Annotated in this window: 164 protein-coding genes and 1 tRNA gene (1 of these 165 cut by a window edge); 82 read left to right on the top strand and 83 right to left on the bottom strand. The window is 51.2% G+C overall.

Features of this window, described 5'->3' with window-relative positions:
* The 5 genes from ACO08I_RS12100 to ACO08I_RS12080 all read left to right on the top strand — a co-directional run.
* Positions 1-1517, top strand: the 3' portion of a protein-coding gene (locus ACO08I_RS12100) for a sodium-translocating pyrophosphatase (protein WP_421949434.1). The gene continues 727 nt to the left of window position 1, outside the view; only the last 1517 of its 2244 coding nucleotides appear in the window; the start codon falls outside the window, past its left edge; it ends in the stop codon at positions 1515-1517.
* A gap of 514 nt (positions 1518-2031) precedes the next feature.
* Positions 2032-4134, top strand: a complete 2103-nt coding sequence (locus ACO08I_RS12095; protein WP_421949433.1) for a carboxy terminal-processing peptidase — start codon at positions 2032-2034, stop codon at positions 4132-4134.
* A gap of 127 nt (positions 4135-4261) precedes the next feature.
* On the top strand, positions 4262-6136 hold the full coding sequence (locus tag ACO08I_RS12090) for an ABC-F family ATP-binding cassette domain-containing protein (RefSeq protein ID WP_421949432.1): 1875 nt from the start codon (positions 4262-4264) through the stop codon (positions 6134-6136).
* A 28-nt stretch (positions 6137-6164) separates the two neighbouring features.
* Positions 6165-7553 carry a VWA domain-containing protein gene (locus ACO08I_RS12085; RefSeq protein WP_044221004.1) on the top strand — a complete coding sequence of 463 codons (1389 nt, stop codon included), beginning with the start codon at positions 6165-6167 and terminating at the stop codon, positions 7551-7553.
* Between the two features lie 358 nt (positions 7554-7911).
* Positions 7912-10191, top strand: a complete 2280-nt coding sequence (locus ACO08I_RS12080) for an aconitate hydratase (RefSeq protein WP_345894665.1) — start codon at positions 7912-7914, stop codon at positions 10189-10191.
* 101 nt (positions 10192-10292) lie between these two features.
* Here ACO08I_RS12080 and ACO08I_RS12075 read toward each other — a convergent pair whose 3' ends face one another.
* The 3 genes from ACO08I_RS12075 to ACO08I_RS12065 all read right to left on the bottom strand — a co-directional run bounded on the left by ACO08I_RS12075 (position 10293) and on the right by ACO08I_RS12065 (position 16821).
* Positions 10293-10994 (bottom strand): hypothetical protein, encoded by a 702-nt coding sequence (locus ACO08I_RS12075; protein WP_421949431.1) that lies wholly within the window; start codon positions 10992-10994, stop codon positions 10293-10295.
* An 11-nt stretch (positions 10995-11005) separates the two neighbouring features.
* Positions 11006-13813 (bottom strand): DUF7619 domain-containing protein, encoded by a 2808-nt coding sequence (locus ACO08I_RS12070; protein WP_421949430.1) that lies wholly within the window; start codon positions 13811-13813, stop codon positions 11006-11008.
* A gap of 200 nt (positions 13814-14013) precedes the next feature.
* Complete coding sequence (locus tag ACO08I_RS12065; RefSeq protein ID WP_282774819.1) at positions 14014-16821, bottom strand: DUF7619 domain-containing protein; 2808 nt, start codon at positions 16819-16821, stop codon at positions 14014-14016.
* A 96-nt stretch (positions 16822-16917) separates the two neighbouring features.
* Here ACO08I_RS12065 and ACO08I_RS12060 point away from each other — a divergent pair, with 96 nt between their 5' ends.
* Entirely contained in the window at positions 16918-18330 is a 1413-nt protein-coding gene (locus tag ACO08I_RS12060) for a hypothetical protein (protein ID WP_421949429.1), read from the top strand.
* A gap of 21 nt (positions 18331-18351) precedes the next feature.
* On the opposite strand, the gene ACO08I_RS12055 is transcribed toward ACO08I_RS12060, so the two are convergent.
* From ACO08I_RS12055 to ACO08I_RS12030, 6 genes are all read right to left on the bottom strand, one after another.
* Positions 18352-18786 carry an OsmC family protein gene (locus tag ACO08I_RS12055; protein WP_421949428.1) on the bottom strand — a complete coding sequence of 145 codons (435 nt, stop codon included), beginning with the start codon at positions 18784-18786 and terminating at the stop codon, positions 18352-18354.
* A gap of 44 nt (positions 18787-18830) precedes the next feature.
* Positions 18831-21497 (bottom strand): PQQ-dependent sugar dehydrogenase, encoded by a 2667-nt coding sequence (locus ACO08I_RS12050; protein ID WP_282774990.1) that lies wholly within the window; start codon positions 21495-21497, stop codon positions 18831-18833.
* A 36-nt stretch (positions 21498-21533) separates the two neighbouring features.
* The gene (locus ACO08I_RS12045; RefSeq protein WP_282774989.1) at positions 21534-22187 is read right to left on the bottom strand and encodes a hypothetical protein; all 654 of its coding nucleotides are present in this window, start codon (positions 22185-22187) and stop codon (positions 21534-21536) included.
* A gap of 338 nt (positions 22188-22525) precedes the next feature.
* A complete protein-coding gene (locus ACO08I_RS12040; RefSeq protein ID WP_282774987.1) occupies positions 22526-23269 on the bottom strand; it encodes a LytR/AlgR family response regulator transcription factor in 744 nt (247 codons plus the stop codon).
* Between the two features lie 7 nt (positions 23270-23276).
* Entirely contained in the window at positions 23277-26348 is a 3072-nt protein-coding gene (locus ACO08I_RS12035; protein WP_421949427.1) for a histidine kinase, read from the bottom strand.
* Between the two features lie 87 nt (positions 26349-26435).
* Positions 26436-26699, bottom strand: coding sequence for a GlsB/YeaQ/YmgE family stress response membrane protein (locus ACO08I_RS12030; RefSeq protein ID WP_044221033.1), 264 nt, complete (start codon positions 26697-26699; stop codon positions 26436-26438).
* Positions 26700-27080: 381 nt separating this feature from the next.
* Between ACO08I_RS12030 and ACO08I_RS12025 the strand changes: the two genes are divergently transcribed.
* The gene (locus ACO08I_RS12025) at positions 27081-28580 is read left to right on the top strand and encodes an IS5 family transposase (protein ID WP_421949426.1); all 1500 of its coding nucleotides are present in this window, start codon (positions 27081-27083) and stop codon (positions 28578-28580) included.
* 167 nt (positions 28581-28747) lie between these two features.
* Here the strand turns inward: ACO08I_RS12025 and ligA are convergent, their stop codons facing one another.
* From ligA to ACO08I_RS12010, 3 genes are all read right to left on the bottom strand, one after another.
* Complete coding sequence (ligA, locus tag ACO08I_RS12020; protein WP_421949425.1) at positions 28748-30889, bottom strand: NAD-dependent DNA ligase LigA; 2142 nt, start codon at positions 30887-30889, stop codon at positions 28748-28750.
* Between the two features lies 1 nt (position 30890).
* Positions 30891-31736: a pseudouridine synthase gene (locus ACO08I_RS12015; RefSeq protein WP_421949424.1), complete on the bottom strand. Its 846-nt coding sequence runs from the start codon at positions 31734-31736 to the stop codon at positions 30891-30893.
* Between the two features lie 499 nt (positions 31737-32235).
* Positions 32236-33795, bottom strand: a complete 1560-nt coding sequence (locus tag ACO08I_RS12010) for a TlpA family protein disulfide reductase (protein ID WP_421949423.1) — start codon at positions 33793-33795, stop codon at positions 32236-32238.
* A gap of 212 nt (positions 33796-34007) precedes the next feature.
* Here ACO08I_RS12010 and ACO08I_RS12005 point away from each other — a divergent pair, with 212 nt between their 5' ends.
* The gene (locus tag ACO08I_RS12005) at positions 34008-35522 is read left to right on the top strand and encodes an AAA family ATPase (protein ID WP_421949422.1); all 1515 of its coding nucleotides are present in this window, start codon (positions 34008-34010) and stop codon (positions 35520-35522) included.
* A 23-nt stretch (positions 35523-35545) separates the two neighbouring features.
* Here the strand turns inward: ACO08I_RS12005 and ACO08I_RS12000 are convergent, their stop codons facing one another.
* The 9 genes from ACO08I_RS12000 to ACO08I_RS11960 all read right to left on the bottom strand — a co-directional run bounded on the left by ACO08I_RS12000 (position 35546) and on the right by ACO08I_RS11960 (position 42957).
* On the bottom strand, positions 35546-36250 hold the full coding sequence (locus ACO08I_RS12000) for a prolyl oligopeptidase family serine peptidase (RefSeq protein ID WP_421949421.1): 705 nt from the start codon (positions 36248-36250) through the stop codon (positions 35546-35548).
* On the bottom strand, positions 36247-36951 hold the full coding sequence (locus ACO08I_RS11995; protein WP_282777653.1) for an ABC transporter ATP-binding protein: 705 nt from the start codon (positions 36949-36951) through the stop codon (positions 36247-36249). The genes ACO08I_RS12000 and ACO08I_RS11995 overlap by 4 nt, the downstream gene beginning before the upstream one ends.
* A gap of 76 nt (positions 36952-37027) precedes the next feature.
* The gene (locus tag ACO08I_RS11990) at positions 37028-38287 is read right to left on the bottom strand and encodes an ABC transporter permease (protein ID WP_282777652.1); all 1260 of its coding nucleotides are present in this window, start codon (positions 38285-38287) and stop codon (positions 37028-37030) included.
* Positions 38284-39390: an efflux RND transporter periplasmic adaptor subunit gene (locus tag ACO08I_RS11985; protein ID WP_282777650.1), complete on the bottom strand. Its 1107-nt coding sequence runs from the start codon at positions 39388-39390 to the stop codon at positions 38284-38286. Before ACO08I_RS11985 ends, ACO08I_RS11990 begins: the two co-directional genes overlap by 4 nt.
* On the bottom strand, positions 39387-39614 hold the full coding sequence (locus ACO08I_RS11980) for a hypothetical protein (protein WP_282777648.1): 228 nt from the start codon (positions 39612-39614) through the stop codon (positions 39387-39389). The genes ACO08I_RS11985 and ACO08I_RS11980 overlap by 4 nt, the downstream gene beginning before the upstream one ends.
* A 27-nt stretch (positions 39615-39641) precedes the next feature.
* Positions 39642-40859 carry an ISL3 family transposase gene (locus ACO08I_RS11975; RefSeq protein WP_282777646.1) on the bottom strand — a complete coding sequence of 406 codons (1218 nt, stop codon included), beginning with the start codon at positions 40857-40859 and terminating at the stop codon, positions 39642-39644.
* Between the two features lie 24 nt (positions 40860-40883).
* Entirely contained in the window at positions 40884-41561 is a 678-nt protein-coding gene (locus ACO08I_RS11970; RefSeq protein WP_282777644.1) for a bestrophin family ion channel, read from the bottom strand.
* Positions 41562-41604: 43 nt separating this feature from the next.
* Complete coding sequence (locus ACO08I_RS11965; protein WP_282777642.1) at positions 41605-42072, bottom strand: DUF2231 domain-containing protein; 468 nt, start codon at positions 42070-42072, stop codon at positions 41605-41607.
* A 36-nt stretch (positions 42073-42108) separates the two neighbouring features.
* The gene (locus ACO08I_RS11960) at positions 42109-42957 is read right to left on the bottom strand and encodes a hypothetical protein (protein ID WP_282777641.1); all 849 of its coding nucleotides are present in this window, start codon (positions 42955-42957) and stop codon (positions 42109-42111) included.
* Between the two features lie 432 nt (positions 42958-43389).
* Between ACO08I_RS11960 and ACO08I_RS11955 the strand changes: the two genes are divergently transcribed.
* The 12 genes from ACO08I_RS11955 (at position 43390) to ACO08I_RS11900 (ending at position 53973) form a co-directional block, all read left to right on the top strand.
* Positions 43390-43644 carry a hypothetical protein gene (locus ACO08I_RS11955; RefSeq protein ID WP_282777639.1) on the top strand — a complete coding sequence of 85 codons (255 nt, stop codon included), beginning with the start codon at positions 43390-43392 and terminating at the stop codon, positions 43642-43644.
* 175 nt (positions 43645-43819) lie between these two features.
* Positions 43820-44521, top strand: a complete 702-nt coding sequence (locus ACO08I_RS11950; protein WP_282777637.1) for a hypothetical protein — start codon at positions 43820-43822, stop codon at positions 44519-44521.
* A 184-nt stretch (positions 44522-44705) separates the two neighbouring features.
* Positions 44706-46163 carry a F0F1 ATP synthase subunit beta gene (atpD, locus tag ACO08I_RS11945; RefSeq protein ID WP_282777635.1) on the top strand — a complete coding sequence of 486 codons (1458 nt, stop codon included), beginning with the start codon at positions 44706-44708 and terminating at the stop codon, positions 46161-46163.
* Entirely contained in the window at positions 46160-46552 is a 393-nt protein-coding gene (locus tag ACO08I_RS11940; protein ID WP_282777633.1) for a F0F1 ATP synthase subunit epsilon, read from the top strand. The genes atpD and ACO08I_RS11940 overlap by 4 nt, the downstream gene beginning before the upstream one ends.
* Positions 46549-46863, top strand: a complete 315-nt coding sequence (locus ACO08I_RS11935) for an AtpZ/AtpI family protein (protein WP_282777631.1) — start codon at positions 46549-46551, stop codon at positions 46861-46863. The genes ACO08I_RS11940 and ACO08I_RS11935 overlap by 4 nt, the downstream gene beginning before the upstream one ends.
* Entirely contained in the window at positions 46856-47170 is a 315-nt protein-coding gene (locus tag ACO08I_RS11930; RefSeq protein ID WP_282777629.1) for an ATP synthase subunit I, read from the top strand. The genes ACO08I_RS11935 and ACO08I_RS11930 overlap by 8 nt, the downstream gene beginning before the upstream one ends.
* A complete protein-coding gene (locus tag ACO08I_RS11925) occupies positions 47160-47864 on the top strand; it encodes a F0F1 ATP synthase subunit A (protein WP_282777628.1) in 705 nt (234 codons plus the stop codon). Before ACO08I_RS11930 ends, ACO08I_RS11925 begins: the two co-directional genes overlap by 11 nt.
* The gene (locus tag ACO08I_RS11920; RefSeq protein WP_282777626.1) at positions 47857-48126 is read left to right on the top strand and encodes a F0F1 ATP synthase subunit C; all 270 of its coding nucleotides are present in this window, start codon (positions 47857-47859) and stop codon (positions 48124-48126) included. Before ACO08I_RS11925 ends, ACO08I_RS11920 begins: the two co-directional genes overlap by 8 nt.
* 4 nt (positions 48127-48130) lie before the next feature.
* Entirely contained in the window at positions 48131-48922 is a 792-nt protein-coding gene (locus tag ACO08I_RS11915; RefSeq protein ID WP_282777624.1) for a hypothetical protein, read from the top strand.
* Complete coding sequence (locus tag ACO08I_RS11910) at positions 48915-50519, top strand: alternate F1F0 ATPase, F1 subunit alpha (protein WP_282777622.1); 1605 nt, start codon at positions 48915-48917, stop codon at positions 50517-50519. The genes ACO08I_RS11915 and ACO08I_RS11910 overlap by 8 nt, the downstream gene beginning before the upstream one ends.
* 14 nt (positions 50520-50533) lie before the next feature.
* A complete protein-coding gene (locus ACO08I_RS11905) occupies positions 50534-53083 on the top strand; it encodes a cation-translocating P-type ATPase (RefSeq protein ID WP_282777620.1) in 2550 nt (849 codons plus the stop codon).
* Positions 53083-53973, top strand: coding sequence for a F0F1 ATP synthase subunit gamma (locus tag ACO08I_RS11900; RefSeq protein WP_421949420.1), 891 nt, complete (start codon positions 53083-53085; stop codon positions 53971-53973). The genes ACO08I_RS11905 and ACO08I_RS11900 overlap by 1 nt, the downstream gene beginning before the upstream one ends.
* A 47-nt stretch (positions 53974-54020) precedes the next feature.
* On the opposite strand, the gene dnaB is transcribed toward ACO08I_RS11900, so the two are convergent.
* The 5 genes from dnaB to lpxK form a co-directional block, all read right to left on the bottom strand.
* Complete coding sequence (dnaB, locus tag ACO08I_RS11895; RefSeq protein ID WP_282783712.1) at positions 54021-56567, bottom strand: replicative DNA helicase; 2547 nt, start codon at positions 56565-56567, stop codon at positions 54021-54023.
* Positions 56568-56794: 227 nt separating this feature from the next.
* A complete protein-coding gene (locus ACO08I_RS11890) occupies positions 56795-57448 on the bottom strand; it encodes an RNA polymerase sigma factor (RefSeq protein ID WP_421949419.1) in 654 nt (217 codons plus the stop codon).
* Positions 57439-58554, bottom strand: coding sequence for a glycosyltransferase (locus tag ACO08I_RS11885; protein ID WP_421949418.1), 1116 nt, complete (start codon positions 58552-58554; stop codon positions 57439-57441). The genes ACO08I_RS11890 and ACO08I_RS11885 overlap by 10 nt, the downstream gene beginning before the upstream one ends.
* 4 nt (positions 58555-58558) lie before the next feature.
* Entirely contained in the window at positions 58559-59848 is a 1290-nt protein-coding gene (locus ACO08I_RS11880) for a lysophospholipid acyltransferase family protein (RefSeq protein ID WP_421949417.1), read from the bottom strand.
* A complete protein-coding gene (gene lpxK / locus ACO08I_RS11875) occupies positions 59849-60916 on the bottom strand; it encodes a tetraacyldisaccharide 4'-kinase (RefSeq protein WP_282783705.1) in 1068 nt (355 codons plus the stop codon).
* A gap of 24 nt (positions 60917-60940) precedes the next feature.
* Here lpxK and ACO08I_RS11870 point away from each other — a divergent pair, with 24 nt between their 5' ends.
* Complete coding sequence (locus tag ACO08I_RS11870; protein ID WP_421949416.1) at positions 60941-61684, top strand: nucleotidyltransferase family protein; 744 nt, start codon at positions 60941-60943, stop codon at positions 61682-61684.
* Here ACO08I_RS11870 and pyk read toward each other — a convergent pair whose 3' ends face one another.
* Positions 61685-63118: a pyruvate kinase gene (gene pyk / locus ACO08I_RS11865; RefSeq protein ID WP_044221100.1), complete on the bottom strand. Its 1434-nt coding sequence runs from the start codon at positions 63116-63118 to the stop codon at positions 61685-61687.
* Positions 63119-63478: 360 nt separating this feature from the next.
* Between pyk and ACO08I_RS11860 the strand changes: the two genes are divergently transcribed.
* The 8 genes from ACO08I_RS11860 to ACO08I_RS11825 all read left to right on the top strand — a co-directional run bounded on the left by ACO08I_RS11860 (position 63479) and on the right by ACO08I_RS11825 (position 72006).
* Positions 63479-63721, top strand: a complete 243-nt coding sequence (locus tag ACO08I_RS11860) for an acyl carrier protein (RefSeq protein ID WP_044146360.1) — start codon at positions 63479-63481, stop codon at positions 63719-63721.
* 213 nt (positions 63722-63934) lie between these two features.
* Positions 63935-65182, top strand: a complete 1248-nt coding sequence (gene fabF, locus ACO08I_RS11855; protein WP_044221103.1) for a beta-ketoacyl-ACP synthase II — start codon at positions 63935-63937, stop codon at positions 65180-65182.
* A 207-nt stretch (positions 65183-65389) separates the two neighbouring features.
* Entirely contained in the window at positions 65390-66124 is a 735-nt protein-coding gene (gene rnc / locus ACO08I_RS11850; protein ID WP_282783699.1) for a ribonuclease III, read from the top strand.
* A gap of 11 nt (positions 66125-66135) precedes the next feature.
* On the top strand, positions 66136-67464 hold the full coding sequence (locus ACO08I_RS11845) for a hypothetical protein (protein WP_421949415.1): 1329 nt from the start codon (positions 66136-66138) through the stop codon (positions 67462-67464).
* A 93-nt stretch (positions 67465-67557) separates the two neighbouring features.
* Positions 67558-69981 (top strand): OmpA family protein, encoded by a 2424-nt coding sequence (locus ACO08I_RS11840; protein WP_421949414.1) that lies wholly within the window; start codon positions 67558-67560, stop codon positions 69979-69981.
* A gap of 37 nt (positions 69982-70018) precedes the next feature.
* Positions 70019-70513: a hypothetical protein gene (locus tag ACO08I_RS11835; protein WP_282783694.1), complete on the top strand. Its 495-nt coding sequence runs from the start codon at positions 70019-70021 to the stop codon at positions 70511-70513.
* Between the two features lie 152 nt (positions 70514-70665).
* Positions 70666-71037, top strand: coding sequence for a TraR/DksA family transcriptional regulator (locus ACO08I_RS11830; protein WP_044221187.1), 372 nt, complete (start codon positions 70666-70668; stop codon positions 71035-71037).
* A gap of 237 nt (positions 71038-71274) precedes the next feature.
* Entirely contained in the window at positions 71275-72006 is a 732-nt protein-coding gene (locus ACO08I_RS11825) for a lipoprotein signal peptidase (protein ID WP_421949413.1), read from the top strand.
* Positions 72007-72085: 79 nt separating this feature from the next.
* Here ACO08I_RS11825 and ACO08I_RS11820 read toward each other — a convergent pair whose 3' ends face one another.
* A complete protein-coding gene (locus tag ACO08I_RS11820) occupies positions 72086-72409 on the bottom strand; it encodes an ArsR/SmtB family transcription factor (protein ID WP_044221119.1) in 324 nt (107 codons plus the stop codon).
* Between the two features lie 205 nt (positions 72410-72614).
* Complete coding sequence (locus tag ACO08I_RS11815; protein WP_282783690.1) at positions 72615-74525, bottom strand: AAA domain-containing protein; 1911 nt, start codon at positions 74523-74525, stop codon at positions 72615-72617.
* 57 nt (positions 74526-74582) lie between these two features.
* On the opposite strand from ACO08I_RS11815, the gene ACO08I_RS11810 reads away from it, so the two are divergent.
* A complete protein-coding gene (locus ACO08I_RS11810; RefSeq protein ID WP_421949412.1) occupies positions 74583-76397 on the top strand; it encodes an ABC transporter ATP-binding protein in 1815 nt (604 codons plus the stop codon).
* Here the strand turns inward: ACO08I_RS11810 and ACO08I_RS11805 are convergent.
* From ACO08I_RS11805 to ACO08I_RS11775, 7 genes are all read right to left on the bottom strand, one after another.
* Positions 76394-81466, bottom strand: coding sequence for an N-acetylmuramoyl-L-alanine amidase (locus tag ACO08I_RS11805; RefSeq protein ID WP_421949411.1), 5073 nt, complete (start codon positions 81464-81466; stop codon positions 76394-76396). The two genes, ACO08I_RS11810 and ACO08I_RS11805, sit on opposite strands and share 4 nt — an antisense overlap.
* A 2-nt stretch (positions 81467-81468) precedes the next feature.
* Positions 81469-82410, bottom strand: a complete 942-nt coding sequence (locus ACO08I_RS11800) for an AAA family ATPase (RefSeq protein ID WP_421949410.1) — start codon at positions 82408-82410, stop codon at positions 81469-81471.
* A gap of 3 nt (positions 82411-82413) precedes the next feature.
* Complete coding sequence (locus tag ACO08I_RS11795; RefSeq protein ID WP_421949409.1) at positions 82414-83493, bottom strand: hypothetical protein; 1080 nt, start codon at positions 83491-83493, stop codon at positions 82414-82416.
* A 205-nt stretch (positions 83494-83698) separates the two neighbouring features.
* Positions 83699-84301, bottom strand: a complete 603-nt coding sequence (locus tag ACO08I_RS11790) for a T9SS type A sorting domain-containing protein (RefSeq protein WP_421949408.1) — start codon at positions 84299-84301, stop codon at positions 83699-83701.
* A 312-nt stretch (positions 84302-84613) separates the two neighbouring features.
* Positions 84614-91078: a lectin-like domain-containing protein gene (locus ACO08I_RS11785; protein WP_421949407.1), complete on the bottom strand. Its 6465-nt coding sequence runs from the start codon at positions 91076-91078 to the stop codon at positions 84614-84616.
* Positions 91079-91323: 245 nt separating this feature from the next.
* Complete coding sequence (locus tag ACO08I_RS11780) at positions 91324-94911, bottom strand: M1 family aminopeptidase (RefSeq protein ID WP_421949406.1); 3588 nt, start codon at positions 94909-94911, stop codon at positions 91324-91326.
* A gap of 12 nt (positions 94912-94923) precedes the next feature.
* Positions 94924-95796, bottom strand: coding sequence for an ABC transporter ATP-binding protein (locus ACO08I_RS11775; protein ID WP_421949405.1), 873 nt, complete (start codon positions 95794-95796; stop codon positions 94924-94926).
* A gap of 199 nt (positions 95797-95995) precedes the next feature.
* Here ACO08I_RS11775 and ACO08I_RS11770 point away from each other — a divergent pair, with 199 nt between their 5' ends.
* Both ACO08I_RS11770 and ACO08I_RS11765 read left to right on the top strand, forming a co-directional pair.
* A complete protein-coding gene (locus tag ACO08I_RS11770) occupies positions 95996-96241 on the top strand; it encodes a DUF6364 family protein (protein ID WP_282775586.1) in 246 nt (81 codons plus the stop codon).
* Positions 96238-96648, top strand: a complete 411-nt coding sequence (locus ACO08I_RS11765) for a type II toxin-antitoxin system VapC family toxin (RefSeq protein WP_421949404.1) — start codon at positions 96238-96240, stop codon at positions 96646-96648. Before ACO08I_RS11770 ends, ACO08I_RS11765 begins: the two co-directional genes overlap by 4 nt.
* A 306-nt stretch (positions 96649-96954) precedes the next feature.
* On the opposite strand, the gene ACO08I_RS11760 is transcribed toward ACO08I_RS11765, so the two are convergent.
* Positions 96955-98628: a hypothetical protein gene (locus ACO08I_RS11760; RefSeq protein ID WP_421949403.1), complete on the bottom strand. Its 1674-nt coding sequence runs from the start codon at positions 98626-98628 to the stop codon at positions 96955-96957.
* Between the two features lie 339 nt (positions 98629-98967).
* Between ACO08I_RS11760 and ACO08I_RS11755 the strand changes: the two genes are divergently transcribed.
* The 10 genes from ACO08I_RS11755 to ACO08I_RS11710 all read left to right on the top strand — a co-directional run bounded on the left by ACO08I_RS11755 (position 98968) and on the right by ACO08I_RS11710 (position 109528).
* A complete protein-coding gene (locus tag ACO08I_RS11755; RefSeq protein WP_421949402.1) occupies positions 98968-100473 on the top strand; it encodes an AAA family ATPase in 1506 nt (501 codons plus the stop codon).
* A gap of 166 nt (positions 100474-100639) precedes the next feature.
* Positions 100640-102139, top strand: a complete 1500-nt coding sequence (locus ACO08I_RS11750) for an AAA family ATPase (RefSeq protein WP_421949401.1) — start codon at positions 100640-100642, stop codon at positions 102137-102139.
* A 51-nt stretch (positions 102140-102190) separates the two neighbouring features.
* Positions 102191-102835, top strand: coding sequence for a TlpA family protein disulfide reductase (locus ACO08I_RS11745; protein ID WP_282781123.1), 645 nt, complete (start codon positions 102191-102193; stop codon positions 102833-102835).
* Positions 102836-102931: 96 nt separating this feature from the next.
* Positions 102932-103762: a hypothetical protein gene (locus ACO08I_RS11740; RefSeq protein WP_282781121.1), complete on the top strand. Its 831-nt coding sequence runs from the start codon at positions 102932-102934 to the stop codon at positions 103760-103762.
* Between the two features lie 128 nt (positions 103763-103890).
* The gene (locus tag ACO08I_RS11735; RefSeq protein WP_421949400.1) at positions 103891-104739 is read left to right on the top strand and encodes a DUF6624 domain-containing protein; all 849 of its coding nucleotides are present in this window, start codon (positions 103891-103893) and stop codon (positions 104737-104739) included.
* A 90-nt stretch (positions 104740-104829) separates the two neighbouring features.
* Positions 104830-105393: a hypothetical protein gene (locus ACO08I_RS11730; RefSeq protein ID WP_421949399.1), complete on the top strand. Its 564-nt coding sequence runs from the start codon at positions 104830-104832 to the stop codon at positions 105391-105393.
* Between the two features lie 204 nt (positions 105394-105597).
* Complete coding sequence (locus ACO08I_RS11725; protein ID WP_421949398.1) at positions 105598-105792, top strand: helix-turn-helix domain-containing protein; 195 nt, start codon at positions 105598-105600, stop codon at positions 105790-105792.
* 211 nt (positions 105793-106003) lie between these two features.
* The gene (locus ACO08I_RS11720) at positions 106004-106882 is read left to right on the top strand and encodes a hypothetical protein (RefSeq protein ID WP_421949397.1); all 879 of its coding nucleotides are present in this window, start codon (positions 106004-106006) and stop codon (positions 106880-106882) included.
* Positions 106883-106884: 2 nt separating this feature from the next.
* Entirely contained in the window at positions 106885-108327 is a 1443-nt protein-coding gene (locus ACO08I_RS11715) for a hypothetical protein (protein WP_421949396.1), read from the top strand.
* A gap of 22 nt (positions 108328-108349) precedes the next feature.
* Complete coding sequence (locus ACO08I_RS11710) at positions 108350-109528, top strand: YncE family protein (protein WP_421949395.1); 1179 nt, start codon at positions 108350-108352, stop codon at positions 109526-109528.
* A gap of 39 nt (positions 109529-109567) precedes the next feature.
* Here ACO08I_RS11710 and ACO08I_RS11705 read toward each other — a convergent pair whose 3' ends face one another.
* Positions 109568-110062: a YkgJ family cysteine cluster protein gene (locus tag ACO08I_RS11705; protein ID WP_421949718.1), complete on the bottom strand. Its 495-nt coding sequence runs from the start codon at positions 110060-110062 to the stop codon at positions 109568-109570.
* A 94-nt stretch (positions 110063-110156) separates the two neighbouring features.
* Between ACO08I_RS11705 and ACO08I_RS11700 the strand changes: the two genes are divergently transcribed.
* A complete protein-coding gene (locus ACO08I_RS11700) occupies positions 110157-111068 on the top strand; it encodes a DMT family transporter (protein ID WP_421949394.1) in 912 nt (303 codons plus the stop codon).
* A gap of 160 nt (positions 111069-111228) precedes the next feature.
* Positions 111229-111780, top strand: a complete 552-nt coding sequence (locus ACO08I_RS11695) for a DUF4240 domain-containing protein (RefSeq protein WP_421949393.1) — start codon at positions 111229-111231, stop codon at positions 111778-111780.
* A gap of 146 nt (positions 111781-111926) precedes the next feature.
* Here ACO08I_RS11695 and ACO08I_RS11690 read toward each other — a convergent pair whose 3' ends face one another.
* On the bottom strand, positions 111927-112283 hold the full coding sequence (locus tag ACO08I_RS11690; RefSeq protein ID WP_282784883.1) for a nuclear transport factor 2 family protein: 357 nt from the start codon (positions 112281-112283) through the stop codon (positions 111927-111929).
* Between the two features lie 133 nt (positions 112284-112416).
* Between ACO08I_RS11690 and ACO08I_RS11685 the strand changes: the two genes are divergently transcribed.
* The 3 genes from ACO08I_RS11685 to ACO08I_RS11675 all read left to right on the top strand — a co-directional run bounded on the left by ACO08I_RS11685 (position 112417) and on the right by ACO08I_RS11675 (position 114475).
* On the top strand, positions 112417-112917 hold the full coding sequence (locus ACO08I_RS11685) for a DUF1761 domain-containing protein (RefSeq protein ID WP_421949392.1): 501 nt from the start codon (positions 112417-112419) through the stop codon (positions 112915-112917).
* A 633-nt stretch (positions 112918-113550) separates the two neighbouring features.
* The gene (locus tag ACO08I_RS11680) at positions 113551-114111 is read left to right on the top strand and encodes a helix-turn-helix domain-containing protein (RefSeq protein ID WP_282782480.1); all 561 of its coding nucleotides are present in this window, start codon (positions 113551-113553) and stop codon (positions 114109-114111) included.
* Between the two features lie 124 nt (positions 114112-114235).
* The gene (locus ACO08I_RS11675; protein WP_282782481.1) at positions 114236-114475 is read left to right on the top strand and encodes a general stress protein CsbD; all 240 of its coding nucleotides are present in this window, start codon (positions 114236-114238) and stop codon (positions 114473-114475) included.
* Between the two features lie 556 nt (positions 114476-115031).
* Here ACO08I_RS11675 and ACO08I_RS11670 read toward each other — a convergent pair.
* Together ACO08I_RS11670 and ACO08I_RS11665 are read right to left on the bottom strand one after the other, a co-directional pair.
* Positions 115032-122363 carry a PKD domain-containing protein gene (locus ACO08I_RS11670; RefSeq protein ID WP_421949391.1) on the bottom strand — a complete coding sequence of 2444 codons (7332 nt, stop codon included), beginning with the start codon at positions 122361-122363 and terminating at the stop codon, positions 115032-115034.
* A gap of 124 nt (positions 122364-122487) precedes the next feature.
* Entirely contained in the window at positions 122488-123135 is a 648-nt protein-coding gene (locus ACO08I_RS11665) for an N-(5'-phosphoribosyl)anthranilate isomerase (protein ID WP_282775214.1), read from the bottom strand.
* Positions 123136-123241: 106 nt separating this feature from the next.
* Here ACO08I_RS11665 and ACO08I_RS11660 point away from each other — a divergent pair, with 106 nt between their 5' ends.
* From ACO08I_RS11660 to recA, 4 genes are all read left to right on the top strand, one after another.
* Positions 123242-123589: an MGMT family protein gene (locus ACO08I_RS11660; protein ID WP_282775215.1), complete on the top strand. Its 348-nt coding sequence runs from the start codon at positions 123242-123244 to the stop codon at positions 123587-123589.
* Positions 123590-123623: 34 nt separating this feature from the next.
* The gene (locus ACO08I_RS11655; protein WP_421949390.1) at positions 123624-124058 is read left to right on the top strand and encodes a DUF2147 domain-containing protein; all 435 of its coding nucleotides are present in this window, start codon (positions 123624-123626) and stop codon (positions 124056-124058) included.
* Positions 124059-124182: 124 nt separating this feature from the next.
* Positions 124183-124422, top strand: a complete 240-nt coding sequence (locus tag ACO08I_RS11650) for a hypothetical protein (protein ID WP_282775217.1) — start codon at positions 124183-124185, stop codon at positions 124420-124422.
* A gap of 237 nt (positions 124423-124659) precedes the next feature.
* Positions 124660-125748, top strand: coding sequence for a recombinase RecA (gene recA, locus ACO08I_RS11645; protein ID WP_044221241.1), 1089 nt, complete (start codon positions 124660-124662; stop codon positions 125746-125748).
* Between the two features lie 138 nt (positions 125749-125886).
* Here recA and ACO08I_RS11640 read toward each other — a convergent pair whose 3' ends face one another.
* The 11 genes from ACO08I_RS11640 to secA all read right to left on the bottom strand — a co-directional run bounded on the left by ACO08I_RS11640 (position 125887) and on the right by secA (position 139288).
* Positions 125887-126480: a hypothetical protein gene (locus ACO08I_RS11640; protein ID WP_282775218.1), complete on the bottom strand. Its 594-nt coding sequence runs from the start codon at positions 126478-126480 to the stop codon at positions 125887-125889.
* Between the two features lie 7 nt (positions 126481-126487).
* A complete protein-coding gene (gene gldE / locus ACO08I_RS11635; protein ID WP_421949389.1) occupies positions 126488-127825 on the bottom strand; it encodes a gliding motility-associated protein GldE in 1338 nt (445 codons plus the stop codon).
* Between the two features lie 107 nt (positions 127826-127932).
* Positions 127933-128442: a single-stranded DNA-binding protein gene (locus ACO08I_RS11630; RefSeq protein WP_282775220.1), complete on the bottom strand. Its 510-nt coding sequence runs from the start codon at positions 128440-128442 to the stop codon at positions 127933-127935.
* 36 nt (positions 128443-128478) lie between these two features.
* Positions 128479-129594: an A/G-specific adenine glycosylase gene (gene mutY / locus ACO08I_RS11625; protein ID WP_282775221.1), complete on the bottom strand. Its 1116-nt coding sequence runs from the start codon at positions 129592-129594 to the stop codon at positions 128479-128481.
* Between the two features lie 142 nt (positions 129595-129736).
* A complete protein-coding gene (locus tag ACO08I_RS11620) occupies positions 129737-130276 on the bottom strand; it encodes an RNA polymerase sigma factor (protein WP_282775222.1) in 540 nt (179 codons plus the stop codon).
* A 362-nt stretch (positions 130277-130638) separates the two neighbouring features.
* Positions 130639-131727 carry an LptF/LptG family permease gene (locus tag ACO08I_RS11615; protein WP_044221261.1) on the bottom strand — a complete coding sequence of 363 codons (1089 nt, stop codon included), beginning with the start codon at positions 131725-131727 and terminating at the stop codon, positions 130639-130641.
* A gap of 124 nt (positions 131728-131851) precedes the next feature.
* Positions 131852-132985, bottom strand: coding sequence for a tRNA guanosine(34) transglycosylase Tgt (tgt, locus tag ACO08I_RS11610; protein ID WP_282775223.1), 1134 nt, complete (start codon positions 132983-132985; stop codon positions 131852-131854).
* A gap of 11 nt (positions 132986-132996) precedes the next feature.
* Positions 132997-134439, bottom strand: coding sequence for a rod shape-determining protein RodA (rodA, locus tag ACO08I_RS11605; RefSeq protein WP_421949388.1), 1443 nt, complete (start codon positions 134437-134439; stop codon positions 132997-132999).
* A gap of 6 nt (positions 134440-134445) precedes the next feature.
* Positions 134446-134850, bottom strand: a complete 405-nt coding sequence (locus ACO08I_RS11600) for an SPOR domain-containing protein (RefSeq protein WP_044221266.1) — start codon at positions 134848-134850, stop codon at positions 134446-134448.
* 258 nt (positions 134851-135108) lie between these two features.
* On the bottom strand, positions 135109-135756 hold the full coding sequence (gene deoC, locus ACO08I_RS11595) for a deoxyribose-phosphate aldolase (protein WP_282775225.1): 648 nt from the start codon (positions 135754-135756) through the stop codon (positions 135109-135111).
* Between the two features lie 214 nt (positions 135757-135970).
* The gene (gene secA / locus ACO08I_RS11590) at positions 135971-139288 is read right to left on the bottom strand and encodes a preprotein translocase subunit SecA (RefSeq protein ID WP_421949387.1); all 3318 of its coding nucleotides are present in this window, start codon (positions 139286-139288) and stop codon (positions 135971-135973) included.
* A gap of 260 nt (positions 139289-139548) precedes the next feature.
* Here secA and ACO08I_RS11585 point away from each other — a divergent pair, with 260 nt between their 5' ends.
* The 3 genes from ACO08I_RS11585 (at position 139549) to ACO08I_RS11575 (ending at position 142254) form a co-directional block, all read left to right on the top strand.
* Positions 139549-140304 (top strand): hypothetical protein, encoded by a 756-nt coding sequence (locus ACO08I_RS11585; RefSeq protein ID WP_282775227.1) that lies wholly within the window; start codon positions 139549-139551, stop codon positions 140302-140304.
* On the top strand, positions 140276-142039 hold the full coding sequence (locus tag ACO08I_RS11580; protein WP_421949386.1) for a gliding motility-associated C-terminal domain-containing protein: 1764 nt from the start codon (positions 140276-140278) through the stop codon (positions 142037-142039). The genes ACO08I_RS11585 and ACO08I_RS11580 overlap by 29 nt, the downstream gene beginning before the upstream one ends.
* Before the next feature lie 144 nt (positions 142040-142183).
* Positions 142184-142254, top strand: a tRNA-Cys gene (locus ACO08I_RS11575).
* A 315-nt stretch (positions 142255-142569) separates the two neighbouring features.
* Here the strand turns inward: ACO08I_RS11575 and ACO08I_RS11570 are convergent.
* From ACO08I_RS11570 to ACO08I_RS11535, 8 genes are all read right to left on the bottom strand, one after another.
* The gene (locus ACO08I_RS11570; protein ID WP_421949385.1) at positions 142570-142686 is read right to left on the bottom strand and encodes a T9SS type A sorting domain-containing protein; all 117 of its coding nucleotides are present in this window, start codon (positions 142684-142686) and stop codon (positions 142570-142572) included.
* Positions 142687-142949: 263 nt separating this feature from the next.
* Positions 142950-143798: a glycoside hydrolase family 16 protein gene (locus ACO08I_RS11565; protein ID WP_282782557.1), complete on the bottom strand. Its 849-nt coding sequence runs from the start codon at positions 143796-143798 to the stop codon at positions 142950-142952.
* Positions 143799-143984: 186 nt separating this feature from the next.
* Entirely contained in the window at positions 143985-146714 is a 2730-nt protein-coding gene (locus ACO08I_RS11560; RefSeq protein ID WP_421949384.1) for a carbohydrate-binding protein, read from the bottom strand.
* Between the two features lie 128 nt (positions 146715-146842).
* Positions 146843-147883 carry a T9SS type A sorting domain-containing protein gene (locus ACO08I_RS11555; RefSeq protein ID WP_421949383.1) on the bottom strand — a complete coding sequence of 347 codons (1041 nt, stop codon included), beginning with the start codon at positions 147881-147883 and terminating at the stop codon, positions 146843-146845.
* A gap of 158 nt (positions 147884-148041) precedes the next feature.
* The gene (locus ACO08I_RS11550; RefSeq protein ID WP_282782562.1) at positions 148042-148875 is read right to left on the bottom strand and encodes a PKD domain-containing protein; all 834 of its coding nucleotides are present in this window, start codon (positions 148873-148875) and stop codon (positions 148042-148044) included.
* Positions 148876-148916: 41 nt separating this feature from the next.
* Positions 148917-150689: a RagB/SusD family nutrient uptake outer membrane protein gene (locus ACO08I_RS11545; protein ID WP_421949382.1), complete on the bottom strand. Its 1773-nt coding sequence runs from the start codon at positions 150687-150689 to the stop codon at positions 148917-148919.
* Between the two features lie 12 nt (positions 150690-150701).
* Positions 150702-153773, bottom strand: a complete 3072-nt coding sequence (locus ACO08I_RS11540) for a SusC/RagA family TonB-linked outer membrane protein (protein ID WP_421949381.1) — start codon at positions 153771-153773, stop codon at positions 150702-150704.
* 159 nt (positions 153774-153932) lie between these two features.
* Positions 153933-156881: a ligand-binding sensor domain-containing protein gene (locus ACO08I_RS11535; RefSeq protein WP_421949380.1), complete on the bottom strand. Its 2949-nt coding sequence runs from the start codon at positions 156879-156881 to the stop codon at positions 153933-153935.
* A 727-nt stretch (positions 156882-157608) separates the two neighbouring features.
* On the opposite strand from ACO08I_RS11535, the gene ACO08I_RS11530 reads away from it, so the two are divergent.
* Both ACO08I_RS11530 and ACO08I_RS11525 read left to right on the top strand, forming a co-directional pair.
* Positions 157609-158076, top strand: coding sequence for a hypothetical protein (locus ACO08I_RS11530; RefSeq protein WP_421949379.1), 468 nt, complete (start codon positions 157609-157611; stop codon positions 158074-158076).
* A gap of 901 nt (positions 158077-158977) precedes the next feature.
* A complete protein-coding gene (locus tag ACO08I_RS11525; protein WP_421949378.1) occupies positions 158978-159844 on the top strand; it encodes a T9SS type A sorting domain-containing protein in 867 nt (288 codons plus the stop codon).
* Positions 159845-160034: 190 nt separating this feature from the next.
* On the opposite strand, the gene ACO08I_RS11520 is transcribed toward ACO08I_RS11525, so the two are convergent.
* Positions 160035-161090 carry a discoidin domain-containing protein gene (locus tag ACO08I_RS11520; RefSeq protein ID WP_421949377.1) on the bottom strand — a complete coding sequence of 352 codons (1056 nt, stop codon included), beginning with the start codon at positions 161088-161090 and terminating at the stop codon, positions 160035-160037.
* A gap of 126 nt (positions 161091-161216) precedes the next feature.
* Positions 161217-162392: a sensor histidine kinase gene (locus ACO08I_RS11515; protein ID WP_421949376.1), complete on the bottom strand. Its 1176-nt coding sequence runs from the start codon at positions 162390-162392 to the stop codon at positions 161217-161219.
* Between the two features lie 161 nt (positions 162393-162553).
* Between ACO08I_RS11515 and ACO08I_RS11510 the strand changes: the two genes are divergently transcribed.
* Together ACO08I_RS11510 and ACO08I_RS11505 are read left to right on the top strand one after the other, a co-directional pair.
* Positions 162554-163357 carry a LytR/AlgR family response regulator transcription factor gene (locus ACO08I_RS11510; protein ID WP_421949375.1) on the top strand — a complete coding sequence of 268 codons (804 nt, stop codon included), beginning with the start codon at positions 162554-162556 and terminating at the stop codon, positions 163355-163357.
* A gap of 117 nt (positions 163358-163474) precedes the next feature.
* The gene (locus ACO08I_RS11505; protein WP_282777257.1) at positions 163475-164089 is read left to right on the top strand and encodes a hypothetical protein; all 615 of its coding nucleotides are present in this window, start codon (positions 163475-163477) and stop codon (positions 164087-164089) included.
* Positions 164090-164096: 7 nt separating this feature from the next.
* On the opposite strand, the gene ACO08I_RS11500 is transcribed toward ACO08I_RS11505, so the two are convergent.
* From ACO08I_RS11500 to ACO08I_RS11465, 8 genes are all read right to left on the bottom strand, one after another.
* Positions 164097-166874: a TonB-dependent receptor domain-containing protein gene (locus ACO08I_RS11500; RefSeq protein ID WP_421949374.1), complete on the bottom strand. Its 2778-nt coding sequence runs from the start codon at positions 166872-166874 to the stop codon at positions 164097-164099.
* A gap of 85 nt (positions 166875-166959) precedes the next feature.
* Positions 166960-167613 (bottom strand): SWIM zinc finger family protein, encoded by a 654-nt coding sequence (locus ACO08I_RS11495; RefSeq protein ID WP_421949373.1) that lies wholly within the window; start codon positions 167611-167613, stop codon positions 166960-166962.
* Between the two features lie 29 nt (positions 167614-167642).
* Positions 167643-168668: a S66 peptidase family protein gene (locus ACO08I_RS11490; RefSeq protein WP_421949372.1), complete on the bottom strand. Its 1026-nt coding sequence runs from the start codon at positions 168666-168668 to the stop codon at positions 167643-167645.
* A 22-nt stretch (positions 168669-168690) separates the two neighbouring features.
* Positions 168691-170055, bottom strand: coding sequence for an HTTM domain-containing protein (locus ACO08I_RS11485; protein WP_421949371.1), 1365 nt, complete (start codon positions 170053-170055; stop codon positions 168691-168693).
* A gap of 635 nt (positions 170056-170690) precedes the next feature.
* The gene (locus tag ACO08I_RS11480; RefSeq protein ID WP_421949370.1) at positions 170691-171335 is read right to left on the bottom strand and encodes a hypothetical protein; all 645 of its coding nucleotides are present in this window, start codon (positions 171333-171335) and stop codon (positions 170691-170693) included.
* A 71-nt stretch (positions 171336-171406) separates the two neighbouring features.
* On the bottom strand, positions 171407-173629 hold the full coding sequence (locus ACO08I_RS11475) for a T9SS type A sorting domain-containing protein (RefSeq protein ID WP_282782942.1): 2223 nt from the start codon (positions 173627-173629) through the stop codon (positions 171407-171409).
* 146 nt (positions 173630-173775) lie between these two features.
* Complete coding sequence (locus tag ACO08I_RS11470) at positions 173776-174024, bottom strand: hypothetical protein (protein ID WP_282782940.1); 249 nt, start codon at positions 174022-174024, stop codon at positions 173776-173778.
* Positions 174025-174577: 553 nt separating this feature from the next.
* A complete protein-coding gene (locus ACO08I_RS11465; protein ID WP_421949369.1) occupies positions 174578-175108 on the bottom strand; it encodes an HTTM domain-containing protein in 531 nt (176 codons plus the stop codon).
* A 121-nt stretch (positions 175109-175229) separates the two neighbouring features.
* Here ACO08I_RS11465 and ACO08I_RS11460 point away from each other — a divergent pair, with 121 nt between their 5' ends.
* Positions 175230-176489 carry an ectonucleotide pyrophosphatase/phosphodiesterase gene (locus ACO08I_RS11460; protein ID WP_282782936.1) on the top strand — a complete coding sequence of 420 codons (1260 nt, stop codon included), beginning with the start codon at positions 175230-175232 and terminating at the stop codon, positions 176487-176489.
* A gap of 394 nt (positions 176490-176883) precedes the next feature.
* Positions 176884-178248 carry a hypothetical protein gene (locus ACO08I_RS11455; RefSeq protein WP_421949368.1) on the top strand — a complete coding sequence of 455 codons (1365 nt, stop codon included), beginning with the start codon at positions 176884-176886 and terminating at the stop codon, positions 178246-178248.
* Here the strand turns inward: ACO08I_RS11455 and ACO08I_RS11450 are convergent.
* The 4 genes from ACO08I_RS11450 to ACO08I_RS11435 form a co-directional block, all read right to left on the bottom strand.
* Entirely contained in the window at positions 178238-178630 is a 393-nt protein-coding gene (locus tag ACO08I_RS11450) for a hypothetical protein (protein WP_282782933.1), read from the bottom strand. The two genes, ACO08I_RS11455 and ACO08I_RS11450, sit on opposite strands and share 11 nt — an antisense overlap.
* Before the next feature lie 644 nt (positions 178631-179274).
* Positions 179275-184101, bottom strand: a complete 4827-nt coding sequence (locus ACO08I_RS11445; protein ID WP_421949367.1) for a DNA repair ATPase — start codon at positions 184099-184101, stop codon at positions 179275-179277.
* A gap of 249 nt (positions 184102-184350) precedes the next feature.
* Complete coding sequence (locus ACO08I_RS11440; RefSeq protein WP_421949366.1) at positions 184351-186474, bottom strand: flotillin family protein; 2124 nt, start codon at positions 186472-186474, stop codon at positions 184351-184353.
* 42 nt (positions 186475-186516) lie between these two features.
* The gene (locus tag ACO08I_RS11435) at positions 186517-187194 is read right to left on the bottom strand and encodes a hypothetical protein (RefSeq protein ID WP_421949365.1); all 678 of its coding nucleotides are present in this window, start codon (positions 187192-187194) and stop codon (positions 186517-186519) included.
* A gap of 420 nt (positions 187195-187614) precedes the next feature.
* Here ACO08I_RS11435 and ACO08I_RS11430 point away from each other — a divergent pair, with 420 nt between their 5' ends.
* From ACO08I_RS11430 to ACO08I_RS11375, 12 genes are all read left to right on the top strand, one after another.
* Complete coding sequence (locus ACO08I_RS11430; RefSeq protein WP_421949364.1) at positions 187615-189177, top strand: AAA-like domain-containing protein; 1563 nt, start codon at positions 187615-187617, stop codon at positions 189175-189177.
* Positions 189178-189211: 34 nt separating this feature from the next.
* Positions 189212-191695 (top strand): DEAD/DEAH box helicase, encoded by a 2484-nt coding sequence (locus ACO08I_RS11425; protein WP_421949363.1) that lies wholly within the window; start codon positions 189212-189214, stop codon positions 191693-191695.
* A gap of 8 nt (positions 191696-191703) precedes the next feature.
* Complete coding sequence (locus tag ACO08I_RS11420) at positions 191704-193164, top strand: DUF3375 domain-containing protein (RefSeq protein ID WP_421949362.1); 1461 nt, start codon at positions 191704-191706, stop codon at positions 193162-193164.
* On the top strand, positions 193161-193745 hold the full coding sequence (locus tag ACO08I_RS11415; protein ID WP_044221348.1) for a DUF4194 domain-containing protein: 585 nt from the start codon (positions 193161-193163) through the stop codon (positions 193743-193745). The genes ACO08I_RS11420 and ACO08I_RS11415 overlap by 4 nt, the downstream gene beginning before the upstream one ends.
* Positions 193745-197227: an ATP-binding protein gene (locus tag ACO08I_RS11410; protein WP_421949361.1), complete on the top strand. Its 3483-nt coding sequence runs from the start codon at positions 193745-193747 to the stop codon at positions 197225-197227. The genes ACO08I_RS11415 and ACO08I_RS11410 overlap by 1 nt, the downstream gene beginning before the upstream one ends.
* Positions 197224-198417, top strand: coding sequence for a Wadjet anti-phage system protein JetD domain-containing protein (locus ACO08I_RS11405; protein ID WP_421949360.1), 1194 nt, complete (start codon positions 197224-197226; stop codon positions 198415-198417). The genes ACO08I_RS11410 and ACO08I_RS11405 overlap by 4 nt, the downstream gene beginning before the upstream one ends.
* A 130-nt stretch (positions 198418-198547) precedes the next feature.
* Entirely contained in the window at positions 198548-200458 is a 1911-nt protein-coding gene (locus tag ACO08I_RS11400; protein ID WP_421949359.1) for a tetratricopeptide repeat protein, read from the top strand.
* Positions 200459-200565: 107 nt separating this feature from the next.
* On the top strand, positions 200566-201492 hold the full coding sequence (locus tag ACO08I_RS11395; protein ID WP_421949358.1) for a pseudouridine-5'-phosphate glycosidase: 927 nt from the start codon (positions 200566-200568) through the stop codon (positions 201490-201492).
* Positions 201493-202292: 800 nt separating this feature from the next.
* Positions 202293-203555 carry a sensor histidine kinase gene (locus tag ACO08I_RS11390; RefSeq protein ID WP_421949357.1) on the top strand — a complete coding sequence of 421 codons (1263 nt, stop codon included), beginning with the start codon at positions 202293-202295 and terminating at the stop codon, positions 203553-203555.
* A gap of 16 nt (positions 203556-203571) precedes the next feature.
* Positions 203572-204348 (top strand): LytR/AlgR family response regulator transcription factor, encoded by a 777-nt coding sequence (locus ACO08I_RS11385; RefSeq protein WP_421949356.1) that lies wholly within the window; start codon positions 203572-203574, stop codon positions 204346-204348.
* Positions 204349-204472: 124 nt separating this feature from the next.
* Entirely contained in the window at positions 204473-204709 is a 237-nt protein-coding gene (locus ACO08I_RS11380) for a hypothetical protein (protein ID WP_421949355.1), read from the top strand.
* Between the two features lie 70 nt (positions 204710-204779).
* The gene (locus ACO08I_RS11375) at positions 204780-211553 is read left to right on the top strand and encodes a gliding motility-associated C-terminal domain-containing protein (RefSeq protein WP_421949354.1); all 6774 of its coding nucleotides are present in this window, start codon (positions 204780-204782) and stop codon (positions 211551-211553) included.
* Between the two features lie 3 nt (positions 211554-211556).
* On the opposite strand, the gene ACO08I_RS11370 is transcribed toward ACO08I_RS11375, so the two are convergent.
* The gene (locus ACO08I_RS11370) at positions 211557-213104 is read right to left on the bottom strand and encodes an AAA family ATPase (protein ID WP_421949353.1); all 1548 of its coding nucleotides are present in this window, start codon (positions 213102-213104) and stop codon (positions 211557-211559) included.
* Between the two features lie 243 nt (positions 213105-213347).
* On the opposite strand from ACO08I_RS11370, the gene ACO08I_RS11365 reads away from it, so the two are divergent.
* Together ACO08I_RS11365 and ACO08I_RS11360 are read left to right on the top strand one after the other, a co-directional pair.
* Complete coding sequence (locus tag ACO08I_RS11365) at positions 213348-213788, top strand: hypothetical protein (RefSeq protein WP_421949352.1); 441 nt, start codon at positions 213348-213350, stop codon at positions 213786-213788.
* Between the two features lie 163 nt (positions 213789-213951).
* A complete protein-coding gene (locus ACO08I_RS11360) occupies positions 213952-215046 on the top strand; it encodes a hypothetical protein (protein ID WP_421949351.1) in 1095 nt (364 codons plus the stop codon).
* Between the two features lie 183 nt (positions 215047-215229).
* On the opposite strand, the gene ACO08I_RS11355 is transcribed toward ACO08I_RS11360, so the two are convergent.
* The 3 genes from ACO08I_RS11355 to ACO08I_RS11345 all read right to left on the bottom strand — a co-directional run bounded on the left by ACO08I_RS11355 (position 215230) and on the right by ACO08I_RS11345 (position 217893).
* On the bottom strand, positions 215230-216222 hold the full coding sequence (locus ACO08I_RS11355; protein ID WP_421949350.1) for a hypothetical protein: 993 nt from the start codon (positions 216220-216222) through the stop codon (positions 215230-215232).
* A 90-nt stretch (positions 216223-216312) separates the two neighbouring features.
* Positions 216313-216621 (bottom strand): hypothetical protein, encoded by a 309-nt coding sequence (locus tag ACO08I_RS11350; RefSeq protein ID WP_282783464.1) that lies wholly within the window; start codon positions 216619-216621, stop codon positions 216313-216315.
* Positions 216622-216663: 42 nt separating this feature from the next.
* Entirely contained in the window at positions 216664-217893 is a 1230-nt protein-coding gene (locus tag ACO08I_RS11345) for a class I SAM-dependent rRNA methyltransferase (protein WP_282783462.1), read from the bottom strand.
* Positions 217894-218128: 235 nt separating this feature from the next.
* On the opposite strand from ACO08I_RS11345, the gene ACO08I_RS11340 reads away from it, so the two are divergent.
* The 5 genes from ACO08I_RS11340 (at position 218129) to ACO08I_RS11320 (ending at position 222546) form a co-directional block, all read left to right on the top strand.
* Positions 218129-218434: a hypothetical protein gene (locus ACO08I_RS11340; protein WP_282783460.1), complete on the top strand. Its 306-nt coding sequence runs from the start codon at positions 218129-218131 to the stop codon at positions 218432-218434.
* A gap of 98 nt (positions 218435-218532) precedes the next feature.
* A complete protein-coding gene (locus tag ACO08I_RS11335; protein ID WP_039725098.1) occupies positions 218533-219114 on the top strand; it encodes a penicillin-binding protein activator LpoB in 582 nt (193 codons plus the stop codon).
* 89 nt (positions 219115-219203) lie between these two features.
* Positions 219204-220751 carry a COG3014 family protein gene (locus ACO08I_RS11330; protein ID WP_282783456.1) on the top strand — a complete coding sequence of 516 codons (1548 nt, stop codon included), beginning with the start codon at positions 219204-219206 and terminating at the stop codon, positions 220749-220751.
* Positions 220748-221455 (top strand): hypothetical protein, encoded by a 708-nt coding sequence (locus ACO08I_RS11325; protein WP_282783454.1) that lies wholly within the window; start codon positions 220748-220750, stop codon positions 221453-221455. The genes ACO08I_RS11330 and ACO08I_RS11325 overlap by 4 nt, the downstream gene beginning before the upstream one ends.
* A gap of 20 nt (positions 221456-221475) precedes the next feature.
* The gene (locus tag ACO08I_RS11320) at positions 221476-222546 is read left to right on the top strand and encodes a Crp/Fnr family transcriptional regulator (RefSeq protein ID WP_282783452.1); all 1071 of its coding nucleotides are present in this window, start codon (positions 221476-221478) and stop codon (positions 222544-222546) included.
* A 3-nt stretch (positions 222547-222549) separates the two neighbouring features.
* On the opposite strand, the gene ACO08I_RS11315 is transcribed toward ACO08I_RS11320, so the two are convergent.
* Positions 222550-222966 (bottom strand): hypothetical protein, encoded by a 417-nt coding sequence (locus tag ACO08I_RS11315; protein ID WP_052515989.1) that lies wholly within the window; start codon positions 222964-222966, stop codon positions 222550-222552.
* A gap of 228 nt (positions 222967-223194) precedes the next feature.
* Here ACO08I_RS11315 and ACO08I_RS11310 point away from each other — a divergent pair, with 228 nt between their 5' ends.
* Positions 223195-223827 (top strand): outer membrane beta-barrel protein, encoded by a 633-nt coding sequence (locus ACO08I_RS11310; protein ID WP_282783449.1) that lies wholly within the window; start codon positions 223195-223197, stop codon positions 223825-223827.
* An 89-nt stretch (positions 223828-223916) separates the two neighbouring features.
* Here ACO08I_RS11310 and msrA read toward each other — a convergent pair whose 3' ends face one another.
* The 3 genes from msrA to ACO08I_RS11295 form a co-directional block, all read right to left on the bottom strand.
* Positions 223917-224618, bottom strand: coding sequence for a peptide-methionine (S)-S-oxide reductase MsrA (msrA, locus tag ACO08I_RS11305; RefSeq protein WP_282783447.1), 702 nt, complete (start codon positions 224616-224618; stop codon positions 223917-223919).
* 83 nt (positions 224619-224701) lie between these two features.
* A complete protein-coding gene (locus tag ACO08I_RS11300; protein WP_421949349.1) occupies positions 224702-225667 on the bottom strand; it encodes a hypothetical protein in 966 nt (321 codons plus the stop codon).
* Between the two features lie 6 nt (positions 225668-225673).
* The gene (locus tag ACO08I_RS11295) at positions 225674-226660 is read right to left on the bottom strand and encodes a retropepsin-like aspartic protease (RefSeq protein ID WP_421949348.1); all 987 of its coding nucleotides are present in this window, start codon (positions 226658-226660) and stop codon (positions 225674-225676) included.
* Positions 226661-227412: 752 nt separating this feature from the next.
* On the opposite strand from ACO08I_RS11295, the gene ACO08I_RS11290 reads away from it, so the two are divergent.
* The gene (locus tag ACO08I_RS11290; RefSeq protein WP_044221409.1) at positions 227413-228114 is read left to right on the top strand and encodes a TetR/AcrR family transcriptional regulator; all 702 of its coding nucleotides are present in this window, start codon (positions 227413-227415) and stop codon (positions 228112-228114) included.
* A 26-nt stretch (positions 228115-228140) separates the two neighbouring features.
* Here the strand turns inward: ACO08I_RS11290 and ACO08I_RS11285 are convergent, their stop codons facing one another.
* Entirely contained in the window at positions 228141-228878 is a 738-nt protein-coding gene (locus ACO08I_RS11285) for a tryptophan-rich sensory protein (protein WP_282783440.1), read from the bottom strand.
* 275 nt (positions 228879-229153) lie between these two features.
* Here ACO08I_RS11285 and ACO08I_RS11280 point away from each other — a divergent pair, with 275 nt between their 5' ends.
* On the top strand, positions 229154-230686 hold the full coding sequence (locus tag ACO08I_RS11280) for an NADP-dependent isocitrate dehydrogenase (RefSeq protein WP_081968757.1): 1533 nt from the start codon (positions 229154-229156) through the stop codon (positions 230684-230686).

Below are 230686 nucleotides of genomic sequence, written 5' to 3'. Positions count from 1 at the left end.
TCATCGGTACGATGGTACTGGGTGCTGCGTTTATTTTGGTGACAGACCCTGCGACGCAGGAAGTCATCAGTGGTTCCGCCGGTTTTGAAAGCGATAACCCCTTTGGAGGCCTGAACGCCGTACTGTTGCCACTGGTACTCGCAAGCGTTGGCATCGTGACCTCTATCCTGGGTACTTTCTTTGTGAAGGTAAAAGAAGGCGGTGACCCTCAGAAAGCCCTGAACCGTGGGGAATTTCTGTCTGCCGGTGTGATGTTGGCGGCCACTTTCGGCATCGTTAACTGGATGCTGCCTGCAGAATGGACTTTCGAAGGTACCACTTACACCTCTATGGGTGTATTCTGGGCCGTGATCTTCGGCCTTGCTGGCGGTCTCCTCATCGGTATGATTACCGAATACTACACAGGCACAGGCACAAAACCGGTAAAGAGCATCGTGGACCAGTCTCTGACGGGTGCGGCGACTAACATCATCGCCGGTCTTGGTGTGGGTATGCAGTCAACGGCTATCCCTATTCTGATCCTGGCAGTTGCTATCGTAGGTTCTTACTCTTTTGCTGGCCTGTATGGTATCGCAATTGCTGCAGTAGGTATGCTTTCCAATACCGGCATTCAGCTGGCGGTAGATGCTTATGGCCCGATTTCCGACAACGCCGGCGGTATCGCTGAAATGGCAGAGCTGCCAAAAGAAGTGCGCGAGCGTACAGACAAGCTTGATGCAGTAGGTAACACTACGGCTGCAATTGGTAAAGGTTTCGCAATCGGTTCTGCGGCACTTACTGCCCTGGCACTCTTTGCTGCCTTCATCACTGCGTACAACCTCAGCCACCCGGATGCAAGACTAACCAGCATCAACATCACCAGCCCTTATGTCATGGCGGCCCTGTTTGTGGGCGGTATGTTGCCTTTCCTGTTCTCTGCCCTCTCTATGGGTGCAGTGGGCCGTGCGGCAATGGATATGATTCAGGAGGTGCGCCGTCAGTTCAAGTCTATCCCTGAGCTGACTGCAGCGCTTGACGTAATGCGCAAAAACGACGGCAAAGACTTCGCTGACTGGAGCGATGCCGATCAGAAGACCTTCGAAGCAGCCGACGGCAAGGCAGAATATGGCAAGTGTGTGGAAATCTCCACTGCGGCTTCTATCCGCGAGATGGTGCGCCCTGGCCTGCTGGCCGTACTGGCACCGGTTGTGGTTGGCCTGACACCTGGACTGATAGGCCTGGGCAGCCAACTAGGGGCAGAAATGCTCGGCGGTCTTCTTGCTGGCGTTACCGTAACAGGTGTACTCATGGCCATCTTCCAGTCTAACGCTGGCGGTGCATGGGACAACGCCAAGAAAATGTTTGAAGAAGGCGTGGAAATCAACGGTGAAATGTACTACAAGGGCTCTGACCCGCACAAAGCCACCGTTGTAGGTGATACCGTGGGTGATCCGTTCAAGGATACCTCCGGCCCATCACTGAACATTCTGCTGAAGCTGATGTCTGTGGTCGCACTGGTAATTGCGCCACTGCTGTAATCTCAGCGAAGGAATAATTGTAACAGCCCCGGTAGAATGACGCTACCGGGGCTGTTCTGTTTGGGGCTGGCACAACTTCTTTTCTGGTTTTATCGTTACCTTTTCGATAATTTGGCACTGGATTTGTTACAATACCGTTAAAGCAAAGCCGGCACCGGTACAATTGCTAATTTTTATTGTTGAAAGGAGTATATTTATATGGATACAGGCTCTGGCAATAAATTAGCAGCATAATTAAAGCCAGCCGGCACCATAAACTGTTATTTGCAAACCGTGCCTTAGACTGTGTTGGCAATTCGCTTTTGGAGCGAATGTAGTCAAATTTTATTCTGAACAAGTCTTTGATCCCGACATTCATCGTCGGGGGCGCGATGAAGGAGCCTAGCCTGAGCTAAGTGACTGAAGAGCAACGAAGTGCAGGATAAAATTTGGCAAATGCAGCCCAAAGTGTGAAATCCCAACACAGTCTTAATCCAGCAAAGCACACCTTAGGATGTCAATAAAGAAATTTATCATGAAGTACAGAGGTCAGATCTTCTTCTCCGTTTTGTTACTTGCTCTACTTGCAGCAGCTTACTATCCACAACCCAATAACGCTGAAAAAGAGGCTGTCCTGATGCAGGCTGTATTGAGCGGTTTCGGGCAGCTGCATTATCAGCCGAAGGATATCAATGACGATTTCTCCAGCCAGATTTTTGATTTTTACCTCGATCAGGTCGATGGTGGCCGCCGGTTCCTGACACAGGAAGATATTGCTAAGCTTGAAGGCTACCGCACGAGTATTGATGATCAGGCGCAGGCCGGGCAGTTCGAATTTTTCGATGCCTCTGTTCAAATGCTGGAGGCCGCTCTTGATAAAACACAGGGTTATTACCGGGAAATGCTGGAGACGCCTTTTGATTATGATACCAACGAATTTATTGAGCTGGATGGCGATAAGAAGCCCTTCGCTCAGCATGACGACGAGCTGAAGGAGTACTGGCGCAAGTACCTGAAGTACGAAACGGTAGAGCGCATCGTCAACAAAACCAAAGAAGAGGAAAAGAAAGGGGAAGAGGAAGCCCCAAAGTCCTTTGAAGAAATTGAACAGGAATCCCGCAAAGAAGTCCTGGAATTTCTGGACGACTGGTACGGCCGTATGCGCAAACTGAAGCGGGAAGACCGCCTGAGTGTTTACCTCAATACCTTCACGCATATATTCGACCCGCACTCCGAGTACTATCAGCCCATTGATAAAGAAAACTTCAATATCCGCTTCAGTGGCCGGCTGGAAGGCATTGGCGCCACTCTGCGTACTGAGGATGATTATACCAAAGTGGTGAGTATCGTAGTTGGTGGGCCGGCATGGAAACAAAAAGAGCTGGATGAAAACGACGTCATCCTGAAGGTTAAGCAGGAGGATGAAGACGAGCCTAAGGATATTGCAGGCATGGTCATCAACGATGTGGTGCAGCTCATCCGCGGGGACAAAGGTACCAAGGTGACCTTAACAGTAAAGAAGATCGATGGCAGTGTGAAAGATATAACGATCACCCGCGATGTAGTCGTCCTGGAAGAGCAGTTTGCAAAATCACTCATCCTGGAAGGGGAGGAAGGCAGCGAAGAGCGTATTGGATACATCCTGCTGCCCTCATTCTATGCAGATTTTCAGAATAAAAACGGGCGCTTCTGCTCTACGGATGTGGCAGCAGAAATCGAGAAGCTCAAAGCTAAAAATGTAGATGGCATCATCCTGGACCTGCGCTACAACGGTGGGGGTTCCCTGCGGGATGTGGTCAAAATGACTGGCCTGTTCATTGAGAAAGGTCCGATTGTACAGGTGAAATCCCGTATTTCGGACCCTGAAGTGCTGAAAGACTCCGATTCGCGTGTGCAGTATGATGGCCCGCTCGTAGTTATGGTCAATTCTTACAGTGCTTCTGCCTCGGAAATTCTGGCAGCAGCCTTGCAGGACTACGGCCGGGCGGTGATTGTAGGTAGCCCTTCCACTTTCGGTAAAGGCACCGTGCAGCGCTTTATCGACCTGGACCGCACGATCCGTGGCTTCAATGAGTTGAAGCCACTGGGCGAAATCAAGCTGACCACTCAGAAGTTCTACCGCGTCAATGGCGGTTCCACCCAGCTCAAAGGCGTGACGCCGGACATCATCCTGCCAGACAATTTCTTCTACATCAAGACCGGTGAGCGCGACCGGGAGTATGCCATGGAGTGGACGGAAATCGACCCTGTGGAGTACGATCAGGATGTGCTGCAGGTGGATAACATCAGCAAGCTGCGCCGCCGCAGTGAAAAGCGGATTGAAGAAAATGCGGCTTTCCAGAAAATCCTGGCTAATGCCAAGCGCGTAGAGCAGCAGCGCGAAGAGTCTGCCTACCCGATTGGGCTGGAGGCCTACCGCGAAATGCGCGAAAAACGTCAGGAACAGGCCGATGAGTTTGATGGCGTCATGGATCAGGTGGTCCTGGAGAATATCTCCAACCTGGAGGAAGACCTGCCCGGCATCGAAGCCGACGAGTCCAAAAAAGCCCGTAATGACGAGTGGCTGGAAAGTGTCTCCAAAGACATTTACATCAAGGAAACACTGGCGATCATGCATGATATGATCAAAGAGAAATAGGCTTTTGGGCCCCTCAGCTTCGGAGGCTTTTCTACCTGGGTGGGAAAGCCTCCGTTTTTTTTCGGCACAGGGGGCAACTGCTTAAGTCTTTTGTACTTTTGCATATTCATTCACAGAATCCATAAGCGTGAATTATCTCAACCTCGAAGACGTCACAAAAATGTACGGAGAGAAAGTTCTCTTCGACAATATTTCCCTGCAGGTTAATCAGGGGCAAAAGATCGCATTGGTCGCCAAAAACGGATCGGGGAAAACCACGCTGCTCCGGGTGATCGCCGGCGAAGAAGCGCCGGAAGGAGAGGCCGCCAAAGTCTACCTGCACAAGGATGTACGCATTGGCTTCCTGAATCAGGACCCTGAGTTTTTCGAGGAACATACTATTCTGGAGGCTGTACTGGATTCAGACAATGCTATGATTCAGGCCGTGCGGGCATACGAGTATGCTATGCTTTTTCCGGACGATACTGAGGCCATGCACAAAGCCATCGCTAAGATGGATGCCCTGAAAGCCTGGGATTTTGAAGCCCGCATTCGGGAAGTGCTGACCAAGCTGGAAGTCAGCGACCTGAATAAATTGGTCAAAAACCTCTCCGGAGGGCAGAAAAAACGCCTGGCCCTGGCTAAGCTCATCATCGAAGAGCCGGAATTCCTCATTCTCGATGAGCCGACCAACCACCTCGACCTCGACATGATCGAGTGGCTGGAAGAGTATTTGCAGCAGCCCCGTATCACCTTATTCATGGTTACCCACGACCGCTACTTCCTGGAGCGGGTCTGTGACATCATTGTAGAGCTGGACCTGGGCAAGCTCTACCGCTACACTGGTAACTACAGTGAATTTTTGGAAAAGAAGACGACCCGCCATGATGTGGAGTCTGCCACCCTGGAGAAAAGCAAGAAACTACTCAAACGGGAACTGGACTGGGTACGCCGTATGCCTAAAGCCCGGGGCACCAAAGCCAAGTCCCGGGTGGATGCCTTCCACGACCTGAAAGATGAGGTCTCACAGCAGCGTATTGATGAAGAGATGAAGATCGACATCAAGGGGCAGCGCATGGGCAAAAAAGTGCTGGAAGCCCACAACATCAGCAAGGCCTACGATGACAAAGTGCTGGTGGACGGCTTTACCTACAAGTTCCGAAAAGGGGAGCGTGCAGGCATCGTTGGGCCGAACGGGGTCGGTAAATCTACTTTCCTGAAATTGCTCACGAATGAAATTCGCACCGATAGCGGCAAGGTCGTGGTGGGCGGAAATACCGTCTTTGGCTACTATACTCAGGACGGCATCCAACTCAAAGAAAATAAGCGGGTTATTGATGTGATTCAGGACATTGCTGAGTTTATCCCCCTGGAAAAAGGGCAGAAACTGACCGCACCTCAGCTACTGGAGCGTTTTATGTTCAACCGCAAGCAGCAGCAGGTATACGTTTCTGAGCTCAGTGGTGGAGAACGCCGCCGCCTGTACCTGCTCACTGTCCTTATGGCCAACCCCAACTTCCTTATTCTTGATGAGCCTACCAATGACCTGGACATCATGACGCTCAATGTGCTGGAAGATTTCCTGATGGATTTCCCGGGCTGTGTGCTGATCGTCTCCCACGACCGCTACTTCATGGACAAAATCGTGGAGCATCTCTTCGTTTTTGAAGGCAACGGAAAAATCCGTGACTTCCCGGGCAGTTATACCCGTTACCGGGAGGTAAAAAAGGAAGAAGACCGGGAAAAAGCCCGCCTGGCCAAGGAAGCAGAAGCCTCCATGCCTGTTGCGCCAAAGCCAAAATCTAAAGCCACGGCCCTGAGTCAGGATGAACGTAAAGAGTTGAAGCGGCTGGAAAAGAAAATTCTGAAACTGGAAGAAAAAAAGACGGAGCTAACTGAGCAGTTTAATGACACAAGCCTGAGTGCTGAGCAAATTACAGATTTGTCGAAGGAGCTGAGTAATGTCAATGATGAGCTGGAAGAGCTGGAGCTCCGGTGGATGGAGCTGGCTGAAATGGCCTGATTTTCTCTGAGCAGAACCGTTGTAGTGCATGATCATTAAGTACAGTAGTCTGGTTATTTTTCCATTGATGCTGCTTTTGCTGGCACCCGAGAGCAACCGGCAGAAAGCCGCCTTTCGTGCGCACTACAAGGGCATGTTGCTGTACTCAGAAGCCCACTATGAGCGGGCTGTCAGCCACTTTGAGAAAGCCCACAGCATCATTCCGGACAATTACAATTTCAACCTTTCCCTCGCCCTGGCGCTGAGCCGGGTTGGCCGGGCGGACGAAGGGCTGGGACTGCTGCAAAAGAGCGATATCCTGCTCCGGTCCGGCGACCCTGACCTCGCGCAAAAGGAATCTACACGCTATTTCCTCAAGGGCATGGTCCTGCTTTACGCTGACCGGGCGGGGCAGGCTTTACAACCACTGGAAAAGAGCATTGGCTTACAGGAAAAACTGGGAGACCCCAAGCGGCTATCCATTTATTACAACGCGTTGGGCTACGCTACCATGCTTAATCAGGGGGGCAGCGACCACGGCAGCGATACCCTGGGCTGGCACTACCACGTACACCGGCGCGATTTGATCCGCTCTCTTGGCTATTTTGATCAGGCGGTGAAGTACGACACGAAAAATGCTGCAGCCCTTTACAACTACTTCCTGGTGCGCGACACCCTCGGCATGGAGGGAATGAAAGACTACTATGCGCAACAGGATTCTGCGGGCCCAAAGCCGGTAGGGGAGCTCCCCGGCAATACGAACCGGACCCTGGAGTTTACCGACTACGAGGAGCTGCTCTTTCTGCTCGATTTATCGGGGTCCATGGTAATGGAGAAAGTGCCTTGTATGGGTACCACCCGGTTTGAGGTGATGAAACAGACGGCCTTGTTCATTCTGGATAGCCTTCCGGAGGCCACCCAACTCGGTCTGGGCAGCATAGATGGGGACTGCTGGACGGAGCCCAAAGCCTGGGATGCGGTGGGGGCGCTGAGCCGTTACGATATGCGCTACCGGCTGCGATTCCTGGTACCCAATGGCACTACACCGCTGCTTGAGCGCCTGCAAGCCAGCCCGGAGCTGTTTTCAGACGATGCGCAAACCCGGAAGTCGATCTTCCTTATCAGTGATGGGGCCAACGTTTGCCGGGCCGATGGGGAAGACATCTGTGAGTGGGCCAGCCGTTTGTCCAGCCGGAAAATCACCATCAATATCCTCACTTTTCTGGATGCTACGGAGAGCAACACCAACGCATTCGCGGAATACGCCTGCCTGGCCGACAATACCGGAGGCGACATCCTCTACATGGACAACTACCGCTGCGGGTACGAGTACTTTGGCGCTTCTATGGTGGAAGGCTGCCTGCCCCGTATCCCCAATTTGCGCAAGGTCACCTGCTGGGGGCGTGCCTACCAAAACCTATGGGCGGTGGAACGATAGGCAGAAAAGTGCAAACCGGCAAAACAATATTTCGGTCCATCCTATCTATATTACATATGCATTGCCAAAAAGAGGTAAAAATTGTACATTTGCCTACCTTTCAAAATCCTTGAAAAAATAAGGGTTTTACCCCGGTCCGCCTGCTTGTTTTTAACAGGGAGCACTACTGAAGGCAGCTATTGAAAACACCAAATAAAAAACCGCGTAGGGCATGAACGCATGCCTGACGAATTGAGCCGCAAATTTTGACCGTTTAAGACCCGTCAACAAAAGCGGTTCAGGCGTGAAAAGACTATCAGATAATCCGGTCTAGTCGCACTAGTCCCACATTACAATAAACAAATTAAATTCATCTGCTATGCCATTCGATCTCGATATGATCAAGGCAGTGTATAAAGCACTGCCTGCGCGAGTAGAGGAAGCCAGGAAAACCCTTGGCCGCCCGCTCACCCTTACTGAAAAAATCCTCTATACCCACCTGCACCCTGAGTCGCCGTTGCAAAATTATTCCCGTGCCAAAGACTACGTTTTCTTTGCGCCTGACCGGGTTGCTATGCAGGATGCGACCGCACAAATGGCACTGTTGCAGTTTATGATGGCTGGGCGCGATAACGTCGCTGTCCCTTCCACCGTGCACTGTGACCACCTCATTCAGGCCGAAGAGGGCGCTGCACAGGACCTCGCCAAAGCTAACGACGTGAATAAGGAAGTATACGACTTCCTGTCTTCTGTGTCCAACAAGTATGGTATTGGTTTCTGGAAGCCGGGCGCGGGTATTATCCACCAAATTGTGCTGGAGAACTACGCTTTCCCCGGCGGTATGATGATCGGTACCGACTCTCACACCCCTAATGCGGGTGGTTTGGGTATGGTTGCGATCGGCGTGGGCGGTGCAGATGCCGTAGACGTGATGGCTGGCATGCCCTGGGAACTCAAGATGCCTAAAGTGATCGGTGTGAAGCTGACCGGCAAGATGAGTGGCTGGACTTCTGCCAAGGACGTCATCCTTAAAGTGGCGGGTATCCTGACTGTGAAAGGTGGTACCGGTGCTATCGTTGAATACTTCGGTGATGGCGCAGAGTCGCTGTCTTGTACCGGAAAAGGCACGATCTGTAATATGGGTGCCGAAATTGGCGCGACCACCTCGACCTTTGGTTACGATGAGGCTATGGGCCGCTACCTGCGTGCTACAGAGCGTGCCGAAGTTGCCGACCTTGCGGATGGCGTGAAAGAGCACCTCACCGGTGATGCCGAGTGCTACGCTAATCCGGAAAAATATTTCGACCAGGTGATTGAAATCAACCTGTCTGAGCTGGAGCCACATATCAATGGCCCTTATACCCCGGATTTGGCCTGGCCAATTTCCAAGTTTGCTCAGGCCGTAAAGGAAAATAATTACCCGCAAAAGCTGGAGGTAGGGCTGATCGGCTCCTGCACCAACTCCTCTTACGAAGACCTCGACCGGGCGGCCTCTCTGGCACGTCAGGCGGTGGATAAGAAGCTCAAGGTGAAGTCGGAGTTCACGGTGACGCCGGGCTCTGAGCAAATCCGCTTTACGGTAGACCGTGATGGTCAACTTCAGGACTTTGAGAAGATGGGCGGCGTTGTGCTGGCTAACGCTTGCGGGCCGTGTATCGGTCAGTGGGCTCGCCACACCGATGACCCCAACCGGGCAAACTCCATCATCACCTCTTTCAACCGGAACTTCTCCAAGCGTAACGACGGTAACCCGCAGACCCGCTCCTTTGTGGCCTCTCCGGAAATCGTTACAGCGTTGGCCATTGCCGGTGACCTGACCTTCAACCCGCTTACCGATACGCTGAAGAACGAAAACGGCGAGGACGTAAAGCTGGACCCACCAACTGGCGTGGAACTGCCGGCAAAAGGCTTTGCTGTTGAGGATGCCGGGTTTATACCACCTGCTGCTGATGGTAGTGGTATTGAGGTAAAGGTAGATCCCAATTCAGACCGCCTGGAGCTGCTAACCCCATTTAAGCCGATCACTCAGGAGCAGCTGAAAGGCATGCGCCTGCTGATCAAAGCAAAGGGTAAGTGTACAACGGACCACATTTCTATGGCGGGCCCATGGTTGAAGTACCGTGGCCACCTGGATAACATCTCCAACAACTGCTTCATCGGCGCCATCAACTTCTTCAATGGCGAAATGAACAAGGTTGCGAACTACGTGGACAGCGAAGATGAAGCGGAATACCTGGGTGTGCCAGACTCTGCACGCAAGTACAAAGCCGCAGGCATCAGCACCGTGGTATTCGGTGAGGAAAACTACGGTGAAGGTTCTTCCCGTGAGCACGCTGCTATGGAGCCGCGCCACCTGGGGGTCCGTGCGGTGATTGTGAAGTCTTTCGCACGTATCCACGAGACCAACCTGAAGAAGCAGGGCATGCTGGCTCTCACTTTCGTTAATCCGGATGATTACGAAAAAGTACGGCAGGACGACAAAATCGACATCCTCGGCTTCAATGAGATGGCACCGGATAAGAACCTGACCGTGAAGCTGCACCACAAGGATGGCTCAACGGAAGAGTTCGAGGTAGCACACACCTACAATCAGGCGCAGATTGATTGGGTAAGCGCGGGTTCTGCACTGAACAAAATCCGGGAGGAACTGGCGAGCTAAGCCTGTTGCTCTGTTGAGATAATTTGAAAAAAGTAAGCCATCCCAGGCAAATGCCTTGGGATGGCTTCTTTAATGATTGGGGTATATAGGTCAGGTGTTTTTTAGAAGGTATGCGCAGCGATTAGTACAAGGCTCCGGTGAAACGCTTCACTGGCGAAAAAGGTGAAGTCGAGCTGTGCGCCAAGCTGCAATCTTTCTGTTGCCGGGATAAGCACCCGTGCACTCAGTGGAATGCCCACTATCCACTTATCAAGGGTCTCAATCTGGCTTTCCAGTACTTCCAGGTCATAGGTGGAGGTGATATTGTATCGCGCAAGGGTCTCATAGCGGTGCCGGCGGAAAGCCCCGCTCACACCGGTACCTATTTGCCACTGACTCTTCGCTCCGATGCCGTTGAGGTGGTAATAGCCTATGAGGTTGAACTGTGCGAGACGTAGCGTACGCGGGCTTCTCGGGCTATGCGTGACTTCATTCTCCGCACCTGCATTGAAAGTCATGGAGCGGTCAGTACCGTACTCGCCTTTCCAGCCGGTATAGTTGGCCTGTAAGCTGGCAGTCCACCTTGGATGGATGGCGTAATTGAGGCCAAGCCCAAATTGCAGGCTTCGGATGGGGTAGGTCACGTTGCCCGTGCTCCGGCCAAAGTTACCGTTTTCAAAGGTCATAAGCTCCGTGCGGAAGTCGTTGAAGATTTCAAACTGCTGGTAGCCCAGTGAGGTTTGTACGCTCCATGGGGAGTCCTGCGCAGTTGTGATCGTTGCAAACAGGATCATTAGAAAACTAGCGATGGTTAGCCTTTTCATAGCTTCAAAGTTTAGTGGTTAATAATAGTGCCGGCGGCGGTTAGCTTTTGGTCTACCCAAACCTGCAGGGCGTATTGCCCACTGGGAATCGCCCCCGGCCGGAGGGTCACGACCGGCGCAAACGGCTGCTCCAGTTGCCGGACGAGTTTGCCTTCCGTGTTGTAAATCAGGATTTGTACTGTATTTCCGGACAAGCCATCAAAGGAAATGTTCAGGAAATCGGTAAAGGGGTTGGGGTAGGCATTCAGGGACAAGCCCGGTACGTAGATCTCTTCCATGTTGACCAGGATAAAGTTTTCATCAATAGTGGTTAGTGTGGTGTTGGTGAAAATGGGCTCATTGAAGTCGAAGTAAATCGCGGCATCATTTTCGATGGTGGTGCCGAGCGGGAGTCCTTCCCGGTGCTCCGCCCGGTAGCGGATGTAACCCTGTGAGGCTTCCAGATTGGTGGTGCTGTCGGGCAGCAGGATGTTATCAAACCGGAAGCTGAGCAGGTTGTCCTCCAGGACTGTCAGTTTATAGTCGTGGCTGCTGCCCAGGGGCTGTAATGTGCTCAGGTTGAGTTCAGGTGGGAAGGGGTTCAGGATTTCTACTGTGAATGCAGTGTCTGTGCCTGTATTCTGGAACCGGATGAGGTATTCCAGCGTTGTGCCCGGCTCTACCTGCCCTTCAGGGCCATATCCTTTCGGGAACACCTGTATGTCATTGGGGTCGAAGCTGCCAATGTTCTCCCGGCAGTCGATATCGAGCCAGGGGTCGCTGTCGCTCTGCGGGAAAATGTTGACAAAGCCGGTGCTGAAGCCTCCATCGGAGTTGGTGCCACAGCCTTCAAGCACAGCGCTGAGGAAATCTGCCCCCGGTGCGCCCGGTTCCTGAGGTGTATTGAAGTAATAGGTGCTACCATTGGCGGGGAAGGTGAGCAAGGCCTCTTGTCCCTGTGCCAGATCGTAGGTTTCCTGCTGAAGCAGTACTGCATCTTCAATGACGATATATTCGAGTGGTGCGGCCATATCTCCGTCGCCGGTATTCTGAATCCGGAAAAAGGCGGTGGTGTCCAGACAGAGGGCTTCCAGCTCCAGAAAAGCGCCAGAGTAACCGGGCACAGGTGGCAGGCAGAGGTCATCAGGAAAAATATGGGCTTCGGTGCAGTGGCTTTGCCCCAGCTCGGCTTCACAACTGACCAGCACGGTCATATTGAAACGGCCGCACTGCCCAATATCCAGATTTTCCACATCAAACTTATACCGGCCCGGGCTTAGCTCTTCAAATGGGATGGACGCTCCCTCCAGCTCTAAAAAGGGATCAAGGGTGATTTCTACATGCACATTTCCGGCAGATGCCGTGCCAATATTACAGTAATCCACGGTGTAAGTATTGGAAAAGCAGCGGCGCAGGAAAGGCGTACTCAGATTGACCTGTAGCAGCGGGCAGTAGACAACCGGTGTGGCTGGCACGTCAATGGAAAGGGTATCGAAAAAGCCGGAAAAAGCCAGAGCGTCCGTAGGGCATTCTGAGGTGTAATAGGGCGAGTTAAAGAATGGTGTTAGGCTAAAGGCACCAGTGTCCGCCTGCATGGTGAACTGCCCGGCCGTATCCGAGATGGCGATACTCTCAAAGCCCGGTTTGGTCAGGGTGAGCCCGGTATTGGGCAATAGAGGCTCATTGGGATCTTTCTGGCAGTTGTTGTTAAGGTCCAGGAAGACCTGCCCGCTAACTTGATTGGTGAAAAGATTGCCGAAGGCATCGGTTTTCATAAGAAGCATACTGCCTGAGGAAAAGTCTTGTGACACGGTGTTTCCACCAATTAAAAAACCTGCATCGGCTGTGGGCAAAATCGCATCACCACCCTCAAATTCCAGGCGGGTGTAGGTGTGCTCCCAATTGTGATTGCCATTCTCATCAAGATTTAGCAGGAAGATGTCATTCCTGTAGATACCGTTGGAAACCTGTACGCCGGTGATGGTAAAGTTGCCTTCCTGATCTTCAACGATTGAAGATGGGGAGTAACTGGAGGAAAGGGCATCACTCCAAAGCAGATCTCCATCAGTGCTAAGCCTTGAAATTTGTGGTACTCCGGCACCCACGATAATGATGCCTTCAGTGCCGTTCACCACAGCAATATGATCCGGGGTATCGCTGGCATTGCCGTCATTGGGCAGCTCGGTGCGCCAGAGGGTATTTCCATCCGGGTCAATTTTCAGAACGATTCTGGTAGAAAACTGCTCGCCCGGTGGGTTGCTTTGGAGTCCCAGGTATATGTTCCCCGCTTCATCTTCCGCTAAAGCATGTACTTCTTCCTCGTTGGGGTGGGGGAAGGTACGCGTCCAGATTTCCTGCCCGGCGGGGGTCAGTCTGGTGAGCATGGCATGCCCGGTATTATTATGCCCGCCAAGCAGTAAATCTCCATTACCTGCGGAAGCGACAGCCTGGTTTGCCGTGAATTGAAAGTCAAAATTGTCTGTTTCCGGAATAGCAGCTGTGCTAATCACCTCGCCCTCGGTGTCAATGATATTGACGTATTCATCGGTGACAAAAGAGAAGGTGCCATCGGTATTCTCCGCAATAAAAATACCGTACCCGCCAGGATAGCTTTTAAGCCAAATAGAATCGCCTTCAGCTGTGGTTTTTAGAATGGTTGCATTGAAAGAGGTGGTCAGGGAGGCAGAAGTAGCGGCCAGGTAGCCTCCATCTGGGTGTTGGGCAAGGCTGTATACCCGGTAGGAGTTACTTGGGAAGTTATAGGTCTGCCGCCACCCCTGACCCGCGAGTTGGAACGCGAAAAAGCTGAACAGCAAAAGGTAGATATATTGGGTCTTCATATGCTTTGTGTTATTTTTTGCAATGGCAAAGTAATTCTGCTGCGTGTTGAATTGATGATTTTGAAGGGGCAACTATAAACTGCGTAGAGACCTAAGGCTAGGTTATTATCAATGGGGCTACCTTTATTTTTGCACCCACTGGAAAAAACACTGTAAGAAAAGATCGAAAAGAGAATAAATGAAAACATGTCAACTGGGGTTTAGTGGTTGATAATTGTGCCGGCTGCTGCCAACTTTTGGTCTATCCATACCTGCAGTGCATACTGTCCGGTAGGAAGATCACCCGGACGAATGGTAGCCACCGGAGTAAAGGGGCGTTCCTGTTGCCAAACCAGTCTGCCATCCATACTGAAAATCATGAATTGCAGGGTATTACCAGACAATCCTTCAAAAGAAATATTTAGAAAGTCAGTAAAGGGATTTGGAAACGCATCAAGTGATAATCCAGGCATAAAGATCTCTTCCAGGTTTACCAGGATAAAGTTTTCATCAATGGTGGTCAGGGCTGTATTGGTGTATATGGGGTCGTTGAAGTCAAAGTAAATAGCAGCCCGGTTCCCAAAATTCGTACCCGGTATCAGTCCTTCCTGATGATCAATCCGGTAGCGGACAAACCCCTGTGAAGCCTGTAGGTTGGTGGTGCTATCAGGGAGCAGGATATCGTCAAACCGGAAGTTTAGAACACCATCTTCCATTAGGGTCAGTTCGTAATTGTGGCTGCTGCCCAATGGATTTAGCGTGCTGATGTTGAGTTGAGGCGGCAGCGGGTTTATGAGTTCTACGGTGAAGGCGGTGTCTGTACCGGTGTTCTGGAAGCGGATGAGGTACTCAAGGGTGGTACCTGCCTCTACTCGCCCCTCGGGACCGTATCCCTTTGGGAATACCTGAATGTCATTCGGGTCGAAGCTACCAATATTCTCACGGCAGTCGATGTCCAGCCAGGGATCGCTGTCACTTTGAGGAAAAACATTGACGAAACCAGTGCTAAAGGTGCCGCTGTTGTTGCTGCCGCAACCTTCTATAACAGCGCTTATAAAAGTTGCGCCCGGTGCGCCTGGCTCCTGAGGGGTATTGAGGTAATAAGTGCTGCCGTTTGCCGGGAAGGTGATCAGGGTTTCCTGGCCCTGGGGGAGGCTATAAGTTTCCTGCTCCAGCAGTACTGCATCTTCAATGACGATGTACTCAAGGGGAGCGGCCATACTGGCATCGCCGGTGTTTTGAATACGGAAATAAGCCGTGGTGTCCAAGCAGAGTGCTTCCAGTTCCAGAAAAGCACCGGAGTATCCGGGAACTTCAGGGAGGCAAAGTCCATCCGGAAAGATATGTGCCTCTGTGCAGTGGCTCTGCCCCAGCTCGGCATCACAGCTAACGAGAATATCGAAATTAAAGCTTCCGCACTGGCCAATAGCCAGGTCTTCTACTTCAAACTTATAATGCCCCGGACCAAGCTCCTCGAAAGGGACATCTGCTCCTTCCAGCTCAAGGAAAGGGTCGAGGGTGATTTCCACGTAAACGTTACCTGCCAGAGCGGTTCCGATATTACAGTAGTCCACATAGTATGTGCTGGAAAAGCATCGCCGCAGGAACGGGGTATTTAAGTGGACTTGCATTAGCGGACATTCGACTATCGGCGTAGCAGGGATGTCAAGGTTCAGCGTATCAAAGAATCCTGAAAAAGCAGGTGCAAACGAGGGGCAATCTGCTGCATAGTAGGGCGAATTGAAATAGGGGTTAATCGTATAGTTACCGGTATCTGCCACCATTTCATAAAATCCTTCCGTATCGGTAATCGCGACATTTTCAAAACCCGGTTTAGTGAGGGAAAGCCCGGTATTCGGAAGGGAGGGTTCATTATCGTCTTTTTGGCAGTTATTGTTAAGGTCAAGGAAAGCCTGCCCGTTGAGTTGATTGGTGTACAGGTAGCCCAGTACATCGGTTTTTAAGAGAAATACCCTTCCTGCCTGGAAATCCGGCAAGCTTGCGGCTCCGCTGATGAGGTAGCCGGTATCCTCTGCTGGAATGATGGCACTACCTGTTTGAACCCGTGTACGAGGGTAGATGCGCTCCCAGTTGTGCTGTCCATCCTCATTGATGTTGAGCAGGAACACATCACCGAAGTAAATATCATTGGAATAGACCGTACCCGTGACCGCGAAGTGACCTTCAGGATCCTCCGTTACAGCTATTGGGAAATAGTTATTGGCAAGGGTGTCACTCCAGACGGTACTGCCCTCTGCGTCGAGCCTTAGCAGTTGTGGCTGCCCTATTCCAGCGACGATAGCACCTTCGTTGCCATTAATAACGGATATATTGCTTACACTGTAACTCGTATTTTCATCGGCTGGGAACTCAGCTCGCCACAGTATGGACCCACTGGCATCGATCTTTTGTACGACACGCTTAGCGTACAGTGATCCTGTTGGCTTACTTTGTAACCCTAGGTAAATATTACCATCTTCATCTTCGGCAATGGCTTGTACCTCTTCTTCATTGGGGGATGCAAGGGTAGTGGTCCAAATTTCCTGTCCGGACTTTGTAAGCTTCATCACCATCGCGTCACCCAGGTCATTTTTACCACCTAAAAGTAAGTGCTCATCTGCAGTTTGCACCGCGTTTTGCTCAGCGGTGTATACTACGTTGAAGTTTTCCGTATTGGGTATGGGTACAGAACTGAGTATTTCACCCTCCGTAGCGATAAGGTTGATATATCCGGTGGTGACAAAGGAAAAGGTGTTGTCGCTATTCGAGGCGATGAGCAAGCCTTCCTGTCCGGGATAGGGTTTTAACCAAAGTGAATCCCCCTCAGCGTTTGTTTTGAGCAGTACGGCGTTGAATTCGTTTGACAGAGAGGCGGTAGAGGCAATCAGAAAGCCACCATCCGGATGCTGGGCAAGATCGTAAACGCGGTGAAGTTGGCTGGGGAATTGATAGGTTTGCCGCCAACCTTGGGCTGATAATTGTAATGCCGCGAGGCAAAAGAAGATTAAAAACGAATGGTGTAGGTTCATGTGATAGGTATTGATTGCCTAACAAAAGTGCAGGGTTTAATGCCCCGCTGCAATGCAATTATTTCTATATTGTAGAAATGAAAGCTACATTTTAGTATGGAAAAATATCAGTTGTACGAACTCTTGGGGGCGCTTTCCAGCGGAGAAATCCGTAAATTGAGGTGGTTTTTGAGCTCGGGCTACGCCACTAAGCGGGAAGAACTACATCTGATGTTGGGCTACCTTGTAGAAAGGAAAGCTGCAAAAAGACCCTGGCCGGAGCTGAAATTACTGTACAAACATGCTTTCCCCGGGCAGCCCTACGACAATCAGCAGCTCCGGAATGCCATGAGCGAGCTGCATGCTTTACTGGAAGATTTCCTGTTGATGGAAGAAGCCCGGGCTTCAGGTCTGCCCCGCACCCGCCAATTGGCTAAGCTGTACCGGCATCGCCGCCTCGACCGCCACTTCCAACGCACCATGCGGCGGCAAAAACAGCAGTTGGAACGGCAGCCCCTCAGGAATGCGGACTATTACCAGGCTTTACTGACGTACCAGGTCAGCGAGTTGGAGCATCAGGCGGACAACAGACGCACAGAGCCTTTACAGCTGCAAGAGATTGCCGATACGCTCGACGTGGATTACCTGGCACGAAAGCTTCGGCATGCCTGTACCCAACGCTCGCACGAGGCCGTTTTCAAAAAGTCCTACGATTATGGGTTGTTGGAACCGCTAATCAGCCAAATTGAGGCAGGAGGGTATTTGCAGTACCCGGCGGTTGCCCTCTACTACCACTGCTTTAGATTTTTGGGAAACACGGATCAAGAAAAGCATTTCCTGGCATTCCGGGAGCTGCAGCAGGCCTGTCAGGGGCAATTCACTGCTGAAGAGCAAAAGGACTTGTACATGCTGGCTCTGAATTTTTGTATCCGGCAGATCAATACCGGTAATATCTTCTACGCTGAAGAAAGCTGGCGTTTGTACCAGGATGGGCTGGCGCAGGAAGTACTGTTTGATAGTGGGATGCTTTCGAGGTTTACCTTCAACAATATCGTGGCCGTTGGGATACGGCTGAGCTACCTGGATGCGGTGCGGGCATTTATTGCAGATTATACGCCCCACTTGCCGGATGCCTACCGGGAGTCGGCCAGTCAGTTCAATCAGGCAAGGCTGCACTTCGCAGAGCAGGACTACGACCGGGCCCGGCAGCTGTTGCTGACCACGGAAATTACAGACTTGGTTAATGATTTGATTGCCCGGACCTTACTGTTGAAAATCTATTATGAACAAGGCGAGTATGAATTACTGGAAGCCCATTTGGAAAGGCTGCGCAGTTTTGTAGCCCGGCGGGAGTTTAGCCAGTACCACCGGAAGAATTATGGTAATATCATCCGGATAGTCCGGCAATTGATCGCTTTGCCCCCCTATGATATACCGGGCAGGGCAAGGATAAGAAAGGAAGTGGAAAACATGCAACCCCTCACGGAGCGGAGCTGGCTGCTGTCAAAAATCCCCGGAGGTCCGGACTGAGTGGCCCCCGGGGAATTTGATTTAGCTGATGAGCTCTGCCTCCATTGAAATAGCTGCATTGAGGACTTGAGAAATAGGGCAATTGGCCTTTGCGCCATTCGCCAGCTCCTGAAATTGCTCGGAGGAAATCTTAGGGACTTTCCCTTTCAGTGTGAGGTGGATTTTGGTGATGGCGAACCCTTCCCCTTGCTTTTCCAGTTGGACGGCGGCCTGAGTATTCAGCTCTTCCGGCTCAAAGCCAGCCTGTTCCAGTTGCACGCCCAATGCCATATTGAAACATCCGGCGTGGGCTGCTGCGATGAGCTCCTCAGGGTTAGTCCCTTTTTTGCCATCTTCATTTTCAAAGCGGGTTTTGAAAGAATAAGGCTGTTGGTCAAATACGCCACTTTGCGTGGATAAATGGCCACTGCCCTTGGTGCCGGTTCCATTCCAAACGGAGGTTGCTGTTCTTCTCATAAGTACTTTTTGTTCTGCAACGAGTGTGCTTCCAGCGATGTTCGCTAGTCGACCAATAACCTGAGGCTCTGTTGGCCTGTCCGGGATTGCAGTTGCAAAACGTACAAGCCGGCAGGCAATGCTGAGACCGGAATATTGTGCTGGCTGACCGGAGGCAGGTGCTGGAAAAGTCCACGCCATACTTCCTGCCCATTGGCCTGGAATAAACGGGCACGCAGATTTTGTTCCCCTGGGGCATCAATCCAGAGCGTCGCTGTTTCACTGGCTGGCTGCGGGAACAGCTGGAAGCGCCCGGTCAGTAGTTGGGTAGAACCTGAAGCAGGGAGATCCGGGTAAAGCTGTGTTTTGGGTATAATGGCTTTGGGCATGCGGGCACTGCTCCAGCGAAGTTCGCAAACCGCACCACCGCCTTCCTCGAAATATTCGAGCCGGATGGCATAGCGCTGCCCCGCCTGCAGGAAAATCTCGCCGCTTACCTCGGTAGGTGGCTGTGGTACCCATTGGTCTATGATGAGCTCGTCATTCACCCAAAGTCTGGCTCCATCATCCGAATGGGTATAAAAGGTATAAGTTTCAGAAAAAGGCACTTCGATACTGCCCGTCCATTGAACGCTGTAGAAGTCAGTGCCGAGCAGGGCAGGTGCTGCAGATCCATCGCCCCAGTCAAACTGAATGGTCGTATCAATACGCCAGAATGCCGGGTTTCCCTGGAAGTCGGGAACCGGGCTGTTGTAATAGGCCCCGGTGAGCCCGGTGCCAGAGCCCAGGGGTACTTCCTGATAATAAGCCAGAAAAGTTTGGTCTGCATCGGGCATGGCAAAGGATAGCAATGGGTCAGTACCTGCATTTTCCCATCCGGTAAAAGAGTACAGCACGTTGCCGATGATTTGGCTTGGCGGTGCCTGCAGGGACCGGATTACCCCGACTACGCCTTCCTCTGTCTGAGGAGTGGTTACGGAGCGCCCATCAATGCGGAGCAGCAGCCCCGGTGGCTCGGTCAGCAGCTGAAGATTACGTTTTTCAGGGAAGACATCCCGGAAGGTAGATTGTGAGAGCCCCTCAGCATCAGTCGCAGTAAGATGAATACGGTACCAGACGTTGGGAGAAGTTTCCCCTACAATGGGAATTGTGAAGCTGCCACCTGCCCCTGTTTGCGGAGACAACCCCGGATGGGTATGGTCATCGTGGTGAAAATCAATACGCCAGGTAAGTTGGTCGGATGGCAATACGCCTTCCTCCGGGTCCGATGCTGTGCCCTCAAAAGCCAGCACATCGCCGGCCTGATAGGTCTGCCCGGTAGCAGGCAGTGTGATTTCAGGTATCGGGCGGTTATTGGCCGTGACTGAAAGCAGTGCTTCTGCTGTCCATGCTTCACCCTCGCCATTGCTGATGCGACATCGGTAAGCGCTGCCATCATCCGCTAGGGTGACGGCGGGCAAAGTCAGGATGGAGTCTGTTGCTCCCGGGATATCAATATCGTCGCGTTGCCACTGATAGGAGAGGGTAGGGGCACCGGAAGCAGTGCAGGAAAAATGTGCTGTTTCGCCCACTACCCGCAGTACCGGCTGGGGCTGCACCGCTACGAATGGAGCTCCGCTGCCGGTATAGGACACTTTCCAAAGCACGCCATTAGCGGTGCTGGTATTGTCAATTTCTGAACCGCCGCCAAGTCCCCGACGCTCAATGTAGTACAGGCTGCCATCGGGTGCGGTGTGCAGGGCGATGGGGCGTTCAATGCCCGTGGCAAAAGGGGCATAAACGCTACCTGTGGAGGGGTCCATGGTCCAGATGATGCCTTCACAGTAATCAGCAAAGAAGTACCGGCCGGTGTACTCCGGAGGAAATTGCTGCAGAGTGGGTTGATAAAAAGCGGAGCCAATGACGGCACAGCCCACCCCATGATCGTAAGCATGCAGGGGAGCAACATAGCCATCGGGAAAAGGTGCTGCGCCCGGGCCTTCCTGTAGTGCCCATCCGTAGTTGCCGCCGGCTATTATGGCATTGACCTCTTCAAAGTTGTTACTGCCCACATCATTGGCCATGATCGTGCCCGTCACAGGGTCAACAGCCATGGTGAATGGATTGCGAAAGCCATAAGCATAAATAGCCCGTTGTTGCCCGCTGAGCTCATTGTAGAATGGGTTGTCTTCAGGTATACTCCCGTCCGGGTTGATGCGCAGCATCTTGCCCAACGTGGTATTCAGGTCTTGTCCGCTCTGTGGGTCGGCGCCATCGCCTACTGCAATGTAGAGCTTGCCGTCGCTGCCGAAGACCATCGCCCCACCATTGTGTATGGTGCCATTCAGGGGTGCAAGTTCCATGAGGATGACTTCGCTATTGGGCAGGGTGTGATTGCCATTTGCGGTAAAACGGCTGATGCGGTTAAAGTTACTGCCGGGTACGGTATAAAAGACGTAATAGTAGTTGTTGACCTCAAAGCCGGGGTCAAGGACGAGCCCGCTCAGACCACGCTCGTTGTAATTGTCTACTTCAACACTCAGGAATGGGTCAGGCAGTAAGATGCCATCTTCTATGATCCGGATTCGGCCGGACTTCTCAGCAATAAAAACGCGTCCATCCGGAGTGATGGCCAGGGTCGTGGGGTCAAGTCCGGTGGCTATTTGTTGTTCCACAAACCCTGCAGGCAGTTGCGCACTGTGGAGGCTTAGGGGGAAAAGCAGGAGGCTGAGGTAGAAAAGCGGGTACTTCATTGTAGGTTGTGGATGCTTATCTACTCAAGAAAGGCATTACTGCTCTAAAACCCAAATCTGACTATTCTCTTTGAGAGCAATCACGCCCTTGCCCGGCTGCATAAAAAAGCCGAGGTTATCCTGCTCGAAACTCCATACGTTATTAAAAGTAGTACCATTGAGCTCTACAGATTCCCGTTTCTGCATCAGGTTGGTGATGCTGGTTTCTTCCGGGATCAGCGTGCCGTCAAAGCGTTGCTCAATGACCTGCCCGGCCTGAATGGAAGGTGTGCCGGAAGAAAAAGACGCCTGAAGCGCATCAAAGAAGTGTTCTGTTTCCCATGCATAGAGCCCTGTAAACACAGCGAGGTCGAGCAGACGTTCGTTATCATCAGAGACAAAAATATAACGTAGGTTATCTGTTAGGTAGTACTCGCAACTGGAGGGGCTGTTGAACCGGGCCTCGGTGCAGATGATATTAACGCAGAGCTGGTTTTTGCCAGCTTCCTCGCCCCGCGGCGCAGAAAAAGTCATGGCTTGTCCGCTGGCATTCACAAAGCGCAGCGTTTCGGTACCATCGTAAGGCAGGAAATTCCGACCGGCTTCACTTAGGCCGAGCTGACCGATTTCTTCATCCGGAGGGCAACTGCAGGCAATGCCGGTTAACAGCGTGAACAGACTGAAGAGGGAAAGGAGCTGAGAAGCATTCATGATTGAACATTTACCTATCATAACGCCTCAAACCGGATTTGTGTGTATGGAATAAAAAAAAAGAGCCACCGTTTGCAGATGGCTCTCCCGGCTATGCTAAGAGAGCGTATTAGTCTGCAGAGCAGACAATATCAAACTGAGTTAAGGCTTTTCCCATTTCTGTGAGCCCGACGGCTAATAGAAAGGAAGATGATTCGGTAAGGTTTAGGTGGCTTTGTGCAGAAGCGGTGCATCTGCCTGCAAAGCTTTATGATTTTCAAAGGTAGGACCAAAACACGGAGGTTGTAGCCCACATCTGACCAACGGGCACCATTGCGGAATGAGAGGGCAGATAATGCTTACAAGCGGGTAAGTTGTTGAAGGAATTCTCCGCGCCTTCGCTTAGAAACAGGGACCAGAGAGTGGTCTTCCATGGTTACCTGCCCCTCCCGGTTGTAGCGGAGGATGCGGTTGAGGTTGATCAGGTGAGACCGGTGGGTCTGGAAAAAACCGTAGGGCTCCAGCAACCGGACAAATTCTCCAATATTATAAGAGCTGACCAGGGAGCGGTTGCCGGCGAGGAATAATTTGGTTAGCTTTTTCTGGCCTTCGCAGTGGATAATATCGGAAGTGGGGATAAACTCCAGCCCCTCCTCTGTGGGTATACCGATCCGGTTGGAAGTGCTACCAGGGTGTTGAAGGTTGCGGATGAGCTCTTTGTTGCGCTCGTTATCCCGTTTTTGGCGAATGCGCTGAGCAGCGTTATGCACCGTTTTGATGAGCACGCTGGTTTGTATGGGCTTAAGGATGTAGCCAATCGCGCAGAAGTTAATTGCATCGATGGCGAAGTTGTCAAAGCCGGTCACAAAAATTATCTCAAAATCAAGACTATCGAGTTGGCTAAGCATGTCAAAGCCGCTCTCGCCGGGCATGGCAATATCCAGGAAAACCAGCTCAGGTTTTAAGTCCTGAATGAGTATTCGGCCCTCTTTAGGATTGTCTGCCATGCCCAGGAGTTCAACTTCCGGGCAGTATTCTTCCAGTTTACTTTTCAGGGTAAGCCTGGCGTGGGCTTCATCTTCAATAATTATTGCTTTGATCATGGGGTGCTTACTCAATTTCCGGAACCGCAATGATGACTCGGGTGCCTGCAGCTGAACCATCCTGGTTTGTCAGGTCTGCTACTTCCACTTTGACATCGTAACCTTCAATGACCCTAAGGGCATGCAGGCGTTCGTTAGTAATCTGCATGGCGCGGGAGCGATAAGCTTTACCTGCCTTTTGCTGAATACTTTTGGCAGCAGTACGGCCTACGCCGTTATCTTTTAACGTACAAATTAACATCTGGTTCTCATCCTTAACAATGTCCAGACTCAATTTGCCACCTGCCATTTTATGGAACAAACCATGGTTGATAGCATTCTCTACAAAAGGCTGCAGGAGCATGGTGGGGATTAAGGTCGTATACGGATTGATATCCGGCTCCATAGTAATATCTGCCTCAAACCGGTTGGGGAACCGCATTTGTTCCAGCTCAATATACAGCCTGATCAGGTGCAACTCCTGATGTAGGCTGAGATAACGGGTTTTGGAAGACTCCAAAAATTGCCGCATCAGCATCGCAAATTTAGAAAGGTAGTTGTCAGCCCGTTGTTTTTCATTGGCCGCAATGAAGTACTGTATGGCGCTCAGGGAGTTGAAAACGAAATGGGGGTTCATTTGAGCCTGAAGCGCCTGTAGTTCCAGCTCTGCAAACTGCCGGTTAATCGCGTTTTCCTGTTCGGCTTGCTGCCGGTGACGGTGTAACCGCCAGCGGTAAAACAGCCAGGCCGTCAAAGCAACGACCAGCATGGCGATTATCCAGGGCATGAATTGCTGCCAAAAATTAGAATGAATCGTAAGGCTAACAGTATAAATCTCACTGCGCTGTTGATTGTTGTCTTCTGCCAGCACCGTGAAGGTATACTCGCCGGGTGAAAGATTGGTATACCGAATCTGCCGGTCGGAAGTTTGCATGACCTGTTCGTCCACGCCTTTGAGCTGATAAAAATATTGAATATCCCCCAGGCTCTTAAAAGACAGGCCTATGAAGGAAAAAGAAAGCTGATAGGGCACGCTATTCATCGTATAGCTGGTATCGGGAGGGAGCGGCACCTCATCGACCTCTAATCCTGCAAAATAGAGCCGCGGATGCCGGTAATTAAAGTAGACCTCCTGCTTTAAAATTTTCGAAAGCCCCATAGCACTGCCTATATAGATTGCACTACTGTCTGAAGTTATGGACCGGGTTTCCACAGAAGGGAGCCCTTCCAGTATGCCATAGGTTTCCACAACCTGTGAACGGATAACATCCTGACTAATTCTGATGAGTTGAGCCCCCTGATTAGTAGCGACGAATAAGGTCTTATCTTCAAGGTGAAGGTCATTAATGCTTAAGCCCTCCGTGCCTTTGACGGTGAAAGCGGTGTCTTTGTAAAGCGCAATAACCCCACCTCCATCAGACCCTATCCACAGGATTTCATGGCTGGAATCATAGATGAGTTTCTGTATGTAAAGCCCCTGAATGAGTTCGGGGGCCAAAACAGGCTGATACCCCTCCTCTGTTGTGTACGCAGCCAGGCCGTCAATATGGCCAAGCCAGAGCTTGCCATCTGGTGAAAAGGCACAGGCATAAGTTCGTTTGCTGGTCAGGAGTTCCAGCCGTTGGGCCCTGTCTTTCCCCTCAAAATGGAGGATATAAGGATGGGTGCCACGGGCCACACAAAGCCGTTGGGAAGGGGCATGCCAGGCGAGGTCCTTGATGCCCAGCCCAAGGGATCGCTTCCTTGAAGGTATATCAAAAAAATGGGGAATACCGTGGTCTTCTATAGATAGTTTTTCGTAATCAACCGGCTGCGTGATGGTTTGATGGTTGCTTAGTTTAACATATTCCAACGGTAGGATCGGGCGGGCAATCCACAGGTGTTGGTCGTCCCGAACGCAAATAGCATTGATATTCCGGCTATCATTGAGTTGACCTTTTAGTTCAGGTAGCAGCAGTTGAAATTCTTCATTTGGATTCAACTTTAGCAGGGCCCCTTTACGGGTGCCGGCTACGATGGCCCCTTTGCCAGATTTCCGGATGTGTGTGATCCCAACTTCGTACCGGCCTTCGATCGTGAATAGTTTAGCGTTCCGTTGGCGGGCAGTTAGAAAGAAGACACCACGATCCTTTGTACAGACCCAATAGTTGCCTTCCCGGTCACGAAAAGACCGGTGGACATCACTGTCTGCAGCAAGTTGAAACTTTAGCGTATCTACACCATTCAGTTGGTTATCCAGAATGAAAAGCCCCAGGTTAGTCTGAATCTGCAGCTGTCCATGCAGTTGCTGATACCTTAGCAGGTGAGGGGTTGCGCCAAAGACCTGTTTGAGGTTGTAGTGCAGTAGTTTTCCGGTCTTCAGCGAAAAATAATACAGGAGGCTGTCCTTAGGGGGCCAGAAAAAGAGTTCTTTATTCCAGTAAGTACGGTTATGCCGGTGGTTATGGTTCAGGCGGCGCCAGGTTGCAGCGTCCTGCTTATCGAGGAGATAACTTTCCCGGAATCCACCATTAGTAATCAGGGTGATTTGAGATAAGGATTTATGGAACTGCAAAAAAGTATCCCGGGAACAGGGCAATAGCAGGTAGTCCGGAATGCTGTCAATTACCTTAGGCACCGGGAGCCGTTGCAATCCCCTCTGACTATCCGGGATGAGTAGCTGCCCGGTACCTTTTTCGTAAATGGCCAGGTCTTGGTCATTTGCGAAAAAGTCAAAACGCTGAAAATGGGGATCTGTACTTTCATAGTAAGTTTTGACGCTATCGTCTTCTATAGCAACAAGCTTCGTCCCGAAAGTATTCAGCCATATACGCCCTTGCCTGTCCTCAGCGAGATACCAGACATCATTCACCGGCAATCCGTCCTCTACGGTGTAGTTGCGGAACTCCTGCCCGTCGAAGCGGCTGACGCCATGCTCAGTATAGAACCAGATGAACCCTTTTTGGTCCTGAATGCCTCCGTATACGGCATTGGTAGGCAGGCCATCATTAGCCGTATACTGTTTAAAGTGGTAGGTTTGCCCATCTGCACTGACAGCCCAAAGTAAGGATAGCCCCAGGCCCATTAGGCTAAGGGCGACCTTCAACTTTTTGCTGTTCATCGCGCTTGGTATCATGAATGATGTGCAATAAATGTTTATGGACTGTAAGTCCGCAGGCAATTTACTGGCTGTAAACCCTCCCTGTCCTCAGATCGGGAGGTTCAATTCTTTTGCGAGGTAACGGTGGTAAATGAAAAGCACGAGCACGGCACCGCCCGTAGCAATCAGAATCCTGCCGATAAAATGGGTGCTTTCAATACCGAGAATGCCTCCTAAAAAGTGGCCAACAAAGGAGCCAATGATACCAATGACAATAGAAGAAATCCAGCCGCCCTTCTCATTTTGCGGCGTAATCATTTTGGCGAGCGCCCCTGCAATGAGGCCGATAATTAAGGTGTAGATTAAACCCATAGTTTTTTGTTTTTCGTTTATAATCGGTGCAAATCAATGTTTGCGTTTTCAAATTACATAAATTACTGCAGTTGTTCTAAAAATTCTTCCTCCGTTAGAATCTGAAGATGCTGAGTACTTAGGGCATCCTCAAAAAGTCTGACAGCCTCTGCATCCCTTTGCTAGCAAAGCGTTGCAAGTATCATAAATTGCCAAGTAAAGGCCAAAAGTGCAAGGAAAAAGCCCTATTTTGGCAAAAATCCTTGCACTTCGATGATCACCTATACACCAGCCAGCGAGCGTACATTGTCACTGTTTAAGACCCCTTTCGAGCAGAAGCTCGACCCTTCCAACCGATGGGTAAGGATGGCAGGGGTAATGCCCCCATGACGAAACATTCGTTTGTCAGGGTCAGAGACATGGGACGAGATGGCCCAGGTGTTCTTCAAGCACATGAGCGAAGGGCACGGCCGTGCGAGCATAGACCTGCGCATCATCCTCGGGGCACTGCTGGTCAAGCATATAGAAGGCATCTCCGACGAAGACACGATACAGTATATCCAAGAGAACATCTATGCCCAGTACTTTGTGGGCCTGCCTAGTTTCCAGACGGGCCCGGTGTTCGTGCCGAGCCTTTTCGTGGAGGTGCGCAAGCGGCTCGGGAAGGAAGGTGCCAGGCAGTTGAACGATTTAGTGCTGCGCCAAGCTAAGCGTGCCAAGGCAATCAAGCACCGAAAGAAGCCGTCCAAGGGCGGCGGCCAAGGCCCTGTGCCCCCTGCCGGCACAAGCGCCGAGGAAGAGGTTAGCGGGACAGGGGCAGAAGCCAAGGTGCCGAACAAGGGGACCCTGAAAGTAGATGCCACGGTGGCTCCGCAGCATGTGGGCTATCCGACCGACACCCGGCTTTTGGCCGAAGCGCGACAGTATAGCGAAGAGCTCATTGACAAGCTCTACAAAGGCGGGCTGTGGCAAAAGAAGCCGCGGACTTACCGCCGCCAAGCCCGCAAGGAGTATTTGGCTTTTTCTAAAAAGCGCGCACCGAAAAAGCAGACGGTCAGGCAGGCCCGCGGCAAGCAGCTGCGCTACCTGCGGCGTAACCTGAAGACTATGCACAAGATGCTGGACATGCTGGAAGCAAAAGGCATCGCACCCAGCTGGCAGCACCGGGACTGGCAGCGGCTGTGGGTCATACAAGAACTGTACCGGCAGCAGGATATCATGCACCGCGACGGGCGGCGGCGCATAGACAACCGTATCGTGAATATCGCTCAGCCCTACGTGCGCCCCATCCAGCGAGGCAAGGCGGGCAAAAAGACCGAGTTTGGCGCAAAACTCAATATGTCAGAGACGGAAGGCTTCGTCAGGGCCGACCAAATCAGTTTTGACAACTTCAACGAGGGTGGCTTCCTTATGAGCCAGGTAGAGGCTTATAAAGCCTTGTTTGGCTATTATCCCGAATTGGTACTTGCAGACCGGATATACCTGACCAGAAAAAACCGCAAGGCGCTAAAAGACAAGGGTATACGCAATAGCGGCCTGCCGCTGGGCCGTCGGCCGGCCATGACCCGCAATGAGAAGCAAAAACGCAAAAAAGAACAAAACAAAAGATCAGAAATAGAAGGCAAGTTTGGGCAAGCAAAATCAAAATATGGGCTCGATGATATTAAAACAAAGAGGCAAGACACCTCCATGGCCTGTATAGCCCTGATCCTTATGGCGCTTAATGCCATCAAGCTCGGAAGGGTTTTTTTATGCCCTTTTTATGGGCGTGCCGCAGCCTTGACAAGCAACCTTGGCCGACGATTAATATTAAATCTTACACAGGGCTGCAACCAGGTGCTTTCCAGAACCCAAAACTTAATAATACTTCATCGGCTAGCGCCTGCGGCGCTGACTTTTTGAGGATGCCCTAACATACTTTAAATGTTGGATGCTCCAAAGCGGAGTATCCAACATTTTTTTTGCCCATCCAATATTGACTGAAGGACCTCAACCCTGTAAGGTCATCCTGGTAGTCCGTCAGCAGTGTGAGGCTTAAAAACGGTATCACAAATAGTCAGGCTGTGAAATCAACTCAGCTGCGCCAGAAACTCCTCCTCCGTTAAGACCTGAACAGTACCCAGCGCCTGCGCTTTTTTGAGTTTAGACCCTGCTTTCTCACCCACCACCAGTACATCCAGGTTGCCACTTACGGCGCTGATGTTTTTGGCACCGGCTGCTTCGGCTTTGGCCTGCGCTTCCTTACGGCTCATCGTTTGAAGGGAGCCGGTAAAGAGAATGGTTTTGCCGACAAAGGGCCCGTCACCGGAAGCCGCTTTGGGGATGTCGTCCTCTGTTTGCTGTAAGTTGACGCCAAGGGCTTCCATCTCCTCCAGCATTTTGATGTTGTGCTCGTCGTGAAAGTAGTGGGCAATGTTCTCCGCAACTACCGGCCCGATATCCTTGATATTGGTGAAATCCTCTGTGGTCCATTCCCGCAGGTCCAGCACATGCTTGATCTCTGCTGCGATAATCTTGGAGACCTTGCGCCCCAGGTGGTGAATGGCGAGGCTGTGCAGCAACCGGTGAATGGGGTTTTGTTTGGCCTTTTCAATGGAGGCCTTGAGATTGTCGGCTGACTTTTGCCCGAAGCCTTCCAGTTGGGCAATTTGGTCGTAGTCCAGGCGGTAGACATCGGCAATCGTGCGCAACCACCCAAGCTCATAGAACCGCTCGATAATGGACTTGCCCATACCGTCGATGTCCATAGCGTTTTTGGAGACGTGGAAGATGATCTGCTGCAGGTTTTGCGCTCCGCACACACAGGTAGGGCACCGCCAGGCGGCTTCCCCCTCTGCCCGGACCAGCTCCACCGGTTCATCCGTATCATTCACCGGGCAGGTCTGCGGGAATTTGATCGGTTTTTCGGAACCGTCCCGGAGTTCGTCCATCGCTTTGACGATGTAGGGGATGACGTCACCGGCACGCTCAACCAGCACTGTATCTCCAAGGTGCAGGTCTTTGCCGGTGATGAAGTCTTCATTGTGCAGGGAAACGGAAGCGACCGTTACGCCCGCCAGTTGCACCGGCTCTACTTTTGCCACCGGAGTGATGGATCCGATTTTGCCTACCTGATACTCCACATTCAACAACTTGGTGGTCGCCTGTTTGGCTTTGAATTTGAAGGCGATAGACCAACGGGGATGATGGCTTGTGTACCCGGTCCGCTCCTGTAGTTCCCGGTCGTTCACTTTGACCACCATGCCGTCTATTTCGTAGGGGTATTCCTCCCGCTTTTCCTGCCACTTCAGGCAAAAATCCACCACCTCCCTGATATTTTTGCAAACCTTCCGCTCGTCGCCCTCAGCAGGTACCTTGAAGCCCAGCTGATGCAGCATATCCAGGCTCTCCTTATGGGAGTTGAAGTTGCTCAGCACGCTTTCACCGTTTTCGCCGGTAGCAAATCCAAGCGTGTAAATGAAAGCCTCCAGCCCGCGCCGGGCCACTTCCTTAGGGTCCTTCATGCGCAGGGCACCGGTGGCGGTGTTCCGGGCATTGGCAAACAACGTCAGCCCCTCCTTTTGGCGGGTGGCATTGATCTCCTCAAATACATCTTTCCGGATGAGCACTTCGCCTCTAAGCTCCGCTTTTTGAATACCGTATTTTGAAAAGGCGGCCTTCAGCGGTACCGACCGGATCACACGGGCATTGGCGGTCATTTCTTCGCCCATTTGCCCGTTGCCCCGGGTAGCGCCGCGGACCAGTTGGTCGTTCTCATACACCACCGCTATGCTGCCCCCGTCGAATTTGGGCTCCACAGCGTATTCGATGTCCTGCTCCTCCGGGATATTGGCGTAGCGCTTGATCTGCTTATCAAATTCCACCAGATCTTCCTCATTGTAAGAATTGGCCAGGGACAGCATGGGCGTGAGGTGCTCCACCGACGGGAAGTCCTCAATCAGATCGCTGGAAACACGTTGCGTGGGGGAGTCCGGGGTAACCAGGTCAGGATGGTCCGCCTCCAGTTTTTCCAGTAACTTATAGAGCTGATCGTATTCATAATCGCTCAAGACCGGATCATTGAGGATGTAGTACCGGTATTCATGGTAGACAATCAGCTGCCGGAGCTCATTGATTTGCTCATCCGGTGATTGCTGGTGCAAGGCACTGCCCGCATTCAGGAATTCCTTTGACAGGCTGTAAAGCGATTGCTGTTCTTCTTTGCTATACATATCAGATGAAGTGCTTTAGCATAATAATTTCCCGCTCGGTGAGGTGGCGGGAGAAGCCTCTGGGCAGGTCTTTTTTGGTGAGCCCGGCGTAGTAGGAACGGTCGAGCCGTTTGACCTCATAACCCAGGTGCTCAAAGATACGGCGAACAATCCGGTTGCGCCCAATGTGGATTTCGATGCCGACTTCATTTTTCTTGCCACCGCGCAGGTAGTCCACGCCGTCTACCGGAGTAGGGCCGTCTTCCAGCTCGAGCCCTTGTCGGATGGCTTCAATATGCTCCGGGGTAACATTTTTGTCAAGGGTGACCTGATAGAATTTCTTAATCTCGTGGCTGGGGTGGGCCAGTTTTTTCGCGAGGTCGCCATCGTTGGTCAACAGCAGCAGCCCGGTGGTTTCCCGGTCGAGGCGGCCTACGGGGAAAATGCGTTCCGGGACTTTATCGCTTACCAGGTCGAGTACCGTTTTGCGCCCCCGGTCATCACTTGTGGTGGTAATATAGCCCCGGGGCTTATTGAGCAGCAGGTACACCTTGCGTTCTTCCGGTTGGATCAGTTCACCTTTAAAGCGGATTTCATCCCCTTCCTGTACCTGATAGCCTGGTGAACGTTCTACCTCCCCATTCACCGTGACCAGCCCGTTCTTGACGTGGTCGGCAGCTTGCCGGCGGGAACAGATGCCAGAGTGTGCCACGTATTTGTTGAGGCGCATGCCCTCTACTTCCGGCTTTTCATGGACCGGTCCTGGTTTAGCAGGCTTTGCAGGGCGTGGCTTTTGTGAAAAAGATCGGTTGGGCTTTTTGCTGCTGCTATTCTTGCGGTTGCGGTCGTGCTTTTTGGGTGGCGGCATATACGGATGGCTTGGCTTTGTTTGAGGGGCTAAGGTACGGAAATTGGGGGGATACTGCTTTATGCCAAATTCCTTAGTCAGCAGGTTCGCCCGGAAAAGAGAACAGAGGGCACACTAGGTGAGCATACGGGCATCAGCGAAGGTCTCTGTAAAACAGATCCTCATGCATTTTTAGATGAGCTTAGGCTAAGCAATCGTTCAGGTTAATGTGGCCCCAGGGTGTATCCAATGCTCAATTGTGGTGATAGTAACAATCCGTTTTCCTGGTCATAAGCATTGAAGAATAAAATGGGGTTCGCCTCCAGGTTGAGATATGCCTTTTCGGCGAAAGCCCATTGTATGCCAAGATGAGTGAGTCCTGCAAAACCCATTGGACTTCGGTCAACCTTGCGTTAGCTTGCTTAAGGTTTTAGATCATAAACGCTCCCGGAGTTTTATCGCTTCCGGTTCGAAATAATTTAAACCTACCTTTTAGCCAGCACCGAAAGGAAAAGGAATTTCAATACGATCGCAGTTTCTCCTCCAGCCCTCTCAAGTCCGCCGGCCCGGGGACATAGGGCTCCACAACCTGCCCATCGATCAGCAGTAGGTGCCGGGGGAGGACAATTGGGCCACCGCCATAAAACTGTTCAGCAATCCATTTTCGCAATACCGTCCCCGCCAACACATGGCGCCCGTTAAGCTGATAGCGTTCAATCGTTTCCACCCATCGCGAATAATGATAATCCGGATCATCAATTGAAATATACAATCGGTTGTACCCGTTGGCATTGAGTAGGCTATCGGCAGCTTTGTTATTGGCAAAACCTTGCAGACAAGGCTTGCACCAGGTGGCCCAGAGGTCGATGTAGTACTTGCCTAATTTCAGGTTAACTCCCTGATTCACAAAAGTGAAATCCGTCATCCTGCCAATATCGTCTATGATGCCTGTGCGCCAGGGCTGATCGTAGGGCGGAGGCGGTTGCGGTTCTGATTCCTGAACGATTTCGGCGTAGCGAACCGGGTTCTTATTGCGGGCAGCAGATAAGGGCTGCAAGTAGCGGCTCGACGGGTAGATAGTCTTGAAGTAAGCCAACACAGGCTCCCGTGTACGGTCAAATTCCGGGCCAATCAGCGAGGAGTAGGAAAAATGCAGGTAGCGGGCCAGTAAAAATTCACGTAGTGTATCATTGGGTTCCAAAATAGCAGGTGCATATTTCGCAGGGATGTAAAAGAGTTGCCCATTAACTTCCACTGTAGTATCGGGCAGGTTTGCGTATCGTTCAGCTTTCAGTGCCCGGAGCCATTCGTAGCGAAGCCGGTCGATACGGCGAAACGCATATGCTGCGTCCCGAAAAGGAGAAGCTGCTGCGGGCTTCCCATACCGGAGGAGCTGTTCCGAAAGGTTAATTTTTTTCTCTGTAGTAAGCGCCTCGTCAGATTTCCCCCACCGGTCATGGTACAGGCTATTGATGAGGCTCAGACAGATGTACTCCCGGAAGTGCGCGCTTACAATCGCGTGAAAAGCGGTATCAATCTCATCCCTGTGCAGCAAACTGTCGTAAGGGTGAAGGATGGATTCAATTTTAGCAATGATGGTATTCTGTATGTTTGGCAGCGTGGGCTGGAGGTCATAAAACGGCTGCAAAAACCGGATAGGAGGGGAGTATTGCCGGTCGAAAACAGCCCGGGCTTCGTAGCCAGCTGCATTAGGGCCCTGTACGTGCAATTCAAGTTCCCGACTACCAGAGAGGTACTGAAAATCCAGCTGGACGCTATCGCCGGGATACAGGTAAAAGGTGTGGTACTGCCTGGGTTGGGGGGCGTACTCCTGCGGCAGCCCGAAAGTTACCGCCCGCATCTTTTCAGCCGGAAGGCTCAGTCGGAAGGACTGCTTTTTTAACAACATCGTATCGTAAGCTCGGGGCAGCTCGAATTCGCCTGCATTGGTGTAGAGAATGTTTTGAAAGGGATAGTCGGCGGGCATCTGCCCAATAATGGTGATCTGAGCCAATAAACTTCGGTAAGAGAGCACGGACAGAAAGGCGAGTATCAGTAATGGGAGATGTAGTTTTTTCATAATAGTGGGGGTTTCTGCTCTAAAAATACGGAAAAATTGTAGAGTACCTGTAAAGTAAGCCCCGGCGAATTCCGTACTGCCGGGAACTTTTTTGTCCTCCTGGCCGGTAGAAAAAGGGGTAACTTCACCAGGGTTTGCCCTGATGGAAGTGAGGGAGGAGTTGGGAGGTAAATCTCGGGTAGTAGCGGCATTAATTTCTTATCTTTGAACGTATGAAGTATCCAATCGGCATACAGGATTTTCGGGAGTTGCGCGAAGGCGGCTATGTTTATGTGGATAAGACAGAATATCTTCATCGGATTATTGAAGGAGGAAAACACTTCTTCCTCTCCCGTCCCCGCCGCTTTGGTAAAAGCCTGCTGCTTTCTACCATAAATGAGCTGTATAGGGGCAGCAAGGAGTTATTTCAGGGGCTTTGGATTGAAAATCACTGGGATTGGGAAGGGAAGTACTGGCCCGTCATTTGGTTGCGGTTTGCCTCCTTCAACTACAAGCATAACGAGCTCAAAGCAGCCATTCGGGAAGGCGTGGAGGAAGCCGCCGAAAGCTTGGGGATTGAATTGGATAATCGTGAACTTACACACCCGCTTCAACAGCTCATTCAAAAAGCGTATTATCACTTTGGTCAGAAAGTGGTATTGCTTATTGATGAGTACGACAAGCCGATTATCGACTACCTTGACGAACCTGAGAAGGCGGAAGCTAACCGGGATACATTGAAATGGTTTTATTCGGTTTTGAAAGATAGCGACCCCTATCTGGAGCTCGTTTTCATAACCGGCGTTTCGGCCTTCAGTAAAGTCAGCATCTTTTCTGACCTCAACAACCTGTATAACCTTTCCCTCGTGGCCCCGGCCCGAACCTTGCTCGGCATCACGCAGGAAGAGCTGGAGCACTATTTTGCGCAGCCCTTGAAAACCGTGGATAAAGAGGAGGTCCGTCGTTGGTATAATGGTTATTCCTGGGGCGGCACAGAGAGCGTGTATAATCCCTTCTCTATTCTTAGTTTTTTCCGGGGTGGGGGAGAGTACCGAAATTTCTGGTTCGAGACCGGTACACCGACCTTTCTCGTAAAAGAAATGAAGAAGCGCAGCTATTTCAACCTGAGGGACACGCTGGCCACCCAGCATGACCTCAATAGTTTCGACCTGCGTAATTTACAGCCCATCCCCATCCTTTTTCAAACGGGATACCTCACCATTAAGCACTATGAGCCGGCAGACTTGGTTTATACCCTGGATTACCCCAACCAGGAAGTCCGGCATTCCCTTCAGGAAGTGCTTCTGAAAGAGTACCTCGATTATCCGTCTGAGAATCCGGTACCAAAAGTATTGCGGCTGCGTGAGGCAATGCGCTCCGGTCATTTAGAGGAAGCTTTTCAGATTATCAATTCGGCTTTTTCAGAAATTCCCTACGATCATTGGAAGGGGCAAACGGAGCATTTTTACCACGCTGTTGTGGCTTTGATTTTTTCCTTGTTAGGGACCTACATTCGCTCAGAAGTACATTCTTCCCGTGGTCGCTGCGATGCGCTGGTGGAAACGGCTGATCGTATTTATGCGCTTGAGTTCAAATTGGATAAGAGTGCAGGTGAAGCACTCCGGCAAATTCAGGATAAAGGATACCTTGAGCCCTACACCAACTCGCTCCGGCAAAAAATTGCTGTAGGTATCAATTTCTCTTCAACAGAACGGCGTATTGTGGAATGGGAAGCGGTGGAGCTATAATTTTAAAGTCCGCTTCTGAGCATTTACTGTTGGTGAGATAGCACATACTCAAGAAACAAATACTGATACGTCATCTCCCGGATCCGCGTCCGGTAGGGGATATTGCCCGGATGATAATTTCTGCCCAAATGCAATAGCACCGGAGCATCGTTGGTCTGCAGAGCGCGATACCGGGCGGCTGCTTTCATGATTTGCCAGTATGGCGTCTGCAAATCGTAGAGGCCGCCCAGCATCAGGATGGGCGGATAAGCCTGTGCTTTGATGTTTTGGTAGGGCGAGTAAGCCTGCAGCGCCTGAAGCTCTGCCGGCCGGTCGGGGTAGCCCCACTCCGGGTATTCCAGGCTAGTGAGCGGTAGGAGGCTGTCCAGGGAAATACCGAGGGCGTCGAGAAAGGGGTAGTCCAGAATAGCAGCGTCAAACAGCTGAGGATTCTCATTAAGGGCGGCGGCGGCGATCAGCCCCCCAGCACTTTGCCCGTAAGCAAAGGTCTTGGGAAGGTGTAGTTCATGCCGGACGTAAGCGGCGCAGGCCAGATAGTCTGAAATACCCACAGGTTTGCTAACTCCCCGACCCGCCCGGTACCACGGCCAGCCTTTAGCCCGGCTGCCCCGTACGCTGGCCTGAGCCACCACATAGCCCTCGTCCATCAGCAGGCGCTCGTACTCGTCAAAGTTGGCCTCGCTGTAGGCACCGTATACCGATAGCAGCACGCCTTTGGTGGCCTTCACGTTTTTGAGGTCGCTCCGGTAGCTGAGCCGATGATTCTCCCGTCCTCCATGGTGATGGTTCTTTGCGTATTGGCCGCAAAATCCAGATCGTGGGTCACGATCAATAAAGACTGCTGGTATTCTTCTGCGAGCTCCTTGAAAATATGGAACACTACATCACTATTTTTTTTGTCCAGATTGCCGGTAGGCTCATCTCCCATGATAATCAGGGGGTCATTAATGAGTGCTCTGGCGATGGCCACGCGCTGTTTTTGGCCACCACTCAATTGGTTAGGATACTTTAGGGCTTCTTTTTCTATGCCCAGGATTTTTAGTTTCTCATAGGCATGATGTTCTACTGCTTTGGGCGTGAGCTTTCCGTACTTGAGCCCTGGCAGCATGACGTTTTGGAGGTTGTTGAATTCGTTGAGCAGGTAGTGAAATTGAAATACGAAACCGATTTTTTCATTTCGCACCTTCGCTAGTTCCGCGTCTTTTTTGTTTTTCATGCTGACACCGTCCAGCAGCAACTCCCCTTCGTAGCTCGTATCCATGGTCGATAAGATGTAGAGTAAGGTGGATTTGCCACAGCCCGACTTGCCAACAACAGAAACAAACTCGCCTGCGTGGATTGCAAAACTCACATCGGTTAGCACCTTCACGGTAATCGGGTCATGAAATGATTTACAGATACCGATGGCTTCTATGACTTTTTTTTCCATAATCAGGACTACTTTAACAACAACGTCCACCTTTCTCTCCAATCCGAAATGTGGTGTTTGTAGATGCTACCAGCTATTATTTTCCCCGGATGATATCTACCGGATCTATCCTGCTGGCTTTTTTAGAAGGGAAGTACCCTGCCAGGTAGGTCGTAATGATCGAAAAAACAGCTCCAATTATATAGAATTTGGAGTTGTAGCTGATGGGGTACGTTTTTACGGTCGGCAATGAAGGCGTGTCGAAGGGGATTTCTCCAATCAAAGCGGAGAGCCCTAATCCAAAGATCAGTCCAAGTGCTCCGCCAACCAGGCCAATGGTCAGGGCAATGGTAATGAATATAGCATTGACATCCTTGCCGGAAAACCCCGTTGCTTTCAGAATTGCAATGGAATCCATTTTTTCGTAGATCATCATGTTCAGGATGTTATAGATTCCAAACCCGGCAACAATAAGTAAGGTGATCCCCACAGCGTAAGAAATCAGTGTCCGTACCGAGCTGCCGGTTTCAAATTGAGCATTAGCGGTTTGAATATCGATGGCTTCTGTGCTGAATCGGGTATGGTACCTTTGGGCAAGGGCTGGCGCCAGGGTGATGTCATACAATTTGATCTGAATATCCGTTACGTAACTCACCGGTTTTCCGAGTATCTTCTGGGTAGTGGCGAGGGTCGCATAGCTTTGCACTTTGTCGAGCTCTTCAATTCCGGATTGAAAAAAGCCAACGACCTTTAAAGGGAAGCGGGTACCATCGCTGGTCGTGATTTGAATGTTGTCACCAATCTGGACAAGCATCTTTTTTGCAACCCCGATGCCCAGAATGATACTGTTGGGGGTGTTTTTTAAATCCAGGGTTTTGCCTTGTACCACATAATCCTGGAAGATAAAAAGCCTGTTTTCCGCATCTACATCAATACCGTTGATGACCCCGGTTAAATTAATGGCGCCCACGTTGTAAAAAACGGCAACGGTGTTTTTGGGAGCGACCCCCCGAACATTCGGGTCGTTTTCCAGGGCTCTGATGATGGCTTTACTATTCCGAATCTCCGGCAGCTCATTTTTTGGTTTTATATGCTTTACAAAATGGTAAGCTCCCGGGTAGGCCGTTGACCTGTCAATAGGTTGAACGGGGGAAGGTAAGATTTCGTTGTAGAGCCTTATGTGGGGCGTACGGTTTAAAATCAGGTTGTCGAGCAGATCATTCAACCCCGCCATGAAACTCAGCAAAGTGATGAACATCGTAATGCTGAAGGTGACCCCAAAGGCTGCAATTATCGTTTGCTTTAGCCTGGCAGTGAGCAACGCCACTGAAATCCGTGCAATGAGGTTGATTTTCATTGCCCGGGGAGTATGAGGGCTTCATTAGCATCGATTCCGGAGCGGATTTCCACCATTTGGTAGTCTTTCAAACCTGTCTTTACGATTAGCCGCTCCCCGGCCTCGTTCACTACGATAGAATCGTTCAATACGTAATTTCTCGGTACCAGTAGGGCGTCTTTTTTAGTGCTAATCACCACATTGGCTTCAAAGGAAATATTGGGGTACAGTACGCTCGGTGGGCGGACAAATTCCGCTTCTACGGTAAAGGTTTTGCTTTGTATATTCATGATGGGATTGATTTTGGATACCACGGCATCGAAGACAGAATCCCGATAACTGTTGAGCACTACCAATACAGGCATACCCAATTGGATGGCCACAATATCATATTCATCGATCTGCATTTCGAGAAGGTATTTCTCATCATCACCGATGATGCCAAGTGGAATTTGAGGGGTAACCATTTCTCCCTCGGTGAGATTCATCTGATAAACCCTGCCTTTGATTTTACTTTTCACCAGGTAGTCACCCGTGTTTTTATTGCTGATTAGCAGGTTGTTCCGGGCTTGCCTGGAGAGGTAACTCAATTGCCTTTCCAGTTCCTTTCGTTGCTCCTGTGCAGACGCATAGTTGTTTTTGGAGCGCTCGAAGGCAAGTGCTCGTTGCTCCAGTTCTACTTTGGACCCAATGTTTTGGGCCCACAGCCTTTTTTGTCTTTCCAGCAGGGAGGAATCATTTTCGAGTTGGCTTTTCATCAAATCGGCCAACGATTTGGCTTCGTCTAATTTCCCACGATTTAGGCTCAATGCATTGAATACCGCCGATAATTCGGCATTGTCTGCCATTAATTGCTGCGCATCATTCGCTATAGAAAGCAAGGGAGAGCCTATGTCTACGGCTGCCCCTTCGTCTGCAAAAACCTCGTCAACAATACCGCTGACCGTGGCAAAAACCTCGTATTGGTTTTCACTCACGATAACTCCGGAAGCGTACACCGATTCCGTGATCGATTGCCGGACAGGCTTAATGCTGTCCGGCTGAGATTGGCAGGCACCTAGCAAAATCAGTGAGCCCAGCAACGCATTTACGATCTTCTTCTGTAGCGGTTTACGGTCTTTCATGAAAGCTTCACTTTAACCTCCTGACAGTTTTCTATTATGGTTTGACAAATTTGATCAATTGGTACTGAAGTCGTATTCTCCTCCAGCGGGTCACCATATAAATTAGCCAATTTATTGATCGTTAGAAAAAGCGTACTGACAATAGAAAGCAGGGGGATGGCAAGTAATTCCAGATGACTATCTTCCCCTCCAATATCAATATCACCAATAATAAAGGGAATCATTAAAACATAAAAGGCTCTTCGCCATATTTAGTGGATTTTCAAATCAAGTCCTCCGAGTTTGAAATAGATCATCAGGATGAAATTGTGTGGGTTCCGATAGCCTCTGGCAATTCTCTTTATTTCCTGAATCTTTAGGTTCACCCCTTCAGCGAAAGCATTATTTGCCAATCTTTTGAAGTAGGTCTTAATACCGTACCAATGGTCATGGAGCATATTGACAAACTCCTGGATGGGCTTGATCCCGCTGTCCCAAGCCATCTTTATCCACTCATTGAGCGGCTTGAGGCGCTTGGTGAACTGAGCCGCATCGAAAACTTCCCGGAATAGCTCTTTGAGCCGGTAGGCCTGGCCTAGATTGGGGAATGCTTCTTTTAACAAGTCCAGGCGTTGTTGCTGCTTTTGAGATAACTTGCTGGCATTGCGCAGCCATAAATACCGGCTGTGCTTGAGCGCCTCCTTAAACTGCTTTTGTTCTGCTCTTCGAATAGTATCAATAGCTTCATTAAGCTTTTTGACTAAATGAAAGCGGTCAAAAACCATCTCGGCTTGTGGAAGGTAGGACTCACAGGCCGCGATATAGGAGCGTGACATATCTAGAGTCACTGACCGTACTGTAGCCCTGTCTGCGCCACGTGCTTCCATATCGATAAGTGCTTGGCCTACAGCTTTTTGGTCTTTGCCCCGAGATACGCCTACTACCTTTTTAGCTTGCCGGTCACATAGGATGGTCAGGTAGTTGTGCCCTTTCTTTCGTGAGGTCTCATCGACAGACAGGTCCTTGACCGTTCTTAGCTCCTGAGTAGCCAAAGCGTTGCTTACATGGCGGCCCACTATACGGCTAGCTATACGGGAATCAAAGCTGTAGTGGCGGCCAACTGCAGAGGCGCTCATGCCTTTATCCATAAGCTTTAGAACGTCAAGCTCAAACAAAAGGGTAAAGGAGCTGCCCGGCTCAGCCCAGGGCACAGCTACCAGGCGTACCTCTCCTGACTCCGTCTTCACCCGCGGCACACGTGCGTGCAGATAGCAGTCATGTTGGAAAAAACGCAGATGCCGCCAACTCCGCAATTGATGATCGTGCACAGGGCACAGCTCGCCCTCGTACTCAAATTTGACCCGCTTATGGTGGTCTACTTCGATATGGAGTTCCTTTTCTCCCTGTGCTGTATCTCGAAAGTCAATTTTCTTGATATACCAAGGTGATTTTAGCGCTAAGGCTGCTGCAAATAGTTCGGTGTCTTTCATCTGCTAAAAATACGAAACCCACTATTAATGGCGAAGAGCCACATAAAACAGCACCGTTACCCGAGTAAAAGCGCTGTATATTTTTAAGAAGGGGGTATTGTTGATCCGTTCGGCTTTGCCTTGAATATTGTAAAACTGATTAATGTGTTCCATTAAGTCGCGTTTTTCAATATTTGCTTTGTCCGCAAATACCATTTCAATCTTGGTGGATAATGAAATCAAAACCTCATTACTCACTTTATGGGTCTGTTCAACCGCATATTTCTTAAAAAGCGACTGCGTTTTTTGATCGTAAGGAGGATGTGGAACTTCGTGTATTTCATTTTTTAACTGGCTGATGTAGCAGCACGTTAAATCAATGAGCTCAACGGTCCTGTTCATATCCTCATCCGGGACTATGTTAGAAGGGGATTGGAAGTAGGTGTAGATTTTAGCAGTAAAACTTCTCGAATTATTGACTAAGTTCCCAAATATTTTACGTGCTTCCCACCATCTGTCGTAAGCCGAGTTCATTCTAAAACCTAAGAAAAAGGCAACAGCAATACCAAAAACGGAACCGATTTGCGCTGAGACTTTGAAAATATGATCGCCAATATTTTCTTCCAGAAGAAATACGAATGCGGCGTAGGCTGCGGTCAACGCAAAGTAAGGAAGTGTGATTTTGATAAGCGCTCCCAATCCCTGTTTCTCGGTTCTAATCATCTTCAAACATACTCAAAAAGACCCACAAGCATGATTAGAGATGCTATTCTGTGGATTGGTCACTGAAATCAGGGAGTACCAACTCTATTCCTGCACCGTGTTTAAAAACCAATTCTCCACCCAGGTAGCCCGTTCGCGCAACAGCGCCAATCAAGATGGCATAAAACAGGAAGCTCGCCCATTTAGCCCAGGCTTTCTGGTAGTTGAAAAAATACATGGCTCCTCTTGTGAGTGCGGTGATAATAGCCAGCCAAAGGGTCACAAGTGCCGCTTCCTCATGCATGCCCAGTGGTTTTTGAAGCAGGCCATCCGTCATGCCGTCACCGGCATAACTGCCACTCACATAAGCCGCTATAGCACCTAAGGTGCCTAGTATCAGCAGATAAAAGGAAGCATTCCTGAAAAATTGCTTTTTGCTAATCAGTGCAACGAGCTCTGATAAGAAGCCTGCCATCAATAAGGCTATCGGGAAATGAATAACCATGGCATGCAAATGTGGTGCTGTAATCATGATTAAATGGTGTATTATAGTCCAATAAGTCAGAAACTATAAATTCTGACTTGGCTGACTATGATGATTTTGGATGCGCCCAAGTGTGGTCTCTAAAGCTGCTTTGAGCTTGCCAATAGCTCCTGATATCGCCAGTTCAGTAGTGTCTGCCTGACTTGAAACAGTCAGGGGCTGCCTGCCTGCAAGCCGGGCTTCAAGTAAACACCGGAGGTCCTTCCTTCCTTCTTTTTTGCCGTTTTCGTCTGAGAGGTGAACTTCTATTCTCGTAATATACGATTGGTACAAATTGAGTTCTTTAACAATTTGAGAAATAAAGAAACTTTGACTTTTTTTATCTCCATTAACAGTCTTGTCAGTATTAGATTGAATCTTCATTGTATTATCTTCTTCCAGGTCATTGTGGTTGTCTCCCCCCAAGCTGTAGTAGTTGTTTTCTTCATCTTCACTTCCCACACTTTCTTGCTGATCATCCAACTCTGATCCCGGAACATCCAAATCATCACCAGACATATCCTCTCTAAAGCTCTTTTCATTCCAGGAACCTACGGCTTCGTTTGGGGCTTTCTCTTTTGAAAGATCACGTGGGTTTATGCCCCTTGCTCTCGTTTCCTGATTGTAGATGTCTTCCGAAGGAGGGTATAATGGATAAGTTGAAGACCTGGGCTTATCTATTGCTGTGTTTATACCCTCATGGGTTTTCGAATACCCTTCTAGCAGCGCTGCCAGAGAGTTGTAATACTCTTCCAGGTTGTTACCGTTTATGCCTCCATTATCTACGCTGCTTATGGGGTTTTCAACAATGTATTTATGTAGCTCGGGAAATTCCTGATGAATCCTGGTGATGATGTTTGTGACACGCTTATTCCATTTGGTGGTTGTTTTCATGTTTGTTTTGATTTTTATCGATGATCACCTGACTACAAGTTTTTTAGTCACGAATGCCTTGGTTATCACGTTTTTAGGTAGGAATAACTCTAATGTGCTTTACGTAAAGTGAAAACCATTGTGTTTTCACTGTGGAGTAAAAAACACTGGTAAAGGTCGGCATATTAATAGCCGGAAGTATTACATCATTATTCAGCAGATTTATATAACTCACACATTCATAAACTCTAATCATCCTGCGTTTGGCCCTGATTGTGGGAATAATACAAATCCCTTCAAGATGCATGTAATGCTTTATCTCTTGAAATACCCGAATTTCACAGTCTGAGATAAACTGCGTTCGTGCAGGGCAATCTATACGGTCGTGTTTCCAGAAGTAATCGATCGGCGCAGGGCGATGTAATATTCACTAACTGAGTAAAACGAACAATCATGATGACTTTCAAAGTATTTGATTTGAGCATTAGCAGCCTGGTATTGAGGTTTTACTTCATGATGGCCGTTATTGTCACTTTAGGGTTTCTGAATCAATGGATACTTGCCACTGTATTGGGATTCCTTGTTGGTATCAGTTTTACAGTAGGTATTAGTGTGCATCTAACAAAACCAGAGCAGTTAGTCCTCAGTGAACAAAGAGCGAAGCTACGGCTGGTAGACAAAGAAGCCAACACGCTGCATGCAGCTTAGAGATGCTATGTTAGCCTCTCTTAACGAGTCGGATAAAATGTAGAACTGGTTTTCTCAACTGAATCACCTCCAAATACAATCAAAGAGTAGGCATCGTGTAACTCTTCCCAGGAATTGTGTAAACCTGTTTAGGATAAAAAGGGTAATTTTCAATTGTAATCTACTTAAACAGGTCATGAAGACTTACCATTGGTGCTGGATATTAGCACTGCTGTCCCTTTTTCCAAATAGCTTATATAACCAAATCAGCGAGTTAACCCCCGATGTCAACGGGGGCACTCACCTCCTTTCGGGCAAACGGATCACCTATCATTGGATCTATATTGATGAAAATGGGCAAACCATTCCTTATTCCCTCTTCATCGATTTTGATACTCCAATGGACAGTATGCAAAAAGCCTACCTGACTAAATTCCATCGTGAGATCAATTTCGCCTACTTCATTAGCGATGATCCATTTAAAGAGATGATTCTGGTTTTGGCCGGGAAACTTCGAGACCTGGCATCGGTCTATTCCATCCCAGAGGCCGAACTGGCGCTTTCTTTTGTTCAGGCTTTACCCTATCAAACCAATATGGGCATTTATCAGCGGTATGCAGCGGAGACCCTGATTGACGCACAGGGCGACTGTTCTGATACGGCTGTACTTTATGCCGGCATACTGTCTGCCTGGCGTTACGATTGCGTTTTCCTGAAGTATCCAGGGCACATTGCTGTAGGGGTTTGGGTAGCCCCTGATATCGAAAAGGGCATTTTCTATACCCACCGTGACCGCCGTTTTTACTACGCAGAAACGACAGGGCCCGGTTCCAAAATTGGTGGGCAGCTACCCTACGGCTGTTATCAGGCTGATATCGAGGAGGTCTTTTTCGATTGAGGACGGGGCAAAAATAGCGACGCCCTGTTTCCGGGCAAACTACCTGTGATATGTGTAACCTTTTACCGGGAAGGTGTAATAGTTTGAACCTGAAAAGTACAAACTTTAAGCTACTTCCTGTTATCCAGTTACGCCGTTGAGGAATGGCTCATTGAGCAAGACCATAAACAAAAACCCTTCTGGAATGGATAGTGAATCGAATACCGGCAAAGTAACGAGCGTACGCGGAAGTGTAGTAGACATCCGGTTCGAGGGTCATTTACCGGTGATCAACACCCTGTTGCTTACCGGTCAGGATCAGCAAATAAACGTAGAGGTCTTCACTCAGTTAGATGCGCACCATGTACGCGGCATTGCACTGAACCCTACTCAGGGGTTGGCGCGCGGTATGACCGTAACGTCAACGGGGAAACAACTTTCCGTTCCGGTGGGAAAAAGTATTATGGGACGAATGTTTGATGTGTTCGGAAATACCATTGATCATCAGGAGCCGCTATCCGATGTGAAATGGAACTCCATCCACCAATCTCCCCCACCCCTCTCGAGGCGGTCCACCAAGTCAGAAGTTTTTATCACGGGGATCAAAGCCATAGATGTCCTCATCCCCCTGGAACGTGGCGGCAAAGCCGGCTTATTTGGTGGCGCAGGAGTCGGTAAAACGGTTTTACTCACCGAGATGATCCACAATATGGTGGGCCACGACAAAGGAGTGAGCATGTTTTGCGGGATCGGAGAACGGTGCCGGGAAGGCCACGAACTCTACCACGATATGAAAGATGCAGGTGTACTGGAAAATATGGTTTTGTTGTTCGGACAGATGAATGAGCCTCCCGGTGCCCGCTTTCGGGTAGGGCATGCAGCGTTGACGATGGCGGAGTATTTTCGGGTCGAAGAGCATCGGGATGTCCTTTTGCTCATCGATAATATTTTCCGTTTTATACAGGCGGGCATGGAAGTTTCGGGATTGATGGGGCAAATGCCCTCACGACTGGGCTATCAACCGACCTTGGAGACCGAATTATCCAAACTCGAAGAACGCATTGCCAATACTAATGCCGGGGCCATCACCTCCATTCAGGCGGTGTACGTACCGGCTGATGATTTGACAGACCCGGCTGCCGTTCACACATTTTCGCACTTATCGGCATCCATTGTACTCTCCAGAAAGAAAGCCAGCGAAGGCCTTTACCCCGCTATTGATTTGTTGGCGTCCAATTCAAAAATGGCCACTCCGGGCATTATCGGTGAAAGGCATTATGAATTGGCTCAGGAAATCCGCAAAACCTTGGCCCACTATGAAGAACTCAAGGACATCATTGCCATGCTGGGACTGGAGCAATTGTCCGCCGAAGACCATCATATTGTCAATCGGGCCAGACGCCTTGAGCGTTTTCTCACGCAGCCTTTTTATGCGACCGAGCAGTTTAGTGGCGCCAAGGGAAAAGAGGTGCGTTTAGAAGATGCCCTTGAGGGTTGTGAACGCATCCTTTCTGATGAATTCAAAGAGGTGCCCGAAAGTGCCTTTTACATGATTGGGAACATCAAGGAAGCGCTGGAAAAAGCCCCTGCCAAAGCAGGAAAAGAGGCCGGAGACTTACCAAAGAATGCCGTTTCACCATCCAAAGAACCACTACTCAAATGATGACGATGCAGCTTACCATCTTACTCCCTTTTCGTGTGTTTGAAGACCTCCAAAATGTCAAGCGTATCGTCATGGAGACCCCTGAAGGTGCGTTTGGGCTTTTGCCACAAAGATTGGATTGCGTAGCGGCGCTGGTTCCGGGAATTTTGACTTATGAAACAGAACGCGAACACTATATCGCTATTGATGAAGGCGTGATGATCAAAGCAGGGCAGGAAGTAGTGGTGTCGGTGCGTAATGCCATTCGCGGGGCAAGCCTTGAGGAATTGCACCAAGCGGTTGAGACCGCATTCAAGCAGCTGGATGAAAGCGAAAAAAACAGGCGCTCCGTGATGGCCAGGATGGAGAGTGGGTTCCTGTTAAGCCTGGATAAATTTCGTGACCAATGAACCCCATCGATAAAAAGCATCAAGAAGTGTTGCGGCAGGTCAGCGATAAGGCACGGAGAAAACGGCATGCCCAACGCGAGGAGCATCAGAGTGTTTGGGGCGGATTGGGGATGTTTGGGCTAATTGGCTGGTCTGTTGTTGTCCCTACACTGGCCGGAGCCGGATTAGGTATCTGGTTAGATCAGCATCACCCCCAGTCCTTCTCCTGGACGCTGAGTTTATTAATTCTCGGTTTGTTTGCCGGTTGCCTGTTAGCCTGGCAATGGGTCAACAAAGAACATGACGAGATCAATAAGGAAGACGATGAATGAATTACTTTTTATGGCCGTCGCCTTTATCACAGGAGGCATATTGGGCATCCTCTTTTTCGGAGGCCTTTGGTTGACCGTGAGGAAGGCAGTAGCGTCGAAAACACCTGCCTGGTGGTTTTTGGGCAGTTTGATCCTCCGCATCGGAGCCGTATTAGCAGGTTTTTACCTGATCATGCAGCGGGGCAGTTGGCTGATTGGCCTCCTTTGCCTGCTTGGCTTTATTATCGCGCGGGTTATTGTCCTTCGCCTGACCAGGGATTATGAATCTGCCCACCTGGACATAAAAGAAGCTCATTATGAATCTTAGCCCGGACGAAACCGTTTTTTGGGAGCATGGCTTTTTCTCCATCAACCTCACGCTGGTTACTACGTGGGCGATTATGCTGCTCCTGGTTATTGCGGCGATGCTGATCACGCGGCGGCTAAAAACAGAGGTGCGGATTTCCCGCTGGCAAAGTTTCCTTGAGATCCTGGTGACAGGCATCAACCAACAAATTAAGGAAGTTGGATTAAAGCACCCGGAACATTATATCGGTTTTATAGGGACCTTGTTTTTATTCATTGCTACGTCCAATCTCTTGATCATTTTACCTTGGTATGAGCCTCCAACCGGCTCCCTCTCGACCACTGCGGCACTGGCCATTTCTGTTCTTTTTGCTGTGCCCTTTTTTGGGATTCAGCAAAGCGGCTTCGCAGGCTATCTAAGGTCTTATATCAAGCCTTCCATCATTATGCTCCCTTTCAACCTCATCGGGGAGGTTTCCCGCACCCTCGCCCTAATGATCCGCCTCTTTGGCAACATCATGAGCGGCGGCTTGATTGTCGCCGTCTTACTAAGTATAGCCCCGTTTTTATTTCCCGTTGTCATGACGGCTTTGGGCTTGTTAACGGGCATGGTACAAGCCTATATTTTCAGCATTTTGGCAACCGTCTACATTGCCGCAGCCATACAGGAAAGCAAGAGAACAAAAACGAAACTAAAGCAAATTCACCATGGATAGTACAACAGTTATAGCCATCGTCTCCGTTATTACCGCCGGTTTCACCACGGGGATAGGGTGCATGTTCCCGGCACTAAGCGAAGGCAAAGCGGTCGCCTCTGCCCTGCAATCTGTAGCGCAGCAACCCGATGCCGCACCGACCATCACGAGGACCCTGTTTGTCGGGTTGGCCATGATCGAATCCACTGCCATTTATTGTTTTGTAGTCTCGATGATTCTCATTTTTGCCAATCCATTCTGGAATTTCATCATCGCCAATTAGTGTCATGGAAATCAATTGGTTTACCGTCATTGCGCAGGTCATTAACTTCTTCATCCTGGTGTGGTTGCTTAAGCGCTTCCTGTATAAGCCTATCCTGAACGCGATAGACGAACGGGAGCGGAAAATTGCCGCGCAATTGAAAGCGGCTGAAGCAACAAAAGCCGAGGCAGAAAAAGAACAGGAAGTGTTTGAGCAAAAGAACCTTTCCTTCGACCAGAAAAAGGAGAAGCTCATGGCAGAAGCCGTTGCCGCAGCCACCGAAGCGCGACAGGAATTACTTGAACAGGCGCGCGCCGAAGCGGAAAAGCTGGCAGCAAAACTGGCCACGGCAGCAACAGCGCAACAACACAATGAGCAAAAGGCTTACCAGCAAAAGATTCAGCAAGCGGTTTTTGCCATAGTACGCAGAACCCTCGCCGATTTGGCTGCGGTAGGTTTGGAAGAACAATTGACCAAAGCTTTTATCAAGCGTCTCAAAACCCCAAAAGAGGAGGAATTGAAGCTATTGAAAGCGGCATTTACCGGGTCATCAGCCCCCTTATTGGTGCGCAGTGCTATAGCCCTTCCTGAAAAACAACAGCAAGCACTAAAGCAATCCATTGATGAAGTGCTCACTGCCGATACGGCCTTAACCTTTGAGGTTGCCCCGGCGCTAATCGGGGGGATAGAACTGAGTACGCATGAGTATAAACTTGCCTGGAGTATTTCTGAATACCTCCGCGCATTTGAGGAAACCATTTTCCTGCCGGACAATGCAAAACCGGTCTCTTCAGAATCGAAAAAACAACATGCCTGACTCCAATACCGATCATCGTAGCCCTGATGTTTTTCATCAATTGCAGGAGGCCCGGGAAAAGTACAACTTCCCCTTTGTACCTCGTGAGACCGGTTATGTAACGAGCGTCTCCTCAGGTATTGCAACCGTGTCCGGTTTGCCGGGAGTAGGCTTTGAGGAGTTGTTGAAATTCTCAGAAAACATCTTTGGCATTGCCTACAACATAGATGAAACAGAAATAGGCGTCATCCTACTGGGAGCAGATGCAGCGCTGAATGTGGGAGCAGAAGTGGAGCGCACCCATCGGGTAATGGATATTCCGGTAGGTGATTCATTAATGGGGCGTGTCATCAACCCTTTGGGTGAGCCGGAAGACGGGGGTGCCCCCATCGTCTCTCAGCAGCGGCTGCCCATCGAACGCACGGCCACGGCTATTATGGACCGGGCACCGGTTGCGGTGCCGTTACAAACCGGCATAAAAGTCATTGATGCTTTAATTCCGATTGGCCGCGGCCAACGGGAGCTGATTTTAGGGGATCGCCAAATCGGCAAAACCGCCATTGCCGTTGATGCCATCATCAATCAGGGTGACAAAAACGTACTTTGTGTATATTGTGCCATCGGGCAACGGGCATCAAGCGTGGCCAAGGTGATCGCAAACCTTAAAGAAAAGGGTGCTATGGCCTATACGGTCGTCGTCGTTACGGAAGGGAATGACCCACCGGGATTGAAATACATTGCCCCCTACGCGGCTACCAGTATTGCGGAATATTTTATGGAACAGGGCCGTGACGTGCTCATTGTTTATGATGACCTCACGCACCATGCCCGTGCTTATCGGGAGTTGTCCCTGTTGCTCAGAAGACCGCCGGGACGGGAAGCCTTCCCGGGTGATATTTTTTATATACACTCCCGGCTGCTGGAACGATCTACGCATCTGAGCGATAAACTGGGAGGCGGGTCACTGACGGCACTGCCGATCATTGAAACCGAGGCGCAGAATATATCAGCCTATATTCCTACCAACCTTATCTCGATTACCGATGGGCAGATTTACCTTTCCCCCAAGTTATTCGAACTGGGCATTTTGCCGGCAGTAGATGTGGGCAAATCCGTTTCCCGCGTAGGCGGAAAAGCGCAGTTACCAGGCTATCGTTCTGTAACCGGAAACCTGAAGCTGGCTTATGCTCAATTTGAAGAGTTAGAAAATTATGCCCGCTTTGGTACACGGCTGGATGAGCACACCCGGAAGGCTATCGGGCACGGGAAACGGATCCGCAACTGGCTGATTCAGCACCAACTCCATGCTTTTTCGGTCGCCGAACAGATTGTGGTGTTGTTAGCCCTGACCGAAGAATGCTTTGACACGATTCCGATTGCGGTGTTTCAGGAAGCCGAAGCCGCTTTACTGGACGCATGCACCGCGCTCCCTGCGGATGCTCTAAAACGGTTGTTTTCAGATCAACCCCTAAGTGAAGCTGATAAGGACGCCATTCTGACTCTGGCAAAACATGCGCTTTCGCCTTTTGAAAAGGCAGCGATGGAAGGTGAAACCATAGAAAAGGAAGGAAGTGGCGAAAGTGATAACGATACACTCAAACCTGCTACAGTAAGCTAAAAGACACCTCGGCCATGCAATTAGACCAATTCGATATTCAAGGGCTAAGCAGCGAGCAGATCCGCCTTGCGAGGGAGAAGTTTGGGGAAAACACCTTGAAGTACAAACAGGAAAACAGTGTATTGGATGCCTTGAAAAAATTGGCCAAAGAGCCCATGATTCTCTTGCTGTTGGTTGCCGCGCTGATTTATTTTGTGAGCGGAAAAACAGGGGATGCGATCTTTCTTGCATCGGCAATTATTGTTGTTTCGGCAATTTCCCTGTTCCAGGATTCCAGAAGCCGCAATGCCTTGCAAAAGCTAAAAAACCTGACGCAGCCCAACTGCAAGGTGGTTAGAAATGGCGAGGTCGTAGAAATAAAAAGTGAAGAACTGGTCGTTGGGGACAGTTTGATCGTGGAAGAAGGAACTTCCATTACCGCCGACGGAATCATTGTACATTCCAACGATTTCTCGGTCAACGAATCTATTCTTACCGGTGAATCCTTACCGGTCTTTAAAGACAAAGAAAAAGAAGACCCCTTTATTTACAAAGGCTCCACAGTCAGCAGTGGGCTCGCTATTGCGACGATTACCAGTATCGGTAACGAAACGAAACTAGGCAAAATTGGTGAAAGCCTGGAAAGCATTAAAGAAGAAAAAACACCCTTAGAAATACAAATAAGCAGTTTCGTAAAAAACCTGGTCATCGCGGGCACAATAGTTTTCCTGGTGGTTTGGGCGATCAACTATTTCCACTCTTACGATCTGCTGGACAGTTTGCTGAAGGCGCTCACGTTGGCGATGAGTATTTTGCCGGAAGAAGTGCCCATGGCCTTCAGTGCCTTTATGGCAATAGGTGCATGGCGGTTAATGAAAATGGGGATTTTGGTAAAGCAAATGAAAACGGTCGAGACATTAGGAAGTGCCACCGTCATCTGTACCGATAAAACAGGGACCATTACCGAGAACAGGATGAGTTTGGCAAAGCTCTTTACCCACTCTACCCAAAATATTTCCAGCCCCGACGTAGCGTTGGCAGCCGATGAAAAACAACTCATCACAACAGCGATGTGGGCCAGTGAACCTATACCTTTTGATCCTATGGAAATCGCCGTGCACGATGCCTACGTCAACCTCGGGCTGAAGGATGAGCGGCCGGATTTCAAGATGGTCCATGAATACCCCCTGCAGGGCAAACCGCCAATGATGACCCATGTTTTTAAAAACAACTCGGGCAAAAGTATCATTGCGGCCAAAGGAGCGCCGGAAGCATTGATGGAGGTTTGCAAGTTGACGGCCGCAGAAAGGCAGCAGGTTGAGCAAGCCATCCAAACCATAACCATTGAAGGCTACCGGGTTTTAGGTGTTGGTGAAAGTGATTTCGAGGGGAGTGAGTTCCCCGGTACGCAACAAGAGCTCCCTTTTGTATTTAAAGGGTTAGTCGGCTTCTACGATCCTCCCAAGCAGCATATCAACAAGGTCCTGGAAGACTTTTACCAGGCTGGGATTGCCGTGAAGATTATCACCGGCGACAATGCGGAAACCACCACCGCTATTGCCCGGAAGATTGATTTCAAAGGGCTGGAGCAAAGCTTAACGGGGAATGAATTAATGCAGTTATCGGATACGGAATTAAACGAAAAAGTCAACGAGACGAACATCTTTACCCGGATGTTCCCCGAAGCCAAACTCAGAATCATTAATGCCTTAAAAGCCAATAACCAAATTGTGGCGATGACCGGCGATGGCGTAAACGACGGGCCGGCGCTGAAAGCCGCACACATTGGTGTTGCGATGGGGAAAAAAGGCACAGAAATAGCCAAACAAGCCGCCTCTTTGATCTTATTGGAAGACGATTTATCCAAAATGGTGGATGCGGTGGCCATGGGCAGAAGGATCTATACCAACCTCAAAAAAGCCATTCAATACATCATATCCATTCACATCCCCATTATCCTTACCGTTTTCATCCCTTTGACATTAGGGTGGGTTTACCCCAATATATTTTCTCCGGTGCATATCATTTTCCTGGAGCTCATCATGGGGCCCACCTGCTCTATCGTTTTTGAAAATGAACCCATGGAAAAAAATATAATGCTTCAAAAACCAAGGCCCCTAACGACTACTTTTTTCAATTGGAAGGAATTGACGACCAGTATTATCCAAGGGTTAGCCATCACTGCCGGAGCGCTGTTCGTTTATCAATATTCCGTTGCTCTGGCACTTGACGAAGCCCTGACCCGAACCCTCGTATTCCTGGTTTTGATAACGGCTAATATTTTCCTGACGCTGGTCAATCGCTCTTTTTACTATTCCGTTTTCACTACGATGCGGTATAAAAACAACTTGGTATTTCTTGTTATTGCTATTACCGCTACGATTACCGGGCTCCTGCTGTTTGTTCCACCCTTAACGGCATTTTTCGGATTTGAACGAGTCAATGCCGCACAGTTTTTCACGAGTGCAGCGATAGGCTTTATCTCCGTTATGTGGTATGAACTGGTAAAAATCAGAACCCGGCGAAAAAGCAAGATCAACGGGTCAGCCTATCTCCATTCTGATCACAAAAACAATCTATCCTGATGGAAACCCTGGCTCATATACAGCAGAAACTAGCGGGTGCAGAAGACTTGAAATCAGTCGTTCGCACCATGAAAGCCATGGCCGCTGCCAATATCGGGCAATATGAACTAGCGGTTCGTGCGCTGGGTAAGTACCACCGGACGATTGCGCTGGGTATACATGCCTGTTTCAGCGAAAAGCCAACAAGTGTTTTCCTACACAAAAGGGCCGGACAGACCAGGAAAGCCCCCTTGCACTGTGCCGTCGTTTTTGGCTCAGATCAGGGGCTTGTGGGCCAGTTTAATGACACGCTTGCCGATTTTGCAGCTGCCTACCTTGCTGATTTACCAGGGGATAAAGAATTTTGGGTGGTGGGTGAGCGCATGCGTTTGCGATTGCTGGATATGGGGTTACATCCCACTAAAAACTTCCCACTGCCGGGTGTGGTCGAGGGGGTCACACCCCTGGTAAGCCAAATCCTCATCAACAGTGAAGAAGAGGTTCAAAGCGGACGTTTTAATGGAGTTTACGTTTTTAATAATCAGCCTAAAACCGGAGTAGGTTATACCTCCGTAGTGGAGCGGTTATTGCCTCTCGATGAACAATGGAAGCAACGTTTTTTAGCGCTGGAATGGCCCACAACACTCCTTCCCCAGGTAGCTGGCAGTAGGCCGGGTACACTGTTGGCGCTCCTCCATGAATACCTTTTTGCCTCCCTTTTCAAGGCCTGTGCAGCATCTTTGGCGAGCGAGAATGCCAGTCGGCTGACTGCGATGCAACGTGCAGAGAAAAATATTGAAGAATTATTAGACCATCTGAATCATCAATTTCATCAACTGCGGCAAGGCCTCATTGACGAAGAGTTATTCGATGTCATCTCGGGTTTTGAGGCGCTGAAAAAGCGTAGGTAACGAGCCGTATCAAAACGAGGCTTGTGCGAATCCATACCTTGCCTGCCCTAAAACGGAATGTCCTCATCATCATTCATCTTAGAAGGCCGGGTGATGATGTTGGGCGCCTGTGGGTCCCCAAAGGTATCCCCGGGCAGGTCACCAAAGTCAGGGTCATCGAGGTCGGAAAAGCGCGCGAACTCGGCTTCAAAGCGCATGCGGACGGTTTCCAGGGCACCATGCCGGTGCTTGGCGACAATCAGCTCGGCTACGTTTTTGAGGGACATGCCTTCCTCGTCTTCTAGAATATCATAGTATTCTGGTCTATATATAAACGCCACAATATCAGCGTCTTGCTCGATGCTTCCGCTCTCGCGCAAATCCGACAGCTGCGGCCGTTTGCTGCCCCCGCGGGTCTCCACCGCACGGCTCAGCTGAGAAAGGGCGATGACCGGCACGTTAAGTTCTTTTGCCAGGCCTTTGAGGGCACGGGAGATGGCACTGACCTCCTGTTCCCGGTTGCCGCGCTGATTGTCCCCGCCACCACTCATCAGCTGCAGGTAGTCGATCACGATCAGGTCGATGTCGTGTTGCATCTTCAGGCGGCGGCATTTGGCCCGCAGCTCGAAGACGTTGATGCCCGGCGTATCGTCAATGTAGATGGGGACTTCGCTCACTCGCTCCAGGGCTGCATTGAGCTGTTCCCACTCGTAGTCCTCCAACTGCCCGTTCCGCATTTTCATACCGGAGATCTCCGCTTCCATCGCAATGATACGCTGAGCGAGCTGCAGGGCAGACATCTCCAGAGAGAAAAAGGCGACTGCTTTTTTGAAGGTCATGGCGGCGTTTCGGGCCAGAGAGAGCGTAAAGGCGGTATTATGCGTAACGGTCATGTCTTCCAGCAGGAAGCGCCGGTTGCCGTCAATCTCAAAACCGTAGTAATCGTCTACTTTATCGTACACCACCTGAATACCGGTGACTTGCCAGTTGACCAGGCTCTTCCACGGGGCGGCTTGTTTGCGTTCCACTTTGACCGGTACTTCATCCAGATTGCCATAAATCCGGAGCCGGTAAACGGTAGATTCATAGCCGATGCTGCTGATGACTGCTTGCTTGGGCTTGAAGCTCACCCGGTAGCCAAGGCTGTCGCAGAGGAATTTGATTTGGCGGGCCAGCGCTTCATTCTTTTGGGTGATTTCGTACCCATTCGATTGAACCAGATAGTGCCCGTCGCTGTCAATCAGCCCGGCCAGCAACTCAAGCCGCTTTTGACGGCTATTGATAAGGTAGGCTTGAGGAATATGTTTATTTTGCAGTACCTCCATTTCCCGGAGTACGCCCTGAATACTGTACCCATGCCGGCCTTCTGACCGGTTGCTGATCCGGTGTTCCGGGCATTTTCCTTCCTGCTTGTAGGTGACCAGCTCCAGCCCTTTTGCCTGAGCCAGTTCCTCCAGATAGGCAACCACCTCCTCATCCTGATTGATGATGTTGCTTTTGTAGGAAGACCCATCACCCAGCCAAAGCCCGAGAAAGTAGGGGGGGAGTGGAACCGCCTGTTCCGGAAAGTCGACCGCAACTTTATAGCCTTTGTAATTACTCTGGAATTTAGCAGACATTGCCAGGTAGTCTCTTACCGAAATATCAAGAATGCTGCCACGCTCTCCTTTACCTTCCTGACGGCTCTTCTTCAGGGAAAGGATATGGCTTTCGTTCACCCGGTAATCCTTACCCTTGTTTTGCCGGATCCAGTACATCCGTTCCCGGCCTCTGGCAATTGTCATGACGCGCCTTGGGGTAGAATCGTCGCCCATGAGCAGGTCGCCGGGCACTACGTCCTCTACTTTCTTCAGGCTGCCATCGTACATCAGCACCTTAGTGCCTTTGCCCAGGCATTTACCCATGCCCGGACGCGCCGCCAAAATGATCAAATCTGACCGCTGCAGGCCGGACGTCAGGCGGTCCAGGTCGGTAAAGCCGGAAGGTACTCCGGTCAGGCCATCTTCCTTCTTGCGCAGCTCCTCCATTTGCTTCTGGGCCTTGGCGGCAAGGGAAGACATGCTCTCCACGCCCCGGCTCATATTCTGCTGAGCAATGGAAAAAAGCCCCTGCTCGGCATCATCCAGCAGTTCAAAAACATCTGTGGAGTCTTCGTAGGCGTCGGTGATGATTTTGGTGGATACGGTGATGAGCTCCCGCTGCACGAATTTCTGAGCAATGATACGGGCGTGGTATTCGATATTGGCGGCGGAAGCGACTTTATTGGTCAGCTCAATGAGGTAGTAGGGGCCGCCGGCGGCTTCCAGGTCGCTGGTTTTCTTCAGTTCTTCCGTGACGGTGAGCAGATCGACAGGCTGCGATTTCTCAAACAGCCTCATCATTGCCTTATAAATCAGCTGATGGGCATTCAGGTAGAAACTTTCAGCCCGTAAAATATCAAGGACTACCGTGAGGGCTTCCTTATCCAGCATAATGGCGCCAAGCACGGCTTCCTCCAGGGGTACGGCCTGTGGCTGCACCTTTCCGAACACGAAGTTGGAAAGTTCTTCCTTTTTCTGCCGCCCACCTTTTCGGTAGGCTGGCTTATTGCCATCCTGGTATTTGTCGCCCGCCATATTTTGCTGTGCTGTTTTTTTGCAGCTTACAAAGCTAAGGCATTCTGTGCACAAACGGGGCGAACCCCTTTCACTTATTGCTAAGAGCCCCTGTTGGTAACCAAAGAAAAAATGTGGAAAGAAAAACCCTGAGGGTGAGAAAGGGCGAAGAAAATGGGAAATTACCTGCCGCACAGCAAGGGCGCTGCACGGCAGGGGATCTTTGCGAACAGGGGGCAATCCCCTGCTTAGGCGCGCTGACGCACCTGGTCGATGTAGGCGCTGGCGCCGGGTTGGTTGAGTAGGTTGCTCAGGACTTCCTTGGCACGGAAAAGCTGGGCTTTCACCGTTCCGAGCGGAATATCGAGCTCGGTGCTGATTTCTTCGTAGCTCATTTCCTCAAAGTAGCGCAGTTCGATCATCAGGCGGTACTTCTGGCTGAGGTGGCCGAGCAGCTCCCGCATCAGGCTCAGGCGCTGATTGCGGATGATCTCCTGCTCCGGGTCCAGGGTGTAGGACGGGATGTTGCTGGAGTAATCGCTGCTGTTGTCGCCGTCCATCGGTTCGTCGATGGAAAGGATTTGCAGGCGCTTGCGGCGAATGTGATCAATACCATTATTAATGGCAATACGGAACAGCCAGGTGCTGAATGCGTAGCGGGGCACGTAGCTGGAGAGTTTGGAAAAAGCCTTTCCGAAGGCTTCAATCGTCAAATCGTCGGCATCCTCGCGGTTGTTGACCATCTTCAGCATCATGTGGTAAATCGGCGTGCGGTAGCGGTTCATCAGCGTTTCGTAAGCGCGCTGATTGCCGCGGATGGCTGCCTTGACGATGCTGTAGTCGTCGTTCGTGGAAGAGGTTGTCGTCTGCTTTTGGGTTGGGTTTTGTACTGCTATGTCCATGGTTCCTTTTTTTTGAAAAGGGCTGGCGCGAATATCAGGTAGTACAGGATGAACAACGCATCGAACAAGGGAACCCAAAACACAAGTGAGGGGTCTCGAAGCTTTCTCGTAATGAGGCCGTACATCGCCGTAACCACCACTATCCGTACCAGATAGTTAATGAATACGATGGTTTCCAAATTGTGAAATAGGATCAAGGCAAGACCAAATACATAGTGCCCAAAGTGGCTCGCTGACAGTGCGCCCAGCAAAAGCTGATGCACCGGGCGGTACCGGGTACCCGTTGATAAATGCCTCGATTTCTGGCGATAGTAGCCTCTCCAACTACTCTTGGCTTTAGAAAAGACGAATGCTTCGGGCGAAAGGATCACCCGGGTATTGTATGGCGTAGCCACAGCGTTGATGAACAAATCATCGTCACCGGAGGTCACGTCCATGTGATCATCGAAACCACCTGCCTCACGATACAAGTGTTTGCGATAGATCAAATTTCGCCCTACTCCCATGTAGGGCATCCCAACGAATGCGAATGAAGAATATTGGACAGCAGAATAAACCGTCTCAAAGCGGATGGTGGCATTTAATATGCCTTTTTCACGAATGTAAGGGCTGTATCCTAAGCCTATTTCGACCCTATCCCGTATGAATGCTTGCATGTGCTCCAGCCATTTGGAGCTAACGGGTCGACAATCGGCGTCGGAAAGTAAAAGAATGCTATGTTTTGCAGCTTTAATGCCCTTGCTTAAGGCTGCTTTTTTCCCACGACTTACTTTGGTTGTAAGATTAGCTATGCGCAAGTTGGGACTTTTTCTTTTAAATTCCAAAAGAATTTCCAAAGAATTATCCGTAGAAGCATCATTTACAACCAGGACCTCGAAATCAGGGTAGTCCTGAGCCAGGAAAAGGGGGAGGTTCTGACGAAGATTCTCCGCCTCGTTATGAGCGCAAATGATAATGGATACGGGCTCCGGAGGCACTTTAGGGGGCGGTGGCTGCCGGTACAGCGCAAGCCTCGAAAACAACCCCAGCCAGTACAAAAGCTGTACAAAGGTGGCAGCCAGAAACAGGCCCAGCAGGATAGGTTCCATGGCTTCGGGGTAGCCCATAGGCTCAGGGGTTAAGGTATTGCAGGGTAGCCTTCAGCAGGGTGGCCCGCTCAGCCTTTGCTTCATCAAGGTGTTTCATGCTTTTGGCCTTTTGCCGGTTTTTGAATCGCGTGGCCACCGGTTGCCATTTCAGGTACAGCCAGCCGGAAAGGGGAAGGCTGAGCAGGTAAATCCATCCTGCTGTGCCTCCCAGCCAGGCGCCCACTGCCCAGGATTGCAGAGCGTAGACAATAGGAAAGGCAAACACGCCGCACAGAATTCGGACTGAAGCCGTGTAACCGATATAAAGGCCGAGCTTTTCGGAAGCGAGTTTGGGCAGATAACCCGCCAGTAAATTGTTTATCCAGCCGTATAGTGCAAATGGCGCTCCGAGTATCAGGTAAGTCACAGCTGCCAGGCCTGGGCGTTTAGCTACAGCCTCGTCGGTAGTCCGGGCTTCCGTAAGTTTAGTCCAATACTTTTGCTGCTGTTCTGCGTACGCCTGGTAAGCCTCCGGAGCTTGTTGCGCTTGTTTCCGTAAGCCTTCGATCCACTTTTTCGTACGCCTGAAGTGATCGGAGCCTTTCAGCGGGTGGCTGTTCCTTAGCAGTTCTTCTGCCCGTAATATGATGGTATCCTCGGCTTCGTCTTTCGTGTCGATCGTATGATCGCGGATAGCCTGCTCCAGATCTTGCGTAAGCTGCCGGGCGGCCTGTACCTTGTCTGTCCGGTAGGCTTCAGCATAATCCCGCGCAAGAATCGGAGGCGCTGCATTGACCGTCATGCGGGACCGGAAACGATGGGGGTGGTCATAAGTAAGGCCCACGGGTAAAATCCGCAAATCAGTTTCGAAATCGTTCATGGCAGCTGCCCCGAGCAAAATCCGCGCCGTGCCGGTTTTGAAAGGCCGCACCCGCCGTTCCATATCACTTCCGCCCTCAGGGGCAATGAAAAGGCACCCCCCTTTGTTGATGAATTGCTGGCTCTTTCGGAAAGCGTTGGCATTATTGATCGGCTTGCCCTTGGTGTCCTGGGGGCGCTCCACCGGAATGCAATAGAAGGTATTGAAAAACCAGTTGGTAAACGGCGTCTGAAAAAGACTGGCATTAGCCAGAAAATGCACCACCTTGGGTACCCGGCAGGCGGCATTGAGGGGGTCGAGCAGGGTATTGGGGTGGTTGGATACCAAAATACTGCCGCCCCGGTAGCGCAACCGGTCCAGGTTCATCCTAGTGGCATTAGGGTAGTAAACCCGGAAGGAAATCTTGGTAAGCAGCTTCAGGAACTGATATATAAGGTAAAGGATGGGGTTCATCTACACCTGAAAATTTAAGAGGTATTGTTGGATGGTTTCGTCAAAATCGGCAGCCTGGCCGAAGTGGAAGCGCACTTGTACCGGCAGGGCAAAAACAGGCAGTTGATGCTCCTTGATATATTGATGGTGCAACTGCAGGCGCATGGCGTCTTTCTCGGTGGTGAGAATAGCCTTTCGGTTGGTCTCCATACGGTCAAAGTTAGCTTTGAGCTGCCCCACATCATATTTGGTAAAGTAATGATGGTCTTCGTATTCCATCGCTTTGATGTGTTCAACCTGCCCCTCAAGGTAAGCCTGCAGGTAGTCCGTCCGGGCAATAGCTGAAATCAGCAGCACCTCCAGTTCCGGCGTAAACTCCAGCCGGTAGCGCGGGTTCAGAATGAAATAAGGCTGCCCGTAATCGTAATAAGAAAAGTACAGTTTCTGATGGGGTAGGGGGGAGATTTCGGCTGTAAAGGCCTGCCGTTCCTCCTCCGATAGCTGCGGCGGGCACTTACTGACAATAATGATATCCGCCCGCTCATAGGCCGAACGCCATTCCCGGAGCCGGCCTGCAGGCAAAAGGTAGTCCCGGGTAAAGGGGTGGCTGTATTCGGTGAGCAGGATATTCATGCCGGGCTTCACTGACCGGTGCTGAAAGGCATCGTCCAGCAGTATCGCTTTGGTCTCGGGCCGGGCCATCATGATTTTGGGGATGGCAAAGGTGCGGCTTTCACAAACGGTGACCATGATCTCCGGAAACTTGCGCTTAAACTGCAGGGGTTCGTCACCGGCCTGCTCGGCAGTCATGTCGGCGTGTACTTCCAGGTAGCCCTTGGTCTTGCGGCCATAGCCCCGGCTTAAGGTAGCGATGTCGATGTAGTCCTTCAACAATCGGATGAGGTACTCAATATGCGGGCTTTTGCCTGCACCCCCAACCGATAAATTGCCAACGGAGATGACCGGAAGATTAAACTCCACTCCCTTGAGCAGCCCCTGCTTGTACAGGAAGTCCCGCACACTGACACCGATGCCGTACAGCAAAGAAAAGGGGGCGAGTAGAATCTGTACAAGTTGTTTTTGTATCATAGCGGCTAAAATAACAGAATTATCATGAAAGCTATGATCTTCGCTGCCGGCCTTGGCACCCGACTCCGCCCTTTAACCAATGACCGCCCGAAAGCGCTTGTGGAAGTGGGGGGGTACCCGTTGCTGGAAATCGCCTTGCGCCGCCTTCTGGCTTTCGGGTATGAGGAAGTGGTTGTTAACGTACACCACTTTGCCGATCAGATCGAAGATTTTCTGCAAAGGAATAATAATTTCGGGGCGGTCATTCATATTTCCGATGAAAGGAAGCAATTGCTGGACACAGGAGGCGGCTTGCGGAAGGCTGCAAAGTGGCTACAGGGCGGAGATTCCTTTTTGGTGCACAATGCGGACATTCTCACCGACCTTGACCTACACGCTTTCCGGCGCGCCCATGAAGCTAGCGGGGCGCTTGCCACCCTTGCCGTGCGGGACCGTAAGACTTCGCGCTATCTCCTGTTTGATGAAGCAGGGTTGCTCAGTGGCTGGAAAAATGCCAAAACGGGAGAAGAAAAAATCAGCAGAGCGGTGCCTTCCACCACAGCATTGGCCTTTAGCGGGATACAGTATCTCCACCCGCGGCTGTTCGATTACATGCCAGAGCAGGAAGCCTTTTCAATCATAGACGTTTATCTGCATGCAGCCCGCAGTGCAAAGATAGCTGGCTTTAGACACGAGCATTCGCAGTGGCTGGATGTGGGAAAGCCAGATGCGCTGGAGCCGGCGGCTGAACTTGCCCGGGCTTTATCCGCATCTGGCTTTATGGGTTGATTACTCGACCGGCGTGATTTTCATCATGTTGGTCCGGTGGCGGCGATGCAGCGGCATACTACCCGTATTGATGATGACATCACCGGGTTTGACGCGCCCTTCGCGCTTCAGGATTTCCGTTACATCCGCGATGGTCTCATCAGTGGTGGTGAACCGGTCGTAGTAGAAGCAGCGCACGCCCCAAACGAGGTTAAGGGTGGCGAGCATGTGCATGCGGTCGGAGAAGATGTAGATATCGGTCTTCGGCCGGTAGCTCGAAACTTTGAATGCGGTGTAGCCCGAGCTTGTCATACCGATAATTGCTTTGGCATTGACCTGCATAGCAGTCTGTGCGGCATTAAAGCAAATGACATCCGAGTGGAACGTCCGGGTTTTTGAGGTTGCGATCGGGCGGCGGTCCTTGAAGTCGTAGTGCGTCTCTGCCTCCTCAATGATTTTATTCATGGCTTCCACCACCTTCACGGGATGCTTACCCACGGAGGTTTCACCACTTAGCATTACGGCATCCGCGCCATCGAGTACGGCGTTGGCTACGTCGGTGATCTCTGCACGGGTCGGGCTTGGGTTGGTGATCATGCTATCCATCATCTGCGTGGCGACAATCACTGGTCGGGCCCGCTGAATACACTTAGCGATGATGTCCTTCTGGATAAGCGGCAGGCGCTCCATAGCCACTTCGATGCCCAGGTCGCCCCGGGCTACCATGATCGCATTGGAGTGCTTGATGATTTTGTCAATCCGCTCTACCGCTTCCGGCTTCTCGATTTTGGAGATGATTTTGGCAGGGTGGTTTTTCGCTTCGATGCGTCTGCGTAAATCTTTGAGGTCTTTAGGGTGCCGTACGAAGGAGAGGGCAATCCAGTTGACCGGCTGTGTGAGGATGAACTCAAGGTCCACCAGGTCTTTTTCCGTAAGGGAAGGCAGAGAAATTTTTGTATTGGGCAGGTTGACGCCTTTATTGGAGGAAAGGGTGCCGCCGAAGAGGGTTTTGAGCCTGACCGTATCCTCTTTATTGGTTTCAAGGACTTCAAATACGAGTTTGCCGTCATCTACGAGCACGCGCTCGCCCACCTTAACATCCCGGGCAAAACTTTCGTAGCTCATGTAGATTTTCTCCATGGTACCCACGCACTTTTCGTTGACGAGGGTGATCACATCCCCTTCTTTAAGCTCAAGGGCGTTATCCTTGATTTTGCCTACACGGAGCTTAGGGCCCTGCAAGTCGGCAAGAATACTAATGTGCAGGTTATACTTTTCGTTGATGTAAGTGACGTGATCAATGACCTGTTGGTGATCCTGATGGGTGCCGTGGGAAAAGTTAAGGCGGAATACGTCCACACCCGTTTTGACCAATTCCAGCAATTGATTGTAACTATTGCAGGCAGGACCTACGGTTGCCACAATTTTAGTATTTTGATGGTCAACGACTTTCATGCGTCTGGTAATTTTTTAATTGGGTGTAATTTTGTGTTTGCAACAGACTAAGTGTAAAATTTACAATAATCCTAACTGTAAAAGTACGCTAATCCTAATAATATACAAACCGCCTATGGTTAAAAACCTATGAACAAATACCGGTACGGCGGCATTTGAGGGGCTGATTTCCGAACAGGCAGCAGCCACTTTAAAAGAAAAAAACCAGGCTGAAACTGAACCCTGAATCGGCTGGGATTCAGCAATAGCAGGGTATTTCAGAGGTTCAGGGGGGTAACTTTTTTTTGAAAAACTTTGGTAGTCAAGGTTCTTCTACGTTTCTTTGCATCGCAATTGTAAACCAATAAAGCGAATTCACTTATGTCTAGCATTGCAGAAAGAGTTAATAAGATCATCGTCGACAAATTAGGTGTCGACGAATCAGAGGTGAACCCGGATGCAAACTTCACGAACGATCTGGGGGCCGACTCTCTGGACACCGTGGAGCTCATCATGGAGTTCGAAAAGGAGTTCGATATCGCTATTCCGGACGAACAGGCTGAAGCTATTCAAACGGTAGGCCAGGCTGTTTCTTATCTGGAGTCACAGGTTAAAGAAGCGTAACAGCGTTTGCTGTTTCCGGATTTAACGTATGCAAATTAGAGGCTTTCTGAGGAAAGTCTCTGATTTGTATCTCCGCGCCTTCTTTAAAATTGCATTTTGAACCTCCCGGCTACATTCTCTACCAAATACAAGGCGCAAATTTCCAACCAAACAATTACACGGGCATAACTTAGCCGTTGCAACAGGAGGCTGGAACCAAATCAAATTAAGCCAATGAAAAGGGTTGTCGTAACAGGACTAGGAGCAGTAACCCCCATCGGAAACTCAATTAGCGAATACCTGGAAGGTTTACAGAATGGCCTCAGTGGTGCTAATCCTATCACTCATTTTGATGCTTCCCAATTCAAGACTCAGTTTGCCTGCGAACTCAAGAATTTCCAACCTGAAGAAAAAGTAGACCGCCGCGAAATGCGCCGCATGGATAATTTTACCATCTATGCGATGTATAGCGTTGCGGAGGCCATGGAAAATTCGGGCATCGATGTTGAAAAGATTAACGTCGACCGTGCAGGGGTTATCTGGGGCTCCGGGATTGGCGGACTGGCTACACTGGAAAAGGAAATCGAAGATCATATCACGGGAAATGGCACACCTCGCTACAACCCTTTCATGATCCCTAAGATGATCTCCGATATTGCTGCCGGGCTGATCTCCATCAGGTATGGTTTCCGGGGCGCGAATTTTGCGACCGTTTCTGCCTGTGCTTCTTCTTCTCATGCAATTGGCACTGCTTTTGATCAAATCCGCCTGGGCCGGCAGGATGTTGTCATTACCGGTGGCTCAGAAGCTACAGTGACAAAGGCTGGAGTAGGTGGCTTCAATGCGATGAAAGCACTCTCTACCCGCAACGATGATTACAAAACCGCCTCCCGTCCGTTTGACGCGGACCGTGATGGCTTCGTCCTCGGCGAGGGCGCAGGCGCAATCGTGCTCGAAGAACTGGAGCACGCTAAAAAGCGTGGTGCGACCATCTATGCCGAAATCGTTGGTGCAGGCGCTACCGCAGATGCCCACCACATCACTGCGCCACATCCCGAGGGACTGGGTGCAGGCAACGTTATGCGGATCGCATTGGCAGATGCCGGGCTCAATCCGGAAGATATTGATTACATCAACGTGCACGGCACGTCTACCCCACTTGGGGATATTGCAGAGGTGAAAGCCATTCAGCAGGTCTTTGGCGAGCATGCCTACAATCTGAATATCAGTTCCACGAAATCCATGACCGGGCATTTGCTTGGCGCCGCCGGAGCAGTGGAGTCGATTGCAGGCATCCTGGCCATTCAGCATGGTTTTATCCCGCCTACGATCAACCACTTCACGGATGATCCGGAGCTGGATGCTAAACTGAACCTGACCTTTAACGAAGCGCAGGAGCGGGAAGTCAGAGCGATTCTCAGCAACACTTTTGGCTTCGGAGGGCACAATTCCTCTGTCGTATTTAAGAAGTACGAAGATTAGGCACTTCTGCGCCTGGGGAATTGGATTCCCCAATCGCAGGCGAGCCGTCTTTTAGGGAGGCTGGTATGGGGCCGCCGCATTTATTTGAGCGGGCTTGGTATACCGGATTCTCCCGTTGGTTTTAAAAGAGTAGAGCGGCAGCGCGCATCAAGCCTGTTACCGCCTTACTCCTTAGATAACAATATCTTTTCACAAAACACTAAGGTTTTGTTGCGGCTCGTATTTAGGTTTTATAACCATTTTTTATCCGAGGATAAGGAACTGGCCCGCCGTTTGCGGCAGCTTATTGGTTTCACCCCTGCCAATATGGCTATTTTTAAGCTGGCTTTTTCCCACAAGTCTTCCTCTTCGGAGAAACCCTACGCAGTGCAGAACAACGAACGCCTGGAATACCTGGGCGACGCTGTGCTCGGTACTATCGTAGCAGAGTATCTCTTTAAGAAATACCCTAACAGCGACGAGGGCTTTCTCACCAAAATGCGCTCGAAGATCGTCAAGCGCAAATCACTCAACCTGATCGGCGATAAGATGGGGCTGGATATGCTGCTCTCTGAGTACAATCAGACCCGCCTGAGCCGCTCTATGCTGGGAAATGCGGTGGAGGCACTCGTTGGCGCAGTTTATCTGGAAAAGGGTTACAAAGGCACTAAGCGCTTCGTAGTCAATAAAATCCTGCGCAACTACGTGGACGTACACGAGCTGGAAACCGTGGATGACAACTACAAGAGCCAGCTGCTGGAATGGTGCCAGAAAAACGGCCAAACCGTTACTTACAAGCTCCTGGCACGGTATAAGTTCGAAAAGCGGGACCGCTTCAAAGTTGCAGTCATGGTGAATGGCAAGAAAATAGCCACCGCCGACGACTTCAACAAGAAAAGCGCCGAACAAACCGCTTCTGAAAAAGCCATGCACTCTATGGGCATCCTCGATACAGAGGACTAATCTGTTACAATGTGAGCTGGACCTACGCCACCCTGCAAGCGTACGCACCGAATACCCTCGTCCTGAACCGGGCACGGGCACTCTTCTACGGGCGAAAGTGGGAAAACGTAGCTTCCGATGGCGATGCCCTTTGGGGCATTTGCAAGTCTACAGGTGAGCTCACCTACCCGGTCATGGTAACTCTCGACGGGAAAGCCTTCCATTGTACCTGCAAAAACCGGTACCGCCCCTGTCAGCACGTACTTTCCCTGTTGCTTTTCTTCCTTCGCAAAAATGATCAGATCACACCCGCCGATGAGCGCCCGGGCTGGGTTCGCGATGCGATCCGGCAGCCGGAGGCCCGAAAGTCTGCCGTAGCAGATACCAGCGAACGCGAAGCCCGCCTGCACAAGCGTATTGTGGAGATGAAGTCAGGCGTGGAAGAGCTGGATCAATGGCTTCGTGATGTCATCCGGCAGGGGCTTTCCAGCCTTGAAGGGGCAGGGCCAGATTTCTGGGAACGCATAGCAGCCCGTATGGTGGACGCTAAACTAGGGAGTGTCGCCCGCCGCATTCGCAGCTTCCCAAAGCTGATGGAAGAAGAACAGTGGCATGGTAAATTACTAGGCGCTTTGTCTGAGCTTTATCTGTTCGTGCAAAGCTTCCGTCAGTTAGAGGGGCTGCCCCAGGCCATGCAGGTAGAACTGCTGTCCTACGGAGGCGTCAATTTGAAAAAGGAAGAGGTACTGGAAGGGCCGGCTGTCTCAGACCGATGGCTGGTGATCGGACTGGTGGAGGGAGAGGAAGAAAAGCTTCGTTACCGCCGTACCTGGCTGGTAGGGGAGCAGACCGGCCGGTTTGCACTTATTTTGGACTTTGCGTGGGGAAACGAACGTTTTGAGGGGCATTGGGTCTTGGGCAGTGCCCTGCAGGGGGAGCTCGTTTACTATCTGGGTACCTATCCGTTGCGGGCCTTATTGAAAAGGGTACAGCCCTACCGGCAGCCTATGGATGCAATCCCCATAACAGAGCATGGGCAGGAAATGCTGGAAGCCTATGCGCAGGCACTGTCTAAGAATCCATGGCTTTCCGGCTTTCCGGTATTGCTGGGGCAGATCCGGGCGGTTTGGCAATCAGGGAAGGTGGTACTGCTTGATGCCCGGGGCATGGAAATACCAGTGCAGGCAGAGGACGCCCATGAGTGGGTACTTTTGGCCGTAGGAGGGCATCAGGAGGTTACCGTTTTTGGAGAATGGACAGGCGAATCGCTCCGGGCCCTTTCCGTTCTGGACAGTAGTCGGATTATTCAACTTCAGGGGCCGCCACCCTCGGCTTTTGGCGAAGCGGAGGAAATGCTTTGAAACCGGGCATTACTTTTGTGTGTTTTATCGTCATAAGGAGTGTACAAGTCGTTTTCGGCCGATTTCTTTTAAGTTCTGCTTATACACTAAATTATGAGAAAGCCCTTCCTGCCACTGCTATTCCTGCTTCTTTTGGGCCGCTGTGTGATTCCTGCCACCGCACAGGGTACGCTGCAGGAGGTTGTTAATACCACTTACGACGAACTTTACCCGGTCGTTAATATGCAGGGCGATGCCCTGTACTTCGCCCGCTTTGGGCACCCGAGGAACCGGGGCGAGCAAAACGCCAGCGACGTTTGGGTCACCTACCGTTCAGGTAGCGGCATCTGGTCCAAACCGGTGAACGTTGGCGCTCCTGTCAACACCAGAGGAGCCGAGTGGCCTCTGAGCCTGAATACTTCCGCAAGGCAGCTGTTGGTTTATGCTGCCGGAAAAGGTCAGCTGCGCCGGTACCGGGAGGCTGGCCGGCTTTGGAGCCTGTCAGATACGCACCACCTTGAGGGCGGCCACGCAAGTGTACCGGAAGCTTTTTTTCAGATCGCTCAGGACAATCACCATATGATCTGCGTGCTGCCGCAAAAGGGGCACCCTGCCCATAAAGACCTTTACCTGAGCACCCGGACGGATGCAGCCGCCTGGAGTGCTCCCATAGTCCTGCCGAAGACCATTAACAGCCCTGCAGATGAGCAGAGTGCCTATCTCGCTCCGGATAACCGGACCCTTTATTTTTCCTCCAATCGCGCTGGCGGCAAAGGCGGCTACGATCTGTATATGACCAGGCGAAAAGGAGGTGGCTGGAATAATTGGACGGAACCGGTCAACCTTGGCCAGGAAATCAATACCAAAGCTGATGAGTTGTTCATCAGCGTTCCGGCTTCCGGAACAGAGGCTTTTATTGCACGCCGCCCCGTAGGCAGAGATATGGATATTTTTCAAATGACGTTGCCTGAACCACTCCGGCCTGAAGCATTGCGCCTGATCAAAGGCGAGGTGCAGGTTGACCGCTTCAGTTTGGCAGGAGAAGTGGAGGTGCGCCTTGAGGATACAAAAGCCGGGAAGATAGTACAGGTTGCAGAAGTTGATGCAGACGGGACCTACAGCCTCCTGCTTCCTGCCACTGAAAAAGGAGTGGTTTTTGCGGAATTACCCGGCTATTTCCCCGTGGCGCAGCCGATAGAAGCTCTTGGAGAAGACTTGTCTGCCAACGCTATGGTATCGAATGGCTCTGCCGTTGTAATGTCAGAGGAAGAGGCAGATATCCGGGCCCTTCACCTGCACCTGGATAAGCTGGATAATGAGTTGCTGGAGCTTAAACGGATGCGGCAGGAGGCACTGGCTGAAGTCCGGGCTCAGCAATACGGACTGGATTTGCCTCCGCCTTCGGACCCCGAAATTGAGGCCCTGCGTCACCGGTACCGGTATTTTACAGAAGTTGTGGCGCATCAGGATACCTTACCGGACGATGGCTACGATGAGGCTGCTGCTGCCGAACGGGAGCTGGAAGATATGCAAGCACGGTTTAAGCGATTTTACGTGCATGAGAAGTCCCTGCAGGAGGCGGAACAGGAAACAGCCGAAGGAGAACGCCACCTTTGGGAAGACCAACCAACCTTCGAAGAGCTTCAGGATCAGGCCAAAGCAGAGCTGGAACAGGAATTGATCCCTGAAGTGGAAAAGCGGCTGATACAGGAAATGGAAATACCTGTTAAGGTGGAGCCCAGCCCGGCTTTGACGGAATCGGAGCGTGCCTCGCTGGAGCAAAAGGCCCGGCAGCTGCAAGCTCAAATTAAGGAAGGGCTGACCTCTGCCGATGCCTTACCCCCGGACTGGACAGCCAAAGGTGCATTTCAGCCTGCTGGACAAGAACCAGAACCATGGGAGGCTCAGGTACTGGAAGGGTTGAAAGCTGCAATGGAAGATGAAGTGGCAGAAGCTCTGGCCCCGCATCTGGAAGAAAAAGTGGAAGGGCTGGTTGAAATAGACGGAAGGTATCAGGTCAAAAAACTGGAACGGGCAATGGTGCAGCAAAAGCTCGACCGCAAAGTGGCACAGCAACTATCCACAGAACCCGTGCCGCCCGTTAATGACGATCCTGATGCAGTGCCTGCTCTTGTACCGGTTTCATCATCGGCTCCTGCAGCCTATCAGGAGGTCAGCCAAAACCTCACCTTAATCCCGGCAGAAATAGGCCAGAATATTGCACTTAACAGCGTGCATTTTGAGACTGGTACAGATCGTCTGAAGCCGGGGGCTTATCCCGAACTCAACCGTTTGCTGTCTTTTCTCAATCAGCATCCGGATCTCATAGCAGAGGTTGGCGCGCACATTGGCGAGCCTCATTCCTATGCCAAAGCACTTGAACTGACCCGGCAGCGGGCTCAGGTAGTGGTAAGTTTTTTAGTTGGGAATGGCATTGATGCCACGCGCCTGCACGGTAAGGGTTATGGAAAAGCTTTCCCAAAACCCAACCCGGCCTTTTCCGAACGTCTCGAAATACGTATCATTGGCAAAAATTGAAAGGGTGCCCGTGTGGGCACGCTAAAACCAACCTTGTATGCAGTTTATACCTGAAGACGCGATTGATCAGGCGGTAGCCGAACTGGAGGGAAAGTCTGATGCCTACGCGCAGGGGCTGGAGGCCATGCAGCAGGAGCAGCCCGTATTGTTTGCCTATCCTTTTACAGAAAACTTCGAGGCGTTCACAGCGGAAGAGCGTGAGTACTTTCTGTTTCTGATGCTGGTAGTTTGGCATGCCGTCCGAAAAGAGGCGCTCCCGCCCGTTATTGACGAAAAACACCTCAGCGAAGTGGAGGAAGCCAACTGGGCTGTAATGCATGGCAACAAAGGCGGAAACTTCCGGTCCCGCCTTGACCCCTTCTTCGAGGGCTACCCTCAGGAGGACCTGCTGGCTTTTGCAGAAGATGCGCTGACTCAGGACGAAGAAGATGCTCTGGCCCTGGTTTCCCGGGAGGGGCAGGAAGCCCTCTTTGTGAGCTTAAAGACCATTATTGATTGCCTGACGGGGTATGAGCCGGACTTTTCCGGGTAGGGCAAATAATATGTTAGCGTGGGAATTTAATTTAATTATTCGTACTTTTGCACCGTGTTTTAGAGAAATAATTGTTCTGGCTGTCCCTCAATGTAGGCAGAAGTAAGGCTCAGCCGGGTATTAATGTGCTTCATATTAAACTGCAACTTGCTATGAATCAAAACGCAGAAAAAACACGCTATTCGGATGAAGAGCTGGAAGAATTTCGCGTGCTTATCCAGGGAAAACTGGATAAAGCCAGAAAGGAACTGGACTTCTATCTCGATCAGCTATCTGAAATGGCGGATAACCCGGATGCAAAAGTCAAAGGGCTTGACGATGGCATCGGCACTGCTGAAAACGAACGGCTTACCAGCATGGCATCGCGGCAGCGCAAACTCATTCAGCATTTGGATAATGCACTGATCCGCATTCAAAATAAAGTATACGGCGTTTGCCGCGAAACCGGTAAGCTGATCTCAAAAGAGCGGCTCCGGGCTGTACCTCATGCCACGCTTAGTATAGATGCGAAAAAGAGCCGGTAAATTACCTCTTGCGCTCCACGCCCCGAAAAGTCCTCTTTTGCAATAATGCAGAAGAGGGCTTTTTTACAATTTACTGCAAACCTAAAAATCCATACGGGCGTTATTAATCCGATTGGACTGAAATTTTAAGCCCCGCCCATGCCAAAACGGTGACAGGTTTGTCTGGTAGCGTGCAGGTTTTGTACAACCTGTGTTCACCTTTGGTATATTTGCAGAACAAACTGAAACAGCAGTACCTTGAAGAAATCAGCCGTTATTGTTTTTGTCGTACTCCTGGTCCTTGTTATCGATCAGTCGCTGAAGATTTGGATCAAAACCCATATGGAGTACGGAGAGGAATTCGCAATGTTCGGGCTCGACTGGGCTCGTATCCACTTTGTAGAGAATAATGGCATGGCTTTCGGGCTTTCCCTGGGCGGTGAATATGGAAAGCTGGCTTTAAGCCTCTTTCGTATTCTGGCTGTAGCCTTTCTGGTCTATTACCTGCGCTTACTGGTTAAATCCGGTGCTTCTCTCGGGCTAATGGTTAGTTTTGCCCTTATCTTAGCCGGGGCATTGGGCAATATCCTCGATAGTGCTTTCTACGGGCTAATCTTTTCTGCCAGTCATTTTCACGGAGGGGTAGCTGAACTATTTCCGGAAGGAGGCGGATACGCCGGGTTCCTGCACGGCAAAGTGGTGGATATGCTTTACTTCCCGCTTGTCAATGGTGTGCTTCCTGAGTGGGTGCCTTTTTGGGGCGGAGAAAGAGTGATGTTTTTTAAGCCGGTTTTTAATATTGCGGATACGGCGATCACACTAGGTGTGATCAATATTCTGATTTTTCAGCGCAGCTTCTTTCAGGAAATGTCTGAAGAACAGTCCGTGTCTGGCGCGGAAGTAGCCTCTGATATGCAGGACGAGGAAGCTGCAACCAAGGATGTTGACCGCGATCATCCGCAGCAGGCTGAAGGCTCATCTCCGGTATAAGGCATACGGGCAAAAAAATAAGACCACACAACAATTGCGTGGTCTCATTTGGTCCTGGACTGTTGCCTGGAAGCCAACTTTACTTTTGCAGCACCCTGGACTTTTCCAGAAAGCGCTTGACGCCTTCAACCGTCCCACCTACTTTCTCATAGTTGATGCTGTAGTGGACGTACTTTCCATCCCGCTCTGTATCTACAAGCCCGGCAAGGCGGAGGATGCGGAGGTGCTGTGAGGTAATAGACTGCTCAAGGCCAAGCGTGTTGTAGATTTTGTTCACGTTGATCTCGGTGTTGCGGTCAATGAATTCCAGGATTTTCATGCGTAACGGATGAGCAATGGCACGCAGGATCTCAGATGATACCTGCAAGCGCTCATGGTGTACGCTCACTTTTGTTTTTCTCATAGTAGGTTTTCTTGAAGTATGTAGTTTAGATAGCACTCTCAGTTGGAGTTGCTGCTGTAACACGCAGTTTTACAAGAGTTTAACGCGTATCACTTATGCAAATATGCATTTTTTTATTATCTTTAGCAAGAAAATACGTCAAAAAAACACCGCTTTCTCAAAAAAAGATACCGTTCTCTGTGAAAAACCGACCACTTTCTGAGATTCAACCTGCCGTTCTCATGTATTCCCATGCCGTTTGGTACAGTCCCTGCTGCTCGCAATAGGTTAAAAAATCTGCGTAAAAGCGGTCTCCGCCTATGGTTGCGCTGTCGCCTACGATGATTAATTGCTTTTTCGCCCGGGTCATGGCTACGTTCATCCGCCGGTAATCCTTTAGGAAGCCAATCTCTCCTTTAGCATTGGAGCGTACCAGCGAAATATAAACCACATCCCGCTCCTGACCCTGAAATCCATCAATAGTATTGATGGTCAGAGCAAGGTTTTCCAGCGATGGGTCCTCCTCAATCATTCGCTCCATATGCACCACCTGTTCGCGATAGGGGGAAATGATGGCGACTGAAGGTAGTGCCTCCGGATGAAAGGCATCCCTGAGCTGATAAAGGTGTTCCCGCAGAATCAGGAACTCTTCCGGATTGTAACGGCTTTTGTATTTGGGATGTGTTTTTTCGTCAAACCCACAACCGGCCGTATCAATAAAAATCAGTGGATGGTCGGCATCAGCGTCTATCCGATGGCTCTTTACTTCGGGTGCGGCTTGCAATTGCCCATTGTAAAAGACCTTATTAGAGAAAGCCATGATGTGCTCATTCATGCGGTACTGCACGTTGAGGAGGTTGACTTCGGGAAGGCGGTCGAGCAGCTTTTCTATCAATGTCACCCCAAAGCCTTTTCGTGCCGCTTCCTGTGATTTGACGGTGGGCGGTAGCTGAAAGGGGTCGCCCATGAAAATCACGCGGGAAGCCCGGGCAATAGGGATCCAGGTAGCGGGCTCAAGTGCCTGTGCGGCTTCATCAATGAAGACGGTCCGGAAATTCCGGCTGTAGAGAATGTCATTAGAAGTGCCTACAAGCGTGGCCGCGATGACCTGAGAGCCATCAAGGATTTGCTCAATCAGCCGGTCTTCAAGTTGCCTTGCCCAGGCGGAAAGCTCCCGGGCTTCCTGATAGTATTGGTGGCGCTCGGCTCGTTCTTCCGGCCCGAACCGTCGCTTGTATTTTTGAGCGTTGCGGCGGGCTTCGGCGGCCTGCACCTTTACCTTTTTGATGTTCTTGGCCTCAGGATGGTCGGCGAGTTTCATTTCCAGCGTGTGCCGGATTACCGCCTCGTCTACGCGCGATATATTGCCGATACGGGTAACATTGAGCCCCTCCGCCGCGATGCGCTCCACCAAGAGATCTACAGCGGTATTGCTGGGCGCGGTCACCAGGATGTTGTGTTCCTGCTCGGAAAGCCGCTTTACAGCTTGTATGAGTGTGGTGGTCTTGCCTGTACCGGGAGGGCCATGCACCACTGTTACATCCTGTGCCGCCAGTATCTGAGTAATAGCCCGGTTTTGGGAGTCGTTGAGTTGAGGATGGATAAATGGCTCATTGACGGGGGCAAAGCGGGGCGGCTCAATGCCCAGCAAAATATTGCGAAGTTCCGGCAGCCGGCCTTTCTTTGCTTCCTGCACCGTTTTCAGGGCTTTTTCCATCTCTTTATAGGTGCGGTCGTCAAAGAGGAGGTCCACCCCGATCAGCCCCATCCCAATCCAGTCCGGAAAGTCCTTGCTGTTGAGGATGATCTGCATACGGTTTTTATTCACATAGTTGACCACGCCGCTGCGCTCCGGCTTGTTGGCTCCGGCCTGTTGGGTGAAAAAATTGACTACCATGCCGGCCCGGAAATGGTGAGGCGTGTCTTCGGCAGTTTCTCTGGAGATGGTCACGTAGGCCCGGTCGCCGTAGGTGTAGCCGGTTTTCATCACCTGTACCGGGTACCAGGCGTAGCCATTATCGCGTCTTTCGGTAAGAGGCAGGCGTTGAATCCGGGATTTAAACTGTTCCAGGTCCTCCTCTTTTTCCAGTTGCAGCAGTTCTGCCAGGCGGTCGAATTCTTCCAGTGCTTTAGCCATGATTGGTGGTTAGTCTTGGGTGTACAACTAATATAGGTGTTGTGGGTTCATAGAAATATGGCAGACGACAAAAAACGAAGTTTTCGGGAGCAATTCGAAGCATTGCGCAATTTGCCGCGCTTTTTCCGGCTGATCTGGAAAGCCAGCCCGGGTATGACACTGGCCAACGCACTGCTACGGTTACTGAAATCGGCAGTGCCGCTGCTCGTCCTATACGTAGGCAAAGAAATTATTGACACCATATTACTGCTGATCGATGGTGAAAGTACAGATACCACTTACCTCTGGACGATGGTGGGCCTGGAATTTGCCCTAGCCATCGTTTCTGACCTCATGAACCGAGGCATTACCCTGCTGGACAGCCTGCTGGGCGACTTGTTTGCCAACCGGACTTCCGTGGAGCTTATTGAGCATGCGGCACGGCTTGATCTCTATCAGTTTGAGCAGGCCGAGTTTTACGATAAAATGGAGCGGGCCAGAAGGCAGACTACCGGACGTACCGTGCTCATGTCGCAGGTGCTCACCCAAATGCAGGATATCGTTACCGTCCTGTTCCTTGCCGGAGGGCTTATCGCCTTTAATGCCTGGCTGATCCTGATCCTAATCGTGGCGGTCATCCCTTCCTTCCTTGGGGAAACGCACTTCAATCAGCGCACGTATTCCCTTACCCGTAGCTGGACACCCGAACGGCGTGAGCTGGACTACCTGCGCTACATCGGTGCCAGCGACCAAATGGCTAAGGAGGTGAAAATTTTCAACCTATCGGGTTTCATCACCCGCCGCTTTGCTGATTTGTCTGACCGGTACTATCACGCCAACCGCAAGATTGCCATTCGGCGGGCCGCCTGGGGCAGTGGACTTTCGGCTATAGGTACTTTATCGTATTACGGGGCCTACGTTTTCATCATCACCCAAGCCGTAGGCGGCATCATAACAGTAGGTACGTTGACGTTCCTGGCCGGGTCTTTCGAACGGATGCGCAACCGGCTGCAGGGCATTATGAACCGCTTTTCCCGTATTGCGGAAGGAGCAATGTACCTGCAGGACTTGTTTGAGTTTTTTGAGATTGAGCCCACCATCACTTCCGCCCCGGATAGTTTGCCATTTCCGGCGGCTATTCAGGAGGGCTTTGTGTTTGAGCATGTCAGTTTCAAGTACCCGAATAGTGAGCACTGGGCCATTCGGAACCTGTCTTTTCAGCTCCGGCCAGGGGAGAAGCTGGCTTTGGTGGGGGAGAATGGCGCAGGAAAGACTACTCTGGTAAAGCTATTGGCCCGGCTTTACGAGCCCACGGAGGGGCGTATTTTGATTGATGGTGTGGATATTCGGGAGTATAGCCTGCTGGAGTTGCGCAACAACATCGGCATCATTTTTCAGGATTATATCCGGTTTCAGCTTAAAGCAGGTGAGAATATCGCTATCGGCAATATTGGTGCCTTAGAGGATAGCCTGGCCATTGAAGAGGCAGCACACAAAAGCCTCGCTGATACAGTAGTGGACACTCTCCCCGAGCGGTACGACCAAATTCTGGGCAAGCGTTTTGCCAAAGGTGTCGACCTCAGTGGCGGGCAGTGGCAGAAAATCGCTCTGGCACGCGCTTACATGCGGGACGCACAGCTGCTTATTCTCGATGAACCCACGGCTGCCCTTGATGCCCGGGCGGAACATGAGGTCTTTCAGCGGTTTTCTGAGCTCATTGAAGGCAAAGCTGCGGTCATCATCTCTCACCGGTTCTCGACGGTCCGAATGGCCGACCGTATCCTTTTTCTGGAGCACGGCCAATTGCTGGAGCTTGGCAGCCACGAGGAGCTGATTGCAAAGGATGGCAAGTACGCTGAGCTTTTCCACCTGCAGGCGCAGGGGTATGATTAATTCGTCTGTCTGTACAGGAAATCCGGATCAAAAGTTTGCAGTGTCAGCAGCATCAGATTATAGAATTCCTCATCCGTACCATCAATGGAACGGCGGAACCAAAAACGGGTGGCCATCATTTTTTCAAGGGAGTCTCCCTCACCCGGCAGGTTGCGGAAATTGTCCAGGAAAAAACGATTGACGGCTATACTTTTGCGCTCTTTGGTTACACTGCGCAGCAATTCCAGGAACGGCCTTTTCAACTGCTCCTGACTAGTGCCGGTCTGATGAGTCTGGAAAAAGGTACGCATGACTTGTCTGAATTCCCGGTTGTACAGCGGTTGAAGTTGCCGTTGGAGAGCCTGGTTTTGGGCAGCCATGTTCAGGTAGTCCGTGAGTTTGGTTAGAAAAGCAGGATTGTAGTATCCAAAAGCATCTTCAGCGTTGAAGTTAATATCGGCTCCGTTATGTGGGCCGCTCAGGTAAACAGGCTCGCCGATAAGCGTCTCAAGTGCAGCGGGGTTAATGAGTGTTTTGAGAATGCCGTATCGCCCCCGTACCCCAATCTCAGGGAAAATAGTACCGGTAGTGTTGAAATTCTGTGGTGTATTTTTCCGTTCCTCCCAGATGCCTGTTGCTTTTCTCAGTGTGGCTTCGAGTGCTTCCTGGTCTGTTTTTTCTACCGGGCAGCCATCGCTGGCCCCTTCGCCGGGTTCAAAGGGGCAACGGTCAAGCCGGTTTTCAATACCATCGTCGTCTGCATCCCGGTTTTCGATATAGGGGGCAGGGGTTTTGGCCAAACCGCTGCTCTCGATAGCGTATATAGCACTGAGATAGGCATTGGCCAGTTCCTGCCTGAAAGCCGGCTGGACCAGCAAAGTGGCATTTTCCCGGTTAGTCAGAAAGCCATTTTGAAAGATCGCTACAGGTACCTGCAGCCCATTCAAAAGCGGGGAAGGTGACTCCGGGGCGGTGGCCAGGTTGGCATTGCGCAGGCTGGTTTGCCGCATGATGGCCTCCATGAAAATGGCCGCCAGGCGAGCACTGCTTTCGCTGCTGTTGATACGGGCACTGATGCCGCCCTTGTCCTGAGTAGCCCAGGCTGGGTTGCTGACTGATCCGGTGAAACCAAAGCTAAAGGTCAGCACCAGTTTATTTCCTGGCTGGGCATTGATCCGCTGTACCTGCTCGCCTTCCGTAGGTCGTTTGCCGATAGGATTGACCTCAAAATAAGAAATGTTGTTTTGTTCGAGGCCGGCTTTGATCCGGTTGAGCAGGTCCGTGATGATCTCTTGTCCGTCCAAACGGGTGCGGCCATCATCAAAGGTGGGAGAGTAGTAGTCCTGGCTGATTCGGTTGAGGCACCACAGGTATCTTGAGCCTGTGCTGGCTTCTACGGTTTGCTGAGGAATATCCTGCTGCACAGGAATATTCCCTTCGGGCTTTAGGACTACGATTTTTTGGAACACCGCTTCCTTTTCCAGTTCCTGGAAGCTAAGGGTGGTCTGATTGCTCTGGAAGCCCTCTTTTTGAAACTGAAAAGCTACACGCTCATTCCGGGCCAGGGCGGGCCTCGGCACATAGAGGTCTAATCTGCCGTTTGGGCCAGTCAGCCCCACCAGGGTGTCTGGCTGTATAAGCCGCACGGCAACATCACTCAATGGGCTGCCATCTGAAAGATTTTGAAGTACAAAGGAAACAGAGTACACTGCACTGGTATCCAGATAATCAGCATCGGGATAAAGTTGCACACTGGGGATGCGCTCCAGAGAAAGATCTGAAGCGATGGTGTCGGGCTGGTATCCAACCTTCTGGTAGAAGACCAGCTGGCCGGGCTTTGCCAGCCTGTTAGGGATTTCCAGTGTAAAATTGCCCTCCCCATCGGTAATGGCAGTATACTGATCTGTAAGTACCATTACACCACTAAGTGGAGCTGCGCTCTGTTTTGTGCCGTCGAGGACCTGCCCCTGAACGTACCGGTAGCGGGTCTCACAGGGGATCAGGAGGCTGTCCTCTTCCGGAAACTTCGGCAGATAGCCGGGAATGCCCCGAATGACAGCCCAGTAACCCAGTGCCCGCTCTTCCAGTAGGGTAGCCCTTGTGCCAGCCGGTGCCTGAAAGAGTGCCCAATCGGTATTGAGCTCCGTATCTCCCTGATTGTTTTGAAACCGCCTCATGATTTCCTCCAGCTTGGCATCACTGACAGGGCGGGAGCGGAAAGCAATGTTTTTGCCCAGGATTCGGCATTCCGGGCTAAACCCAGCTTGTCCTTCGCACCACTGTTGCATGATCTCCCTGGGCAAGTGGACGCTATCTATAGCCAGCGCTGCGGCAAAATAGGTACAGGCTGAGCCATCTCCCGAAAGGCTGTCAGGCGTTTGCCGGGCTATTTCAGCACCTTTATTATAGAGCAAAACGGCGAGGTTGGCGCGAAGTTCCTGGTCCAGTGTGTCAATGCCAGGGGCTGCATCAAGGGTGATCATTAAAGAGTCTCTGAAAGTCGAGACTCTGCCCCAGCTGCTGTTAAGGGAGGCACCGGGCTCTGGGAAGTACCATTCCCAACTATGGGCGGTACTGGTTTGGTCTTCCCGGGCTACCTCAAGCACCGAAAGGCCGCGGCTGCAACTCAGGGAACGGCTAACAGCGGAAATAGCGGAAATGGGGTCCTGGGTGGTTTGAATCTGCTGCCGGGCACGTGCTTCCAGGAAAAGCTGCCAGGCGGCACGCTCATTCAGACATACGAAGTCACTGGCCCCTTTAGATTTTAGTGCAACAAGTGCACCCTCGCAGGGGCTGAGGCTTAAATTCCAGGGCATTTGGGATAAGCCGGCCACAAAAAACAGGGCAGGTATAAACCAGCGCATTTCCCGCCAAAGGTGCTTCAGTCCCAATGCTGGCAACCCCTGCCAGTACAGCCGTTCTTTCCATTTATCTGAAAGTTTGGCAGACCATTTGGGCTGTCGGGCCTTAAGCTGTGCTGCAGCCACTTCGTCCAGTGGGTTGCCGGCTTCCATCAGGGTAGCGATTTCCTGGCTAAGCTGGTCCCTGCGGGCGGAGCGCCCCAGGGAAAGGTATTCGTTGAGTGCAGTGTGCAACTGATGTTCTTCAAATGCTGCACTGCCGGCCGGTGGCGCATAGCGGCGGAGTACATCATTGAGCTCGGTCCTCAGTGCGCGTAGCAGGGCAGGGTGCTCCGTTTGCAGCCACTGCGTGAGTTGCAGCCGGGCGTTGTCCGGGATGCTCCCTTCTACGAACCAGGGTAGCCGGCAGAGTTCCTGTATGTTGGTGTAGGTAAGCAATGGGGCTTCTGCAGTAGACAGGTAGCGGCCAAGGTAAAGCGTCAGATGCCAGTGTAAAGTTGGGAAGAGGGCACAGGCAGCAATCCATTCGAGCATCGGCTGAGGATAATGGCGCTTTAGCGTATCCAGCAGGGGCCCTTCCATTTGAACCGGAGGGCGCAGCTGCCCTGCCAGCCGGTTTTGCCAAGCCTCAGCTGTGGGGGCTTCGTCGTTTTCTGAAGCTTCGAGTAAAATCTCCAGGCTTTCCAGTTCCAGTGGGAGTACGATGAAGCGCTGACTCAGGCGACGTTCCTTTCTGCCCCAGTTATCGTAGGGTTTTGGAGTAAACAGGGCGCGGTTTTTCCATCCTTCCAGTACCGTCGTCCAGGCAGCAAGCTTACCCGTCATTTTGTTGAGCATCGACTGCCCCTGCCCAATGATGAAGAGCCGCGCAGATCCAAATTGCTGTTGCAGGTCGGTGAGCGTGATCCCATCGGGGTATTGCTTGTTGTAGCATATCCTGGGGTCACCATCGTAGAAGAAGCGTTCGGCCAGAACCTCGTTTGCCCGGAAGGTGCGGAAGATATAGTCGAATAACCGGGCTCTGTGATTGCGGGCAGACTGCTGGTCAATAAGCAGTAAATACTCTGGCTGCCGGGTTTGCTGCCGGTATTGAAAGTCTGCCATACCGGCTTTCTGAATGGTCGCCCGAATCGTACCGGGCACATCGAGCTGATAGGCACCGCCCCGTGTCCGCTGCCGCAGGCGGTTCAGGAGCCGCTGAAATGCTGGCCCAAATTGGAGGTGTTCTACTTCAGGGATGCGAATATGCCATACATAGGGCGGCTTGTCACTGTCCAGTGCTATTTGCTGGCTTTGCCGGCGCCTGAACCGGTAGAGCAACAGTGCTATCAAAAATGCATAAGCCAGGATGTAACCGCCGATGCGGATGAGGTCTTCGTACCGCGCCAGTTGCTGCTGTAGCCAGCTTGGGGCTTCCACACTGTATGCAAAAAGGTCATGGTTAAAGGGAGGGCTGATATTAGCCCATTCGGATTGTACAGCACGAGTTGGGGAGCTTGGCTCAGGCTTATAGGGCTTCCCGGGGTCTTTCCGGTTAGCAGGTGCAGGAGGAGCAGCGTAACCCTCGATAACCGGGCGGAAATTGACCAGTAGTTTGCGGTTGCCATTCAGGTAGCGAATGACGATAGAGTCCTGCCCGTTTACAGAGTCCCGGGCGATGTAGTCCAGACAGTTACGGTCGAGCATGAAGCTGCCCAATGCCTGCCCCTTCCGGCCCGCGAAGAGGACCTCAAAGGTGTCTATACTGCCTATGTGTTCCTGAAGAACAGAGTCCGGTATACAGCTGCTGGCAGATGCCCCTGCATTGACGGTAAAAATACGCTCATACGGGCGCGTGCTCTCCTTCAGGTAGTACAGTCCGATAACGATAACAGGGGGCACAACTAACAGTAGGGCCAATGCCACAAGAAGCCACTGCAGCTTCCGGGGGCGGCGTTGGAGTAGGGGGATCTCCTCCGTTGTATTCTGAGCTTGGTCAATCGCACGGAAATAAGCCTCTGTCCGGTCCCGTGCCTGTTGAAAAAGCCGGTAAAATTGATCTTGTTGCTGTGGGGTTTGCACAAAGAGTGGGCCGAGGGCGTACATCAACTCCTCAGCGGGCATACCATCGGGCAACTGACGCAGCAATTCCTGCACCCGAAGGTATTGTCCGGTCCCGATTTGGTACCCTTCTGTTTCCAGGGTCTGTATCAGGTCGGCTACGAGGCGATATGTGAATCCCCTTTCCATCCTTAAGCTTGGTCAATCATGCGGTACAATTGGTCAAGGTCATCCTTGTTTTTGGCCAGCACACAGTAAGAAAGCTTCAGATCGGCACGGGCTTTTTCTGACAGGCTTCCCGGATCGCTGAGCTGCCGGACCTCAAAGCCGAGCTTATGAAGTAGGGCGGCCCATTGTATGAGTTCTGCTGTAGCGGGGTCTTTCCGTAACTTGACGGAGGTCCGGGAGCGGATATGCTCAAAGTGGTCGATGATGGCCTGTAGCTTGCCTGCGCCTTCCTGCCCATCATAGCCTTCTACTTTCCGCTGGAGAATTTGGAGGAGCTCCCGGGCAGTAGGAAAGTCAATATGGTAAAAGGCAACCCGGCGCAGGAAGGGTTCCGGCAGGTTTTTCTCCGAGTTGGAGGTCATGATGATGATAGGGCGGTTGTCTTTGCTTGTGGCATAGCTTTTATCGATCTCCGGTACATCGAACTCCAGGCGTTCCAGGGCCGCGAGGATGTCGTTGGGCAGGTCGCGGGGCGCTTTGTCCACTTCGTCGATCAGCACGAGGCGGCGTTGTTCGCTCCGGATGGCTGCACCTAGAGCCTGGTACCGAACATACCGGCGTTCGATTTCATCAGGGCTCAGTGCTTCGGATTGGGTTTGGCTGTGCTGGAAGTGCCCCAGAGCATCATACCGGTAGAACAGGTCTTTGGCGGAAGAGGTGGTCTGAGCATTGAACACCAGAACTTCTCCCAGGGAAAAGTAGTGCGCGATGTGATAGGCCAGTTGGGTCTTGCCCGTGCCTGGCTCTCCGGTGAGCAGTAGCGGCAGCCCCAGGTTGAGCGCTACATTGACTGCACTGACCAGTCCGGGTGCGGGCAGGTATAAAGCCGGGTCGTTGACCCGTTCGTTCAGGGTTATGGGCGGCAGTGCCTTTTGCCCTTCCGCACCGTAAAGATGGAAACTCATAGCCTATTCATTTGCAATGTTATGAATCAGAGCCTGAAGCTCTTCGATATCTTTCATATTGAACTGCTGCTTGTCTCGAAACAGCAGTTGGTCTTCTTCCCGCAGCCCGGCTACCATCGCATCGATCACCGATTGCACCTGATTGGGGTTGCGCTCCCCCAGGTCCATCAGCCAGGCCCTCAGGTCGCCGTCCTCTACAGGCAGCAGGGGCGTGAGCAGGGTGGTCTCATGGCGGACGGTCAGCTCGCTCAGGGCGGTGAGTATGGACTTCTGTTCACTTTTAAGCCCGCCGAGGTGCTGCCCATCGACATAAAACACGAAGAAGAATAAGAATTTAGGGACCTGTTTATTCGGATTTTTGAAGGTCTCAATCATCCACTCCAGGTATTCGGGCAGGAAACTGCTCCATTTGCGTTCGTGCAGTTCGAAAACGACGGCCACGTAGTCGTAGGGCAGATTGGGCACGCCTGTCTCGATGAAAGTATCAAACGACTGCGTGTCTGCAAAGCGAAAGCGTTCCTGTACGTAAGCTTTGAAGCGTTGCTGGCTTTTGCGGGTATTACGGCCGAGCGGGAGGTCCTGAATGCGGAGGCGCCCACTATCTTCCTGGGTGAGAATGTGGAGAGCATCGCTTTCTCCATCCAGCTCTTCCACCAAAAGCTCATACACCATACGCTCTGCAAAACTGGGCGGCATCTGCGTGGGGCAGCCGGTAATGAAGTAAAACTGAAAGTGCTCTTCTTCCTTCTCATCAAAGGCGTTCCAGAATTTGTCTACCATCTGATGGCGGTCGCAATTCACAAGGTGGAGCAGCCCGATTTCCTCTTCCTCATCCATATTGAGCTGACGGATAGCCTCGGCAAGCCGTTCCTTTTGATTTGCAACGGGCAGGCCATGAGCAGCGCTGAGTTTGCCCTTGAGATCAGAGATTTGCCCTTCCAGCTGGGTAATTTCTTCCGTTATGGCAAACTTTGCGTTTGGGTCAATAGTACGCCCCAGCTCACTTTTCATGAAGTTGAGCTTCCGGACCAGCAAATCCAGCTGGCCCTCGAAACCTTCGATTTCTTCAGGGCTGTACCGCATGCAGGGTTTTAGTGTTTGTATGGTGCCGCTTTGGGAAGCCTCCGGGTGAAGCTTCGCTTTTCAAATGTAAGGAAAAATAAATTGTAAAAAGCGGTAGTTGTCGGAACACTGTGGAAACGGGACAGGAATTGTAAATACACGCAGGATAGCGGGGGGTGAACTTACCATGCGCCAGTTCAAAGCCTGGCGCATGGTATCATATCAGTTATTGTTTCTGCACATTAAGCGTTGCAGCAGGCACACCATCCGCAAGAAGATGCACGAAATACTGTCCTTTAGGAAGCTGTTCTGCAGAGATCCTAGTGGTATGTTCACCGGCTGTCCACTGCCCGGCATCATGCTGCAGTACAATCTGCCCAAGTGCGTTCAGGACTTCAACCTGTATACGCGCCGGGGTATCGGTATGGCCGGTAATGCTCAGCATCTCTGCAAATGGATTGGGCTGCGCTTTGGCTTCGAAACCCGCAATCAGGGCTACGTCAGCCGTGCTGACCGGTGCGCATTCCTGTTGTGCGGGGCCGTAGCCTTCCACAAGGGCTGTAGCACCGTCGACTTCGAAAGGCCAGATGTCTTGCTCCACGATCGTACGGTCAGGGGCAACGAGGATGACGGTAGGGAAATCCAAAGGGTTGAATTGGTCAACAACAGCGCTGGCGCCTCCGTCCAGCCCACTGACCACCGGGAAACCTCCGGCAGCGCCGCAGTCATTCTCAAAGGCTTCAGTCTGTGCCAGGGTGCCATCGGCTTCCAGCCCTATGACAACGAGGTTGCCGGAGTTGCAGCCAAAGTTCTCGTAGACCTCTTTCACTGCCGGAGCAGTAGAACAGCAAGGGCCGCACCATTAGGCGTAAAGCTTGATCATGACATATTTGCCGTCATCCAGTAAATCGTATAAATGGTGTTCCTCTCCGTGAATATCCGTGAGGGTAAAATCAGGCGCTTCCGTGATGGACACCTGGGCAAAAGCCAGCTGAAAGCTGAGGCAAAGGGCAAAAAAGGGTAAAAAATTGCTTCATGAAGCTGAGGTTTATGAGTTGAAAAATTAAAATCAAATGTAGCACCGGGCAGCCAACAACCGCACGTATTCTGCCAAAATGCCTGCCAGGAGACCTGTTTTCCCTTACCGGGCCAGGGTGACGTCCCCTTTTAGCAAATCAGTGGTGCCATCAAAGTATTCCACCTCTACCACATAGGCAAACACGCCTGGATTTAGGTATTGATTGCGGAAGAGCCCGTCCCAGCCTTCTGCTGGTACATTGGGCTGGAAGTTCTGGTTTTGGAAGACCTGCTCGCCCCACCGGTTAAAAATCTGCATGTAGCGGATATTGGTGATGGTGCCCTGACCGGCGTAAACGGTAAACCAGTCGTTGTTGCCATCGCCATTTGGGGAAAAGGCCGTCGGGATGTAAACCGGGATGTCTTTTTTGACGATAATACGGATACTTGCCTGATCCCGGCAGCCATTAGCGTTGGTGGCGGTTACCTGATACACGGTGGAAAGCCTCGGGCTTGCTACCGGGCTTAGGCAGTCGTAACAGTCTAGCCCGGGATTAGGGGACCAGGTGATGTTCGTCAGCTCACCCAGCGGGTAGTTGGACTGAAGTTGGATCGTCTGGCTTTCGCCGTAATTGATTTCTGCAGTTTCCGGAGCCATCAATACCACCAGCGAATCCGGCTGTACGATTGACGTGGTAAGTACCGCTTCGCACCCGTTGACATCCTGAACGATGAGGGTGTAGGTGCCGGGCGCCTGTACCTGGAAGCTTGGTGTATTTTCATAAGTGTCTCCGCCATTGATAGAGTACACATAGGGCGGCGCTCCACCGGATATATTTTCAAAGCTGATTTGGCCGGAATCTCCAAAACACAATGGTTGAATGGTAGTAGAGGTCGCTTCCGGTATATCCTGACTGACTTCTACGGCATCGGTGGCCGTGCACCCGTTTTCTGTATTCGTAACCAGCAAGGTGTAGGTGCCCGGTGCATCGATGGCAGGATTGAGCGTAGTGCTATCATCCAGAATTGCCCCATCGGTACTGCTCCAGCTATAGCTGAATGTGGGCCCGGTAGAGGAATTGCTGCCATCCAGTTGGCGGAGCTCCGGGAAGCAGGGGATGATAAAGTCGGTGCCTGCGGCGGCTGTTGGAGGCGTTATATCCTGTGTGACTGCTACGCTGGCAGCTGAGGAGCAGCCGTTATTCGGGTTGGTAATGGTCAGGCTGTAAGTACCAGGTTGAGCCACCACCGGTTCGAGCCCATCCTGCCCGGATAAAAACCCGCCTGCAGGCCCATTCCAAACCAGGTCATACCCGGTGCCGGCGTTGCTGACATCCCCGCTGAGCGGAACGCTGTTCTGATCACAGTTCAGTACGGCAGGCGGTGCCAGGGAAACGTTTGGCGAAAGGGTATCTATGGGTACGGTCACGCTGCTGGTGGTGCTGCAAAAGTTCTGCAGGTCTGTGACTTCCAATGTGTACTGCCCGGCGGCACCGGCTTCCGGCATAGGCCCATCTGCGCCGCTTAGCAACAGTCCGGTTCCGGTGGTCCAGGCGTAGGCAAAGGTATTGCCAGTGCTGCTTCCGGTAGCATCAAGAAGGATGCTGCTGATGTTGCAGTTAAGGGTGTCGGCGGCGGCAATCTGAACAATGGGTGCAAGGGTGTCCTGAGGGACGACAACGCTTTCGTTGGCAGTGCAGCCATTGGTCAGGTTCTCAATGAAAAGGGTATAGGTGCCGGGCGCATTTGCCGTAGCGTCAGGCTGATCCGTTTGTCCGCTCAATTGGCCATCATTCGTGCTCCAGCTCAAGCTAAAGCCGTTCCCTGAATCTGATCCATTGCCGGTAAGGGGGACACTACTGACTGCGCAGTTTAGGGTATCCGGCTGGGCTATACTGGCCACGGGCGATAGGGTATCCATCGTTACGGTATAGCTCTGGGTGGCCGTGCAGGCATTTTCCGGGTTGGTGACCAACACCTGGTAGGTACCGGCGGCCGTCACTTCAACGGCATTGCTGTCTGCCGGGCTGTTGAGGAGCCCCCCGTTGGCAGCAGTCCAGCTGTAAGTCCAGGTAGGGTTGCTGCCGGTTGCTGCATTCAGCCAGGTTTGAGGGGCTGTGCAGGTCAGTGGCGCAGGTGCAAGGGAGGCGAGGGCAGGGGCAATCGTGTCTTGCAATACGAGCAGGCTGTCGACGGTCTGACAGCCGTTATTCTCATTGGTTGCGGTGAAGTAGTACCAGCCCGGAGTTCCTGCCGTGGCGTTCAGGCTGTTGGCACCGGAAAGGATTTGCCCATCGACAGAAGTCCACTGGTAGGCTGGGGCGGCGGTGGTGCTGACATTACTGCTGAGGGCAATGGTTGGGGTGGCGCAATCCAGGGTGTCCGCAGGTAGCAGGGCCACTGTGGGCTGCAGGGTGTCCTGGACAACCGATATGGCGGCCATGTTCCGGCAGAAGTTGTCCGTGTTTAGAATTTCGAGCGTGTAGGTCCCTGGCATGTCCACTTCAGCGAGCAAGGTGTCATTGATGCTATTGCCATCGGGTGCCTGCCAGGTGATGTCCCATCCGGGAGCCTGGTCAGAGGCGGAGCCGTTAAGCAGGACAGTGGTTCGGGTACAGGTGAGCACGGCAGTTGGCGCAATGGTGATGTTGGGCAAGGCGATGTCTTGCAGTACGGTACGGAAGATAGCGTTGGTACAGCCATTGGCCGGATTAACCACTGTGGCCTGATAGGTACCGGGCGCATCAATCGCCGGCGTGGGGGTGTCCGTGCCACTAAGGAGGTTGCCGTCTGTGCTACTCCAGGTCCACTGAGCAGCAGGAGCCGGAGTGCTGCCATTTAGGGTCAGTACGGTATCCCGGCAGTTGAGTACCCCGGTCGGACTTAGCGCTAAAGCCGGTGATACGGTGTCTATGGCTACTGCAACGCTGGCATTTACGGTACAGTCGTTGTTGAGGTCGGTAACCACAAGGTCGTACACGCCAGGTGCATTGACGACAGGCTGTAATCCGTTTTGTCCGGACAGGATATTCCCGTTCATTGTGGACCATTGCAGGCTAAGGTTGTTATTGGAATTGCTCAGAGCAGCATTCAGGGTAACCTGTGACTGAGCGCAGGTCAGGGTATCGGCCAGCTCAATCGCCGCAACGGGCAGGTTGGTATCCTGGAACACCTCGACGGTATCAGTTGCCGTACAGCCGTTGTCCAGGTTCCCGACTTCCAGCACGTAGGGGCCTGCTGCCGTAACTTCTGCGGTGGGGTTGTCAGAAACAAACATGACCCCGCTGTTGAGGGCCGTCCACTCGTACCTGAAGTTGCCATTAGTGCTGGAGCCACTACCATTTAAGGTGACGAGGCTGTCTACGCAGTTGAGGGTGTCCGGCATAGCAAGTGTGGCCACAGGAGCCTCGAAGTCTTCGGTAAGCGTCACGCTGTCGGAAGCCTGGCAGCCATTCACAGTATCTGTAACAACGAGCTGGAAGGTGCCACCTGTTTCTACTAACGGCATAGGCGTGGTGGGGTCCCCGGCAATCGGGCTGCTGCCGGACCAGTCATAGGTGAAGCGGCTGCCGGCTGAGGTGTTGCTGCTGCCCAGTTGCAGAGCAGGCTGATAACAGTTGAGGGTGTCATCCGGGCCTGCAGCAGCGACAGGAGGCAGGGTATCGGCCGGCACAAAGACCGTGGCGGTGCTGCTGCAACCATTTAGGCTGTTAGCAACCTGTAAGGTGTAGGTGCCGCTTGCATTGACCTCCGGGCTTAAGGATTGTGTGCCACTTAGGATCACTCCATCCGTGGTGGACCAGTTGTATGCCATATTTGGGCCTGTGCTGGTGCCCTGGGCAGAAAGCATCACGGCAGGCAAAGCACAGGTGATCGTTGAGGGCGGAATGATATTGGCCACAGGCGCGGTGGTATCCTGCGCCACGGTAATGCTGGCGGTGGAGGAGCACTGGTTCTGTAAATTTAGCACTTCAAGTACGTAGGTGCCCGGCTCATTTACGACAGGAGTATAGGTTTCTGAACCGGTAATGATATGGCCGTCGCTGGTGTTCCATTGCAGGTCAAAAATCTGGCCTGAGCTGCTTCCCGTACCGTCCAGCGCCAGCATAGTGTTTGTGCAGGTAAGCGTATCGGTGTCCTCAATTGAAGCGATGGGGAGGAGTGTGTCCTGTAAAACAAGGACGGAGGCAAGAGCCGAACAATCGTTGAGGGTATCCAGGATTTCCAGGGTATAGGTGCCGGGCTCGGTAACTGCAGCGGTCAGCTGGCTGGCATTAGTAATCGGGTGGCCCCCGGCGCTGCTCCAGGCGACAGTAAAGCCATTGCCTCCTGCTGTAGCCCCGTTCCCAATAAGGTCAATGCTTGAGGTTGCACAGTCAAGGGTATCTGGCATGGCGATGCTTACGGAGGGTACATTCCCATCATTGACAATCAGGACGGTATCTGTACCTGAACATTGGGTGATGGTATCAAGCACTGTCAGTATGTATAGGCCGGGACCTCCGGCCGTTGGTGTCAGGGTTTGCCCACCGTTCAGCAGGCTGCCGTTTGGAGTGGACCATATAGGGACATAACCCGCCGGGAGGCCGGTGCCCGATCCATCCAGGCTAACGGAGGTGGTACCGCAATCCAGGCTTTGATCAGGGCCAGCATCGGCTAACGGCATGCTCAGTTGCTGAATGACCACTACAGAGTCGGTGGTGGTGCAATCGGTAAGCGTATCTGAAACTGAAAAATAATACGTGCCCGGCGCCCCGGCGGCAGCCACAAGCGTATCCGCTCCGGCCAGGAGGAGCCCACCTGTTGTCGTCCAGTTGTAAGTGAAGTTAATGGATTGTTCTGAACCACTGCCGTCCAGGATGACGGATTCGATGGCGCAGTTTAGGGTGTCCGGGGCAACGATATCAACCGCAGGGCCGGGCGCACTGGCTGCAACGGTAACATCAGCTATGCTAAAGCAACCTGTCTCCTCATTCGTAACGAGAAGCACATAGTTCCCGGGGGCATCCACTGTGGGCGTCAGGGTATTAGCCCCGGAGACGATATTTCCGTCATTGGTTTGCCAGCTGTACTCGATTTGCTGTCCGGTATCTGAGCCAGCGCCTGTCAGGGTGACCTGGCTGGTATTGCAACCCAGCTCCCCCAGTGCACTGGCGGCGGCAACAGGCGGGTCGGTTTCGTCACCCACTTCTACGGTGACCTGGGACATGCAGTTGGTGTTGTTGTTGACAACTGTTAGTGTGTACAGTCCGGGTTGGCTTACGACCGGGGTCAGGGTTTGGGCACCGCTTACGATGAGACCATCGCTGGTGATCCACTGGTAGGAAAACTGAGGGCCGATGTATGGGCCCAGGCCATTGAGCGCGACTACAGGGTTGTTGCAGGTAATGTCGCCGCCTGTGGCCATGGCAACCGGGATATTCGTATTGGGTTGCAGGGTTACACTTTCCTGTTCGGTACAAACAACCTGCCCGTCATTGTAGGTGATGGTCAGGGTGTAGGTGCCCGGTGAGCCTGCCAGTACGGTGGGCTGATTGGGAGCAGAAAGCAAAAGCCCGTTCGGCGTAGACCACTGATAGGTGATGAATCCGCCGGAAGAGGAGGCACTCCCATCCAGCAAAACTTCACCCCCGGCGCAGGGAGCGAAAGCCGGTGCATTGATATTTACCTCCAAAGGGTCGATATTGACCACGACCTCGTCTGTTTCCTGGCAGCCGCCGTTGGGGTCGGTGAGGGTGAGGATGTAAGTGCCCGCGCCCATCACCGTTGGGGTAAGTGTATTGCCCCCGGAAATAATGGTGCCGCCGTTTGGCGAAGACCAGGAGTAGGTGTAGGGGCCTACAGCGGTGCCGGTGCCATTCAGTGTGATTTGTGCAGAGGCGCAGGGCACGATGACATCCGCTCCTGCATCAGTGGGAATAGGGGGAGGGAGGATTGGGCAAACCGACTGAGTGTTGAAAGCCGCTCCGGTAGAGGCCGTATAACCCCAGTAAGCCAGGGTGTTGCCGCCAAAACACTGATTGATGATGTCAAAAGAGCCTGACATGATGGTATTCCCGTCGAAGACTACTGTATACTGATTGCCGACCGGGTTCCACGAAAAGGTAATAGTATGATTTTGCCCGTCTTCTATGTTGGGCAAGGCTACCGGCCCGTTCTGCTGATTGTTGAGATCACCATTGATGGAAATGGCAGAGTGGTCGGGCGCAATATCTGATTGAAGTGCACCATTGTCCCAGGTGTCGAACTCTACGATAAATGAGTTGGCGATGCCCTGTGCGCCCATGCCTCCACCCGAAATTCCGCAAATGGTCGGCCCACCTGTTTGGTAAATCAGGCAAATGCCATCTGCCCCGCTGCCGTCCACGACTCCGAAATTGGCAGACATATTGTGGGTAAATGGTTGGCTGAAATCTACGGGCGTATTGAGCCATGCACAGCCTTGTTGGGCGGTGGTACTTGCTGTCAGCTGAATGCAGTCGCCCTGCTGTACAGCAGTGCCCGAAAGCAGAAATTCTCCATTGCAGGGGATCTGTCCATAAAGTGCGAGTGCCATCACTAGAAAAGAAGGCAGTAAAAGTGTTCTCATTGAAGTATTTGCTATTTCTTAACAGGGGATGCGGGATGATTACCGCAACGCAGTTCATTGAGCTACAAGCAGGGGCTCATCAGGGTTATGGATAGGGAGAATGAATGGAGTAAGGGTATCAGCCATTACAAAAGTACAAAAAAAGAAAATACAATTGAACGTATTTTTGGTCAGCTATGAAACAGCAAGAGGGGTATGCCCACCTGGGCTACCCCTCTGCTCCTTGTTTATTCATAACGGGCTGTTTATTCCAATTTCACCCGCTGTACATTATCATCCGGCATCCGGTCAATGAGGTAATAGTTGGGGTCGAAGCCCACCTCGTAGGGTAGTTCGTCCACGACAATTTTAACCGGTGTTTCCTTGTCCTGTATCAGCAGGCGCTCCTGATGCAGCACCCTGCCACGCTCTTCGTCCTCTTCGGGTTCCGCAAACACGGCCACGTCTATGTAGTCGCGGATCGGGATTTCCGTTTCTGTGCCCAGGGAATCTGCCCGGAACTTGGTGGCGTAGGCCGTGAAGTTAACCTCATACTTCCCATTATCCAGTTCCCGGTAGGCAGGTTCCTGCACCCGGTTGTCAAACAAGGTGATGGTCTCAAACATATCGGTGATCAGGTATTGCAGGGAGTCTGGAGTTTGCGCCCTGAAAGCATCTACCAAGTGGTGCGCATTCGGATAAGGGGGCTGTTGATAGGCAAAGGAGTCGATAACGCTGCGCAGAGCCGCATTTACCCGGTCTTCCCCAATCATCTCCTTGAGGTAGTACATCACCGCACTGCCTTTCCGGTAGTGGATGTAGCCCTGATTGGCGTAGACTTCGAGGAGGGGCTTTTCCCGTTCCGTTTCCCGGCCACGCCCCCGCAGGTAACTGTCCACTTCGTACTTTAGGAATTTGTGGATGCGCTCCTGCCCGTAGGTTTCCTCCATCACCATCAGGGCGGAGTACTGCGCGAGGGTTTCAGAAAGCAAGGTAGCGCCCTGCATGCCCGAACCGATGACCTGATGCGCCCACCATTGGTGCGCCATCTCGTGCGCCACCACGTAGTAGACCATGTCCACATCTTTTTGGTCTTCTTCGATTTCCGCGATGAAGCCAATGCCTTCAGAGTAAGGCATAGTGCCCGGGAAAGCCTGTGCAAAACTGGCATAGCGCGGGAACTCAATGATCCGGGCCTGCTTGTGGCGGTAGGGCGAGAAGTTTTTGGAATAGTACGCCAGAGAGTTGCGGATACTGCTGGCCATATTTTCCACATTGTACTCGTGCCCTTCCTGATAGTAGACTTCCACATCCACGTCCTGCCACTTTTCCCGTTCCACTTCATAGTCGGCAGAAATGAAGGAATAAAAATTCATAGACGGGTGGTCAAGCTTGTATTGGAAGTAAGCCCGGTCGCCTTCTTCCCACTTGCGCACCAGAGAGCCCGGTGCGACTGCCGTCTGCCCTTTGGTTGTGCTAATGGTCGTTTCCGCGGTTACCCAGTCGGCGTGAAGCCCCAGGTAGTGATGGCGGCAGACGTAAGCATCGGTGCACTCGCGCTGCAGAGGCGGCATGGCTTCCTGCTCCGGCAGATCGTACTTTTTGCGGTACCGCTTTTCCGAAATTTCCCGGCTCTTTTGATAGCCAAAGCTGGGGGTGATGGACATATTATTGAAAAACGAGCCATTAGGGACTATGGAAACGTTGCTGACTTCATTCTCAAAGCCCCGGTGGTCGATTTTGCCGGTGTACTGCATGCGGATGGTGTCGCCGGGTTGCAGGGCTGGCTCAAAGGCATAAAACTGCATTTGGAAGTCGGCTTCTTCCCGCACGAACCGGGCTCCTTCAATGGTGATTTCGGTTTCAAAGTCATCAATGAGGTTCACGACCATCGTGTCAATCGGCTGTCCGGAGTTGTTGGTAAGGCGCAGTTGGGCTTTCACGTCCAGATCGCGCGCTTCGGGGTAGAGGTTGATCTCGTACTTCGCGTCCACGATGTGCGGCTGCGGCTGCTTTTCCAGGTAGGAAAAGGTCTTTTCGTAGTCGGCGCTGAGTTTCCGTGATGCCTTTGGCGTGTCATAATCGTTCAGCATTTGGGTATTGTAGAAAACAAAGCCCGCAGTGAGGACCCAAAGCCCGAGTAAGCCAATCATCGGCCACCGGCTTTGACGGAAACCCGCAGCAGCAGCCTGCCGGCGATTTTTCCAAACCGTATCCTTGCCGCGCACCCAGAAGAAAACTGTTCCGCCAACCAGCAACAGGCTAAACAGGAACCAGTACAGGTTGAACCAGGTCAAGCCGGCAATAAAGGGGCCAAAACCATTCATATCAGAGTAGATATAGTCCGGTGAGGAACCGAAGCTAAGCATATTGCTGAAAACGTCCAGCGGCAGCCAGATGAAGGTATTCACAATCAGGAAAGCCACCACGGCAAAGTACGCCAGGTACTTATTGTTGATCAGGGTATGCAAAAGCATGGACAGCACGGCTACAAAGAAGAAGCCCAGCAGGTCCAGCACCATCAGCTCTTTGAAGTAGACCCCCAATTCGAAGTTGGTATAGCCCTTGATGGTCTGTGCGACTACTCCGGTAAGGATAGAAATCAGCTGCAGGGCGGCAATAATGCCCGTCATGGCCAGTATTTTGGAAATCACCGGCACCCAGTTCGGGTAAGGCAGGCTGCCGTAGATTTCATCCGCCTTAGCATCCCGCTCCTTCCAGATCAGTGCGCCGGAGTAAAAAACCAGGATGGCAATAACCGACAAATACATAGAGCCCCGGATATTGCCGATGATGCGGTAGGTAACGGGATATAGGTCTAGTCCGTAACTACCATTGACTGAGGCGATGCCAGGCGCCATATTCAGAATACCGAACAGCAGGATCACCAGAAAAGGCGCTCCTTTGATCACACCCATAAAGTCGAGGCGGGCCTGGCTCAGCATTTGACGGAAGTATACCCCAAAGCCCTGCTGCAAGGCCACTTTTGGAAGCGCTACCGATGTGGTAGAGGCTACTTCCTCCGCAGTATCCGCCTGCTTTTTCTTTTTCTTATTGCGCAGCGTGAAAGAGAAACGGGTGTAAGTCAGGAACCATATTAGTGCGCCCGCACCCAGCCATATCGCCCGGTTGAGCAGCATCATGGGGTGAGCGCCCAGGGCCATGGTGTTCTTTTCGGCTACGGTCCAGTATTTTGTTATGATTTGAAAAGTGCTCAGGCCGAAGGGGTCTACAAGCATGGCAATGTGTTCGCTGTCAAGATCGGAAGTTTGAGAGACGGCGACGCCATACCCCACCAGCACACCCAACGCTCCAATGAAAGAGCCGATCGTGCTCCGGGTCAGCGTGGCAATACCAAAGATAATCGCTCCGATGAGCAAGGTGTTGGGGATGCCGAAAAGCAGCATGCCCCAGAGGTCGCCGCTCAGGTTTAGGGGGCCGAGCTGTTCGGGGGCTACCCAGGGGGCAAAGCTACCCAGGATGCCAGCCAGGGTCACGCCCAACAAGGGAATTAGTGCAATGATACAAGCGCCAAGATAGCGCCCCATCAGGTAGGGGAACTTGCGCAAAGGCGTGGAAAAGATGATCTGATGCGTATTGTTGTTGAAGTCCCGCAGTGCCGCGCCCTGCATAAAGGCGGTAGACATGAGCAGCATGATGATCGACATATTGCCGTACATGCCTTGCAGCACAAAGGGCGCATTCTTATGCACGCTGCCGTAGGACTGCCCGATGGTGACGTTGTCGCTCGTGACCGCGAAGAAGACGAGCAGGGTATTCAGCAGCAAAAACACCCAAACCATTGGCCGCTTCAGCCAGTAGCGAAGCTCAAATTGTAGCATATTGGTAAGCATAGGGTTGGGGTTTTAGTTGACACCAAAGATTTTTCCAAAAAAGACGTCTTCCAGGCTGGGGTCAGCCGCCTCGAAGCCATCGCCCGGGGCTGCCTCGCTGTACACGTGGATGAGGGGCTGCCCGGCCACGAGCTTGGAGGAGATGACCTGATGTTCCGCCTTGTAGCGGTCCAAGTCGGCTTTAGAGACTGACTTTTCCCAGACCTTGCCGCTCATTTCCGAAAGGGCAGCATCGGGCGCACCGGTGAAGAGGAGGTGGCCCTCGTTGATGATCGCCATATTGGTACACAGTTCCTTGACGTCCTGCACGATGTGGGTGGAGAGGATGACGATGACGTTCTCACCGATCTCCGAGAGCAGGTTGTAGAACCGGTTGCGCTCTCCGGGGTCCAGTCCGGCGGTAGGCTCATCCACAATGATCAGCTGGGGGCTGCCAATGAGGCACTGCGCAATGCCAAAGCGCTGCCGCATACCGCCGGAGTAGCTGCTCACGGCCTTTTTGCGGTGTTCGTACAAATTGACCCGGTGGAGGAGGGCTTCGACCAGTTCCTTGCGCTCGCTTTTGTTTTGTACGCCTTTTAGCATGGCGATGTGGTCGAGCATGGCTGTAGCCGATACTTTGGGGTAGACCCCGAATTCCTGTGGCAGGTAGCCCAGGATTTGGCGGGTCGCCTGTTTGTCTTTGAGAATATCTAAATCGCCCAGGCGCACACTGCCCTCATCTGCATCCTGCAGGGTGGCGATGATGCGCATTAGAGTCGATTTGCCGGCACCATTTGGGCCCAGGAGCCCAAACATGCCTTTAGGGATGGAAAAACTTACGCCTTTCAGGGCTTGAGTGCCGTTGGGGTAGGTTTTGCTCAGGTGTTCTATGGTTAGTTCCATTGCACGGGTTTTGTTCTGAGTGCAATGATAGGGAGCATATATTATTTGGGCGCAGTTGGTTGGACTAAGCGGGGTGAGGATTCGACGAAAGGAGTGGGTTTGGTTTGTCCCACTACGTAGTTTATCTATAGGGAGAAAGTGCTTAGGCTTGATTTTTACGTGTAGATGACTTATTTTTACACGTAAAACAATTAAATCAATGGACAAAAAACTGACGCTTAGTCTCGATGAAAGGGTGATTGAAAAAGCTAAGGTTTACGCCAAACAACATCAAGTTAGCCTGTCAAGGCTTATAGAGGCCTACTTAAGCGCATTAATTGACAATAAACCAAAGGATATCGAAATCACGCCATTGGTAAAGTCTTTAAGTGGAGTGGTTGAGATACCGGATGGGTTTGACCATCGCAGTGAATACGCAGATTACTTAATGGAGAAGTATAGATGAAGAAGCTATTCATTGACACGAATATTGTACTTGATCTGTTAGGGCAAAGAGCACCGTTTTATCAAGATGCCGCTAAGCTCTTTTCTTTAGCCGATCGAAAAGAAATAAAATTGTGTGTATCTTCTTTAAGTTTTGCCAATGCAAATTACATTTTATCAAAGCTGAAGTCAAAAGAAGAAGCCAGAGCAATTTTAACAAGGTTCAAGGTATTGGTTGAAGTACTTGCACTCGATGATAAGATTTTAGAATTGTCCTTAAATGATGATGCCTTCAGCGATTTTGAGGATGGATTACAATACTATACAGCGTTGGAAAACGAATCAGATATCATTATTACAAGAAATTTGAGGGATTTTAAAACTTCCGCTATTCCGGTTATGACCGCAGGGCAGTATTTGCAGAAGTAATACTTTGCTATAGTCCAAGAACTTAGTAGTTTGGACTATAAAACCCAAACAATAAGGGCTGCTACAGGCGTACGAAGAGGGGGATGACTTTCAGGTAGCATTCCAATTGGCTAACCTGAAGGCTCATAATAAACTTATTTATACGCAATACGAAGTGGTTTGCGACATCGAAGCAAACCACTTCCCAGCGTAAATGCTGACCCTCCTGCCTTTAAGGTGGTCAAAGCCCAAAGGCGGCGAGACACGGGCAAGCATTGAGTAGGTTTGCTGTGGCAAACCACTTAATCGTCAGTATAACTCGAATTTTTAATCTGATTTCGAGCCTGCCTCCTTCGTGTTGTGATAAACTGCTGGTTCTCCTGTCAGCTCCCAATGCCCAAGCGCGATAGGTATGTTGCCCATAGCGTTTAGCAGGTCGAAGAATTCCATTGGAGAAAACCGACTAGCTTTGGACTCCTTCAGGAGGGCAAAGTCTGCCATTGCTGCTTCGACCAGGTATTTTCCCGTAATGTAACTGGTCCCATAACCTGGTTGGCGCAGGTACAGGTGCTGCTCAAAGATCAACAACTCTTTTTCCGTCTTCATCCAGCCTCTTGGGGTGTACTCAGAATGAATCTTCCCTGCTTCCTCCATTGTCATTTCATTGGCGTGTGCATAGAGGGAACCCAGGCCCCGGGCAGCACGCTGGGCAATCAGGATGTACACGATCTCCCTTACTCTTGGGTCATCATCGTACAGTCCGGCCTGCAGGAACATTTCCTCCACAGCCGTAGCCACACCTTCACTTCGTGAATCAAAGATGTTATACAGTAGAGCATCACGTCGAATCTCATTGGGATGAGGCTCATTATCCATACGGGCGAGTTCAAACCAGTGGTAAAAGTGGGAATAAAGGGGACGTGGATCATAGTGCGCCGTAATCCAGAAGAAGTGCCGGTCTTCCTCCGGGATGTACGCCCCCAGGTGTTCGCGGAGTGCAGGTTCAAAATATGCTTTGACCGTTACCATCTGATCCTGTTCTAAAAAGTGGAGTAAACTTTTCGCAGACCGCTCTGCCAGCTCGGCGTAAGCTTCGGGGCTGTTGGCCGCTGTCAGTTCCGGAAGGTCACGATTGCGATGCTCCTCCAGCTTTAGTGCGGACCAGGCCCGGGCAAGTTCCCGCTTCATGAGCATTACCTCGTCCTCCCAGGTCATAGGTACAAGATGAACATTTTGCAGGTACCAGGTATAGTTGTCTTTTCCGATTCCTGAAGGGCCAGTCTTATTGCCGGCTTCAGCCTCCAGCCAACGGACGAGCTCATCTGTGGAGGCGATGGCAGCTTCTATGATTTCCATCAGCTCCTCGTCACCTTCCACGCCCGGTTGTTGAATGATCGCTTTCAGGTCGCTGCTTTGGGTGCGGATATCCCGTATTCCGGCTATCCAGAGATCACGGGCATTACCCGTCAGGTTGAGCTGAGCTTGTTTATTGAGAGGAGGGATGACTTTGAGGTCCTTAATAAGCCTGGCTCTTTCTGAAGTGCTCAGCGGAAACGCGTATGTCCATATCTCAGTCGTGTGATGATGCGTTGGCCCTTCGTGGGCAGGCACATCAGACCTGTAGGTCCAGAGTGATTTATAAAATGCAGGGTCCCTTGCCCAGGGGCGCAGGATGCGATCATTGAAATCATAGCCGTTCATTTCTGCCCAAACCAGCGCCCAGTCCACCCGCTGTGGAACCGTCCATCCACTGGTATCCATAGCCAAAAGCGCTTCCTGCAACTGCTCAAAAGCAGGCCGGCGGGCTTTGAATGTCTGAGCGGTATAATCAGGTGCCCCTTCGCGTAAAGGAGGCGTTTCAAAAGCACGCCATTCCTGGAATAAACTTTTAAGCGCCGCATAGCTCGCCGGAGTGGATTTACTGGTATACGCACTGCCCGGCAGGATGGAAAAGAGCAAAAAAGATAATATCAATATGGACAGGAAACGGGATGTGTTCATTCGTTTTTTGTAGCAATATACGAAAACGCATAAACAGGAAGGAGGGCTGCAAAGCGGGAAAACAAGAGGGCTATGGCTGTTGTACCTAAAGATGAACAGGGCTTTATTCGATGCAGGGGCATTTTACCTTTCCCTTACAAATTAGGAAGCCTTAAAAAAGACTATACCGGCAGCGCCTCCCGCAACCGCTTACCCACCTCATAAGCGGCCGGGCAGATCGTTGTATTCTTCAGCGTTAAATCCAGGATTTGGGGAAGCGCTGTCCACAAGAGGCGACTTTGGCGTACTTCTGGTTGCCAACCCTTGCGAATCCACTCCAAAAGGCTGTATCTTGCCTCCATGAAGTACCCCATCGGCATACAGAGTTTCAGAGAAATCCGCGAGGGCGGATATGTATACGTGGACAAGACCAGGCAAATTCACGACCTGGTTTCAGAGGGGAAGTACTTCTTTTTGTCCCGTCCGCGCCGCTTTGGCAAGTCGCTCCTGTTGTCTACATTGTACGAGTTGTATACCGGTCAGGAAACACTGTTCCGGGATTTATGGATACATGCACACTGGGATTGGCAGGCAGCGCCCCGGCCAGTCATCTGGCTGAAGTTTGCCCAAATAGATTATAAAACGAAAGGGTTGGAGGCAGCGCTGTTGGCCGAGGTCCATCGTATCGCGAAGGAGCTGGGGGTGAGCCTTTCTGAAGATACTCTGAAAAGCAGTTTTTCGGAGTTGCTGTACGAGGTGGGGCGCTCGCAGAAAGTTGTACTGCTCATAGACGAGTACGACAAACCCATCATTGATTTTCTGGACGACACGCCGCAAGCAGAAGCGAACCGGGATGTCCTGAAGAATTTTTACTCGGTGCTCAAAGATGCTGACCCTTACATTGAGTTTCTGTTCCTGACTGGGGTGTCCGCCTTCAGCAAAGTGAGTATTTTTTCGGACCTGAACAACCTGTCCAACATTACCCTTTCCCCTCAGGGCTACACCTTGCTGGGCATCACACAGGAAGAGCTGGACACGGTTTTTGAAGCCCCGATGCAGGCCCACGACCGCAGCAAAGTGCGCGAGTGGTACAACGGCTACAGCTGGGGCGGGGAAGAGCGCCTGTATAACCCGTTTTCCATCCTGCGCTTTTTACAGAGCGGGCAGTACCAGAACTACTGGTTTGAGACGGGCACGCCGACGTTTCTGGTGCGGGAAATGCGCAAGCACCGCTTCTTTAATATGTCTGGTTTTCAGACCGCCATTAATGACCTGGTCAATTTTGATTATGCACGCTTAAACCCTATCAGCGTACTGTTTCAGACTGGTTATTTGACCATCCGCCACTACGACCCTGAGCTGCTCATCTATACCCTTGATTACCCAAACCGTGAAGTGCGCTCCTCTTTGGAACAGCTCCTCATGAGCGAATACATGGATTATCCGCCGCAGGGTGCGCTGCCCAGGGTCGTTAATATCCTGCAAGCATTGCGCCACCGAGATTTAGAGGCTGTGGTGGACATCCTCAATGCAGCTTTCGCCGAAATCCCCTACGAGCACTGGCAAAAAGAGAATGAACACTTTTACCACGCGCTCATCCACCTTACCTTCAGCCTCTTGGGGGCTTACACCCGCTCTGAAGTCCACACGGCCCGCGGCCGTTGCGATGCCCTTGTGGAAACCGCCGATTACCTTTACGCCTTCGAGTTCAAGCTCGACCGGCCGGTGGCGGAAGCCTTGCGGCAAATCCGGGAGAAGGGCTACCTGTCTGCTTATGCGGACAGCCCAAAGGAAAAGGTTGGCGTGGGCGTCAGTTTTTCCACGGAGCAGAAGGGGATTGTGGATTGGGGGGTGGAGGTGGATTAAGCTTCAGATTGAGATAAGTTAGACAAAGTATTGGGTCAGCGCACTCATTTTGGGATTATAAAGTGCCAGAAAAAGCAAACGGGCGCTCTGTGAAAAGAGGTGACTTTGGCGCACTTCTGGTCGCCGCCCCTTGCGTATCCACTCCAAAAGGCTGTATCTTGCCCCTATGAAGTACCCCATTGGCATACAAAGCTTCCGCAAAATCCGCGAAGAGGGATATGTGTACGTGGACAAGACCCGGCAGATTTACGACCTGATGGGGCATGGGAATTATTTTTTTCTGTCCCGGCCGCGCCGCTTCGGCAAGTCGCTCCTGCTGTCTACATTGTACGAGTTGTATACCGGTCAGGAAACACTGTTCCGGGATTTATGGATACATGCACACTGGGATTGGCAGGCAGCGCCCCGGCCAGTCATCTGGCTGAAGTTTGCCCAAATAGATTATAAAATGAAAGGGTTGGAGGCAGCGCTGTTGGCCGAGGTCCATCGTATCGCGAAGGAGCTGGGGGTGAGCCTTTCTGAAGATACCCTGAAAAGCAGTTTTTCGGAGTTGCTGTATGAGGTGGGGCGATCGCAGAAAGCTGTACTGCTCATAGACGAGTACGACAAACCGATCATTGATTATCTGGACGATACGCCGCAAGCAGAAGCGAACCGGGATGTCCTGAAGAATTTTTACTCGGTGCTCAAAGATGCTGACCCTTACATTGAGTTTCTGTTCCTGACCGGGGTGTCCGCCTTCAGCAAAGTGAGTATTTTTTCGGACCTGAACAACCTGTCCAACATTACCCTTTCCCCTCAGGGCTACACCTTGCTGGGCATCACACAGGAAGAGCTGGACACGGTTTTTGAAACTCCCATGCAGGCCCACGACCGCAGCAAAGTGCGCGAGTGGTACAACGGCTACAGCTGGGGCGGGGAGGAGCGCCTGTATAACCCGTTTTCCATCCTGCGCTTTTTACAGAGCGGGCAGTACCAGAACTACTGGTTTGAGACGGGCACACCGACGTTTCTGGTCAAAGAAATGCGCGACAAGCAGTTCTACGAGGTCTCAGGGATAGAAGCAGCAGTAAGTGACCTGAGCAACTTCGATTACCGTCACCTCAACCCTGTCAGTGTACTGTTTCAAACCGGCTACCTGACCATCCGCCACTACGAGCCAGAGGACTACCTGTACACATTGGATCACCCCAATAAAGAGGTCCGTTTTTCTCTGGAGCAGGTGCTGTTGGCTACTTATCTGGGGCATCCATCAGAGAGCCCGCTGCCCCGGATTGTCCATTTGAGGCGTGCTTTGCAGCAGAAAGACTTACCATCAGCCATTGACATCCTCAATGCGGCTTTCGCCGAAATCCCCTACGAGCACTGGCAAAAAGAGAATGAGCACTTTTACCATGCCCTCATCCATTTGATTTTCCGGTTGCTGGGCGTGTATGTCCGCTCCGAAGTCCACACGGCCCGCGGCCGCTGCGATGCCCTTGTGGAAACCGCCGACTACCTCTACGCCTTCGAGTTCAAGCTCGACCGGCCGGTGGCGGAAGCCCTGCGGCAAATCCGGGAGAAAGGCTATCTATCGGCCTACAAGGACAGCCCAAAGGAGAAGATTGGCGTGGGCGTCAGTTTTTCTACTGAGCAGAAGGGGATTGTGGATTGGGGGGTGGAGTGACTTTGGTTAAGGTGTCTTAAGGAAAGTTAATTTTTTCGTCTAAAATGAATAATGATGCAAATCAGGGTTATTACGTTCAGGCACTACCTGCACTTATCCTGCTTAATTACAGCCCTCCTGCTGAAATTATCGTTCCATTCCTGTCAGCGCAATGATACCTACAATGACCACCTTGAAGCCTGCATGCAAGACGTACAAACCAGTACATTCGAAGTCGTTGGAACCGGCGAAACAGGTGTAGTTTATTCAGGGTTCGATGTGAAATGCCTGATTGGTGCCCCATTATCTGATTTTGAGGCAGTCGATATCGATGGCAGGAAGGTTAGTGCCTCCCGTTTGAGAGGGAAGGTGACGGTGATCAACTTCTGGTTCAAGGAATGCGCCCCCTGCGTTGCAGAAATCCCTCAACTCAATCAGTTAGTAGCCAAGTATGGAGATGAGGAAGTCAACTTTATAGCCCTGACGAGGGATGCCAAAGCAGAAGCGCAAAAAGTGCTGGACTTAAAACCCTTTCACTTCAACCAAGTGCCCGATGCTGAAGCAATCATCAAAGATCGCTTAAGGATGATATTGGGCTATCCAAGTACCATAGTGGTAGATCAAACCGGGCATATTGTTGAGGTTTTCCAGGGCGCCAAATTGAAAACGGACCCTGCTGTTCCGGTGGCTGCTGCGGTTGATACTTTGTTGGGGTAGTTATTATACAATGGTGAGAAAAAAGGGGATATTTAACGAGAACTTGATTTGGAGACATTTGTCTGCCTCATTAGGAAATGATTTCAAGACCTTTTTATGAAGCTGAAATTCAATGCACTAAATCGTACTCGTTCCTGCCTCCTCTGCATCCTGTTAGTAGGTTGTAGCCCACCTAAACCATACATCCCTAATTGTCCGGAAGCACTTAGTGTCTCATCCTGTGAAGAATTTAAAGTGAAGCTGCTACAGGCGTATGAAGAGGGGGATGACTTTCAGGTAGCATTTCAATTGTCTAACCTGAAGGCTCCGAATGAACTTGTTTACAAACACCTCAAAAATGCAGTGCAAAACAATGTAAACCATTGTGAGTCCATCTTCGATATGAACAGAATGGCGGTAAATCATGGTTTTTATCAAAACCCTTACAAAGCGGATACTGCCCGGTTTTACGAGGTTTTTAACCTTTGTCTTAAAATGCTTGGCGAAGAAGCTTATGAAAAATTCGATCAAAAAGAAAAACTTGAAGAAGAAACCTACCGAAATAGCCGCCCTAAACTAGACTCCTCATTACTGATCCCTGATCTGATAGAAATACTGTCGCAAGCCCTGGAGGACGATCAGAAATACCGGGCTCAGCTTGGAGATCAAAGGCTGGATTTCTCAGAAAAAGACCGTGAGCAAATGTGGAGCCTGCAATCCCGGCTAGACTCGATTAACCTGCTCAGAATTGACACTGTCCTAACGCATCACGGATATCCAGGAACCCATCAAGTTGGCCATGAACTGGTCGATGTTGTCTGGCTTGTACTTCATCATCAAGTGGACATCAGCGTAAGGAAAAAGTACCTGAAAGAAATCGAAATACATCTTTCGGAGGGGCAACTAGAGGTATACAATCAAAGAACCAGAAACCTGGAAACCAGGTAATAGTGTAGACTTGCGTCGAATCCAGAATCTGGGGGAAGCCAAAGTGGATGTCCGCTTTAACACCAAAATATGAAATGCCATGCTGCTATGATCCGGATAATGAATATCGTGTAGTAAAACATAAACCTATGTATCCAAATTTAAACACCGCAATCCGTCTTATTTACTTCTTTACCCTTCTTGTAGGCCTATCCCTGGCCGGCTGTTCAGGGAATAATATTAAAGAACCTTTAAGGAAGCTATCGAGAGATGAAATCTTAGAGCTGAAGGAAAATCAACGCTGGTCATTAGATGATGCAGCATTCGAGACAACCGATCACGGCAAAGCCACTGCTAGCGAACTAGAGCGCTTTAAAAGAGGGGAGTGGGCTGCTGACTACTATGCGGATGGGAGCTATAACATTCGAAGAGTTGTAATTCGGCCCGCAACGTATGAGGATAATATTTTAGCCATTCTGATTAAAAACATTGGGTACCATCCTAGCGACAAGGTCCCCCTTGTTTCTATTAATTGTGATAGTTTAGAGTTTATCATTGACGATCTCTACAGGCTGGAGACTGAAGAGATCAAGAACCTTCTCGATACAACTCCTCCTGACACATTAGATTTTTTTGACTTCCGGAGATTAATAATAGCGTCCATAGAGAAAGACTGTGGCCTTCCAACTTTAGAGGAACATGGAGAAAGAAGTGTCAAGGTATTTTGGGCATTCATACAGCATAATGAGAAGGAACAGATGGCTTATTATTACCGGTACATTGAAGGGTTAGTCCAATCCGGTGATCTGCACCCTGAAAGATTGGTTTTAGTGACCGACCGGTTACTGGTTTTCAACGACTATAAACAGGTATATGGCAGTCAAATTGTAAATGGCGAACTGCACCCTATTGAAAATCCCGACTCTGTTGATTACAGGAGGTTAGAAATAGGGTTGGAACCTTTGAGCGAGTACCTGGAAAGATTTGATTTAGAATAAATGGGGTACCTTTCCTAAGAATTGAATCCAAGGCACGGGTGGTATAGCAGGAAAAACAGGCTATTTTACAACGCTGTAAAGGAAATGCGCATGATGAAGGTTGCTAAGATGAATTGTATTGCTGCTTTTTCGCTGTTACTCCTATGTCGTTGCAATATGGCAGAACTCCAGCCGCCCAATTATTGCCAAATGTTAAGCAACGATCAGGCCCATGTGAATTACGACAAGTCAGATGCCAATTACTTGTCGGACAAAGCAAAGCGTCATGAGGTTTTCAGGAATAATTTCTTTGAAATCATGGAGTATGCTTCCAAAGAGGGCTTCCCTCAAATAAATGTAAAACAACCAGCACCAGATTCCTGTATGCAGCGTGCAATCACCATCACATTCATTCACATTGCTCAGTCAGATGTAACAATTTTCTTTGATAGGAAAATCAAGCGGTTGCTACAGCAAGAAATACAAAAGGGCAACCTGCCACCAAACCTAATCGCTAAGTCAATAGCCATTATGCTCCGCACAAATGAGCTGTGCAGGCAGACAAAGGTGGATTTGCTTCAATTCGTCAAAGACTTAGCGATCGACTCAGAGGTTGTGCAGGGTGAAACCCTATCTGAAATGCTAAAGCAAAAAGAGCTGGTAGCTTGTGAGTAAAGCTTTGCACTGGTATATGCACCTGCTTAGATGCAGTTACTGGCTGTCAGATGTAGCCTTATTATCAATAATGAGGCGGTCCAGTGAGGACGTAGTCGCCTTCCTTTCAAAGGGTGAGTTATGGTCGCTAGCGGTGATGTAATGCTTGGGAAATCAGATTTTTGTTTTATATTTAGGAATAAAGACGCTTAAAGACCTGTATTTATGAAACCAGAACCCACCATATTTCCACCCAAGACGAGAAAGCAAATTGCAGAAGAGTACGGTATTAGCCGAAAGACCTTGTACAGGTGGCTGAATAAGGCGGGTATAGTGCTGGCACCAGGCTTGGTTAAACATGATGACTTAAAGCGGATTTATGAAGTGCTTGGCCCCCCTCCTCTCAGGAAACCTGCCTAGAGCAGAGTTGTGCGGAGATCGATAGACTTTAACCTGTCCCAAACTGTCCCAAACTGTCCCAAGTTATCTTTTTATATTTGTGTAATGAATTTTCGTAATTTATTTCTAAATGATTTAGAGGCTACATGGCAATTTAACGCCCAAGCAATATTGAACCGTAGGCGTGCCTCTCTAACAGTTGTGTACGGTATTTAACCATACCTTTGGATATATGTATTTTTCAAAATATAGCAGGAGAACAGCTCATCTGCTGGTGCTCGCCTTTCTGCTTGGCATTGCAGTAAGCTGTCAAAAGGATCACCTTAGTGGTGGAGCTGACAGCAAAAAAACAGGTACAGAGCTGCCTGAGTCAGCCGCGATAGCAATAAGCTATGATGTAATTGTTTCTACCTTTCTTATCCCTGAAAACCCGGACGATGCCGAATTGCTCAGCCCGGGCGAGCGGGCACTGGCTTCTCCCATTGTGGAAGGCAGCCGTGTAAAGCAGTTTATAAACAGAGATGGCACTATAGACGGAGAGATTCAGCGGATGGATCTGGAAGGCATGCCCCGCTACCCTGAACCTCGCATTGGCGGCCCGGTTATGCCCAAAAAGTACCGACCGCAGCGCATAGTAATTGAAGGGGGGGCGAGCACATCATTCAACGCTGAGGGCGAGATCATAAGCCATTGCTTCCAGGGGGCTGAGACCGCTATGTATTTCCAACGCATAGCGGATGAGTTATCCGAAGGCACCATGCTTTCGGGGGAGGAATTTGACTATATGATAGAGGGGTTTGACGAGGCAGGTTTCGACGTATCTGTCAATAGTCAGGATAACAATATTGTCGAGCTGGCCCACGAGTTTGAGGATGCCCGCCGGACGGTCTTTTACCTGGACAAAACACAGCAGCGCATTCGCGCACGGGCACATTATGATGCGGAAGGACAGTTAGAAACCCTGTCTGAATATGTCTTCGAGCCGGGGGAGCCGGCTGTGCTTACCGCTCACCGTTTTGTCACTTTCTACGATGCCCCACGGAATGGCGTACGCATGGGCGTTTGGAAGACCGCCCAATTTCGCAATTTTGAATTGGAGAAAAATCTGTAATCATGAAGAACAACAAACTACTCAATACTTTTGCCTTAACGCTGCTGCTCTTGCCGGGTTGGGCGCTGGGGCAGCGCAATACGATTTGGCTGGATGGCGTAAGAACTACTACATCGAAGGGATGGCAAGGCACCCCAAACTCTATGCGCGACTTTTACAATTATGATTTTGTAGACCTGGTTTCCACAAATTCGTCTGGTAGCCAGGAATACGATGTAATCTTAGGCGTCAGGGACTCTGATATGCCAACAAGCCCGACCGCTGCTATGCAGATGGAGCCTATGCTGGACAATAGGAGTAATGTGCTCGGTATTGCGCACGACTTCGGCGGACTGGTATTGCGGGAATTGGCTAACCGGGACAATAGCTTGTCTGCCATGATTCTTGACGGGGTACCCAATCAGGGCTCTTCAGCAGTTAAGTTGGCAACGGACGCTGATAACCCTGTAGACAAGACTTCTGCTCAGTTGATACTTGAAAATGCTCAATCTGTCCAGGCCATGCAAGATTGTGACGACTGCAATGCTTTAGGTATTTTTGAAACCTGGATCAACGCCCTCTCCACTACTAGTATTGATGTATTCGATCAAATGGCGAATGAAAGCTCGCAAATTACTTATTTAAATGATAACCCACCACCCCCTGAAATCCCATTTGCCATACTGTGGGGCAGTGTGGAGGAGCTGTCATTAATGAGCCTTATGGACTCCCGCACATCGAATAATCCGTGGAGCACCCCTATCACAACTTGTGCTGCAGAGGCCATGGAAAGGGCAAGAAAAGACTATGAGACAGACCTGGAAATATTGGGGCTAATAAGTACGGTAAGCGGTTTCTTCGGTAGGGCGCTGAGCGCATTTGGTGAGATTGTAGGAGAATTCGCCGGAGGTGGAACCCCCTCTCCGGGTACGGTACTTTCCGCATTTGGAGACTGGGTAGTGGCAGAAAGAAGCGCAATCATTGAAGATATTGAGGCACAGCGGGAGGCCGATCAGGAGCTGGCGCGGATACTGCGCTGTGAGCTGTCTCATCAATTGCTGGCTTCCGAATGGCAGTTTGGGCTGATTAAGTATGGCACTGTAGAGGTAGGTACTGAAGAGGTACCCCTGCTACCGGAAGCTTCTCAGGCGCTGTGCATACAGTACTGTCAGGAGCAATTTACCGGCTTTCCGGGCTTATCCGTTTTTGGCAATTGTGTAGAGGATTGCATGGACGATCCGCCTACACAAACCGTTACAGTCTACCTGCCGGAAGAAAACGATGGACTGCTGCTCAAATCTGAGCAAATGCTGGACGGCGCAGCCTTTGTTTATCATTTGGAAGAGCACAACCACTTTCAGGAAACAGCCCTGTCCGGCCAGTCTTCTGAGGGGACACTGAATCATGCTTTACAAGAACTTTTCGACGGAACAGCAGGGCCTGCTTTTGCTGTGCCTAAACAATAATGTTTGATTGGATATCTGACTTATGCGCTACCTGATTGTAGTTTGGGGGTTGCTGATAAGCTTGTCAGGCTGTTCCTCCGCCTTGCAGGAAAGCTGGGTGGTCCCCTGTTCCGGTCATTTTGAGTTTTACCCTTTGAATTGGGAGCAGTTGCTCATCCTGTCGTCAAGTTGCGACTCGGGGCCCTGCATTAAGGCGATTGATTTGCGCAGCGGCGAAGAGGTCTGGTCGCTTTCTGACTCCTGCTTCAACCAGGTCTACTACAACTTTCAGCCTTACATGGACGAGCGCTACCTGGTACTTCCGGTCGGGCGGGAACTGATTTGCCTGTCACCCAAAACCGGGGAAATATTATGGCAAAGCCGGCGCAGCAGGCCAGGGGACTCTCACGTATTCGGGGATGGTCAATTCGTATACCGTTCTTATGCTGCACCGACTGACACCGCCTTTGAGTGGATACGCTTTGACCTGGATTCCGGCAGGGATAGCCTGTTGCTCGTGAGCCCGGTAAGTAAGGCTTCCCGCTGCCTTATGCGGTCGCCAGTGCCTTTTTTTGACGGGTGTGATAGTGGCTTGGTCAGCCCGGTGATCGATTATGAGCCCCGGGGGCTTACCGAAAGCTATCTGTTGATTTGGAAGAGAGGACAACCAGCCGCGGCAGTGCGCCATACCATTTATCCGGATAATGAACAAGGCAGAGGGCCTGGTTTGCCACCGGTTGTCGCCGGGAAGCATTCCTGGTGGGTAGCCAGCCAGGATGTCGTCTCCTTTGATTTGGCAAATGAGAAAATAGTATGGAGGGTAACCTTGCCGCATGGGTTGCTCACTTCACGCCTGACCTTGCATGGTGAAAACCTTTTTCTGGCCTGTGAAGATGAAAAATTGTACACGATTGCTGCCTCCACCGGGAAGTTGCAGTGGTCATTGCCTACAGCCGGTACGCCGAGCCGGGTTTTCCATACCCCTGAGGCCACTTACCTGATTGGAGGATCTGACCAGGTGCTTTATGAAATTGACCGGCATAAGGGGCAATTGTTAGGTCGATACACTTTTCAGCGCACTGGCCGAAAACTTCGCCGGGTGGCCTACTTTGGTCATGGTGTGGCGGTGCTCAATGATGGCCGTGATTGGCAGGCGGTGCCTCTAACCGCTTTGCCAACTCAGCTGCGCAGGCTCCAGGTCCCCAGAAACAATCGTAGATAGCTTGGGCGGGCAGGGTCGCCTGTTTTTCCGAAAAACGTGTTATCCCGGCAGCGCCTCCCTCAACCGCTTTACCACCTCATAAGCTGCGGGGCAGATCGTCGTATTCTTCAGCGTCAAATCCAGAATCTGGTGGAAGCCCTTGTGGTTGGTGTGTGGGTACTCGGCGCAGGCTTTGGGGCGGTACTCGTAGATGGAGCAGTAGTTGTCGCTGCCGAGGAAGGGGCAGGGCGTTTCGTTGAGGACGTAGTCGCCTTCGTCATCCAGGTGCAGGTACTGGCTCACGAATTCGGCAGGGCGCATTTTCAAATGGCTGGCGATGCGCTCAATATCGCGGTCGCGGAATATGGGGCTGGCTGACTTGCAGCAGTTGGCGCATTGCAGGCAGTCGGTCTCTTCAAACACCTCATCGTGCAGCTGGGCAACGGTGGCGTCCAACTGCCGGGGCGGCTTTTTTTTGAGCTTTTGGAAATACTTTTTATTCGCCCGCTTATCGCTTTTCGCCCGCTGCCTGAGGTGCTGCAGGCGGGTAGGCATGTCTTCCTTGAGCGGTTCCTCCTCCATCGTTACAACTTTTGATCCTTGCTCTGGTTTTTTAGTGGTCTGCATCAGAAAACAAAGATCGTAAATTTTGAACGCAACATCCACTCCACCCAAAGCAGAAGTTGAACAGGACAGCCAGCCGGACCTGATGAGCTGGGTTATCCTCGTTACCCTGAGCCTGATTTGGGGCAGTTCTTATATCCTCATCAAAAAGGGGCTGGTGGTCTACTCCAGCACGGAGGTAGCCTGCCTGCGCCTGGCGATCTCGGCCTTGTGCTTTCTGCCCTTCCTGCTTTATCAGTTCCGGAAAGTAGACTGGTCGCGCTGGCCATTTCTGGTCATTGTGGGACTCACAGGTACGGCTATCCCGGCTTTTATGTTCGCGATTGCTCAGACAGAGATCAGCAGTTCCATGGCGGGCGTGCTCAACTCTTTGGTGCCTTTGTTTACGTTGGTACTGGGTGTGCTGCTATTCGGGGCAAAGGCGCGCTGGCTTAAGCTGTTGGGGGTGCTCATCGGACTGGCAGGAGCGGCTACGCTCATCCTGTTCAGCCGGGAGGCGGGCATGGAGGGCAACCCCTGGTACGGGCTGCTGGTGATCGTCGGCTGCATCTGCTACGCCATCAATTCCAATACCATTGCGAAGTACCTGAAGGAGATGAAGTCGCTCATCATCAGTGCCACTTCTTTTACCATTGTGGGCATACCGGCTTTTGCCTATCTGTTTCAGACCGATGTGCTACCCAAGCTGGAAAGCACCGCCGGTGCCTGGGAAGCGTTAGGCTACGTTGCACTGCTCAGCATCATGGGCACCGTGCTCGCCTCCCTGATTTTCTTTCAGCTCATCAAGCGTACCACTCCGGTATTCGCCTCCATGATCAGCTATCTGGTGCCTATGGTGGCGGTCTCCTGGGGCTTTCTGGACGGAGAAGTCATTTCTGTGATTCACTTTGTGGGTATGGGGTTGATTTTGAGTGGGGTTTATTTGGTGAAACAATGATTTGCCCTCCTAAGGCAAAGTTATTCAAGGCTTCTAGAGAAGCCACTGCCTGGGTGCTGCTTTATTTGGGCGTAAGCCGCTTCTGCAGAAAAGCCAGGCAGAACGTTTTGCTTGAACGAGTGGTTTTATTTGCGTATATTAAGGTATCAATTCCGGATCAATGACAACCAAAATAAGTGTCCCACTATCTGAAGTAGACGAGCACTTCCTGAAAGAGCTGAAGGAGAAACACCCCAGCCATGCCAGGCTGTACATTCAGGTGGTTGATATGGACAGTACCCCTGCATTTAAAGAAGAGCACTTCTGGTCAATTATCGATATGCTTGATTGGAATGCCAAAACCAGGGGTGAGGTACTTAAGCCAGCGGTGGCTGCTCTGGCACAACGACCAAATAGTGATATCTATTTGTTTGAGGACTATCTGGCAGAGAAATTGTTTTTATTGGATACCAGAGCGCATGCTGAAGCTGCTTATCCAAACAGCCGGATTTCCGAAGATGGGTTTTTATACGTTCGAGCGGCAGTAGTCGCCAGGGGGCAGGCATTTTTTCTTAGTGTTTTGGAATCGCCCTCGCAGATTGACCCGGAAGAAGATTTTGAGCCTTTACTTTCCTTATCGTCCCTGGCTTACGAAACTAAAAATAGAATTGCATTTGATTATACAGCTCCCGTAAGCTATGAGACTTACGCCAACGAAGAGGGATGGCAATAATCCAGGTAAAAACAGGAAAGCCAGATAGAATAATGGCCTCCCACATCACTGCAGGCAGCCACCCAAAACATTACCTTTGCGTCTATACATGACGCGAAGTGGTTTGGGCAAGGTCCATACCACTTCGTCGTCGGTATAGCTTAAAATTATCCAGCGTTGTAATAAAAACGCTCGTGCACGATCTGGTCACCTTCCCACTTCTGTACAGCCACCTGCTCCATCTGAACGCGGTTGCCATCCTTGAAGGTCACTTCCATCATGTTTTCAACTGTCGTGATCCCGTTTTCTTCGTCTGAAGTTAAGCTGTGTACCTTCAAGTCATGAAACTCCTGTACGTTGTTGAGGAACTGCTCCTCGTATTCACGGCAGGCAGCCTTGCCGGTACGCTTGCCCGTTGGCTCTTCCATGATGACGCCCTCTGCGTAGTACTTCTCAAAAGCGTCCATTAATTTGCCCTGTCCGAGCATGTTGTAAATATCCTGTGCTTTTTCCTTGTAAGTCATAATTGATTAATTTTGGTGTTTAAACATTAAATGTTTGCACGCTGAAATAGTTCGCAAGAGGCCGGCTTTTTTCAAAAAAAATGAAGGGATTTTTTCCTTTTGCTTACTTTAGGGTAACTAAAACCTTATCACCATGGAAATAAACTGGATTGCAATCGCCGTAAGTGCGCTCATACCGCTGGTTATTGGCGCGATTTGGTACAACCCCAGAGTACTGGGCAAAGCCTGGATGCAGGCGAGTGGCGTCACAGAAGAACAAGTGCAGAGTGGCAATATGCTGGTCATCTTCGGGCTGACGTATGTCTTTGGCCTCATGGTATCGCTTACCCTGAGCTTCCTGGTCGTGCATCAGGGGCACCTGTATTCCATCCTGGTCAATGAACCGGGCTTCGGTGAGGAGGGCTCAGAAATTATGCGGTACATCGGGGAGTTTATGGCGGCTTACGGGGACAACTTCCGCACCTTTAAGCACGGCGCTTTCCACGGCTTGATGACCGGTATTACGTTCGCTTTCCCTGTCATCGCCATCGTCGCGCAGTTCGAGCGCCGCCCCTGGAAGTACATCTGGATCCACGCCGGCTACTGGGCGCTGACCCTAATGCTCATGGGCGCTGTGATTAGCGGTTGGCAGTAGCAAAAAAATGCAAGGTTATTGGCAATAGCAGGTTTGCAAGCAATCTTAATACTGAAGGTCAAAGACTTATGAACGATGGCGGTCGGTTTGTCGGCTGTTCAGAGGGTTAGGGGATTGTTTTGGACTAGTGGGTTGAGCCGGAATTGCCTGACGGTGTAAGGCTCAGCATCAGCAATAGGTTTAGAGCTAAAAAAACTAGCAAGTAACTCGGTCTAGCCACAGCAAACATGCTCTTAGTCAGAACCATAAACCACTCATAAATATATGCTCAGAGCCATTACCCTTGCTTTATTGGGCATTTTTGTTTAAATTAACAGTTGTAGCTATTAGGGTTTCTGCTTTAGGGTTCTACTCGGTTTGATAGAATCAAAAACAGTGCCTGGGCTGCCATAATCAATCCTTTCTGTATCTGGGGCAGTGCCATGATTTCTCATTGTTCCCAGCTTTATAAAGCACAATACCGCAGCAATACGGTTGCCATTTCTTCCTATCGCAAGTCAATCATTTTTGAACCCCTTTCAACCCTTGTGGCTAATTTGATCCGTCAGATATGCTTCAGGCAAACGAGGGGGTAATAGCTCGATTTAATGATACCCTTTAAGCATTATTAAGGAAAGGTTTAAAGCCCATGTTATGAAGCTATATATCAAGTACATGGTCAGTCTACGGTGCAAAATGGTGGTCAGGGAAGAACTGAAGAAGCTAGGCTTGCACTACGTTATCGTTACTTTGGGCATGGTTGAAATATTAGAGGACATTACAGAAGAGCAGAAGCGTCAGCTGAATGAAAATTTGCGTAAATCAGGGTTGGAACTGTTGGATGACAAGAAAAGTATCCTGATTGAGAAAATCAAGAGTGTCATTGTAGAAATGATCCACTATGCCGATGAAGTTCCAAGAGTAAACTATTCTGAATATATAAGCGATAAGCTAGGCTATAATTATACCTATCTGGCTAACACTTTTTCTGAGGTCAAAGGCATCACCATTCAGCAGTACATTATCAAGCACAAAATTGAAAAGGTAAAAGAGCTTTTGCTGTATGACGAACTCAACATCACTGAAATTTCCTACCGGTTACATTACAGCAGTGTGGCCCATTTGTCTAATCAGTTCAAAAAAGTGACCGGGCTTAGCCCTACCTTCTACAAAAAGCTGGGGCAGCGGCGCAAAAAAAACCTGGAAGACCTCTGATCACTTTCTCGAAACGTGTGATACATGTAACTGAAATCCGGATATGCATAACGCTTTAGGCTTGAGATACTCCCACCTTTGCATTGTTGTTGAGGTTTATCTGCAACACTAAAAGGAAAAGATTATGCAACATTCAAAAGAAACGGTTAAGGGCGAGAAAAAACAAGAACCCTTCAAAATGACGGGCGATTGGAAAAATCTATCCAAACAAATGAAGGCGAAGTATGATCAGCTTACCGATTCAGATTTGAAATTTGAAACAGGTAAAGAAAACGACCTGCTCAAAAGAATCGAATCCAGGCTCCACAAAAGCCGCGAAGAGGTGGTCAGTATCATCAGGAAACTTCAGCCTGTAAAAGCTTAAGCAGCTTTAAAAAACTGATGGGGCTTTGCTTTTGACAGGCCCGTTACGGTCAGGTCTTAGAGATGCTAAGGTAGCATCCCTTAAGGTATGTTCCTATCAGGTTTTAACGCTGTTTAGCAGAACTATTCTAGGTGATATGAGCAAGTGTGATGACTGAGCGTTCCCTGAAACACCAAATGAGCATTCATTCTACATTACGCTTCAGTAACGGCCTAACGAACCAATTGTCACCTGCTATTATCATCCCATGCTACGCTGATGGAGGGGGGAAATCCCCCTTTATCAGTGTTTTAATGCAGTGCCATTATGAACCACAACGGGCTGCACATGCTGGAAGACTTCGTAGAAGTTACACCCTTGTAACCCTGGCAACACCACGGGAGATCGACTTCGGAGAAGTCGCACGTTATATCCAGCCGAGGAGAAATGCTCCTTCTGATTATCTCAGAATACGCCGCTTTTCATACCCTATGCTTCGAACTTACCTGAAGTTTCGCTCATGGTATTGCAATAGTCGGGGGGGGCGATTGCTGCAAGAAGTTCAACGCCTTTAGCCTTATCGTACGAGCATGACCCCGCCTTCCCGTTCCACATCCAATTCCTGACCGCAGTAAAACACCTTACCCTTGAGGTGGTACACATACAAACCAGTATTCATTAGGCTGCCTTTGAAAATGCCGTCCCAACCCAGTAGCGGGTCATTACTTTCAAACAGCTGATTGCCCCAGCGGTCAAAAACCATCAGCTTGAAGGACTGCCACTCCAGGCCCGGTGCCGGGTAAGCCCGGAAGGTATCGTTATTGCCATCCTCATTGGGGGAGAATGCGGTGGGCAGGTAAAGGAAAGCCGCTTCGTCCACCCGTGGAGCGGTGACGTTGAAGTTCAGCGTCAGTACCTCACAGGCGTTGCTGAGGGTCAGTTGGTAAGTGCCGGCAGTATCGAACTGCGCCATCGGGCCGCTTTCTCCATTGCTCCAGTTGTAGGAAAGCTCTGATTCTGTGCCGGAGAGCACCACGGCATCTACTGTAGTCGATGGTGTTTCGCAATCGCCGGGCTGAATGTCAAGTTCGGCCTGTAGGGGCGGCAGTGCTTCAACGGTCGCCATGAGCGTAGCCGTACAACCATTGCTGGTGTTGGTAACAGTCAGGCTGTAATCGCCAGCGCTCAGGTCGCTGAATGCCGGGTCGCTCTGTGTAGGGAAACCTTGCAGGGTGAAGGTCAGTGGTTGCTGGGAGCTATCCTGAACTACCAATGCCCCTGTACTGCCTTCCGGGCAACTGGGCGCTGTGGTTGCTGTCGGCATGGGAGCAGATAGTTCTTCCACCCGCACCAGCACAACAGAGTCGCACCCTTCGCTATTCGTCAGTTCCAGCTGAAGGGAATCGCCCGGGCTGAGGGATTGCCCTTCAAAATCAATGGTCGTTCCGGTACAGGCTTCGAGATTGATGGTGGTGAAGTTGGGTTCGGCCGTTTCCACTTCCACAAACACGAGGGAGTCACAGCCCGCCGCGCTTTGGAAAGTGAATACCGTGTCCTGCCCCGCCTGCAGCTCGGTACCATTGTAATCAATACTTGCTCCTTCACAGGCTGATAGGGCGATATTAGTCTCCAGAGCTTCCACCGCCTCCACCTCCACTGTAACCACGGAGTCACAGCCATTGGCATTGATAAAGGTAAAGTTTGCGGTCTCGCCTGCCGGGATGGCTGTGCCTTCGTACACATAGTTAGTGCCCGAACAGGCTTGTACCTGCAGGGTGGAATCGGTGGGCAGGAGGGTTTCGACCAACACCGTGACCACGGAATCGCAACCGTTAGCATTGGTGAAGGTGAAGTTTTGCTGCGTCCCGGCGGGTACAGGCGTACCGAGGTAGTCTGCGCTTTGGCCCTGGCAAGCGGCGAGATTGATTGTGGAATCCGTAGGCAACAGCGTTTCGACGATCACGGTGACCACGGAGTCGCAACCGTTAGCATTGGTGAAGGTGAAGTCTTGCTGCGTCCCTGCGGGTACAGGTGTACCAAGATAGTCTGCGCTTTGGCCCTGGCAAGCGGCGAGATTGATTGTGGAATCCGTAGGCAACAGCGTTTCAACGACCACGGTGACCACGGAGTCGCACCCATTAATATTGGTGAAGGTGAAGTTTTGCTGCGTCCCTGCGGGTACAGGTGTACCGAGGTAGTCTGCGCTTTGGCCCTGGCAAGCGGCGAGATTGATCGTGGAATCGGTGGGCAACAGGGTTTCGACGATCACGGTGACCACGGAGTCGCACCCATTAATATTGGTGAAGGTGAAGTCTTGCTGCGTCCCTGCGGGTACAGGCGTACCGAGGTAGTCTGCGCTTTGGCCCTGGCAAGCGGCGAGATTGATTGTGGAATCGGTGGGCAACAGGGTTTCGACGATTACCGTGACCACGGAGTCGCAGCCGTTAGCATTGGTGAAGGTGAAGTTTTGCTGCGTTCCTGCGGGTACAGGCGTACCGAGGTAGTCTGCGCTTTGGCCCTGGCAAGCGGCGAGATTGATTGTGGAATCGGTGGGCAACAGGGTTTCGACGATCACCGTGACCACGGAGTCGCAGCCGTTAGCATTGGTGAAGGTGAAGTCTTGCTGCGTCCCGGCGGGTACAGGCGTACCGAGATAGTCCGCGCTTTCACCTTGGCAAGCAGCTAAGTTGATCGTAGAATCGGTGGGCAGTAGCGTTTCAACGACCACGGTGACCACAGAGTCGCATCCATTGGCATTGGGAAAGATGAAGTCCTGTTGTGTTCCCGCCAGCACCGACGTACCGAGGTAGTCTGCGCTTTGGCCCTGGCAAGCGGCGAGGGTAAGTGTGGAATCCGTAGGCAACAGCGTCGCCACCACCACCGTCAATATGGAATCACAACCTGCAACATTTGTAAGTATAAAATCCTGTTGTGTACCGGCCGGGATAAGCGTGCCCTGATAGTCGAAAGCTTCATTCTCGCAAGCGTTGGCCTGCAGGGTGGCAGCTGTGGGTTGTAGTATGTCAATAGAAACCTGCACCAGGCTGTCACATCCCCAGAAACTGCTCAGCGCACTTTCCAGAATGGTATCCTGCACATAGGTTACCCCTTCGTAAACTACCGAGTCACAGCCCGAAAAGCTAAAGCTCGTGGTGTCAGGCGTGCAATTCACCTGTAGCAGCCAGTCGGCCGGGAAGGCAAGGAAACAGCCGAAGGTGGTGGTGTCGATTTCGGTGTAAACTGGTACCAATTCCTGTGGCAACTGAGTGGTATCGAGCTGTAGTTGATAGCCACCTGCCGGTAGATTGGGGAAGGTGTAACCATTGGGGGCAATTGCTGTAAGGCTGTTCAGCAGGCTGTTGTTTTGCAACAGGTTAATGACGGCCCCGCTGTAGAGCGTATCTGCTGCGTCAATGATGCCATTATCGTTGACATCGATGTACACCTGCCCTTCCAGCTGACTTAACCCGTCGAAGAGTTCCAGTTGTAAGGGCTCCGAGGACAGGGCGCAGCCATTCTCGGCAACCATATCCAGCCAGTAACTGCCGCTTTCGGTGGCGATGAGCTCGGGGACGGTGGAGGAAGGTGCTCCCAGCGGCAGGCCTTCAAATACCCACTGATAGGTGCTGATGCCTGGGATTTCGGGCAGGCAAAGGGTGTCCGGGCGGCATCGGCTGTAGCAGCCATTGGGCACCAGTGAAATATCCGGGCCGGGCTCAATCTGCAGGGTATTGCTTTCGCTTTCGCATCCGAAACCGTTAGTGGCCATCACGGTGTAGCGCCCGGGCTGATCGGTCTGCATGACGGGACCGGTAACGCCATTGCTCCAGCGGTAGGAGAGGGCAGGGTCAGGGCTGTCTACTGAGAAAGTGACCAAGGTGCCTTCGCATACAAAACCACCGGGCGATTGACTGATCTGTACTTCCGGTACCGGATTGACGATCACCGTAAATGGACCTTCTACGTTGGTGCAGCCGGAGGCGGTTTCTGTTACGGTCACGTCGAAGGTATAAGTGCCGGCGGTAAGCAAGTTGCCCCGTTCATCGGAGAACTCTATGGCGACCGCACCGGTACCGTTCGACCAGGTGTAGGAGTAGTCAGGATTCGCCAGGGTTTCCAGGAAGACATCGGTGGCCTCACAAATTTCCAGGGTGTCGTATTCATAGCCTAGAAGTTGGCCCAGTTCGTTGTAGATCGCCGCCCGGATGGTGTCTTCGGGGGCAGGGCGGAAGGCCAGTTCTACCGGGTCAGGTGTATAAGTGCAGCCATTTGAATTGGTAACGGTAACATCGTAGACACCGGTCCGGGTAACAAACAGGCTGTCCCCGGCCTGGCCATTGCTCCACGCCCAGGAGACGCCGCCCGGAGGCGCTGTAAGTACGGCCGTATCCCCCGCACAAAATTGAGTGCCATTCGAGCTAATCATACCGCTCAGGTTATTGGGCAGAATGGTCACCGTTGCTACGTAAGTGCTGTCGCAGCCAAAGCGCCCGATGGCCGTCAGGGAAACGGTGTAGGTGCCTGGATTTTCAAAGCGGTGGTAGGCGATGGTCCCTTCGGCTTCATTAGCCTCCGCGCTGGCCGGGTCGCCGAAGCTCCAGAAAAGTTCTGTGACATCGGGCCCTGCATCGGCTTCAAATTGTACGGCTTCGTCGGCACAACTTACGGCGGGCTGTGGGAAAGCTACCTCGGGCAAGCCTTTGACAGTGACCGGCCGGCTGAAGGTAGAGGTGCAGCCATTGCTCGTGATGGTCAGGGTGGCAGTGTATACGCCCGGAGCGGTGTACAAGTGTTGGGGGGCAGGCAGGTTGGAAGTGTTGTTTGGGCTGGCAGGGTCGCCAAAGTCCCACGCCCAGCTATCGATCGTTGCCCCGTCAATAAAACGGGACAGGTCAATGAATGTCGTAGGCTCGCCTGTACAAACGGTGTCGGCATTGAAACGGGCGACCGCATAGACTGTATCCGGCCGGTAGAAAGAGCAGGTGGTCGCTTGTCCGGTACCGGGGTCCGTAAATTCTCCAACAAAAAACACCCGGTAGTAGCCGGGGCTGGAAAACACGTGGCTGGTCTGCAGGGTGCCAAAGGAGATATTCCCCGGGCCGCTGCCGGGGTCGTCAAAATTCCATACAGCAGTGCCTGGGATATAATTGGCAGACACGATGGCTTCGTAGCTGCGGTCGTTGCAGTCGCCATTGCTCATTTGCTGCAGGTCAATGGTGCCGGCACAGCCCGGGCTGTTTGGGAAGATGCCGCCGCCAATGCCGGAGCAATCGAGTACGGAAATGGTGTTGGAAAGGTCTGTACATCCATTCTGATCGGTCACACGCACCTGGTAAGCCCCGAAGTCGGTTGCGGTGTACTGCGCGCTGTTGGCGCCTACGGGATTGCCGTTCTGCAGCCACTGGAAGGTATACCCGGCTTCGGTATCGGTAGCGAAAAGGCGGGTGGAAGGCGTCAGGTTGCAAAATCCATTGGGGTCGGGGGTGGAAATGCTGACTTCCGGCGCTTCATAGCCGCGGATGAGAAAGAGGGTATCTTCCGCACAGCCGTTAAAGTCGGTCACTACGGTGCGGTAAAAACCAGGGCCAAGGTCAGGGGTGTTCTCCAGGGAAACGATGTTGCCTGTTTCATCCAGCCAAAGGTAGCTGTCGAAAGGGGCTGTGGTTTGAACCATAGCCGTTTCTTCCGGGCAGAGCACATCCGGGTGGTCCACCACTGGCTCCGGCAAGCCATAGACGGCCACCTGAAGGATAGCGATCTGGTCACAGGCTTCCATTGTAATCGTGGCAAAGCCGGTATAGTGCCAGCTGACGATAATATTGGCATTTCCATTTTCATTGATGATGGTGCCTGCGCCGGCAGGGCTGATGCTCCAGTTGTAGTCCAGCCCTTCGATATCCGCTACGCTGTAAGAGGTGATTTCCTGATTGCAGGTTTCGTCCGGCCCGCTGATTTGAAGCTCCGGGAGGGTATCCAAAGCGATAAGCGTGTCGGGAGAAGTGCAGCCTAGTACGCTTTCCTGCCGCACGCTGATTTCGTACGGTGGGGTAGGGCCAAAGCTTACATTGACCGGGTTGCCAGTACGGGTGGAAAGGGTCCCCCCATCGTTGATGGTCCAGAAAAAGCGGGCACTGTTCAGGTCGGATTCTGCCTCGTAAGTGTAAACCTGCCCCGGGCAAATCTGCCGGGCGCCTTGTATAGCCTCAATTGCTGGCACGGCCGGCAGCACTCTGAGTACGGCGGAGGCTTGCATCAGGCAGTACCCGCTTCCGGTTTCGGGGGTGGCGGTCACCTCGTAGAGCCCATCTGTAAAGCCGAGGGGGAGCGACCAGGTCCCGGTAACGCTGTTGTTAACCGAAACAGTATCGCCGGTGGCATTTTGGAGCACCCAGGTGGAAGGGGCGGGGCTGCCGCTGGGGATGCTCAGGGCATCAATGGCTATAGTATCGCCTGCACAAGCTTCCAAAGGCGCTTCTATTAAAAGTCCGGGGTTGATGCGTACCGGAAGGGTATCAGCAGCCACGCAGCCCAGGTAGCAATTGTCGAGCTCCACGGCGACCCACTGTGGCTGATTGGACAGGAAATTGGCCCATTCCACCACAATTTCGTTGGTGCCCTGCCCTTCCAGAATGGTGCCAAGGGAGCTGGCCGACCACGTCATGGCAGTGCCTTCGTATGGAGCGATGCTGTACACGCTGGTGGCTGCCCGGCAGACATTGGTTGCGCCGCTGATGGCAATGGTGTCATCCAGAATAGGGACCTGGGCTTCAAAGACACTGGTGCAGCTGCCAGGGTCGGGGCAGTCGCTCACTTCCAGTTGCACGGTGCCTGCCGGCCCTTCGTTCCATTCCACGCTGATAAAGTCATCCTGCGGGCCGCCACCGTCGATGATGGTCCCGTTGCCGATGATATTCCAGGTGTAAGTGTTGCAATCGGTTGCCGCCTCGTAGGTGCCAATTTGCCCGGCGCAGAGCGTGCCCACACAGTCTACGATGGGCACTTCCCCTTCTTCCACTACGACGGTCAGGCGGTCCTCATCCACGCATTCGCACTCGTTGAATGCCGACAGGGTAGTGGTGTAGGTGCCCGGCAGGTCGTACCGGTGGCTGGGCTGCCCCCCGGCAGAGGTGTTCCCATCACCGAAGGACCAAAAGAAGGATTCGGCGGCCTGGCTGTTGTTAAGGAACTGTATGGATTGCCCCTGACAGACAAAAAGGGTGTCGCCACTGGCTTCAGGCAGGGTTTTGAATTCAGCGGTGGGGAGTTCCAGGACCTCAGCGCAGGTGAACACCTGTTGCGTTATTCCACAAGAACCGTTGACGAGGATGGAAAGGCTGCCGAAGCCAGCATCCTCCCATGTGACTTCTACCCGGTTGCCAAAGATGGCAAAGTTATCGCTGCCGCTGACCTGTACGGACTCAATGGTGAAAGTGCTGTCTGTTAAGGCATAAGTGACGGTACTGCCGGCGCAGACTTTTTCGCAGTCTTGCGTGCCGCCCGGGGTATTAGGGCCGGGATTGGCAGCGGGACAAATGGCGGCCGCATTAGAAGTGATTTCTGGTACAGGTAGCGTAGCACTTATTAGGCCAGTACAGGAAGTAAAGTCCCCACAGGGAGGGATATCGAGGCCAAAACACTGGATTTCGTATTCATACGTGCCAGGGCCATCCAGAACATTTCCATTGCTGGAGCTGCCATCAAATATCGTCAGCAGGAAACTGCTCTCATCGTAGTTTTGCAGGTCGCCACCGGTAAGCAGCTGAAAGGGGCTGAGCTCCACCTGACAGGCACTGTTGGTTTCAAAAAGGGTAACGGGTGCAAACGCAATACATTCAAGATCATTGTTTTGTGCAATGAGTTGGATCCACAAACCCAAAAGAGGAAGTAGCAGTAAAAAGCCCTTTTTCATGGAGGTGTATTTTGAGATTATGAAAGCGGCCACAGGGTTCACCTAAAACCGGTGATTGGGCAGGTTAAGCAAAAGAACAGGGCTTAGCTTTTTAGCGTTGAAATGGATAACATGGCTGGTCGCTTTATTCTTCAAAGGTCTCCAGTGCCTCAAACAGGTCATCCAGTTCATCAAAGGATTTATAGCCCACTTTTTCCTCTTCGCCCCCCCGTACGCTGATGCCCGCTGCGGCAGTGTTTTCCAGTACATCTTCCACCTGCCCGGCAGGGAAGTCAGCACTTAGCAAGATAGGGAATTCTTCGCAAAGTTCCTGAAGTTGCCCCGGTGCATTAGCCTGAATATCAGCCCATTTGAGGTTGTTTTTGGCAAAGTCGAGCACAAAGTACTGTACCTGGTCTTCGTTGGCCTTCATCTGGGTGGCTATAGCATCGAGCTCGCTCAGGTCCTGCACTACCATTTCCTGAATGACGGGCACTTCTGCTTTGTGCAGGGCTTTGAGGGTTTGCAGGTCAGCGAACATGCCCACCTGTACGGCATCGAGCTTGAGCATATCGACGGCGCCCAGGATTTCATCGTTGGCCTGCAGGTTGAATTCGCCGAGTATTTTCACGCCGTCCACCCATTCGCGGATGGCCTCCATATTGGCAGGGGGGATGTAGTCTGCGGCTCCGGTATCGAGGTTGAAGCCCAGCCACTCCACTTCCCATGCGGCGAAATAACGGGCATCAGTAAGGTTGGTTACGGCGCTGGCCTTTACTTTTGTCTTTAGCATAAACTAATAATGCGTGTTGCTTGTCAATATAAATGGTCGATCCTTTTCACTGAAGCGATTAATCAGCAGGCTCGCAGTGCAAAGTTATAGAATTGAAATGTGAACCATGGCACAGCCTTCCTATTATACTTTAGTATTTGCCGTGACCCGGGAGATTCCGCGGGGGCGGGTCAGTACTTATGGCGCGATTGCCGATTTCCTGGCCCTGGGCTCCGCCCGTATGGTCGGCTGGGCGTTAAACAATAGTTTCCACGAGGAAGGCATTCCTGCACACCGGGTGGTCAACCGGAAAGGCGAGCTGACCGGGCGCAATCACTTTCCCACACCCACGTTAATGCAGGAGCGGCTTGAGGAAGAAGGCATCCGGGTGGAAGATAACCGCGTGGCGGACTTCGACGAAGTGTTTTGGCACCCCAAAGCCCTGGGCATGGATTACGAAGTGAAGGTTGATTAAAAGGGGTAAACCCCAAAACTTAAAGTTAAGCGAGATGATGAAGCAGCTGTTGTTGCTACTGTTTGTTACACTAGCTGGCGTAGTAAACGTTCAGGCACAGAATACACCAACCGGCATATGGAAAACCGTTGATGATGAGACCGGCGAGGCCAAGTCGCATGTGGAGATTTACCAGGATGGCGGAAAATACCACGGGAAAATCACAAAACTACTGCAGTATCCTCAGGACCAAGTCTGCGAGGCCTGCACGGGCAGCCGTAAAGGGAAGAAGCTGGTAGGGATGGTCATTGTTAATGACCTTGAGCCCTACAAGGATTACTGGAAGAATGGTACCATTATGGACCCGGAGACCGGCAACGAGTATGGCTGTTCGGTCTGGTTTGAAGAAGGCAAGCCCGATGAATTGAAAGTGCGCGGCAAGCACTGGACAGGAGTTTACCGCACACAAACCTGGTACCGGGTCAGGTAATCAGACGGGAGGATAAAGTTTTGGTGGTGCAGCACCGAAAAAAACAAATTAAAAGGGCAATATGAATGTCCTTTCTTTAGTTTTATAGGTGATTTTCTTAAACGCAACCACATCAAATTATTCTATGAAGCAAAGCTTTACATCCAACCATCTCGTCAGATACCTCTACAATGAGGTGACGGTATCAGAACGGCTCGGCCTTGAGGAGGCACTCACTCGGGATTTCGGGCTATTTGAGGAATACAGCGAGCTGAAGGCGGCTTACCGAGCCTTGCCGAAGGTGACGTTTAGCCCCTCAAAGCAATCGCTTCAGCGCGTGCTGGAGTATAGTAGTGAAAGAGCTGCCCTGGAACGCTCGCATTGAGCGCCGGAACATTTACTGCTTAAGAAGCCCCTGGCATCGCAATGACGGTCAGGGGCTTCTGCATTTTAGACCGTCGCTCTTTTGAATCCCTGCCGGGTTTGCCTAACTTGAGCCGTGGTTGCGGGCATACCTGCCTGCAATCAGTTTTAAATAAAATGTAGCGTTTGTTTGCTTTTTATAAACGAAGTGTTTATTTTTGTTGGGCATTCAAACAAAATCTTGATTAAACCACACCAAATGGCAGATGTCAACAAGGACCGGGAAGCTAAACTCAAGGCGCTTCAGCTGACAGTAGACCGGATAGAGAAAACCTACGGGAAGGGCTCGATCATGCGCCTCGGTGACGACAACGTCATCGAAGTAGATGCCATTCCCTCCGGCTCTTTGAGCCTCGATATTGCGCTCGGCGTAAATGGATTTCCCCGCGGGCGTATTGTAGAAATTTACGGGCCGGAGTCTTCCGGCAAAACCACCCTGGCTATTCATGCGCTTGCAGAGTGTCAGAAACAGGGCGGGATTGCAGCATTTATCGACGCAGAACATGCCTTTGACCGCACCTATGCCAAAGCCCTGGGCGTAGATACGGAAAACCTGCTTATCGCTCAGCCGGACAACGGTGAGCAGGCACTGGAGATTGCTGAAAACCTCATCCGCTCAGGTGCAATTGATATTATCGTTGTCGACTCCGTGGCGGCCCTGGTGCCCCGCAGTGAGATCGAAGGGGAAATGGGGGATTCCAAAATGGGCCTTCAGGCGAGACTGATGTCTCAGGCCATGCGTAAACTTACAGGTACGATTGGCCGTACAGGCTGTTGCTGCATTTTTATCAATCAGCTTCGGGAGAAAATCGGCGTTATGTTCGGTAACCCCGAAACGACTACCGGTGGTAATGCCCTGAAGTTCTATGCTTCCATGCGGCTGGATATCCGGCGTTCGGGTTCGGCCATTAAGGACAAGGAAGGCAACGTAGTGGGCAACCACGTGAAAGTGAAGGTGGTGAAAAACAAGTTGGCGCCCCCATTCCGAATTGCTGAGTTTGACATCATGTACGGCGAGGGTATCTCTAAAGTCGGCGAGGTCGTTGACCTTGGTGTCGATCACGATATCATCCAAAAGAGCGGCGCCTGGTACAGCTATGATACTGCCAAAATTGCGCAGGGGCGTGAGGCGGCCAAGCAGTTTATGATGGACAACCCGGAAGTGGCGCTGGAAATCGAGCAGAAGATTAAAAACAAGATCACCGGTGTGGCAGAACCTGCAGAGGAAGACGATGCAGGCGCTAAGGGCAAAAGCACCAAAAATGCCGTGAAGGTGAGTGAGGATTAGGATGTTCCCGAATAGGGAATATGCAGAATAATAATGTAAAGAATAGAAAACGGCGTGTCCCTGTAGGAATGGACACGCCCTTTCTGTTTAGTCCTGTATGGATTAGGTATTATGGCTGCAGAATGAAGGTGGCCCTCTCTATTCTTTCCATTCAAAGGTCTCGATCATCTTCAGAAGGTCGGTTTCCAGGAATTTGTAGATTGGCGCCATAGAGTCCGGGCGTACTTCTGTGTTGAAGTAGAGCGAAGCCCTTAGGAAGTGGTTTGTACTGTCTGTAAGGTAGAACTGAGCCGGAGAAGCAGCGTGCCCTTCAATAAGGAAAAGAACACCACTAACGTTATTGTCTTTTTGGATGAGCATCTCATCAATATAGCTGGCTTTTTTATTGTGCCAGTCTGCGAGGTTGAAGGCATCGCTGCGCAGGTCTTCCCAGTCTGCCTGACTTTCAATAGGGGCGTAGCTGCAATAGAGGCGCCCATCAAAGTCCTTAAAGTAAAGGTCGAACCAACAGGGGTGTGGAGGAGCTTCGTCAAAGAAGCTTTTGTCCTGTTGAACTTCAGCATAGTTCGGGTACTCGAAGGTGAAGGCACAGTAGTCTTCATCAAATTGCTGATAAGCCTTTTCGGGATACTCAACTTTGGGGAATGCTCTCGGTTTAGGGGTGGGGGCAGGGGCGTCGCCGCAGCTGCCTAATAAAAGGGTCAGGAAAACAAAAAAGCTCAACCGGTACATAGACGATCTAATTTTTGGGAAGTGTCAATAAAATCTGCTCAATCCTCCGCTTGCTAACGGTCACGACTTTGAAACGGTATGCCCCCTGGGTAATCTCTGCGTCAGTTTTGGGCATATATCCCTTGATTTCCAGAATTAGCCCCGCCAGTGAATCCGCCTCGCCCTTTACTTCGTCAAAAGTATTGGTGTCGATACCGATAATGCGGCACACATCATTGAGCAGTGTCTTACCTTCAAATAAGTAATTGAAATCATCAATTTTTTTATAAACCACTTCGATCTCATCATCAAACTCGTCTTTGATTTCGCCGATGATCTCTTCCATGATGTCTTCCAGGGTAACGATGCCGGAACTACCTCCGTATTCGTCCACCACGATCGCCATGTGCAAACGCTCCACCTGGAACTCCTTTAGCAGGTCATTAATTTTCTTCGCTTCCGGCACGTAGTAAACATCCGGCCGGATCAGCTCCTGCCATTCAAAATCAGCAGGTTCGTCCAGGTGGCCCAGCAGGTCTTTCACATAGAGGATGCCGGTGACGTTGTCGAAATCATTCTCATAGACTGGGATACGAGAGTAACCCGCCTCCTTAATAATTTCCAGGAGCTCCTTATAGTCCATTCGGAAATCGACAGCCACAACATCTACCCGGGAACGCATAATCTGTTTGACGGTCACATCACCAAACTTGACAATACTTTTCAGGATATCAATATCCCTCCCTGCCCCTTTTTCCTGGCTTACCGTTAGCTCGATGGCTTCATCGATTTCGGCCCGGCTGGGGCTGTTGCCATTGCCGGCGCCGGCAAGGCGCCTTTCCATGATATTGGTAGACCGGACCAGGATATTGCTGACCGGATGGAACAACCGCATCATAATATCCAAAGGGCGGGACATCAACCGGGCAAGCTGCAGGTTGTTGATACGGGCATAGACCTTGGGTGCCACTTCCCCAAACAAGACGAGGAGGAAAGTAACGCCAGCTATCGTGATCAAAAAGCTCAGCAAACGGCCCCAGAATTCTGTTTGTTCAGCCGTGGGGACCGTAAACAAACCAAGCAGAGTTGTTGCCCACTGATCGAATGTTTCGTCCGGAAAGGCCGAACGGAGCACAAAGTCAGACAGAATGACAATCGCAATATTGATGAAGTTATTGCTAATCAGGATAGTCGCTAAGAGCTTTCGGGGTTTTTCCTTCAGGCTGATAATGGCGCGGTCTGCGACGGTATTACTGTCTTCCAGTTTTTTCACATCGCTATAGCCCAAGGAAAAGAAGGCGACTTCAGAACCCGAAATCAGGGCTGATGAAAAGAGCAGCAAAATAATGCCAAATACGCCCAGCATCAATTCAGGGCTGAAGGCACTCAGAAATAGAGGATGCTGAACCAGAAACGAAAATAAACTAGCGGGCTCCGATTCCAAGGTGCTGGGAATTAGTGAACGGAAGTTGCCTAGAACGGCAGGTCATCTTCGGCGGTATTGCCACCGGCAGGTTCTTTACTGATATTGCCAGTGTCTGCGTCGGATTGCGATTGTGAAGTTGTAGCCGTCTCAGGCGTACTTCTCTGCATGTTTCCCATTTTTTGCTCGTCTTCCGGACTTGGGAAGTAACCACCGCCGCCGGAGTTGTTGTCACGTTTGCCACCGACCATTCGGAAATAGCTGGCAACTACTTCAGTTGTCTTGCGGTTATTGCCATCCTGATCCTGCCAGGTGCGGTGGGTCAGTTTGCCTTCGATGTAAACCTGGGTACCCGTTTTTAGCTGGCTCTCTGCCCGCTCAGCAAGTGTTCTCCACATAACAACATCGTGCCATTCCGTTAACGTTTGCCATTCACCGCTGCGGTCTTTGTAGTTTTCATTGGTAGCGAGGCGGACCTTGGCAACGACCGCCCCATTTTCCAGGCGGCGTACCTCCGGGTCTGCACCTAAATTGCCAATTAATATAACGCGATTTACCATTTTTAGCTATTGGATTGAAGTTTGAGGCGCTCTTCGTTACACCAACTTTAAATATAGCGAATTATCACCTAAATACCAATCAATTATTTTTGGGAAGGCGAAATTACTTAAGTTTTTCCGATCGGCAAGAATGTAAGGGGCTAATTCTGATATGGAGGGTGGTTCGTCTTCGAGGTGGATTTCCCAAAACACGGCCTGAATCTTTTGATGGGTCAGTGTTTGCTGCTGAGGCGGGGAAATCTGCTCGATCCGGGCGGGCCGATCGCCAATGCAAGCCTCCCAGGGAGCGCTGCGCCGGATTTCCTGTTCACTTGCTTTAGCCTCCGGCCACTCCAGTACAGGGAATTCATAGAGGTTGCGCCAGATGTCCTTTTCGGTTCTTTTCCGGAGCATAACCTGCGGGCCTGCGTTCACGACGAGGTAATGAAAATACCGGTTTTTCTTTTTGATTTTTTTGGATTTGACAGGGAGCTGATCGACTTTTTTATTCTGAAAAGCGGCGCATTGGCCATTCAGAGGGCAATGTGAGCAAAGTGGCGCTTTAGGCTTGCAGTGGGTCGCGCCAAAATCCATCATAGCCTGATTGTGCTGAGATGGGGCAAGGGATGAAGCCTGTAGTGCCCGGTCTGCTAGATTGGCAAACTGCTTTTTCCCTTCTGTACTGTCAATGGGGGTTTGAATGCCCCAAAACCTGGATAGCACCCGGAATACGTTGCCATCAACTACGGCATAAGGGAGCTCGTAGGCAAAGGATGCAATCGCTGCTGCGGTATAAGGGCCAACTCCTTTGAGTGCCCGTATTCCTTCGTAGGTGCTGGGGAATTTACCCTTGAGCGTGTGTACAATATACTTTGCGGCTGCGTGGAGATTACGGGCCCGGGAGTAGTAGCCGAGGCCTTCCCATGTTTTCATGATGGTATCCTCTGGTGCATTAGCGAGGTCATGAACGGTAGGGAAGCGTTCCCGGAAACGCTCAAAGTAGGGCAGACCCTGTTCTACCCGGGTCTGTTGAAGGATGATTTCGGACAGCCAGATCAGGTAGGCGTCTTTTTCACCCTTCCACGGAAGAGGGCGGTGGCTTTGGCTAAACCAAACCTTGAGCTGATTCGTGAAAAATGACAAACTGTCTTTTGAAGTGGATCTTCTGAGCATAGGTAAAAAAGTAGCGGCAATAGAGCCTGATGGTTCTATTGCCGCATAAAAGTAAAGTTTATTTTTCGATAAAGGGGGAAATACGTAGGTCCGGAATGTCTAAGTTGCCACAGGTATTACCAGGTTAAACTTGCGCGAAAACCTACTGATGAACCTTCTGACGGAGCTCGCTCAGGTTCTCATAACGCTTGCCAATCACATCTTTGAGTTCTTTGCGAGCGAAGAAAATACGGCTCTTGACAGTGCCCAGCGGAAGCTCCAGGTGGTCTGCAATTTCCTGGTACTTATAACCGTGGTAGTGCATCAAAAACGGAATCTTAATGCTGTCGTCCAGCTCTTCGATCATTTGAGTAAGCTCCTTAAGCATGATGTTGGATTCTGCTTTGTTTGAAATAACGACGCTTCCCGAATTAATATAATACATATTATCGGTAGAGTCCATTATCGTGTTGGCTTTGACTTTTTTCCGGTAGTTGTTGATGAAGATGTTCTTCATGATGGTGAAAAGCCAGGCTTTAAAATTCGTTCCGGGACGGAATTTATCCCGGTTGGTAAAAGCTCTGAATGCGGTCTCCTGGAAAAGGTCTTTCGCATCCTCCGTGTTTTTGGTCAGATTGTAAGCGAAGGAATTAAGGAGAACCGTCATTTTATCGAAGTTGCTGTAAAACTCTGTGGTGGACATGGCTAAATTGGACTTTAATTTATTTGTTCTAGTTTTCTTCTCTTGTTGAATCAAAGATAAGGAATAGTTAAACAAAATACAATATTTCATACCAAAGTGACGCCTGTTTTGCACTAAAATGAAGCGTGAATTCTTGAATTCATTTCATAAAAGCCTGTTATACAGTTGATTATCCTACTTAAGGAACTTTCAAAAATTTTTATAACTTTCAGTAAAAAATGAAATGAGTGGGTTTTTGTAGAGACTTGCAGGCGTGTTTTCATACTTTTGTTCAACATTCGGGACTTTAAGCGGCACGAAAAAGTCTGGTGTAGAACGATGCCTACCCTAAAGTTAAACAGAAAATAAACTTTTGTTAAACCTTACTTTTGAGCATTTCGGACCAAATAAATGGCAACTGCGCCAAAGACCAGGTTGGGCAGCCAAATGCCCACAATCACCGGAATGAGCTGACCGGCTGCAAATACAACAGCAAAGCGGGAAAAGAAAATGAACAGTGCCCCTATGCCAACCCCCATAGCCAGATGAAGCCCAATGCCGCCCCTTACTTTACGCGCAGCAATAGCCATACCGATAACGGTGAGGATAAAAATAGTGAAGGGCTCGGCAGTCCTCCTGTGAAATTCGATTTCGTACTTCTTAGTATTGCCCACTCCGCGGGCTTCCTGCTTGGCTATATAGTCGAGCAGTTGCCGGGAAGTCATCATCATATGCTGCTCTTTATAGTCCACAAAGTCAGCCGGTGTTAGGTTGATCGCAGTATCGAGGGTCTCTCCCCGCCCGAGGATGAGTTCCTCTGCCATGCCATTGAAAGTGCGGACTTCATAGTTGCGCAGCCGCCACTGATTAGGTGGGCCAACCCATTCAGCGGTATTGGCTTTAAGGAGCGATACCAATTCACCATTCTCAAAGTGCTCCAGCCGGAATTTCCGGGCGGTGCTGTCGCGCTTCCGGTAGTAGTTGATGTAAACCTTGGTGTTGGGGGCTACGAACATATGCACGTCCTGTGTCTTGCCTTTATCGTTATTCGTCCAGATATAAGCATGTTCGACGTCCAACCGGTTCTTGTTGCCAAGCGGGATGAAAAAGTGGTTGCCTATCAGATGAAGTATTGCAATAAAGCTTGCCGCAACCAAATAGGGTTGCATAAACCGCCGAAAGCTAATCCCGGCATTGAATATGGATATGACTTCTGAGTTGTAGGCGAGGCGTGAGGTGAAGAAAATGACGGCAATCAGGGTGTACAGCGGCCAAAGCAACCCCGCAATAAACATAATAAACCCGGGGTAGTAGAGCACAAAAATCTCATAGCGCGTGATTTCGCTCTCGATAAATTTCTCTATTTTTTCACTAAAGTCAATAATGACCGATATCATAGTGAAGATGAGCACCGTGAAAAAGAAGGTACTCAAAAACTTCTTAATAAGATACAGGTCGATTTTCTTTAGCATAGTTCTGGCCGGGTTCTTGACTTGGCAACAAAGAAAAGCGCTTTTGAGCGGAATTCCCGCTGCATCTGCTGCGCTTCTTTTCGGTAACGCATGGGATGAGTATTTAGATGCACTACTAACAAAATTATAACCTCCTTTGCACTCGTTTAACCATCTCCTCCTTCCAGGACGCAAAGTCGCCGTCAATAATGTGCTGCCGGGCTTCCCCCACAAGCCAGAGGTAGAAACTCAGATTGTGCAGGCTGGCAATTTGCGGGCCCAGGAGCTCTTTGGTATGCATCAGGTGCCGCAGGTATGCTTTGGAGTATTGCTGACTGGCATAACAGGGGTTGCTGGCATCCACCGGGCTGAAGTCGTCTTTCCATTTGGCATTCTTGATGTTGATAATGCCCTCTGAAGTATAGAGCATACCGTGGCGGGCATTCCGGGTGGGCAGCACACAGTCAAACATGTCCACACCCAGAGCGATGCATTCGAGGATGTTTTCCGGTGTGCCCACGCCCATCAGGTAACGTGGCTTGTCTTTAGGCAAAATGTGGCAGACCTGATCGGTGGTTTCGTACATAGCTTCCGCAGGTTCGCCCACCGAAAGACCGCCAATGGCATTGCCTGCCTGGTCTGCTGCTGCAATCGTCTCTGCTGATTTGCGGCGCAGGTCGGGGTAAGTGCTGCCCTGCACGATGGGGAACAGCGTCTGTTCGTACCCGTATTTGCCCCCGGTCTCTGCCATGCGCTTCACACAGCGGTCCAGCCATCGGTGGGTGAGCTCCATAGAGTTTTTGGCATACTCATAGTCGCAGGGGTAGGGCGGGCACTCATCGAAAGCCATGATAATGTCTGCACCAATGATGCGTTGAATATCGATGGCGCGCTCCGGAGTAAAAGTGTGGGAAGAACCATCTATATGCGACCGGAAAGTGACCCCTTCCTCATCTATTTTGCGCTGAGCGCTCAGGGAGTAGACCTGATAGCCACCGCTATCGGTAAGCATGGGGCGCTTCCAGCCATTAAACCCATGCAGCCCGCCTGCATTTTCCAGTATCTCCAGCCCGGGGCGCAGGTACAAATGATACGTATTGCCCAGGATGATCTGAGCCCTGATATCAGACTCTAATTCTCGTTGATGGACTCCTTTGACGGTGCCAAGGGTACCAACCGGCATAAAAATCGGCGTTTGGATCTCGCCGTGCGCAGTTTCTATACGGCCTGCCCGTGCCGCAGATTTTGGGTCAGTATGTTGCAGCTGGAACGTGAACAAATTCAATCAGTTTAGTGGCGGAAACGGTGTTTGTCTAGCTTGAGCAGAATGCTGATCATTATGGTAAAGCCCAGCAGGGACGATCCCCCCTTGCTAATCAGTGGGAGGGGGATACCGATGATCGGCGTCATGCCCATGGTCATGCCGATGTTGATAAAAATATGGATGAACAGAATACCTGCAACGCAATAGGCGTAGTGCCGGGCAAAAGCGGATTTTTGCCGCTCAGCAACCACCGTTATGCGCAACAAGAGCAGCAAATACAGGAGAATGATACCGGCTGTGCCCACAAAACCCTGCTCTTCACCTATGGTACAAAAGATGAAGTCAGTAGACTGCTCCGGTACGTAGTTGAGTTTAGTCATCGTGCCATTAAGAAACCCTTTGCCTTCCAACCCTCCGGAGCCAATGGCAGCCTTGGATTGGGTCAGGTTATAAAGGGAGCCCCGCTCGTCGCATTTTTCGGGCTGCAGCCAGACGTTAATCCGGTCCTGCTGATGCGGTTTGAGCACATAGTTGAAAGCGTAGTTTGAAGCGAAGGCGAGCCCGCTGCCCAGTATCAGAAAGAAAGCCATGAGCATAGCCATGCGGCCGTTGCGCTGCTGGTAAGCGATGAAACCGGAAGCCAGGAAAAACAGGATTGCTCCGCCCAAAAGGTATAAATGATAGCCCAGCCCCGACAGATTGTACGCTGCAATGGCCAGGAGGGCAATAGCTGCCCACGCATAATTTCTTAGGTTGTTGCTGAAGTAATAGGCAAGCACCGCTGCACCAGCCAAGACGGTGCCAAAGATGATCTGTACAGGAGGATATATGAACCCCAGAATCAGCAACGTGGCTCCGACGATTCCTACAATATAGTAGATAGGGTTCAGCCCTTCGCGGAAGTATACAACCAGGAAGGAGGTGAAAACGAGCGCTGAACCGGCATCAGGCTGTAGCATGATCAATAAGACCGGTAGCGCGATGAGCCCAAGGGCTGTCAGTTGTGCTTTGGGATGCCGGAGGTCAGTGCTGTAGGTACTTAGAAATGCGGAGACGCCCAGGCAGGTGCCCACTTTGGCCAGTTCGGAAGGCTGCAGGGAAAAACCACCGAAAGAAAACCAGGAGGTTGCGCCTTTAATGTTGGTCCCAAAAATCAGGACCAGGACCAGCATCAGCATGGACAATCCGTAGATCGGATAGGCAAAGGTTTGCCAAAACTTATGGTCAAAGAGCATGATGAAGGCGAAAACCAGCCCGCAAATGCCCAGCCAAATGGCCTGCTTACCGGCAGATGTATTCAGGAAGCCTCCCATGCCGACTTTCCTGTACTCCTCGTAGCTTACGGAGAAGATCATCATCCATCCAATAACCGCCAGCCCCAGGAACAGGCAGAAGGTCAGCCAGTCAATGCGGCCAAACATCATCACACTTTCCGGGTTACCCTGATGTTGTCTGCGGTATGCGTTCATAAAGGATTAAAAGTTTCCAATAAGCTCTGAAGGTCTGATCCTGTCATCTTTAACGAGATAAATCCCGGAGTAGTCTTGTTGCAGGATATACTTCAGCCGCATCGCTTCCAATTTGGACTCAAAGGCGCCGGCCCGGAGCTTGTAGTAAGGCTTCGCGTGCTCCCAGTCTACCGGGATATTCGGGTAGCGGTATTTGAAGGATTGCTTGACCGTCTCCAGGCGCTGCCGGTCCGGCGTAGCCAGGATTTGTACCCGCCAGCCTTGTACAAAGTTTCGGGATTTGTTGAGCTCTACGTAGCGGTCCATCATCTGCTGAATAGGCTCATCTGCCTCAATAATGACATTTTGGGCTTGCCCGAAGCCAAGGCATCCTATCATAAAGAAGGCGGAAAACAGGACTCTGAATAACATTATAATCGTTTTGATCATTCAATTGACTATGCCTTTGGCAGGCATGTTCCGAAGCCGCAATAGCGGGAAATTGATGCAAAGTTCCTAAAATTAAGGAATTATAACGAGGGGAAGTCATTAAAAGTGGCGATTGCCATAGCTGAACGGTCAAAGCTATGCTTTTTAAGCGCAGATTTCAGGATGGACAGAGACCCGGGCTTGCATCAAAATCTACGTGTGCCGTTAGCCCTGATGCGTGCAGAGGAACACGGCCCGTCTTTACCCGCCTATGATCGCAACTCCTGAAGATGTGCCGATACGTTCCGCCCCTGCTTTAATAAACTGCTCGGCTTCCCAGCGGGAACGGATACCACCTGAAGCTTTGATCCTGGCTTTCCCGTTGGCCAGGCGCTTTAGCAGTTCGACGACCTCTAGTGTAGCTCCACCACCATTAAACCCGGTTGAAGTCTTCAGGTACTCCACCTCTTTATCCAGGCAAATGCCAACAACCCGCTCGATCTCCTCCTGAGTGAGCAGCGCAGTTTCGAGGATAATCTTTATTTGTTTGCCTTTGAGGTGGGTCGCTGTGGTCAGGCTGTCGATGTCATTGGTGACGTAGTTCCAGTTGCCGGATTTCACCGCACAAATATTGATCACCGCATCAATTTCGGAGGCCCCTTCATCGATTGCTCTTTTGATTTCTTCTATTTTGGAAGGAGTAGAGGCATAGCCCATAGGGAAGCCAACTACGGTAGCTACAGCAACGGGGCTGTCTTCGCAAAGGTCAGCAGCCCGTTTCACATGGAAAGGAGGTACGCAGACAGCTGCGAACTGATGCTGCCGGGCTTCCCGGCACAGTTGCTCAATGTCTTCCATTGTGCAATCAGGTCTGAGGATCGTATGGTCAATGTAACCATTTAGGTTCATCTTGGTAATCAGGGTTTATTCTTTCAGGGATAGAATTATTCAGCGGTGCAATATATCACAAATATCCTTTTCGGATGGCATTCCTTTCTAATTCGTGCGGAGAATGATTGTTAAACCCGGTTGCCTTGTCAGAAATCTACCCGGATTAGGGTATAAAACAAAGCCCGGAATCAGGCGGGCTGTTCCGGGCTTCGTCAGTAAGGTTTAACTAGGCTTATCTGCCATGGCAATGCTTGTACTTCTTGCCACTGCCACAGGGACAAGGCTCGTTTCTGCCTACTTTCTTTTCGTTGCGAACCACAGTCTGAGGCTTGGGCTGGCGGCTCACGCCCTCAGCAGCTGCCCTTGCCGCACGTTCCTCCGCAGACCGGTTGGTTTTGACTTTGCTAAGGTCTGTCCGTTGCTCGCGTGCCTGCTCAAGGGTCCGGCCATCAGCAAAGATGAGGGTACCTCTTGAAAGATAAGACGTTACCTGCTCGTTGATTTCAAAGATGAGCTGCTCAAACAAATTATAAGCCTCCATCTTGTAGATCACAAGCGGGTCCTTTTGCTCAAAGGAAGCTGCCTGAACAGATTCCTTAAGCTCATCCATAGACCGCAAGTGTTCTTTCCATCGCTCGTCAATAATGGCAAGAGTGACTGCTTTTTCAATGTCCCGGCGGATTGATTTGCCTTTGGTGGTTATAGCAGATTCCAGGTCTGCGGTAACAGCCATGGGTTTTGTCCGGCCATCACTGAATGGGATCACGATCCGCTTAATCTGATTCTTCTCCTCATGCTTCTCGATGAAGAAGGGCATCAGTGCATCCGTAATCTGAGTCATCTTACGGTCGTAGAACTCGTCGAATTGTTGTTGGAACCGCTCCTTAACTTCTGTTTCGGGTGCCTCCTTAAAGTCGATGGCATCCATTTTGGGGTCCATGCCCAGAACGCCAAGAGCATCGCGGCGGAAACTCTCAAAGTCGCCCGTTTCCCGGTGGGTAGCCACCAGGTTTTCGAGCATGCCCTCAAACATATTATTGACGTCAACGGAAAGGCGCTCACCGGAAAGAGCATTGTCGCGTTTCTTGTAGATCGCTTCCCGCTGAATGTTCATTACGTCATCGTACTCCAGCAGCCGCTTACGAATACCGAAGTTGTTCTCTTCCACCTTTTTCTGCGCCCGCTCAATAGACTTGGTCACCATAGAGTGCTGAATGACCTCGCCCTCTTCGTGGCCCATGCGGTCCATTAGCTTGGCAATGCGCTCGGACTGGAAGAGGCGCATGAGGTTGTCTTCCAGCGACACATAAAACTGTGAGCTACCGGGGTCGCCCTGACGGCCGGCGCGACCGCGCAACTGCCGGTCTACCCGGCGGGAATCATGGCGCTCGGTACCAATAATAGCTAAACCACCACTGTCTTTTACTTCCTGCCCGATTTTGATGTCCGTACCCCGGCCGGCCATGTTGGTGGCAATGGTGACATTGCCTGGCTTACCGGCTTCGGCAACCACTTCTGCCTCGCGCTGATGCTGCTTGGCGTTCAGTACGTTGTGGTTGATGTGGCGGAGCTTCAGCATCCGGCTCAGGACCTCGGATACCTCCACGGAGGTTGTACCCACCAGTACCGGGCGGCCCTGCTCCGTCAGGTTGACGATCTCATCAATCACTGCGTTGAACTTCTCCCGCGCGGTCTTAAAGATCAGGTCCTCCCGGTCGTCCCGGACGATTGGCCTGTTGGTGGGAATGACGGCCACATCCAGCTTGTAGATTTCCCAAAGCTCGCTGGCCTCCGTCTCTGCTGTACCCGTCATACCAGATAGCTTGTGGTACATCCGGAAGTAGTTCTGTAGCGTTACGGTGGCGTAAGTCTGGGTGATATCACCAATCTTTACATTTTCCTTTGCTTCCAGTGCCTGGTGCAATCCGTCAGAGTAGCGGCGGCCTTCCATCATACGGCCCGTCTGCTCGTCCACGATTTTCACCTGCCCGTCCATGACTACGTATTCCTGGTCTTTCTCAAAGAGCGTGTAGGCTTTCAGCAGCTGGCTCATGGAGTGCAGGCGCTTGGACTTGACCGAGAAATCCTGGCTAAGTTTGGTTTTGGCTTCCTGCTTTTCCTCTTCGGTCATCGAATCATTATCATCGATTTCGACCATAGAAGTGGCTATATCTGGCATGATGAAGAATTCGGGGTCAGAGGTGCCCTGAGAGAGGTACTCTGCGCCGAATTCAGTCAGCTCAACGTTGCGGTTCTTTTCGTCTATGGTGAAGTAGAGCGGCTCATCTACAAGGTGCATGTTTTTGGACTGCTCCTGCATGTAGAAGTTCTCAGCTTTTTGCATGGCTACCTTTACACCATCCTCACTCAGGAATTTGATCAGTGGGCGGTACTTCGGCAGGGCGCGGTAGGCGCGCAGGAGAGCCATCCCGGCTTCTCCTTCCTGGTAGCCTAGTTTACCTTCTTTAAACAAGCGTTTGGCCTCGGCAAGGTACTCCGTAGCCAGCTTGCGCTGTGCAGCAATGAGTTTTTCTACAAAAGGGCGCAGGCTCACATATTCCTGGTCTTCGCTACCCTGAGGGACGGGTCCGGAGATGATCAGGGGAGTCCGGGCGTCATCAATCAGTACGGAGTCGACCTCATCGATCATGACGAAGTGGTGCTTGCCCTGTACTTTCTCGTCAATGGAGCGCACCATATTGTCCCGTAGATAATCGAAGCCAAATTCATTATTGGTACCGTAAGTAATATCGCATTTGTACGCTTTGATACGCTCGTCGGAATGCGGGCGGTACTTATCGATACAGTCAACGGTAAGAAACAGGAATTCGAAGATAGGGCCGACCCATTCCTGGTCACGGCGGGCGAGGTAATCATTCACGGTGATAACGTGTACGCCCTGCCCGGACAAGCCATTGAGGTAGGCCGGGAGGGTAGCCACGAGGGTCTTACCTTCACCGGTTGCCATCTCTGCGACTTTGCCATCGTGCAGGACCATACCACCGATCAGCTGTACGTCATAGTGCACCATATTCCAGGTGATTTCACCACCGGCAGCCATCCAGCTGTTTTTCCAGACTGCCTGATCTCCTTCGATGGAGACGTAGCCTTTCTTGGGGTCCGCTGCAATATCCCGGTCGTGCCCGGTAGCTGTGACCCGTATTTCAGAGGAGGCTGAAAAGCGGCGGGCAGTCTCCTTGACTACAGCAAAAGCTTCGGGTAGGATCGACTTCAGGATTTCTTCGAGGTGCTTGTCACGGTCTTTTCTGAGCTCGTCCAGTTCTCCGAAGAGCGCTTCCTTGCGATGCAGTTCCTCTTCCTCGTTAGCTTCGGCCCGGGCTTCCGCAATATCTTTGTCGATACCGGCCAGGTGCTCGGCGATGCGGGTGCGGAATTCCTGCGTCTTATTCCGCAGCTCATCGTTGGAGAGGCCAGAGAGCTTTTCGAAAGCCTCGTTAACCTCTTCAACGACAGGCATATACGTGTTGACATCTCGCTCCTGCTTGGTGCCGAACACTTTTTTAATGGATTTTGCTATAGCATTAAACATATGAGAAAATTTCCAATGTTAGTCTTTTATTGTGGCGCAAAGATAAATATATTTGCGGCGTTTAGAGCATCTGTTGGGCGGGTAGCCGGATGATCTTGGTCCTTCCTCTGCATTTATCGTACCATTACCTTTAACCGTGCCATTTTGGCACATACAAAATAAACAGAATGAAATAATTATAGGTTGATAAAAGCGTTGATTAATAGCAGACAAGCTTTGCTTTTTCCGGGTTTTTCCGGTGAAAACCTGTTTTTCATATTATGATTGATCTGAGGTTATTTGTTTCAGCTCTTTTTATTGTCATTTTCGTCACCGGACTGTCATCCTGTCGCGAAAACGGGCCTAAAGACATCCGTGATTACTACTTCCCGCTGCGGGAACTGGAGGACGGTCTGGTTTATGAATACGAGCCGGTACACCTGGATTCCCTTACGCCTGCCTATTGGTATTACCGGTCGTTTATTCAGGAGGAGGGCGTGTTCCTAACCGGTACTTACTACGAGTATGACCTTGTGCCTCTTCAGTTGGTGCGTGAGGAGCTGGTACGCAACGGTATGCTGGTACAGGATGTTTATTTGTACGAAGAAGAGGCCGATAGCTCCGGGCAGCAGAACCGCACAGCCGTTGAGGTGTTGCAGGGAAGTGCCTTCCCTTTTGAAGTGACGGACAGCTCGGGTGTTTTTTTATATAAAATCCGCTGGGCGCCCCCTCAGGACAGCGGAGCGGTACTCACGCTGGTCAAAAACCGGCGCTATTTGAAAGACACCGTGGTGCAGGCACTGGGAGAGAATCATGATGCGGTGGTTTTCGACGTCCGGGAGTTGCTCTCTTATGACAAGGAAGGTGTTTTTGAACAGGAATACGGCGGCCGTGAAATTTATGCGGAAGGCATAGGGCTGGTCTATTACGATAAGAAAATTGGCGGGAGCATGGCGTTGAGTTATGCGCTTAAACGCCGGTATCCCATGAACGAACTAGAAGAACAGTATGAACAAAGAATCAGAGCAGCGCAGTAAATATGGATGGATAGCGATAATCCTTTTTCTTGGCCCCTGGGCCTCCCTTTCGGCGCAAATCGCCCCGCCCGGGTTTTTGTGCGTCAGCAACGATACCCTGCGCTGGGACCTGCCGGTGGTCAACTGCGGCCCGGTTAATAGTTATGAAATCTACGCCAGCCAAAACGAGAACGGGCCTTACACCCTTCTGGCCTCCGTCACAGATCTTGCCGCTGATTTTTTCTACCATGATTCGCCTGGGGCCGGCACCTGGTACTATTACTTGCAAACCAATGCCGACTGCCCCGGAGAACCGGTGGTGGCTTCTGATACCCTCGATTCGCTTATTCCGCTCCCGGCGGTACTACAGTCTGTCTCTGTAGAGAATGGGGACGTGGTCGTCAACTGGGCGAACAGCCCGTCCCCGGAAGTAGTGGGCTACATCATTTCCCGGGAGGTAGATGGAGTCGGCTCGGTGGTCCTCGATACCGTCTTTTCCGGCAATACTTATCTGGATACCGGAGCAAGCCCGGGCGCTCAGCAGGAAACCTACTTCATTGAATCGATTGACCCCTGCGGCAATAAAAGTATTGTTGCTGCACCCCATTCGACCATTTTGCTGGAAGCCAGTGACTTCGACAACCCCTGCATCCGCAATGTGACGCTTTCCTGGACACCTTACATCGGATGGAATAGCGGCGTGGCAGAGTACCGGATTTTCGAAGCTGCCGATAGTTCTTCCTGGGCTTTGGCCGGGACGGTGGATGGGGCTGAAACCGAATTCCAATACGAAACCACTGAGAACGGGCGTGAGTATTGTTTTTCCATCGTTGCCATTCAAAATAATGGAGATCAGCAAGCCCGGTCGAATACGGTTTGCGCCACCGCCATGATCAACGACCCGGTGGAAACCCTCGTGATGGCCAATGCCACCGTTATGAATGGCGAAGTACAGCTCCAATGGTTTTGGAACGATAATGCACTCATTGACAGCTACACCCTGCAGCGGGCCGGTGCTAATAGCAATTTTGCCGGTTTGCTTACGCAGCCTCCGGTTCTGCCACTCAGCAATCAAAATACATACACGGATGCGGGTATCAACCCTTCCACTGAGTCCTACTCCTATCAGGTGCTGACCACGGATGCCTGTGGGGTGGAGATGACCTCCAATACCGCTGCAACGATCTGGCTGCAAGCAGAGGGCCAAAACGGCATCAACACCCTGGAATGGACCCCATACACCAACGGGCAGGGCACCCTTCAGGGCTACCGGGTCTTCCGATTGGAAGCTGGTGCGCCGATAGAGCTGGGCTTCTTCGACTCCAACACCCTGACTACCGCCGATGAGGTAGACCTCAGCGACCCGGATCAGGCTCAGGCCTGCTACTTCGTGGAGGCAGAAACCATGGTTGAAGTCGGTACAGACACGGTGATAGCTCTCCAAAGCCGCTCGAACCTTGCCTGTGCAATACAGACGGCCAAGGTCTATGTCCCCAATGCCTTTTCTCCCAATAACGATGGCGTAAACGATATCTTTCGCCCCTACCTCCAGTTCGGTACCCCATTGGCCTACAGCCTTCGGATATTTGACCGCTGGGGCGGGCTCGTCTTTGAATCCCAGGATTACGATCAAGGCTGGGACGGGCTGCGTGGTACGGAGCCTTTAAATATTGGTGCCTACGCCTATCAGCTCCGTATCGAGCAGGCAGACGGCACCCTTATTGAGCGTTCCGGAGAGATCTACCTCGTCCGTTAAAAAAGAATAGCGGAAGGGAAACTTTATGCTCCGTTCCGCCGTTTTTCTAGTGTTCTCAAACAAAGGATAAAATTAGTGCCCAAAAGCTGGGTGCTTTTGAAAAAAGCTTTATATTTGCAGTCCGCTAAAAATATAGCGGCAAAGGGTTGGGTGGCCGAGTGGCTAGGCAGAGGTCTGCAAAACCTCGTACGGCGGTTCGAATCCGCTCCCAACCTCTAAGCACTTCACAGCCTCTTCGCGACAGCGAAGGGGCTGTTTGCATTTCAGGCAGGTCGAAAGTTCACTTTCGTAAGTGGCTGAAATACAAACAGCCCACCGCCGTCAGGCGGAGGCTGTGGAGGGCTTTGAATCTCCACCAGTTGCGGAAGGGGCGCAGCCCAATCCGCTTTCCCAAGTCCTTTCTGACAGCCCCTCTCTAAAGAAAAGCACAAGCCATGCCCATAGCAGACAGCTTGTGCCTCACCATACATCAGGTGTTTAAGGACGGGAATCATGCCCCCTGGTAAAATTGGGGTTTAGTCAGGCAGAGGTCATGCCCCTGCCAAATCAGCGGACAAGCAACCTGCCAGCCAGTATTTTTTATCATCGGTTTGGATGCGATAGAGATAGAGGCCACTACTCAGGCTTGCCCGGTCAATTCGTGGCATAGCTTAACTGGTATTATCATTTTGCAGAAAGCTGGATAAAAGTATTGTTAGGGCTACCCGTGCGGCAGAGGCGAATGAGGCGGTTGGATTGGATATGGCTGTGAGAAGCGCTTCTCTCAGCTAGCCTTCTCCGAAGGCGTTAGGGCACAAAAGCCCTCATGGCATAGGGCTGTCCAATATACAGCCCCAGCCATAAGAACAAAAAATTAGTGTATGAGACTAAAAATGTATCAGCGCGGCTCTTCCGTAATAGAATGGCCTGGCTAATCTTTATATTCATGCTTTACCCAATCTACCTCCATCGTCCACTCCCCCTCCATTGGAGAGTCGGTAATCTTTGCATAATTCAAAATCGCAAACATGGGCTCCGGATAGTTGTCGCCTTGCCCAATATTGCGGTACACTTCTTTGCCGTCCAGGCGGTAGACCAGATCACTGCCTTCCCATTCTACGGCATACTCATGATATTCGTTTAGCGTAGCATCAACGCCCTTGCGCATGCTCCACCAGTCACCTTTATCACATTCTCCCAGGCTTTTTATCGCTCCCGTGGTAAAGTGGTCCTTTTGATGGTCACCGTGGTGTTCGAAAATGTCAATTTCACCAGATCCGGTCATAGGCCAGCAAACATTTTCATCTTCCTCCTGAACGGGTGGCTCATTGTTTTGGGCACCCAAAATCCACCAGGCGGGAAACATGCTGGCTTCTCCGTTGCTCCACAGCCTCAGTCTGGCAGTCCATCTTCCCTTAATGAATTCTTTGCGGTTTTTTGAGGTGATGCGGCCAGCGACAAACTCTGTATCGGGGTGCTGTTTCCCGTATTTGTCCAAATTGTCGCAGGGGCGCTTTTCTCCGATGTTGACGACCTTTAATTTTAATGTGCCATCACTCACCTCCCGGGTGCCGAATTCTCCATCGGGGACATAGCAGTGCGTTTCATTGTTTACCCAGATCTGCTGGTCCTGCCAGTTTTCCGGATCGAATGTATCAAAGTCGTCAAAGAAATCTACCTTCCAGACAGAGGTTGTATGGCTGTCTTTCGTTTCTTGATGCCCTAAATAGAGGGTTAAGTTTAAGGAGACAACAACCCCCATGGTTAAAACATACTTCATTGCAATTGATGTTAGTGATCAGTTAGATTTCATCTTATTGAAGGGGGGCGTAAAAGCTGAGAAGGGGCTTTTCCTGAGGCTGTTTTTTCGCAGACTTGCAAAATGGGCTCAGTCCCCAAGAGCAGTGCTGAGCCATTCAGAGCCCACCGCAATTCCCCTGCAATCCCCCCCCTTTTTGTTGGCTAGTTAAAGCTTGATCAGCGTTTTTGAACAGGCAGTGCCATCTGAAAACCGGATGAATAGATAGTAGCAACCGCTTGGCTGGCTACCAAGGGATATCGTTTCTTCAATTTGCGCTGCTTTTGGGAGAGGCCGGTTTACAACGACCTGGCCATCTGCAGCGTATACTTGCAGGCGCACTGCTTGCTTCCCCGGTGTATTCAGTTGTAACTGGTACATGCCCTCAGATGGGTTTGGGAAAACAATTGCCGTTTCGTCCAATTCTTCTTGGACAGAGGTAGTGCCTAAGCTGAACTCCATCCAGTTGAGGTTGAAAGGAGCGGCTGTAATCCGTGCTCTGAGCGTATAGCGCCCTGAGGGGAGGTCAGCCATTTGCTGAGTTGTAGACCAGCTCTGCCAATCGCCCGTTGGAGTGAAACTTGCATTCTGAATGACGAAAGCATTTCCTGCTGTATCTATGAGCTGCAGCTCTATCCCTCCGGAGCCAAATTGAGATGCCGTACGGTAGCTAACCTGATAGGCTCCCGGAGTAGTGATATTGACTTCGTAGTCTAGATAATCACCAGGGTCAAGATAAGCAATGTTCTGCCCGCCCCCTTGATCGGTAGTTTCTTCGAGCTCGATGCCTTGCTGCACACGGAAAGCTTCCGCTTCGACCCGGCCAGGCAATTGGTGAACGAATGGGAGATTGTTTTTAACTTTTTCGAGGGTAAAAGGGCTGAGTGCAACCCCATCATTAGCCATCACCTCACTTCCACTGTAAGATATCCGGATGTCTTCTGTTGATTTCAGAAGATAATCTACCGAAAAGAGGAATTGTTTATGGTTGTCCGGGTCGATTTTCACCGAAGTAATGGGCACACTATTTCCGTCTACATGTATCTCAAAACCGCTGGGCGCAGCCGGCAGTGCCTCATTCATAGCTTTGTTGGTGTTCATTTTTATGGTGTACTCATCTACAGTGGAGGCTTCCATAAACCGAGTGAACACCTCTGCCGGAGCAAGCGTTGTGCCTACGAATTCGAAGCTGCTGATGTTGAAGCCGGCAGCATCAATATAAAGCCGGATTTTTTGGGCATTGCTATCAAGGATGACATTGGGGATAACAACCGTTTCCCAGTTTTGCCATCCACCGGTTGGAGGCATGAAGCTGGTTGGAGTGATGGCAGTGCCATCGGCAGCAAAGTGCAGCCTGCCACCGGAACCTCCGGAAGCGACCCTAAGGTGGATGTCATATACCCCGCTTTCCATTACATCCGACTCGTACTGCATCCATTCCCCTGTTTCCGTAAAACCAATATGAAACCCATTCGTATTGAGGGTATCTGAGCAGGGTTCAATATCCACGCCATCGTTTCGGTAAGCCCAGCCATTATTCCAGGCCGTGTAGTTGCCGGTGGATACATGGTAGTTGGCAACTACTTTGTCGTAGTAAGCTTCCCCAACGACCCCCATATCAAAGTCAGTGGCGTAGATAACGCCGGGGATGGTATGCGGCTGATGGTAAGGTACCGTTTCATCAGAGCGCACCTGCCTGAACATAGCGTCAATGACATCTTGCTGAAGTATACAGTTTTCCGTTTTCAGCCCTTCAGTGATTTCCATAAGTGTGGCTGCTGCAAATGCCGGATCAGGGGCAGGGCCATTACCGTTCCAATAATCCAGCAGTGATTGGTATTCCTCGGTTTTGACCACTGAAAGAGGACCGGAAATGGATTCAATTTTTTTCATAGGCCACCAGGCCCAGCCAATGCCCAGGTCTTCCAGAAGTTGGATGGCATCCCGGAACCATACATTAGAGTTTTCTCCACTCTCTCCAAGGTAGAGTGGGACGTTATAAGTGTTCCGGATATCCAGCACCCACTGCATAGTCGCTACATCATTATTTGACCAGTACTTATGAGGAGAATAAACGATATTGTCATCCCACGGTGGTGTAAGGCCCGTAAAATCATTGGCCCACCAGTTGCCTTCGATGATGAGCATGTGAGTGGTATCTACGGTGCGGATGCTATCTGTAACTTCTTCGTACAGCTCCCGCAACAGCACATTGCCGGGCAATTCCCAGTTGGGCTCGTTGAGTAGGTCATAACCGGCCACCCATTGCTCGTCAGCGTATCGCTCGGCAATTTTTTTCCACAAGGCGACCATTTTGTCGCGGTTGTCTTTGCTTTCCCAAAGAGAAGGTTTGGTAGGGTCATAGTCACTAATTGCAGCGTCCTGCCCCTGCCCTCCCGGCGCGGCATGGAGATCGAGGATAACGTACATCTCGTTTTGGGCACACCAGGAAATGACACTATCGGTAAGCTCAAAGCCTTTGTCCAGCCAGGTCTGCTCGCCGGGTATTGGCTCTTCTTCAATAGGCAGCGTAAATAGATTGTAGTGCATAGGCAACCGGATGGAGTTGAAACCCCAGGATTTTAGAGAATCGATATCTGGTTTCCGGACGTGGTTGGCCAGCCAGGCTTCATAGAACAGGTCGGTTTGTTCTTCCCCAATGAGGGCTTCGATAGCCGCTCTGATCTCATGTTGTGGGTTGGCAAAACCAGAGGTTTGCAACATATACCCTTCCTGTACCATCCATCCGCCGAGCCCCATGCCACGGAGGAGTATAGTGTCTTGGTTCTCATTGACGATGGCCTGTCCATGTGTCCTCAGCAGGTGCTGTCCGGCCATTGGGCTGAGCAGGGTGAGGCAAAAAAAGCAAAGGGCAAAGGAGGTTAATTTAAGATTCATTGGGAAGTAAGTTTTATGAAGGCCTGATAATTAAATAGTTCACGTAAAGGAGGTTATTCGCCATATCCCTGAGAGTGGCTAATGGCGAATAACCATCCTGGTTCTAAAGCTCAATTCAATAGTTTGCGTTAGCGCTGTACGATAAATTTACGGGTATAGGTAGCGGTTGCTGTATTGACGCGTACATAGTACAGGCCTGTGGCATAGTCAGTGGTGTTTATTTGGTAGAAAGCTTGGTGCGCGGTGTTGAGCGTTTCCATCACTTGCCCTGCCACGCTAACGACCTGTACATTTTTCTCCATTGATGCAGCCTGCTCACTAAAGGCCAGCTGCGTAAAACCTGCTGCCAAAGTGGGGTACAACTCAAAAAGCGTTTTATCCACAGTTACTCCGTTTGTACTGGTAACCTGGCAGGAGCCATCACTCGCACAGTTGCCAAAGCAAGCCATGATTGTGGTATCCGATTGGGTCGCTGGCAGAAACCGATCATTGAAGCTGTCGGGGTCACCACAGGGCAGCCCCTCTAGGTTTTCCTTACAGGACCAGTCGCCACAAGCACCATTTGTAAAGGTGTAGTAGCTGGCAAAACCCATTGGCCTGCGCATGGTAATGGTGTAAATGCCATCGCCATCGGGGTCGATCATTGGATTGTCGCCCGGAAAACCGAAATTGTTACCACCTGCCAGGAAGATACCCGAGGGGTCAATCATCTCGATATTTTCCGTGTTCAGATGGAAAGTGATATCGATGGAGTCCGTAACAATAGTACAGCTTCCATCGCTGTCACAGGTGCCGAAGCAAGCAAGAATGGTGGTATCCGCAGATACGGGTGGCAGGAATCGGTCATTGAAGTTGGCAGGATCGCTACAGGGTAGCCCGGCGATGTTTTCCTTGCAGCTGTAGTCCCCGCAGTTGCCATTTGTAAAGGTGTAGAAGCTGGAAAAGCCGACCTCCCGCTGTAGGGTAATGCTATAAATGCCATCACCATCCGGATCCGTTAGCTCATTATCTCCAGGCGAGCCAAAACCGCTTCCACCTGCTATATAAAGCCCTCCGGGGTCAATCATGTCAATGGTGGCTGTGTTGAGTTCAATGGTGATATTGACCTGCGCTGTCAGGACTGCGGTCAGTGCTGCAGAAAGTAATACCGTAAGTAGTAGTTTTTTCATTTTACTTGGTTTGATTGATAATTGATGAATAAGTCATTAACGGGTCTGGTATAATGCAGACGTTGCGTAGTGGCATAGTAGGAGCAGGGGCACCTTAGGGCATAGGCCTTATGGTGCCTGCTGTTTATGATAAATGTTTGTACTATTTCCAGGTGTGCTTAAAGTCCACGCACTGATACGTTGTCTATTGTCACGCCATTGGTACCATAGTCTGCCCCACCACCTCTGATGACCAGGTACACGGTGCCTCCTTCGGTAAACTGGAACGTACCATCTTCCCCGCTACAGCTGTAAGCCGTGAATAGGCCTTCAAACGGTTCGCCACCGCAGCCTTCCCAAGTATTTAAGCCAAGCCGGATACCGCCGTCGGTATAGTCGTTGCCTGGGGTGGGCACTGTTTTTCCTGCATACACTTCAAACCAGGAATCACTTAGCCCGTTGCAAGTGACCTCCATATTGATTTGGTAAACCTGATTGGCTTCCACCTCAATAGCCTGGTAGACACCCTGCTGTCCCCAGCCACCACCGGACCAGGATGCAGCCCCATTTTCGAACGCGACTTCTACGCCATCTGAGATAGGTAATATAGTCCAGGAATCACTTCCTTCGAATTCCCCGTTTTGAATCAGGTTAGGTCCCAGGAGGTCTGATTCAATTGAAACCGTTTGGAAGCTTTCTGCCGTGCCGCCCTCGGTAAATATTTTAAACCGCACCTCGTACTCTCCGCTGAGTGGGTAGGTCTTGGTAGCGTCCATTCCTTCAGCAGCCGTGTTATCACCAAATGACCAGTGCGTGTACCAGGTTTCTACCTCAGGGTAAGCGGTGAAGGTTAAAGTGTTGGGTTTTTCAGGGTCGGGGGTGTAGGTGAATGCGGCCTGTTCGCTGTCCGGAGGCAGGACAGCTACAGAGTCATCATCATTGTTGCAGCCTGCCAAAAACAGCAGCGCAAAGAGTGATAGAAGCCCGTGTTGAAATTTTATTGCTTTGATCATGCTGTTACATTTTTTAGTTTACAAAAACCTATCCCTGCCGGTTAGTAGCCAGGGTTCTCGATGAGCTTGGGGTTATTATTTACCCGGCCCTGTCCGATGGGGAAGTAGTAATGACGGGGGAAGAAGTTCATCTTTTGAGATTCGGCTACAATGGTTTCATAAGTGAAGGTCTCCTGTCCCTGATCATCCACATGGCGCAGTGAGCGTATGCCCATAATTTGGACACTCAGCGCTTCCTCTGCAATACGCCAGCGTCTTACATCCCAGTATCGCTGATCTTCGAAGGCCAGCTCAATTTTCCTTTCGTTTCGGATACGGTCTCTAAGTTCAAGCCCTGAGTAAGGCTCCAAGCGGAGGTGTTGCTGCAGGCCTGCACGCGTGCGGATGGGCTCAATATAGCTCCGAGCTTCTTCCTCCAGCCCGAGCTCAATAGCTGCCTCGGCAGCATTAAGGTAAATTTCTCCCAGCCGGAAGATGATGCAGTCCTGTCCCGAGTAGTATTGCTGAATGAGTAGTGGTGAGGAGCCATCATTCAGGTATTTTCTTACATAAGCTCCGGTCTTTGTGGCATCGGGATGGATTCCCATGCCATCCTTGCCTATACCTGTTCCGGTGTTGGTATCCAGCTCGCCATTTCTTTCGGTAGCATACCAGGTCTCAATGCGGGAACCCTGGAATACATCGTTATCGGTGAGCAGCGTCCCTTTGAAGCGGGGGTCGCGGTTGTCAAATGGAGCCTGAGGGTCGTACCCTGAACCTTCCTGATCAGGTAGGAGCCCTGTGCTAAGCATTTCGTAGCTATCCATCAGTTGTTTGGATGGGGACATGCTTGAGCCCCAGTCGACCCGGTAGCTGTATGGTGTGTTGTACAAGTCATAGGAGTGCCCTTTTTCGAAAGGGAGCCAGACTTTTACAAAGATCGCCTCATCTTCGGTTTCATCAACGAACAGGCGGTAGTAGTTTTCGGCAGGGTCCGGGTATTGGTTGAAAAGGGTATGCCCGCTGTTATTAATGATTTCTGCTGAGGCATCCAGCGCCTGCTGATAATAGGCTTCGGCATCAGAAGACGGCAGGCCTACCAGGCCGTCCATATCATAAGTGCCATATTTGGCAATGCTCCCTGCATATAGTGCTGCGCGGGATTCCAATGCTTTTGCCGCCCATTTTCCAGCCCGACCTTTCAGCCCATTCCAGCGGTGGGGCAGCAGTTCAAATGCCAACTGTGCGTCCGACAAAACCTGATCATATACAGCTTGTTCTGTATCCCGCTCCGGGAAATATTCTTCCTCCGGGGTGGTATTAGGGTCTTGAGGCTCCAGAATGATGGGTACGCCACCGTAGCGTTTCGCCATTGCAAAATAACAGTATGCCCGCATGAAGTACAGCTCGCCTAAGCGGTGGTCCCGCTCTTCCAGGGTGAGGACATCCTGGCCCACGGCTTCGATGTTTTGAAGCGCGTAGTTGATTTTCCAGATGTTAAAATACCCCCACCAGTCCAATGGCCAGGTATTGTTGGCAGTCCCCCAGTTGCCGGGCCGGAAAGTATTGGAGGCTGGAGTCCAGGCATAAGTACTGCGCGCCAGATCAGAAAGAATTTCCCGGTGAGCGCCAAATCCGGCACCGCCCCCAAAGTCTTTAAGGTAGTCCCATGGCATGTCGTCGTAGATCTTATAGATGTAAGCATCCATTAGTGCCTGATCTCTCCAGACGTCACTGTCGGTGATCCGGTCTAGCGGGGGCTGATTCAGGTAATCGTCACTACAGCCAACAAAAAATAAAGTAAGCAGTAGGAGTAGAAAAGTATTGCGGTTCATTTTGGCTAAGTTTTAAAGTGTCAGATTGATTCCACAGGTGAAAGACCGAAGCTGAGGATAGTACCAGCCCACGGAAGATTGCATCTGCGGATCAAACTCTTCCTCAAAGTTTTTCAGGACAAACAAATTATGACCGGTCACGAATAACCGGACTTCGTCAAACCCTCTGAGCCTTTCAAGGAGCAATTTGGGAATGGAGTAGCTTAAGTTGACGTTCCTCAGGCGAATGTGGCGGCCGTCGCGCATCCAAAAATCTGAATATCGGTAGTTGTTGTCATTAAAGCCTCCATCGGTAATGCGCGGATATGCTGCATCCGTGTTTTCGGGCGTCCAGTAGTCCATCTGGTAGGTGTAACCATTGAAGCCGTTTCGCAGGGGGCTTTGTGCTTCACCATCAATATAGATGTCGTAACCGGCAGCACCAGTGAGCAGCACAGAGCAATCGAAGTTTTTATAGCTGGCCGATAGATTTAGGGAATAGTTCAACGCGGGCTTATCGCCATCACCAAATACCCTTTGGTCACGGACATCAATAATGTTATCGCCGTTAAGGTCTACGTATTTGACATCTCCGGGTTGAAGGCTGTTATTCTCGTTGCCGTCTTGTATGGGGCTTTGGTTAATCTCTTCCTGTGTTTGGAACAGCCCATCTGAGATATAGCCTCTTCGAAGGTTAGTAAAACCACCTGTTACCGTTAGGTTTTGCCGCATAAAGGGATCTTCAAAGAAGGCCTCGTCAATGAATACTGCCGTTTCCCTGGCGCGGGAAAAGTTGAGCATGGCACCCAGTGTGAGGTCCCGGTTTACCTTTTTATTGTAATTGAGGGATACCTCAAAGCCTTCATTGGAGTAGGCGTGCAAATTTTGGGCAGCCAGACCAACCCCCAGGGTACTTGGCACACTGCCAGAAGCAAAGGCCAGTACATCAGTCCGGTCGCGGTAAAAATAATCGAAGGATACCGTTAGGCTATTGTCCAGAAAAGCGGCATCGAAACCGACATCATAAGTAGTCAGTGTTTCCCATGTCAGGTCTTCGTTGGGCAAAGCCGTATTGTTGATAGTGGGAATGGCTGTTTCGTTGATGGCGAAGAAACCATCGTAGACAAATCCGGACAGCCATTGATACGCCCCGGTGCCATCATTGCCAGCTGTGCCCACAGAAGCACGGAGTTTTAGGTTTTGAATAACGCCCCTGGCCCCGTCAAAGAATCCTTCCTCTGATAATCGCCAGCCTGCGGAGACCGAAGGGAAGAAGCCCCACTCCCGGCCGGGGGCAAAACGTGAAGAACCGTCATAGCGGAAAGAAGACTCTATCAGGTATTTCGCCTTGTAGTCATAGCTCAGGCGGCCTACCAGGCCCAAACGGTTCTCCCGGTACTCCCCACCGTTGGCATCCTTATTTTCATTCGATCCGGCAAAAAGTTGATCAATAAGGGTAGACTGAAAATCCTGCCGCCGGCCAAAGAAGTTTTGTCCACTGTTATTTTGCAGCTCCCCGAGTAAAAGAGCCGAAACGCTATGCTGCCCAAACTGCCGGTCGTAGTTGATGGACTGCTGCACGACATAGTGGTTGTTAAACCCAGTGGACTGCGTCAGCACGGTTTCGCTAAATGAGCCTTCCGGGCTGGCCGTAAAAGCATCGTACTCCCCGGTTTGGCGGTTCAGGGTGTAGAGCTCATAGCTTTTGCCCCATTCCTTGGCGAAGTTGGTATTGTAGACCAGGGAGCCATAAGACTTGATGCTAAGGCCGGGTACTTGATTGACATCCCATTGCAGGGACAGCTTCGTATCGATATTGTTGTTCCGGGCCCGGTAGTAGCCGGCGTTGAAGTCGCGAATGCCTTCAAGGATATGGTTGGGGCTGAAGCTGGGGCGCGCGGGGGTGCCATCTGGATAGTAAGCCAGATCGGTTGGAAGGGCACGGCTTAATTCCCGGAAAATATTGAACGCTGAATACGCGGGGGCCTCATTGAGCCTGCGCCGCCCGGCCAGCCTGAAATCCAGTATCAGATTGTCGGTGATATTGGCATTGATGTTTGACCGTAGGTTGAACTGCTGATACCCGAGGACGTCCTCCGTGTAGTTGGAGCCCTGGTCCAGAAAACTGGCAGATACAAAGTACCTTACTTTTTCGCTACCGCCATTAAGGTTGAGGTTGTGGCGCTGCTGAAAGCCGTAGTCGTTAAACATCAGGGCTTTCCAATCTGTATCGGGATAGTTGATAGGATCAGACCCCGAACGGAAGGTCTCCACTTCGTCTTCTGTATAAAATGGAGCCTGCCCTGCATTCAACAGCCCTTCATTGAGCACGGTAGCGCGCTGAGCGGAATTGAGAAAGTCTGGATAGGAGGTAAATGACGTAAAGGTAAACTGATTGTCATAGCTCAGTTTGGGTTTTCCCATCGTGCCTCGCCGGGTGGTGACAAGGACCACGCCGTTGCCCCCCTGTACCCCGTATACGGAGGCTGCGGCTGCATCTTTCAGAACGGTAATGCTTTCGATCTCATTGGGGGCGAGCTCATCAATATTGCCCGGAGACCCATCTACAATGACCAGGGCGCTACCGAAATTACGCACCTCAAAAGAGGACCCGCTAAAGCCGGGCTCTCCGCTCCCCTGACGCACAAACAAGCCTGCCGCCAGGCCTTCCAGCCCATTGCTGACATTAGCCACCGGCAGCTTTTTTAGAGTTTCTTCATCCACAGTGGAAACAGCTGAGGTCAGCTTTGCTTTGGATTGACGGCCGTAGCCAACCACCACCACTTCCTCCAATGTCTCCCCTGAAGTTAAGGCTATGTCAATTACGGTCTTGCCATCAATATTAATGGTTTGATCAGCATAGCCGGTGTAAGAGAAACGTAATTGCCTGGCGGTATCGCTGACCACTAGCACGTAGGCTCCGTTGATATCGGCAATTGTGCCATTTGCTGTTCCGACAACCAGGACGTTGGCTCCGATTAGCGGATCACCCGAATCGGCATCCGTGATGACCCCGCTGATTCTGGTTTGTGCATTCAGATGGGCTGAGGCCAACATCAATAGCACCAAAATGACAAATTGATAGAGTATGGTATTTTGCTTCATAATCGTGGTTTGTTTTTTCACTTTCTGAAGCCCAATGATCCAAAAGCCTATCCATTTTCCGCAATTTTACACTACGACAAACCTACTACAGGCAATATTATCTTGTAAGAACACCGTGTTTTAAGGGTTTGTAATGAACTGAAAAGCAGAAGTGTAGGTTTAGTCTGTTGTTTTAAACCCGGTGATATACTTGTTAAGGTCCTCTTCTTTGCCCAATTCCAGTCTTTTTTTAAGCCGGTAGCGGCCCTGCTCCACTGCCCGGGTCGATATGTTGAGCAGAAAAGCAATTTCCTTTGTGCTCAGATTGATGCGGATCAGGGAGCACAGCCGCAAGTCATTTTGGGTCAGAGCGGGATGTTTGGCGAGCAGGGACTGGAAAAAATCCTGATCTACCTGATTGAAGTAAATATCAAAATCTTTCCAATGGTCTTCATTGCGGAGTTCGGCATCAAGTTTTCTGACCACACTGGTCAACGGGGCGCCCGATTGCTGCTGTACTTTTAGCAAATCATCTTTGAGGCCGGTAAGAATTTCGTTCTTGTGAGCCATTTGTACCGTTGAGAACATGAGCTTGGAGGTCTTGGCTTCTATTTCACCCGCCAGTTTTTCGTTTTTTAACCGTAATAATGCTCGCTTATGAGCAGCCTCCTTTCGCTTCAGTATGGTGTATATGGTAGCAGCGATGAAGCCAATGAATAGGAGGAATACTAATGCCCGAAACCAGTTGGTCTGCCAAAAAGGAGGTTGAATATGTACGTTGATCGACGCCATCTGCTCCTGATATTTTACCTTGAAGGTGTAATCCCCCGGGTCTAAATTGGTATAGCTTACCCGGTTTTGGCCAGCTTCTGTTTCCTGCCACTGATCATCAAATCCCTGCATGATAAATGAGTATTGATAATCCATTGGGTTGGTATAATCAATAGCAGAGAAGCTGAACGAGAAGGATTTATCGAGATAGCTGAGTTGTATGTGTTCTGCTTCTTCGATAGGGCGCTCCAGGATTACCCGGCCATCTACCTTTTGCCCGGCTTTGATCGTCTGATTGAAAATTTTAAAATCGGTCAGGATGACGGTGCCAGCAAAAGCTTCGGTATTCAACTGGTCAGTTTGTATGGTATTGAGTCCATTAGTTCCCCCGAAGAAGAGCCGTCCGTTATTTGCTGCGAGCAGAGCAGACTGATTAAACTGATTGGCGTTCTGGGGGGTACGGAAGTCAAAGTTTTGAAAAGCCATGGTTTTAGGGTCGAGGCGGCTGATACCCTCAAAGGTGGTCACCCAGATCATGCCCCGTTCATCTTCAGTAATGCCCATAACGCTATTAGCCACTAATCCTTGACTTTGCCCTATCCGCTTAAACCGGCCATTGCCCAACCATTGGTTGAGCCCTCCCCCCTCTGTGCCGATCCAAAGATTACCCTGACTATCCTGAAAAATGCTCCGGATGGCGTTATTACTGATCGAATAGGGGTCTTCAGGGTTATAGCGAAAGTGTTCAAATTCCTTACGGCTTTCCACCCAGCGGTCAAGCCCCTGATCGGTCGTGCCTACCCATATCTGATCGCTTTGGTCTGCGTAAACGGCCATGACGTTGAGGTCCGCCAGGCTTTTGGGATTGCCGGGCTCGTGGCGAAGGTATTGGTTTTCAAGGGTTTCCGGATCTAGCACCACGATGCCCTCCCCCATAGTGCCCGCCCACAATTCACCGTTTTGGCGTTCTGCAATGGACCAGACGCTATAAGGCGGTCCAAGTATATGCTCAAAGGTTTGACTTTCTGGCTTATAACGATCAAGCCCTGCTCCGAATAAGCCTACCCAGAGCCGGTTTCTGCTATCCTCAAATAGCGCTTTCACTACATTTCCGGCAATGGAGCGTTTGTCATTTGGCTGATGCCTGAATGGAGGTATAATAAACTGGCTGTGCTCCGGGGTAAGCCTGTTGAGTCCGCCCCCATCGCTGCCAATCCATACTACACTGTCATGGGTTTGGGCCAGAGCGAGGATAGAGCGATTGTAGAGGGTTTTGCTGCCTGTCATTCCCGGTGCAAATTGCCTGAACCAGACTTTCCAGGGTTTATAGATGTTGATGCCTCCGTTGTAAGTTCCGATCCAGATATTTCCCGTCCGGTCTTTTTCTATGCAATATAGCGCGTCACTGTTCAGTCCCGTTTTGTTTTTTACCTGATACCTGTATTCAGTTATTTCTTCTGTATCAGGACTATAAATATTAAGCCCACCCCCATCTGTGGCAATGAAAACAGTACCATCTGGCATTTTGCAGATATCTCTTACGCCGTTAGAGCTTAGGGAGCGCGTTTCAAGACCCGGGGCAAAGTGGAGATAGGTACGATCTCTCGTATCCATACGGTACAGACCGGTCCCCTCTGTGGCCACCCATAAATACTCATCGTCCAGCAGGAGCTTTTTTCGGTAACCACTCATATTGGGGTGATTGGGGAGCATGGGGTGGCTCAGCTGGAACCGATGGTCTTCACCAAGTATGTTGAGCCCCCCACCGGCTGTAGCGACCCAAATTGTACCATATTTGTCTTCTTTGATATCGAAAACGACATCGCTGGAGAGTCCGCTATTGGCTTGAGTATAATGGCGGGTCGTACCGTCTGAAGGGGTGTACTGAAGCAACCCGCCTTCAATCGTTGTGATCCAGATCTGGCCTTCCCGATCTTCCAGGAATGAGGTAATCTCGTGGTCTGCAATAAATATATAAGCAGAGTCCTGATTTAGGCTGATAAATCGGTCATTGTGAACCGGCCGATAGTAGATGCCATTCTTACTCGTCCCCACCCATAAATTGCCTTTGCGGTCTTCATATAAGGCAGTGATTTTCGCACCGAACAATCCCAGGTTTTCTTCCTCTTCATTGAGGGACCGAACAACTTCAAAGTTGTAGCCATCATATTTATTAAGCCCGTGCTGGGTGCCTGCCCATATATAGCCATACCGATCCTGAAGCAGGCAATGCACCGTATTATGAGACAAACCGTCACTGATGGTGAGGTGGTCAAAGAATAATTCGTTATCAGGCTGCTGGCTGGTGCCGGCTATCGCAACTATTACACAAAAAAACACCCCCAATAATCGTTGCATGGATCGCTTTTACTGCTTATACAGGTAAGTTGGCTAAGTTACAAGAAGTTAATAAGAGTAGAAGCCAATTTCTACTCTTCGATTTTCAAACTGTTCACTTGATCTCTGTCAGTCCCCTTAAATTTAATAGTACTTTTGAAACAAATATTTTCACATTCTCAGCCTAAATACACCTTGGTACTCCCGGCTGATACGAGGAGTCCTTTCGCTTTTTCTTTAGACACTAGCAGCCTGTCGGAGATGTGCTGATGCGGCGAGAGCGAGCAAATATTGTTCTGAACAAGGCACGAAGAAGGAACATAGCCTGAGCTACGTGACTGATGAGCAACGAAGTGCAGAATAATATTTGCCGTTCGCAGACCATTGAGCGCCTCTCCGACAGGCTGCTAGAGACCCTGAATTTTCAAAGGGAAAAGCAATACCGCCTGATGGAGCTTATGGGCAAAATGGCGGTAATTGTTGATGCTTTATCTCGATCGTCCGGCGATAATCCCGGATATTGTTAGGGTCAAGAGCTGCTCGCCGTTTTGGTATCAGCGAACAAAATGGATGTGAGATGCTTCTTGGTAATGCCCACTCGCAGGGTAAGCTGGGACCATGGAGCTCCTCGGTTCTATAACTGCTGTGGCAGAGCGCTAAGTGGCTGCATGAGCGCATTGTGCTGATATTAAAAGAGTTAGGGCAGTCCCGCCCGCGCAGCAAGTATAACGAACAGCGCAAAAAGCAAATGGATTATTCGAGCCGTCGGCGCAAGCCCTATGAGCTGGAGCGCCGGCGCCGCTGGCAGCTGCTGCACTTGTGCGCTAAGCGGTTGGACAAACTGGCAGCAGAGGCGATATGCGCCACGAACGACAACCGCTCGTACTGCTCGGATGAAGGCATTCGCACAAACTTCAAGCCTAAAGGCCGGCGCACATTGGATGCACAGCTGCGCATGGAAGAAGACCAACAGCGGGCGGAGCTTGGCAAAGCGAGGTTTGCAGAACTGGAAGGAAGCTATGGCAACGACAAAAAACACTACGGCTTGCGCAAGATCAAGGCTCGCAATGAGCATACCGAAATAGCTCTGATGATACTTCATATATCAGGATTAAAAACCTGGATCTTCTTTGGGATGATGACCGCTAATGCGATGAAGGTGGCAAGGCGCAAGCATAAAAGGCTCAGCCGCATCAGGAAAGCACGCGCAGCTTAGGGCGACTATATGATTAAGCCAGGGAGGACGGTCAAGCTATCTCGCATCCTAAGGAAGCAGCCTGAGGATACCCTCAATCTCTTGGGCTCTGACCTGGCAAAGCAGCCAAAAGCTAAGATTCAGCCCTCAATAAGATGCAACCTCGCAAAAAAATCTCGGATTAGGCTGGATAATAAGACCGCAGCAGCCAAATTTTGTTCTGATCAGGGACTCTGAAAGGGATTTTCAGGGTAGGCCCTATATAGGAACTCGGATTCAGGCTGGAACCTGAATAAATAAAATGAACCTCCAAACCAATAATCCGGCATCCTTCAAAAACTAAAGTCCTGAGAAGCCTTCCCGTCGTGAGGGGACGATGTCGGGCGAAGTAAAGGAAGGGGGCTATCGAATCTTTGATCTGCTGGTCAGGCTCAGTAGTGCTGCGCACACCGATGAGACGCGGGCGCTGCTGAGTGAGGTGATCAGGGAGCCGTAAAGCATTAAGGTGTTCCAGCCCCTTCACAGCACCTATGACCAAAATCAGGAGATGGGCATTGGTGGATAGGGAATAGTAAGGAGCCTTCAACCATTGGATACGATTCTTCAAGCTTTAGTAACTTGGCGTGAGAGATCATGTTTGAGTAGTAGCGATTACCATCGTCAGAACCATTAATATGAATAAAGGCCATTTTGAATGGTTTGTTGTGGTCGTGTCGTGGTATAGTTGAGTTTTTGTTGTGGTTATAAATAGCTAAAAACCGTGCAGTAAAACCTAATTTCGCCAGCTGCGTTCCATTCAGGCATCAGGACGTGCAGATGTTTAGTTCATTCTGTGCGTTTGATGCGGGAACAGAATACAGATACCGCCACCTGGATATTCAGGGGCTTTTCTTTGTTTTAATCAACTAAAAGTTTAGAAATTATGAGATCAATTTTTACAAGTATTGTATTGAGCTTGTTTATCCTCCCTGCGCTCTTTGGGCAAAATACAATTGAGGTAAGCGCTTCGGCCGAGTGGAAAGGCTTTATGAATGTTTTCAATTTGGGAGGAGGATACGAATTTGGCTCTGAATGGGGCATTGCAGATTTGAAAACCGTTCTGGACACGGATGCCAATACAGTTACCCTGCAGCCTAATTTTAATACCTACGCTGATAACCCCGGTGATGCATACTGGATTGACCCTGCAACGGGCGAAGGTGCGAAAGTGATGGAGGCTTCCACTTTCATTGAGCCGGGTGCAAGCTTTAATGGCGAAGATTTAACTTTTTCAGGTGCTGTGGTGTCCAACACCATGGATGAGTCTTACGAAGTGAGGTATTTCATCAAGGCGCTCGATCCAAATAACAATTTTTCAGATGCACTCGGAGGTGCGGGGATCATGGATATGCCGGAAAGCGGTATGTTCACAGTAACCATTTCTGGAGATCAGCTGGCTGCTGGTTTGCTTATTCAGTGTGGTTTCAGTGTGACCGGCAGAAATGCTAATCCTGCTAACGAAGCGGCTCTGGGCAGCATCGTAATCAGTGATATGGCCGTATCCGTTGATGGCCTGGTTGAGCAGGAGAACAACATCCGCGTGTTTCCTAACCCTGCGACTGATTTGCTCCTGATTGAGAGCAATTCTACCGTACAAGCCTATGAGGTTGCAACAATCACAGGACAGACCGTACTGATGGGACAGGCAAATAACAATAACATCGACGTTTCCAGTCTGGTAGCCGGAACCTACCTGATCCGCGTACAGGTTGCAGAAGGACAGCAGACCTTGAAGTTCATCAAGCGTTAATCAGCGTTTGTTTCTGAATGGATGGTAAAAAGAGTGCCGTCTCCGTTTAAGATCGGGGGCGGCACTCTTTTGTACAAGGTGGCTTTTGTGGTGAGGTAGTTAAGCGTGACGCCATACTCTGGCTCCCAAAAAGGAAGAGGAGGAAGGCAATACAGCAGTAAAGCCTTGCTCCGCTCTGGTTGTTCTATTTCTAATTCGTGCTCACCGAAATCTTTTCACAAGCTTTGTCTCCGTTTACAGAAAACACCGTGCGCTTATATCCCTCCGGACAGCTCCAGCATCTATTGGTACCTATGTCAAAGAAGTAGCCAGATCCACAGGTTTTAGCACTATTGACCAGCTGGGCATTTTGGTAATCAGCTGGCACGCGCTGTGAGCAGGCTTTGTCAGAAGTGACCGGATAGGCTGTGCGGTTGTAGCCCTGCGGGCAGCTGTAGCAGTAGCCATTGGGGTCTAAAAACTGTCCGCCAGGGCAGTCCGTACCTATTAAGCCACCACCGCGCCCGTGACGGGTAGCGCGGACTAGCTTCTCTCCGCCGGCACGCTCGCAGGCTTTGTCACTCTTTACAGAAAATACCGTACGCTTGTATCCCTGCGGGCACGTCCAGCAAGTACCGCCGTCAATCGGGTCGTAGAAGGTGCCGTTGCCGCAGCCAACCTGGCCTCCCTTTGTGGCAGGCTTATATTCATTGCTTACCGTAATGCTACTGCCGTTTGGAGTATCGACAGATTCCAGGTAGGGCAAGCCGTAGACTTCCACCTCGGCCAGAGAAAGGATGCCCTTTGGGTTTCTTAACTGTATCATTACATAGCGGCCTTCAGCTTGGCCTTCAAAGGTAAGCGGGTTGGTGCCTGTATTGCGCTGGGAGCCTGAGATGAAGCCTCTCCAAGATTCCTGAGCGGTGTTTTTGACCAATATCACGAAGTTATCTAAGCGTTCCTTACAACAGTCAGTGCGGTTCCAAACCCGGATTTTTCTAATGTCGTGCACTTCGCCCAGATCAACGGTCCACCAGGGGTTGTTTGAGCCGCCCCCCTGGGTATGGGTGACCGAGCCGCTCTGCCAGCGGCCATCCGTATTGCCGTCCACGGCTTTTGAAGGTTGGCCGGAGCTGCTGGTGTAGTTACTGGATTGGGTGGCACGCTTGTTGAGTGCTACGTTGTTTTGAGCCGAAAGTCCCATACCCAAAAATAAGATAAAGGCTCCCAGGCAAGTGAATTGAATGAGGTGCTTTGAGGATTGCATAAAGGTTAAATTTTGGTCTAGTGTAAATCTTGAACTCGCTGACAAAGTAATGGGCAATCCTGCTGGGGTAGAACGACAATTGAGAATTTGGAACAATAGGGGAGAATCTGGAAAAATTGACCAATGCTAATTCTTGTCCCTCGTCAAAGGAAGCATCTCAGTAGCTGCTGTATGTATAAAGAGTACCAGCTCCACTTTAAAGCGCCCGCCTTCTGCCGAAACGTGCAGGGTATGCTGGTCAGGCAGGAAAAGCTTCAGGCGTTCCTGTACATTTCTGATGCCAATACCATAGGAAATAGGTTTATCCGCACCTGACCTGGAGGGGGCATAAGTGTTTTCAATGTTGAACCGTATATACGTTTCCCGGATCTCCAATGAGGCATTGACCAATGCCTTTCCTGGACTGTAACTGCCGTATTTAAAGGCGTTTTCAAAAAAAGGCTGCAACAGCATAGGGGGGATAACGATAGTTTGCATTTGCTCCGGAGTGGCACTGTGTTGAAATGTAACCTCAAATTCATCTTGGTAAATTGTGGTATTAAAGTCGAGATAGTTTTCCACAAACGCGATTTCATGCCTTAATGCAATCACATCTTCTTTACCATAGCCCAATAAGTACCCCATCAATTCAGAAAGGCGTAGTAGGGCATGGTCTACACGTTTACTTTCTACGAGAGCCAAATGATAAACCCCACTTATGGCATTGATGAGAAAATGGGGGTCTGTCTGTGCTTTAAGGAATTTCAGCTTTTCCTCCCGGATACGGATGGCATTTTGTTTTTGCTTCAATTCGTTTCGGAGCAACTGTAATTCCAGCTCTTTTTGATTGAACCAACTTTCTATTAAGCGAATAGGGGACGTAATGAAAAAGACGCCTACTGTACCTATGGTCATCCCTAGGTAGTAAGGCGGCAGGAAACCGTATTTTAGAGAGAATAAACCGGCATTGATCAAGCTTGTCTTGGCTTTTTGGGCAGCCCCCTGATTGTAGATATCGCCAAGCAATGTTTTGGCGCTTTCGGAAGTAAGCAAAAAGTAATCCAGCCTGATCCGTAGGTAATTCACTACCACGATGAGCGCAATGATCAGTAAGATGTACGTAAGGTACCTGCCCCTTGAAAAAAACCTGGGATATAGATAGTACAAATTAGGGTAGACCAGCACAGAGAACAAAAAAGCATGCAAGAAAAACCGGACGGTGAGCGCACTGTAATAGCCCCCCAGAGCACCACCTGAAGAAAGGATGTCAAAAATGGCAAAGGATACCCAAAAGAACACATTTGCTAAGACCAGCAAATGCATTTTCGTAAAAATTGAATGACGAACAGGGTTTTTAGTGTCCATTTTTATTGGAGGAGGTGCCAAATTCTCAGTAAAATAGACAAATTCTCATTTTTGCTTAACTATGCTTGCCAGGAATGGTCATATTATGAACTTTATAGCAATTGAAACTCAGCTTTTCCATGCCCGATACGATTAAGACGATACTTATAGATGACAACAAACTGCACTTAAGCAGTTTATTGATCTTGTTGCAACGCAACTGCCCCAAGGTAGAAATTTGCGACACCTGCCGCTCAGCCGAAGAAGGGCTGGAATCTATAAAAATGCACAAGCCAGATTTGGTTTTTCTGGATATCCAAATGGAGACTCCAGTAGCAGGTTTTGAACTCTTGGAACAATTGCCGGAACGGGCTTTCGATGTGATTTTTACCACCCAGCACGATATGCATGCCATGCGGGCTTTTGAGGTCTACCCTATCGACTTTCTCGTCAAGCCTATTGATCCCAGGCGGCTGGTCAAGGCTATGAGCATTATTGAAGAGCGGCAACTACCCTTGGTTTCAAATGCCTTGTTGAGTGAAATAAAAACGGTATACCAAAACCCGGAAGTACCATCGCCACAGGTTTCAGTGCCTACCATGGAAGGCTGCTCTTTTGTCAAAGCCGCAGATATTATCCGGTGCCAGGCAGCTACGGAAAAAGGCAACCAAACGCTTTTCTACCTGAAAACGCAGAAGAACCCCATCCTTTGCTCGAAAACCCTGAAAACGGTTGAGCAGGAACTGCTGAAAGGGCACGCTTTCTGCCGTATCCATCAAAGCCACCTCGTAAACCGGCTGCACCTGAAAAACTACATTAAAGACGGTGGCAGCCCCCCTGAGCCGGCTGGAAAAGATAAGAAGGCCGCCGGAGGATGGGTCATTACAATAGATCAAGCCGTCCTGCCTGTTTCTAAAGCAGGAAAACAACGATTGCTCTCATAAGCTTTTCTCCACCTTCGACTATCCTCTGATCAGCCTTGGAGAGGCTTAGAACGAAAATGGGTACGGAAGCTATCAGCGAAACGCAGCCCTTGCCCTTTTTCCCTACCTTTGCCCCTCATGACCTACCTGAACCATAGCTTATTGGGTTGTGTGGTGACCATGCTTGCCATGCTGCTGCCCGGTATGGTAAACGTAACGGCTGCCCGCGAATACCTGCGGCGGGGTGCCCGTGCAGCCTGGCGCTTTAACCTCGGTGCTTCAGTCGCTGTGTTTATCCATGCCTATATCGCCATTGTCTTTGCCGGGCTGCTGGCCCGCGAACCGGCCTACCTCAGCTATCTGCGGCAGGGGGCCATACTGCTGTTTCTGGCGTTAAGTGCTTTTTTTGGCCTGCAGGCTTTGCGGAAGCAAACGATTCAGGCGAGTGAGCAGAAGGGGCAGCCGTTGCTGAAAGGCTTTTTTGTTTCCTTATTCAATCTGGTTAACATCCCGGGCATGTTCGCGCTGACTACCGTATTGCGGGCGCGGGATTTACTCATCTTTGCATCGCCTTACCGGTTTTTCTACGTTGCGGGAACGGCGGTAGGTGCCTTCGCCATGCTGTCGCTCTACATCCTGGCCGCCCGTCGTATTGAACAAACCGGACCAGCTTTCTACCAAAGGCTGAATGCCGGGCTGAGTGGATTATTCCTGCTCCTGGCACTTATGCAGGTGGGGCAAATGTGGGGTTAGCTTTCGTCTAGAACGCCGCTTCCAGCCCAATAACAAATTGCCGGGCAGGCAGGTAATAATCCAACCGGTCAACGCCTGCTACCAGAGGTGTACGTTGTTCCGGCGATAAGGTGCCGCCAAAAATGGTCGTTCCCGGGTCTTCCAGTACCGGCTCGGGGTCTATTCCGGAGTAGCGGGAGGCGAGTAGAATGTTGCGCGCAGTCAGCGACAGCCTAAGGTGAAGTGCCTGCTTGCCTGTTTTAGACCTAAAAGTTTTAGCTAGTTGAAAGTGGTCAAGCTTGATAAAGTCCGCTCGCTCCACGTAATAGGAGGAAAACTGATAGGCATTCAGGTTTTCCAGGACTTGGTTACTTTGGAATAAGTTGTAGGCACTTCTGCCGTCTGAGGGGCGGGGCTCAAAGCGCAACCGGTGCATGTTAGCCAAGCTATGCCCCAAAGCACCTCGTAGCAGGGCCCGGGCCTCCCAGCTTCTCCATTTTATCCGGTGGGACCACCCCCAGTCCAGGGCGGGCAGCCCGTTGCCTAATTCTGTCAGGTCACTTTCCGGCTGCCCAAACCAATCAGGCTGCCGGTTGATTGCCCCATCGCCGTTCAAATCTTCAAAAACCGGAGCGCCTTCTGCATCAACGGTTCCTGTGAACTGAGGGCCTGCCAGCTCGCCCAGCTGTCCGCCATTCTGCATTACGACAACAGGTGTACCGTAAATATTGCCGGGTACAACGAGGAGGGAAGCGGATTCAGCGCCTGTTTCCTGGTATACAGACCGGTAGGTGGTACCTTGCAAGCCTGTGCTGTAGGCAAAGCCGGGGCGCTCCCAAAGGGTAAGCTGCAGGCTGAGGTCCAGCCCAGTCGTTCGAAAAGCGTTTTGATTAGTGTATGGGGTGTTAAAAACAAAGTTGCCGCTGATCCAGTCGCTGACCGTCCGGGTATACCAGTCGATTTGGGCCCTTAGCTTGCCGGCCCGCAGGGTCAGCCCGATATTGAATTCCTGCTTTTGCTCCCAGCCCAAATCAGGGTTGGCGGCATGAATAACGGTGGTGTCTACAAAACCATTAGGATAGGCCGTAGTCCGAATGCGTTGTTGCGACAAGCCCGCTTCGTCTGGCAGGGCGCCGGTAACGCCAAAGCTGGCGCGTACCAGGAGTTGTTCCAGGCCTGATGAGGCAGGGTTGTTAATCAGTTCGTATCCAGCCCCTACTGCCGGGAACAACCCCCAGTTGTTGTCGTTGCCCAGCTTGCTCGACCCTTCGTAACGTAACGAGGCATAAGTGTGCAGGCGGTCCTTTACCGTCAGGTGCATCTGCCCGAAGAATGCGGATACTTTCTCTGACCAGCCACTACTGACCGTATCCGAGCGGTAGGTGCCCTCCGCCCAGTCTCCGTAGCCGCTGATTTCCTTGTTAGACAACAGGCCGGTATCTGTGAATCCGAAGAGCTGCAATTGGTCAAAAGTATGTGCGGTATTGGAGTATGACGTTCCACCGGTGAGGCGCAGTGCCAACTTATCGGTGTGTTGCTGGTAATGCACAAAGACTTCGTAAAGCGATAGCGCAGCACTTTCATCGGTCAGGTCGGCCCGCCCGCGCCTTTCCTCGTAGGGGCTGTAGGCGCTGCCGCGAAATTGGGACTGAGGGCTGTAGAAGGCCCGTTGGTTATTGAATTGATTCTGACAGGCATAGCGGGCTTGCACCGACAAGCGGTCGCTGAACCGGTATTGCGCAAGGGCGGAGGCTTGCAGGACTTCAACTAATCCCATATTTGAGTTCTGTTCCACGATAGCTTTAGGGTTGAAGGAATCAAATAGCCCGGGCGTTTCAAAATAGCCCCCAAACAGGTCCGTATCGTAAGGGAAGGGAGCGTTGGCGGCGTCGAGCGGGATTGTCGGATTGAAGGCAGCTGCGTAGCGGAAGGCTTCCGGGAATCCCAGTTGGCTGTTGCGGTTGGTATAGGCCGCATTGACTTTGACATCCAGGGCATCCTTCAGGAAAGACCGGTTGAGGTAAGCGCGCAGGTTGGCTTGTTCGAAGCCGGAACGCTGTAGCACTCCTCCGATATTCCGGAAGTGCCCGCCCACGCGGAATTGAGTCCCTTTTTTTAACCCGCTGACCGACAAGCTGTGTGCCTGACTGCTGCCATCGCGTTGCACTTCGTCTAACCAGTTGGTAGAGCTGCCGAAATCCCAGTGCCCGGCTTGCCGGAAAGCAGCCGCATCCATGCTCGGGAAGCCCTCATAGGGGGTGGATAACGCTAGCTGCCCGGTATAATTTACAGTAAGAGTATCCTGCCGGAATGCGCTGCCCCTGGTCTGCACCAGGATGACACCATTGGATGCACGTATGCCGTAAAGCGCTTGTGCCGCTCCATCCCGAAGCACCGTCACGGAGGCAATATCCTCCGGATCAAGGCTATACCAGGAAGCTCCCGCAATACCATCTATCACCAGCAAAGGCTGCTGCTGTGAGTAGGAAGACAATCCTCTGATCCGAAAGAGCGGCAATGCATTAGGGTTGCCGCCCCGGTTGTAAATCTGAACGCCCGGTAATTGCCCCTGTAGCAGTTCAGCCGGGTCTGAAAGGAGCCCCTGATTGAAGCTTGCTGTGTCAGTAGTAGCCGTTGCCGTGACCTGCCCCAGCGGTTGGCCAACCGTGTATCCCCATACGTTGTTGGTGGTTTTTTTCGCCGGCCCGGCATCCTGTGCAGGAAGGCTTAGAATGCATAAGAAAAAGGCACACACGATATACGCTGATGTACGGAAGTGTATGTTGTTGGGGATATAGGAAAACATAAGGTTGTGTTTTTTCTCAATTCAATATACGGTGTTTGAGTTACTTGAATCTACGTGATCGATGGTCATGGTGCAGCCTTATTTGTCAGCCTTTTTTGAAGATCGTGCTCAGCTCCGCTTTCATGGCTGGCCTCCTGGGGTAACGGGCTAACAGCCTGGATGCCAGTTCTTCGATTGCCGGCTGGCTGTTTACAATATCGGTCTTTACTTTGAGGAGTAGCTCCGCCAGGTCTCGGTACTCCTTCCGGTTGCTGACCTGATTGCCTATTAATTTGCGTACAGCTTTCTTATAATTCGTCCGGATGTCGGTAGCACGGCCTGAGTCCGCAAAGTACAGCATGAAGCGGTTTTTGAATTCCCAGTCTTGCTCAATCAGGTGTTTTACAAATGCGCGGAGTTCTTCATTGGTTATACGTTCCAGTTGGTCTGAGGCGTTCAGGGCAGCTCGCGGCGAGTTTTCAGTTCCCGCATCCAAAGCAGCTTTGATGCCATACAACATGGCTACCTGATGCTTGCATACCGGCCCATAGTCATAGGGGCAGTCGCAGTGCATAGCATCAATGTTCGTACCTGTCATTTGAACCGATACCTCATATTCTGCACTTCCAAATACAATGGCATGCCAGTGCCCTTCCCCAATCTGCTGCAGGTCCTTCACAGCACCGTGGTGGAAATAGGTCCATCCTCTTTCTTTGATATGTGAGGAAACGGAAAATTCAAAGTCTTCTAAACTAAGCATAAGTATTTTTTATCAGGTCTTTCTTGTGCTTACCGCACGCCCGCTTCCAGTAAAATGATGGACCGCTCCGATGCATCTATCCGTGCTCGTACGCCCACCGGGAAAGTGCACTGATGGTCAATATGGCCAAATGGAAAACCATAAGCGGTTGGGGTGGCAGTAGGCCGTAGTTGTTCCTTCAGGGTTTCGGACAAGGTCAGGGAATCACTGCCTTCCGCTTTGGCGCAGTCGGCAAAAACGCCAAGCGCTATTCCATTAGCAGCTTTTAGCGGCCAGGCCTGCCGTAGCTGGGTGAGCATGCGGTCCACCCGGTAGGGCGCCTCCCCAACATCTTCCATAAACACAATAGCACCGGTTGGGTCAGGTAAATACCCGGTGCCTGCCATAGCCGACAGCAAGGACAGATTGCCGCCCATCAGCACGCCTTCTGCCTGCCCTTTGCGGATGACCTCCGGCTGATAAAGCGGATCATCGGAAGCTTCGTTGCCTTCGGATAAGGGGATAGAGTAGGGGGCTGTCCCGTACATCAGTACGGCTCGCACCTGTGCTTCGGTGTAGGCCGAAAATTCGGAAGCGCCCACCGGGCCATGGAAGGTCACCAGACCCGTCTTGTGGTAAATGGCATTGAGCAGGGCGGTGATGTCGCTGTAGCCAATCAGGATTTTTGGGTTTTTGCGGATGAGCCCGTAGTCAATCTTGGGCAGCAGGCGGGTACAGCCATAGCCGCCACGGGCACACCATACGGCATCAACGGAGCGGTCGGAGAACATCATATGCAGGTCATCCAGGCGTTGCTGATCGGTGCCGGCTACAAAGCCGTGCTTCGCGCGGATGTTTTTGCCCATTTTTACTTTCAGCCCAAGCTGAAGCATATTGGAAACCGCCTTGTCCAGCGATTCGTCACTAATGTAGCTGCCGGGGGTAATGAACCCGATGGTATCGCCCGGGCGCAGGCGTTTGGGGAATATACGCTTGGTGCGCGGGGCCGTAAAATGGGGGCTGCCCGCAAGCAGGGGAAGGGCCAGGGCTTTCCGGGAAAAGGATCTGCGGTTCATCGTTTTGGTCAAAAAGATAGCCTTATTCCGGCAAAATCCAATCCGATGGTGCCCAAAACGACCATTCCAACTGCGTGAGGTCCCGCTCCGGGTCGATGTAATCGTGATAGTCGCGGTAGTTAAGCTTGCAGCGGATGTTGGCATAAACAGCGACTTCCTGCCCTTCTGTCTCAAATTCCTTTTCCAGGAAGTGGGCAAACTGCAGGATCATATCCGGATGGGTGTATAGCTTGCGCTCCTGCCGCTCTGAGAGGTAGTCTCTGGACCGGACGATTGTTTTTTCCCCGGTATTCTGATTGACAACCTGGAACTTTCCAAAACCAATTTTAGAACGCAGCATCATTCGCCACGAATAGCGGTGGCCCTCTTCCGTCCAGGCTACATCGCCAGGGTAGAGGTGGTGGCGCAGGGGCAGCAGGAGATGAATCGCCATCAGTACGCCAAGTCCGCTGAGGATAAGGGTGCGGTTGCGGGGGGCGGCCTGCCACATTGGAATCTTTTCAGTACTGCTTTGTATCCTCGATATCCAGGCATTTTGTTGCTTGTTGAGCCAATCCCACCGGTCGGCCAGCCAATGCATGAAGCGGCGCGGGAAATCCGGCGCAAAATACAAGGCGGTCAGGGTAACGGAGAGGAAAGGGAAAATACCGATACTAAACACCAACAGGTTCATAAAATGAAAAAACAGGACGGCTGCAAACGCCCATGGGCGGGTCTTTCGAAAAACCAGGAAAAAGACCACGAACAGGTCCAGTAACAGTCCCCCGTATGCCATGAAGTAGGCCATCCACTCCTGCTCCAGCAAGAGGCCGATTAACGGGTGGCCGGTCCGGTACCCAATCCACTGCTTGAGGGGGATGGCATGGAGCCAGTCGCTGTTGAGCTTGGCAATGCCGCCAAAAAAGTACACTATGCCCATGAGAAACTGCGGGATGAAGAGGCACCAATAGGGAGCTGTATCAGACTTGAGGTCCGGGTTCTTTTTGACATCAAGGGACAGCTGCCGGTCCACGGGCAGGAAAATCATCAGAAAACTGATCCAGCAAAAGAGGTAGCCGTGATTAAGGTAATGCGCTTTCTCCAGAAAATAGGTGTAGGTAAACCCAAAGGCAAAAAGGGTTGCTGAAATGCGGTACCACTTGCCCAGCGCCACCAGGATGGCACAGGCACAAATGCTTAGAAGCAGGATGGACATGAAGGGCTCAGGCAAAGGCTTTACCCATTCGAAACCGTAATACTTAAATTGAAAAGCTTCCGGGGCGAAGGCCCCTTTCATCATGTGGTAGTAAATCCAGGTACCGAAAACATCGGCAAACCCCAGTATGCCAAATATGATACGGAGTAGAATGAGGGAAGCAATGTCTACAGGTTGGAACAGGCGCTGCATGGGATGTCGGGTTGAACAACCCTAAAGATAGACAATTCCCGACGCATCAAGTCTAATGAAGATGGCAGCCTAGAAAAAAGCGATAAAGCGAAACGAGCAACCCGGCATCCTGTAACAGTGAGTCTGACAATAGTTTATCTAAGGGTCCAGCGAAAAAGAACTTCCCCATTTGATACGGCTATTTTCACCCCAGCCTTCGTTGCTCATCACTTACGTAGCTAGTGGTTCAAGTTGTAAGTAGATACACAATTTAGACGTCGTCATTTTTCGTCTAATCGAGACGGAGGTTCGGGATCGTAGCCAAAGCTACGAAGCTCGGTTCTCCGGGGAAGAGTAGGCGGAAAAGGAGAAGTGTAAATGTGGAGATATTTGCGACATGAACCACTAGGCTATGCTCGTTCTTCGCGCCTTGTCTGGTGTAAAAATAGCTCGCCTGAAATGAAGACCTTATTTTCCGCTGAACCCTAAGTGTATGTTTGGAGGTGCACTTCGGCTGATAACCAAAGCCTTGTGAATCCCGGTAAAACCGGGAACGTCATGGAAAAATACTTATTTGACGCGCCAAACGCGCATTTTTCCATCTAGCCATAACCACAACTCTTTGATTATCAACTCTCGTTTGCTCCAAACATACACTAAGTGGATACTCTAATTAAAGAAATAGCGCAAGTATCCAAAATCGTAGCGTCGCTGCCCAGGGTTTGCCAAATTACCAGTCCCATTGCTTTTTCCTCACCTTCCGGGAAAAACAATTTCATCTTCCCTACCGTACCGGGGTGATAAGATTGGCATTCCGGGTGCTCTCCCTGATGGAAAACATTGTACAGGCTCAAGTTGACCTCCTCGCCGCCTTCCTGCCTCATGATATATCCAGTTTCATGGCCGTAGTAGCCTGATCGGTCATATCGGCCTGTGAACTGCCCTTCTCCGTTAGGTGCTTCGATAATTGGAAACTTGAGGGCAAAAGTATCCGGGGTGTTATTGGTTAGCGCGGTGCACTTGCAATCGCTGGTGGCGTAAAAGACTATTTCTTTGCCCTTGGATACAGTAATGCAAATACCGGTTTGAGTGCGGTAATCGTTGTTACTCTCTTCCGGCAGGTCGCCAATAAGAACATAAGGCTCCGGGCACCCACATTCTCCATCAGTGTAGTAAAAATAGCCGCCTCCACATGGCCTCCCATCGGGTACTAAGGCGGCTCCATCTTCTTTATTTTTGTCGCAGGCAAGCAGCAGGCTTGTTGCCAGAAGTATCAGCGTAAGTTGATTGATTGGTTTCATTCTATAGTTATTTAAGTAGGGCAGCGACCCTCCGGTCGCTGGCTGTCATTCAAAATTTTGATTTTGACTCCTTAGTAACCAGCTCCGAAGAATAGCTTTTGAGTGGTAGCGCTATTGCCATTATGGTAGCGGACCAGATAAATTCCGGTGGGATATCCTGAGTTAGATATACGTTCCCGCAAAAAAGCTTCTATTTCTCCAAAGTTATTAAAACCTTGATTGTTGAATTGCCGTAGCACTCTGCCCTGTATATCCAGCAAAGCAACCTCGGTGATGGAATTATGACCAAAGCTTACCAAACCGTTGGAATCATGGCTTCTCTCTATCACAGGCACGCTGCACTCTGGTCTTTCAGTCGGCACGGAACAGGTGCCAAACTCTCCATTGCTGATGTCGCCATCAGGAGTTGAAAAAAGCGTGCAGCCTGGAAAAGTCATAAGAGAGCCATTTAGAAACTCCTCCAGCGTTGATTGCAGATTAATCTGCTCACCTGACCCTCCGGGCATTAGTGTCGAACCGGCGTAAGATGCGCCCCAGTCGCTACAGCAAGATACATTTGGCTCTTCCGTACTCCCCGGAAAAGTCTGTACAGTCATGGCGAAGCTGCTTTGTATTCGGGCTTCTGATTGCCAGCTGCGTTGACCTTCAGCTCTCACAATACCACTGGTTCTTATGTTAAACCAAAGCTCCTCATTTGGGTGTAAAGTAAAATCCTCCTTGCCATCCACACCGTAGAATCTGGTGTCAGTGTCACAAGGCATATCAAGGAATCGCTCAGTCGTAATCCAATTGGAAATTGATGCAATCAAATCAGGTAACTCTGTATCAGAATTGATAATATCTCCAACTTCCCCATCTCCCGATATGAAATTTTCAATATCTCCTAGCGTTACGTTTCCAAACAAATCTTCCATTACAGCATTGAAAGCCTCTTGCCATTCAGGATTTAACTCAGTGCCACATTCTGCTCCAAATGCCCAGCGGTTAAAGTCCATAATCACCGTTTCATTATCGGAGCCAGCGTTGTCGCCTGCCTGTCGGGTTTCTTTGGTTACGATGACAAAATCTTCGGCATAGGCAGCTGATTGGCGCCTTCTGTTACAACTAAAGGCACTGCTGCGAAGACGTTCTGCACGTGCTGTAAGAGCATTTCTGTACTCGTAATCGAATAGTATTTTCTTGCGGCAGTCACACCGCTCAGGTAACTGGTTTCCATTATTACATAGTAAGGATACTGCTATCCTGCCATAGCTGCCTGCTTCTCCCAGTAATTCTACATCCTCAGCCTCATCAATGTCAGGCCGTGCGTCACCTTGGTGATTGGCAGACATGGAATGCTCCTGATCGCAGTCGGCTTTCCATCCACTTGTGTATACAAAAACTTCCTTTGCAGCACCTTTGACTTGGTACCAATGGAGTTTATTGACATTAGTTGCTTCTGAATAGTTGTCACCATTATTGTTAGTTACAGGCACAAAGAACTCTTGACCAGTTAATTCTGTAGTTCCAGCTGTCGGGCTCGCAGATGCAGAAAGCTTAACAAACGAACACTCACATTCGTCTTTTCTTGACTGGGGCTTTTCAAAGGCAGTAGGGATCAAGTCGCTTTCAACGGGAGTAGAATAGCGGTCTCCCTGCATGATATATTGTTGATAAAAATTTAGCTTTTCAAAAGGGTGTATTTCTATGTTCGATTCGCTATTCATAAATTCGTGAAGTGCAAGAGCGTTAGAAGTGTCTTGAGCAGCAAAGGATGACGCTAGCAGAAACATTTCTTCCGAAAATACTTCTGTGATTCCCTCTTTGTGGGAATGAAGCTGATCATCTGTATAGAACGTTAAAAATGGTACGATCTCACCGCAACTGTTGGAGCCGCTAAGGATATAATTTTTGTCAAAAGGTAAATTTCTAATAGTTATAGCTCCGTCACCAGACAGCGGAATAGCTACAGGTTGATCCTCGGAGCCATCAAGGCTTAGAAAAACAGTATTTACTTGAAGGTCATACAGCTGCACGTAAATGGAAAAGCCTTCTTGATAAAGGACAGGCACAACCTTCCTGACGCCAAGAGAATAGCAGTTTAAAGCCTGCTCCTCAATCCTAAGCATCAATGAGTCGAATCTTTCAGCCATGCCGAGGCTGTCAACCTCATACCCCAGACTATCAAAGGGCTCAGTCTGAGAATTTGCATGGTAAGGGCATAATGCAATGACAAAAGAGCAAATAAAAAATGCTTTTACCATTCCCTTAAACAGGGAGGACCTGTGATTTAGCGTAGTGATCCAGTGATCCATTGATCCAAAATAGATTAGTGTTATCCATAAAAGATGAATTTGAAATAAGGAATTTGAATAATAAACCAAAGCTCGACTAAACCGCGAACAAATGAAAGACCCCAGTATTGAACCAATTTGAATTAATTGGAAATCATTGGAAAATATCAGAAATGCCAGGTATCTGTTATCCCTCTTGCACGGCAATAAGCCAAGACCTTTGGTTTAATCTTTCTCGCCTCAGCTTCCTGTAAGCAGGTTGGGATGCCCAGATGAGCATAAATCTCGATTTGCTTGGCGATACTGATCAACTGCCGGGCAGGCAGCTCAATACCTATAGCTTTTAAGCGATTGGAAAGTGTACGGGTAGAAAAGCCATAAAGCTGAGCTAGCTGGATTCTGGTTTTTGGAGTCATAGCGAACGCGTTTGATTCTCAAACTAAAATAATGGTTATTGTTGACATATGCAAGTTTCAGGTATGGGGTCTGATGTATGTGCTGCAGGCTTATTACAATTAGATAGACGAGCAAGGTGTGCATAACAAATTGCACTTTTTCCTGGATAAGCTGGAGCAGAGCGGGAAGCTCTACCCCAGCAGCCATAGGGCTTAAATGCAGAGGGTTGCCTTTGTGTTTTGTGCAATTTGTTATACACACACGAGCAAGGGCAAAAGTAAAGTCATTCCCTTTTCCTCTACTTTTGCCTCCCATGACCTGCCTGACACATAGCTTACTGGATTGTGTGGTGACCATGTTCACCATGCTGCTGCCCGATGGTAAGCGTAACTGCTGCCTGCGAATAACTGAGGCGGGGCGCCAGTGCAGCATTGCGCTTCAACCTCGGTGCTTCTGTAGCCGTGTTTATCCATGCCTATATCGCCATTGTATTTGCCGGGCTGCCTCAACTATCTGCGGCAGGGGGCCATACTGCTGTTTCTGGCGCTAAGGGCTTTTTTCGGACTGCAGGCTTTACGAAAGCAAACGATTCAGGCGAGTGAGCAAAAAGGGCAGCCGTTGCTGAAAGGCTTTTTTGTTTCGTTCTTCAATCTGGTTAACATCCCGGGCATGTTCGCCCAGACTACTGTGCTGGGGGCGCTTAACATCGAGCGACAGCTGCCGGTTGACAGGGAGGAAAATCATTAGAAAAGCGATCCAGCAGAAGAGGTAGCCATGGTTGAGATAGTGGGCCTTTTCCAGGAAATAGGTGTACGTGAAGCCAAAGGCAAACAGCGTCGCCGAAATGCGGTACCACTTGCCCAGCGCCACCAGGATGGCACAGGCACAAATGCTTAGAAGCAGGATGGACATGAAGGGCTCAGGCAAAGGCTTTACCCATTCGAAACCGTAATACTTAAATTGAAATCCTTCCGTATAAAAAGCGCCTTTCATCATGTGGTAGTAAATCCAGGTGCCGAAGACATCCGCAAAGCCCAGTATGCCAAATACGATGCGGAGCATAATGAGGGTAGCAATGTCTACAGGTTGGAACAGGCGCTGCATGGAGTTCGGGTTGTCTGTCCTTAAAGATAGGATTTTCGAGCCGGGGCAAGTAACTCCAGGGTAAAAATGTCTCAAAACTGGTCAGCTGGTTTTCTTATTTTCGCACTCAAATCAGAAACTTATGCTTCGTTTACTCCTCCTTTTGCTTTTTAGTGCCCATTTTGCCTTAACGGTTTCCGCCCAGAAAAAGGACAACGTCCCGGCGGACCACCCCTACGTGATCCTGATTTCCTGTGATGGCTACCGGTGGGATTATACCGCCCGCTTCCGCCCGCCGAATATCACCAAACTGATAGCCGGGGGCGTGCAGGCGTACTCCATGATCCCGAGTTTCCCCTCCAAGACCTTCCCTAATCACTACGCCATTGCCACCGGGCTGCTACCGGAGCACAACGGCCTGGTCGATAACACCTTTTACGACCCGGAAAGAGCACAACTCTACCGCATCAGCAACCGGGATGCCGTGGAAGATGGCAGCTGGTATAACGGAACGCCCCTTTGGGTGAATGCGGAGCAAAACGGGATGAAGGCGGCAAGTTTCTTCTTTGTGGGCTCGGAAGCCGATATTCAGGGCGTGCGGCCGAGTTACTATTATCCCTACGACGGTAGTGTCCCCAATGAAGACCGGGTACAGCAGGTCCTAGACTGGCTGGAGTTACCGGAAGCGGAGCGCCCGCATATGATCACCCTTTACTTCTCTGATATGGATGACACCGGCCACCGTCATGGTCCTTCCGACGATGAAGCTATCCGCGCTGCACTGATGAAGCTGGACTGGGCGTTGGGCGAGTTATTTGACGGTGTGGAAGCCTCGGGGCTACCCGTGAATATCATTATGGTCTCAGATCATGGCATGATTGATGTCGGCCCTGAAAAGCTTGTCAACATCGATCCCCTGCTGCAAGACAGCCGCTACCGGGTAGCCAACAACGGTGCTCTGGCGCATATCTACATGGAGGACGGTGCGGACCCTAAGGAAGCATTAGCCTTCATGAAAGAAAAATCAGAGGGGTTACCGCTGGAGGTTTACCCCATCGCAGAATTCCCACACTACAGCGATAAATCTGACCCCCGCCTTGGCGATTTTATCCTCTACCCGGAGTATGGCTACTACCTGGCCGACAGCCGCCGTATTCAGTTGGTCAAAAGCGGGAAATTTTCTCAGGGCGGCGAGCATGGCTTCCACCCGGAGTTTCCGGAAATGCACGCTATTTTTTATGCCAAAGGCCCGGCATTTCGGCAGGGGCTTACCATACCTTCATTCCGTAATGTGCATGTCTATCCTCTGGTTTGTGAAATCCTGGGCTTGCCGGTGCCGAAAGGTATTGACGGGCAGTTAGAAGTCCTGCAAAGCACGCTAAAGTCTAAAGTAGGTAAATAAAAAAGCAGGCCGTATAAGTTCGACCTGCTTCCGAAAGTGTGTTTAGTTTTTTAGGGTAGAAAACCGGCTTCCCATTTCTGGTCTGCCGGATAAACTGAGTGTATTTAATTTTTTCAGTAGCCCTGATGACCAATGCGGTCATCAGGGAGTCAACTGAGAGACATTATTTAAATAATGCTCCACTAAACATACAGTTAAGTGTCTGGGTAGAGCTACTGATAAATTAGGGTTTCATTTTAATTTGTTCCTAATTAATTAATATTTAAAAATTTGTTTATCAGGGTATTAAATTTTATTTTGTTCTATTATTAATTTCGGAGTTATGCGGAAAAGTAAGCTATATGAGGTTTTTGAACGGCTAAGCCCGGCTGAAAGGTGTAGCTTTTTATCAACAATGAAACTGAAGGAAAACAACCTGTCACAAAATGACCAGGATTTGGTACAACGGTATACAGAAGAAATCGTCAACCGAAGGTTTCCTCAGGGCGAGGCTGCGTTCTGGGAAGCCAATGCAATGAAGCCATTGGCGGCTAATAAATTTAAAACCCGTGTACTGCGGGCTCTGGAGCGGTATCTGCTGTTGGATGCACTGGACAAAGAACCCCGCCTCAGGCATATTCTGTTGGCGGGTAAATATGATCACCTGGGGCTTAGAAAACACCTCGACTACCATTTGCGGGAATTGGAAAAGGAGCAGTACAGTCACGAAGAACAAATCATTGGCCCTTACTTGGGAGAGACGCTTGGGCAGCATATTTTGATAAAAGCTAGGTCTGAAGAGGAAAGGAGTAATGCTCAGCTGGGGTATGCAGATATGAGAAAGTGGGGCAGCGCGCTGGAAAAATTTAGTGATTACATGCGAATGAGCCTTCTTTTAGAGACCTATAATCGGATTAAAGTATACGGAGGAGAAGAAGAGAATGTTGAGGATATCCGCGAGAAGATTCAAACTATAGTAGGGCAGACAAAAGATGAAAATATTAAATACTTTGGTCAATTGGTTCGAGTCCTTGACCAATGCCCTCCGGAAGAATATCTGGAAATAGCTAAGGAACCAAACGGTTTTGATAAAGAAGTAGCCAATGTTTACCAAAAACAATATTGGGCAACCTTATTTAATTACTGTGTTGACCGATTAAACATCAATAAAGACCGCCGGTTTGCCGGAGAATTGGTTAAAATCATTAAGCAACTTGAGGACCGTAATCTCCATTTGAATGACGGCCACACGATACAGCTGGCTAGAATTAATGGTGCCATGAGTGCGGCAGTGATATCTGGGGAAATAGGCTGGTTTTTAGATTTTCTGAATCGGAACTGGGATAAAGTAGCCTTGGCTTCAAGGAAAGAACGGGATGCATACAGGCATTTTTCATTGGCTTATTCAGCGCTGTATCGCGGGGATATCTCTAACGCGCACCAATACATTCATATTTTTCAGCGCTCGGTACTCTACAGTAAAACCAGCTACTCTAATTTTGCCATGAGAATTGGTTCTGATAAGGTTTTGAGCAAAATTTATTTCGAAAATCAGGAGTTTATAGCTTTGGAGCGTCAAATCCGAAGCGTTAGGGGGTACGTAACCCGCAGTCAGTATCCACCACATGTACAACAAGGATTAATGAGCTTTTTTGACGATTTGCTGAGTTGTAGTCAAAACAGCCAACCCTTTACCAGTGAACGGATACAAGGCTGGCCGCTGATTGATCAGGTCTGGGGCGAACAAGTGCTGGCCAAGGGTAAAGGGCCTACTTTGTAATACCTCCGCTAAAGGATCCGGCATCTGTAGTAACAACAACGGAATAAGTCCCGTTAGCCAGGAGCGAGATGTTATTCCTGCAAACAGAGGCTCCACAACCGGTAAAAGACATCACGACCATTGCACCGTCATAAACCTCAATAGTGAGAATATTCTCGCTCGGGTCGTTGGTAGTAGTAAGTAGTACTACAACGTTTTCTACAGTAATACTCCCTCCAAGCGTCTCCTCTGATTGCAAGTGGTTGGATGCATAAGGATTAGCAGTTGCAGCTAGCCCCAAAATCGTAACGAATAGCAATAGTGTTTTCATCATTAGTAGGTTTATAATGAAAGAATAGGTAGTACAGGCCTGCCCGGTGTGGTCTTGCCGTTGGGCAGGCATCGCAGGTTAGATAGGTTCGGCTTTTTGAGCCGTTACCTAAGCCTGTTTAAGCTTGGTGTACTTCTTTTGTAGGTAATTGCTATCCGTTTGCACTGTGGGTTTTACATCACATACATTGTATACTGGTTTGTGGGCATAAGCCAGGCTGTTGACAGCGTTGCGCTTGCCCTGTCAGGGGCTTGATTCCAGGCTTTTGGCATAAAGAGTTCAGCCCTGAGCAGGCGCATGATTCTGACTCAGCGTAGTAATCCGGTAAATTTTGTTGCGTTGGTTTTCCGCTTTAAGGCGTACTGTGGCATTGCACAGTAATAGGTGCAGATATAGTAGCCTCTTGTATGTTTTTAGTAAAATGACTAGGTAAAAAGATGAAAAGTAAATACTTAATCTTTTTTACCCGTAAGAAATGGTGAGATAATTGCAGTGTTGTTAGTGTCAACGGCAAGGGAAATGAAAGCGTTCCCAACCAATCATGATTTTTTGAAGTTTTTTCGTTCAGAGGAAAAGCCAGTAAGGCTTCTGCTTTTCGCTAAACCATTTAATAGAAAGCGGAGACTGACCTTCCAGCCAGCCTCCGCGATAAAGTGCTACATCATTCTCTCTTGCAGAGCAGTTTTTCTGCCTGCTTTGCGGGTACTTACTTACAATCATTCCGCCTCCAGCGCCTGCCGTATCCCCGCCAGCCCTTCATTAAAGGCATCCATCTGAGCGATGACCTGTGCCATGCGGTCACTTCCGTCCGCCCCGCCGAAGCGCTGCTTTTTCCGGAATGCCGCTTTAATTGCCGACCAGCGCTCTGCCTCTTCGGGGCTCAGCCAACCGAGCAGTTCCTTCAGCTTGAGGAAATTAGCCTCTGCGTCTGCGGTCAGCGTTTGCACTTCGCCTTCATAGTGGGCGAGGAGCAGGGTACGCAGCTCCGACTCGTTCATGATGGGGGCGATTTTCTCCGCCAGCTTGTTCATGTTGCGGTAGGAGCCTTGCAGCTTGAAAGCCGGCTCTGTGCGGTAGTCCTCCGCCATCGCTGCGGAACGGATGTACGCCTGATTGACGGTCAGGACCACATCGCGCACTTTTAGCAGCAGCTGCAACACCTTCCGGTAATCGGCCAGCTCCTGTGTGCTGTGGCTGCCTTCATATTCCAACCCTTCGAGCTGCCCGGTTTCCACGCTTTGAATGAGCGTGTGCACATCCTTCGTGCTCTTGCCGGCAAGTTGTGCCAGGGTCGAGTTGGAAGTCAGGGCGTTCTCCAGATAGCTGAGCTTGAAGGCCGCTGCGGAGTCGCCGATGATGTCTCCCAGGTTGTAAATATCTGCCCGGTTAGCCAGCATGTCCGGGATTTGGAAGCGGTCGCCGCTCTCGGTGTAGGGGTTGCCGGCCATGACCACAGCGAAACGGCTGCCCCGCAAGTCATAGGTTTTCGCCTTGCCTTTGTACACGCCCTCAATACGGCGCTGCGCATCGCAGAGGGAGATGAACTTCTGCAAGAACTCCGGATGGCAGTGCTGTATGTCGTCTACGTAAAGCATGACGTTGTCGCCCATTTCCAGGGCCAGGTTCAGCTTCTCCAGCTCTTTGGCAGCAGCCATGCTATTGGCATCCTGCGGTGCCAGGGAGGTCACCTGATGCCCGATCGCCGGGCCATTGATTTTCATAAAAATGAGCCCCAGGCGGTTGGCGATGTATTCCATGAGCGTGGTCTTGCCGTAGCCGGGAGGGGACAGCAACAGCAGCAGGCCCATGCGGTCGGTGCGGGTCTGCTCGCCTGCCGTGCCCATCTGCTTGGCGAGGTTGTCCCCAAACAGGGGCAGGTACACCTTGTCAATAAGGCGGTTGCGCACAAAGCTGCTCATCACCTGGGGCTTGAAGCTGTCGAGCTGCAGGGCTTCCTTCGTCTCCGCTGTGAGTGCCCGCTTCCGGCTTTGGAATTGCTCAAACAGGGGCACGGTTTCCCCGCAGTAGCGCTCCAGCTTGTCCATGAAGGCGTGGAAGTTGAGCTCGTACCTGCCTTCCTTCAGCACAGGATGGTCGCTCCGCAGTCCCTCCAGTTGACGGCTGGTCTGTAATTCGATCACCCGTGTTTTCTCAAAATCATCCGCGAACAACAACGCAGCAATTTCCTCCTGATACGGCAGCCACTGTGCCTCTTCTTGCTCCTCCAGAAAAGCGTGCACCCACTTGCGGATGAGGAGGTAGCGCTCCCGGGGGCGCTCGCGCAGGGCATCGAGCGATTGCTTGAAGCGCTTCAGGGCTTTTTTGCCGGAGAGCAGGTCCACAAACTGCCGGTACAGCTGCCCGGCTTCTGCACTGATGACAAAGTGGTCGTCCTGTGCCAGCTCGCGGAACAAGTATTCGGCGGCCCGCTCCACGGTGAAGGCTGGGAACAAACGGGTGTGATCCCCAAAAGCCTGCAGGTCTTCTGCCAATTCCTCGATGAGGTAATCAAATTCCCGGGTATTTGGGAAGAGCTCCAGAATTTCGCCTGCGCTCTTGAGCTGCTTTTGCAGCAGTGCCTTACGGTCGGCCTCTACGAAGGCGGTCCACCAGCTTTTGGCGCAAGCCCGTACCGTAGGCGGGAAGCGCAGCAGGCCGATCCCCTGACTCATTTCCAGCAGAGTAGAAAGCATAATCGTAGCATCAGCATCGTGGATGCCCTTAGTGTAGCCCTCCGAGTAGCGCTGACCGGCGGCCTTAGTTACAAGCGGTAGCAGCGCCGCTGTTTTGACCGGCCAGTCCGGATGCTCCCGGTACAATTGGTAAGCCAGGTACTCGCTGCGGCAGACCTCCTGATTTTCCGAAATCAGGCTTTGCTGCCAGACGGCTTGGGTTTGCAACAGCGACTCATCCTCAATCGGCTCATAAAAGTTAGTCCCGGTGAGGTGGTACAACAATTGACCGTCGTCCTGCACCACAGTCAGCTCCAGCGGCTGCACATTCACGGAGAAGCGGTGCTGCCCGAGGCGGATGATGTTCTCGCCTTCCTCAAAGAGTTCCTTACGGTCGCGCAGACTGCGCAGGGTGTCTTCCTTCAGCGTTTTCAGCTGAGTCTGTACGGCATTGGCCTTGTTGCTGTCGTCCAGCTCCTGCAATTGGCGGATAAGGCCACGCACTTTTTCCACCATCAGGTCGGCAGCGAAGAAGCTGTTGACCTCGGCTTCCTCCTTAAAGGCAGCGGCGCGCTTTTGCATGCCGGCCAGGATGCGGTCGGCGGCTTTCGCCAAATTAGCGGTACGGCTGTTGCGGGCTTCCACCAGGCTGTTCTTGCGGCTCTCCAGGGCGGCGTAGACCTCCTCCCGCTTGACGGACAGCTCGGTGACAAAGGCATCCACTTCCGCGAATTTGCCTTCCAGCTCTTCCAGCTGTACCATCAGCTTGGTGAGGTAGTCGTCGCACTTTTCGGGCGTATCGGCCAGGTCCAGGTAATTGATGATGCTCTGATCCAATAGCTTGAGTTGCGCATCAAACTCTGCTTTAGACTCTTGCGTACGGAACTGCTTCCCGCGCTGCTTCACCGCCGCTTTATGCTGATTGAGCAGGGTGAAAAGGGCAGAAATGCCATCAATGATGCGGGTAGTCTGCGTCGCATCCTCGATTTTCAGGTTACTGACGATCTCGATGAGCAATTCCAGGGCCTTGCCAATCTCATCAAAGGCAGCTTCCAGTTCCGCTGCCTGCCGGGCCGTTTCCAATTGGGGAATGCGGGCGGCTTCGGCTTCAATCTGCTTGCGGTAGGGGAGCAGGGCATCCTCTTCCAGCAAAAAGGCCACACAGTCTTCTGCCAGTTGCGATTGTGCTTTTTGGGCTTGCTCCTCCAGTGCATCCACTTGATCCATGTCGGCATAGCGCAGCTCGCGCAGCCCGGCGATGTCTCCCCGCAGTGCCCGCAGCCCGGCCAGGTTGGCCACGAAGTCCTCAATACGGTCGAAGGAAGCGCGGCGGATGGCGTCAAAGCGTGCCTGTGCTTCTTTTTCCACCCGCTGCATTTCTGCCTGATCGCGCCGCTGTGCGCTTACTTTTTTCTCGTATTCCTCAATGGCCGTATTGGCTGTTTGCCGTAAGGCTTTTAGGGGCGCATCCAGCTGGAAAGCGTCCGGCTGATCGATCCAGTAGTAGCGGTCGAGCACATCGGTGGTGCGCTTGACGAGCTCGTCGTAAAGATTGGCGTAGGCGTCCTCTTTTCCCGTAAGGGTGAGGATCTCCTGGCACTCGGCCATGGCGCGCACGATGTCCTTGTTGCCTACTTTGTACAGATAGGCATCGGTATGCCCGGAAGGGATCGTTTCTCCTTCGAGGAAAGGCGTTTGCCAAATCTGCAGCACGTGGTGCTTGGTAGGCTCTTCCTCGGCTTTGAAGTAGGCCAGCTCTCCGTTTGGGAAAAGGGTGAAGCCATTGCAGACGATAGGCGTGGCCACTTCCTGATTGATGATGTTGTAGTGCAGCAGCAGATAGGTGCCGCTGTCCGCGCCGTAGAACACAAACAGGAAGTCCTCCCCATTGGGCGAAGCAATCCGCTTTTTGAATAGCAGCCCGGTCGGAGAGTGGTCAAACAGCTTGTACTCCCCCGTTTGCAGATAGTAGCCATTGGCAAAGATGAGGCCCTGCTGATCGGGCAGGAGCACCCCGGAATCTGCCAGTGCAGCCACGCGCTCCACACTCTGCATCTTCTCATTGAAAACAAAGTAGCGGTAGTCTTCCTGATAGGGCTTGATGCGCAGGGCGATGAGGTGGCCGAGGTCGGCATAGGCAAATTCCGCATCGTCCAGGGTTTGGTCTTTATAGTCTACCGGCTCGGTGTAAATGCCGCGCCCGTCATCGGTATTGTCTTCCACTTTGATGGTCAGGTCGCCCCCGGTCGTCTCCACAAAGACCCGGTCGAGGATGGACACATGCGGGTGCCGCCCGTGGCGCTGCTCGTCCCGCCCGGCCTGCTGCCAGCGAAATTCATACTGATTGGGGAAGCGTACTTCCTGATCGGAGCGGTTATCGACATATTGCAACCCCTCGTCCGTACGCAGCCACTTGAAGGCTTTGAAGTCCGTACCGCCCGGCTTAAGGTGAAAAATCATGTACAGGTGGCGGCCCCGCTGTGCAAAGCGCGCAAAGTAAGCCTCCTTGTAGTAGCGGTAGAGGTTGTGGAAGTCGGTCTGAAATTCCTCTTTTTGCAGGAGCGACAGCCCGGCCTCCTCAAATCCCTTGCCGTGGAAGCGGTAGATGCTGAAGACGTCCGTCAGCTGTATGCCGCTGCGCAGCCCGAGGTGGACGTTGTACCCCAGGATGCAGTGCTCGCCTACCGCCACGATATCGCGCGCCGTACAGTAATTGCCGGTCGTGATGCGGTCGTTGGCAATCAGTGCGCTCTCCACCGCGCCGAAGACGTCCCTGCGGGCGGTATTAAGCTGCTGTAGCCGGTTGCGCAGCTCATCAGCTTGCTGCTGCAGGCGGTTGCGGATGATATCGTAGGTGGTGGTTTGCGTCATTGTTTTGAGGTTTTGTTGGTTTGGAATGGGGAGCTATGGAGCCCCCTGGAGGAGGCTGCCAACTTTGCTGAAGCTACGTCGGCTGGAGAAGGCTAAGGTTGAGGTTGAGGCGAGCAGTGACGTGTACGCCTGGCGCGGCAGCAAGCTGCCTTTTCCCGCTGGGGCGATAGGCAGCTTGCTGCCGCGCCCGGAGTACATGCCGTGTCTGCCTCAACCTTAACCTCAACCTCAGCCTACCCTGGAATTCCCCTAGAGCAATTGCCCCGCACTAAGCGCCCCCAGCCCCAGCTCCTCCACTTTGGCCGTCAGGCGCTTGAGCAGGCTCTTCTCCTCCACGGTGCCGGACTGCTCGCCGAGGCGCAGCAGCAGAGCGGTGAGGGTCAGGTCCTTGATGTCGTCCATCGTCAGGCCGGCGCGGCGGATGAGGTTGCCCAGTTGGGGGAGCAGGCCCTCGCCGTTGCCGGATGCGGAAGACAGCAGGTTTTGGCTCAGGCTGTTCAGGTGGCTGCTGTTGTTGAGCAGGCCGTCGATGCTCTTGCCGCGCTGTACGGAATTGAGGATGCTGTTGACGAACTGCATCTCGCCTCCGACGATGTCGATATTGGCGTGCTTCATGGCCTCGCCCAGGACACCCGCCTGTGCGTTGGCGATGTCTTTGGAGACGTTGATATTGGCCAACTGAATCTCCTTCTCGGTCTCCAGGCGCAGCTTGAACTCCTCGTGCTCGCGACCTACGCCGTCCAGCTCCTTCATAGCGTTGGCTTTCTGCTCAATGCCCTTGGCTTCAGCCGCAAACTTCAGCTCGAGTACACGGGCTTCGGCTTGTCCTTTCTCGTCGGCCACCTCTGCCTCAGCACGGCCTTGCTTGCGCAGTGCTTCTGCTTTGGCTTCTATGCCGATGGCTTCTGCCTGTGCCTTGCGCTCCATCACGCTGGCCTCCAGTTTGCCTTCCAGCTCTTTGGCTTTTGCCTTGGCCTCGATGACCTGTGCTTCGGACAATCCGATGGTGGCCTCCTCGGCAGCAGTCGCCTCGGCCTGAATCTTGCGGGCTTCGGCCTCTTTCTCGGCGGCATTCTTTTCTGCTTCGGCGTCGATGAGGAGCTTCTCGGCGTTGATTTCAGCGGCCAGTTTGGCGGCTTCAGCCAGCTTCTGCTGCTCGATGACGGTCGCTTCGCCCTTGGCCTGAGCCTGAATCACTTCCTTCTGCCGTAAACGCTCGGCCTCCGCTAGCACCTTGGTGTCTTTGATGACTTCCTCCTGCTCGACCACCTTCTTTTCGACCATGATGCGGTCGCGGATGACGTCTTGTATATTCTTCTTCTCTTCTTCCACCGCGCGCTGCTTCTCGATCTCCGCCAGGGTGACAATCTTCTCGCGCTCGGTGCGCTCCAGCATACGGTCTTTCTCTACGCGCTCCTGCTCAATGGCCTCGGTGCGCTCTTTGTTCTTCAGGGCGACGATGACCTGCCGCATGCGGTTCTCTTCCGCAACCTGCAGCTCTTCTTCGGTCTTGATGCGGACCATCTCGGAGCGCAGTCGCTCCTCTTCATTGATTTTGGCAATCTCGGCAGCTTCCCGTGCTTTGATGTTGGCGATTTCCCGCTTCTGCCGCTCTTCTTTCTCAATGAGTTGGCGCTCGTATTCCAGTATAGCCTCCTTCGCCTCCGCATTTTGCTCGGTGATGGTCTTCTCCTCCTCACGGCGGATGAAGTTGGCCTTCACCTTCTGCTGGGCGGTGAGCTCCGTGATCTTCTTGATACCCTCAGCGTCGAGGATGTTGTTCTCCTTGAGGTAGCTGATGTCAGTCTGCTCCAGGTAGTCGATGGAGGCATCCTCCAGGATGTAGCCATTCAGGTTGAGCCCGATGGCGTTCTGAATTTCCGAGTTGAACTTTTCGCGGCTGTCGTAGAGCTCTACGAAGTCGAAGCGCTTGCCCACCGTTTTGATGGCTTCGGAAAACTTGGCTTCAAACAGCTCCCGCAACGTCGCCGTATCGGAGGCCCGCTGACAGCCGATAGACTGCGCGACCTTTTTGATGTCGGCCACTTCCTTATTGATGCGTACGAAAAAGACGACTTTGGTATCCGCTCGGATGTTGTCCTTGCAAATGAGGCCATCCTCTTTCATACGGCTGATTTCGATGGTGCGAACGCTGAGGTCCATTACTTCGTACATTTGAATACCGGGCACCACAATGATGCCGTTTTCGATGGCGACTTTAGTGCCGCCCACGCCGGTACGGATGATGGCTTTGCCCTGAGGCACCTTTTTGTACCAGCTGATGAGCATGACGATGAGGCCAAAAATCACCAGCAGGCTAATGCCGAGTACGGCCCAGCCCAGAGGGCCGGCCAGGTTTTGGAGTAAGATCATTAGGTTACGATTTTAAGGGTTGTCAGAAAATGAAGTCGGATTTTACAGCACCGTGCTGCGTTCCGGCGGGTCCTCCTCCGGGTACGCCCGGATGAGGTAGTGGCTGCCATCAGGCGCGGCCCGGGAGACGATGGCTTTAGTGCCGCTCGGCAGCTGTAGCTCCGGCACGGCGGTTTTGACGTAGATGAGCAGCTCGTCGTCTTCAGCCTGTACCCGTGCCTGTCCCATTTGCGTAAAGCTTGCGGGCAGGATGAGCTCGCAGGCCTGCCCGATGTAGTCCATAGGCTGGGCTTCTTTGCTGATTTGCTCGAAGAGGGGCACGAAGGGGGTCGTAACCACCTTGGCGGCAAATAGCCCGATGAACAGGATGGGAATTGCCGTTGCCAATGCATAGCCCAGGCTGTAGTGCCCCAGGTAGTGGTTGCCCAAAATGGCAAGCACCCAGGCGGTAACCACCGTCACGGTGATGATCAGCATGAAGGGTACACGCCCGAAGTTGAAAAAGTGCAGTGCACCGGCAAACCAGCCGCTCATGCCGCTGGCGTCCACATCGGTATCCACGTCTGCGTCCACGTCCACCTCTGCATCGATATCAAAGTCGAAAGCACTCAGGTCCACCGCTCCGAGGATGACGGAGAGCCAGTAGAGGACCACAAGGCCCAGCAGCAAGGTAAAGGGCAGGTTGACGCCTGCCATTGCAGCGTTGAGTAAGTCTTGCATAGGCTACCATTTTCAGGCTTACAGAGGCACAAATGTCTCAGCAAGCGGAGTTGTACAGTAAATTGATGTGTTGGTGTCGGGGAGGCGCTATACCGACGACGAAATGGTATCCAAATGGACTATTTCGTGTCGGCATAAACTCGTCCGATGAGTTTTGCTGTAAAGCTCGACCCTATTGTTCCGAGTTTAGCCAAGAGCGGAGAAGCTCTTTCCTAATCCTCAGTATATGATTTCGGAAATTTCAGTTTCTTACCCGAATCTTTCCGAATACAGGGTTAAAATGTGTTAAAATCCGGAGATATTTCGATTTTCCTCGTCGAAGCTGGATGAAATTACGACGAAAATGGGCTGTACGCCGGGTAACTATTTAGCGGCAGCGTAAATAAGCGGGGCTGGCCGTTATTATGTAACTTTACTTTTATGAAGCGATTTTTCAACACGACAGGCTTGTGCAATCCGAAGAAGCACTATATGGTGGATCCTTTTCGGGGAATATTTGATGAGGTTAACCACCTAATTGAAGCGGAGCAATACTTCCTGATCCATGCGCCCCGGCAAACGGGTAAAACGACTTTTCTGCATCAGTTGGCGCACCGGCTGAACCGGGAAGGTAAATACACCGCTGCGGTTTGCTCTCTCGAATCAGCAGGTTATCCCAGTATTTCCGTTTCAGATGCCAATGAGGTTTTTATACAGTCTCTTTATCAAACTGCTCAGGTCTTCCTGAATGGGGCTAAATTGCCACCTAACCCCACTCATTATAAAGCTGGACCGCAGTTATTCCGGCAGTATCTCAGCGATTGGAGTAAAGCTCTTGATCAGCCTTTGGTTTTGTTGGTGGACGAAGTGGACGCACTTTATGATGATGTCCTGATTGCAGTGCTGCGGCAGTTCCGGGATGGCTTTCAAACCCGGCCGCAGGGATTTCCTCAATCCATCGCTCTTGTGGGGTTGCGGGATATTCGGGAGTACCGTACACGGGCGCGGGCAGACAATCCTTCAATCGGGGCGGGCTCACCTTTTAATGTGAAAGCTGAATCCTTTTTCCTCCCGGTTTTCTCCAGAGAAGAAGTCAGAGGTTTATTAAGTCAACATACTGAAGATACCGGTCAGGAATTTTCCGATGCCGTATTCGAAAAAATATACGAATATGCTGGCGGTCAACCCTGGCTGACCAATGCGCTGGCCAACGAAATCGTTGTCAAAATGCTGCGCAATGACCACAGCAAGGTCATCACGCCAGACATGGTCATCGAAGCCAAAGAGCGCCTCATAGAACAGCGGCAAACGCACTTAGACAGCCTGGCTGACAAGGTCAGGGAAGAGCGGGTCCGCAAAATTGTAATGAGCATTATTGAAGGCAGTCCGCTGGAATTTGACACGCTCGATGACTCCATCCGCTACTGCCGGGACCTGGGGCTGATCACGCAAAAGAGCCCTATCCGGTTTGCGAACCCGATTTACCGGGAGATCATCACCCGCATTCTCAATTCCCCCTTGCAGGAGAGTTTTCCGGAGGAGATTTCGGAAACAGCCTGGTACCTGGATGAGGAGGGGCGCTTGATCATGGATAAACTGCTGGGCGCTTTCGTCGGCTTTTACCGGCGGCATTCTGAGTCCTGGCTGGAGCGCTTTACTTACAAGGAAGCCGGGCATCAATTGTTGCTCATGGCCTTCCTGCAAAGGGTAGTGAACGGCGGTGGCCGCATTGAGCGGGAAATGGCAGTCGGTAACGGGCGGACCGACCTGGCGGTATTTTGGAAAGACCAGGTAGTGCCTATCGAGTTGAAAATTCACTATGATAACTATACTTTATCCGATGGCTTACGACAGCTCGCCCGCTACATGGACAAGCTTGGGCAGCAGCACGGCTACCTGATGATTTTTGAAACCAAGCCTTCCACGGAGCTATCCTGGGACGAGCGGGTACGGCGGGAGGAGAAAACACACGAGGGCAAGGCAATCTCTGTATTGTGGATGTAACAAGAGCAAACAGCAACCTAAAGCTAGACAGCACATGGCCAAAAAGAAAGCACAAAAGAAGAAAAAACAGAGAAAGATAAGCTACTATCGGCAGCCGGAGGAGCTGAGCCTGCGGGATTGGCAAATCGGCCTGCGCAAGCAATTTGGGCCGGAGCAGACCTTTGAGCTGGTCAACGAAGGGGAGCACCCGGTTTGGTCTGACTTTACGGTCATCAACCCGGAGCGGAACAGCCGTTATCGGGTAGCCCTGCGCGGGCAGGAGCCGGGCGGGAACTTCTGTGAGTGCATGGACTTCAAAACGAACGGGCTCGGCACCTGCAAGCACATTGAATGGGCCCTGCACAAGCTGTACCGCACTTACGGCAACAAGCAGCACTTCCGCAAGCCGCCTCCGGAGCGGCAGTACAGCTCAGTTTACCTGGAGTACGGAGAAGAACGGCGTTTGCGGCTTCGCCTGGGCGGAGAAGAAGTACAAGCACTTGGCAAACTGGCCGGGCAGTACTTCGATGAAGATGGTATACTGTATGAGCATGCTTATCTGGATTTTGACCAGTTTCTGGAGCAGGCGCAGGCCGTCTCTTCCTCCTTTCGGTGCTATCCGGATGCCCTGGACTTTGTCATACAGAAACGGGCAGATGCCCGGCGGGGTCAACGTGCGGATGTCTTAGCGGCGGATGAGGAAAACCTGAACGGGCTGGTTAATGCCAAATTATATCATTATCAGAAAGAAGGCGTACTCTTCGCCTTCCGTGCCGGGCGCTGCCTGATCGCCGATGAGATGGGGCTGGGCAAAACCATTCAGGCCATAGCAGCGGCAGAGCTATACCGCCGTGAGCTGGGTATTGGAAGTGTATTCATCATTTGCCCTACCTCCCTCAAGTATCAGTGGCGCTCGGAGATTGAGCGCTTCACAGGTATTCAGGCGCATGTAGTGGAGGGCCCTGCCCACAAGCGTCGGGAGCAGTATGATGATCATGAGCAGGTTTACAAAATCCTAACCTATAATGTAGTCGCCCGGGATTATCCCTACCTGAATGCGGCGGCTCCGGATCTCGTTATCCTGGACGAAGCGCAGCGCATTAAAAACTGGGACACCAAAATCTCCCGGGCGGTTAAACGCCTGGAAGCACCTTACCGGATGGCACTAACTGGTACACCCCTTGAAAACAAGCTGGAGGATCTGTACTCCATCATACAGTTTCTGGATCAATTTCTGCTGGGGCCACTCTACCTGCTGCTCTACCGGCATCAGGTCAAAGATGAGAATGGGGTGGTACGTGGCTACAAAAACCTGGATGCCATCTACAAAAAGCTTAACCATGTAATGATCCGCCGACGCAAGCGGCAGGTGCTGAAGCAACTCCCTGCCCGTCAGGATCAACAACTGCTCGTGCCCATGACACCCCAGCAATTGGAGCTGCATAACAGCTACGATGCAGATGTAGCACAGCTGGTCGCTAAATGGCGAAGAATGGGCTTCCTCAACGAAAAAGACCGCCGCCGCTTGCTAAGCTGCCTCAACCTGATGCGTATGTCGTGCAACAGCACTTACCTGGTCGATCAGCAGACGCGGCACGATACCAAAATTGAAGAGCTCTTTTACATATTGGAAGAACGCCTGGCCGAGGAAGGCGAGAGCGCCGTCATCTTCAGTCAGTGGGAGCGCATGACCCGCATCGTTGCACAGGAGCTGGAAGCCCGGGAAATCCCTTTTGCTTATTTGCACGGTGGCATTCCGGGCAGCAAGCGGGGCGAATTGCTCGACCGTTTCCGGGAAGACTCCGCCTGCCGGGTATTTTTATCTACCGATGCGGGGGGCGTAGGCCTCAATTTGCAGAAAGCCTCCCTGGTGGTCAATCTGGACCTGCCCTGGAATCCGGCTGTGCTGGAACAACGCATCGGGCGGGTCTTCCGAATCGGGCAGGAGCGGCAGGTGCAGGTCATCAACCTGATCGCCGAGGGGACGATAGAGCACCGGATGGTACAGACGCTGCAGTTCAAGTCTTCACTGGCGGAAGCCGTGCTCGACACGGCACAGGACAGCGTCTTCATGAACGACCGCAAGTTCAAAGACTTTATGGAGGAGCTGGAGCGCGTGAAAAACGTACAGGTGCCCGAGCACGCAGTTGCCGAGCCCAGCAGTGATGAAGACCTCGAAAAAGCATCTGCCAGCGGGGCATCTGAAAAACTGGAACCGGCCGAGGCCGCACTTGATGCCTGGTGGGAAGAGGAAACGCCGGAGCTGGAAGCAGCGCCTCAACCGAAGCGGGGCGGCTCAACGGGTACTGGTCAGGCTTCTTCCTCCTCCGGAGCAGGCCTGTTATCAGAAGGGCTCAGCTTCCTCGGGCGGCTCTCGCAAACTTTGTCTGACGAAAAGGCCACACAGCAACTAGTCAATGAAATAGTGGAAAAGGACGAGCAAACCGGGCAGTCCTACCTGAAAATCCCGGTGGAAGATTCCGAGGTGGTTAAGAATGCAGCGAAATTGCTGGGCGGGCTGCTGAGTAAGCTAGGGTAGAAATAATTATGGAGGACCGCTTTTCAAATATAGACGAAGTGAGCAGGCTGTTGGAAGACCACAGCGCGGTGCGGCTGTTGCGCAAGCAGCATGCCCCAATGATTGTGGCTTTCCTGTGGCGTGCCTTCCGCGAAGAGCGCCGGCAGGCCTACGGTAGTCAGGAGCTCAATACCCTATTGTCTGATTTCCTGTTTGCGGCTAACGAAGGTGCTGGGGAAGGCGGGAAACCCTACCCCCGCACTTCACGGCTTTACCTGGAAGACTGGACCAAAGACGGCTTTTTGCGGCAGTACTACGAAGCCGGGGCTGCGGAAGCGACCTTTGAACTTACCCCTGCCGCAGAGCAAGCTCTGGTCTGGATAGCCGAGCTGGACAAAAGGGAATTTGTAGGGGCGGAGTCCCGGCTGCTGCAGCTCTTCAATATGCTGCAAGATCTGACCTACGGCAGCTCCACCGATGCACAGGCCCGCCTGGAGCAGCTGCTGGCACAGCGCCTGGAGCTGGACCGGGAAATCATGGAGCTGGAAGAAGGGCAAATCAACCGCCTTGACCCCACCCGTATGCGCGAACAGCTTAAATTGATTGAAGAAACGGCAGCCAAGCTGCTGGCTGACTTCCGGCAGATTGAGGAAAACTTCCGGCAACTCAACACTAAGGCCCGGGAAGAGCAAATCAACCGGCAGCATAGCCGGGGGCAGGTGCTGGACGAGATTTTCTCCGCTCAGGACGCTATCATGGAAACGGATCAGGGCAAGACCTTCACTGCCTTTTGGGCTTTCCTGATGGATCAGGACCGGCAGGACCGGCTCGACCAAATGGCTGCGCAATTATTTGAACAGCCCGAGCTGGAAGCCTACCGCAACCACTCTGTCCTGCCCCGCCTTAAAATCCTCCTGGTAGAGGCTGGCGAACGGGTAGACCGGACCACCACCCGGCTTATCGAACAACTGCGCCGGTTTTTGGCCTCCCGTACCTTTTTGGAAAACCGCCGTGCCGGGCAGGTTATTGAAGAAATTGAGCAACTGGCGCTTCAGGTCAAAAACGAACCGCCTCCTCAGCGCTTTTTTAGTGATATTGCTGGCAAGCCTGCAGTGAACCTGGTGATGGAACGCCGCCTTTTTCAGCCTGCCGATGAGCTGCAGCTGGCATCCGATCAGCCGGTAGCGGGGAATGCCGTCAAAGTCCTTACAGAGGGGCTTTACAATCAAATGTACATTGACCCTGAGGAACTGAAGAACAGAATACAGAAAATGCTGCGGGGCAAACAGCAGGTGAGCCTGAAAGAAGTGGTGGCCCACGCCCCGGTGGAAAAGGGGCTCAGTGAGATAGTGGCCTACTTTGGGCTGGCTACGCAGTGGGAACCCCACCAAAAAGCGGTCATCAATACCGGGCAGCAGGAAAAGTTGTTTTATGAAAGCGAGGGACAAACTTACGCCGTGGAACTGCCCCAAATCTTATTTTTGAAATGAGCGAACCAACTGTAAAAGCGGAAATCCGTGCGCCGGCCATCTACTTGCTCAAGGGCATCCTGTACCGGGAGCAGCACCTTGATGCCTGGAATCTGCTGCTGAGGTACCGGGAGCGCCTGCGGGCTTACTTCGAAGTGCTTGGGCTGGAGCTGATCGTGGAAGAGGGGGACGGGTATGCCTATTTGCGGCAGCAACCGGAGGAAGAGGAAGCTGATCCTCAACCCCGCCTCATGACCCGACGCCGGCTAAGCTACCAACAGACGCTCCTTATTGTACTTTTGCGTAAACGCCTCCTCGAGTTTGAGTCGGAAGGCAACGAAGTCAGGCTGGTGCTCCGCTACAGTGATATCGCCGAGATGATGCGCCTGTACTGGGATGATACGGCCGCCAACGAGCGCAAACAGGAGGACAAGCTCCGGGCTGATATCAAGAAAATGATCAGCTTTGGCTTCCTGCAGACGGTGCGGGAAGAAGACCGCTACGAAGTGAGCCGCATCCTGAAAGCCTACGTCCCTATCGAAAAACTGAACGAAATCCTCGGACAGCTCAAAGCCTACGCTGAAGCCCAAAAAGAATCCTGATGCTATCTCCATCTGAAATACCAAGCTCCCCGTCCGGTTACCGGCTGCACCGCCTGGAAGTCCTCAACTGGGGCACTTTCGACAAGCATATCTGGGAAATAAGCCCCAACGGGCAGAACGCCCTGCTTACTGGCGATATCGGCTCCGGGAAATCCACACTGGTCGATGCCATCACGACCTTGCTGGTGCCACAGCAAAAGATCACCTACAACAAGGCAGCCGGAGCTGAAAGCCGGGAGCGCAACCTGCTGAGCTACGTGCGCGGTGCTTACAAAAATGAAAAGGTCAACGCGGCAAGCAAAGGGCGGGATGTGTACCTCCGGCCCGATAACAAGCACCTGACCTTGCTGCTGGCTGTGTTTGTCAATGCCGCGCAAAACGATTTCGCTACGCTGGCGCAGGTTTACTGGATGCAGGATGATAGCGTCAAACGCTTTTACGTGCTGGCTGAACAGGCTCTGCAAATTGACCCCGACTTCAGCAATTTCGGAACAGATATCCGGCAGCTCAAAAAGCAGTTGCGCAAACAGCGGGGCGCCGAGCTGTTCAATAGCTTCAGTGCTTATGCAGACCGCTTTCGGCAGGTTTTTGGCATCCGGCAGCCTGAAGCCCTGGAGCTGTTTTACAAGACCGTCTCCATGAAATCGGTAGGCAACCTCACGGAGTTTGTCCGGGAGCAGATGCTGGGGCAGACAAATATTCAGGAGGATATCAATGAGCTGGTCGCTAAATACGCCGACCTAAACACCGCTCACCGATTAGTAGCGCAGGCCAGGCAGCAGCGCGATCTCCTGCAGCCTATGATTGAAGAAGCGGACGAGCGCGGGAAAGCACTGCATAAAATTGGTGAGCTGGAAGCGCTTTTGGAGGAAATCCCCGGCTATTTTGCGAAAGCAAAACTGCAGGCCGCTATCCGGGGTATGGGGCGCCTGCAACAAGACTGGGAAACCCTGGAGGCAGAAATGCTGGCTTTACGGCAGCAGGAGCAGGCGGCACAAGAGGAGTTGGCTCGCCTGAAAGCAGCCCGGGACAGCCTGAATGTTAATCAGCAGCTGGCTCACATCAAACTGCAAATCAAAGAGCTCGGGGCAGAGCGTGCGCGCCGCCAGGATCAGGCCCGCACCTACGAAGACCGGCTCGCAGAACTTGGTCGTTTCCTGCCGAAAGGGCACGGGCTTCCACTCGGGATGCCGGAAGACGTAGGCGGTTTCATGGCACAGAAACATCAGTTCACGGCGCAACGGGAGCAGGCGCTGATAACGCTGGAAGAACTGCAGGATGCCCGGGATCCCTTAGCTGTTCGGATAGACAAACACCGGGCACGCCTGGAAGAGCTGGACAAGGAGCTGCAATCCCTCAGACAAAGGCCCACGCAAATTCCGCAACGCAATTTAAGGCTACGGCAAAAGCTGCTCACCGGGCTGTATCTTACGGAAGAGGACCTGCCCTTTGCGGGTGAACTGCTACAGGTGCTCCCGGAAGAGGCTAAGTGGGAGGGGGCAATCGAGCGGCAGCTACGGGGCTTCGGCCTTAGCCTGCTGGTACCCGACCAACACTACGAAGTTGTCAGCAATTATCTGGATCGCATTCATCTCGGTGGAAAACTGGTCTATTTGCGTACCCTGCCTCATCCGGACAGGGATAGCCGCGAGCCGGAAGCCAACTCTTTGGTGCGCAAAGTGCAGATCAAAGCGGATACCCCGTTTTACGAATGGTTGGAAAAGGAGCTGATCAGGCGTTACGATTATACCTGTTGCGACACGATGGCTGCGTTCCGGCGGGCGCCCCGGGCGCTTACCGTCGAAGGGCAGAGCAAAGACAACCGGGTGCGGCACACCAAAGATGACCGCTATGATGTCAACGACCGGCGGCAGTATATCCTGGGCTGGAGCAATAAGCCTAAAATCAAGGCTCTGGAAGCGGAACAACTGGAAGTGGAGGCGGAATTAGCTCAGGCGGAGGCCGAGTATCAGCGATTGCGCAATGCAGAACGGGCATTGGACAAGCAGCGGGGTATACTTGAGCGGCTGTTGGAGTACCCCTCCTTTGAAAACCTGAATTTCAAGCCCTTGATTATCCGTATTCAGGAGCTGCGGGAAGAGCAGCAGCGCCTGGAAGCCGGCTCAGAGGAGCTGCGGCATCTGCAGGAAAAAATAACAGAGGCGGAAGCTGCGGTAAGTCAGCTGAGTGCTCAGGTTGGCGTAAAGTTTGAGCAGAAAGGTGTCCAGAAAAACGAACTCAGGCAATTGCTTGGTGCAATCACGGCATTACTCCACCAAACCGGATTGCCGCCACTCCCTCTGAGCGCATTGGGCGAAGTGGTCACCAATGAGGCGGCGCACAGGGTGTTTAGCGATTGCAGGGCAGTCACGATACCCCAACAGGCACCTTCCGGCCATTTGCAAAAGCACCTGCCTGAGCTGAGCCCGGAAGCACCGGCCGAAGCGTGGGCACAGGCGGAGCAGAAGCTTAAAGAAAAAATTGAAGGCAATAATGGGATGATCCGGAAGTACCGTGATCAGGAAAGCCGGCTGGCACAGCGTATCGTCAGGCAAATGACTACCTTCAAGCAACAGTTTCCGGAGGAAGTCATAGATGTGGATGCGGACATCCGGTCTGTGGATGAGTTCCGCGAGCGTTATGTGCGGTTGCAAAAGGACGATATCCCACGCCATGAGCAGCGCTTCCGCGAGCTGTTGCGCACCAAGACCATACAGAGCATCCTGATGTTCAAGTCGAAGCTCGACACTTTTGAACAGGACATTAACCGCAAAATAGAGGAAATCAATCAGCACCTGCGCGAGATCGACTACAATCCCGGTCGGTTCATCCGCATTTCGAAGGAGCCGGTTCACAGCGAGGATATCAGTACCTTCAAGCAAGACCTGAGGGCCTGCCTGTCCAATACATATGGAGATGTGGCCGACGAAGATCTGTATACCGAAGAGAAATTTGAGCACGTCAAAAAGCTCCTCGACCGTTTCGCCGGGGGGACGGAGGAAGACAGCCGCTGGACAAAGAGGGTGACTGACGTAAGACAGTGGTACACCTTTGGTGCCGAAGAGCTTTACCGGGAGACCAACGAGCTGCATGAGTATTTCAGTGATTCTTCAGGTAAGTCCGGTGGGCAAAAGGAAAAACTGGCCTATACGATCCTGGCTTCCGCCATTGCCTTTCAGTTTGGTCTGGAATGGGGGCGCTCCCGCAAAAGGTCTTTCCGCTTTGTCGTGATTGATGAGGCCTTCGGGCGCGGTTCGGATGAGAGTACGAGGTACGGGCTTCAGCTGTTTGAGCGGCTTAATTTGCAGTTGCTTATTGTGACGCCGCTGCAAAAGATCAATGTCATCGAAAAGCATATCTCGACGGTGCACTACGTGTCCAACCCCAACGGGCAATCTTCCATGGTACGCAACATCAGTATTGAGGAGTACCAGGCAGAGAAAGCAGCCCGGGAGCAAACCGTTAATACTTCAAAGTCATGATTACCGAAAAAGCAGCCCTTCAGCAGCTGGAAAAGTGGTGGCCAAAGGTGTTGCGGGCCGGATTGGAGCAGGCAGATTACTTTCCGCGCTCCCTGAGCCGCATCGGCAAGCCTCAAAAAAAGGAGTGGATAGAAAACTTTGAGCAGGTACGATCGGCACAGGAGCAGTGGCTGAAGCGCAGCCAACCGTATAAATCTAAAGGCTGGAGCCTAAGCTGGGAAGAGCGCGACTACCGCAGCATTGGTCGCAACCGCTTTATCCACAGTATTGATGTGGCAACCCTTGAAGATTATCTGTACCTGCTAAAGCGCGGGCAGGCTTATGCTCAGGTCATGGCAGATGCAGCTATGATAGCCGGAGCAATCCCTGGGCTGCAGTCCTGGTGCATCGCTTCTCCCCTTGATGTGGAAAGCCATCACACCCAATGGAATGGGCTGTTAAAAGTAGTCCGTTACTTCATGGAGGAGCACAGGCCGGGGCAATATTACATCCGGGAGCTGCCCCTGGATATCCCCACCAAGTTTATTGAAACCCATAAACGGCTACTCATCAGCTTGCTGGATGAAGTGCTGCCGGGGTCCCGCATCAATGATCAATTTCGGGGTGTGCGCCATTTTGAACAGCGCTACGGGCTAAAATACCGGCAGCCGATGGTCCGCCTCCGGCTAATGGATGTATCTCTGGCGGATCAGTATTTCTCCGGGGTACAGGATTTGGCGTTGCCCCTTGATGCACTTGCACAGCTGAAGTTGCCAGTGCGCCGGGCCATTATTTTGGAAAATAAGACCAACTATGCCAACCTGATGAATTTGCTAACGCTCCCGCAGGCAAAGGAGACGATTGGTATTTTCGGAAGTGGCTTTGGGGTGGGAGCGCTATCGGAAGTGGCCTGGCTATCAGAAGTTGAGCTGTTCTACTGGGGAGACATTGACGCACACGGGCTGCAAATCCTCTCCCGGTTGAGGTCCCACCATCCTCATGTCCGGCCTTTCCTGATGGATGAGCAGACGCTGAAGGTATTCGCGGAATACGTTCATTACGATGCCCCATACAGTCCGGCCGCGAGCTTGCCCGGGCTTAATAATAAGGAGAAAGCCTTGTTTGAGGAGCTCAATGCCCGACAGATGAGGCTGGAGCAAGAGCATATCCCCCTGGCCTATGTCAAACAGATCCTTGAGGCGTTGTTTTAATGGTTCTACCCGGTTTTAAGACCACAGTAGTGGCTTTTCGTATAAGAATCATCTGCCAGGTTATTCTGCATTAATACCGGCTTCTGAAAAAACTGCTATTTTGAGCAGCGATGTATCAATCTGGATCATTATGGCAAAACGGAAAATGAAAAAGCAGTCGTCAAAGGCAGGCAAGACCAAAGTTAAGCGTTCCGGCTTTTGGCGGCGCTACGCACTGCCCGGGCTGCTGTTGTTCGCCCTGCCTTTTTTACTGTACGCCACTACGCGTACGTTCGGTTATGTGCTGGACGATGTGCTGGTGTTGTCGGAGAATAACTTCGTGAAAAAGGGACTGGCAGGGATTGGTGATATTTTCACAACGGATAGTTTTACCGGTTACCTTGGCGAGCAGCGGGAACTGGTAGCCGGTGCCCGCTACCGCCCTTTGTCTATCGCCACTTTTGCGGTGGAGTATGCATTCTACGGTTTGAATCCGGGCAACAGCCACCTGATCAATGTCCTTTTGTACAGTCTGACCGGTCTGCTGATCTTCCGGTTGCTGGCTATCCTGATCCCGGGGAAAAAAGGGCAGGCCTGGTACGAAAGGCTGCCGTTTTGGATTGCGCTGCTGTTTGTGCTACACCCTATACATACCGAGGTGGTTGCGAATATCAAGGGGCGGGATGAAATTTTGGTACTGCTGCTTTCCCTTAGCACGTTGTACTTCAGTCTTCGCTATGCCAAACAACAGTCCTGGTTTGCGCTGCTGCTATCAGGCGGGCTCTTCTTACTGGCTCTACTAGCCAAGGAAAATGCCGTAACCTTCCTCGCGGTTATTCCGCTGAGTATCTACCTGTTTACCAAAGCTGAACTGAAAACCGTGGCCATTAGTGTGCTGCCGTTATTGCTCTCTTTTGGGCTCTATTTAGGGATCCGGGTCAATGCGGTGGGGTATTTGTACAATCCCGGTCTGGTCGTTTCGGGCATTATGAACGACCCCTACGTGGAGACGAGCGTAGCCGAAAAGTATGCAACGATCACTTATACCCTGGGGCAATACCTGAAGCTATTGGTTTTTCCGCACCCGCTCACCCACGATTACTACCCTTATCAGGTACCCATTCTCAGCTGGGGGGACTGGCGGGTCCTGGTATCACTTGCCGCCAATCTGGTACTGTTGGGCTGGGGCATCCGGTCGTTCCGGAAGCAATCTATTCCAGCCTGGAGCATTCTGTTTTACTTTTCTACCCTGTCCATTGTATCCAATATTGTCATTTCAGTGGGCGCTCCGATGAACGAGCGGTTTGTGTATGTTTCTTCTCTGGGTTTTTGCACCTTATGGGCTTATTTGTTCCTTGTCCGGCTGCCTGCCTGGCAAAGCCAGCTTACATGGGCCAAACAAGCCGGTCTGGGTATTTTACTGGTTACCGCTTTAGCTTACGCGGGAAAAACCTACGAACGCCTTCCCGCCTGGAAAGACGCCATGAGCCTCAATCGTGCTGCAATTAAAGTGTCAACGAACAGTGCGCGGGCCAACAGCTATATGGCTTATTCCCTGTATCAGCGAGGCTTGCAGGAGCAGGGCGCACAGCAACTGGCTACGTATCAGGAAGCGCTTCCTTACGTGAACCGGGCGCTGGAAATCTATCCGGAATATTCCGATGCTTTGACTTGTAAGGGAGGTTTGCTTGGTGGGCTGTATCAGCAGAACAGGGACCTGGATCAGCTGTTGGAAGGGTTCTACGAGATACTAAGTGCCCGCCATGTCAACTTTATTGATCAGTATATGGTCTACCTGAATGGCCGGGAGGATGGACAGCGACTGGCGCGGTTTTACCATCGGGCGGGGTATGAATTAATGGGTAAGCAGCAAAAGCAATATGCTTTGGCGCTGCAGTACCTGAATTACGGGTTGGAGGTAAGCCCGGACAATGTGACCCTCCTTGAAGATTTGGCAGAAGTCCATGCGCTGGCCGGCAATACCGGGCAGGCACAACAGATGGCGAGGCGGGCTTTGCAGCTCAATCCGCAATCTGAACGGGCAAGGGCTATACTTCAGTAGGTGGTAGGGGAGTAAACTCTGTTTCTCTGATGATGAAGAAGTCTTTACCTTCAGTATAGTGCGAAACAGCAGGATAGTACTCTTAAGGATCAGTAAAACATCAAGTTATGCAGCTCAATCCGCTCGTCAGCATGTCGCCGGTTGTGAAAGCCGCCCTGCAAAATGGCCAACCCGTAGTCGCCCTCGAATCCACCATCATCTCCCACGGCATGCCCTACCCGAAAAATGTGGAAACGGCTCTGCGCGTGGAGGCTGCTGTGCGGGAGAGCGGTGCTGTCCCCGCAACCATAGCGGTGATCGGTGGACAATTGCGGGCCGGGCTTTCCGAATCAGAAATTGAATACCTGGGCAAAAAAGGTACGGCGGTGTCCAAAGTCAGCCGCAGGGATTTACCGGTGCTGGTTGCCCGGGAAGGAGATGGTGCGACCACCGTAGCCGCTACCATGATCATCGCAGCCCTGGCGGGCATCCGCGTATTTGCTACCGGTGGCATAGGCGGGGTGCACCGGGGGGCGGAAAGAACGATGGATATCTCCGCCGACCTTCAGGAACTGGCGCGGACGAATGTGGCAGTGGTCTGTGCGGGCGCCAAGTCTATCCTCGATTTGCGCCTGACGCTGGAATACCTGGAGACCATGGGCGTGCCGGTGCTGGGCTTCCAAACGGATGAACTGCCGGCCTTTTATACCCGTACAAGTGGTTTGCCGGTTGATTACCGGATGGAAACGGCATCGGAAATTGCGAAAGCATTACATACCAAATGGCAGCTCGGGCTACATGGCGGTGCCGTCATTGCCAACCCCATTCCGGAAGCCTTCGCTATGCCGCAGGAGGAGATGGACCGGGTCATTGGGCAGGCTATTGCAGAAGCAGAGGAGCAAGGTATAGTTGGCAAAGCGCTCACCCCCTTCCTGCTTTCCCGCATCGAGCAACTGACCCAAGGCAACAGCCTGGAAGCCAATATCGAATTAGTGCTGAATAATGCGCGCCTGGCGGCAGCGGTAAGTGGAGCGCTGGGTAGTTTGTCCGGATAAACCACCCCTGGATTTTCAGAAACTGTCTTGCCAGAATGGGGAATTCAACAATGTTTATTAGTTTTAGCACTATATGAGTTGAAAAAGCTCACCTGAAACTCCATCCACCCGGCTGACTGACACGGTAACAGTCTAAACTCAAGGTTATGAATAATGGCAAAGTACTGCTGTTTTGGGCAGTGGTGGTATGGTTTTACGGGCCTGTGTGGGGGCAGGAGGATAGTTTAAGGCAAGTTGCCGAAATAGCTGTGGATAAAGAGTATGGAACCCTTACCAAAAGAGAAACAAGGCTTATTATCAGTTTTGCTGACACACTACTGAGTTTAAATAACCAACAGGCTCTTGATTTTGTCGAGAAGGTTATTCCTCATACTCAGGCGGTTGATGATAATGGGGTTAGTGAAATGCGGGCAATAATAGTCTATGCAAGTGGGTTGATAGCGGCGAACGAGCTGGATAGCTGTATTTCCATTTTAAAGCGATCAATTGCAAGGTTCGAAAAACCAGATGAGGAAAAATCATACCTTGATCTAATTGGAAACCTGTATCAGTACCTGGGCTTTGCGTACAGAGATAAAAGCGATTTTGTAAAGGCATCTGAAAGTTTTAACACCGCAGCTAAATACTTTGGTAAAAGCAATAACCAAAAGAATCAGATGTCATCGAAATATAATCAGGCCAATTTGTTGACCCGGCTGGAGAATTATAGAAGGGCTGAGAAGAGTTATAAGGAGTTGCTCGATATTACCGACAATCCGGTAGTTCATGGCGTAGTATTTTCCAGCTTGGGAATCTTAAATATGAAGCAGGGGAAACATGCAGAGGCTTTGGATTTTTTACTGAAGAGCAAAGCGCTGATTGATTACGCCAGTGAGCCTGAGCTCATCTACCTGAACTTAGGCATTGCTTATATGAATCTTGAGCGTTATAATATGGCAGAGGAAGCCTTGGCTCAGGCAGCGGCAATCTGTAAGGAGCGGAGGTTAAAAAGGAGTTTTTTGCTGGTCTGGAACAACTTTGTTAAGCTGTATTACAGATCGGGTGACCTCGGCCGGGCGCGGGAATTTCTGGATTTGGCAGAAGATCAGGTTGCCCCTTCTAATCTAACGGAGCAGGCGGTCATCTACGAAATGAAGGCTAAAATTTATGAAGAGGAAAAAGACTGGGAGAATGCGCTAACCTTTTTGAAGATGAAGCAAATTTACACGGACAGTATCGAGTCCATGGAAAAGCTGGAAGCTATCACCGAAATCGAAACCAAATACCAAACCGAACAAAAAGAACTCCAAAACCAAGCCCTGCAGCGCGAGAATGAGCTGCAGGCTAGCATCAACCGCAATCAGCGTATGGGGCTAGGTGGCCTTGGGCTGGGTTTAATTGCTCTGGCCGGCTTATCCACCTTCCTCTACCGCCAACGGCAACGCATCCAAGCCCAGAAATCCCAAATCGAGCTCCTCCACCGGGAGCAGCGCCACCGCATGATGAACAACCTCGTCTTCGCCAACAGCCTGATGAGCCTGCAGGTCAACCGCCTAAAGGAACAGCCCGAAGCGCAGCAGGCCGTCAAAGAAGCAGATGCCCGCCTGCGGGCGATGTCAGTCCTGCAGAGCCGCCTCCACCACGATGGGGAAGGGCAGAAAACGGTTGCCATACGCGAGTATCTGGAAGAAATCACTACCGCTCTTCAGCGCAGCTTTGGCAGCCCGGAACAGCCCCTGCGTATCCACCTGCAGGCACCGGATGCTGAGCAGGTAGACGGGGATGCCGCCATGCGCATCGGCCTCATCGTCAATGAGCTGGCGACCAACTCCTGCAAGCACGCCTTTGCCGAGCAGCCCAACCCTGAAATTAATGTAGCGTTGCAGCCTGAAACAGAAGGGCATTACCGCCTTATCTACACCGACAACGGCAGTGGCCTGCCCGCCGACTTCCAGGTAGATACGAAACAGTCGATGGGGCTTTTCCTGATCCACAACCTGGTCAAACAGCTCAACGGCCGCATCGCCTTTTCCGGTGAGAAAGGCACCCGCGTGGAGTGTGAACTCAATTTGAAAGCCGCATAAAAAACCCTTTGCCAAAATGAAAGCCGCAAGCATTTTACTCGTCGAAGACGACCATATCATAGCCGCCAATCTGCAGGAACAACTGGAGCAGCAAGGCTACCGCATCACCGGCCACGCCACCAACAGCGATGAGGCTATGGCGCTTTTCCAAAAGGAGCGCCCCGACATCGCCCTGCTGGACATCGAGCTTAATGGCAGCAAGCTCGACGGCATTGAACTGTCCATCGCCCTGCACAGCATTTCCCCCCTGCCCATTCTCTTCCTCAGCAGCCACGACAAGCGGGAGTTTGTAGAGCGGGCCAAACGGGCGCCAATGGTGCAGTACGTCCTCAAATCTGCCCCCATTGAGCAGCTTCTGATTGCGCTGGATACGGCCTTTGCGACTTTCTATTCCCGCCGTCCCGCCGTTGTGACAACTGTACCGGCCTCCTCCGGCAGCAGCTGCGCCCTGTACGCCGCTCAGGATTTCTTCTTCGTCCGTCAGGACTACCGCCACGTGCGCGTGGAAGTCGCCGACATCCGCTGGATAGAAGCTAAAGAGCACGCCGTTAAAATCGTGACCGACGCTAAAGCCATTGCCTTTTCCGTCCGCCTCAAGAGTTTCCTGGAACAAGTACCTCACCCCGCCCTTATGCGCACCCACCGTTCCTGGGTGGTCAATACCCGTCATGTAGTGGCCTACCACCGCGGCCGCGTGATGGTCCGCTACCGGGAGGGGACGCAGGAAATCCCGCTGAGCGACAAGTGGCGGGAGTCGTTTTTGAGCGGGCTGCCTAATTTGCGGGCGGATTAGTGGGGAAGGATTGGGGGTTGGTGAGGATGGAGCGGAGGTTGTTGTAAATGGTGCCATTTTACAGGATACCCAAAAGCCGGGAAGGTAAAATAAACTCTATTTTATTAACTAAAATTTTTGAGTGATGCACACCTCCATCATCAAAGTCTACAACGCCCGCTACGGCAAGTGGGAGCAAAACGCCAAGGTCGTGCTGTTCTGGAACGGGCTGCTCAACTCCGGCTTCAGCAAAGCGGTGTATACCAATGCGCAGGGCGTGGCCGAAGTACAGCACGCCTCCACTGGCATGGCGGATGTGCATGTGAATGGCAAGTTCAGGGAGAAGCTGCGTACGCCGGGTGCGATTACGATAACGATATGAGTGGATAGCTTTTGTACCGCTGAATAACGAATAGGCCTTCTGATTTTTAGAGATAAGAACCTTAGCAACTATGCAACCCCAAATTTACACCACCCTCTTAAGCCTTTTCCTGCTCACCCAGCTGAGCCTCACCGCCCAGCAAGTCCAGCTGCAGCCCCCCGGAAACCTCAGCGTTTGCGAAGATCAGACCTTCCAATACACCATCACCGGAGGCACCAACGGGCTGCAAGACGCCACCCTGACGCTTGGTCTGCCCTGCGGCATCACCTACCAGGCCGGCAGCATTAGCGGCGGCACCGAGGAAGCGATTGGAAACCCGTCGGAGCCCGTCTTTGCCTTGCCGGAAGTGCCTGCAGGCGATACGCTAAGCCTCACCCTGCAAGCCGATGTCAGCTGTCAGGCGCTGCCCTGTATTGATGCGGGGGAGCTGTTTTTCATCACCGCAGAACTGGAACACGCCAATGGCAGTCAGGGCTTCGCCTCCGACCCCTTCAATGTGGAGACGGCCAACCTGCTCATCACTAATGGCGAAAACCTGTACTGGCAGGGGGGGCTCAATGATTTCGTGTTCCGTATCCTCACCGTCCGCAATACCCGGCCGGGCAGGGTGGCTAGTTTTGATTTTCTGGATACCCACGTCAGCAGTATCTCGGTAAGCAGCAACGATGGAGAGACCCTCATCGAAAACGCGGACACCCTGCTCCTGCGTTTCGGCCCGCAGGACTTCGCCCAAATTGGCAATGGCGATGGCTGGTTCGATTTCAATGAGGAGCTCACTATAAGAGAGCTGGTACGGGTGGTGGACTGCGCTGCGGAAACCCGCGATGCCCTCTCCGACCTTTGGGTGCGCTGGGGCTGTGGGGGCAGCTTTTGTCAGGCGCGGCGGGCGAATGCGAAGGTGGAGATTATAGATGTGGTGGAACAGGGGAATGTGTTAGGTTTTTTTGAAATCCTAGAGCAGCCAACCTGCTTCGATGGAGGAGCCGCAGCGCAAACCCTTCGCGTACGGCGCAATAACCAATCTACCGGTCTGATGGATTTTGTGCTCAACATCCGGCAGCCGGGCGAGGGACGGGGTATTTTGCTGGGCAGCCTGAATAGTCCCTTTCTGGATTCTGTCGTTTACCACGAGCCTTTGCTGAATACCTGTGGGGATAGTGTAGCCCATGCCGTTACTTTGCACTTTATCAATCCTTTGCCACCACCAAGTTTCGGTTCGCAATTTGACATCACATGGGCGACCAGTATTTGTGAGCCTGGACAGTGCAATTCTGCGGCTTCTAACTGGACCTACGATTACGAATACATCAAGGAGTGTGCAGCGCCGGATGATCGCTTTGTTGACGGGGAGGGAGAGGCTGGAAGCGGAGATCCTTTGATCACCGGAGCCCTTTCCATAAGCGGCGCTTTGCAGAATAACAACCCGGTAGACATCGTCTATGCGATCAGTGGCATCAATCTTAATGGTGTAGAGGGAGAGCTGAACGTGGAGCTGGCTTTTCCTACTTCTCTGACTATACAGCCCACTGATTTTGCCCTGGCGGGTGTCTTGCCGGTCAGTCAGGAGGTGACTACAGATGTTGTCAATAAAGTAAAACTGACGTATCCGCTACCCATTGCAGGTTGGGGCCCATATACGCTTACCGTACCAACGATTTTGGATTGCAATATGGCATCAAATTTACCCTGTCTTCCAATTATCTTTTCAGATTGTTTGGACCCCTGCCCGGTAGGAGCCGTCAATCCTTTAAGTCTAGTGGCGGAAGCAGTAGTAGTAGCAGACGAAAACTGCAGCGACATCGGGCAATCGCGCACCTGTAGCGATATATTGGTACCCCTGCCCTGCTACGAGGGGGTCTGTTATGATACGCTGGCTGGCTACCTTGATTATAATTTTGAGGCTGTCCGCACCACCTTGGGCTGGCCGGATAAGGATGGCGATGGGCAGCCCGATGAAGATGGAATTTATGACTTTAGCCAAATGCGCCTGGACTACCTGGCGCCCGGGGATACTTTCGAACTGCGCGTCGATGGCGTAGTGCAAACAGATGTACCGGGTACGGAGCTGGAGTACTTTACGCTGGAAGTCGGTCACAAAGGGTTTGAAGTGACGAACTTTGTAAACGGAAACAGCATGCTCACTGCTCCAACGGTCAACCACATGATAGGCGAGCAAAAAAAGATTGCCGAATTAAGCAATACCCTCCTCCTTTTTGATGCCTCCGAATCGGTATGGTATGAGGTCAATGGCCTCGACCGTATTTTCTGGTCTCCCCGCGATGTCTTTTTGTACGACCTTTCTGTTCCTGTATTGCGGACGTTGAATCCCGCGATACCGGAAGGATTTAAATATACAGCGGGCGACTCTGTCAAAATGGTGGTGAAGCAGCGGGTGGATGCTAATTTAGATTTAAGTGGATCAGGTACGATCAATCCACCAAACAGTTCCACATTATATTCGTCAATACGGTTTGCCTTCGATTACGATACCCGTACTTACTTCGGACAAAGCCCGATTGATGCGACTCGTCCATTAACTACCTGTAATTGTCAGTCGCAGCGGATAGAAATTGCGAATGTAAGATTATGGCAAGTGCCTTCTTTAGGAAGTGATCGAAGTGGTAACTGTCAGACTGCTTCACCTAACTCTACCGGACGAAGGTTAGTCTCAACCCTCTCTTTCCCTTTTCCTGGTGAGATCAAACCTTTTCACCGGGCTACTCAGTTTCGGGTGCCCAAGGTGGCGGGCATAGTGTTTGATTCCCTGGAGTTAAGGCAACAAAATACGCCTCCTGTATTCTTACTTCCCTATGATTCTGCAGAATATGTGCTTTTTGATGTGCCAGAGACGTTCCCTTTTGTTGGTGTGAATAGTAATTATCACTTTCAGCTATCGCTGCACCGCCATTTTACCGCTTGTATAGCTGAATGGGGGTATCAGAGTGGAATGTTGCCGTTTGAAGTCATGTTAGAGCGGACATCAATTGGCACCCGTTTTTTTCCGGCATCTTATACATTTAATGTCGGTAGTGTTGGGCCATATCGTGATGCAGTTGACATTTGCGACTTGCCACTGCCTCAATCCAGCGTTACTTCCTTCTCCGCCGATTTTGAATATGAGTTTCCTTTTATAGCAAGAGTGGACAATCAAACTAACCTCCCCTACGACAACCTCTACCTCCGCCCCGTCTACCCCACCACCGTCTTCGACTCCATACAAGTTGTCAATGCGGAGACCGGGGAGGTATACCCCGAAGTCAACGGCATCTTCCAGCTCGGTTCGGTGGTCACGCCGGACACGCTCAACTTGCAACTCCGCGGCCGCTCCAGCAGCTGCGGCACCGAGACCATCCGTCTCGACTACGGCTTCGACTGCTCGCCTTTTACCGATCCGGCCCAGGAACCCTGTGCATTGGAAAGCGAAACCCTGACCATCGACTTCCCGCCCGGGCTGATCGATATGCAGGCGGAAGAGGAAGACCTGAGCGCCGACCTCTGCGATACCATGCCGCGTACGCAGGCGCTGCTGTTCAATGCAGGGCTGGGGGCCGTCTACGAGCTGCAGGCGGAGGTCACCCTGCCGGCGGGCATGAATATCCTGCCGGGCTCCTGCGCCGTGGAATACCCGGCGGGGAGCGGGCAAACTTATCCACTACCTGACCCCGAGCTGTTGCAGGGGCGCACCTTTATCTGGGATTTTGCAACGGCCTGGCCACTCATTCAGGAGCAGGGGCTGTCGGGCGTCAACAGTACGCCGGGCAATAGCTTCTACCTGCAGTTTGATACCGAGACCAACTGCGATTTCATCTCCGGTACCCGCATCCTCTACCGCATGCGGGCGGAGCAGACCTGTAAAGAGCCCACCAATACGGTAGCCAAGGTCACCGGGCGCTACCAAATCGAAGGCGTGGAGCCGCCTTATGCCTCCAATCTCAACGTCAACTTATCGGGCAGCCTCAACTGTGGGGACACGCTGGCGCTGAATGCGACTTTCCAGTACCCTGCCAATACGGATGCCAACCTCTACGTCACCCTGCCGGTGGGCATGGCCTACGTGCCGGGCTCCACAGCGGGCAATACCGACCACCCGGAGCCAACCTTGCAGGACGGGCAGCTCAAGTGGACCATCAACAGCCCTTCGTCGGATGTGACGCTGGCTTTTAGCATCGTAGCGGAGGAAGGCATCGAATGCGCCGTGCCCGTCCTGAGCCATTTCACCACCACCAAGGTGCCCGCCATTTGCGTAAGTGAGGGGCAGCCCTGCGAGATCGAGGTGGTGACCGGTGATGCCAACCTGCCGCTTTCGGTGGATAAGGCGGCCTATGAAATAACCGACATCTCTGCCATGGCACCTTCCAGCCTATCCAATGACTTGCAGCTGGAGGCCACCATTACCAATATCGCTGACCCCAACGGGCTGCCTCTTCAGGCGGCCTTATACCTCGACCTAGACGGGGATGGCGCACTGAGCCTGCCGGATTCAATGCTGCAAATGCTGACATTGAACGGCATTGATCAGGCTGGCGGCAGCACTCAGCTGAGCGCTTTCCTTCCTAATCTGCCCCGTCAATACTGGTGCCGGCTCTTGCTGGTCCTCGAAGCGGAGGCCAACTGCGCCTGTCAGACGCTGACGGTCCCTGTTTCTGGGGTGCCGGTCATTAAACCTACTACCGTCAGCCTGTGCTGGGACCAATCCGCCGAGCTGGGCGTCGACCCGCTGACGGGCTATACCTACCAATGGTCGGATGCCGATGGGCTAAGCTGTACCCAATGCCCGCAAACGGTCTTCTTCCCACCGGAAACGACTAGTAACCAGGTACTCTACACCTTTGAACTGCAGGAAACGGCCGGCAACTGCACCATCACCCATCCCTTTGAGGTCACGGTCAACCCGGAGCCCTTTATATTTTCTGAAGACATCACGATTTGTCAGGGCGATACGGCTTCGCTCATCGCTTCTTTGGGCGAGGCCTTCGCCTGGTCGGGCCCAAATCTGGTCATCGACGATGAACAGGCCGCTCTTGCCGCCCCTGACAACTCCGCCGTATACACCGTCAGCATTACGGATAATCTGGGGTGCACGGGTATGGACTCTGTGATGGTCGAGGTGCTCCCTGCCCCGGCCCTGCAGGGCGATCCGGTACAAAGTTTCTGTTTTGGGCCGCCGGCGCAGTTGCAGGTCAGCGCGGAGCCCGGCACGGCCTATGAGTGGGTCAATGCAGATGGCCGCCTGAGCGATATTTACAGTCTGAGCCCGGTGGTGGAAGTGCAGGAGGATTATACCTATCAGCTACAAGCCGATAATGGGGTCTGCACCCGCTCGTTTGCCGTATCCGTGGACTTTTTCGAGGCGTTTGAAATCGGCGGCGTGCCGGACACTTTACAAGCCTGCCTGGGCGACACCCTTTCCGTAAACCTTACCGGAGGGGTGCAGTATAACTGGTCTGGGGGGGAAGAGGTGATCTGCGCGGGTAGCAACTGCGCGGAAGTGAGCATCCCGGTACCATTTAGCGAAAGCAGCTTCCTGATTGCCGCCACCGATAGTGCTCAATGTGAAGCAGAGCGCCTGCTCACTATGCAGAGCCAGACCGACACCATTCTGCCAACGCAAACCGAAAGCATCTGCTCAGGCGACAGCATCAATATCTTCGGGGCCTGGGTCAGTGCCGCCGGGCTGTACTGCGATATCACGCCTACGGTTGGTTCCTGCGTCCGGGTGGAATGCCTGGACCTGGAGCTGCGCCCTACCTGGTCTACCGATGAAAGCGCCGCCATCTGCCAGGGCGAGGCCTACGACTTCTACGGCACCCCCCTTACCCAACCCGGCCTGTACACCGAGCCCCTCACCGCCAGCAACGGCTGCGACAGCCTCATCACGCTCGACCTGAGTGTGCTGCCCGCCGTTTCTGAAAGCCTCCAATCCACCATCTGCGAAAGCGATACCCTCTTCTTCGACGGGCAGCCCCTGACCGGGCCCGGCACTTATACGGCCGAGTATCAAACTACTTTAGGATGCGACAGTATCGTGGAGCTCGAGCTTACTGTGCTGCCGGAGTTTGAAACAGAGCTGGCCGAAGTGATTTGTGAGGGAGAAAACTACCTGTTCAATGGGCAGGAACTGAGTGCTGCGGGCACCTACGAAGCCGAACTGCAATCCCAGGCTGGTTGTGATTCCCTGGTGGTGCTGCAGCTGTCGGTGGAAGCCCTTTCGGAGTCCTTTTTCGATACCACACTCTGCCTGGGCGAAGTGCTGGACATAGGCGGAGCGACTTTCGAATCCGCGGGCGACTACACCCTTCAACTTACCGATGCCAACGGCTGCGACTCCACCGTCTACCTGATGCTGGATTACTACCCGCCGCCCCTGTACGAGGTGGAGGCTGCGCCCGACTTTGGTTACGGGGACGGAAGCCTGTCTCTTATCCTATCCGACAGTACACACACCCTGACCTGGGAAGACGGCAGCACCACTCCGGAGCGCACCAACCTGCAGGCGGGCTTTTACTACGCCAGTATTGAGGACGAATGGGGCTGTGTGGCGGAGATCGAGGTGGAAGTCCCGGGCGGTGACCTCCTGCTGGCTATGCCCAATACCTTTACGCCTAATGGCGATGGGGCGAATGATTTCTTCAATGTAGTCGGCAATGCCGAAGCACGGGTGGTCGCCTTCCGCATCTTCAACCGCTGGGGGCAGCAGGTGTACAACAACGAAAACCCCGCTCAGGGCTGGGACGGCACTGCTAATAGGCAGCCGCAGCCTACGGAGGTTTACTACTATCAAATTGAGGTACAAACGCCCGATGGAGTGTGGACGCGGCAGGGGGATGTGACGCTGGTGCGGTAGGGGCTAAAGTGCTTCCACCTCCCAGCCCGCAATCCGCCGTTCCTGCCCATCAAAGTGGACCCCGATTCCCAATACCCGCTTGCCGCTGCTGCGGAAACGCTGCGCGTAGTCGCGTTCCCGGATTTGCTGAAGCGCCTCGGTAGCCGTTTGGTGGATTTTGAATTCAAAAATATAGATGGCCTGCGGCATCTGAACCACCGCATCGGCACGCCCGCGGGCAGAGTGGACTTCGCTTTTGCAGTAGAGCCCCAGGTAGTTAAATAAGATGTGTACCAAGCCGTGAAACAGGCCCTCAGACGTTTTATCAAAGGTTTCGTAAGGCAAATCTGCCAGCACGCTGTCCAGGATATCCCGCACCTGCTCCAGGTTGTCCTGAGCAAAAGCCTGCTGCAGGTCGTGGACCGTGCGGCCGGTATTGTGGCGAGTCGGCTCGGGAGAGAGCTCCTGCAGCAGAAAGGCGTACATGCTTTCGCGTACTTCTTTGTTAGGGTAGTGCAGCACATATTCACCCGTCAGCAGGTTAGCTGATTTTACCGTCAGGTAGCCAGACTGGAAGAGCAATGGGACAAGCGCGATATGATCCAGGTCGAAATGTTCGAAAATAAAGCTTTTGATAGGCACTTCTTCCATAGCATAAAGCTGCTGCTGCCGCATCTGCTCAACAATCAGCCGTGGGGTCCCACTTGCTGACCAGAAGTTCATGAAAGCTTGCTGATCCAGAAAACTAATTATACCAAAAGGGTTATAAACCTTATTGCGGCCATCCCAGGAATAGCCGTTGTACCACTCCCGTATTTTGTCGAGTAATACCGCAGTGGATAGTTCTAATGCCTGCCCGGCTGCGTACAGGTGGGGTTCAAAATAGTATTCCAGCTCTGATTGCGTGTAGCCCGTTAGTGTGGCGTAGGTGCGGTGCAGGGTAAGGTCGGAGAGGTTGTTCAGGTTAGAAAAAATTGAGACTTTGGCAAACTTAGAAATACCTGTAATGAAGATCAGTCGGAGGTGCTCATCGGCACTTTTGAGGACGCCGTAAAATTCGCGCAGCAGATCCCGGTTGGCTTTAGCTTGACCGATGTTTTCTTCGTTAAGATAATCTGTAATGGGTTTGTCGTACTCATCGATTAGCAGGGCTACCTGTCCGTGTTTGGCAGCAATTTTCTGTATCAATTCTGCAAGCTGTTCTTTGCTGCCCAATCGTTCTAACTTCAGGTTGAAAGCTTCGGCTTTCATCCTGAGGTGCAACTGCAAAGCTTCTTCGAGCCCTCTCTTATCATAATCGATAGCCTCAAAAGAAAAATGAAGCACTGGGTTCGTCTGCTGCCAGTCCCAGCGGTTCTCGATCCACAAGCCCTCAAACAGCTCCCGCTTGCCTTCAAACAGAGCCTTTAGAGTAGAGACGAGCAAAGATTTTCCGAACCTGCGGGGCCGGGAAAGGAAGTAGGGCTTGCCCATCGTGACCATGCGGTGGATCAGCTCGGTCTTGTCTACGTACACATAGCCGCCTCTGCGCAGCTCGCCAAAGTCTTGTATGCCGATGGGCAGTTTTTCCATAGATGTAAAAATAAGAAACTTAAGGGTAATGCGCTCCTTCTAAAGTGCATAACGAATTGCATTACTTAAATGCAGAGGGTTGCCCTCCGGTATTGATAGCCGGTGGTCACTTCGTATGGTATAATAAATTTTCGGTATTAGTTCCTGTGTTGGGCAATTTGTTTTACACACAATTGAATATCACCGGATAAGCTTTACATTTGTTTCCAGTCATGATAACTGTTAGCGTATAAAAATATCGATATGCCTAATGCTCACATGCCCCCCGATTTCCTGCAGCCCTGCCTGTTAAGTATCGAAGAAGCCGTACTGAAGGCCTATAAAGATCACCCAAAACTGGAAGACAAAGACATCGAGGTAGTCTACGAACAGCTGCAGCGGTTTTTCAAAAAGCTCGCCGGAGGCGCAGAGCTGGAGGAGCCCCATTCTACGATTACCCGTAAGCAGGCTCTGATAGAGTCGATTACCCTGGCACTTGCTGTCCGTGAAGAGTTTGGAGCAGATGAGCATTTGCTCCAAAATGACCAATATACACTGGGAGGCAGAACCATTCCGTATCTGGAAATGCTCTACGCCACTGCTTTTACCTATCTGCAACGCTCTGCCCGCTTTTGGCGTAAGGAAAGAGGGAAAAGAGGCTACCTGAGTTTCATTGCGAGCCAGTTGCCGGAACAGGAGCTGTAGGATAAGACTACATTTCGCCTAAAGTATTACAACCACAAAAGAAAAGATACGACGAGCATTGGTTTTGGAAGCTATGGGCAGCGGGGGCGCTCCCTCATTCCCCAGTCTTATAATATTGAAATTCAGTTTTTTAGGCTATATTTAGGGGTAAACCCCAGATATCATGTCACAACACTTCAAAGTTCATCTTTTGACAGCAGCTTTGGTATGTACACCACTGCTGTTATTCGCTCAGGATACATTGATAACATTCTCAGGAGATACCTCCCTTGTTCTCATCGAGCAGTATGATGAGGAAGATGTGTTTTTTCGTCGGTTGGACAGTCGGGAGAGCCTCCGTCAACTTGGCATGCGATTTGTCTCCCACATCTTATACCAGGATCAGCAAAACAACACTAATTATTACGCATTTGTAAGCAGCAGTTATCTCCACTCCATCGACACTTCTGGTATTCTCGTCCTGGTTACGGTAGAACAGGAGACTTATATTGGACGTATTATTTCCATTCAGGATGATACCGTGCAGTTTGAATCTGAGCGTACCGGATTCGTCAGTATCCCGAGGCAAAAAATCAGTAGAGTTGAATTGGCTGCAGAGAATCTAATCCTTAAAAACGGAACAGTGTGGCGGCAACACCCAAAACCCACTCATTACTTTTGGAGCCCAAGTGGCTATGGCTTGAGTGCTGGTGAGGTCAGCTATCAAAATTTTCTTATAGTTTATAATCAGATCAATTTTGGCATTACGGACCGCTTTTCAATGGGCGCATTCTTATTCCCCTTCTTGAACCCTTTTTCAGAGGACTTATTGCTGCCCGTTTTGATTACTCCAAAAGTCGCTTTCCCGGTAGTAGAGGATAAATTTAATCTTAGCGGAGGAGCCATTCTGGGGACAGTTTTTGGGGAAAGAAGGTTGAACATCGCCTTAGCTTATGGATCGGCAACCTATGGCAACCGGAGCCGAAATATAAGCCTGGGAATTGGCTACGGGGGCTTTGGTGGAAAATGGTCAAAAGCGCCGTCCTTGTCTCTCAGTGGTCTGTTTAGAGTCAGTCAGAAGACTTCTCTTCTTACAGAAAATTTGCTCATTAGCACTTCTGAGGAGTCAATGTATCTTGGGTTTCTTTCGATAGGCGCGCGTACAATCTGGCCAAAAGGAACACTGGACTACGGAGTCTTTTTTCCTGTAGGGCTGGAAAATGCTGCTACCTTTAGTCCTTGTTTAGGATTTAGTCTGCCGCTAAACAAACGGAAATAGTTTTATCAAGTATGTGATATACAAGCCCCATCTCACCTAAAAAGTACCGCTTTCCACAATGGGTGTATCCGATAAGTTGCGGCGGTGGGTTGCTCCAGTCGCGATTGTAACCACGTCTCCAGGAATGAAACAGCTAAGAAAGCGCCCTCATCGGTCTGCAAACCCATGAGGGCACCTGAGAGATTAATCCACCCGCTCAAATACCAATGAACCGCCGGCTGCCCCAATGGCAGTGTATTCCAATGTGGTTGCATTGGCTGCGAGGACCAGGTTGCACTGCGCATCAAATTCTCCTTTTTCGATAAAGCAGAAGCCTTCGGGAGCTGTGCCGGTCACCGCACAAGCTTCCGAACGGCAGCCGGGGTCCGCCTCAATCGTCGAGGAATACGTCAACCGCTGGTTGTTGTAATGGCTGATTTGGTCACCCTCAATGATGATTTCATACCCTTCGTCGGTCGTAGAGCGCCAGCCGCCCTGCATCATGGCCATTAGGTTGGGTGAAGGATCGCTGAGTGTGATCTCACTCACCCTTGCTTTTACAGATTTCAACGCAGGGTTGTCGCTGCTGAGTGTGACATCGCCAACGAGCTCCATGGCGGTCTCACCGTCTGCACCTGGCTCAAAACGGATGCTCAGCCCCTGACCGGTAAGTTTTCCATCCTTCCAGTCACTAACGTAGCCGCCGTAGTCCCAGCCAAAGCCGTAAAAGTCAAATGGCTTGCCATTGAGTTGCTCCATTTCCTCAAGGGTGGTGCCAATGGTGATGCCGTTGGGGGTGGACCAGTCAGATTGCCCGTCCTTGCCATAGATGCTGACATAGCTGGGCCGATCGGAGCCCATTGCAGCATCCCAGTACAAATCCACCCGGTTTTTACTGTCTTTGAACAGGACAATGCCTGGCTCGAAAATACCTTCGCCCAGGTGGATGCTGTCCTCCTGCGCCAGATCACCATAAACTTTCAAGACATCAGCGGCAGTAGCTGATGCCAGGTCAACAAGACCTACCCGTGTGCCAGGGACAATTGTGAAATCGAGCCTTGGGTCTGCTTCGGTGGTTACAGCGGTAGAGTCCTGCTGATCAGATGCCACAGTGCCCTCCGAAGAGCCGGATTGGCAGTTAGATAGCCCGAAGGCAAGCAGGAAAATGCACAGCGAGGTGAGTAGTGGGTTCTTCATAAATCTGTTCAGTTTGAAAATGATGTATAATACGCTGCAAGTGGAGGGGAAAGCAGCGCATCAAAAATACATCACCCAACTATGAAGACCCTATTTGTGCTGCTTAAATTTTTCCAGTAGTTGAGGGGAAACGTTATCTGTGCCGTACATTCCATCCTCTTCGATCAGGGTGCCGTTATCATTACTATCAGTCTTGATGAGGAATAGTGTGGAGCGGGTATTAGGGCTGCTGTCTGCACCTTCAAAGTGGAGCACCTGCTCTACCTCAAAATGGTCGGGGGTAAATGTCTTATTTAAGTCTTCGCAATAAATGCGGTCGCGTTTCAGCGTGAATTCGTGGTCATAGCCCTCTTTTTTCAGGGCCTGGGTAGCTTCTACCAGGTTGTCAAAATGTTGCATTGGCTTTTCTGGTAGAACGGCTGTTTCGGGACCATGTTCGCCCTACTGCTGCGCTTCCAGGTAAATGGCTTTCAGGTAGGCCCCTTCCGGGAAACCAATGGGGTGGTCCGTATCGTGGTAGGTGCGCCTGCTTTCGCGGAATTGTCGGGGGTGATTGTCCAGCACTTCCAGTACAGCTTCGAAGAACTCCGGAGCGGTAATGCGGCTTGAACAGGAAGCGAGGAGGAGCAATCCCTTCGGAGCAACAATCCCGGCTGCCAGGGCAGCAAGCTGGCGGTAAGCCTGCAGGGCTTTTTCCCGTTCACTGCGTTGCTTGGCAAAAGAGGGTGGGTCGACGATGACAATATCAAAGCGCTGACCGGTTTTACTCAACTGCTCCATCTGCTCAAAGGCATCGCCGGTCAATGTCCGGTGGCGGCCTCCCAAATGGTTTAGGGCTACGTTTTGGGCAGCCATCTCAAGGGCTTGCGCGCTGATGTCCAGGCTGGTTACGGCTGTTGCGCCTCCTGCCAGAGCGTGTACGGAAAAGCCTCCGGCGTATGCGAAGACGTCAAGAACGGTTTTCTCTTTCGCCAATTCTCCAATGCGTTTCCGGTTGTGCCGGTGGTCGAGGAAATAGCCGGTTTTATGGCCCTTTACCACATTAGCGGAAAACAACAGCCCGTGTTCCCGAAATATGATTTCCTCCTTTTCCAGTGTGCCGTGAATGACCTGGCCGTCAGACAATCCGTGGCAAAGATCAGGGCGGGCCTGCAGGTTGCGGCTCAGCCGGAGGACAACAGTGGTGCATTCGCTCAAACGGAGTAGGGGAGGCAGTACCATTTTTAAATAAGGCAGCCAGATAAACGAATAAAGCTTGAGGACCAGCACCTGATCGTATACATCGGCTACGAGGCCCGGCAGCCCGTCATTCTCTCCGTAGAGGAAGCGGTAGCTGTTGGTATCGCTTTCCAGGAGGGGCTTCCGCCGTTCGTAGGCTTGCTCGATTTTGCCCGAAAACCAAAGGGCATCAATCCGTGCCGGCTGGCCAAACTGCAGGGCTTTAATCCGGATAGGGGAGTGGGGGTCGTACAAACCTGCTGCGAGGAATTTATCTTTTTTACGATCAAAGATAATCGCCAGGCTGCCAGCTATGCCTTTGGTATTTTGTTTAGTGATGGCTTCCTCAAAAACCCAGGGATGCTCCCGCCGAAGTGCGCGTTCCGCTGCCGGCTTGACTTGGATAGCCAGGCGTTGAGCCGGCGGGTCAGGCAAATGTGCTAATGTCTCCATTTGGCAAAGGTAAGGCACTCCCCGTTTTATTCTGATAGGGGCATCGCAGGATTATTGAACAAAATGAATGCTCCATACGCTTCAGCAGTTGTTAAATCTTAACAATTTTAAGATTCTTCAGCCTGCTGCTGTTAGTACGCTATTAAATTGCCCGGCTTTGCGTTAACCCTCCGTTAAAGCCCTGCATCGTATGTCTAAACCCCCTATATTTGAAGTGTAATCAAAAACAAAAGCCATGAAAAAGCAACTGCTCGCATTATCCTTCGCCCTGGCCTTCGGGCTGACCCTCACAGCACAATCTGCTGATCAGAACCCGCGGGCACAGTTGGCTTACAAAGCATACCAGACGGAAAACCCCACTGACCACGCCAATACTATGGGGGTGACGATGGATCAGACTTACGAAGCCTACGACCCCATTCTGATCAAAGAAGCCCGCCGGGAAGAACGCCGCGATTTCCGCCGGCAGCTCCGCCTCGAACGGGCCCGCCGGCCGCAGTTTATTGCCCCACGCCGCCCCTGGGGCTGGAACCGCTGGTAAACTCCGGCCAAACTTTCTAAAATTAACAAAACGAAACAGGTGTGTGCCAGGTCGTATCTTCTAATCTGGCATGCACTCTACACCAAAACACAATCTGCATGAAACCCTTCCTTCCTCTTTTGTTTTTCGCTATCCTTCTCGGCACCTCCTGCAATCGTCAGGTACAACGTATTGAAACCGATACTACCGTGGACCTCAGCGGGCGCTGGAATGACACTGACGCCCGCCTGACTGCTGCCGAACTGGTCTCTGAAATTATGGGGCAACCCTGGCTGGAGCGCCACAAACGCAATAACAGCGGGGAAGAACCCGTGGTCATCGTTGGTATGGTGGAAAACAAATCCCATGAACATATCGAAGCGGAAGTCTTTATCAAGGAATTGGAAAAAGCCTTCGTCAAAAGCGGTCGGGTACGCCTCGTGCAGGGCGGTGCCAAGCGCGAGCAAATCCGCCGCGAGCGGGCCGATCAGCAAAACAACGCCTCCCAGTCTACTATGAAAAGCTGGGGGCTCGAAGTCGGCGCTGACTACATGCTGCAGGGCTCTATCAACTCCATTATGGACGCCTACAAGCGCAAGAAAGTCATCTACTACCAGATTGACATGACCCTGACCAACATGGAGACCAATGAGGTGGTCTGGATTGGAGATAAGAAGATTAAGAAGTTTGTGAAAAATTAACAGAAGGACTGAATCTGTTAGTTCGGGGGCTGCTCCTTGTGATCAGCCCCTGCTTTCCCTGCTTTTTCTCGCCCCAACCTGAGACGCCCATGAAATACCTTTACCTACTGTCGCTGTTTATCCTGGCCGGTGGGCTTACCTCCTGTGCTTCCTTCGAGCGCTACCGGATACTTTACAATGACCGCATTGAGGCCGGCAACTTCGAAGAGGCCACCCGGCTGATCGAAAATAAGCGGTTTTACAAAAAAGACCGCAACGAAGTACTTCGCTACCTGGAGCTGGGGGCGCTGGCCCGCATGCAGGGCGATCTCGCAAAGAGCAACGAATACCTCAATAAGGCTGATCTGCTCATCGAGGACAGACGGGCTTCTATCGGATCACAAGGCCTGGCGGTAGTCAGCAACCCACGGGTACTCCCTTATCGTACAGAGTACTTTGAGAATATTGCCGTCCATTACCTCAAAAGCCTGAACTACCTTCAACTGAATGATGTGTCAGCGGCCCGGGTGGAAGCCCGCCGCACCAATATCCGCTTGCAGGAACTCAATGACGCCGTACCAGAAAAGCCACTGAAGTACCACGACGACGTACTTGGGCACATTACCATGGGGCTGAGTTACGAGATGAACGGAGAGTGGAACAATGCCTTCATCGCTTACCGCAACGCTGCTGAACTTTTCATTCAGGAGGGCAAAGTACAGCCCTATATGGGAGTGCGAATTCCCGAACAGCTCAAATGTGACCTCGTTCGTATGGCGGATCAGCTTGGGTTTGCCAATGATGCCAGCCGGTATCGCAGATTGCTCAACCCACGCTGCAAGGATGATGTGGGCGAAGGTGGCTCGCTTGTGCTCTTTTGGGAAAATGGTCAGGGGCCGGTCAAGGAAGAAAATATCATCGGGTTTGATGTGATGCGCCGGGGCGACCGCTCGCAAGTCCGCTTCGTGAATAACAGCATGGGGATGGAGTACGATTTTGGGGAGGACATCTATAACGAATACAATGGCTTTGCCGGTATCAATACTGTTCGGCTGGCACTGCCAATATTCCGCCCACGTGAGTATCCGCTCTATCGTGCAGATATCAAATACCCTGGTGGCATACAGCGAATGGAAATGCTCGAAGACCTGAATGTGGTAGCGGAGCAGTCTCTGCGAGACCGCTTTGGGCGGGAGCTGGCTAATGCCCTGATCCGTCTGGCCGCCAAGGAGGCCGTGGAGGCGGGCCTGCGTTCCATCAAAACGAAAAAGAAAGACGACGATGAGGACAACGATGGAGACGAAGAGCAGAAAAAATCAAAAGACGAGGATAAAGACGAGGAAGAGGACGTGGAGTACGACGAAACGCTCGGCCTCATCCTGGGCACCACAATGAGCATCGTCAACGCCGCTACTGAGCGTGCTGACATCCGATCCTGGCAAACCCTGCCGGCAGAAATCCATTATCAGCGGGTGCCACTGAAGCGGGGCGCTAATGAAATCCGAGTGACCTTTTATAACCGATACAATCAACGCCTGGAAGAGCATTACCTGCGCCTCAATGGCGGGGGCAGGCTGCAGGTCAGGCATGTAATCACACCCGACAGCCGCGTATTACACCCGGCTGCCACTCAAAATCAAAAACCTGTACAACCATGAGAACGATATTGCTCACTTGCTTTATGACCCTGATGGCCGTAGCGGCCTTCGGGCAAGACAAAATGGACGTTATTTACCTCAAAAACGGACAAGTCATCAAAGGCTCCATCATCAAACCTATGGATGCGGATGGCGTGCAGATTATGACAACCGAGAGTGATGTATACACCTTCTCGCCCGATGAGGTCCGCCGTATTGTCCGGGAGGAAGTCCCGCACGATAACCTGAAGAACAAGATCATCGTCCACGATGGGGAAGGTTTTACCAATATCACCACCCTGGGCTATGGTTTTGGCATTGGGACAATAGGGGACGAACGGGCCATTAATAATGATGAAGATTACTTTTCGATTCACACCGTCAATGGCTACCACATCAACCGAAGTGTGAGCCTGGGTCTGGGGGTAGGTGTGGAATGGTATGGCGATTATGAGCTCGTGCCGCTTTACGCTGATGTCCGGTACTATCCGACCCTTACCGAGTGGGCGCCTTTCTTCTACGGCGACCTGGGCTACGGGCTGGGCTTTTTGGACGAGGCAACGGATGGGGGCATTATGTTCGGTGTCGGAGGCGGTATTCAGCGCTCCGTCAATCCAAATATGGCCTATGTGGCCTCCTTTGGCTACCGGTATCAGGAGAATACCCTGGGCACCCGGAATGCAGATGCCCATTTTCTGCAGTTTAGCGTAGGGCTGAAGTTCTAAATCTTCTTATCTTCAGCCCCATGGGGCTACTCCAAAACATATCACTGCAGTGGGATCTGTGGATCGGTAAATACCGGGCCTTCTTTGTCACAGAAGCTCAGGACCGGGAAGCTTGCGAGCGGCTGTTGAATTACGACAGCGACCGCGAGCTTCCCGAAAAAGGGCAGCTCGTGGCTTGTCAGGATACCCGGCGCGGTAAAATCATTGCCTGTCTGGTGCTGAGCAATGCTGTAGACCGGGCAGAAGAGGCGGCAGAAGCGTTTGGATATGTGAAGACAGGCTATCTGCCCAAGCTGGCTGTGGTTTCTCATTTATCTTTTGATAGCGCTTACCTCAATACCCCTGCTGTACCTGTGCTGCTGAGCCACTGCTTTGTGGAGGTCCTGAAAGCCGAAGGGCAGGCATTGCTCATGCAGTGCGACCCCGGGCATTATTCCATCTATAAGCGTTTGGGGATGCGCCCCATCGGCCCGCTGCAAATGGGGGAGGGGGGCGATTTTCAAATCCCTATGATCGGACTGCCGGATATGGAGTACCTTTCCGTCATTCACTCTCCTTTGTTACCCATGCTTCGCGGGGTGTCTTTTGACCGTTATCAGGAAATTTGCGACTGGTACTATCAATTGGTTCGCGAGCACAAAGAGCTACAAACCGGTACCGCTTTTTACCCGGAAGACCACGATGATTTCCATGGGCACCATGTCATTACGGAAGGATTGAGCGAAGCCGGTACCGCTGCTTTCCTTAAGGATGCCATAATTGTCAATTGCCGGCAGGACGAAGTGTTGTTTGCAGAAAATGATGCAGGCAAAGCTATCGGTTACGTGCGCAAAGGCCTGCTGAGGGTGGAAATTGGCGGGCAGACAGTGGTGATGCTGGGAGAAGGCGACCTCTTCGGGGAGATTGCCTACATTCTAAATACCAAGCGCACTGCAAAGATTGTCTCCGCCAGCCCGGATACAGAAGTCGTCCTCTTTCAGGAATCCGCTATCGACCAGTTAACAGAGGAATCAGACCGCACCATCATTTGGCGCAACCTGGCAAAAGTATTGGCTCAGAGGGTGGTAGTCACCAGTAAGCTGCTCAAGTAAGCGTTACTTTACTTCCTCCACCTGATAAATGAAGTAATTCGTATCCCCCTGCCAGGGCATTGCCTTATATTTTTCCCGGTAGTAGAGCTTGACTTGTTTGCCTTCATAGTTTTGAAGCTTCTCATAAACCTCATTTTGCCAAACGGAGAACTCCCAGATGTTCCCGGAAACGCCGTCACTGGCATTTTGGCGGAAGCCGCCCAGGTTCAGCTGCCCTTCGTAGGTCTTAAATACCACACCTTTATTGGAAATCTTAATCAGGGTGCCTGCCCGGGTACCTTCACTGTAAGTCCAGTTGCAGACCCATAGGTAGCTCGCTCCGCCTACTATGGCCAGGGTGAGCAGGATGAAGAAGAATCGTTTGATCCAGCCACCTACCGTGCCGGCTCCATCTTTAATAACTTGTTTAAACTCGCTCATAGTCGTTTAGCTTTGTCTGCAATATTGCAGAAAGTTGGCGGGATTTTCAAATACTAAAGAACAGCGGCCGGCCGGATCTGATTATTTGCAACGGTACTCAGGATATTTTAAATCATTTGTCGTACCTTTTACATAGTTCAATAAAAGAGCCGTAAACTTTGTAAGCGATTGAATAGCAACTGCTAAAAGAGTTTAGGCTCTCCTTTATCACCTCAAAAACCTGTTTTTATGAAATCGATTTTTCTAACCATGGCTCTGCTTGCCTTTTGTTACAGTTTCACCGAAGCGCAAGCTATTCAAAAAGGACAGGTCCTGGCCGGGACCACCACTGAAATCATCGGCGGCATCCAACCCTTAGGCGTAAGTTCTGCAGGCATTGCTTTTGCCAACAGCAAGTTTGAATTTAATGGGGATAAATCAGATGGTACCAACATCACGCTCTTCAATATAAGCCCGGCGGTGGCCTATTTTGTAGCGGATGGGCTGGCCGTTGGGGGCAAGCTCACTTTTGCTTATTCGAAGGTGGAAGATAATGACCCGAGCACTATACTCTCGGTTGGCCCCTTCGCCCGTTACTATTTTGATTTGGGAAATGCCAAGCCATTTATTCAGGGCAATGTAGGCCTGGGGCGCTCCAGTAATGGGCCAGATGATGAAGATAAATCTAATTTTCTTAACCTCAACCTCGGTGCCGGTGCGGCCTTTTTCTTTAATGATTTTGTCTCAATAGACCTGGCCCTGGGATACTTCCATGAAAGGAGTAGCCCTATAGATAACGATAATGTCCGGCAACTGAATAATGCATTTGGGCTGGGAGTAGGTTTTAGCTTTTTTATCGGCGGGCGGGATGCCAATGATTAAGCGTTGATTCTGTTACCCATATTCTTAATGCAGAACGCCTGGAGCAATGAAATGAATTGCTCCAGGCGTTTTAATTTAGTGAAAAGGGTTTATGGCTTTTTGTAATTCTCCTTTAAGAGCTCAGGGTGTGCCTTCATAAATTTCTCAATCTTGGGCATCGACACGCCGACCACATAGGGCTGATTGGGATTGTGAACGATGTAGTCCTGATGATACCCTTCGGCTGTGTAGAAAGTACTGAGCGGGCTGAGTTTGGTCACAATTGGCTTTTGGAATTTACCGCTTTCCTCCAGCTGTTGTATAAAAGCTTCTGCCCGGGCCTTTTCGTACGTATCCGCATAGAAAATAGCAGAACGGTACTGCGGTCCAACATCCGGCCCCTGCCGGTTGAGCTGCGTGGGGTCGTGGCCTGCAAAAAACGCGGTGAGCAGCTCGTCGTAGCTGACTACGGTGGAATCGTAGTAAACGATGACCGATTCTGCATAGTCCGTCATACCGGAAGCCACCTTTTTGTAGGTTGGATCAGCTGTGGTTCCCCCTGCGTAGCCGGAAATGGCCTCCTCTACGCCTTCAACGCGCTCAAACACGGCTTCCACACACCAAAAGCAACCACCTGCAAAGACCGCTTCAGAAAGGTCTTCGTAGGGGGCATCGATTTGGTCAACCGGGACGACGCCTTCCGGGTAATCAATTTTTTGGCTTTTTTCAGCCATAGTACTATTGGTCTTCTGCGAATTGGCACAACTGAGTACCATAGTGCTCAACGTTAGGAAAAGAAATATGCGTTTCATTTTTTTTCTTTTGGTAACAGGAATATGGCGCAATTTGTTAACGCCAGGTTGGCCTCAATGGTAAGCAGGCGACACAGCCAGGCTTATTCCACCATTCTGACCGAGTTGAGGTTGCCTGCCCAGTCATATTCCTTGATGGGATTGACCGGATCGGTGATCCATTGCCCGTCTACGATGAATTTGTACAGGTGTTTGCCACCCGTTAGCGGCAGGCTGACCACCCAGGCTTTACCTTCGCGGTGCATCCTCAGAGCGCGGTCTTCCCAGTCGGTAAAGGAACCCGCCAGGTGGACTTCTTCCGCGTCTTCGAAACCCGCCAGGCGAAACTGTGTCTCCCGCTTGATTTCATAAACGGAGTTGAGGGTGGCATATTGGTTCCTGACAGTCTGAGGGTTGTTGGGGTCGGGCATCCACTCGCCGTCTACGATGAATTTGTATTCATAGCGGCCGGCATCGAGGCTCAGGCAGGTTTCCCAACCACCATCCACTTTTTGCATGGTGAAAGCAGATTCGTCCCAGGCGTTGAAGTTGCCGCTGAGGACCACCTTCTCTGCATCCGGATAGCCGGGAAGGAAAAAGCAATCTTCAGCAGTTGTGTCTGCCCGGGCGGTATAAAGCTCCATATTGTAGGTCTCCTTCCAGAAAGTGCCTGTGGGCGTGGTTTTGCCTTTGTTGCGTATGGCCTCAGAGGGTTCTGCCCAGAACTTCCCGTTGACGACAAACTTGAATTCCCAGCGGAAGGCATCATCGAAGTCTTCAATCCGTTTGCGGAGCTGATAACGGCCTTCGCCCACTTTTTTCATCCGCCATTCATCCGCAGACCAATTATTGAAATCCCCGGCAATGGCAACCGATTCTACGTCGATGTCTTCAAAGTCGGTCATCCAGAAAGTACCGGTCCGGGAAGCCTCTTCAAAGTACCGGATGTCAAATTCGAAAACGATATCATCGCCTTCGAAAAAATAGGCATGATAAGGCTCCTGGCTCTGCAAAGGTATTTGCAAGGCACCCAAAAGGCAGATCATGATATATAAGTGCGGTGTTTTCATTCCTTTTTAAGGTTGATACCATTGAAAGAAGTACAACTTTTTCTTCTTATAGTTGATCAGGGTACGGCGGACGCACAGGAATTCGTACCCAATGAGTCCGTCAAGGCGTGTTCTGTAGGTGCGGTTGAAGGTATGCATGTTGGTCAGCAGGGTTCGCATTCCGGAGCATCTTTGCCCGCCTGAACGAAAGCGGTACAATTTACCGGCGATGACCTCCAGCTCCTGTTGTCCCGACATGCCTGCCAGGTAAGTCCGCCTGCTGATTTTGAAATGGTCAAGAATAGCTCTGTTCACGCGGTTGTGCAGGAGATTGAGTTCTGCACCGGAATCCAGTCCAAGCCTGAGGGCTTTGCCGTCCACTTCTCCATTGATGACCAGAAAGTGCTTATCCATTGTTACATGTAGGCTATCGGTAGGCTTTTCGTAAAAGGCAAGGGTGTCCATGCGGTTGCCTTCTTTGTCAAGGGCGGTCAGGGTCAGCTGTTTGAGCTGAAAGTCAATCATGAGTTCGTAGTTTTCCACTACGTTGTAGCCCAGAAGCCCAAGGAGACGGATGTTCTTTTTGCGCTCAATATGATTGAGGTCTATGATGTCTGCATACAGCCGGTCGTATCTCAGGGAGTCAATAGTGAAGTCTCTGACTGTTGCTTCCCGGAGGTCTTTGATGGCACCGGTCATGCTCATGCCCACTGTATTTGGTGCTGACCGCCCTCCGGAGTAGTGGCGTGCGTTCAGAATGAGCTTGCTGGAGCCGGTATCGAGTATGAAGTTGCCGGACTGCCCGGCTACTTCCGCCTGTATTAGTATCAGGTGGCCAGCCAGCTTGAAAGGGATACGGATGGTCATGGGAGAAAGCTGCTCTGCATTGGGGTAGCGTGGTGGCGCTACCTGTCTTTGCCCCAGCACAGGGTACGGTACCGGGAATGGGGATGCACTACCCAAGACCGGCAGAGCTGCAAGTGCCATCGCTAATAGAAATAGTCGGGATAACATAGTGTGTCGGTGGTGATTTCGATACACCTAAATATGTGGAATCAGATCGCATGTTGCACCTTCTTTCTACGAAACCTGACAGATAGCCGACAAGGCAGAAGGGTGGGATAGGGGCAAAAAAAAACTGCCCGGCTAAGCGGGCAGCACCATACTACTGCATACTGAAAGCACAACTTTAATGCCCTAAGTGCTTCTCTTTTTGGTTCTTTATGATATAGGCTGAATAGCCTAAGCTAATGATCAGAAATAAGACACAATGGCTGTACATTCCGTACAGGTAACAACCAAGACCAGCGATGACCGCTATGAGGCTTAATAAAAAGAGCCAAAGGTCTGCTTTTAACGCCATTATCTCTGCTTTGATATTTTTTATCTTAAAACCGATCCTTTGGTTATCAGGATTGGTAGTTTTACTATTAGACAAACAGGGGCTTTTTGTGTTCGCAGAAAACAGAACTTTTTTCGATTTTCATTTAGGTAAGCCCTGCTGAGGTGACGGCGGGCCTAAGAAAATTAAAAGAAAGACAGTATATGATAAAACCTTGGTTTGCCAGCGTAGAGGCATCGCCGGGGTTAGAGCGGCGCTAAATCAGTAGCGTGCAAAACAGCAACTGGCGAAAACATTTTAGGCTATTGAATGTAGAAGTAAAGCTATTTTGTCGGCAGATTTTATTAACTTAGATTTTCAGCTTTTTTCTAAAAGTTTAAGTTTGAAGAGAGCGCTGCCATTAAATACGGAAAAAAGTGCGTCAATGCTGCAAGTGAATGTAAACCTGGACATTAACGAGAAGTTGTTCATCAAGAATCCTCAGGAAACGGCCCTGGGGCGTCGTATTATTGAGTATTCTGTTGTCCTGTTTGATGAAGTAGGGTTTGAGAATTTCACTTTTCGTAAGTTGGCAGAACGGATCCACTCTACCGAAGCCTCAATCTACCGATATTTTGAGAACAAGCACTACCTGTTTATCTATCTGGTAAACTGGTATTGGGAGTGGATGCGCTTTCGGGTAACCTTTTTCACGATGAATATCCCCGCTCCGCAGGACAAGTTAAAGTCCGCATTGCGTGCGATAGTTGATACTTCCCGGAAAAGCACAAGTGTTGATTTTATTGATACAGAGGTACTTCACCGGATTGTGGTAACAGAAGGCCCTAAAGCTTATCATAAAAAGAACGTAGACGAAGAGAACAAGTATGGCTTTTTTCTGGCTTATAAAATGCTTTGCGCTAAGATTGCAGATATCATTATAGAAATAAAGCCTGCTTACCCTTATCCACGGGCACTGGCAAGTATGCTGTTGGAGTCTGCTAATAACAATATTTACTTTGCAGAACACTTGCCTCGCCTGACAGATATTAAGTTTGGAGCAGAGTACCTGGACCAGGTTGTGGAAATGCTGTTTTCTTTTGCGTTCGGTTGCCTTCAAATGAATGAAAGCGGGCAAGAGCTTTGATGAACCCCGGCAAGGCCCCGGGGCGCTCAGGCTTGCGGAGTCCTTCTTATCAATGCGAAAAGCGTAGCGACAATCAAAGCACTAGCCGCAATATAGAGGGTGGTTTGAAGCAGCCCTTCAGAAGCCTGTCGTGCGTAGATACCATAAAATGCCCACAAGAGCACACCATTATATAGTATATCCTTGTAGCGGATAGCGAAGAACAGTCCGGCAATTGCAGCCACTACAACCATAATGGAAGCCCAGGCTACTTCAGATAGCGGCCCGCCAGCCCAACCGTAACTCACGAGTACTGCAGTGGCGTTGGCAATTGTGGCAACAGATATCCATCCCAGGTAGAGTTGAAAAGGGACCTTTGCAAGCCAGTTGGCAGACCATGTCAGAGGTCTTACCACAAGGTAGATTTTGATCAGGGTGAAAAGCAGCAGCAGCATAAGCCCTAGAGAAAGCAAAGGCTTTTGGTAGTGCCAGGCAAGAATCCAGCTTGCATTCGCAAGGCAAGAGACGAAGAACCAAATCCCAATGCTTTTTATTGCTCCGTGCGCAGACTGGAAAAACTGGAAAACAGTGAATCCAAGCAAAGCCAGATAAATGACGCCCCAAATCCCAAATGTAAAACCTGCAGGCACAAAGCGATTAGGATAGAGCGCGGATAGTTCTCCGGTCGTCATCCCGTTGATGGGAAGAGCATTTGCAAGAATGTTTAAGGCGATGACAAGCACAAATCCAAGCAGATTGAGAAGCCTAAGAGTGTTAACTGGCATTTCGGGCAATTTTTTGATGATTTTTTTCTACAAGTAAAAACACCTGTTATAAAGCATAGGTTTGGAAGTTCTTCTCGAAACCTCAGTGATAGTCATGCTTTCAAGTTATTCTGAAAAAATAGAAATAAGTTGCCCGCCAATACTCTATCGGGTTAGTCTGATAAATTTTGGTTTTCTGCCGAACAGTAATTCACTTCTATTGTTGATAGTAAAACTTTAAAACATCAACAATTGTCCAATTTATGAAAGAACAATGGAATGCTGACAACAGCGCCATGGGCAATGCTTCAAGCCCTCAGTCACAAGGCTCTACAGCAGAATCAAAGTCTCTGTCCAATCGCATCGCCGTAGCTTTCGGTGATGGTATCGGTCCGGAAATTATGCGTGCAACCCTCGATATTCTCGAGGCAGCAGGTGCCGGGCTGGAGTACGAAGAAGTGAAGATTGGAAAAGAAATGTACCTCAGCGGCCATCAGTCCGGTATCGCACCTGATGCCTGGGATATTTTGCGCCGCAACCGGGTCTTTTTGAAAGGTCCGATCACCACTCCGCAGGGAGGAGGGTACAAGAGTCTTAATGTAACGATTCGTAAGACGCTGGGGCTTTTCGCTAACGTACGCCCCTGCCGTGCTTTTACTCCTTATGTAGACAGCAATTTTCCTGATATGGACCTTGTCGTGGTCCGGGAAAATGAGGAAGACCTGTATGCAGGAATTGAACATCAGCAAACTGCTGAAGTGGTTCAATGCCTTAAGCTGGTTTCCCGTCCTGGCTGTGAGCGGGTCATCCGGTATGCTTTCGAATACGCGCGTGCGAATGGGCGTAAGAAAGTAACTTGCATGAGCAAGGACAATATCATGAAGCATACCGATGGGCTGTTCCACTCCATCTTCAACGAGGTGGCTAAAGAGTACCCGGATATTGAAAACGAGCACCATATCATAGATATTGGCTCTGCTCTGCTTGCTGACCGACCGGAGCAATTCGATGTTATCGTCACGCTTAATCTTTATGGAGATATCGTATCTGACATTACTGCACAGGTGGCAGGCTCTGTCGGTCTGGGTGGTTCTGCTAATATTGGAGAACCCATTTCCATGTTTGAAGCGATTCACGGATCCGCACCTGATATTGCAGGCAAAGGAATTGCTAACCCCTCGGGGCTTATTCATGCTGCATGTATGATGCTGAGCCATATGGGCAAAAACGACATAGCTGTCCGAATACAGAATGCATTATTACGTACGCTGGAGGATGGTATTCATACCGGTGACCTTTACAGTGAGGCTTATACCCGCCAAAAAGTAGGTACGCAAGAGTTTGCGGAAGCCCTGATTGAGCGCCTTGGTCAAGTGCCACGGCATCTCAAAGAGGTCGAACTGTCTACTGCCCGAAAGCCTATTGAAGTTAAAGTCAGGCCTTTTGTGCCAGCCAGTAAAAAGCTGGTCGGAGTAGATGTCTTTATCGATTGGGCAGTGGGCGAGCGTGACCCTAACGAACTGGGCAGGGCACTGGAGGAAATTGCCAAAGCGGACTTTAAGCTTAAAATGATCACGAACCGGGGTGTCAAAGTCTATCCTAACGGTTTTCCGGAGACCTTCTGTACTGATCACTGGCGCTGCCGCTTTATTGCTGCTGCTAATGGTGGTACAGAAGCAGGGGGGAAGCCACGTATGGCCGCCGTCACCTATGAGCAAATTACAGGTTTACTGCAACGGCTCACAGTAGAGGGCCTCAATTTCATTAAGATTGAAAACCTTTATGAAATAAATGGCGAACGGGCTTATTCCCTTGGTCAGGGAGAATAA

Origin of the sequence: Phaeodactylibacter xiamenensis, assembly GCF_965229835.1 — a bacterium.
Classification (GTDB): Bacteria; Bacteroidota; Bacteroidia; order Chitinophagales; family Saprospiraceae; genus Phaeodactylibacter; species Phaeodactylibacter xiamenensis.
Note: the sequence above shows the minus strand (reverse complement) of the source record. Positions and strands in the feature narration are given on the sequence as shown.

Bases quoted from the DNA above. Each gene is read 5' to 3' on its own strand.
- ACO08I_RS11410 (WP_421949361.1), top strand. From the start codon at position 193,745: ATGCTATCTCCATCTGAAATACCAAGCTCCCCGTCCGGTTACCGGCTG.
- ACO08I_RS11730 (WP_421949399.1), top strand. From the start codon at position 104,830: ATGATGAAGGTTGCTAAGATGAATTGTATTGCTGCTTTTTCGCTGTTA.
- ACO08I_RS11860 (WP_044146360.1), top strand. From the start codon at position 63,479: ATGTCTAGCATTGCAGAAAGAGTTAATAAGATCATCGTCGACAAATTA.
- pyk (WP_044221100.1), bottom strand. From the start codon at position 63,118: ATGAAAGTCGTTGACCATCAAAATACTAAAATTGTGGCAACCGTAGGT.
- ACO08I_RS11735 (WP_421949400.1), top strand. From the start codon at position 103,891: ATGTATCCAAATTTAAACACCGCAATCCGTCTTATTTACTTCTTTACC.
- ACO08I_RS11915 (WP_282777624.1), top strand. From the start codon at position 48,131: ATGGAAATCAATTGGTTTACCGTCATTGCGCAGGTCATTAACTTCTTC.
- ACO08I_RS11570 (WP_421949385.1), bottom strand. From the start codon at position 142,686: ATGCCACGAATTGACCGGGCAAGCCTGAGTAGTGGCCTCTATCTCTAT.
- ACO08I_RS11935 (WP_282777631.1), top strand. From the start codon at position 46,549: ATGAACCCCATCGATAAAAAGCATCAAGAAGTGTTGCGGCAGGTCAGC.
- ACO08I_RS11880 (WP_421949417.1), bottom strand. From the start codon at position 59,848: ATGAACCCCATCCTTTACCTTATATATCAGTTCCTGAAGCTGCTTACC.
- ACO08I_RS11745 (WP_282781123.1), top strand. From the start codon at position 102,191: ATGATGCAAATCAGGGTTATTACGTTCAGGCACTACCTGCACTTATCC.
- ACO08I_RS11715 (WP_421949396.1), top strand. From the start codon at position 106,885: ATGAAGAACAACAAACTACTCAATACTTTTGCCTTAACGCTGCTGCTC.
- ACO08I_RS11555 (WP_421949383.1), bottom strand. From the start codon at position 147,883: ATGAAAAAACTACTACTTACGGTATTACTTTCTGCAGCACTGACCGCA.
- ACO08I_RS11320 (WP_282783452.1), top strand. From the start codon at position 221,476: ATGGGGCTACTCCAAAACATATCACTGCAGTGGGATCTGTGGATCGGT.
- ACO08I_RS12030 (WP_044221033.1), bottom strand. From the start codon at position 26,699: ATGGGTTTAATCTACACCTTAATTATCGGCCTCATTGCAGGGGCGCTC.
- ACO08I_RS11750 (WP_421949401.1), top strand. From the start codon at position 100,640: ATGAAGTACCCCATTGGCATACAAAGCTTCCGCAAAATCCGCGAAGAG.
- ACO08I_RS11435 (WP_421949365.1), bottom strand. From the start codon at position 187,194: ATGCAAGACTTACTCAACGCTGCAATGGCAGGCGTCAACCTGCCCTTT.
- ACO08I_RS11550 (WP_282782562.1), bottom strand. From the start codon at position 148,875: ATGATCAAAGCAATAAAATTTCAACACGGGCTTCTATCACTCTTTGCG.
- ACO08I_RS11395 (WP_421949358.1), top strand. From the start codon at position 200,566: ATGCAGCTCAATCCGCTCGTCAGCATGTCGCCGGTTGTGAAAGCCGCC.
- ACO08I_RS11930 (WP_282777629.1), top strand. From the start codon at position 46,856: ATGAATGAATTACTTTTTATGGCCGTCGCCTTTATCACAGGAGGCATA.
- ACO08I_RS11890 (WP_421949419.1), bottom strand. From the start codon at position 57,448: ATGGACATAGCAGTACAAAACCCAACCCAAAAGCAGACGACAACCTCT.
- ACO08I_RS11420 (WP_421949362.1), top strand. From the start codon at position 191,704: ATGGAGGACCGCTTTTCAAATATAGACGAAGTGAGCAGGCTGTTGGAA.
- ACO08I_RS11695 (WP_421949393.1), top strand. From the start codon at position 111,229: ATGACAACCAAAATAAGTGTCCCACTATCTGAAGTAGACGAGCACTTC.
- ACO08I_RS11585 (WP_282775227.1), top strand. From the start codon at position 139,549: ATGATTGATCTGAGGTTATTTGTTTCAGCTCTTTTTATTGTCATTTTC.
- ACO08I_RS11515 (WP_421949376.1), bottom strand. From the start codon at position 162,392: ATGCATTTGCTGGTCTTAGCAAATGTGTTCTTTTGGGTATCCTTTGCC.
- ACO08I_RS11390 (WP_421949357.1), top strand. From the start codon at position 202,293: ATGAAGCAGGGGAAACATGCAGAGGCTTTGGATTTTTTACTGAAGAGC.
- ACO08I_RS11335 (WP_039725098.1), top strand. From the start codon at position 218,533: ATGAAACCCTTCCTTCCTCTTTTGTTTTTCGCTATCCTTCTCGGCACC.
- ACO08I_RS11425 (WP_421949363.1), top strand. From the start codon at position 189,212: ATGGCCAAAAAGAAAGCACAAAAGAAGAAAAAACAGAGAAAGATAAGC.
- ACO08I_RS11655 (WP_421949390.1), top strand. From the start codon at position 123,624: ATGATGAAGCAGCTGTTGTTGCTACTGTTTGTTACACTAGCTGGCGTA.
- ACO08I_RS11910 (WP_282777622.1), top strand. From the start codon at position 48,915: ATGCCTGACTCCAATACCGATCATCGTAGCCCTGATGTTTTTCATCAA.
- ACO08I_RS11785 (WP_421949407.1), bottom strand. From the start codon at position 91,078: ATGAGAACACTTTTACTGCCTTCTTTTCTAGTGATGGCACTCGCACTT.
- ACO08I_RS11990 (WP_282777652.1), bottom strand. From the start codon at position 38,287: ATGAAAATCAACCTCATTGCACGGATTTCAGTGGCGTTGCTCACTGCC.
- ACO08I_RS11510 (WP_421949375.1), top strand. From the start codon at position 162,554: ATGCCCGATACGATTAAGACGATACTTATAGATGACAACAAACTGCAC.
- ACO08I_RS11315 (WP_052515989.1), bottom strand. From the start codon at position 222,966: ATGAGCGAGTTTAAACAAGTTATTAAAGATGGAGCCGGCACGGTAGGT.
- ACO08I_RS11460 (WP_282782936.1), top strand. From the start codon at position 175,230: ATGCTTCGTTTACTCCTCCTTTTGCTTTTTAGTGCCCATTTTGCCTTA.
- ACO08I_RS11445 (WP_421949367.1), bottom strand. From the start codon at position 184,101: ATGACGCAAACCACCACCTACGATATCATCCGCAACCGCCTGCAGCAG.
- ACO08I_RS11545 (WP_421949382.1), bottom strand. From the start codon at position 150,689: ATGAACCGCAATACTTTTCTACTCCTACTGCTTACTTTATTTTTTGTT.
- ACO08I_RS11705 (WP_421949718.1), bottom strand. From the start codon at position 110,062: ATGCCTACCCGCCTGCAGCACCTCAGGCAGCGGGCGAAAAGCGATAAG.
- ACO08I_RS11980 (WP_282777648.1), bottom strand. From the start codon at position 39,614: ATGATTCCCTTTATTATTGGTGATATTGATATTGGAGGGGAAGATAGT.
- ACO08I_RS11400 (WP_421949359.1), top strand. From the start codon at position 198,548: ATGGCAAAACGGAAAATGAAAAAGCAGTCGTCAAAGGCAGGCAAGACC.
- ACO08I_RS12035 (WP_421949427.1), bottom strand. From the start codon at position 26,348: ATGAACAGCAAAAAGTTGAAGGTCGCCCTTAGCCTAATGGGCCTGGGG.
- ACO08I_RS12045 (WP_282774989.1), bottom strand. From the start codon at position 22,187: ATGAATGCTTCTCAGCTCCTTTCCCTCTTCAGTCTGTTCACGCTGTTA.
- msrA (WP_282783447.1), bottom strand. From the start codon at position 224,618: ATGAAACGCATATTTCTTTTCCTAACGTTGAGCACTATGGTACTCAGT.
- ACO08I_RS11415 (WP_044221348.1), top strand. From the start codon at position 193,161: ATGAGCGAACCAACTGTAAAAGCGGAAATCCGTGCGCCGGCCATCTAC.
- ACO08I_RS11280 (WP_081968757.1), top strand. From the start codon at position 229,154: ATGGGCAATGCTTCAAGCCCTCAGTCACAAGGCTCTACAGCAGAATCA.
- ACO08I_RS11375 (WP_421949354.1), top strand. From the start codon at position 204,780: ATGCAACCCCAAATTTACACCACCCTCTTAAGCCTTTTCCTGCTCACC.
- ACO08I_RS11405 (WP_421949360.1), top strand. From the start codon at position 197,224: ATGATTACCGAAAAAGCAGCCCTTCAGCAGCTGGAAAAGTGGTGGCCA.
- secA (WP_421949387.1), bottom strand. From the start codon at position 139,288: ATGTTTAATGCTATAGCAAAATCCATTAAAAAAGTGTTCGGCACCAAG.
- ACO08I_RS11290 (WP_044221409.1), top strand. From the start codon at position 227,413: ATGCTGCAAGTGAATGTAAACCTGGACATTAACGAGAAGTTGTTCATC.
- ACO08I_RS11525 (WP_421949378.1), top strand. From the start codon at position 158,978: ATGAGATCAATTTTTACAAGTATTGTATTGAGCTTGTTTATCCTCCCT.
- ACO08I_RS11365 (WP_421949352.1), top strand. From the start codon at position 213,348: ATGCCTAATGCTCACATGCCCCCCGATTTCCTGCAGCCCTGCCTGTTA.
- ACO08I_RS11795 (WP_421949409.1), bottom strand. From the start codon at position 83,493: ATGCGGTACAGCCCTGAAGAAATCGAAGGTTTCGAGGGCCAGCTGGAT.
- ACO08I_RS11285 (WP_282783440.1), bottom strand. From the start codon at position 228,878: ATGCCAGTTAACACTCTTAGGCTTCTCAATCTGCTTGGATTTGTGCTT.
- ACO08I_RS12065 (WP_282774819.1), bottom strand. From the start codon at position 16,821: ATGAACCTACACCATTCGTTTTTAATCTTCTTTTGCCTCGCGGCATTA.
- ACO08I_RS11325 (WP_282783454.1), top strand. From the start codon at position 220,748: ATGAGAACGATATTGCTCACTTGCTTTATGACCCTGATGGCCGTAGCG.
- ACO08I_RS12080 (WP_345894665.1), top strand. From the start codon at position 7,912: ATGCCATTCGATCTCGATATGATCAAGGCAGTGTATAAAGCACTGCCT.
- ACO08I_RS11905 (WP_282777620.1), top strand. From the start codon at position 50,534: ATGCAATTAGACCAATTCGATATTCAAGGGCTAAGCAGCGAGCAGATC.
- ACO08I_RS12055 (WP_421949428.1), bottom strand. From the start codon at position 18,786: ATGAGAAGAACAGCAACCTCCGTTTGGAATGGAACCGGCACCAAGGGC.
- ACO08I_RS11765 (WP_421949404.1), top strand. From the start codon at position 96,238: ATGAAGAAGCTATTCATTGACACGAATATTGTACTTGATCTGTTAGGG.
- ACO08I_RS11985 (WP_282777650.1), bottom strand. From the start codon at position 39,390: ATGAAAGACCGTAAACCGCTACAGAAGAAGATCGTAAATGCGTTGCTG.
- mutY (WP_282775221.1), bottom strand. From the start codon at position 129,594: ATGCTCAGAAGATCCACTTCAAAAGACAGTTTGTCATTTTTCACGAAT.
- ACO08I_RS11465 (WP_421949369.1), bottom strand. From the start codon at position 175,108: ATGCAGCGCCTGTTCCAACCTGTAGACATTGCTACCCTCATTATGCTC.
- ACO08I_RS12005 (WP_421949422.1), top strand. From the start codon at position 34,008: ATGAAGTATCCAATCGGCATACAGGATTTTCGGGAGTTGCGCGAAGGC.
- ACO08I_RS11480 (WP_421949370.1), bottom strand. From the start codon at position 171,335: ATGAAACCAATCAATCAACTTACGCTGATACTTCTGGCAACAAGCCTG.
- ACO08I_RS11500 (WP_421949374.1), bottom strand. From the start codon at position 166,874: ATGTTTTCCTATATCCCCAACAACATACACTTCCGTACATCAGCGTAT.
- ACO08I_RS11565 (WP_282782557.1), bottom strand. From the start codon at position 143,798: ATGAAGTATGTTTTAACCATGGGGGTTGTTGTCTCCTTAAACTTAACC.
- ACO08I_RS11345 (WP_282783462.1), bottom strand. From the start codon at position 217,893: ATGGAGACATTAGCACATTTGCCTGACCCGCCGGCTCAACGCCTGGCT.
- ACO08I_RS11755 (WP_421949402.1), top strand. From the start codon at position 98,968: ATGAAGTACCCCATCGGCATACAGAGTTTCAGAGAAATCCGCGAGGGC.
- ACO08I_RS11455 (WP_421949368.1), top strand. From the start codon at position 176,884: ATGAAACTGAAGGAAAACAACCTGTCACAAAATGACCAGGATTTGGTA.
- ACO08I_RS11330 (WP_282783456.1), top strand. From the start codon at position 219,204: ATGAAATACCTTTACCTACTGTCGCTGTTTATCCTGGCCGGTGGGCTT.
- ACO08I_RS11360 (WP_421949351.1), top strand. From the start codon at position 213,952: ATGTCACAACACTTCAAAGTTCATCTTTTGACAGCAGCTTTGGTATGT.
- ACO08I_RS11650 (WP_282775217.1), top strand. From the start codon at position 124,183: ATGAAGCAAAGCTTTACATCCAACCATCTCGTCAGATACCTCTACAAT.
- ACO08I_RS11620 (WP_282775222.1), bottom strand. From the start codon at position 130,276: ATGTCCACCACAGAGTTTTACAGCAACTTCGATAAAATGACGGTTCTC.
- ACO08I_RS11965 (WP_282777642.1), bottom strand. From the start codon at position 42,072: ATGATTACAGCACCACATTTGCATGCCATGGTTATTCATTTCCCGATA.
- ACO08I_RS11680 (WP_282782480.1), top strand. From the start codon at position 113,551: ATGAAGCTATATATCAAGTACATGGTCAGTCTACGGTGCAAAATGGTG.
- ACO08I_RS11630 (WP_282775220.1), bottom strand. From the start codon at position 128,442: ATGGTAAATCGCGTTATATTAATTGGCAATTTAGGTGCAGACCCGGAG.
- ACO08I_RS12015 (WP_421949424.1), bottom strand. From the start codon at position 31,736: ATGCCGCCACCCAAAAAGCACGACCGCAACCGCAAGAATAGCAGCAGC.
- ACO08I_RS11840 (WP_421949414.1), top strand. From the start codon at position 67,558: ATGAGAAAGCCCTTCCTGCCACTGCTATTCCTGCTTCTTTTGGGCCGC.
- ACO08I_RS11380 (WP_421949355.1), top strand. From the start codon at position 204,473: ATGCACACCTCCATCATCAAAGTCTACAACGCCCGCTACGGCAAGTGG.
- ACO08I_RS12010 (WP_421949423.1), bottom strand. From the start codon at position 33,795: ATGAAAAAACTACATCTCCCATTACTGATACTCGCCTTTCTGTCCGTG.
- ACO08I_RS11925 (WP_282777628.1), top strand. From the start codon at position 47,160: ATGAATCTTAGCCCGGACGAAACCGTTTTTTGGGAGCATGGCTTTTTC.
- ACO08I_RS11900 (WP_421949420.1), top strand. From the start codon at position 53,083: ATGGAAACCCTGGCTCATATACAGCAGAAACTAGCGGGTGCAGAAGAC.
- ACO08I_RS11670 (WP_421949391.1), bottom strand. From the start codon at position 122,363: ATGAAAAAGGGCTTTTTACTGCTACTTCCTCTTTTGGGTTTGTGGATC.
- ACO08I_RS11675 (WP_282782481.1), top strand. From the start codon at position 114,236: ATGCAACATTCAAAAGAAACGGTTAAGGGCGAGAAAAAACAAGAACCC.
- ligA (WP_421949425.1), bottom strand. From the start codon at position 30,889: ATGTATAGCAAAGAAGAACAGCAATCGCTTTACAGCCTGTCAAAGGAA.
- ACO08I_RS11690 (WP_282784883.1), bottom strand. From the start codon at position 112,283: ATGACTTACAAGGAAAAAGCACAGGATATTTACAACATGCTCGGACAG.
- recA (WP_044221241.1), top strand. From the start codon at position 124,660: ATGGCAGATGTCAACAAGGACCGGGAAGCTAAACTCAAGGCGCTTCAG.
- ACO08I_RS11370 (WP_421949353.1), bottom strand. From the start codon at position 213,104: ATGGAAAAACTGCCCATCGGCATACAAGACTTTGGCGAGCTGCGCAGA.
- ACO08I_RS11830 (WP_044221187.1), top strand. From the start codon at position 70,666: ATGAATCAAAACGCAGAAAAAACACGCTATTCGGATGAAGAGCTGGAA.
- deoC (WP_282775225.1), bottom strand. From the start codon at position 135,756: ATGAACCTAAATGGTTACATTGACCATACGATCCTCAGACCTGATTGC.
- ACO08I_RS11920 (WP_282777626.1), top strand. From the start codon at position 47,857: ATGGATAGTACAACAGTTATAGCCATCGTCTCCGTTATTACCGCCGGT.
- ACO08I_RS11975 (WP_282777646.1), bottom strand. From the start codon at position 40,859: ATGAAAGACACCGAACTATTTGCAGCAGCCTTAGCGCTAAAATCACCT.
- ACO08I_RS11720 (WP_421949397.1), top strand. From the start codon at position 106,004: ATGTATTTTTCAAAATATAGCAGGAGAACAGCTCATCTGCTGGTGCTC.
- ACO08I_RS11805 (WP_421949411.1), bottom strand. From the start codon at position 81,466: ATGGAAAGGGGATTCACATATCGCCTCGTAGCCGACCTGATACAGACC.
- ACO08I_RS11490 (WP_421949372.1), bottom strand. From the start codon at position 168,668: ATGAACCGCAGATCCTTTTCCCGGAAAGCCCTGGCCCTTCCCCTGCTT.
- ACO08I_RS11885 (WP_421949418.1), bottom strand. From the start codon at position 58,554: ATGGGCTACCCCGAAGCCATGGAACCTATCCTGCTGGGCCTGTTTCTG.
- ACO08I_RS11310 (WP_282783449.1), top strand. From the start codon at position 223,195: ATGAAATCGATTTTTCTAACCATGGCTCTGCTTGCCTTTTGTTACAGT.
- ACO08I_RS11870 (WP_421949416.1), top strand. From the start codon at position 60,941: ATGAAAGCTATGATCTTCGCTGCCGGCCTTGGCACCCGACTCCGCCCT.
- ACO08I_RS11495 (WP_421949373.1), bottom strand. From the start codon at position 167,613: ATGCTTAGTTTAGAAGACTTTGAATTTTCCGTTTCCTCACATATCAAA.
- ACO08I_RS11430 (WP_421949364.1), top strand. From the start codon at position 187,615: ATGAAGCGATTTTTCAACACGACAGGCTTGTGCAATCCGAAGAAGCAC.
- ACO08I_RS11835 (WP_282783694.1), top strand. From the start codon at position 70,019: ATGCAGTTTATACCTGAAGACGCGATTGATCAGGCGGTAGCCGAACTG.
- dnaB (WP_282783712.1), bottom strand. From the start codon at position 56,567: ATGGCGGGCGACAAATACCAGGATGGCAATAAGCCAGCCTACCGAAAA.
- rodA (WP_421949388.1), bottom strand. From the start codon at position 134,439: ATGAACGCATACCGCAGACAACATCAGGGTAACCCGGAAAGTGTGATG.
- ACO08I_RS11725 (WP_421949398.1), top strand. From the start codon at position 105,598: ATGAAACCAGAACCCACCATATTTCCACCCAAGACGAGAAAGCAAATT.
- ACO08I_RS11300 (WP_421949349.1), bottom strand. From the start codon at position 225,667: ATGAAAACACCGCACTTATATATCATGATCTGCCTTTTGGGTGCCTTG.
- ACO08I_RS11800 (WP_421949410.1), bottom strand. From the start codon at position 82,410: ATGAGTTTCCATCTTTACGGTGCGGAAGGGCAAAAGGCACTGCCGCCC.
- ACO08I_RS11450 (WP_282782933.1), bottom strand. From the start codon at position 178,630: ATGCCTGCCCAACGGCAAGACCACACCGGGCAGGCCTGTACTACCTAT.
- ACO08I_RS11815 (WP_282783690.1), bottom strand. From the start codon at position 74,525: ATGGCTAAAGCACTGGAAGAATTCGACCGCCTGGCAGAACTGCTGCAA.
- ACO08I_RS11960 (WP_282777641.1), bottom strand. From the start codon at position 42,957: ATGAAAACAACCACCAAATGGAATAAGCGTGTCACAAACATCATCACC.
- ACO08I_RS11355 (WP_421949350.1), bottom strand. From the start codon at position 216,222: ATGAAGAACCCACTACTCACCTCGCTGTGCATTTTCCTGCTTGCCTTC.
- ACO08I_RS11385 (WP_421949356.1), top strand. From the start codon at position 203,572: ATGAAAGCCGCAAGCATTTTACTCGTCGAAGACGACCATATCATAGCC.
- ACO08I_RS11340 (WP_282783460.1), top strand. From the start codon at position 218,129: ATGAAAAAGCAACTGCTCGCATTATCCTTCGCCCTGGCCTTCGGGCTG.
- ACO08I_RS12040 (WP_282774987.1), bottom strand. From the start codon at position 23,269: ATGATCAAAGCAATAATTATTGAAGATGAAGCCCACGCCAGGCTTACC.
- gldE (WP_421949389.1), bottom strand. From the start codon at position 127,825: ATGCTGGGCGTATTTGGCATTATTTTGCTGCTCTTTTCATCAGCCCTG.
- atpD (WP_282777635.1), top strand. From the start codon at position 44,706: ATGGATAGTGAATCGAATACCGGCAAAGTAACGAGCGTACGCGGAAGT.
- ACO08I_RS11615 (WP_044221261.1), bottom strand. From the start codon at position 131,727: ATGCTAAAGAAAATCGACCTGTATCTTATTAAGAAGTTTTTGAGTACC.
- ACO08I_RS11475 (WP_282782942.1), bottom strand. From the start codon at position 173,629: ATGGATCACTGGATCACTACGCTAAATCACAGGTCCTCCCTGTTTAAG.
- ACO08I_RS11955 (WP_282777639.1), top strand. From the start codon at position 43,390: ATGATGACTTTCAAAGTATTTGATTTGAGCATTAGCAGCCTGGTATTG.
- ACO08I_RS11770 (WP_282775586.1), top strand. From the start codon at position 95,996: ATGGACAAAAAACTGACGCTTAGTCTCGATGAAAGGGTGATTGAAAAA.
- ACO08I_RS11775 (WP_421949405.1), bottom strand. From the start codon at position 95,796: ATGGAACTAACCATAGAACACCTGAGCAAAACCTACCCCAACGGCACT.
- ACO08I_RS11710 (WP_421949395.1), top strand. From the start codon at position 108,350: ATGCGCTACCTGATTGTAGTTTGGGGGTTGCTGATAAGCTTGTCAGGC.
- ACO08I_RS11580 (WP_421949386.1), top strand. From the start codon at position 140,276: ATGAACAAAGAATCAGAGCAGCGCAGTAAATATGGATGGATAGCGATA.
- ACO08I_RS11440 (WP_421949366.1), bottom strand. From the start codon at position 186,474: ATGATCTTACTCCAAAACCTGGCCGGCCCTCTGGGCTGGGCCGTACTC.
- ACO08I_RS11505 (WP_282777257.1), top strand. From the start codon at position 163,475: ATGACCTACCTGAACCATAGCTTATTGGGTTGTGTGGTGACCATGCTT.
- ACO08I_RS11485 (WP_421949371.1), bottom strand. From the start codon at position 170,055: ATGCAGCGCCTGTTCCAACCTGTAGACATTGCTTCCCTCATTCTACTC.
- ACO08I_RS12075 (WP_421949431.1), bottom strand. From the start codon at position 10,994: ATGAAAAGGCTAACCATCGCTAGTTTTCTAATGATCCTGTTTGCAACG.
- ACO08I_RS11940 (WP_282777633.1), top strand. From the start codon at position 46,160: ATGATGACGATGCAGCTTACCATCTTACTCCCTTTTCGTGTGTTTGAA.
- ACO08I_RS11520 (WP_421949377.1), bottom strand. From the start codon at position 161,090: ATGCAATCCTCAAAGCACCTCATTCAATTCACTTGCCTGGGAGCCTTT.
- ACO08I_RS12050 (WP_282774990.1), bottom strand. From the start codon at position 21,497: ATGAAGTACCCGCTTTTCTACCTCAGCCTCCTGCTTTTCCCCCTAAGC.
- ACO08I_RS11685 (WP_421949392.1), top strand. From the start codon at position 112,417: ATGGAAATAAACTGGATTGCAATCGCCGTAAGTGCGCTCATACCGCTG.
- ACO08I_RS11950 (WP_282777637.1), top strand. From the start codon at position 43,820: ATGAAGACTTACCATTGGTGCTGGATATTAGCACTGCTGTCCCTTTTT.
- ACO08I_RS11995 (WP_282777653.1), bottom strand. From the start codon at position 36,951: ATGGAAAAAAAAGTCATAGAAGCCATCGGTATCTGTAAATCATTTCAT.
- ACO08I_RS11810 (WP_421949412.1), top strand. From the start codon at position 74,583: ATGGCAGACGACAAAAAACGAAGTTTTCGGGAGCAATTCGAAGCATTG.
- lpxK (WP_282783705.1), bottom strand. From the start codon at position 60,916: ATGATACAAAAACAACTTGTACAGATTCTACTCGCCCCCTTTTCTTTG.
- ACO08I_RS11530 (WP_421949379.1), top strand. From the start codon at position 157,609: ATGGATTATTCGAGCCGTCGGCGCAAGCCCTATGAGCTGGAGCGCCGG.
- ACO08I_RS11535 (WP_421949380.1), bottom strand. From the start codon at position 156,881: ATGCAACGATTATTGGGGGTGTTTTTTTGTGTAATAGTTGCGATAGCC.
- ACO08I_RS11600 (WP_044221266.1), bottom strand. From the start codon at position 134,850: ATGTTATTCAGAGTCCTGTTTTCCGCCTTCTTTATGATAGGATGCCTT.
- ACO08I_RS11640 (WP_282775218.1), bottom strand. From the start codon at position 126,480: ATGTACCGGTTGAGCTTTTTTGTTTTCCTGACCCTTTTATTAGGCAGC.
- ACO08I_RS11540 (WP_421949381.1), bottom strand. From the start codon at position 153,773: ATGAAGCAAAATACCATACTCTATCAATTTGTCATTTTGGTGCTATTG.
- ACO08I_RS11820 (WP_044221119.1), bottom strand. From the start codon at position 72,409: ATGAGAAAAACAAAAGTGAGCGTACACCATGAGCGCTTGCAGGTATCA.
- ACO08I_RS11665 (WP_282775214.1), bottom strand. From the start codon at position 123,135: ATGCTAAAGACAAAAGTAAAGGCCAGCGCCGTAACCAACCTTACTGAT.
- ACO08I_RS11660 (WP_282775215.1), top strand. From the start codon at position 123,242: ATGGCACAGCCTTCCTATTATACTTTAGTATTTGCCGTGACCCGGGAG.
- ACO08I_RS12095 (WP_421949433.1), top strand. From the start codon at position 2,032: ATGAAGTACAGAGGTCAGATCTTCTTCTCCGTTTTGTTACTTGCTCTA.
- ACO08I_RS12060 (WP_421949429.1), top strand. From the start codon at position 16,918: ATGGAAAAATATCAGTTGTACGAACTCTTGGGGGCGCTTTCCAGCGGA.
- ACO08I_RS11760 (WP_421949403.1), bottom strand. From the start codon at position 98,628: ATGAACACATCCCGTTTCCTGTCCATATTGATATTATCTTTTTTGCTC.
- ACO08I_RS12085 (WP_044221004.1), top strand. From the start codon at position 6,165: ATGATCATTAAGTACAGTAGTCTGGTTATTTTTCCATTGATGCTGCTT.
- ACO08I_RS11740 (WP_282781121.1), top strand. From the start codon at position 102,932: ATGAAGCTGAAATTCAATGCACTAAATCGTACTCGTTCCTGCCTCCTC.
- fabF (WP_044221103.1), top strand. From the start codon at position 63,935: ATGAAAAGGGTTGTCGTAACAGGACTAGGAGCAGTAACCCCCATCGGA.
- ACO08I_RS11560 (WP_421949384.1), bottom strand. From the start codon at position 146,714: ATGAATCTTAAATTAACCTCCTTTGCCCTTTGCTTTTTTTGCCTCACC.
- ACO08I_RS11295 (WP_421949348.1), bottom strand. From the start codon at position 226,660: ATGTTATCCCGACTATTTCTATTAGCGATGGCACTTGCAGCTCTGCCG.
- ACO08I_RS11970 (WP_282777644.1), bottom strand. From the start codon at position 41,561: ATGATTAGAACCGAGAAACAGGGATTGGGAGCGCTTATCAAAATCACA.
- ACO08I_RS12070 (WP_421949430.1), bottom strand. From the start codon at position 13,813: ATGAAGACCCAATATATCTACCTTTTGCTGTTCAGCTTTTTCGCGTTC.
- ACO08I_RS11470 (WP_282782940.1), bottom strand. From the start codon at position 174,024: ATGACTCCAAAAACCAGAATCCAGCTAGCTCAGCTTTATGGCTTTTCT.
- ACO08I_RS11350 (WP_282783464.1), bottom strand. From the start codon at position 216,621: ATGCAACATTTTGACAACCTGGTAGAAGCTACCCAGGCCCTGAAAAAA.
- ACO08I_RS11780 (WP_421949406.1), bottom strand. From the start codon at position 94,911: ATGCTTACCAATATGCTACAATTTGAGCTTCGCTACTGGCTGAAGCGG.